The organism is Acidobacteriota bacterium (assembly GCA_016715115.1).
Classification (GTDB): Bacteria; Acidobacteriota; Blastocatellia; order Pyrinomonadales; family Pyrinomonadaceae; genus JAFDVJ01.
This window is the reverse complement of the sequence record JADKBM010000013.1, coordinates 346,029-576,714: the sequence shown is the minus strand read 5'-3', so window position 1 is coordinate 576,714 and position 230,686 is coordinate 346,029. Positions and strand designations below refer to the sequence as shown.

General features: G+C 55.4%; 213 protein-coding genes and 4 pseudogenes (2 of these 217 only partly in view). 92 read left to right on the top strand and 125 right to left on the bottom strand.

Annotated features, from left to right (window positions below; genetic code table 11):
* The 6 genes from nhaA to IPN69_17410 form a co-directional block, all read right to left on the bottom strand.
* A protein-coding gene (nhaA, locus tag IPN69_17435; GenBank protein MBK8812495.1) for a Na+/H+ antiporter NhaA crosses the window boundary here: on the bottom strand, positions 1 to 59 show its start. 1,180 nt of this gene lie to the left of the window's left edge; only the first 59 of its 1,239 coding nucleotides appear in the window; its start codon is at positions 57 to 59; the stop codon falls past the left edge of the window.
* A 409-nt stretch (positions 60 to 468) separates the two neighbouring features.
* A complete protein-coding gene (locus tag IPN69_17430) occupies positions 469 to 687 on the bottom strand; it encodes a hypothetical protein (GenBank protein ID MBK8812494.1) in 219 nt (72 codons plus the stop codon).
* Positions 688 to 706: 19 nt separating this feature from the next.
* Entirely contained in the window at positions 707 to 2,056 is a 1,350-nt protein-coding gene (locus IPN69_17425; GenBank protein MBK8812493.1) for a TldD/PmbA family protein, read from the bottom strand.
* 122 nt (positions 2,057 to 2,178) lie between these two features.
* Positions 2,179 to 3,828 (bottom strand): metalloprotease TldD, encoded by a 1,650-nt coding sequence (tldD, locus tag IPN69_17420; protein ID MBK8812492.1) that lies wholly within the window; start codon positions 3,826 to 3,828, stop codon positions 2,179 to 2,181.
* 11 nt (positions 3,829 to 3,839) lie between these two features.
* Positions 3,840 to 5,264 carry an aldehyde dehydrogenase family protein gene (locus tag IPN69_17415; protein ID MBK8812491.1) on the bottom strand — a complete coding sequence of 475 codons (1,425 nt, stop codon included), beginning with the start codon at positions 5,262 to 5,264 and terminating at the stop codon, positions 3,840 to 3,842.
* Complete coding sequence (locus IPN69_17410; protein ID MBK8812490.1) at positions 5,261 to 6,352, bottom strand: sterol desaturase family protein; 1,092 nt, start codon at positions 6,350 to 6,352, stop codon at positions 5,261 to 5,263. Before IPN69_17410 ends, IPN69_17415 begins: the two co-directional genes overlap by 4 nt.
* Positions 6,353 to 6,537: 185 nt before the next feature.
* Here IPN69_17410 and IPN69_17405 point away from each other — a divergent pair, with 185 nt between their 5' ends.
* Positions 6,538 to 7,149 (top strand): TetR/AcrR family transcriptional regulator, encoded by a 612-nt coding sequence (locus IPN69_17405; GenBank protein MBK8812489.1) that lies wholly within the window; start codon positions 6,538 to 6,540, stop codon positions 7,147 to 7,149.
* Positions 7,150 to 7,155: 6 nt separating this feature from the next.
* Here the strand turns inward: IPN69_17405 and IPN69_17400 are convergent, their stop codons facing one another.
* The 4 genes from IPN69_17400 to IPN69_17385 form a co-directional block, all read right to left on the bottom strand.
* Positions 7,156 to 8,208, bottom strand: coding sequence for a 3-oxoacyl-ACP synthase III family protein (locus IPN69_17400; protein ID MBK8812488.1), 1,053 nt, complete (start codon positions 8,206 to 8,208; stop codon positions 7,156 to 7,158).
* A complete protein-coding gene (locus IPN69_17395; GenBank protein ID MBK8812487.1) occupies positions 8,205 to 8,396 on the bottom strand; it encodes a hypothetical protein in 192 nt (63 codons plus the stop codon). The genes IPN69_17400 and IPN69_17395 overlap by 4 nt, the downstream gene beginning before the upstream one ends.
* Positions 8,397 to 8,405: 9 nt before the next feature.
* Positions 8,406 to 9,416, bottom strand: coding sequence for a glycosyl hydrolase (locus tag IPN69_17390; GenBank protein MBK8812486.1), 1,011 nt, complete (start codon positions 9,414 to 9,416; stop codon positions 8,406 to 8,408).
* A 63-nt stretch (positions 9,417 to 9,479) separates the two neighbouring features.
* Positions 9,480 to 9,695, bottom strand: a complete 216-nt coding sequence (locus IPN69_17385; protein ID MBK8812485.1) for a hypothetical protein — start codon at positions 9,693 to 9,695, stop codon at positions 9,480 to 9,482.
* An 85-nt stretch (positions 9,696 to 9,780) separates the two neighbouring features.
* On the opposite strand from IPN69_17385, the gene IPN69_17380 reads away from it, so the two are divergent.
* Entirely contained in the window at positions 9,781 to 11,328 is a 1,548-nt protein-coding gene (locus IPN69_17380; GenBank protein MBK8812484.1) for a hydroxymethylglutaryl-CoA reductase, read from the top strand.
* 653 nt (positions 11,329 to 11,981) lie between these two features.
* Here IPN69_17380 and IPN69_17375 read toward each other — a convergent pair.
* From IPN69_17375 to IPN69_17360, 4 genes are all read right to left on the bottom strand, one after another.
* Positions 11,982 to 12,308 (bottom strand): TfoX/Sxy family protein, encoded by a 327-nt coding sequence (locus IPN69_17375; GenBank protein MBK8812483.1) that lies wholly within the window; start codon positions 12,306 to 12,308, stop codon positions 11,982 to 11,984.
* Between the two features lie 541 nt (positions 12,309 to 12,849).
* Positions 12,850 to 13,605, bottom strand: a complete 756-nt coding sequence (locus IPN69_17370) for a hypothetical protein (protein MBK8812482.1) — start codon at positions 13,603 to 13,605, stop codon at positions 12,850 to 12,852.
* A gap of 603 nt (positions 13,606 to 14,208) precedes the next feature.
* Entirely contained in the window at positions 14,209 to 14,649 is a 441-nt protein-coding gene (locus IPN69_17365; GenBank protein ID MBK8812481.1) for a hypothetical protein, read from the bottom strand.
* 160 nt (positions 14,650 to 14,809) lie between these two features.
* A complete protein-coding gene (locus IPN69_17360; protein ID MBK8812480.1) occupies positions 14,810 to 15,781 on the bottom strand; it encodes an NAD(P)-dependent alcohol dehydrogenase in 972 nt (323 codons plus the stop codon).
* Between the two features lie 552 nt (positions 15,782 to 16,333).
* Here IPN69_17360 and IPN69_17355 point away from each other — a divergent pair.
* The 4 genes from IPN69_17355 to IPN69_17340 are packed head-to-tail and all read left to right on the top strand — an operon-like array spanning position 16,334 to position 22,579.
* Complete coding sequence (locus IPN69_17355; GenBank protein MBK8812479.1) at positions 16,334 to 17,023, top strand: hypothetical protein; 690 nt, start codon at positions 16,334 to 16,336, stop codon at positions 17,021 to 17,023.
* Positions 17,024 to 17,048: 25 nt separating this feature from the next.
* Complete coding sequence (locus tag IPN69_17350) at positions 17,049 to 19,253, top strand: PAS domain S-box protein (protein MBK8812478.1); 2,205 nt, start codon at positions 17,049 to 17,051, stop codon at positions 19,251 to 19,253.
* The gene (locus IPN69_17345; GenBank protein MBK8812477.1) at positions 19,240 to 19,686 is read left to right on the top strand and encodes a response regulator; all 447 of its coding nucleotides are present in this window, start codon (positions 19,240 to 19,242) and stop codon (positions 19,684 to 19,686) included. The genes IPN69_17350 and IPN69_17345 overlap by 14 nt, the downstream gene beginning before the upstream one ends.
* A gap of 1 nt (position 19,687) precedes the next feature.
* Complete coding sequence (locus IPN69_17340) at positions 19,688 to 22,579, top strand: EAL domain-containing protein (GenBank protein MBK8812476.1); 2,892 nt, start codon at positions 19,688 to 19,690, stop codon at positions 22,577 to 22,579.
* A gap of 11 nt (positions 22,580 to 22,590) precedes the next feature.
* Here IPN69_17340 and IPN69_17335 read toward each other — a convergent pair whose 3' ends face one another.
* The 29 genes from IPN69_17335 to IPN69_17195 all read right to left on the bottom strand — a co-directional run bounded on the left by IPN69_17335 (position 22,591) and on the right by IPN69_17195 (position 45,951).
* The gene (locus IPN69_17335; protein ID MBK8812475.1) at positions 22,591 to 22,989 is read right to left on the bottom strand and encodes a hypothetical protein; all 399 of its coding nucleotides are present in this window, start codon (positions 22,987 to 22,989) and stop codon (positions 22,591 to 22,593) included.
* A 71-nt stretch (positions 22,990 to 23,060) separates the two neighbouring features.
* On the bottom strand, positions 23,061 to 24,227 hold the full coding sequence (locus tag IPN69_17330; protein ID MBK8812474.1) for a serine hydrolase: 1,167 nt from the start codon (positions 24,225 to 24,227) through the stop codon (positions 23,061 to 23,063).
* A gap of 129 nt (positions 24,228 to 24,356) precedes the next feature.
* Complete coding sequence (locus IPN69_17325; protein ID MBK8812473.1) at positions 24,357 to 25,148, bottom strand: MOSC domain-containing protein; 792 nt, start codon at positions 25,146 to 25,148, stop codon at positions 24,357 to 24,359.
* Between the two features lies 1 nt (position 25,149).
* Complete coding sequence (locus IPN69_17320) at positions 25,150 to 25,620, bottom strand: hypothetical protein (protein ID MBK8812472.1); 471 nt, start codon at positions 25,618 to 25,620, stop codon at positions 25,150 to 25,152.
* Positions 25,621 to 25,648: 28 nt separating this feature from the next.
* On the bottom strand, positions 25,649 to 26,029 hold the full coding sequence (locus tag IPN69_17315; protein ID MBK8812471.1) for a hypothetical protein: 381 nt from the start codon (positions 26,027 to 26,029) through the stop codon (positions 25,649 to 25,651).
* A 53-nt stretch (positions 26,030 to 26,082) separates the two neighbouring features.
* Positions 26,083 to 27,120 carry an alpha/beta hydrolase gene (locus IPN69_17310; protein ID MBK8812470.1) on the bottom strand — a complete coding sequence of 346 codons (1,038 nt, stop codon included), beginning with the start codon at positions 27,118 to 27,120 and terminating at the stop codon, positions 26,083 to 26,085.
* 190 nt (positions 27,121 to 27,310) lie between these two features.
* Complete coding sequence (locus IPN69_17305) at positions 27,311 to 27,790, bottom strand: hypothetical protein (GenBank protein ID MBK8812469.1); 480 nt, start codon at positions 27,788 to 27,790, stop codon at positions 27,311 to 27,313.
* An 80-nt stretch (positions 27,791 to 27,870) separates the two neighbouring features.
* Positions 27,871 to 28,443, bottom strand: a complete 573-nt coding sequence (locus tag IPN69_17300; GenBank protein MBK8812468.1) for a hypothetical protein — start codon at positions 28,441 to 28,443, stop codon at positions 27,871 to 27,873.
* Positions 28,440 to 28,916 (bottom strand): hypothetical protein, encoded by a 477-nt coding sequence (locus IPN69_17295; GenBank protein ID MBK8812467.1) that lies wholly within the window; start codon positions 28,914 to 28,916, stop codon positions 28,440 to 28,442. The genes IPN69_17300 and IPN69_17295 overlap by 4 nt, the downstream gene beginning before the upstream one ends.
* Before the next feature lie 84 nt (positions 28,917 to 29,000).
* Positions 29,001 to 29,546: an energy transducer TonB gene (locus IPN69_17290; protein ID MBK8812466.1), complete on the bottom strand. Its 546-nt coding sequence runs from the start codon at positions 29,544 to 29,546 to the stop codon at positions 29,001 to 29,003.
* A 101-nt stretch (positions 29,547 to 29,647) separates the two neighbouring features.
* Entirely contained in the window at positions 29,648 to 30,028 is a 381-nt protein-coding gene (locus tag IPN69_17285) for a VOC family protein (protein MBK8812465.1), read from the bottom strand.
* Positions 30,029 to 30,525: 497 nt separating this feature from the next.
* Positions 30,526 to 31,071 (bottom strand): hypothetical protein, encoded by a 546-nt coding sequence (locus IPN69_17280; GenBank protein ID MBK8812464.1) that lies wholly within the window; start codon positions 31,069 to 31,071, stop codon positions 30,526 to 30,528.
* 299 nt (positions 31,072 to 31,370) lie between these two features.
* Positions 31,371 to 32,411, bottom strand: a complete 1,041-nt coding sequence (locus IPN69_17275) for an aldo/keto reductase (protein ID MBK8812463.1) — start codon at positions 32,409 to 32,411, stop codon at positions 31,371 to 31,373.
* A gap of 589 nt (positions 32,412 to 33,000) precedes the next feature.
* A complete protein-coding gene (locus IPN69_17270; protein ID MBK8812462.1) occupies positions 33,001 to 33,927 on the bottom strand; it encodes a 2-dehydropantoate 2-reductase in 927 nt (308 codons plus the stop codon).
* A 158-nt stretch (positions 33,928 to 34,085) separates the two neighbouring features.
* The gene (locus IPN69_17265; protein MBK8812461.1) at positions 34,086 to 35,138 is read right to left on the bottom strand and encodes an alkene reductase; all 1,053 of its coding nucleotides are present in this window, start codon (positions 35,136 to 35,138) and stop codon (positions 34,086 to 34,088) included.
* Positions 35,139 to 35,189: 51 nt separating this feature from the next.
* The gene (locus IPN69_17260) at positions 35,190 to 35,975 is read right to left on the bottom strand and encodes an SDR family oxidoreductase (protein ID MBK8812460.1); all 786 of its coding nucleotides are present in this window, start codon (positions 35,973 to 35,975) and stop codon (positions 35,190 to 35,192) included.
* Positions 35,976 to 36,026: 51 nt separating this feature from the next.
* Positions 36,027 to 36,983, bottom strand: coding sequence for a quinone oxidoreductase (locus IPN69_17255; GenBank protein MBK8812459.1), 957 nt, complete (start codon positions 36,981 to 36,983; stop codon positions 36,027 to 36,029).
* A gap of 28 nt (positions 36,984 to 37,011) precedes the next feature.
* Positions 37,012 to 37,908, bottom strand: coding sequence for an aldo/keto reductase (locus IPN69_17250; protein ID MBK8812458.1), 897 nt, complete (start codon positions 37,906 to 37,908; stop codon positions 37,012 to 37,014).
* Positions 37,909 to 38,009: 101 nt separating this feature from the next.
* Positions 38,010 to 38,558, bottom strand: coding sequence for a glutathione peroxidase (locus tag IPN69_17245; GenBank protein MBK8812457.1), 549 nt, complete (start codon positions 38,556 to 38,558; stop codon positions 38,010 to 38,012).
* Between the two features lie 14 nt (positions 38,559 to 38,572).
* On the bottom strand, positions 38,573 to 39,220 hold the full coding sequence (locus IPN69_17240; GenBank protein ID MBK8812456.1) for a class I SAM-dependent methyltransferase: 648 nt from the start codon (positions 39,218 to 39,220) through the stop codon (positions 38,573 to 38,575).
* Positions 39,213 to 39,482: a DUF3303 family protein gene (locus tag IPN69_17235; GenBank protein ID MBK8812455.1), complete on the bottom strand. Its 270-nt coding sequence runs from the start codon at positions 39,480 to 39,482 to the stop codon at positions 39,213 to 39,215. The genes IPN69_17240 and IPN69_17235 overlap by 8 nt, the downstream gene beginning before the upstream one ends.
* A gap of 11 nt (positions 39,483 to 39,493) precedes the next feature.
* Complete coding sequence (locus IPN69_17230) at positions 39,494 to 40,522, bottom strand: NAD(P)-dependent alcohol dehydrogenase (protein MBK8812454.1); 1,029 nt, start codon at positions 40,520 to 40,522, stop codon at positions 39,494 to 39,496.
* Positions 40,523 to 40,608: 86 nt separating this feature from the next.
* Positions 40,609 to 41,007, bottom strand: a complete 399-nt coding sequence (locus IPN69_17225; protein MBK8812453.1) for a DoxX family protein — start codon at positions 41,005 to 41,007, stop codon at positions 40,609 to 40,611.
* A 25-nt stretch (positions 41,008 to 41,032) separates the two neighbouring features.
* Positions 41,033 to 41,644: a thioredoxin family protein gene (locus tag IPN69_17220; GenBank protein ID MBK8812452.1), complete on the bottom strand. Its 612-nt coding sequence runs from the start codon at positions 41,642 to 41,644 to the stop codon at positions 41,033 to 41,035.
* Positions 41,641 to 42,249 carry a pyridoxamine 5'-phosphate oxidase family protein gene (locus IPN69_17215; GenBank protein ID MBK8812451.1) on the bottom strand — a complete coding sequence of 203 codons (609 nt, stop codon included), beginning with the start codon at positions 42,247 to 42,249 and terminating at the stop codon, positions 41,641 to 41,643. Before IPN69_17215 ends, IPN69_17220 begins: the two co-directional genes overlap by 4 nt.
* A gap of 114 nt (positions 42,250 to 42,363) precedes the next feature.
* Positions 42,364 to 43,017 carry an NAD(P)H-dependent oxidoreductase gene (locus tag IPN69_17210; protein ID MBK8812450.1) on the bottom strand — a complete coding sequence of 218 codons (654 nt, stop codon included), beginning with the start codon at positions 43,015 to 43,017 and terminating at the stop codon, positions 42,364 to 42,366.
* A gap of 66 nt (positions 43,018 to 43,083) precedes the next feature.
* Positions 43,084 to 43,515, bottom strand: a complete 432-nt coding sequence (locus IPN69_17205) for an Rrf2 family transcriptional regulator (protein ID MBK8812449.1) — start codon at positions 43,513 to 43,515, stop codon at positions 43,084 to 43,086.
* A 64-nt stretch (positions 43,516 to 43,579) separates the two neighbouring features.
* Positions 43,580 to 44,452 (bottom strand): GntR family transcriptional regulator, encoded by an 873-nt coding sequence (locus IPN69_17200; GenBank protein MBK8812448.1) that lies wholly within the window; start codon positions 44,450 to 44,452, stop codon positions 43,580 to 43,582.
* Positions 44,452 to 45,951 carry a hypothetical protein gene (locus IPN69_17195; GenBank protein MBK8812447.1) on the bottom strand — a complete coding sequence of 500 codons (1,500 nt, stop codon included), beginning with the start codon at positions 45,949 to 45,951 and terminating at the stop codon, positions 44,452 to 44,454. Before IPN69_17195 ends, IPN69_17200 begins: the two co-directional genes overlap by 1 nt.
* A gap of 389 nt (positions 45,952 to 46,340) precedes the next feature.
* Here IPN69_17195 and IPN69_17190 point away from each other — a divergent pair, with 389 nt between their 5' ends.
* On the top strand, positions 46,341 to 47,123 hold the full coding sequence (locus IPN69_17190; protein ID MBK8812446.1) for an SDR family oxidoreductase: 783 nt from the start codon (positions 46,341 to 46,343) through the stop codon (positions 47,121 to 47,123).
* Between the two features lie 339 nt (positions 47,124 to 47,462).
* Here IPN69_17190 and IPN69_17185 read toward each other — a convergent pair whose 3' ends face one another.
* The 3 genes from IPN69_17185 to IPN69_17175 all read right to left on the bottom strand — a co-directional run bounded on the left by IPN69_17185 (position 47,463) and on the right by IPN69_17175 (position 49,993).
* Positions 47,463 to 48,566, bottom strand: coding sequence for a hypothetical protein (locus tag IPN69_17185; protein ID MBK8812445.1), 1,104 nt, complete (start codon positions 48,564 to 48,566; stop codon positions 47,463 to 47,465).
* A gap of 30 nt (positions 48,567 to 48,596) precedes the next feature.
* Positions 48,597 to 49,409, bottom strand: a complete 813-nt coding sequence (locus IPN69_17180; protein ID MBK8812444.1) for a hypothetical protein — start codon at positions 49,407 to 49,409, stop codon at positions 48,597 to 48,599.
* Between the two features lie 158 nt (positions 49,410 to 49,567).
* Entirely contained in the window at positions 49,568 to 49,993 is a 426-nt protein-coding gene (locus tag IPN69_17175) for an OsmC family protein (GenBank protein MBK8812443.1), read from the bottom strand.
* A 182-nt stretch (positions 49,994 to 50,175) separates the two neighbouring features.
* Here IPN69_17175 and IPN69_17170 point away from each other — a divergent pair, with 182 nt between their 5' ends.
* Entirely contained in the window at positions 50,176 to 51,744 is a 1,569-nt protein-coding gene (locus tag IPN69_17170) for a hypothetical protein (GenBank protein MBK8812442.1), read from the top strand.
* A 143-nt stretch (positions 51,745 to 51,887) separates the two neighbouring features.
* Positions 51,888 to 52,715: a hypothetical protein gene (locus tag IPN69_17165; protein ID MBK8812441.1), complete on the top strand. Its 828-nt coding sequence runs from the start codon at positions 51,888 to 51,890 to the stop codon at positions 52,713 to 52,715.
* Between the two features lie 194 nt (positions 52,716 to 52,909).
* Here IPN69_17165 and IPN69_17160 read toward each other — a convergent pair whose 3' ends face one another.
* Positions 52,910 to 53,134, bottom strand: a complete 225-nt coding sequence (locus tag IPN69_17160; GenBank protein ID MBK8812440.1) for a hypothetical protein — start codon at positions 53,132 to 53,134, stop codon at positions 52,910 to 52,912.
* Positions 53,135 to 53,334: 200 nt separating this feature from the next.
* On the opposite strand from IPN69_17160, the gene IPN69_17155 reads away from it, so the two are divergent.
* The 3 genes and pseudogenes from IPN69_17155 (at position 53,335) to IPN69_17145 (ending at position 57,077) form a co-directional block, all read left to right on the top strand.
* Entirely contained in the window at positions 53,335 to 54,789 is a 1,455-nt protein-coding gene (locus IPN69_17155) for an MATE family efflux transporter (protein ID MBK8812439.1), read from the top strand.
* Between the two features lie 390 nt (positions 54,790 to 55,179).
* Positions 55,180 to 55,731: a hypothetical protein gene (locus IPN69_17150; GenBank protein ID MBK8812438.1), complete on the top strand. Its 552-nt coding sequence runs from the start codon at positions 55,180 to 55,182 to the stop codon at positions 55,729 to 55,731.
* A gap of 177 nt (positions 55,732 to 55,908) precedes the next feature.
* Positions 55,909 to 57,077 (top strand): annotated as a pseudogene (locus IPN69_17145) (IS4 family transposase).
* A gap of 716 nt (positions 57,078 to 57,793) precedes the next feature.
* On the opposite strand, the pseudogene IPN69_17140 reads toward IPN69_17145, so the two are convergent.
* From IPN69_17140 to IPN69_17100, 9 genes and pseudogenes are all read right to left on the bottom strand, one after another.
* Positions 57,794 to 58,088, bottom strand: a pseudogene (locus tag IPN69_17140) (putative addiction module antidote protein).
* Positions 58,089 to 58,112: 24 nt separating this feature from the next.
* On the bottom strand, positions 58,113 to 58,868 hold the full coding sequence (locus tag IPN69_17135) for a DUF3800 domain-containing protein (GenBank protein MBK8812437.1): 756 nt from the start codon (positions 58,866 to 58,868) through the stop codon (positions 58,113 to 58,115).
* A 161-nt stretch (positions 58,869 to 59,029) separates the two neighbouring features.
* The gene (locus tag IPN69_17130) at positions 59,030 to 59,620 is read right to left on the bottom strand and encodes a hypothetical protein (GenBank protein ID MBK8812436.1); all 591 of its coding nucleotides are present in this window, start codon (positions 59,618 to 59,620) and stop codon (positions 59,030 to 59,032) included.
* A gap of 157 nt (positions 59,621 to 59,777) precedes the next feature.
* Complete coding sequence (locus IPN69_17125) at positions 59,778 to 59,990, bottom strand: hypothetical protein (protein MBK8812435.1); 213 nt, start codon at positions 59,988 to 59,990, stop codon at positions 59,778 to 59,780.
* 224 nt (positions 59,991 to 60,214) lie between these two features.
* Positions 60,215 to 62,386, bottom strand: coding sequence for a dehydrogenase E1 component subunit alpha/beta (locus IPN69_17120; GenBank protein MBK8812434.1), 2,172 nt, complete (start codon positions 62,384 to 62,386; stop codon positions 60,215 to 60,217).
* A gap of 307 nt (positions 62,387 to 62,693) precedes the next feature.
* Positions 62,694 to 63,182, bottom strand: coding sequence for a hypothetical protein (locus IPN69_17115; protein MBK8812433.1), 489 nt, complete (start codon positions 63,180 to 63,182; stop codon positions 62,694 to 62,696).
* A gap of 161 nt (positions 63,183 to 63,343) precedes the next feature.
* Positions 63,344 to 65,026: a M1 family metallopeptidase gene (locus IPN69_17110; protein MBK8812432.1), complete on the bottom strand. Its 1,683-nt coding sequence runs from the start codon at positions 65,024 to 65,026 to the stop codon at positions 63,344 to 63,346.
* The gene (locus IPN69_17105) at positions 65,026 to 65,484 is read right to left on the bottom strand and encodes a hypothetical protein (GenBank protein ID MBK8812431.1); all 459 of its coding nucleotides are present in this window, start codon (positions 65,482 to 65,484) and stop codon (positions 65,026 to 65,028) included. Before IPN69_17105 ends, IPN69_17110 begins: the two co-directional genes overlap by 1 nt.
* Positions 65,474 to 65,791 (bottom strand): tetratricopeptide repeat protein, encoded by a 318-nt coding sequence (locus tag IPN69_17100; protein ID MBK8812430.1) that lies wholly within the window; start codon positions 65,789 to 65,791, stop codon positions 65,474 to 65,476. The genes IPN69_17105 and IPN69_17100 overlap by 11 nt, the downstream gene beginning before the upstream one ends.
* 222 nt (positions 65,792 to 66,013) lie before the next feature.
* On the opposite strand from IPN69_17100, the gene IPN69_17095 reads away from it, so the two are divergent.
* The 11 genes from IPN69_17095 (at position 66,014) to IPN69_17045 (ending at position 77,570) form a co-directional block, all read left to right on the top strand.
* Positions 66,014 to 66,976, top strand: coding sequence for a VWA domain-containing protein (locus tag IPN69_17095; GenBank protein ID MBK8812429.1), 963 nt, complete (start codon positions 66,014 to 66,016; stop codon positions 66,974 to 66,976).
* A 19-nt stretch (positions 66,977 to 66,995) separates the two neighbouring features.
* A complete protein-coding gene (locus tag IPN69_17090; GenBank protein ID MBK8812428.1) occupies positions 66,996 to 68,111 on the top strand; it encodes a nitroreductase in 1,116 nt (371 codons plus the stop codon).
* A gap of 62 nt (positions 68,112 to 68,173) precedes the next feature.
* Positions 68,174 to 68,494, top strand: a complete 321-nt coding sequence (locus IPN69_17085) for a DUF5335 family protein (protein MBK8812427.1) — start codon at positions 68,174 to 68,176, stop codon at positions 68,492 to 68,494.
* 15 nt (positions 68,495 to 68,509) lie between these two features.
* Positions 68,510 to 68,935, top strand: a complete 426-nt coding sequence (locus IPN69_17080; GenBank protein ID MBK8812426.1) for a hypothetical protein — start codon at positions 68,510 to 68,512, stop codon at positions 68,933 to 68,935.
* 5 nt (positions 68,936 to 68,940) lie between these two features.
* Complete coding sequence (locus IPN69_17075) at positions 68,941 to 69,684, top strand: ABC transporter ATP-binding protein (protein MBK8812425.1); 744 nt, start codon at positions 68,941 to 68,943, stop codon at positions 69,682 to 69,684.
* Positions 69,685 to 69,689: 5 nt separating this feature from the next.
* Positions 69,690 to 72,173 carry a magnesium-translocating P-type ATPase gene (mgtA, locus tag IPN69_17070; protein MBK8812424.1) on the top strand — a complete coding sequence of 828 codons (2,484 nt, stop codon included), beginning with the start codon at positions 69,690 to 69,692 and terminating at the stop codon, positions 72,171 to 72,173.
* A complete protein-coding gene (locus tag IPN69_17065) occupies positions 72,173 to 74,539 on the top strand; it encodes an ABC transporter permease (GenBank protein MBK8812423.1) in 2,367 nt (788 codons plus the stop codon). Before mgtA ends, IPN69_17065 begins: the two co-directional genes overlap by 1 nt.
* 4 nt (positions 74,540 to 74,543) lie before the next feature.
* Positions 74,544 to 76,157 (top strand): HlyD family efflux transporter periplasmic adaptor subunit, encoded by a 1,614-nt coding sequence (locus IPN69_17060; GenBank protein MBK8812422.1) that lies wholly within the window; start codon positions 74,544 to 74,546, stop codon positions 76,155 to 76,157.
* A 14-nt stretch (positions 76,158 to 76,171) separates the two neighbouring features.
* Positions 76,172 to 76,582, top strand: coding sequence for a sporulation protein (locus IPN69_17055; GenBank protein MBK8812421.1), 411 nt, complete (start codon positions 76,172 to 76,174; stop codon positions 76,580 to 76,582).
* A 164-nt stretch (positions 76,583 to 76,746) separates the two neighbouring features.
* Entirely contained in the window at positions 76,747 to 77,139 is a 393-nt protein-coding gene (locus IPN69_17050) for a hypothetical protein (protein ID MBK8812420.1), read from the top strand.
* Complete coding sequence (locus IPN69_17045; GenBank protein MBK8812419.1) at positions 77,028 to 77,570, top strand: pentapeptide repeat-containing protein; 543 nt, start codon at positions 77,028 to 77,030, stop codon at positions 77,568 to 77,570. Before IPN69_17050 ends, IPN69_17045 begins: the two co-directional genes overlap by 112 nt.
* Here the strand turns inward: IPN69_17045 and IPN69_17040 are convergent.
* Positions 77,538 to 78,554 carry a radical SAM protein gene (locus tag IPN69_17040; GenBank protein ID MBK8812418.1) on the bottom strand — a complete coding sequence of 339 codons (1,017 nt, stop codon included), beginning with the start codon at positions 78,552 to 78,554 and terminating at the stop codon, positions 77,538 to 77,540. The genes IPN69_17045 and IPN69_17040 overlap by 33 nt on opposite strands.
* A gap of 304 nt (positions 78,555 to 78,858) precedes the next feature.
* Here IPN69_17040 and IPN69_17035 point away from each other — a divergent pair, with 304 nt between their 5' ends.
* The 3 genes from IPN69_17035 (at position 78,859) to IPN69_17025 (ending at position 83,373) form a co-directional block, all read left to right on the top strand.
* Complete coding sequence (locus IPN69_17035; GenBank protein MBK8812417.1) at positions 78,859 to 79,773, top strand: DUF4436 family protein; 915 nt, start codon at positions 78,859 to 78,861, stop codon at positions 79,771 to 79,773.
* Positions 79,774 to 80,034: 261 nt separating this feature from the next.
* Entirely contained in the window at positions 80,035 to 80,595 is a 561-nt protein-coding gene (locus IPN69_17030; GenBank protein MBK8812416.1) for a hypothetical protein, read from the top strand.
* 111 nt (positions 80,596 to 80,706) lie between these two features.
* Positions 80,707 to 83,373, top strand: coding sequence for a serine/threonine-protein kinase (locus IPN69_17025; protein ID MBK8812415.1), 2,667 nt, complete (start codon positions 80,707 to 80,709; stop codon positions 83,371 to 83,373).
* Positions 83,374 to 83,555: 182 nt separating this feature from the next.
* Here IPN69_17025 and IPN69_17020 read toward each other — a convergent pair whose 3' ends face one another.
* Positions 83,556 to 84,005 (bottom strand): hypothetical protein, encoded by a 450-nt coding sequence (locus IPN69_17020; protein ID MBK8812414.1) that lies wholly within the window; start codon positions 84,003 to 84,005, stop codon positions 83,556 to 83,558.
* 266 nt (positions 84,006 to 84,271) lie between these two features.
* Here IPN69_17020 and IPN69_17015 point away from each other — a divergent pair, with 266 nt between their 5' ends.
* Complete coding sequence (locus IPN69_17015; protein MBK8812413.1) at positions 84,272 to 86,128, top strand: sigma 54-interacting transcriptional regulator; 1,857 nt, start codon at positions 84,272 to 84,274, stop codon at positions 86,126 to 86,128.
* A gap of 65 nt (positions 86,129 to 86,193) precedes the next feature.
* Here IPN69_17015 and IPN69_17010 read toward each other — a convergent pair whose 3' ends face one another.
* The 4 genes from IPN69_17010 to IPN69_16995 form a co-directional block, all read right to left on the bottom strand.
* Positions 86,194 to 86,637 carry a molybdenum cofactor biosynthesis protein MoaE gene (locus IPN69_17010; GenBank protein ID MBK8812412.1) on the bottom strand — a complete coding sequence of 148 codons (444 nt, stop codon included), beginning with the start codon at positions 86,635 to 86,637 and terminating at the stop codon, positions 86,194 to 86,196.
* Between the two features lie 66 nt (positions 86,638 to 86,703).
* A complete protein-coding gene (locus IPN69_17005) occupies positions 86,704 to 86,943 on the bottom strand; it encodes a MoaD/ThiS family protein (GenBank protein ID MBK8812411.1) in 240 nt (79 codons plus the stop codon).
* Positions 86,944 to 87,168: 225 nt separating this feature from the next.
* Positions 87,169 to 88,764, bottom strand: coding sequence for a long-chain fatty acid--CoA ligase (locus IPN69_17000; protein MBK8812410.1), 1,596 nt, complete (start codon positions 88,762 to 88,764; stop codon positions 87,169 to 87,171).
* Positions 88,765 to 88,989: 225 nt separating this feature from the next.
* A complete protein-coding gene (locus tag IPN69_16995) occupies positions 88,990 to 89,763 on the bottom strand; it encodes a glucose 1-dehydrogenase (protein MBK8812409.1) in 774 nt (257 codons plus the stop codon).
* A gap of 87 nt (positions 89,764 to 89,850) precedes the next feature.
* Between IPN69_16995 and IPN69_16990 the strand changes: the two genes are divergently transcribed.
* The gene (locus IPN69_16990; GenBank protein MBK8812408.1) at positions 89,851 to 90,642 is read left to right on the top strand and encodes a hypothetical protein; all 792 of its coding nucleotides are present in this window, start codon (positions 89,851 to 89,853) and stop codon (positions 90,640 to 90,642) included.
* A gap of 64 nt (positions 90,643 to 90,706) precedes the next feature.
* Here IPN69_16990 and IPN69_16985 read toward each other — a convergent pair whose 3' ends face one another.
* Together IPN69_16985 and pip are read right to left on the bottom strand one after the other, a co-directional pair.
* A complete protein-coding gene (locus IPN69_16985; GenBank protein MBK8812407.1) occupies positions 90,707 to 90,967 on the bottom strand; it encodes a twin-arginine translocase TatA/TatE family subunit in 261 nt (86 codons plus the stop codon).
* Between the two features lie 94 nt (positions 90,968 to 91,061).
* Positions 91,062 to 92,018, bottom strand: coding sequence for a prolyl aminopeptidase (gene pip / locus IPN69_16980; protein ID MBK8812406.1), 957 nt, complete (start codon positions 92,016 to 92,018; stop codon positions 91,062 to 91,064).
* 112 nt (positions 92,019 to 92,130) lie between these two features.
* Here pip and IPN69_16975 point away from each other — a divergent pair, with 112 nt between their 5' ends.
* Positions 92,131 to 92,496: a response regulator gene (locus IPN69_16975; GenBank protein MBK8812405.1), complete on the top strand. Its 366-nt coding sequence runs from the start codon at positions 92,131 to 92,133 to the stop codon at positions 92,494 to 92,496.
* Between the two features lie 27 nt (positions 92,497 to 92,523).
* Here the strand turns inward: IPN69_16975 and IPN69_16970 are convergent, their stop codons facing one another.
* Both IPN69_16970 and IPN69_16965 read right to left on the bottom strand, forming a co-directional pair.
* Positions 92,524 to 93,117 carry a DNA-3-methyladenine glycosylase gene (locus IPN69_16970; GenBank protein MBK8812404.1) on the bottom strand — a complete coding sequence of 198 codons (594 nt, stop codon included), beginning with the start codon at positions 93,115 to 93,117 and terminating at the stop codon, positions 92,524 to 92,526.
* Between the two features lie 188 nt (positions 93,118 to 93,305).
* Positions 93,306 to 93,647: a VOC family protein gene (locus IPN69_16965; protein MBK8812403.1), complete on the bottom strand. Its 342-nt coding sequence runs from the start codon at positions 93,645 to 93,647 to the stop codon at positions 93,306 to 93,308.
* A gap of 144 nt (positions 93,648 to 93,791) precedes the next feature.
* On the opposite strand from IPN69_16965, the gene IPN69_16960 reads away from it, so the two are divergent.
* The 7 genes from IPN69_16960 to IPN69_16930 all read left to right on the top strand — a co-directional run bounded on the left by IPN69_16960 (position 93,792) and on the right by IPN69_16930 (position 102,848).
* Complete coding sequence (locus tag IPN69_16960) at positions 93,792 to 95,123, top strand: thioredoxin domain-containing protein (GenBank protein ID MBK8812402.1); 1,332 nt, start codon at positions 93,792 to 93,794, stop codon at positions 95,121 to 95,123.
* Positions 95,124 to 95,284: 161 nt separating this feature from the next.
* Positions 95,285 to 96,118: a glutaminyl-peptide cyclotransferase gene (locus IPN69_16955; GenBank protein ID MBK8812401.1), complete on the top strand. Its 834-nt coding sequence runs from the start codon at positions 95,285 to 95,287 to the stop codon at positions 96,116 to 96,118.
* 23 nt (positions 96,119 to 96,141) lie between these two features.
* The gene (locus tag IPN69_16950) at positions 96,142 to 96,618 is read left to right on the top strand and encodes a nucleoside deaminase (protein ID MBK8812400.1); all 477 of its coding nucleotides are present in this window, start codon (positions 96,142 to 96,144) and stop codon (positions 96,616 to 96,618) included.
* Positions 96,619 to 96,741: 123 nt separating this feature from the next.
* A complete protein-coding gene (locus IPN69_16945; protein MBK8812399.1) occupies positions 96,742 to 97,200 on the top strand; it encodes a DMT family transporter in 459 nt (152 codons plus the stop codon).
* A 141-nt stretch (positions 97,201 to 97,341) separates the two neighbouring features.
* Positions 97,342 to 98,793, top strand: coding sequence for an FAD binding domain-containing protein (locus IPN69_16940; protein MBK8812398.1), 1,452 nt, complete (start codon positions 97,342 to 97,344; stop codon positions 98,791 to 98,793).
* Positions 98,794 to 99,260: 467 nt separating this feature from the next.
* On the top strand, positions 99,261 to 101,477 hold the full coding sequence (locus IPN69_16935) for a molybdopterin-dependent oxidoreductase (GenBank protein MBK8812397.1): 2,217 nt from the start codon (positions 99,261 to 99,263) through the stop codon (positions 101,475 to 101,477).
* Between the two features lie 351 nt (positions 101,478 to 101,828).
* Positions 101,829 to 102,848: an XdhC family protein gene (locus IPN69_16930; GenBank protein ID MBK8812396.1), complete on the top strand. Its 1,020-nt coding sequence runs from the start codon at positions 101,829 to 101,831 to the stop codon at positions 102,846 to 102,848.
* A gap of 114 nt (positions 102,849 to 102,962) precedes the next feature.
* On the opposite strand, the gene IPN69_16925 is transcribed toward IPN69_16930, so the two are convergent.
* Positions 102,963 to 103,307 (bottom strand): hypothetical protein, encoded by a 345-nt coding sequence (locus IPN69_16925; GenBank protein MBK8812395.1) that lies wholly within the window; start codon positions 103,305 to 103,307, stop codon positions 102,963 to 102,965.
* Between the two features lie 86 nt (positions 103,308 to 103,393).
* Positions 103,394 to 103,765 carry a hypothetical protein gene (locus tag IPN69_16920; protein MBK8812394.1) on the bottom strand — a complete coding sequence of 124 codons (372 nt, stop codon included), beginning with the start codon at positions 103,763 to 103,765 and terminating at the stop codon, positions 103,394 to 103,396.
* A 31-nt stretch (positions 103,766 to 103,796) separates the two neighbouring features.
* On the opposite strand from IPN69_16920, the gene IPN69_16915 reads away from it, so the two are divergent.
* A complete protein-coding gene (locus IPN69_16915; GenBank protein MBK8812393.1) occupies positions 103,797 to 104,798 on the top strand; it encodes a cation transporter in 1,002 nt (333 codons plus the stop codon).
* A gap of 128 nt (positions 104,799 to 104,926) precedes the next feature.
* Positions 104,927 to 105,211, top strand: coding sequence for a hypothetical protein (locus IPN69_16910; protein MBK8812392.1), 285 nt, complete (start codon positions 104,927 to 104,929; stop codon positions 105,209 to 105,211).
* Here the strand turns inward: IPN69_16910 and IPN69_16905 are convergent.
* Entirely contained in the window at positions 105,203 to 106,627 is a 1,425-nt protein-coding gene (locus IPN69_16905; GenBank protein ID MBK8812391.1) for a DUF512 domain-containing protein, read from the bottom strand. The two genes, IPN69_16910 and IPN69_16905, sit on opposite strands and share 9 nt — an antisense overlap.
* A gap of 128 nt (positions 106,628 to 106,755) precedes the next feature.
* Here IPN69_16905 and IPN69_16900 point away from each other — a divergent pair, with 128 nt between their 5' ends.
* On the top strand, positions 106,756 to 107,139 hold the full coding sequence (locus tag IPN69_16900) for a response regulator (protein MBK8812390.1): 384 nt from the start codon (positions 106,756 to 106,758) through the stop codon (positions 107,137 to 107,139).
* A 291-nt stretch (positions 107,140 to 107,430) separates the two neighbouring features.
* Here IPN69_16900 and ald read toward each other — a convergent pair whose 3' ends face one another.
* From ald to IPN69_16875, 5 genes are all read right to left on the bottom strand, one after another.
* Entirely contained in the window at positions 107,431 to 108,546 is a 1,116-nt protein-coding gene (ald, locus tag IPN69_16895) for an alanine dehydrogenase (protein ID MBK8812389.1), read from the bottom strand.
* A 207-nt stretch (positions 108,547 to 108,753) separates the two neighbouring features.
* Entirely contained in the window at positions 108,754 to 110,283 is a 1,530-nt protein-coding gene (locus IPN69_16890) for an aldehyde dehydrogenase family protein (GenBank protein ID MBK8812388.1), read from the bottom strand.
* 65 nt (positions 110,284 to 110,348) lie between these two features.
* Positions 110,349 to 111,851 (bottom strand): trypsin-like peptidase domain-containing protein, encoded by a 1,503-nt coding sequence (locus tag IPN69_16885; protein ID MBK8812387.1) that lies wholly within the window; start codon positions 111,849 to 111,851, stop codon positions 110,349 to 110,351.
* Positions 111,852 to 111,899: 48 nt separating this feature from the next.
* On the bottom strand, positions 111,900 to 112,856 hold the full coding sequence (locus tag IPN69_16880; protein ID MBK8812386.1) for an alcohol dehydrogenase catalytic domain-containing protein: 957 nt from the start codon (positions 112,854 to 112,856) through the stop codon (positions 111,900 to 111,902).
* Positions 112,856 to 113,692 carry a nuclear transport factor 2 family protein gene (locus IPN69_16875; protein ID MBK8812385.1) on the bottom strand — a complete coding sequence of 279 codons (837 nt, stop codon included), beginning with the start codon at positions 113,690 to 113,692 and terminating at the stop codon, positions 112,856 to 112,858. The genes IPN69_16880 and IPN69_16875 overlap by 1 nt, the downstream gene beginning before the upstream one ends.
* A 150-nt stretch (positions 113,693 to 113,842) precedes the next feature.
* Here IPN69_16875 and IPN69_16870 point away from each other — a divergent pair, with 150 nt between their 5' ends.
* The 3 genes from IPN69_16870 to IPN69_16860 are packed head-to-tail and all read left to right on the top strand — an operon-like array spanning position 113,843 to position 115,511.
* Positions 113,843 to 114,514: a hypothetical protein gene (locus IPN69_16870; protein ID MBK8812384.1), complete on the top strand. Its 672-nt coding sequence runs from the start codon at positions 113,843 to 113,845 to the stop codon at positions 114,512 to 114,514.
* Positions 114,511 to 114,849, top strand: coding sequence for a hypothetical protein (locus tag IPN69_16865; protein ID MBK8812383.1), 339 nt, complete (start codon positions 114,511 to 114,513; stop codon positions 114,847 to 114,849). Before IPN69_16870 ends, IPN69_16865 begins: the two co-directional genes overlap by 4 nt.
* Positions 114,850 to 114,905: 56 nt before the next feature.
* Positions 114,906 to 115,511, top strand: a complete 606-nt coding sequence (locus IPN69_16860; protein ID MBK8812382.1) for a hypothetical protein — start codon at positions 114,906 to 114,908, stop codon at positions 115,509 to 115,511.
* 127 nt (positions 115,512 to 115,638) lie between these two features.
* On the opposite strand, the gene IPN69_16855 is transcribed toward IPN69_16860, so the two are convergent.
* The 6 genes from IPN69_16855 to IPN69_16830 all read right to left on the bottom strand — a co-directional run bounded on the left by IPN69_16855 (position 115,639) and on the right by IPN69_16830 (position 121,481).
* On the bottom strand, positions 115,639 to 116,310 hold the full coding sequence (locus IPN69_16855; GenBank protein MBK8812381.1) for a hypothetical protein: 672 nt from the start codon (positions 116,308 to 116,310) through the stop codon (positions 115,639 to 115,641).
* A gap of 132 nt (positions 116,311 to 116,442) precedes the next feature.
* Positions 116,443 to 117,699 (bottom strand): serine hydroxymethyltransferase, encoded by a 1,257-nt coding sequence (locus IPN69_16850; protein MBK8812380.1) that lies wholly within the window; start codon positions 117,697 to 117,699, stop codon positions 116,443 to 116,445.
* 173 nt (positions 117,700 to 117,872) lie between these two features.
* A complete protein-coding gene (locus IPN69_16845; protein ID MBK8812379.1) occupies positions 117,873 to 119,780 on the bottom strand; it encodes a glycosyltransferase family 39 protein in 1,908 nt (635 codons plus the stop codon).
* Between the two features lie 10 nt (positions 119,781 to 119,790).
* Positions 119,791 to 120,228 carry a ribose 5-phosphate isomerase B gene (gene rpiB, locus IPN69_16840; GenBank protein ID MBK8812378.1) on the bottom strand — a complete coding sequence of 146 codons (438 nt, stop codon included), beginning with the start codon at positions 120,226 to 120,228 and terminating at the stop codon, positions 119,791 to 119,793.
* Positions 120,229 to 120,585: 357 nt separating this feature from the next.
* Positions 120,586 to 120,978 (bottom strand): hypothetical protein, encoded by a 393-nt coding sequence (locus IPN69_16835; GenBank protein ID MBK8812377.1) that lies wholly within the window; start codon positions 120,976 to 120,978, stop codon positions 120,586 to 120,588.
* 41 nt (positions 120,979 to 121,019) lie between these two features.
* On the bottom strand, positions 121,020 to 121,481 hold the full coding sequence (locus tag IPN69_16830) for a fasciclin domain-containing protein (GenBank protein ID MBK8812376.1): 462 nt from the start codon (positions 121,479 to 121,481) through the stop codon (positions 121,020 to 121,022).
* A gap of 330 nt (positions 121,482 to 121,811) precedes the next feature.
* Here IPN69_16830 and IPN69_16825 point away from each other — a divergent pair, with 330 nt between their 5' ends.
* The 3 genes from IPN69_16825 (at position 121,812) to IPN69_16815 (ending at position 124,787) form a co-directional block, all read left to right on the top strand.
* Entirely contained in the window at positions 121,812 to 122,672 is an 861-nt protein-coding gene (locus IPN69_16825; protein MBK8812375.1) for a B12-binding domain-containing protein, read from the top strand.
* 89 nt (positions 122,673 to 122,761) lie between these two features.
* A complete protein-coding gene (locus IPN69_16820; protein MBK8812374.1) occupies positions 122,762 to 123,415 on the top strand; it encodes a hemolysin III family protein in 654 nt (217 codons plus the stop codon).
* Between the two features lie 88 nt (positions 123,416 to 123,503).
* Entirely contained in the window at positions 123,504 to 124,787 is a 1,284-nt protein-coding gene (locus IPN69_16815; GenBank protein ID MBK8812373.1) for a hypothetical protein, read from the top strand.
* A gap of 35 nt (positions 124,788 to 124,822) precedes the next feature.
* Here the strand turns inward: IPN69_16815 and IPN69_16810 are convergent, their stop codons facing one another.
* Positions 124,823 to 125,299 carry a hypothetical protein gene (locus IPN69_16810; GenBank protein MBK8812372.1) on the bottom strand — a complete coding sequence of 159 codons (477 nt, stop codon included), beginning with the start codon at positions 125,297 to 125,299 and terminating at the stop codon, positions 124,823 to 124,825.
* Positions 125,300 to 125,357: 58 nt separating this feature from the next.
* On the opposite strand from IPN69_16810, the gene IPN69_16805 reads away from it, so the two are divergent.
* Both IPN69_16805 and IPN69_16800 read left to right on the top strand, forming a co-directional pair.
* Positions 125,358 to 127,088 (top strand): proline--tRNA ligase, encoded by a 1,731-nt coding sequence (locus IPN69_16805; protein MBK8812371.1) that lies wholly within the window; start codon positions 125,358 to 125,360, stop codon positions 127,086 to 127,088.
* Positions 127,089 to 127,148: 60 nt separating this feature from the next.
* Positions 127,149 to 128,570, top strand: coding sequence for a trypsin-like peptidase domain-containing protein (locus IPN69_16800; GenBank protein ID MBK8812370.1), 1,422 nt, complete (start codon positions 127,149 to 127,151; stop codon positions 128,568 to 128,570).
* A gap of 136 nt (positions 128,571 to 128,706) precedes the next feature.
* On the opposite strand, the gene larB is transcribed toward IPN69_16800, so the two are convergent.
* Positions 128,707 to 129,453, bottom strand: coding sequence for a nickel pincer cofactor biosynthesis protein LarB (larB, locus tag IPN69_16795; GenBank protein ID MBK8812369.1), 747 nt, complete (start codon positions 129,451 to 129,453; stop codon positions 128,707 to 128,709).
* 152 nt (positions 129,454 to 129,605) lie between these two features.
* Between larB and IPN69_16790 the strand changes: the two genes are divergently transcribed.
* The 6 genes from IPN69_16790 (at position 129,606) to IPN69_16765 (ending at position 135,266) form a co-directional block, all read left to right on the top strand.
* On the top strand, positions 129,606 to 130,223 hold the full coding sequence (locus IPN69_16790) for a UbiX family flavin prenyltransferase (protein ID MBK8812368.1): 618 nt from the start codon (positions 129,606 to 129,608) through the stop codon (positions 130,221 to 130,223).
* 82 nt (positions 130,224 to 130,305) lie between these two features.
* A complete protein-coding gene (locus IPN69_16785) occupies positions 130,306 to 130,956 on the top strand; it encodes an SH3 domain-containing protein (GenBank protein MBK8812367.1) in 651 nt (216 codons plus the stop codon).
* Entirely contained in the window at positions 130,956 to 131,714 is a 759-nt protein-coding gene (locus IPN69_16780) for a class I SAM-dependent methyltransferase (protein MBK8812366.1), read from the top strand. The genes IPN69_16785 and IPN69_16780 overlap by 1 nt, the downstream gene beginning before the upstream one ends.
* Before the next feature lie 8 nt (positions 131,715 to 131,722).
* Positions 131,723 to 132,571, top strand: coding sequence for an ABC transporter substrate-binding protein (locus tag IPN69_16775; GenBank protein MBK8812365.1), 849 nt, complete (start codon positions 131,723 to 131,725; stop codon positions 132,569 to 132,571).
* Positions 132,572 to 132,754: 183 nt separating this feature from the next.
* Positions 132,755 to 134,323, top strand: coding sequence for a hypothetical protein (locus tag IPN69_16770; GenBank protein MBK8812364.1), 1,569 nt, complete (start codon positions 132,755 to 132,757; stop codon positions 134,321 to 134,323).
* A gap of 124 nt (positions 134,324 to 134,447) precedes the next feature.
* Positions 134,448 to 135,266 carry a hypothetical protein gene (locus IPN69_16765; GenBank protein MBK8812363.1) on the top strand — a complete coding sequence of 273 codons (819 nt, stop codon included), beginning with the start codon at positions 134,448 to 134,450 and terminating at the stop codon, positions 135,264 to 135,266.
* 62 nt (positions 135,267 to 135,328) lie between these two features.
* On the opposite strand, the gene IPN69_16760 is transcribed toward IPN69_16765, so the two are convergent.
* Positions 135,329 to 137,074 carry a hypothetical protein gene (locus IPN69_16760; protein MBK8812362.1) on the bottom strand — a complete coding sequence of 582 codons (1,746 nt, stop codon included), beginning with the start codon at positions 137,072 to 137,074 and terminating at the stop codon, positions 135,329 to 135,331.
* Between the two features lie 113 nt (positions 137,075 to 137,187).
* Positions 137,188 to 138,471 carry an amino acid permease gene (locus tag IPN69_16755; GenBank protein MBK8812361.1) on the bottom strand — a complete coding sequence of 428 codons (1,284 nt, stop codon included), beginning with the start codon at positions 138,469 to 138,471 and terminating at the stop codon, positions 137,188 to 137,190.
* A gap of 248 nt (positions 138,472 to 138,719) precedes the next feature.
* On the opposite strand from IPN69_16755, the gene IPN69_16750 reads away from it, so the two are divergent.
* The 12 genes from IPN69_16750 (at position 138,720) to IPN69_16695 (ending at position 155,412) form a co-directional block, all read left to right on the top strand.
* Positions 138,720 to 139,715, top strand: a complete 996-nt coding sequence (locus IPN69_16750; GenBank protein MBK8812360.1) for a serine hydrolase — start codon at positions 138,720 to 138,722, stop codon at positions 139,713 to 139,715.
* An 11-nt stretch (positions 139,716 to 139,726) separates the two neighbouring features.
* A complete protein-coding gene (locus IPN69_16745; protein ID MBK8812359.1) occupies positions 139,727 to 140,116 on the top strand; it encodes a hypothetical protein in 390 nt (129 codons plus the stop codon).
* A gap of 14 nt (positions 140,117 to 140,130) precedes the next feature.
* Positions 140,131 to 142,548 (top strand): S9 family peptidase, encoded by a 2,418-nt coding sequence (locus tag IPN69_16740; GenBank protein MBK8812358.1) that lies wholly within the window; start codon positions 140,131 to 140,133, stop codon positions 142,546 to 142,548.
* A 176-nt stretch (positions 142,549 to 142,724) separates the two neighbouring features.
* Positions 142,725 to 144,008 carry a dipeptidase gene (locus IPN69_16735; GenBank protein ID MBK8812357.1) on the top strand — a complete coding sequence of 428 codons (1,284 nt, stop codon included), beginning with the start codon at positions 142,725 to 142,727 and terminating at the stop codon, positions 144,006 to 144,008.
* Between the two features lie 314 nt (positions 144,009 to 144,322).
* Positions 144,323 to 144,643 carry a hypothetical protein gene (locus IPN69_16730; protein MBK8812356.1) on the top strand — a complete coding sequence of 107 codons (321 nt, stop codon included), beginning with the start codon at positions 144,323 to 144,325 and terminating at the stop codon, positions 144,641 to 144,643.
* Positions 144,644 to 144,676: 33 nt separating this feature from the next.
* The gene (locus IPN69_16725; protein ID MBK8812355.1) at positions 144,677 to 145,696 is read left to right on the top strand and encodes a class I SAM-dependent methyltransferase; all 1,020 of its coding nucleotides are present in this window, start codon (positions 144,677 to 144,679) and stop codon (positions 145,694 to 145,696) included.
* A gap of 201 nt (positions 145,697 to 145,897) precedes the next feature.
* Positions 145,898 to 146,689 (top strand): glycosyltransferase family 2 protein, encoded by a 792-nt coding sequence (locus tag IPN69_16720; protein ID MBK8812354.1) that lies wholly within the window; start codon positions 145,898 to 145,900, stop codon positions 146,687 to 146,689.
* 9 nt (positions 146,690 to 146,698) lie between these two features.
* Complete coding sequence (locus IPN69_16715) at positions 146,699 to 148,660, top strand: tetratricopeptide repeat protein (GenBank protein MBK8812353.1); 1,962 nt, start codon at positions 146,699 to 146,701, stop codon at positions 148,658 to 148,660.
* Positions 148,657 to 150,225: an amidase gene (locus IPN69_16710; protein ID MBK8812352.1), complete on the top strand. Its 1,569-nt coding sequence runs from the start codon at positions 148,657 to 148,659 to the stop codon at positions 150,223 to 150,225. The genes IPN69_16715 and IPN69_16710 overlap by 4 nt, the downstream gene beginning before the upstream one ends.
* Before the next feature lie 142 nt (positions 150,226 to 150,367).
* On the top strand, positions 150,368 to 150,823 hold the full coding sequence (locus tag IPN69_16705; protein ID MBK8812351.1) for a tRNA (cytidine(34)-2'-O)-methyltransferase: 456 nt from the start codon (positions 150,368 to 150,370) through the stop codon (positions 150,821 to 150,823).
* Positions 150,824 to 151,399: 576 nt separating this feature from the next.
* Positions 151,400 to 151,954, top strand: coding sequence for a BON domain-containing protein (locus IPN69_16700; protein ID MBK8812350.1), 555 nt, complete (start codon positions 151,400 to 151,402; stop codon positions 151,952 to 151,954).
* 593 nt (positions 151,955 to 152,547) lie between these two features.
* On the top strand, positions 152,548 to 155,412 hold the full coding sequence (locus IPN69_16695; protein MBK8812349.1) for a hypothetical protein: 2,865 nt from the start codon (positions 152,548 to 152,550) through the stop codon (positions 155,410 to 155,412).
* Between the two features lie 196 nt (positions 155,413 to 155,608).
* On the opposite strand, the gene IPN69_16690 is transcribed toward IPN69_16695, so the two are convergent.
* The gene (locus IPN69_16690) at positions 155,609 to 158,278 is read right to left on the bottom strand and encodes a serine/threonine protein kinase (protein MBK8812348.1); all 2,670 of its coding nucleotides are present in this window, start codon (positions 158,276 to 158,278) and stop codon (positions 155,609 to 155,611) included.
* Between the two features lie 41 nt (positions 158,279 to 158,319).
* Complete coding sequence (locus IPN69_16685; GenBank protein MBK8812347.1) at positions 158,320 to 158,868, bottom strand: sigma-70 family RNA polymerase sigma factor; 549 nt, start codon at positions 158,866 to 158,868, stop codon at positions 158,320 to 158,322.
* Positions 158,869 to 158,951: 83 nt separating this feature from the next.
* Here IPN69_16685 and IPN69_16680 point away from each other — a divergent pair, with 83 nt between their 5' ends.
* The 5 genes from IPN69_16680 to IPN69_16660 all read left to right on the top strand — a co-directional run bounded on the left by IPN69_16680 (position 158,952) and on the right by IPN69_16660 (position 164,996).
* The gene (locus IPN69_16680; GenBank protein ID MBK8812346.1) at positions 158,952 to 160,214 is read left to right on the top strand and encodes a hypothetical protein; all 1,263 of its coding nucleotides are present in this window, start codon (positions 158,952 to 158,954) and stop codon (positions 160,212 to 160,214) included.
* Positions 160,215 to 160,264: 50 nt separating this feature from the next.
* Positions 160,265 to 162,412, top strand: coding sequence for a hypothetical protein (locus IPN69_16675; protein ID MBK8812345.1), 2,148 nt, complete (start codon positions 160,265 to 160,267; stop codon positions 162,410 to 162,412).
* A 36-nt stretch (positions 162,413 to 162,448) separates the two neighbouring features.
* Entirely contained in the window at positions 162,449 to 163,642 is a 1,194-nt protein-coding gene (locus IPN69_16670; protein ID MBK8812344.1) for a tail fiber domain-containing protein, read from the top strand.
* A gap of 119 nt (positions 163,643 to 163,761) precedes the next feature.
* Positions 163,762 to 164,823 carry a VCBS repeat-containing protein gene (locus tag IPN69_16665; GenBank protein ID MBK8812343.1) on the top strand — a complete coding sequence of 354 codons (1,062 nt, stop codon included), beginning with the start codon at positions 163,762 to 163,764 and terminating at the stop codon, positions 164,821 to 164,823.
* Positions 164,820 to 164,996 (top strand): hypothetical protein, encoded by a 177-nt coding sequence (locus tag IPN69_16660; protein MBK8812342.1) that lies wholly within the window; start codon positions 164,820 to 164,822, stop codon positions 164,994 to 164,996. The genes IPN69_16665 and IPN69_16660 overlap by 4 nt, the downstream gene beginning before the upstream one ends.
* Here the strand turns inward: IPN69_16660 and IPN69_16655 are convergent.
* Positions 164,993 to 165,775 (bottom strand): hypothetical protein, encoded by a 783-nt coding sequence (locus IPN69_16655; protein MBK8812341.1) that lies wholly within the window; start codon positions 165,773 to 165,775, stop codon positions 164,993 to 164,995. The two genes, IPN69_16660 and IPN69_16655, sit on opposite strands and share 4 nt — an antisense overlap.
* Before the next feature lie 41 nt (positions 165,776 to 165,816).
* On the opposite strand from IPN69_16655, the gene typA reads away from it, so the two are divergent.
* Positions 165,817 to 167,625 (top strand): translational GTPase TypA, encoded by a 1,809-nt coding sequence (gene typA / locus IPN69_16650; protein ID MBK8812340.1) that lies wholly within the window; start codon positions 165,817 to 165,819, stop codon positions 167,623 to 167,625.
* 113 nt (positions 167,626 to 167,738) lie between these two features.
* Entirely contained in the window at positions 167,739 to 168,074 is a 336-nt protein-coding gene (locus IPN69_16645) for an STAS domain-containing protein (protein ID MBK8812339.1), read from the top strand.
* A 1-nt stretch (position 168,075) separates the two neighbouring features.
* On the opposite strand, the gene IPN69_16640 is transcribed toward IPN69_16645, so the two are convergent.
* Positions 168,076 to 168,270 (bottom strand): hypothetical protein, encoded by a 195-nt coding sequence (locus tag IPN69_16640; GenBank protein ID MBK8812338.1) that lies wholly within the window; start codon positions 168,268 to 168,270, stop codon positions 168,076 to 168,078.
* A gap of 45 nt (positions 168,271 to 168,315) precedes the next feature.
* On the opposite strand from IPN69_16640, the gene IPN69_16635 reads away from it, so the two are divergent.
* The 6 genes from IPN69_16635 (at position 168,316) to IPN69_16610 (ending at position 172,679) form a co-directional block, all read left to right on the top strand.
* Positions 168,316 to 169,152: a 5'-nucleotidase, lipoprotein e(P4) family gene (locus IPN69_16635; protein ID MBK8812337.1), complete on the top strand. Its 837-nt coding sequence runs from the start codon at positions 168,316 to 168,318 to the stop codon at positions 169,150 to 169,152.
* Between the two features lie 9 nt (positions 169,153 to 169,161).
* On the top strand, positions 169,162 to 169,398 hold the full coding sequence (locus IPN69_16630; GenBank protein MBK8812336.1) for a hypothetical protein: 237 nt from the start codon (positions 169,162 to 169,164) through the stop codon (positions 169,396 to 169,398).
* On the top strand, positions 169,361 to 169,846 hold the full coding sequence (locus IPN69_16625) for a hypothetical protein (GenBank protein MBK8812335.1): 486 nt from the start codon (positions 169,361 to 169,363) through the stop codon (positions 169,844 to 169,846). Before IPN69_16630 ends, IPN69_16625 begins: the two co-directional genes overlap by 38 nt.
* 89 nt (positions 169,847 to 169,935) lie before the next feature.
* Positions 169,936 to 170,874, top strand: coding sequence for an SDR family oxidoreductase (locus IPN69_16620; GenBank protein MBK8812334.1), 939 nt, complete (start codon positions 169,936 to 169,938; stop codon positions 170,872 to 170,874).
* Positions 170,875 to 170,941: 67 nt separating this feature from the next.
* Positions 170,942 to 171,904, top strand: a complete 963-nt coding sequence (locus tag IPN69_16615; GenBank protein MBK8812333.1) for a GDP-mannose 4,6-dehydratase — start codon at positions 170,942 to 170,944, stop codon at positions 171,902 to 171,904.
* Between the two features lie 148 nt (positions 171,905 to 172,052).
* Positions 172,053 to 172,679, top strand: a complete 627-nt coding sequence (locus tag IPN69_16610) for a carboxypeptidase regulatory-like domain-containing protein (protein ID MBK8812332.1) — start codon at positions 172,053 to 172,055, stop codon at positions 172,677 to 172,679.
* 33 nt (positions 172,680 to 172,712) lie between these two features.
* Here IPN69_16610 and IPN69_16605 read toward each other — a convergent pair whose 3' ends face one another.
* Together IPN69_16605 and IPN69_16600 are read right to left on the bottom strand one after the other, a co-directional pair.
* Positions 172,713 to 173,144 carry a hypothetical protein gene (locus tag IPN69_16605; GenBank protein ID MBK8812331.1) on the bottom strand — a complete coding sequence of 144 codons (432 nt, stop codon included), beginning with the start codon at positions 173,142 to 173,144 and terminating at the stop codon, positions 172,713 to 172,715.
* 174 nt (positions 173,145 to 173,318) lie between these two features.
* Positions 173,319 to 174,206, bottom strand: coding sequence for a dienelactone hydrolase family protein (locus tag IPN69_16600; protein MBK8812330.1), 888 nt, complete (start codon positions 174,204 to 174,206; stop codon positions 173,319 to 173,321).
* A 148-nt stretch (positions 174,207 to 174,354) separates the two neighbouring features.
* On the opposite strand from IPN69_16600, the gene IPN69_16595 reads away from it, so the two are divergent.
* The 3 genes from IPN69_16595 (at position 174,355) to IPN69_16585 (ending at position 176,015) form a co-directional block, all read left to right on the top strand.
* Positions 174,355 to 174,621, top strand: coding sequence for a hypothetical protein (locus tag IPN69_16595; protein ID MBK8812329.1), 267 nt, complete (start codon positions 174,355 to 174,357; stop codon positions 174,619 to 174,621).
* A gap of 65 nt (positions 174,622 to 174,686) precedes the next feature.
* A complete protein-coding gene (locus tag IPN69_16590) occupies positions 174,687 to 175,418 on the top strand; it encodes a Crp/Fnr family transcriptional regulator (protein MBK8812328.1) in 732 nt (243 codons plus the stop codon).
* Positions 175,419 to 175,652: 234 nt separating this feature from the next.
* Entirely contained in the window at positions 175,653 to 176,015 is a 363-nt protein-coding gene (locus tag IPN69_16585; GenBank protein ID MBK8812327.1) for a cyclic nucleotide-binding domain-containing protein, read from the top strand.
* Between the two features lie 32 nt (positions 176,016 to 176,047).
* On the opposite strand, the gene IPN69_16580 is transcribed toward IPN69_16585, so the two are convergent.
* The gene (locus IPN69_16580; GenBank protein MBK8812326.1) at positions 176,048 to 176,326 is read right to left on the bottom strand and encodes a hypothetical protein; all 279 of its coding nucleotides are present in this window, start codon (positions 176,324 to 176,326) and stop codon (positions 176,048 to 176,050) included.
* On the opposite strand from IPN69_16580, the gene IPN69_16575 reads away from it, so the two are divergent.
* The 4 genes from IPN69_16575 (at position 176,286) to IPN69_16560 (ending at position 182,640) form a co-directional block, all read left to right on the top strand.
* Positions 176,286 to 177,209: a DmsE family decaheme c-type cytochrome gene (locus tag IPN69_16575; GenBank protein ID MBK8812325.1), complete on the top strand. Its 924-nt coding sequence runs from the start codon at positions 176,286 to 176,288 to the stop codon at positions 177,207 to 177,209. The genes IPN69_16580 and IPN69_16575 overlap by 41 nt on opposite strands.
* Positions 177,210 to 177,229: 20 nt before the next feature.
* A complete protein-coding gene (locus IPN69_16570) occupies positions 177,230 to 179,311 on the top strand; it encodes a hypothetical protein (protein ID MBK8812324.1) in 2,082 nt (693 codons plus the stop codon).
* A gap of 495 nt (positions 179,312 to 179,806) precedes the next feature.
* Positions 179,807 to 182,503 carry a pyruvate, phosphate dikinase gene (locus IPN69_16565; GenBank protein MBK8812323.1) on the top strand — a complete coding sequence of 899 codons (2,697 nt, stop codon included), beginning with the start codon at positions 179,807 to 179,809 and terminating at the stop codon, positions 182,501 to 182,503.
* Positions 182,434 to 182,640 carry a hypothetical protein gene (locus tag IPN69_16560; GenBank protein MBK8812322.1) on the top strand — a complete coding sequence of 69 codons (207 nt, stop codon included), beginning with the start codon at positions 182,434 to 182,436 and terminating at the stop codon, positions 182,638 to 182,640. The genes IPN69_16565 and IPN69_16560 overlap by 70 nt, the downstream gene beginning before the upstream one ends.
* A 188-nt stretch (positions 182,641 to 182,828) precedes the next feature.
* On the opposite strand, the gene IPN69_16555 is transcribed toward IPN69_16560, so the two are convergent.
* Positions 182,829 to 183,056 carry a hypothetical protein gene (locus IPN69_16555; GenBank protein ID MBK8812321.1) on the bottom strand — a complete coding sequence of 76 codons (228 nt, stop codon included), beginning with the start codon at positions 183,054 to 183,056 and terminating at the stop codon, positions 182,829 to 182,831.
* A 69-nt stretch (positions 183,057 to 183,125) separates the two neighbouring features.
* A complete protein-coding gene (locus IPN69_16550; protein ID MBK8812320.1) occupies positions 183,126 to 183,458 on the bottom strand; it encodes a cytochrome c in 333 nt (110 codons plus the stop codon).
* 478 nt (positions 183,459 to 183,936) lie between these two features.
* On the opposite strand from IPN69_16550, the gene IPN69_16545 reads away from it, so the two are divergent.
* A complete protein-coding gene (locus IPN69_16545) occupies positions 183,937 to 185,535 on the top strand; it encodes a NapC/NirT family cytochrome c (protein MBK8812319.1) in 1,599 nt (532 codons plus the stop codon).
* Between the two features lie 194 nt (positions 185,536 to 185,729).
* Here IPN69_16545 and IPN69_16540 read toward each other — a convergent pair whose 3' ends face one another.
* The 5 genes from IPN69_16540 to IPN69_16520 form a co-directional block, all read right to left on the bottom strand.
* Positions 185,730 to 186,032 (bottom strand): hypothetical protein, encoded by a 303-nt coding sequence (locus IPN69_16540; protein ID MBK8812318.1) that lies wholly within the window; start codon positions 186,030 to 186,032, stop codon positions 185,730 to 185,732.
* 212 nt (positions 186,033 to 186,244) lie between these two features.
* The gene (locus IPN69_16535) at positions 186,245 to 186,403 is read right to left on the bottom strand and encodes a hypothetical protein (protein MBK8812317.1); all 159 of its coding nucleotides are present in this window, start codon (positions 186,401 to 186,403) and stop codon (positions 186,245 to 186,247) included.
* A 685-nt stretch (positions 186,404 to 187,088) separates the two neighbouring features.
* The gene (locus IPN69_16530; protein MBK8812316.1) at positions 187,089 to 188,984 is read right to left on the bottom strand and encodes a cytochrome b/b6 domain-containing protein; all 1,896 of its coding nucleotides are present in this window, start codon (positions 188,982 to 188,984) and stop codon (positions 187,089 to 187,091) included.
* Positions 188,985 to 189,282: 298 nt separating this feature from the next.
* Positions 189,283 to 190,596 (bottom strand): cytochrome c3 family protein, encoded by a 1,314-nt coding sequence (locus IPN69_16525; GenBank protein MBK8812315.1) that lies wholly within the window; start codon positions 190,594 to 190,596, stop codon positions 189,283 to 189,285.
* A gap of 8 nt (positions 190,597 to 190,604) precedes the next feature.
* The gene (locus IPN69_16520; protein MBK8812314.1) at positions 190,605 to 191,846 is read right to left on the bottom strand and encodes a hypothetical protein; all 1,242 of its coding nucleotides are present in this window, start codon (positions 191,844 to 191,846) and stop codon (positions 190,605 to 190,607) included.
* 118 nt (positions 191,847 to 191,964) lie between these two features.
* Between IPN69_16520 and IPN69_16515 the strand changes: the two genes are divergently transcribed.
* From IPN69_16515 to IPN69_16500, 4 genes are all read left to right on the top strand, one after another.
* The gene (locus tag IPN69_16515) at positions 191,965 to 193,434 is read left to right on the top strand and encodes a cytochrome c biogenesis protein ResB (protein MBK8812313.1); all 1,470 of its coding nucleotides are present in this window, start codon (positions 191,965 to 191,967) and stop codon (positions 193,432 to 193,434) included.
* Positions 193,435 to 194,021: 587 nt separating this feature from the next.
* A complete protein-coding gene (locus IPN69_16510; protein MBK8812312.1) occupies positions 194,022 to 195,470 on the top strand; it encodes a hypothetical protein in 1,449 nt (482 codons plus the stop codon).
* 183 nt (positions 195,471 to 195,653) lie between these two features.
* A complete protein-coding gene (locus IPN69_16505; protein MBK8812311.1) occupies positions 195,654 to 196,373 on the top strand; it encodes a tetratricopeptide repeat protein in 720 nt (239 codons plus the stop codon).
* Between the two features lie 644 nt (positions 196,374 to 197,017).
* Positions 197,018 to 197,794, top strand: a complete 777-nt coding sequence (locus IPN69_16500) for a tetratricopeptide repeat protein (GenBank protein ID MBK8812310.1) — start codon at positions 197,018 to 197,020, stop codon at positions 197,792 to 197,794.
* Between the two features lie 82 nt (positions 197,795 to 197,876).
* On the opposite strand, the pseudogene IPN69_16495 reads toward IPN69_16500, so the two are convergent.
* The 4 genes and pseudogenes from IPN69_16495 to IPN69_16480 form a co-directional block, all read right to left on the bottom strand.
* Positions 197,877 to 198,166: pseudogene (locus IPN69_16495) on the bottom strand (Smr/MutS family protein).
* A gap of 59 nt (positions 198,167 to 198,225) precedes the next feature.
* Positions 198,226 to 199,377, bottom strand: coding sequence for a hypothetical protein (locus tag IPN69_16490; protein ID MBK8812309.1), 1,152 nt, complete (start codon positions 199,375 to 199,377; stop codon positions 198,226 to 198,228).
* A gap of 216 nt (positions 199,378 to 199,593) precedes the next feature.
* Entirely contained in the window at positions 199,594 to 200,238 is a 645-nt protein-coding gene (locus IPN69_16485; protein MBK8812308.1) for a hypothetical protein, read from the bottom strand.
* Positions 200,239 to 200,439: 201 nt separating this feature from the next.
* Positions 200,440 to 200,808, bottom strand: a complete 369-nt coding sequence (locus IPN69_16480; GenBank protein ID MBK8812307.1) for a hypothetical protein — start codon at positions 200,806 to 200,808, stop codon at positions 200,440 to 200,442.
* Between the two features lie 347 nt (positions 200,809 to 201,155).
* Between IPN69_16480 and purH the strand changes: the two are divergent.
* Positions 201,156 to 202,797: pseudogene (purH, locus tag IPN69_16475) on the top strand (bifunctional phosphoribosylaminoimidazolecarboxamide formyltransferase/IMP cyclohydrolase).
* Between the two features lie 362 nt (positions 202,798 to 203,159).
* Here the strand turns inward: purH and IPN69_16470 are convergent.
* The 8 genes from IPN69_16470 to IPN69_16435 form a co-directional block, all read right to left on the bottom strand.
* Entirely contained in the window at positions 203,160 to 203,513 is a 354-nt protein-coding gene (locus IPN69_16470; protein MBK8812306.1) for a hypothetical protein, read from the bottom strand.
* A gap of 423 nt (positions 203,514 to 203,936) precedes the next feature.
* The gene (locus IPN69_16465; GenBank protein ID MBK8812305.1) at positions 203,937 to 204,434 is read right to left on the bottom strand and encodes a hypothetical protein; all 498 of its coding nucleotides are present in this window, start codon (positions 204,432 to 204,434) and stop codon (positions 203,937 to 203,939) included.
* Positions 204,435 to 204,736: 302 nt separating this feature from the next.
* Positions 204,737 to 205,201 (bottom strand): hypothetical protein, encoded by a 465-nt coding sequence (locus IPN69_16460; protein ID MBK8812304.1) that lies wholly within the window; start codon positions 205,199 to 205,201, stop codon positions 204,737 to 204,739.
* 48 nt (positions 205,202 to 205,249) lie between these two features.
* Entirely contained in the window at positions 205,250 to 205,558 is a 309-nt protein-coding gene (locus tag IPN69_16455) for a hypothetical protein (GenBank protein ID MBK8812303.1), read from the bottom strand.
* Positions 205,559 to 205,589: 31 nt separating this feature from the next.
* Positions 205,590 to 205,910, bottom strand: a complete 321-nt coding sequence (locus tag IPN69_16450) for a hypothetical protein (GenBank protein ID MBK8812302.1) — start codon at positions 205,908 to 205,910, stop codon at positions 205,590 to 205,592.
* A gap of 97 nt (positions 205,911 to 206,007) precedes the next feature.
* Positions 206,008 to 206,334 (bottom strand): hypothetical protein, encoded by a 327-nt coding sequence (locus IPN69_16445; GenBank protein MBK8812301.1) that lies wholly within the window; start codon positions 206,332 to 206,334, stop codon positions 206,008 to 206,010.
* Positions 206,335 to 206,470: 136 nt separating this feature from the next.
* On the bottom strand, positions 206,471 to 206,845 hold the full coding sequence (locus IPN69_16440) for a hypothetical protein (protein MBK8812300.1): 375 nt from the start codon (positions 206,843 to 206,845) through the stop codon (positions 206,471 to 206,473).
* Positions 206,846 to 206,850: 5 nt separating this feature from the next.
* A complete protein-coding gene (locus IPN69_16435; GenBank protein MBK8812299.1) occupies positions 206,851 to 208,596 on the bottom strand; it encodes a hypothetical protein in 1,746 nt (581 codons plus the stop codon).
* Positions 208,597 to 209,079: 483 nt separating this feature from the next.
* Between IPN69_16435 and IPN69_16430 the strand changes: the two genes are divergently transcribed.
* On the top strand, positions 209,080 to 209,463 hold the full coding sequence (locus IPN69_16430) for a transposase (GenBank protein ID MBK8812298.1): 384 nt from the start codon (positions 209,080 to 209,082) through the stop codon (positions 209,461 to 209,463).
* A 546-nt stretch (positions 209,464 to 210,009) separates the two neighbouring features.
* On the opposite strand, the gene IPN69_16425 is transcribed toward IPN69_16430, so the two are convergent.
* The 15 genes from IPN69_16425 to IPN69_16355 form a co-directional block, all read right to left on the bottom strand.
* Positions 210,010 to 210,525 carry a hypothetical protein gene (locus IPN69_16425; protein MBK8812297.1) on the bottom strand — a complete coding sequence of 172 codons (516 nt, stop codon included), beginning with the start codon at positions 210,523 to 210,525 and terminating at the stop codon, positions 210,010 to 210,012.
* A gap of 7 nt (positions 210,526 to 210,532) precedes the next feature.
* Complete coding sequence (locus IPN69_16420; protein MBK8812296.1) at positions 210,533 to 211,006, bottom strand: hypothetical protein; 474 nt, start codon at positions 211,004 to 211,006, stop codon at positions 210,533 to 210,535.
* A gap of 9 nt (positions 211,007 to 211,015) precedes the next feature.
* The gene (locus tag IPN69_16415) at positions 211,016 to 211,327 is read right to left on the bottom strand and encodes a hypothetical protein (protein ID MBK8812295.1); all 312 of its coding nucleotides are present in this window, start codon (positions 211,325 to 211,327) and stop codon (positions 211,016 to 211,018) included.
* Between the two features lie 25 nt (positions 211,328 to 211,352).
* Positions 211,353 to 213,053: a hypothetical protein gene (locus IPN69_16410; protein MBK8812294.1), complete on the bottom strand. Its 1,701-nt coding sequence runs from the start codon at positions 213,051 to 213,053 to the stop codon at positions 211,353 to 211,355.
* Positions 213,054 to 213,146: 93 nt separating this feature from the next.
* The gene (locus IPN69_16405; protein ID MBK8812293.1) at positions 213,147 to 213,704 is read right to left on the bottom strand and encodes a hypothetical protein; all 558 of its coding nucleotides are present in this window, start codon (positions 213,702 to 213,704) and stop codon (positions 213,147 to 213,149) included.
* A gap of 2 nt (positions 213,705 to 213,706) precedes the next feature.
* Entirely contained in the window at positions 213,707 to 215,086 is a 1,380-nt protein-coding gene (locus IPN69_16400) for an RHS repeat-associated core domain-containing protein (protein ID MBK8812292.1), read from the bottom strand.
* 377 nt (positions 215,087 to 215,463) lie between these two features.
* Positions 215,464 to 216,159, bottom strand: a complete 696-nt coding sequence (locus IPN69_16395) for a hypothetical protein (protein MBK8812291.1) — start codon at positions 216,157 to 216,159, stop codon at positions 215,464 to 215,466.
* 230 nt (positions 216,160 to 216,389) lie between these two features.
* On the bottom strand, positions 216,390 to 218,642 hold the full coding sequence (locus IPN69_16390; protein MBK8812290.1) for a hypothetical protein: 2,253 nt from the start codon (positions 218,640 to 218,642) through the stop codon (positions 216,390 to 216,392).
* A 91-nt stretch (positions 218,643 to 218,733) separates the two neighbouring features.
* The gene (locus IPN69_16385; GenBank protein MBK8812289.1) at positions 218,734 to 219,018 is read right to left on the bottom strand and encodes a hypothetical protein; all 285 of its coding nucleotides are present in this window, start codon (positions 219,016 to 219,018) and stop codon (positions 218,734 to 218,736) included.
* 20 nt (positions 219,019 to 219,038) lie between these two features.
* A complete protein-coding gene (locus IPN69_16380; protein ID MBK8812288.1) occupies positions 219,039 to 221,933 on the bottom strand; it encodes a hypothetical protein in 2,895 nt (964 codons plus the stop codon).
* 42 nt (positions 221,934 to 221,975) lie between these two features.
* Entirely contained in the window at positions 221,976 to 222,317 is a 342-nt protein-coding gene (locus tag IPN69_16375) for a hypothetical protein (protein MBK8812287.1), read from the bottom strand.
* A gap of 404 nt (positions 222,318 to 222,721) precedes the next feature.
* Positions 222,722 to 228,151, bottom strand: coding sequence for an RHS repeat protein (locus tag IPN69_16370; protein MBK8812286.1), 5,430 nt, complete (start codon positions 228,149 to 228,151; stop codon positions 222,722 to 222,724).
* A gap of 69 nt (positions 228,152 to 228,220) precedes the next feature.
* Entirely contained in the window at positions 228,221 to 229,339 is a 1,119-nt protein-coding gene (locus tag IPN69_16365) for a VCBS repeat-containing protein (protein ID MBK8812285.1), read from the bottom strand.
* A 126-nt stretch (positions 229,340 to 229,465) separates the two neighbouring features.
* Positions 229,466 to 229,729, bottom strand: coding sequence for a hypothetical protein (locus tag IPN69_16360; protein MBK8812284.1), 264 nt, complete (start codon positions 229,727 to 229,729; stop codon positions 229,466 to 229,468).
* 398 nt (positions 229,730 to 230,127) lie between these two features.
* Positions 230,128 to 230,686, bottom strand: partial view of a hydroxymethylpyrimidine/phosphomethylpyrimidine kinase gene (locus IPN69_16355; GenBank protein ID MBK8812283.1) — the 3' portion only. The gene runs 398 nt beyond the window's last position; 559 of the gene's 957 nt are visible here — the last part of the coding sequence; its start codon lies beyond the right edge, outside the window; it ends in the stop codon at positions 230,128 to 230,130.

Genomic DNA, 230,686 nt, shown 5'->3' with positions numbered 1-230,686 from the left:
TCGGAATCGAAAAACTCCGTGAATGTTCGGGTTAATCTTCTCTGTTTGGTTCTTGCCATAGCCGGATTTTAGCGCATTCGGTGCCCTCGGAGAAAAAGCCAGAGGTCGAATCTCACATCCTCTGGAATCTTGATTCTTGGAGACTGTCGGAAAAATCGATTCAAGTGTGCGGAGCACACGCACCTACGATAACACCACGTTCCGCTCCGCTTCACGTGGTGTCAGCCGCGATCAACTCCAGCGAGCGTGTGTAACACGCGGATCTGTTGCAAGAATGAGAGTTACGCGTGTTACACACGTTTGGGGACTCGGGCGTTAAGCGGAGCGGAACCCGGGTGTCACGCGCGAACAGTTCAAGCGAGCATGTGAAACTCGCGGATCCGTTGCAACAACGAGAGTTGCGCGTGTTACACACGCTTGGGAAATCGGCGCGACGGTCCACCACGTTCCGCTCCGCTTCACGTGGTGCTATCGTACGTGCATGTGCTCCGCACACTGAATCGATCTTTCCGACGGGTTCCTGGAATCCTGAACTCCTGAACTCCTGGAATCCTGAACTCCTGGAATCCTGGAATCCTGAATTCCTGGAATCCTAGAATTTGGAATCCTGGAATTTGGAATCCTGAAATCCTGAAATCCTGGAATTTGGAATCCTGGAATCCTGAATTCCTGGAACCCTGCGGACATCAACCGGCCTAAACCCGACTCATTCGCCGCCGACGGTCATTTCGGATACGAGCAAGGTCGGCGAAGCCGTGCTGCCGCGTTTGAAAGTCAGATCGTTCCCGATCGCGACGACGTTTTCGAGGACCTTCAATACGTTGCCGGCGATTGTGATTTCCTGAACCGGATACGTGATCTCGCCATTCTCGATCCAAAACCCGCTCGCGCCCTGCGAAAAATCCCCGGTTACACTGTTTACGCCCGAGCCGAACATCTCGGTCAGATACAAACCGTTTCGGACCGATCTAACGATGTCCTTCGGATCGGTCGTGCCGTTCTTGAGATAGAGGTTGCTCGCGACGACACCCGGGCCGGCCGCGTATCCGCGCCCCGAATTCCCGGTAACTAGCGAATTCAAACGTTTTGCAGAATAGGCGTCGCAGGCGTAGGTTTTGAGAACGCCGTTCTCAATGACTGTCAGCGGCGCCGATCGCACGCCTTCGGCATCGAAAGGTCGTGAGGCGGGTCCGTCTTCGATCGTCGCGTCATCGATGATCGTGATCGCCGGCGCCACGATCTCCTCACCAAGCTTGCCGATCAGATACGACGCGCGCCGGTAGACGTTGAATCCGGCGGCGGCGCTGAATATCATCCCGACAAAATCGCCTGCGACTTCCGGGTCAAGCACGACCGGAACCGCCTGCGACCTGACCTTCCGGCCGCCGAGCCGCGCAACGGTGCGGCGCGCGGCCGTTTCGCCGATCGAAACGGGGGAGTCGAGCTTTTCAAAAAAGCGGTTGAAACTGTACCAACCGTCGCGCTGCTTGACTCCGTTTTCCTCGGCCACCAGATAGACCGACATACTCGCGCTTGTGGTTTGATATTGCCCGACGAATCCGTCGGAATTCGCAAGCGTTACCTGCGCGGCCAAATTCGACCAACTCGCGCCGTTCGAATTCGTGATCCGTTTGTCGAAGGCACGGCCGGCGTCCTCCAACTCGCGGACCATTTCTATTTTCCGTTCCGGAGTAACCTCTGAAATTCTCTCGTCGAAGAGCATCAAAGTCCCGTCATACTCCCCCAAAGCGTCTTTCGGCGCGAGACAATTGAACTCGTCCGCGTTCGATACTTTGACGATCTCGAGCGTTTCTTTGACTAGATCGCCGATCGTTTTGTCCTGAAAATCGGTCGTGAACGTCAGCGCCGTCGCTCCGTTCTTGAACACTCGCAAACCGAGGCCCTTGCTCGTCGACTGCTGGAGTTTCTCGATCGCGCCGAGCCGGACAGTCGTTTTGAACCCGGTCGATGAACTGATATAAACGTCGCACGCATCGGCGCCCTGCTTCCGGAGCGCCGCAACCAAGTCTGTCGCAAAATTTCTGTAATCAAGCATTTCGATTTTGGATTTCGGATTTGGGATTTCGGATTTGGGATGTCTTCGATTTCAGCTTTCCGCTGCTTGATCTGTTGGATTCTAAAATCACAAATCCGAAATCCGAAATCCCAAATCCGAGATCATCTGACTTTTGTGCCGCCGACCGTGATCTCGGAGACCTTGACGGTCGGGGTCCCCATACCGACCGGTACCATTTGACCGTTCTTGCCGCAGGTCCAGCCGCCGTCGGTGAACTTCAGATCGTCGCCGACCATCGCCACCTTGGTCATCACGTCGGGGCCGTTTCCGACGAGCGTCGCGCCCTTCACCGGCGTCGTGATCTTGCCGTCTTCGATCAGATACGCCTCGGAACAGCTGAAAGTGAAGTCGCCCTTGGTGATGTCGACGTTGCCGCCCGTGAAACTCTTCGCGTAAATTCCGCTTTTGACCGATTCCAGAATTCCCTCGGCCGAGAAAGTCCCGGCGCGAAGGTAAGTGTTCGTCATTCGCGGCATCGGCGGATAGTTGTAAGCCTGCCGGCGCCCGTTGCCCGAAGAGCTGACGCCGAGTTTTTTGGCCGAAATGCGGTCGTTCATATATCCGCGAAGAATTCCGTTCTCGATCAGAACGGTGCTCTGCGGAGAATTTCCCTCGTCATCAACATTGATCGTACCGCGCATATTCTCGAACAATCCCTCGTCGACGACGGTGCATTGATCGGACGCGACCTTTTCGCCGACCCGGCCCGAGTAGTTTGAAAGGTTCTTGTAGTTGAAGTCGGCTTCGAGCCCGTGACCGACCGCTTCGTGAAGCAGGACCGCGCTTTCCGCGTTGCCGAGGACGACCGTCTTCAGTCCGGCGTCGATCTCGACCGCCGACAAATTCAATACCGCGATCCGTGCGGCATCCTTCGCGATGTCCGAGGCCTTGCGTTTTTGGTCGAAATACTCGAGCCCGATGCGTCCGCCGCCCGACGCAAAGCCGGTCTCGCGGCGTCCGTCACGTTCGGCGATGCAGACTGTCGAAAAAACGAACATCGGCTGCGAATCCTCCCAGTAAACGCCGTCGCTGTTGACGTAAACGAGGTGGCGGACCTCGTCATTGAAGTTTACATTGACGCGGACGATCGTCGGATCGTGCGCCTTTGCGGCCGTGTTCGCTTGCTTGATGAACCCGAGTTTCTTCGTAAGTTCCGCATCCGTCGCGGACTCGCCAATACGGTAAAGGTCTTTCGGCTTCAACTCGCTGACGGGCACGATTCGCGTCCGCGCAGTGTTGTCCGCGGCGATCGAAGCCGCCGCTTTTGCGGCTTCGACCATCTTTTCTGTCGTCAACTCCTCCGAGAACGCGAACCCGATCTGATCGCCTTTGACGGCGCGGATACCGACGCCGGAAACGATCCCGCGGCGCGCCTGTTTGACGATATCTTCTTCAAACGAGAGATTTGAACTTATCCGGTACTCGAGAAAGACATCGGCGAATTCGGCGCCTTTCGCGAGGGCGGCCGCCAAGATTTTCGTGATTTGCTCTTGAGTTACTTGAAAGCAGGTGTCGAGCAAGTGATTTTTCAACATCGAGAATTCTCCGGCAAACATTCTACCAAGACGATCGGGGAATTGGGATTTGCGATTTGCGATTTGCGATTTGCGATTTGCGATTTGCGATTTCTGGAATTTGAAATCTGGAATATCTGGAATATCTGGAATTTGGAATTCGGAATCTGGAATTTGAAATCTGGAATCTGGAATCTGGAATCCCAAATCCCCAATCCCTGCAATCCCCAATCGCAAATCGCAAATCGTCACAGCCACTTGACCGTCAGTTCTATCAGTTTGCGCTTGAAGTCGGTATACGGCGGCATCATCAGTTGCAGACTGCTCGGCAAAACCTGTTTTAGAACGCCGCGCGGGTTTGAGAACGCTTCGAAGCCGAAGCGGCCGTGGCTTTTGCCGATTCCGCTGTTGTTGACGCCCCCGAAGGGCAGGTTGCTGTTGAAGAAGTGGACGTCATTGTTGTTGATGCACGTCCCGCCCGCCCGCGTGTTGTCGATGATGCGGTTGATGTTCGAATTGTTCCGGCTGTAGATATAGAGCGCCAGCGGCTTGTCGCGCGATTCGATGAACCCGATCGCCTCGTCGATGTTCCGATACGAGAACAACGGCAACACCGGCCCGAAGATCTCGTTCGCCATCAGTTCCGATTCAACCGGCACGTCCTCGATCAGCGTCGGCTCGATGAAGTGTTTTTCGCGATTGCCGCGTCCGCCGGCGAGGAGTTTGGCGCCTTTTGAAACGGCGTCCTCGATATAGCCGATGATCCGGTCGTAATGCCTGTGATTGACGATGCGCGCGTAACTCTCGGACGTTTCCGGCTCATCGCCGTAGAATTCGACCAGTTGCCGGCCGAGCATCGCGGCGAGTTCGTCGTGCTTGCTTTCGTGGACAAAGATGTAATCCGGAGCGATGCAGATCTGACCGTTGTTGCCGAATTTTCCCCAAGCGATCATTCGCGCCGCGTTCTTGATATCGGCCGATTCGTCGACGATCGTCGGCGATTTGCCGCCGAGTTCGAGCGTCACCGAGGCCAGATGTTTGGCGGCGGCCGTCATCACGATCTTGCCAACCGACGGCGCGCCGGTGAAAAAGATGTGGTTGAACGGAAGTTCAAGCAACGCGGTCGAAACGTCGACCCCGCCCTCGAAAACGGCGACCTCGTTCTCATTGAAAAGTTCGCCGATGATCTCGCGCATTACTTTCGCGCAATTGGGCGTCATTTCCGACGGCTTGAGGATGACGCAGTTTCCTGCGGCGATCGCCGATATGAGCGGGCCGAACGTGAGATTGAACGGAAAATTCCAGGGGGAGATGATGAGACAAACGCCTTTCGGCTCGTGTTTGATCCACGAAGACGATCCGAACAGCGAGAGCGGCGTCGAGACGCGCTGCGGCTTGAGCCATCTGCGCAGGTGGCGGCCCGTATGCTTCGCCTCCGAGGTGATCGGAAAAACCTCGGTCAGATCGGTTTCGGGGGGCGCCTTTCCGAGATCCTTCTGACACGCGTCGCGAATCGCGTCGCGGTAGTCGACCTCGACGGCGCGGCGCAAAAGCCTGATCTTTTCGCGCCGTTCGCTCGCGCCCGTATTGCCGATGTTGTATTGGTTCTCGCGCTGAAGGTCGAAAACGCGCCGATATTCGCTTGCTATCGCCTGCCGTGTCGCACTCGTCATAATTCCTCCGCCTGCTTATGTGAATTATCGCAAAACGGCGGCGATTTTGTTAGCTTGCAGTTGCACAATTTCGACTTTCCATCGCGCCTCGATTCACAAAGCAACGGCTTGAATTTCGTCCCGTGATGCGACCCGTCGCAGAACGGCTGGTTTTGGCTCTTTCCGCAACGACACCAGAGGAATTTCTCCCCCTTTTCAAACTCGCAGGTCGCGGGTTCGTTCGAGACCGTCGAGATCTTGCGGTGACCGCGCGAGATCTCGCTGCCGGCTTTGTCCGAAGCGACAAGAGGATAGAAATAACTCGACGCCCAACTGTCTCGCGGATCGTTGACGAGGCCGAGAGAAACCGGAAACTGCCGGGTGAACTTCGCGGTTCCGAACAGCTGGTCCCAGATCGAGAACATATTGCCGTAATTGCCGTTCGGATCGCTGACGCCGTCGATCATCGATTTCCCGTGGTGCGAATAGTGAAATGCGGGTGTGATAAAGATTCGTTCCAGAATCGTCGTCAGCGGATTGAAGACCGGGCGGTTGTACAAGAACTCGTCCCAACGGACGGTGCTGTGGGAACTGATAATGATCAGCTGCTTAGCGATCAAGGCAAGCGCGACCGCCTGAGCTGCGCCGAGAAAGACCGCCAATCCCAGCCACCAGATATTCGGCATCAGCAAATAGTAGAGCCCGGCATTCCGGTATGAAACGAAGAAGCCCATCTCCTCGGCCTGATGGTGGGGCCGATGAAGCTTCCACAAGAATTGATACTCGTGTCCAAAACGGTGATACCAGTATTGGAGAACGTCATCGACCAGAAGATACAAGACAAAGACCAACGGCAAACTAAGATTCGCGACCGTGTTCTGAAAATCCGGGATCAGCCAATGTCCGACGAAATATGCCGAAAGCACGATCAGCGGCTTGATCGCGAATGAAAGCACGAGAAATCCGCCCGCCTCCTGGACCCAATCGCCGAAAGTCCGTTTGGACGAAGCGAGTTTGCCCGCCAACGCCTCCAAAAGGCTGAACGTCAGGACTATCCCGACGACGACGTATCCGTCGAAATTCTCGATTCCGAACAACGGCTCATTCATATTTTCGTTTGGGCAAAAAAAGAAGGGCGCCTTGATATCAAAACCGATCTACCCCCCGACAAATCGACTCTAATCAAAACGCCCGGCGGAATGAGTTAACACTCTGCCAAGACGATTATGCTACCGCTGGTAACACTTGTCAAGAATCGGCCCAAAACGCCTAATGTGTTAGGATATCAACCTAAATGAATCGTACGAGCCATTCAAAAGCCGCTGTAAGACGAACGCCGAAAGGGCGTGATGCGGTCCGGAAATCGATCCTCGACGCGACCGAGAAACTTCTGCTCAAACGCGGTCCGAGCGAGATCTCCATCCGCGAGATCGCTCACGCCGCGAAGGTCAAGCATCCGCTCATATACCGGCACTTCGGATCAAAGAACGCCTTGATAATGGCGGTTCATTCACGCGAGCTCGGCAATGTCGCAGAGATCGTTTCGAAGATTGAAAAACTGGAGGGGAATATCCTTCCGATGTTCGAAACATTCGAAAAGGACCGTTGGCGGCAGGTCGCGCTCGCCCGCGCGATGATCGACGGCGTCGATCCGCGCCTGCTCCAGAATATGTTTCCGGTAATGCAGCACCTCGTCGAACTCCTCAAGAAGCGACTTTCGGAATCGGACCGTGAAACGCGTCACGAACCGGAAGTTCTCGCGTTCGCAATGGGCGGAATGGCGATGGGATGGGTACTGTTTCAACCGTTCTTGATGGCTGCGACCGGATTGGACGGGAAATCGCCCGAAGAAATGAAAGAACTGGCCGTCGAAATGCTCGAAGAATTCGTTCAGAAAGTCTGCTGATCCCGCTCAGAACCTGTAGACCACCGCGTTGCAGTGCATCCCGGCGCCGACCGACGCCATCACGACCGTCTGGCCCTCACTGATCGAATAATCGCCGAGATTTCCCTTTCGGATCAGATCGAGCATCGTCGGGATCGTCGCGACCGACGTGTTTCCCAAGAAACCGATCGTCATCGGAAGCTTGCCGTCGAAGACGGACGGTTCGATCCCGAAAGATTCCGCCAGATGTCCGGCGATCGCCTGGATGAGTTTGTCGTTCGCCTGATGGAAAAGAAACAGATCGACATCAGCAGGCTCGATTGAGGCTTTTTCGAGCGCCTTGCGAATCACTTTCGGAACCCACGTCGTGGCGTATCGGTAAACTTCCTTGCCGTTCATTTTGAACCAACAGTGGCCGTCGAGTTCCGGATTGTTCGACTTGCCGAGATAGATGTTGCCGATGTCCCGTTGGGCGTGGGAAAAGGTCGCGTGCGCGAGGACGCCGCCTTCGCCCCTTGAAAGCACCGCGGCGCCGCATCCGTCGGCGAGGATCATCGAATCGAGGTCGTGCGGGTCGAGCAATCTCGAAGCGATCTCGATCCCGACCACCAATACGTTCTCGGCGTCACCGGCCTGGATCGACTGGTGCGCCTGGATCAGCGCCTGCAGCCAGCCGGGACAGGCGAACAGCAGATCGTAGGCGAAGCATTCGTGATTTGCTATCTCGAGTTCGTTTTTCAAATACGCCGCCATATTCGGGACCGTATGAAAGACCTTTTCGCCGATCACCATATTCCCGGCGTTATGCGCGACGATGATGCCGTCGAGTTTTTCGGGATCGATCCCCGAATCTGCGATCGCAATACGCGCCGCGTCGGTCATCAGCGGCCGCGAATCCTGATCGAACGGCACGTAGCGGCGCTCGCGGATGCCCGTGATCGCCTCGAGTTTCGCCGCCGCCTCGCTTCCCTGCCGCTCGAGTTTCGCGCCGCTTTTGTCGTAAAAAACACGATCGTTGAACGCCGAGTTCGCGACGACGAGATCGGGCAAGACACTTCCGGTTCCTTTGATAATAGTCATTCGATTTTGGATTTTGGATTTTGGATTTTGGATTTTCGATTTTCGATTTTCGATTTTCGATTTTCGATTTTGGAATTTGGAATTTGGAATCTGGAATCTGGAATCTGGAATCTGGAATCTGGAATCTGGAATCTGGAAGCCAGAATCCGGAATCCGGCTTCTCTGAAATCCGAAATCACAAACCCCAATCCAAAATCTCAATGTGCCAATTTCGCGATCATTCCGTTCGGCCCGACCGCCCAGACTGCAGTTTTGCCTTTCGCTTGAACGGCGTTGTAGTTTTCCTTGTCAAGATTCTTCCACGACGTGCCGCCGTCGGTCGAAATGTCCGAGCCGTTCGTTCCGACCGCGACGATCGTTTTCTTGTCGACAAACACGACGCCCGAACGATACCCCGACAAGCCGCTTCCGGCGATCCAGGTCTTGCCGCCGTTTTTCGTGAACGCGAGATTGCCCGCAATTTCTTCCGGCTTTTCGTAGTTCCCGCCGACGATGACGCCGTTCAGCGCATCGAAAACGGCGATCGAGAAGATTCCGCTTCCGGCAGAGCCTTTGACGATCGGCGTCTCGGCGACGACCCACGTCGCGCCGCGGTCGGTCGAACGGAAGACGCGCGCGTCGCCGCCGCCCGAAACGAGATAGGCGGACTTCGCGCCCTTTGTGATGAGGCACGTTCCGCTCGCCGCAAATGCCGCTTCCGATTCCTTGGCAGCCGGCATTTTTGTCGTATCGACCGGATTCCAGGTCTCGCCGTCGGTCGTGCGATACAGCAGATACTTGCCGTCGACAGGGTCGCTCATCGCGATCCCATTGGTCCTGTCCCAAAACGCGAAGGCATCGAAAAACGCCTTTTCGTTCGAATTTTTGAGATGCAGTTTCCAGGTCTTTCCGCCGTCGGTCGTTTTGTAGATCCGCGAACTCTCGCCATTTCCGATGCTCAGCAAAAACGCGGTGTTCTCATCAAACGCCTCGACATCGCGAAAATCGAGCTTGTCCGCATCCGGAACCTTCCCGACCGTCCAGGTCTTGCCGCCGTCGATCGTCCGTACAAAGGTGCCGCCGGTTCCGCTCGCCCAGACGACGTTTGCATTGACGACCGAAAGTCCGCGAAATCCGGATTTTGTGTCGATGGTTTGTTTTTGCCATTGCGCGTTAGCCGTGGAGGCCAGCGCCGCACCGAACATCAACAAAAGTCCAAGAATTTTCAAAGTCAAAAGTTCCTCGCAAGAATGATTTTCACGACTCACATTTGAGCATACTTCGCGATTTTCTCAAACGCCGGAACAATCGCCGCGAACGCCCGGTTCTGCGTTGACGCGCACTCCCTCGGTCGTATTCTTCTTCGCTTCGGCCTCGGTCAGGCGATAAAGTGAATCATATTTGTGATTGCGGACGATCCGATTGGCGGTGCCGGCAATCGACATCACGGTCGGCGTGTTTCCGATATTTGAAATCGTCGACGAAAATCGAATGCCGGCGCCGTTCAAATCAATCCGCTTTACTTGATTAAAATCCCGTGCGAAGTAAAATCAGTCTTGCACTTCGATTTTTGCGCCAGGAATTCAACCAAATATGTCATTCTTCCCGATTCCGAGCATGCTTTTGCGGCAGCTCTACACGAACAACAGTCTCAAGAACACCGATGGCGGCGTGCAGTTCGCACTCAAGAACCGGCTCAGCGACGGCGAATTCAGCGAATTGACCGGTGTCCGCATCGACGGCCGTGACATCGATCTCGGTTCGGTCACGCTCGATCTCGGCGACGGCGCCTTTATTCCGGCAGCATCGGTCCGCGACGTTTCATTTCCGCTCCGCACGGTCCTGACCGTGCGCTGCGCCGGGCTTCAGCTTGAGAACGGGAAACACAAGATCGGAATCGCATTCAAGGCCAAGCCCTTCGGCTCGCTGAAATTCGACGTCGGGGACTCGATCGCCGAGACCGAAAGCCTCGAGGTCCGCATCCCGCGCGACGAGACCGACGACTACGGCGAAGCGGCGATCAAGGCGCGTCAGGACTTCGTCGAACAGTATTCCGGCGCAAAGCTCGAACATCTCCGGAGTTACTCGTTCGACCCGCGGACCACGTCCGGGAATTGCGAGAATTTCACCGGCGTCGCGCAGATCCCGATCGGTTTTGCCGGACCGCTGAAAGTCAACGGCGAGTTCGCAACGGGCGAGTACCTGATCCCGCTGGCGACCACCGAGGGCACGCTGATCGCGTCCTACAACCGCGGAATCAAGGTTTTGAATCTATCTGGCGGCGTCAAATCAACGGTCGTCAGCGACGCGATGCAGCGCGCGCCGGTCTTTGTGTTCGAAGACGCGCGCGCGGGTCGAAAATTCGTTTCGTGGGTCCTCGACAATATCGACAAGATCAAGGAAGAAGCCGAAGCGACTTCGTCAGTCGCAAAACTCAAATACATCGATCCGTACACGTCGAACAAATTCGTATATCTGCGTTTCAATTACACGACCGGCGACGCCGCCGGCCAGAATATGGTCGGACGCGCGACGTTCGCCGCCTGCAGTTGGATCATCGACGCCTACGAAGAGAACAAGATCAAGCATTTCTATCTCGAATCGAACTTCGCGACCGACAAAAAGGCGTCGCAGGTCAACGTGATGCGGACGCGCGGGAAACGGGTTACCGCGGAATGCACGGTTCCGCGAAACGTTTTGATCGAACATATGCGCGTCGAGCCCGAATCGTTGGTCTATCATTCTGGCGTCGCGAATGTCGGATCGTTTATGTCGGGCGCCAACAACAACGGCGCGCATTCGGCGAACGGCATTACGGCGATGTTCATCGCCACCGGACAGGACGTCGCGAACGTCTCGGAATCGTCGGCGGGAATCATCTATTCGGAACTGACGGCGGAGAAGGATCTCTACATCTCGATCACCATCCCGTCGCTGATCGTCGCCACGCACGGCGGCGGAACGGGCCTCGCGACGCAGCGCGAATGCCTCGAAGTGCTCGGCTGCGTCGGCCGCGGAACGGTCAACAAATTCGCCGAGATCGTCGCCGGCGTCGTCCTCGCGGGCGAGATCTCGTTGGGCTCCGCGATTTCGAGCTCCGATTGGGTCTCGAGCCACGAGAAGTACGGAAGGAACCGGTAGCGGATTTTGGATTTGGGATTTGGGATTTGGGATTTGGGATTTGGGATTTGGGATTTGGGATTTGGGGACTTTGAAAAACCTGCTTGATTGATGCGACAGGCCGTTCTTGACACAGATGAACACGGATGGGTCGGGATGAAAACGATGACTTGAGACCAATTCGGCGCCATCACGGTCGAAAAGACATCTGATCTTATCCCGCCGATCCGTGTTCATCCGTGGATAAACTGCCGCCGATTTCCTTCAAGCCCGTATTCAAAGCTCCTGATTTTGGATTTTGGATTTCGGATTGTCTGAGGCTTCGCGTTTGGAGTTCCGCCTTCAGGCGGCCCGCGTTTGGACGATCGATCCGGACAACGCATGCTTGGAAATCCTGAGCAAAGAGGTAGAAACCTTCAGGGCGAAACAATACCAATGATTTTCCGGGCGTTTGCCCGTTAATGCGATCCTCTGAGTGTTTCGACGCGATCCCGACTGCGAACGGTTGGTTCAACCCAAATCACGTACGTAATAGAAAATTTCTTTCCCGCGAAACAGGCCAAAAACGCGCAAAATGGCATTTTTGATGTTGTTTTTCGCGTATTTCGCGGGAAATTGCTTTTAATGAGTAATCTGGGTTCAAACGGCTTTCGTTTGGCCCGGGCATGCCCGTTTCACCTTTTCGCTTTTTTCGGTTTTGGCGCCGGAAGAACTTTTTCGGTGATCCTGATGAGTTCGCTCAGCCATTCGCGATCCTCGATCGGGTCGGTGATCAGCAACGACGGTTTCGCGCCGGGATATGCCGCGGCCTCGGTGAAATCACCGATAAACTGCTTTCCGGCGTCGGTCGGTTTGATAAACAGCCGGTCGTCAGCGACCACTCCGACGACCTTGCCTTTGGAATACAGAGAGTATTCGCCGAACATCGCGCGATAGGACATACAGCAATCGGGATCGATTTGATCGACGATGAATTGGACTGTTTCGATTTTTGAAGCCATAGGTTTTTGCAGCCAGCGGCGCGACGCACGGGACCATTAACTCCGCTGCGGGTAAACGCCCAAGTTGTTCCGTCAACACCGGTGAAAACCACCGTCATGTAGTGCCTTCTGTTCGGCATACCGCCACCATCGTATCGTATGACATCCAACAGCCTGAGAGAGCTCAATGCCCTGTTTTCCAGGCTCGGCAGAAACCTTTCGTCAAAGCCCTGAGTGCCGTCGCCTGCATGAAGCGTGTCAAGGGAATCAACTCGATTAATCCCCATACTCAACCGCGCTGTTGTTTCGGTACAATCAACATAATCTGTATTCCCTGGACCCCGGCGTTGGTCCCTCCACGCTCCCGGATTATCTGCATCATAATTGGCCTGCTCTCCAAGTAGGGATTCCATCGTAGCGAACGCCGCACCAGTATTGATCCCCGATACGCTTCCAGACAAATCCGAGGCGAGGATACCAGTTGTGCCAAATTCGGAGCTCGTCATATTCTCAATCGCAAGCGAGATTTGCGACGTTACTGCTAACCGACAGGGGGCAGAGTTCACGCAAAGTAAAAAAGTTCTACCAAGATTTGGTTATCGTCCCTCCACTTAACCCAGCCCGAACCGGCATCTTTTTTTGGCTGTTGTGATCCATCCCAGCGAACTTTTAACCATTCGCCTCTTACTTCAACAGGATGAAAAATCAATTCTGGTGACAAATCGATATTTCTAACTTTGCCATTTGGAGCTTCCAGCAAAGGATTTTTCACTCGGTCGAATTCAATAGCAAAAACCTTCGTGATGTGTTCACCGAGAGTTTCAAACTTCAGCGTCGGGTCATCTTTCTTGACAAACTTTTTCAGCCCGTTTTCTTCATTGACTATTACTTCGTAGCGATATTTGTCTTCGCCTACGCATCTAAGAGCTAACACGAAATAGTCCTGATGAAATGAAAAAGGGCCGAATTCTTCGTTTTCGTATTCAAACTTCCCATCGCTATCGTCATAATAGAATGTGAATTCGTACCAAAGGCTTCCGTCGTCATTGTAAAAACGAACGAAGTCGTTCTTGCCATACTTGTTACTTAGGACTATCAAGCCTTTCGTATCCTTGATCGAAGACTTATCGGCTTGCACAGTTTGCGACTCGCTTTGAGCATTCGTTCTGTTTGCATTCTCATTAACGTCCCGCCGTTGTTCATTTCGATTTACTTCCGTACCGTTCGGCGGCGGAACCTGCGTGTTCGCAATTTCGGCGGAACAAGCCTGAGAAGTCAGCAAAGTTGAAAGCAAGCAAATGGCTGTCATTCTTTTCATGCAACATCACTCCTTATGCAAAATGCAATTCATCATTTGAAGATCAACTTCCTGACATTACCTTGAGTCACGACTACGACTTGGGAGTTTGTTTGGCTCCTGCCGTTCCCGCTGAAGCCGAGATGCCCGTGGTCGTTGTGTCCGCCAATAGCTTGCGGCCCAGTCAGTCCCCTATTCCGCCCTTGACTATTTCCTTGATAGTTAGCGGTGAAGCCAAACGTCGAAGCGACGTTGTAAACGGCTTGGTTGTTGGCCACGCTAAATTGTGAATCTGACCTGGCGGTTGTGCTCTGGAAACTTTCCCCATTTGTGTTTATGTACCGGAAGTCAATATCGAGACCGCTTCGATCTCCTAAATGTCCGTGTCCACCGTGGTGCCCCCGATTTCTATTCTTCTCATAAGATTTTTGCCACGGATCGCTTCCGTTTGACGACGACATGTCTCCAAACGACATAGTTATCCCGTAATCATCCTTCAATACGGCGGAAAGTCCGGACAAAGGTCGCTACGATGATCCCAAGAAATCTCAATTTACATCCTGTTTGGCGCCAAAACAAGATTTCAACGTACCGGAGATCGAAGTCCAGACGCGACCGGCTGGCTCATTTCGGCCTTGACCACATAACGAAGTTCTTGAATACGTACATCCAAGGCACTATCAGCGCGACAAAAGGCGCGGCGACAAAGACGTGCGCCATTTCATCGGCCGGCGAACGTGCTAAAGTGCCTGCCTGCCAAAGCGGATAAGCAACGACAAAAAGCCAAAGCGTTTTGTAGAAGATCATAAAGATGACCAGGGGCAGCCACTTGAGCGGCCGCAGCAGACCGAAAACACCCAAGGTCGGATATGCGGCCCAGACGCACCACGCGACCGCTTTTGTGTGGTCCCAAGGACCTTCGTGTTTGAAGATCGTCTGCCAAGCCTCGGTCGCGACGTCGATGATCATCAGGAAATAGAGAACCCGAAGCAAGTAGATGTTTATCGGGCGAACGCCCTCATATTTCTTATGGTTTGGCGTGAAAACGTATTTGAAGAATCGCATATTGCAAACTTACGCGGAGATATCCAAGATGTTGCACCGAATCAGATCTCATACAAGCCTCGCTCCTTTTTTTGTGATTTGTCTTGCTTTACGACCTGAACTTCGGAAAGTCCCGATGCGGGCGAACCCTTGATTTTGGAGAAGCTTGCGGGCCGGGGTGTCATTCCCCGACCGAGATCACGACCTTTCCGCGTGCGCGTTTGGTATCGACGTAGCGGACAGCATCCGGAACCTCGTCGAGACTAAACGTGCGGTCAATGACCGGTGCAATGTGGCCGGTCTCGATCAGCTTTGCCAGCACCTGCAGGTCGTCGCTGCCGGTTTTCGCCATGAACGAGGTGAACTTTTGACCGGTGAAAAGAGACAGCAACGGAGTCTTGAGAGAGCTTGCGATCATATTGATCATCGACGTGTCGACCCCGAGAACGCCGGCGCCGATCCATTTCCCTTCCGGCGTCAGTATGCGCCTCAACTCCAGCAGCGGTTTGTCTGAAACGAGGTCGAAGATCACGTCGAAACGTTCATCGCTCTCGAGAATATTCTCGCATGTGTAATCGATAACACGATCAGCCCCGAGGCCGCGCGCGAGATTTACGTTTCGCGTGCTGCAAACAGCGGTTACATCGGCGCCCATCCATTTTGCGATCTGCACGGCGAACGTTCCGACTCCCCCCGAAGCCCCGTTGATCAGCACCTTTTGGCCGGGAACAACACCGGCGACGTCCCGAAGGCCTTGCAGCGCGGTAATGCCCGCGACATTGACACATGCCGCCGCTTCAAATCCGATACCCGGAGGCTTTGCGACAACTTTCGACTCGCGCGGGCACGCGTACTCGGCAAACGCACCGCCGCCGGAACCTCCGAATACCGCATCGCCGGGCTTAAAGCGTGTTACATTGCGACCGACCGCCTCGACCTCGCCGGAGATATCGGCGCCGGGCCGCCTTACCTTTGTCGCGATCATCGCGAACATCAGTTTTCGCAACCACGGCGGGGCCTTCAGCAGATGACCGTCAAGCGGGTTCACGGCCGCGGCGCGGACTCGCAACAGTACTTCGTCACCGGCCGGAACGGGTTTTTCGATCTCGGCGAGTTGAAGCGTGTGTGACGGACCGTAAACGACTGCTCTCATTTATCCGGATTACGGTTTCGGGGCGCGAAAGTTTCAAGTGCGGCATCGGTCGGCTTTCAAACGGCAAGAGGGTAGCGACCCCACGAAAGTATGCGGAAAAAACGACTTCGCCGTTGGAGCCGGAACTATCGCTCGGACGAATTCGCCGGCGACCACCGTTGCAGTTCAAACAGCGAATCATTGGCCGTCCCTCTTCGGCCAAACCAAAATCGGCGGAGCTGGTCGATTTGGATTGCGCGTTTTTTCGGCATCGAATCGATGTTTGCCGCGCCGTCCGTGCATTCGTTCCGGTTGCCCGGGCCGGTGCGGGCCCGGTGCGGCATCTTGGCATAGAAGTTGCACTAATATGTGGCGGCAACGCGGATTTCGCGAACGGCCAATGAGCCATCACCCGATAATCCCCTGTTTCCAATTGACTCAGAAAATAAAGAGGTTTGTCCGCGCAGAATGGACTGACAAATCGAGTCCGGTCAAAGTGACCGAATATGTCACTCAATTTGCCCGAACAATGAAAACCGATTCCCGGGTCAACGTCGTTTCGAGGTTTCAAAAATGCGAAAAATAACAATGTTACTGGCGGCCTTGCTAATGCTTCCAGCCCTCGCGTCGACCCAGGTCGGCGCGCAGACAACCGGGACGGAAACCGTTCCCGACGGCGAAACATATTTCGAAGGGAATTTCTGGACGGGCACGCAATCGCATTCCAACGGCGGAATGCAGGTGTACGGCGGACGTTTTGCGCGCGGTTTTCGGCACAAAGTCGAACTCGGAATGGGCTTTTCGATGAGCGATCCGCACGATCCAGAATACCCGCCCGAGATCCAGCCGAGCGTGAAATGGCGCTTCTACGAAAACGAACGTCGCGGCTTGTCGGCCGCCGGCGGCGTTGTCGGTTTTGTTCCGGTCGCCCGGAGAGCCGGCACCGACGCCTTTGCGATGATATATACGAACGTCACCAAAGAAATCAAGAGCGCGACCGTGACCGTCGGCGGATACGCCCTCGTCGGACGCAACAAGGAATTCGGGTCGCGAAAAGGCTGGAATTTCGTGTATGACCAGTCAATCAACGACAAAGTGAGCTTTTCGATGCAGTGGGTGACCGGAAAAAACAGATTCGGCTACCTGACGCCCGGGTTCACCTTCTACCCGACGACGCGAAGCAATCTCTTCGTCGGATACAGTGTCGGCAATTCTGATTACGACAACCACGGGCCCTTCATTTCTTACAGCATTACCCGATGAAGCGCACGACGGGGATCACGCAATGATGAATGAACAAACCATGGACGCCGCTTTGAGTCCGGCTCACCGGATCAGGTTCGACGGTCTGACGATGGCTTTCGTCAGCGTCGTCGTTGCGGCCTACGTGATTCTGCACGGCGGCGGCTTAATTGACGACACGGACGCTTCCTCCGTCAACGACGTGCTTGAACTGCTGACGATCTCCGTCGCCGCGGTGTTGACCTGGCGCGTATCGCATCACCCGGTGGTTGATTCGGACTCCCGCCGGGCCTGGCACCTGACCACCCTGGCGTACGTCGTCTTCCTCGGCGGTAGCGCTCTCTGGTTTTATTACAGTTCGATCCTCGGCGAGGAAGCCTTCCCTTCCGCGGCCGACATTGGTTATCTTGCCTTTTATCCGCTTATGCTCGCGGCACTTCTGAACTTCCCGACGGCGCCCTACGACAGATCGGGCCGTCTGAAGTTCGGACTCGACGTCGCGATCGTGATGGTCGGCGGAGGGCTGGCTGTCTGGAGTTTTGTCGTGCAGCCGACGTTGGCGAACGCGGCATCGGCCGACGATTGGGTCGCTCCGGCAATCGCCGTTTCATACACAGTCGGCGATATGGTTCTGTTTACCGGCATCGCCACCGTGTTGATGAGGCGCGCCTTGATGATCAATCGAACGGCCCTGACGATAATAATCATCGGTCTCGTCAACATGTTTGTCGCCGACGTCGGATTCGCGTATTTGTCGCTTTCCGGCGAATACAAGGGCCACTGGATCAATATCCTTTTCATCACCGGGAACTGGTGCCTCGTTTTCGCTTCGTATTATCAGCACCGTCTGCTCTCGCGTCCCGTGACCGCCGCCGCAGAAACCGCAGAAGTTTCAGAGTGGCAGGCCCAAGGTTTCAGCTGGCTTCCCTATCTCGCGGTGGCGATCGGCTTCGGGATACTCCTGATCGAAACCCGCGAATTCTGGGGCCAATGGCTCGGCCTTATCGTTTTCGGCGCATTGGGACTGACTTTTCTCGTCGTCCTTCGCCAGATCGTCTCGAACAGCGAAAACGTCCGACTGCAGGCGGAAAGCCTGGAACGACGCAGCGCGATGCGATTCCAAACTCTCGTACAGAACTCTTCTGACCTGATCACGATTGTCGGCGATGACGAGAAGATACGGTTCGAGAGCCCGGCGATCGCGAACGTCCTCGGTTACGAACCCGACGAACTCGTCGGATCGAACCCGCTCGACCTCGTTCATCCCGACGACGGCGCGGCACGAACGGCGATATTCGAGGCACTTTTGGCCGGAGAGGGAAACGTCGTTTCGAAGGAGTTCCGTTTCAGACACAAGAACGGCTCCTGGCGAACGCTCGAAACCGTCAACACGTTCTTCGTCGATGCGCTCTCAAACGAGCCGGCGATTCTCGTCAATTCGCGCGACGTCACCAAACGGAACGAAGACGAACAACGGCTTCGCTCCTACAACGCGCGTCTCGAACGCAGCAACCGCGAGCTTCAGGATTTCGCGTACGTCGCTTCGCACGACCTTCAGGAGCCGCTGCGCAAAGTACAGGCCTTCGGGGACCGCCTTTCTCAAAAGTATTCCGCGTCCCTGACCGACGAGGGCGCCGACTATATCCGCCGGATGCGACAGGCGTCGCTGCGGATGCAGACGCTGATCAACGATCTGCTGACCTTTTCGCGGGTCACGACGAAAGCCCGGCCCTTCACGCCGACTGATCTGAACTCGGTCGTCGGGAACGTACTCTCGGATCTCGAGATCCGAATCGATGAATTGAAGGCACGGGTCGAAATCGGAGACCTTCCGCGAATCGAAGCCGACGAACTGCAGATGCACCAGCTATTTCAGAATCTCATCGGGAACGCGTTGAAGTTTCATCAAAAAGACGTGTTGCCGGTCGTCAGGGTACACGCGGAAGAAGCCCCGGATCCGAACCCCGCAACGAACCTTGCCGATGCGGTTCCGGCCTGCCGGATCGTTGTCGAGGATAACGGTATCGGCTTCGACGAGAAGTATCTCGACCGGATCTTCACGGTCTTTCAGCGCTTGCACGGCCGCGGCGAGTACGAGGGATCCGGTGTCGGGCTTGCCGTTTGCCGGAAGATCGTAGAACGCCACAACGGCGACGTGACCGCTTCGAGCTCACCCGGAAAGGGAGCGAAGTTTATCATAACATTGCCGCTCGAACAGCGTGCCGCAGAGGAATTGTATGAGCAACCATAACACCAAGGAAGTCGTCATTATGATGGCGGACGACGACGAAGACGATCGTTTGTTGGTCAAAGAGGCGTTCGAAGAGAACAGACTCGCGAACCCGCTCAAGACCGTCGAGGACGGCGAGCAGTTGATGCATTACCTGAACCGTGAGAACGGTTACGAGGATGCGGCCCGGCCGGGACTGATTCTTCTCGACCTCAATATGCCTAAGAAAAGCGGCTTCGAGGCGCTCGAGGAGATCAAGGCCGACCCGAGCCTGCGACAGATTCCGGTCATCATCCTCACCACCTCAAAGGCGGAAGAGGACATCGTCCGTTCTTACGATCTGGGAGTCAATTCCTTCATCGTCAAACCCGTTACGTTCGACGCTTTGGTCGAAACCGTGCGCGAACTCGGAAAGTATTGGTTCAACATCGTGGAACTCCCGGCCGGAAGATGAAATGGTCAGTTCCGATGCAAAGAAAATCCGCGTCCTGATGGTCGATGACGATGAGGACGACTTCATCCTGACGCGTTGTCTGTTCGAGGAGTTCCGCGACAACAGATACGCGTTGGAGTGGACCGCCTCGGCGAGCGAAGCTTTGAGCCATATGGCGCAAAGGGAGTATGACGTTTATCTCGTTGACTTTCGGCTTGGCGCGGAGAACGGTCTTGATCTCGTTCGAGCTGGCATTGCCGGCGGCTGTCAGGCCCCGATGATCCTGCTCACGGGACAAAGCGAGAAGGAGGTCGATCTTGAGGCGATGGAGGCCGGCGCGGCTGACTATCTGGTCAAGGGAAGATTTGACGCTCAACTCCTTGAGAGAACGATCCGTTACAGCATTCAACAAGCCCGTTCTCTGCGCCGGGTCCAGTCTTCCGAGATGAAGTTCCGGTCGGTCGTTCAATCTGCCAGCGATGCGATCTTTCTCGTTAACGGCGAAGGCCGGGTAAGTCTCTGGAATGATGCGGCGATGCAGATTTTCGGCTATACGGAAGCCGATATGGAACGCAATTCGGTGACCGTGCTGATGGGGGAGGAGCACGCGCGAATGGCTGCCGATTTGGGCGTGCGCGAGATGATTGAAAACGTCCTTGCGCCTAACTCGGGCAAGGCGATCTACGCTTCCGGCCGGCGAAAGGACGGTTCCGAGTTTCCGCTTGAAATGTCAGGATCAGTCTGGCGATCCGACGGCGAGGTTTACTACACCGCGATCATCCGCGACATCACCGAACGACTCAAAGCGAGTGCAACGCTCAAAGAGAGCGAGGAGCGCTACCGGGATCTTTTCGAAAACGCAAACGATGCGATCTACGTGCACGATCTGGCCGGCAACTTTGTAACGGTAAACCAAACCGGCGAAAAGGCTTTCGGGTTCACGCGCGAAGAAGCGACGTCGCTCAATATGTCACAGGTCGTCGCACCGGAATATCTCGAGCTGGCCAATAAGCACATCGCCGCGAAGATCGCCGGAGAGCCCGCTTCAAGCTACGAGATCGAGTGTTTGGGTAAAGACGGTCAACGGATCGCAGTCGAGATCAACAGCCGCGTGATCCTCGACAAGGGAGTTCCGGTTGCGATTCAGGGTATCGCCCGCAACGTCACGGATCGGCGGCGCGCCGAGGAAGAGCGCGACCGGCTTTACAACGTCTCGAACGATCTGCTCGCGACCATAAGTTTCGAGGGCACTTTGCTGCATATCAATCCGGCGTGGGAAAAGAACCTCGGATACGGAGGCAAGGAACTGATCGGCCGTTCGATCGACGAGATCACGCACCTCGACGACTGTCAACAAAACGCCGCCAATATCGAGAATTTCCGCAACGGCGTCTGTGTCAGTTTCGAATCGCGGCTGATCTGCAAAGACGGGTCGGTTCTTTGGATCTCCTGGAACTCGACACCAATGGTCGCCGAAGGAATCTTCTACGCCGTCGGCCGAAACATCACCGAAAAGAAGCACGCCGAGGAGATCCTTGAGTTCAACGCTCTTTACGACAAATTGACGAATCTGCCGAATCGCACGCACTTTATGAATCACCTTGAAGAGGCGATCGCAGAACAGCGGCGTAAAGGTTCGAAGAAGTTTGCCGTCCTGTTTCTCGATCTCGACCGTTTCAAGATCATCAACGACGGGCTCGGACACTTGATCGGCGACAAACTCCTGATCGCGATATCGGAAAGGATCAAATCGACGCTTCGTCCGGGAGACATCGTCGCGCGGCTCGGCGGCGATGAATTCACGCTTCTGATCCACAACGTCAATGACGTTTCCGACGCGACGATGGTCGCCGAGCGTATACAGAATCAACTTGCGAATCCGTTCCGTCTTGATAATTACGAAGTCTATTCGTCAGCGAGCATCGGAATAATTGTCGCCGATGACACGCTCCGCAAACCGGAGGATTTCCTGCGCGATGCCGACGCCGCGATGTACCGCGCGAAAGATCGCGGCAAGGCGCGCTACGAGATCTTCGACGACGAGATGTTCATCCGCAATATGAACCTGCTGCAGGTTGAAACCGACCTCCGGCGGGCGCTTGAGAGAGACGAGTTTCGTGTCTATTATCAGCCGGTCGTCGAGTTGGAAACCGGCGCGATCAAGGAAGTTGAGGCATTGGTCCGATGGCAGCACGGTGAATACGGGCTGGTCGCCCCGGACGAATTCATAAACATTGCCGAGGAAACCGGACTCATTATTCCGATCGGTGAATGGGTACTTGGCGAAGCTTGCCGTCAGGTCGGGGAATGGCAGAAAAGCGCGCCGCATCTGGCGAACCTCGCCGTCAGCGTCAATCTGTCTGCCAAGCAGTTGATGCATCCGTCACTTGTCGGGCAGGTCACGAAGTGGCTCACGAAAACGCAGCTCGAAGCGAACCATCTCAAACTCGAGGTGACGGAAAGCACGGTGATGGAGAACCCCGAAACCGCGCTCGAGATCTTGAACAAACTGTGCAGAATCGGAATCGGGTTCAGCACCGACGATTTCGGCACCGGGTATTCCAGCTTGAGCTACCTTCATCGGTTTCCGTTTAGCCGGATCAAGATTGACCGCGGCTTCATCGGCAAGATGCAATGCGATGCCAAGAGCAAGGCAATCGTTCAGACGATTCTGATGCTTGGCCAAAATCTCGGGATCGAAGTCGTCGCCGAAGGCATCGAGAATATCGATCAGCTTAGGCTCCTGCGTTCGATGGGGTGCCGCGCCGGACAGGGTTATCTTTTCTCAAAGCCGCTGAGCGCCGAATTTGCCCGTGACATTCTGTTAAACGGCCTCAAGTCCGATGCTGTGACCAGCGATTATTTTTGCAAGATAAGCGAGCCGAACGTTATCGAGATCGCGAGCTCTCAGTAAAAGGTTGAGCGTTAACGGCCGTCGGTCCATTCGATGTCCCTGATTTCCGGATCGGACGCGAGGATTCGCTCCATCGCCGCTACAAGACGCGTTAGTTGTTCGGTTGCGTCAATTTTCCTGAAGAACTTCCTGATCATCGGCGTATCCGGATCGGTGAAGCACAGAAACTCGTCGTCGTCGCCGTCCTGGTGGCCGCAACAGATCGCCAGTCGAAATCCCTCATTCTTGATCGGGATGTACCAACCCCAATCCTCGGGGATTATCTCGTTTGTCTCGATTCCGGTTCCCTTCAGCTTTTCAACGAAGTACTCGGCGAGGCGTTTGCCCCACAGACCGGGATTGATCTGTTCCTGCTCGCCGTCATAAGGGGGGAACTTGTCCGACCTGAACGTAACTTGTGTTTTAATCATCTTCATTCACCGAATGCTTATCCCGACTGGACTCAATGAAACCGGTCAGACGCTCAACAGCAATTACCCGGTCATTTCTTGCCGTCGGTCACGAGCCCAACGCTACGGTCGATCGCCTCTTTAGTACCCATCGCCGGACCCGGATTGACGTTCCAAGCGGTGTAAACAACGACCATATCGTATTCCGGAAGAACGAGCGGTCGCTGGCCGCCAAAGCCGTTGCCGCTCCAGGCGAGCATCGAATTGTCCTTGCCGTACGGGTAAAGCCACCACTTCAAGCCGTATTTCACATTCGGCCCGAGATCCATATGGGGCGTGAGCGAATCTTTTATCCACTCCGGCGTAATAATCTGCTTGCCTTCCCACTTGCCGTTTCTCAGGAATACGTACCAGAGCTTGGCAAGATCGCGCGGACGCAGATAAATGCCGCCCTCGGCATCGACCAATCCGCTCGGCGATCGCTTCCAGAAGAACTGCCTGATCCCGAGGGGCGTGAAAAGATGGCGAACGGCGTATTCCTCGATGTCCATCCCGGTCGCAACGCGGAATACGTGCGCCAGGATCTGCGTCGCCCCGGAATTGTATGCAAATTTCTGGCCCGGCTCGAATGCCATTGGCCGGTTGATCGTATATTCGACCCAGTCGTGTGACGCCTCCATCTGGCTGCCGGTATTCTTCGGGTCCGAGTACGGCAGTTCTTCGTTCCAGTCGAGCCCGGCCGACATCGTCAGCAAATGGCGGATCGTCATCCGGCGCTTACGATCATCGACATTCGCGATCTTCGACTCGTCGAAATATTTCAAAACCGGTGTGTCGATGTCCGGGAAATCGCCTCGCGCACGGGCAACGCCGAAAATGATCGACGTTATGGTCTTGGAGACCGACTGCAGAGTGTGCAGTTCGCCGCGCTGATACCACGGGTGCCACCATGAAGCGTAGTAATTGTACGGACCGCTCAGATCTCCCGCATTCAGCGGAGTCTCCTTCTTGGCGTCCGCGCCGTAGATCTTTTCATAGTCGTGCGGGTACCTTTTGTCGAAGACGAGCTTGCCGTGGCGAATTATCGTCAGGCCGTCCATATTGCCGAACTTGCCCGAAGCGATCTCGGCGTCGAAAGCCGCGAGGGCCTTTTCATCAAGCCCGACCGATTTCGGCGTCGCCGTCGGCCAATCGTTCTGCTGTTGCGCCTGGGCCGCGAAGACCGAGATTAGGACGAATAGGATTGCTTTTTTGATCATTATTTTCCTTTTTTCAACGGAGTCTAGCTCAGCCGCTGCCGACTGGCAGCACATTGAGATCGAGCCCGATCGGACGAGGCCGGCGGCGACGGGGCCGACGAAAGTTCATCCCACGCCACGGTCGTGCGCTCAGTCCAGCAATTCGATTGAATCGCCGTCGGTTACGATCCCTTCCACCAAAACGGCGCAATAGACGCCGGCGAAGTTGTCGTGCGCCTGGGCGACTCTGCGGAACACCTCCGGATTGTGTTCGCCGGTGTCCGGGTCGAGCGAGATCATCTTGCAGCGCGGATCGCGTTCGAGGACGATGATCTCTGCCTTTGAGCCGATACGCAGACTGCGCCCGACCAGATCATCCTCGGCAAAGCCGTCGCCCGATGCGAGATCGAAATAGACATTCGCCCGGAAGCGCCGCTTATCGATCGGAATACCCAACTCCGATTCGACCTGCCGTACCGTTTGCAGGCTGATCAGCGAAACCGGCCGGCAGTCGGTCAATGCACGGTCCGAACGCACGAGCGTTAGGTGATTCTCGCCGCGGAGCCCTTCACAGAGCAACTCGATCAACGCCGGATCATCAACCGCGAGAGTCTCGCCAGACGGTGTTACGACATCCAGATCCAAGTCGTTCGGATCGGCGTTTGCCGGCGTGATTCCGGGCGCGATGCTCATCGCCTCAACCAAATTCGGCGGCCGTGTCGCTCTTTCAGGGCAACGAAACTTCGGAGAAAAGCGCAGCATCTGCTGCTGTGCCGATGCGGTCAAATAAGGCGCTCCTTTGCGGGCGGCGGAGTTTTTGAAGGCGTAGCAGCGGTCGCCGTAAACGCCCGAAAATCCAACAAACAGTTCGGGCATCATCTCGCCGCGCATACTTTTGACCGGGTAACGCCATAGACTCTCGACAGTTCCGATGGTTCTCATATCAATTCTCCGTGTTGTCAATCCGGAAACCATGCTGCCGACAAGATGCCAGGAAATCCATACGAAAACGAGGAGCGTCAAAACCGCCAAGCTTCTCCTGCTTCTCCAGCAACATCGAAGTGGATGCGTAAATCAAACTCAGTGCATAACTCGCGACCGATTCCAGCGGCAAGCTCAGCAGCTTCTGAAAATCTGGTCGGACGCTGTAATGGCCGACATGCTCGTAAACCGGCGTCGCCAATCCCGTCAACCTGAAAACCGAACCGCCAACTTTCTTCTGAAATCGAAATCGAAATGGCGGACGCCGCTCTGACCAGCTTGGAACCAACTCGAAATCAATCCAAAGATGCTGAATCGTCCCACCGTAATCTTTGCTGACGTCCTTCTCGATGACCTGAAAGACATCGTCGAGAACCGCCCGAACTCGCTCGGTGTCGGAGTCTGATGTGTTCGCATTGAGTGAGACTTCCATACGATGCGCCGTCGGCTTGAACGAATTGTTAGCCAGCAGCTGTGACAGCATGACGAGCGATGGCAAATGCCAATGCAAATGTATAGCCGTACAAGAACTTGTCCAGGAGTACCGGTTCCGTCCCACGTTTTGAGCGCCATGCCCCGACGGCACCAATCGCCAGGCCGACAAAGATCGGGGTAATGACGATATTTGCGTATTGTGCATAAGGGTGAGACAGCAACCTTTGCTGGAAGAAAATGTAAGAAAGAAAGCCAAAGCCAGCACCCAGCACGACGTAGACCACAAAGGCAATTGCAGGGTGAAGACGAGGCTGGTCTGACTTTAGCCCGTGCGCACCAACTTCTACCAGAAGCTCAATGAAGAACTGGATTAAGAATTCGACTAGGATCTCAATGATGAAAGACACTGTTTCTCCTGTTGGTTAAAGATCCAGCTAACCCGCTGGCGGGGCACGGCGAGCTACACGTTCCAGAACCGCTGCATGCCCCGCCGGGCAGGTGCAGCGCCTGGTTCGGCAGTTGACAGCCAGTCTGCGACCGCACGCAAAACCGCGGCATCTGGCCCCGGGGGCAGAGACTCGTACTCTGAGATGGCACCCGTCCCGGCCCGCTGGAACAGGTGGTTGTGATCCGGGAACAGCATCACGGAAGCACACCGGTAGCCGGTGGTGATCTCACGAAATGCATCCGCATTGGCTACACCCGGCACCTGCGTGTCCTTGCCGCCGTAGACGGCGAGCAGTGGCCCGCCGAATCGTCCGAGAATGATGGCCGGCTCCTGCCTCAAAAGGGAGCGAAAGGCCGGCGCGTTGACGACGGCGGCCATTATACGCGCATTGTCCCCAACCGTTGCCTCGTCTAACTCCGCCGCGTCCGGCCATGACCGCAGATATGCCCGGATCACTCCCTCGAGTTCCATCTGCACTGCAGCTTGATCCGACAGGGATCGAGCCAGGGCAAGCACCCGTTCGTTCATCCGGCGCTCGTGTTCGATCTGGACAGCGGTCGCGCCGGCCTCCGCCGAGATCGTCCGCGCCTGCTCATGCAGCAGCCACTCGATCGGGACTGACGGACCGGCGAGCATAACGACCGCCCAAGCCCCAACCCGCGGCCCGGCCACCGCCGCGATCAACCCACCCTCGCTATGCCCGAGGAGGGCGATCCGCTCAGAATCCACGGCCGGGTGCCCCGCGAGCCACCTGTAAGCCGCGACCACGTCCGCAACGGCCCCGTCGAAGTCTTGTTCGCCCGCGTCCCCGGTCGAACCGCCGACGCCGCGGTCGTCGCATCGGAGGACGACGTAACCGCAACCGGCGAAGTACTCGGCGATGGTCCGAAATGGAGTATGGCCGCAGACCGTTTCGTCCCGGTCATTCGCCCCTGACCCGGACACGAGGAGCAGACCCGGGCGCGGACGTACGGTTGGGGGCGCGAGCAACGTCCCCGCCAAGACGGCATCCGCCGCCGGAATTCGAACCTCTTTGGTTTGTAGCTGCATAATCCGGAACCCGCGAGCGCCGAAAAAAACCGAACCCGATGCCTGTCTGGTCGCGAGGGGCAACTACGGCGACCGAACGATTGAGATAACGTGGGGCGAAACCGCCGCCAAGCCCGCCGAAAGGTAAAACGCAACGCCCAAACAAAGTCGCTGTTTCGCCCTCACGTCCATTTAATAGTTGGGCCGTGCGTTATCCTGACGCGAGTTTTCTCTCCTTTGATAGCCACATCAACAGAAAACTGCAAATCACGCCAATTATCAAGCCTGTGATTGCCAACGAAATCGCGTATAAATAAAAATCTTCTGCCGCCACCGATGGAGTAAAGTCGCCAAAGTCCGCGCCTGTTTCCACTCCGACGCTCCATTCACGCATAATCGAAGCGGCTTTGAAAACACCCGCAAACAACAGCGGACACGAAAACACAGGAACGATTGCCGCAAACCAAAATCTTTTTGATCCGAATGCCAAGCCGCCTGCGACGGCAATGAGCGGCGCAACCCAAACACCGACGTTTGCAATGTTTTGGTATAAGCCAGAACCAATTACTTTGTAAGGCAAACAATTAACAAGTTCGTGATAAAGCAAATACGCTTGACCTAACGCGCCGATGCCGCCAATAACAACGGCGACCCAACTCCAAGATTGACGAATTCCATCGAGGGGATTCATAACGCAGAACGGTTGAAATGACTTGGGGCGAGTCGCTGTTTCGCCCTCACGTCCATTGAATACTTATGCCCGCCGCTTCTTTAATCGTTCTTCTCACGTTTAGGGAAAGGCACTTCTGTGGTTACGAAATCTATAAAGTCTTTGATTGCTTTCTCATTTCCGCAAATGCTTCTGATGCCCGTTCCCGGCAAGGTTGCATTACAACATTGAAAACAAACGTCAGTCATCAACAAGAGCTTGTCTTTTTGGTAAAAGCGCAGAACGTAAGCTGGAGCGAAGCAGCCTGCTCCGTTTCCATTTTTGAGGCTACGCCACAATTTAGAAATTTTGTTTGCATCTTCACCCGATAAGGTTTTCGACGCAAGAACTTTACCGGGAAAACTGCCGCAAACAATGTCGGGTTGAGTGCAGTCAATATCTTTGCGGTTTGTCCTGATTGATTCGATTGCCAGAATCTCAACTTTATCAACGGTTGGCAGATTGGTAACGCTTTGCAGAAACGGCGTATCTTCGTCGGTCTGTTTCGTTTGAGCAGATACCGCGGAAAAACTCGCCAAGCAAAATAAAACACAAAATGTGTAGGTTAAAGATTTCATGCGTTCATGTGAAAGGGCATAAGGCTCAGCATCAGCGGCTGCCGCCGTGATTTTCATGCACTTTGTTTTTTGCGATACCACTCGCGCAGCTTCGATTGCAACTCTTTTCGTTTGCCTTTGCGCTCAACATACTCGTGATAAGCATAAGCGCCTTCGGATTTGTATTTCTCTTGCACGTCAATAGGAAGCAACTCAACAAAACCAATTTTAAGAATGTTAACTAAAATAAAATAAGCTGTGTCGCCAACTTTTAATTCATCTGTAAAACGCGGACAACGCGGGTCAGGCATCACGGTCGTGTCAGTAATTTTGTCAATCAAACACGGAACAACAGCTTCGCCTGCATCGACTAACGCATCCCAAGCGGGATCAACGCCTTTCTCGCCCCAACCACGCGGAAACTCCTTGATTTCAGAGACCCGATTGCACAGAGCCTTTGCATCACGGAACGAGAGGTTCTGCGATTGCGAAAAGGTGTTGACGGCGCACAAACCGAAGAACAAAATGAGCAATGTGATGAATTTTGTCATAAGAATAATCGCTCCGTTTTTCGATTAAACGCGCCACACGAATCCTTGATACGTTCGACATGCGTTAAACATATGAACGCAACTTTACCAAAATTCATTTGCTCGGTTCGGCACACCTAAAAACTCATAATCGTCAACCGTAAAGTGCATTACGCCTTGATGCTTGCCGTACTGATACTCTTCAAATTGTGTTTCACATGCACCTTTTCGAGCGGCTGCCCAAAGAAGCGGATGTCCGTCAAGCACTCGCGCATATAAGACTCTTCCTTTCTCATCCACTAAGACGTGAACTGAAACTTTGCCCGTAACTCTAGCGGTTTGTGCGGCTAGCGGAAACCGAACCACAGGACGACACTTTATAATCGGGCAATCGTTATGGCAAATCGGAAGTTTAATGTTCAAAGGTCGGCTGGCGAAGAAGGTTTTCACAACATCAGCGCCATCTTTATCACAAGCAAAGTCTTCATATTTGACGTTTTCTTTATAGAGATTCTGTTTCCCAAGCGGTTCTTGTTTTTCTTCTTTCGTTTGGGAAATGGAAGATGTCTGAAAAAAGGCTAGCGAGAGAAAACAGCAAAATAAAAAGAACAAACTGAAACTAAGTTTTCTGGTTGCTATTTTGAATCTCATAACTAAATTAGACACCATCAAGAAGAAATAGTTCGAAACAAAGGAAAACGTCGAACGTTCGAGTTAACCGGCCCGCCGTAGCGGGTCCGGTTGAACGAGAGTTAGGCGCCGCTCGGGTTCGGAGGTGACGGCGACTGGTAGAACTGAAGGCCGTTCCCGCTGGGGTCTCGGACGTGAAACTCTCTGGTACCCCATGGAGTGTTTGCCGGCATGTGCCAGGGCGTGGCCTGCGCTGCTGCAAGCACACGTTCGGCTCGAGCACTGAACTCGCGATAGAGGGCGTCAACATCTCGGACGAGGAACCTGTAAACCGGGCGATCCTGCCCACTCCCAGCGTCAGGCAGTTCGTTCCATTGGATGTGGATCTCAACGTCGTCCCGCCTGAGGCCGGCGTACCTAGGGTTGTCTTGGTCGTCGAGGAACGCAGTCGTGAAGCCCAACTCGACGAAGAAGCTGATCGAGCGCTGAACGTCGCTCGTCATAAGCACCGGGTGCACGGCGAGTAACTGCGAGTTGGTGCCTGGGACAGTGCTCACGGATCTTCCGGGGGCGGTGGATTCGGCACGGCGGTGGATTGCGCCGCCTAACGTTTGATTACGCCGTTGTGGTGAACTTGTGATTTCATCTTTCATACGCTGTTCACTATTAATCGTAGGCGGCAAAAGTGTCGTCCGATACAGGAGCGATCTTGCCCAAGCTATCAATTGAAAAGCCAGCGTGATATTTCCTGTAAAGACCACGAAATATCGTCCGACTCGCCTGGAGAACAAATGTGTGACTCACGCGCTGTGGTCTGGGAATTCTAAAAGACCGATCGAGGTGCGTCGAAAGCTTGTGTGCTTCTTCTGCGCAGACTTCTATGTCCTCGCTGTGAATCTCATGCCAGATTCCATATTCAATAGTAAGACCATCCTTTTTGCTTTCCAGCGCTCGGGAATGACCGCCGGCCTGGAAGACTCCCCCGAGGTATCCAACTCGATCATTCAGGTTTGCTTACGCCCCAATCATGAAAAAGATACCAATGTTCGTCAATCTTTTTGTAAAAAGTTCCTCTGCTTTCAAAACCCATTTCATCTAAAGAATCAACCAACGGAGATGGTTCTTTCAAACTGTGAGCATAACCTTTTGAAATCACGATGGACTCCTGCTCGTCGATGTCAGAAACGGCTATTGATGCAGAAGCAAACTTCAAAATATCGCCCTCTTTAGAAACACGGCGAATAGAAGAACTTCCGAGTTGATTAAAGAGGTTTTTGTATTCATTCCACGGTTCGGTTGAAAGGCCTTCCTGGGTGTCATTCTGCCAAGTATTGTAACCTTTCAACTGGACGAGATCTCTGTAAATTGACTTTACGGCTGAATCTTCATTTGCCATTTTCACAATTTTCTCAAAGTTTGCTCGATTTTCGTAAAAACTCTTTATTAGCTTTGAATCGGAAACGTGCGGTTTGTAAGGAAAGAAAGATGTGCAGGCCCATAATATTAGGACTGAAAAGCAAATTCCAATCAAATGTTTTTGCCCCATAAAATTTCTTCTCCGATTACAACAGAATAGAACCTAACCGCGGCATCAGCGGCGAGCGCAATCTTCATACAGGATCCGCGAAAAAGCCTTTCGAAATCCAGAATATCTCATTCTGGCTTTCTCCGCATCACCGATTCGAACGGATCAATCAACCTGAACGCTCAAGATGGATCTCAGCGCGATTCAGCACTCTTCAGAACGCACAATCTGCGGTGGTAGCGCTGATTCGCTGGAAGTCGATTTCAAATCTTCGAAATGAAACGCCGCCTGAAGACGGAATTCCGAACGAAGTTCCAAACTCAGTCGATCTGATCCTTCAAACCGCCGTAAACGTATTTCGGAACGAAATCCTTTTGAAAGAAGTTGTTCGGGAAGATCGGCGGATAGGCGCTGACTTCGTTGAGCCGGCGCATTTGGTCGTCCGAGAGATTCACATTCAGACTCGCGAGATTGTCGTGCAACTGCGAAAGACGCCGCGTGCCGATGATCGGGACCATTTTCGGGTCCTTGTGGCGGATCCAGGCGAGAGCGACCTGCGACGGGGAAACTCCGAGTTCGGCGGCGATGGTTACAACTTCACTCGCGATTCGCGTTTTGCGTTCACGCTCGGGCTCAAGCGCGCCCTGCATCGGTTCCGAACCGAATCGGCCCGACTTCGCGTCGTCGCTGTTCATATCGAGATACTTCCCGGCCAAAATCCCGCCTGCCAGCGGCGACCAGGGCGTGACCGTCAACCCGAGTTCCTTCGCCATCGGGATCAATTCTTCCTCCGGCGTGCGTTCGATGAGGCTGTATTCGATCTGCAGCCCGACGAACGACCGCCAGCCGCGCAATTCGGCGAGCGTGTTCGCCCGCGCGACGTACCACGCGGGCGCGTCCGAGATTCCGATGTACAGAACTTTTCCCGACGAAACAAGATCGTCGAAAGCGCGCATCACCTCTTCGACCGGCGTCAGTTTGTCCCAGATATGCATCCAGTAAAGATCGATGTAATCGGTCTTCAGACGCTTGAGCGATGACTCGACCTCGCGGATCATCGCCTTGCGGTTGTTTCCGCCGGCGTTCGGGTCGCCCATCACGATCGAATTGGAGAATTTCGTGGCGAGAACGACAGAATCGCGATGGCCCTGAATAAATTCGCCGAGAAGCGTCTCGCTCGAACCGTTGGTGTAAATGTTCGCCGTATCGATGAAATTCCCGCCGGCCTCGCGAAAGGCGTCGTACATCGCCCGCGATTCGTCACCGCCCGCACCCCAACCCCAATCCTCGCCGAACGTCATCGTCCCGAGGCACAGTTCCGAGACCCGTAAGCCGCTGTTTCCTAATAGTTTATATCGCATCGATCTTAATCCTAAACTCCCGTCGCTGCTGAAGAATCATTAAAAGCATCCAACGACACTTCACCTTTGAAATTCCCACTTCATCTCGAGTCATCAGCCTGATCGAGTCATCAGCCTGAGTCGATTGACAAAGCCATCGTCCGCCAGCTTAACCATCAACCGACACCATCGTCGAAACTCACGTCGGACAGTCGCCGAGCGACAGTATCTCAACGCGATCTCTCGAAGTCGATTTCGTTGTCGTTCCTTAAGCGGAATTCCTTTCAGCCTTTGCAGAAACAACTCCTTCGCATAACCACAGCGGAAAGCCGTGATGTCGGCCTCGAGAAAGGTGCAAAGTTCGTCAAAGAAATCGTTCGGCCGTTCGTGAAAACCAAGATCGAGCGGTTCAAGTTTGATTTGATACAGACGATCTACCGCTTCGAGAAATCGGTTGCGTGCCTTTTGAACTGAAGCCGGCTCAAACGGTCCTTCAGGTCGACGCCGCCAAGTATTCCACTCGTTCTTGAAGTGACAATGCGCATCAACTGCGTCCGGCATTAGCTTCGAATACGATGAATTGACCACGATTCCCATTGGACTAATCGGTTCAGCGCGGCGTGAGCAGGCCGCCATAAAACCGCTGGTAATTCGGCGCCGAAACGCCTAGCCTCTTCGCTTCGCGAACGACATAGCCGGTCAGCGTCTCGATTTCGGTCCGCCCGCCTTTTTTGAAATCGGAATGCATCGAGGACGTCGATGCGGGAGGCGCCCTTCTGATCTTCTCAAGCGTCGCGATCTCATTATCGTAAGCGATTCCGACGCCTTTCGCACGGGCGACGGCCGCAACCTCCCCGATCAACGATTCCAGAAGCGCCCGGTTCTCGTCCGTTTCAAGCAGCCCGCCGATTGTCGAATCGAGCGCCGAAGTCAGCGTCGCAAGCGGCGATATGAAGATGAACTTCTCCCAGACGGTCTTTTCGATATCGGCGGACAATTGCGTGTCAACGCCCGCGTTTCGAAGGATAGATTCGAACTTCAGAAGTTTCTCGTAATCCGAAGCCTTGCCGCCGAACTGAAAGAGCCGAATCTCGCTGTCGACGCGTACGAGCCCCGGCGACTGAAGGCGCGCGACGATAAAGACGCAGCCGTTCCAGACATCGGCGTCCGGAAAGAAGGCACGGATCCGTTCGGCATGATCGACGCCGTTCAGCAGCGGCAGGATCGAAGTCCGCGGCCCGATCAGCCTTGAGAAGCGGGTTACGCTTTCTTCAAGATCGTAAGCCTTCGTCGCGATGACGAGAAGATCGACCTCGCCGATCCTGTCCGGGTCATTGGTGACCAACGCCGGTTTTGAAATTGTTTCGCCGTCCGCTGTCGAGATCGTCAAACCGTTTTCTTCGATCGCCGTGGCGTTTGCGCCGCGTGCGATGAAGATGATCTCGACCTCGTCCGATGCGGCAAAATGCGCGGCGAGCATTCCGCCGAGGTAGCCGCCGACGCCGCCTGTTCCGAGGATCGCGATTCTGAACTTCATCGTGTTTGTTTGCCCGCGAATCGGCAGTTACGTATCATCCAGATGACTCACTCGTTAAAGAACGCCGGCGAATCACGCAAAAACATAGAAAAGCAATTGGTTCCCGCGAGTCTTCGCGGATTTTGCCGGAAAACGATCTTTGATTCCCAAACTGATCACTATCCCAGAGCCGGGTAGTCAAGGTATCCCTTTTCGCCGCCGCCGTAGAACGTCGAGGGGTCGGGCTCGTTGAGCGGCGCTTCGATTCTGAATCGTTCCGGCAGGTCCGGATTAGCCAGGAACTTCACGCCGTAGACGATCGCGTCGGCTTTCCCTTCGGCCAAGAACAGCTCGCCGCGCTCTTTGTCGAAATTCGCGCCGGCAAAGTAAACGCCATTGAAAAGCGGGCGCAATTTTTCGTGCCAACCGGTATTCGCGTGATCGCCGATGTGCAGGTACGCAAGGTTCTTCGCGCCGAGATGTTTCACTATGTACGTGTAAACTTCGTCGGCGTCAGGTTCCTGAATGTCGTTGAACGGCATTGCGGGCGACAGTTTGAGTCCGACGCGTTCGCTTCCGACCGCGGCGATCATCGCGTCCAGAACATCGAATAGAAAACGCGCGCGGTTCTCGATCGATCCGCCGTACTCGTCCGTTCGCAGGTTCACGGGTTTCATCAGAAACTGGTGCACGAGATAGCCGCTCGCGCCGTGGAGTTCAACCCCGTCGAATCCGGCGTCGATCGCGTTCTTCGCGGCGGTCCCGAAATCCGCGATCGTCTGTTTTACTTCTTCAAGCGTCAACGGGCGCGGTTCGACGAAATCCTTCATCCCGGCGTCGGTGTAGTTCTGTCCGGCGGCCTTGACGTTGCTTGCCGAGACAGGCTGGGCGTTTCCCGGAAGCAGATCGGGCAATGCGATCCGGCCGGTGTGAAAGATCTGCATAAAGATCCTTCCGCCCGCCGCGTGGACCGCGTCCGCGACTTTCCGCCACGAATCGATCTGCTCGGCCGTGTAGATCCCGGGCGTCCGCACGTATCCCTTCGCCATTGCTGAAACGTTCACGGCTTCCGTGATCAAAAGCCCTGCGGAAGCCCGCTGGACGTAATAGTCAGCGACGTAATCAGGCTGAACGCCGTCGTCGCTCGCCCGGCTCCGGGTCATCGGAGCGTAAATGATCCGATTCTTGAGTTCGATGTTTCCGATCGTCAGTGCATCAAATAGTGTTGTCATACTTCCCTTTTCTACTCCTTACCAAAATCCTTCCGACCTTCAGCGACCGGATCAACCCTCGCGCGCGGCGAAGATCCCGCGCCGCATCTTGCTGACGTGTCCGAGCCAGCGATCGTAATCTGTCGCCTTGTTGACGATGTAACCGGCAACTTCCGGATGCGGCAGGATCAGGAAGTTTCCGCTCTCCAATCCGCGGACGACGGCCTCGGCGCAATCTTCGACCTCGATCGCTTCGGGCATCAAAAAGCTCTCCGGTTCGCCTTCTTTGGTCGCGATGAGGTCGGTTTTCACTCCTTGCGGGCAAAGACAAAAGACCTCGATTTCCTGTTCGCGATATGCAAACGAAAAATACTCGGCGAGCGCGACTGCGGCGTGTTTCGTCACCGCGTATGGCGCGGCCGTCGGCAACGTCAGCAAACCGGCGGCCGATGCCGTGATCATAAACGCCCCGCCGCCGCGTTCGATCATCGACGGAAAAACGGCCCGCGCGATGTAAACGTGCGACATCACGTTGATCTCGTGAATCCTTTGCCAGCTCTCATTTGAGACCTCAAGACAGCCCTCGTCACCGCCGATTCCGGCGTTTGAACATACAAGGTCGATGTGTCCGAACTTTTCCAGCACATCGCCGATTACATTCCTGACCTGAGCTTCATCCGCGACATCCATCCGATACGCCGCGCCGCCGACGCGTTCGGCAACCGCTTCAGCTTCATCAAGATCGATGTCCGTGACGACGACCGTCTTCGCGCCTTCGCGATGAAAGCGTTCGCACAAGCCGCGACCGATGCCGTTGGCTCCGCCGGTGACGAGAATGACTTTGTCCCTGATATTCATCTCAATCGAATAATTGAAAATTGACAGTACAGTTGATAATTGAAGATTGATCTAACTCACGGTCAGCACGACCTTTCCGGTTGTTTTTCGCGCTTCGATCGCCTCGTGAGCCTCGCGGGCTTTTTCGAGCGGAAACTCCGTGACCTCGATCTTCAAGCGACCGGCGGCGATGTGTTCTAGCAGTTCCCGGGTGAAAGCGATACGGTTCGCAATCGGTTCGTTCATCAGCCAGTAACCCTGAATCTTGTGGTTCTTCTGCATCAGACTGAGGACCGAGACCTTGAAATCCTGCCCGCTCGCCGCGCCGTAAACCCACATCGTTCCGTGTTTTGCGAGCACCTTGAGATTCTGAGCGACAATATCGCCGCCAACCATCTCGATCAGCCAGTTGACGCCGCGCCCTTCGGTCGCTTCGAGAACCTGTTCGGGCCAGTCGGTCTCGGTGTAATTGATCAGCACGTCAGCGCCGAGCGCGGCGACTTTTTCGAGTTTTTCGGTGCTCGACGCGGTCGCCAAAACCCTTAATCCCTTGAATTTGGCGAGTTGCACAAGCAAACTGCCGACACCGCCGGCGGCGGCGTGAATCAATATCGTCTCACCGGATTTCGTGCCGCTGAGCAAACCGAGCGCGGTCAAACCCTGGACGAGCAGTGCGGTCGATTCCCCATAGCCGAGTTCGTCGGGAATTGGGATCACGGTGTTCGCCTTGGCGGTCGCGAACTCGGCATATCCGCCGCTGCCTGGCGTTGCGAGCACGCGCTGACCGACGCTGAGATTCGCGACCCCGGAACCGACCGATTCGATCGTGCCGGCCGCTTCATAGCCGAGAGTAAACGGCAGTTGCGGTTTTGTCAGATAATTCCCGCTCCGCATCATCGTGTCGGCGTAGTTGACACCGGCCGCTGCGACCTTGATCAAAACCTCGTCCGCCGCCGGAACCGGTTTATCAATTTCCTCGAGCGTCAACTTTTCCGCTCCGCCCAATTCGTGAACTCTGATTGCTTTCATAATTTTGTGTTTGGTTCGGACTTCCAAACTACGTCTTTCCGATCCACGATTCGTCCGCGGCTTCGCGCCAGCGATCGCGGATCGATTCGAATTCGTTTCCCGTCAAATTTCCGGCGGCGATGTTTTTGACATTCGCGCGCAGGTTCCGTTCGCTTTTCGTTCCGACAATCGCGGTCGCGACGCCCCCGATCGTCAGCGTGAAACGCAGTGCAAGCGAAACCGATTCTTCGAGTGTTCGCTTCAAAAAAGGATACTGAAGCTTTCCCAGCCGCTCCCAATAGTCGCGATAGTAGGCCTCCTCCGGCTCCGAATCGAATCGCCAAGCGACATTCGCGACCGGTCGTTTCGCGATCACGCCGACATTCTTCTCTAACGCAACCGCGACGTTGCCGTCGATCGGAGACTGATCGGCGATCGAAACGGAAGTTTGAAGCGTGTCGAAAAAGTCGAGTCCGAGTGCGAACTGCGCGTCTTCGTTGTCGCCGGAATAGCCGACAAAACGCGTCAATCCGCGCTCTTGGGCCCTGATCAACCCTTCGATGCAATCGGCCTGCCGCAAGATCTCGGCCGAACAGCTGTGAAGTTGGGCGACATCCAGATGATCGGTCTGCATCAGTTTGAGCGATTTCTCGATCGTCTCGACAACGCCTTTTTTCGACCAGTCTTCGCGCGTGAATCCGTCGAGCGCTCCGCACTTACTGGTCAAAACAAACTCGCTGCGGCGGTTTGAGATCGCCTTGCCGATCAATTCCTCGCTTCGAAAATAGGCAGCGGCAGTGTCGATCAGATTGATCCCGGAATCGAGGGCCGCGTTCAAAACCGCCGCCGCCTCGGAATCCGGCGAGCCGGACGAACGGATTTCCCACCCGCCGAATCCGAGCACGGAAACTTCAAGACCCGTTTTGCCGAGAATTCTTTTTTGCATCCTCTTCGGCGACTTCCTTCGGGGCGCTTTCTATCCACTACCAACTATCAACTATTCCGGAAGAGTTGACAGTTGCCGGAAAAGCGCTTCTTCCCGGCCCTCTATTTCGCCAACTCCGCATCGAGACTCGCCAACAGGCGTTCGTCGTCCGGCTTGACGTCCGGCGCGAAGCGGGCGGCGATCGTGCCGTCTTTGGCGATCAGAAATTTCTCGAAGTTCCAGAGCACCTCGCTCGGCGTCGAGCGAACCGAGCCGAATCCCTTCAGTTTTTCTTCGAGGCCCCCGTCGTTGACGTCGGTTTCCGGTTTCGTCTCGGTCAGATAATGGTAAAGCTGATGCTGGTCGTCGCCTTTGACCGAGATCTTCGAGAACATCGGGAATGAAACGTTGAAGTTCGTCGAGCAAAACTCCTTGATCTCTTCTTCGGTTCCGGGTTCCTGGCCCATAAAATTGTTCGCCGGGAATCCGAGGATCTCGAAACCCTTCCCTTTGTATTCACCATAGAGGCTTTGAAGCCCTTCGTACTGCGGCGTCAGGCCGCATTTTGATGCGACATTGACGAGAAGAAGGACTTTGCCCTTGTAATCCGCCAAATTCGTTTCCGCCCCGTCGATCGTTTTCACGGGAATATCGTAAATTCCGTTTGCCATATTTTTTCTCCTTTTTAGTCAGCTTCTTTACGGATCATCATCAGCCCGTCCCGAACCGTAAGCAACACCTGGCTGACGCGCGCGTCGGCCTTGATCTTTTGATTGAATTCGTGAAGCGAACCGGTTTCGTCATCGACCTTTTCGGCGCGGTCCGCCGCCAAAACCTTGCCGCTCCAGAGAACGTTGTCCGCGAGAATCACGCCGCCGATTCGAAGTTTCGGGATAACGAGGTCGAAGTAGTTGGAATAATTGGGTTTATCGGCGTCAATAAAGACGAGATCGAGCGTTTCGTCAATTGTCGGAATGATCTCGATCGCATTGCCGAGCCGGCCTTCGATCTTCGTTCCGAGCGGTGAACGCGACCAGAAATCCGTCGCGAGTTTGAACGTTTCCGGCTCAATGTCGAGCGAGTAAATGCGACCATCTGCGGTCAGCCCTTCGGCGATACAAAGCGCCGAAAACCCCATATACGTTCCGATCTCAAGAGCCCGACGCGGCGCGGCCGTACGGCTCAGCATCGACAATAGCCGCCCCTGATAAAACCCCGACAGCATCGATCTGTCGGATCGCTCCGCATATGTTTTCTGCAGGATCTCCTCAAGCAGAGCGTCGTGGCCGGAGGTGAATCGATCCGCGTATTTTTGAATTTCTTCGTCAATCATCTTTGTTTGCGACGAGTCTCGCAGCCTCCGCGGACGTTACGACCGGAACGATCTCGCATTCCATAATATCCGCCCAGCTTTTCGTCCAATCCTCAAAAAGCGCAAAATCTTCGGTTTCCATCAACTGGAAACAGGTCTTGAGATCCGTGTCGATCCAACTCGAAACATAGTTGAGCCCATCCGGCATCATCCGGCCCTTTTCCTCGAAACGACGATAGATCGCCGGCGCGTCGAGAAACTTTTCGATGACCATGTAGAGCATTTCAAATCTTCCTAAGACGTTGGCTTCGGATTCTGACCGACGTTTATCACCAGTTTCCCGAAATGCGACGCCGATTCCATCGTCTTCAGCGCATCGCGAGCCTCGCTGAATTCGAACACGCGATCGATCACAGGTTTTATGCGGTGCCGTTCGAAAAACTCCAGCATCGATTCGAACATCGCGCGCGAACCGACAAAGATCCCCTGAAGTTTGATCGCTTTCATAAAGATCGGCATCCAGTTTACATCGGCGTTTCCGGCAAGCACGCCGATGAGCGCGATGTGACCGCCCATACGCGCGGCCGCGATCGATTTTGAAAGCGTGCCGGCACCGCCGACCTCGATCACGTGATCAACGCCGCGCCGGTCGGTCAGTTCGGAAACCCGCTTATCCCAATCAGGGGTTGTCTTATAGTTTATCAGTTCGTCCGCGCCGAGTTCGCTCGCTCGTCGAAGTTTTTCGTCGCTGCTCGATGTGACGATCACTTTCGCGCCGAACGCTTTCGCGATCTGGAGCGCAAAGACCGAAACTCCGCCCGTCCCCTGGACCAAAACCGTATCGCCGGGTTTGATACCGCCCGATTCGACAAGCGCGTGCCACGCGGTGACGGCCGCGCACGGCAGGGTCGCCGCTTCATCGAAACTCAGGTAATCCGGAATCGCGACCAATCCGGACTGATCGAAACAGCCGAATTCACACAAAACGCCGTCGCGGTCACCGCCGAGCGCGGTGCGTGCCTTTTCGAACGTAACCTCGCCGTCGATCCAGCCCTGCATAAATATCGGGCAGACTCGGTCGCCCGTTTTCCAGCGTGTGACGCGCTCGCCGACCGCGACGACCTCGCCCGCGCCGTCCGAGAACGGCACGAGCGGCGTCTTGAGCCGCGGGTTGTAGAGCCCTTGAACCATCAGCAGATCGCGGAAGTTCAAAGACGCCGCCCTGATTCGAACAAGGACTTCGCCGGCCATCGGCGACGGCATTTCCCGATCGGAAACCGTAAGCCGGTCAATTCCGAATTGATTGATTTCGTATGTCTTCATCTTGCAGGTTCAACCGCGTCAACGAAAGCAATTCGAGCTTTCGCGAGACGCACATCATAATCAGTAGTCGCGATCCTGAAATCCATTCAGTCTTTCTTTTTTAGCAAAGCGTCGATGCATATCGATCCGCCGCCGGCAAAGAACAAATAGAGAAAGACGAAACAGTAAAGCACCGCGAGCTCGCCCTTGTTGACGATCGGCAGGAACGCGTTCAAGCCGTGGGCCATAAAGTACGCGACGGCCATCAGTCCGCTAAGAACGAATGCCGTCCAGCGTGTAAAGAGTCCAACCATCAAAAACAATCCGCCGAAGAACTCGAGCGCGCCGGCGACCAGAATGATCGTCGCGACCTCGCCGCCTCCGCCGCCCTGCGACGCAGGAAAACCGAAAAGCTTCTGCGTTCCGTGCCAAACGAACAAAAACCCCGCCATAAAGCGCAGCAAACTCAAAATTCGCGGCTGCCAACTCGTCCAAAAATCCGTCATTCGTTCCTTCCTCCCTTAAATTCGATCAATTATTCGCGGCATTGGAACTGGAATTCCAATGCTCCAGAAGTTGTTGAAACTCGTTCTGGATCGCCTGGTTGCGATCCTCATTGTACCAGCGCTGCAGCTTCTCCATCATCTCGGACTTGTCCAAGCCAATTGACTTCATCTCGAGAAAATAGTCCATCGCGGCCCGCGGACGCGGCCCCCACGTTCCAAGTTCGGCAAGCGTTTCGGCGTCGAGCGCGATCAGCTTTGGGATCGACCTCGCTCCGTTCGTCAAATACGCATCCATCAGGCCAAGATTCTCATCCCTCAGCACATATCGCGTTTCTATGTTTTCAGCCGCTGCGGCTATCCGTTCGATGACCGGTATCGACTGCGCCGCATCGCCGCACCACCCTTCCGTGATTATCAGCCAGATCATTTTCCGACGGTTTTCGTGGACCGAGGCAAGTATTGATTCACCGAGAACCGTCGTTTTTCCGACCCGTTTCATCCGCCGGATGTTGAGCTTCGCATAATCCAACATCGCTTCGGACTGATTCGGTCCGGTTGTTTTGCCTTCAGCGAGCAAACGGTCGAGCAGATTCGCGTACCCGGACCAGGTCATTGATTTTTCGATATAATCTTTCATTGTTCACCCCTTTTCAAATCTTCAAGCTCTTTTTCGAGCTTTTCGATGTATTCGTTCAACGGCTCGATCATTTCCTTTACCTCATCGGCCGTGTAGCGCGGAGTTATATGCTGCGGACAGTTCCAGTCAAACGCTTCGATATGAAATATCAGTGCGCGTTCGATCTTCGCGGCATAACCTTCGGGCTTGAGGCGCGCGAGCGTTCCCGGATCTTTGACGATCTCGGCGCGGGCCAGGATCTTCAGCCGGCGCCGATTCGCGTAATCCATCAAAAACAGTGCCGACTTGTCATTTCCGGCGAGATTTCCGACGCTGACGTACTGTCGGTTGCCCCGGAAATCTGCAAATCCGAGCGTTCCTTCATCGAGGACGCGAAGAAACCCGCGCGGCCCGCCGCGAAACTGCACGTAGGGCCAGCCTGTTTCGCCGACCGTCGCGAGATAGAAACCATCCCGCTGTTCTATGAAGTCGACCTCGGCGCCGCCGAGCGCCGAGGGCGTGGTTTCGCCCGATTCCGAACGGGCATAGATCGCCCGCGACTTTTGCTTTTCCTGAACAGCCAAAACGTTTGGCGTAAACGCGAACTCAAAGAACTTCGACGACATTTTCACCTCTTACTGCGTCAGGCGCTGCAGGATACCGTTGCGCTCGATCAGCCACCAGTAACCGGCGAGCAAACCTGATAACGACTTCAACAACAACGCCTTCATCCGAACTCCTCAGATCCTGACGACCAGATCTTCGCGGCGACCGCGGACTTTCGGCAATGAAGCGAGTCGGTCGTTTTCTGCGTCGCGATAGCCGACGGCCGCGAGCACGACGGCCGAATAATCCTCGAGCCCGAGGATCTCGTTGAACTTCGCCGCTTCGAACCCTTCCATCGGCGTCGCGTCGATTCCGAGAAGCGCGGCCGCGTTGAGCAAGAATCCAAGCGCGATGTATGCCTGGCGAGAATTCCAGGTTTCGGCATAACCGCCGTCGATCGCGTGGGCGGCCGAATCGTTGAGCATTTTTTCGAAGCCCTCCAACGACTCGCGCTCCGTGCCGCGAACCTCGGCGTTGAGGTCGATGAATCGCGCGACGTCCTCGGTCGTCAGCGCACGTTTGTACGCGAATACGACCAGATGCGAACTGTCGGTGATCTGTGGTTGATTATATGCCGCGGGCCGGAGCCGTTCTTTCATCGCCGGATCGGTGATGACGATGAATTTGTAAGGCTGAAGTCCGTAGCTCGACGGCGCAAGCAGCATCGCGTCTTCGATCGTTTTCCAGTCCGTGTCGGACACCTTTTTCGTCGGGTCGTATTTCTTGACGGCATAGCGCCAGTTAAGTTGCCCGAGAATCGCCTCGCGCGAGATTTTATGATTGTTCATTATTGCCCCTTTTTCGTTCATATTTTTGTAACCAGCGTTGATACAAAACAACGCAAAAAAACTCGATCAAACCGCGGCCGTCTGGTCCTCGACCGATTCGATCACGTCGCGCAGCGTGTAAAGCGCAAGTTTTTCTTCGATCGCGCGGTCGATCTCGGTCTGCAAACCGCCGAGCACGCGCTGGATGTTGCGGCCGACGAAACAATCTTGATTCGGCGTGTTCGGATGGAGCGAAAAAACCTCGCTCTTGGCGACCGCGTTGAAAACTTCAAGCAACGAAATGTCTTCGGCTTTCTTCGACAAACACGTTCCGCCGCAGGCGCCGGTCTGCGAAACAACCAGATTCGCCTCGTGCAGACTGCAAAGCAACCGTCTGATGACGACCGGATTCGTGTTCACGCTTTTCGCCAGATAATCCGACTTGATGCGTTCGTCACAACTCTTGGCGAGCATTGCCAAGACGTGAACCGCGATCGAGAACTGACTGTTTGCCGCCATAACTGTAACAAGTATAGTTACAAATTCCGCCGCTTGTCAAGCAAAGCGTCGGCAACCGCCGAATTCAGTGATCGATCGACTCACGAAGTTCGTCGATCGATTCGTCGGAAATCAGACGAAATTCCCGAATTCGCTCGTCGTTCGGAAGATAACTGGCGGTCAGCGCGTCGCAGATGACGAGTGATGCGCAATCGATCCCGCTTCGCCAACCGTTTTCGCCGGTCGAACGGATGATCAGGCTTTCGGCATCGATCTTTGCCGCGACGAGCATCGTCCGCGCAAGCCACAGAAACTTGTCCCAACCCGAGACAACGGCCACCAAATCGGATTTCGATGGGCGGTTTTCGACCGACATCGCTTCGGCGACCGAACGAGCTTTTAGATAGACGCATTCAGTTTCGGCTCCGATCTTCGGCTTCTCGTCGAACATCGCGGCGATAACGGTTCGATCGTCGCCCACGCCGTCGAATTGCAGCGTTGGAGATCCATCGACGCGGATCCCAAGAGAATCGCGGATCTCGGCGACGAGAATCTCCCGAAATCCTTCATCGTCTTCAAGCAGCAGCACCCGATTCGGCTGTCTTTGAACGGCGAATCTAGAAACGCATCCGCGAATCTCTTCATCCGAGAATCCAAGTTCACGCGCTTCCTTCAAGAATCTCGCGACCAGCCATTCGATCGAATTCTCGTTGCCGCCGTCCGTTTCGCGCACATAGAAACCGCTTCCCTTTCTAAATTCCAGCCAGCCGAGATCGGCCAACTCCTGATAGGCGTGCGAAACGGTATTCGCGTGAATCGTGAATCGGCGCGCGATCTCGCTGGTGCTCGGGAGTTTGTCGCCGACGGCGAGTTCGCCACTCGCGATTCCGAGCGTCACCTGCGTGACGATCTGTTGGCGGACCGGGATTTCCGATTTCTTGGCGATCCAAAGTTTCATCAATCGTCCAACTGTTCGAGAATGCGACCGACGAGTCCGAATGGCGAAGTTGTCCGCCGCTCAAGTCCGCGGTCGTTGAAACGCGTTTCGGTCAGGTAATTCGTCAGAAACTGGAGATTCTCTTCCTTTTTCTTGCCGAGCAGCGCCGCGGATCTGTCCGTCGCTTCCTTGCCGAAGGTCACGGCTGGCGCATTGTTCCCCTTAAATCTCGCAAACGCCGTATTCTTGGAAAAATTCTGGCCGGTCAGACGCGCGTCGAGACATTTCAGGGCCGCCTCGGGTTCGCCGATGACGAGTTTTCCATCAATCAGGATCGCCGCCGTCTCACCGTCGGCCGAACGGCGGATCTCCGCATTATCGCGCATCTCCGGAGCGAGCTTGAAATCGATTCCGGCGATCGATCTTTTCACCTTTTCAATGTCCTTGACGGAGACGATGGCGACCGATTTGTCGCCATCGGAATCGATCGAGGCCGTCCAGATCTCGCTGCCGACGGCGCTCAAAAATGTTTCCGCATCCGAAACGCCGTACGGTTCAAGCAGGCTGCCGGCAAAGGCGACGATGATATTGCCGCTTGTCGCGTCGGTGTTGCGGCCGGCGACGAGGAGCAGACTGCGCCACGCGACCTGCGGATTATCGAGATTGTAGCGCGTGGCACCAAACGGTTCAGACGGCACGAGGTCGGCGAGAGCGACTTCGGAAGTCGCCGGTTTCATCGTTTCTTTGAAAACCCCCGCGGTTTCCTGGTTGAGTGTAAGAGTGAAACGATCTTCAACGCCGGTTTCAGTCTTTGTCGCGGTCCAAACGACCTCTTTAACCGATCTTCGGACGAATTCCGGAAAAACGCGCGCGATAAAACTGCGGCCGTCCTCATCGTCGGTCGCTTCGAGCGCGGTCGAAACGCCGGCGACGTTCGAAAGTTGGGCGATGCCGTCCGCCGAGACGTAACCGTTCGCGAGCACGTTTGCATCGCCCGCACTTAATCTTGCGAGCGCCTCGTTTTTCATCAAACTTTCGCCCTCGCCGCGCGCGACCGCGAGGCATTTCTCGAGCGCGGTTTCGTCATTGCTGAAGAACACCCGGCTGCCCGAAACGAACGCAAATACCTTGCGCCCGTCGGTCGCAGTCCAGACAAAGTGCTTCCCCGTCGCGCGGTCAGTACGCTCGAGTTGAACTTCGCCGCCGTAGGTCTCATTGATGAAGTTGCCGAGTTTTTCTTCAACGAACTGAAGCGTGTAGCGATTCCACGAATGAGTGTCGCCGACCGCGACGAAACGCGGCTTGAAATTCAATACGGAATTCTCGGTCGTGACCTGATTCTCGGAAGCCTCAAAGCCGGTCACCGCAACGGCGAGCTGCAATCCGTTGAGCGCCGAGAAGTCGGTCTTGCTCTTCATCGCCTGCTCGAACGCCTTTGTATCCTGCAGGCTCCCAAGCAATCGCCCGAGATCGTTCGTTTCCAAATAAACGAGCGTTTCAGCCGGTAAAAGCGCCCGCATATCGGTCGGCGGAGAACTGCAGGAAGAACCGAAGGCAACAGTTAAAAGGCAAATGGCAAAGAGCCCGGCAAGTCGCCTCAAACACCGGCGCCCAAGAACGCGTAATTGTACGCCGCGCGATTCAAACACTTTTCGAACCGGCACCCCTTCACCCCTAGACCAATTACCTGATGTTTGTTTGGGTTTCTGCATTCCCTTTCCCTTTGCCTTTTCCCCTCTGCCTTTTCCCCTTTTCCTTTTTCCCTTTTGCCTTTTTCCCTTTTCCCCTTTTCCCTTTTCCCTTTTCCCTTTTCCCTTTTCCCTTTTCCCTTTTCCCTTTTCCCTTTTCCCTTTTCCCTTTTCCCTTTTCCCCTTTTGCCTTTTTCCCTTTTCCTTTTTACCTTATCTGTATGACGAAAGTATTTGCGGATAACATTTTACAGGGAAAGACGGCTTTTGTAACAGGCGGCGGAACGGGCATCACCGGAGGCGTCGCGCGGGCGTTCGCGGAAGCCGGGGCGCGGCTCGCGATCACTTCGCGGAAACAGGAAAACCTCGACGCGATGAAGAAACTCGTCGAGGATAACGGCGGCGAGTGTTTCACGGTCGTCGCGGATGTCCGCGACTACGAAGCAGTCGAACGCGCGATCGCCGCAACTGCTTCGCATTACGGCCAGATCGACATCGTCGTCAACGGCGCCGCCGGCAACTTCTTGTGCAAGGCCAACGAACTTTCGGCCAACGGCTTCGGGACGGTCGTCGATATTGATACGAAAGGCACATTCAACGTGTGCCGGGCGGCGTTCGAAGAGCTGAAGAAATCCAAGGGCCAGATCCTGAACATCTCCGCGACGCTTCATTATCTTGCGACGCCGATGCAGATCCACGTTTCGGCCGCGAAAGCCGGAGTCGACGCGATCACGCGCAATCTTTCGGTCGAATGGGGACGCTACGGAATACGCGTCAACGGCATCGCGCCCGGCCCGATCGAGGACACCGAAGGAATGAAGCGCCTTTTGCCGCCGGAGTTGAAAGACAAGCTGACGAAGCGAATCCCGCTGCAGCGTTTCGGCCGTATCGCCGACATCGAAAACGCCGCGCTCTTCCTCGCGTCGGACGCCGCGAGCTACGTCAACGGCGTGACACTCGTCGTCGACGGTGGTCAATGGTTGCTTGGAACGAGTCTTGGGTGATTTGGGATTTCGACTGGAGCGCAAGCGTCCCCGCTTGCACTGAGCGCGGAGCGCGAACAGCGCCGGGGAAACCAGCGCTCCAGGTTCAACGGCTTTACGGCGTTCCACGCCGTTGCAAGCGGGGACGCTTGCGCTCCAGTCGGCTTGCGCTCCAGTCGGCTTGCGCTCCAGTCCGAGAAGTTTTCGTTGACATCAACGATCGAATCGGGTAAAAATACCCACACAAGGATTTTGAAGGAACGCTCGGACGTGAGTCTTACTTGAGATTTGCGACGTTTTACGCTGTTCGATCGTTGACGATCGAACAGCGGACCTCTGTCGCTCTCCTTGCCGATTTCCTTATTTCAGCGCGGCGATCAGCGCAATGACGATCAGAATAATGGCGACGATCACGAACACCAGACAGCCGATCTTCATCCAGCTGTAGGGCCGATCGCCCTGGACCTCGCCGGTGCGGCCGTTGACGACGATCTGAAAGACCTTTTCATTGAACCGATAGGCGCCGGCGTAGATCGGGAGCAGCAAATGCTTGAACGTGACGTCGCCGTATTCGGTCGTGACGTTGCCGATGCGTTGTTCGTCGCCGCCGATGTCGTGGCGAACATCCGCGCAAATTACGTCGTAAGCGATTCCCTTGAACTTCTCGAACCCGGCATCGAGTGCGATCTGGTAGGTTTGCGCCTTGTGTCCCGACAAATAGGCAGGTTCATACGGTTTCAACTGGTCGAGGTCCCACGGCTCGAGCCTTCGGAGATATTCTTCTGACAGCGAGGTCGTCGCCGGAATGCAGACATCGTCGAAAAAACGCCCGACCTGTCCGCTGGCGTACGACCAGCGCGTGTGCCGGACCTGCCGCGACTTTTGCTCGCCGTTCTCCTCGTAATACTCTGTCTCGTAATAATAATCGCCGCGCTCGCCGCTGTAAGAGCTTTGGGTCGATGCGTCGTAGGTCCAATAAGGAATGTAAATGCTCGACAATTTGTCGGCCGTCGCCATCGTCTTGAGCGCCGACGGCGCGAACCAGAGCGACCCGATCCAAGTTTTGAAATTCGAGATCGCCTGCGGCGGCGGAACCGAGAAAGGCAAAACCCCTTCGGGCGCAACGAGCGGATCGGCCGCCTTCGGCTGGGCGACGATCTTGCCGCCGCAGAAGGCACACGAGGTCGCTGTTTCGGGCGGCGTGAAATTGACGATCGCGCCGCAACTGTCGCAGTTGACCTGCATCGCGTTCTGCGCCATCGGCTGCAGATTCTGCGCGGCGCGATCGATGAATTCATAGAAGTCGCGTTCATCGACAGAACCCTCGGCGGCGACCTCCTGCGCGTGCTCGCAATACGGGCAGGCGAGTTTTCCGAGCGCCGCGTCGAAGACCATATTCGCCGAGCAATTCGGACATAAAAAACGATTTACATTTTCTTTGTTTATCTCAGGGGCATTTTCCATTGTTTTGGGTTCCGGCCTCAGCCGGTCTGATCATCGAAATTCCGAAATATCCATTCCGTACTTTTCACGAACGTATTCTTCCTGGGCGATATTCAGGTTCTTGAGATTCGCGAGCCTTCTTTCGGCCTTGCGGATGTGCGTCTTCGTCCGTTCGGCCATCTGCTTGAGCAGATCGCGGCCTTCACGCAGTTCGGCCTCGACCTTTTGACGAAGGTCGTACAATTCCGACTGTTCGGCGTCCGCTTTTTCTCTTCCAAGCTCAATCAGCCGTTTTTTGATCTGATAGATCTGCCGGATCGCCCGGACCAGCTCGTCTCCCACCGAATCGCCTTTGACCAAATCGGGAGAGTCCCGAAAATCCTCGACGAGCTTGTCGAGCCGCGCCTGGTCGCCGGCGGAATAAGCGTCGTTCAGCGTCGCCATCAGCGCGTGACGGCGCTCTTTCTCGGCGGCGTCGAGGGCGAGATCCGGATGAATGATGCGCGCCAGATCGTGATACGCCTTTTTCGCCGCTGCAGTCGGCCGCAATTTGTCCCAAGCTTCTGCTTCGTCGGCGTCAATCGCGGACTCTTCCGCGCGCCGTCGAAGTTCTTCGGCCCGTTTCTTGATCTCCTCATCGTCCGGAACGAGTTTCGCCTCTTCTTCGGCGATCTGCGCCTCGATCTCGTCAAAGTCGTGATAAAACCGCGCGACATCCATCTTGTAACGCGCTTCGAACTGTTCGAGTTCCGCCCGCAGATCGGCCATCTCTTCCTCGCTGTCGGCGAGGCGGTCCTTCAAACGGTCGAGGACCTTCCGCTTTTTGTTCAGTTCGATCTCTTCGGGTGCCAGTTGTGATTTCATCCGTGCAATTCTGGAATAAATATTGAAATTCCGCAATTGGTGTCGTTCCATCCGCGGCCGTTCGCGCTGCGCGCTCATTGCAAGCGGGGACGCTTGCGCTCCAGTCGGGGACGCTTGCGCTCCAGTCGGGGACGCTTGCGCTCCAGTTCGCTTGCGTTCTACTCCGATTCGATGATCTCGAAGGTCGTCTCGATCTCGGCCGCCGGACGCACGGTCGCCGCGACCGAACAGTATTTCGTGTCCGAAAGTTCGATCGCACGCGCGACCGCTTGTTCGGAAACGTCGTGACCGTACACCAAATGGTGAATATGGAAGGACGTGAACGCACGCGGATGATCTTCACGGCGCGTCCCCGAGATCTCGGCCCGGTACGCCGTGATCTTCTGCCGTTTCTTCTGCAGGATCGAAACGACGTCGACCGCCGTGCATCCGGCGACAGCGATCATCAGCAGTTCGACGGGCGACGGCGCCGTCTTGTTTTCTCCTTTGGTATCAACAGTTATAGAATGACCGCTGGGTGATGTCCCGATGTATAGATCATCTCCCGCCCATTGTACGACCGCTTTTGCTTGAATATCCGACATCTTTCTGTCTCCTTGAATTGAACGCCTGAACGTAATTTGCTTACGTTCTCAATTATAGGTTTTTCGACCCGGATAATGAACCGAATCGGCGAACAACTTTATGGCACGAAATCTGCTTCTAAAGTATCGCGAGCACGAAATGGTTGGTAACTCGTGCACGAACGGAAGGAGCAACGATAAAAATGAGCATAATGAAAAGCTTGGTTTCGGTCTATGTGATAGCGGTTTTGGCGGTTTTGGGTTTGGCGGGCAGTGCGCTGGCGCAAAAGGCGCCGAACCAGCGTGAGGTGGCGGGCACTTTGCGGAGTCTCGACTCGAAAGTCGATGATCTGCGTTACAGCCTTCGCTACGGACTTCGCGATTCGGACGATGTCGATTCGCTCGAAAACGACGTCGTCGAACTTGACCGTCTCATCCGGGCCTTTCAGACCAACCTCAATCAGCGCCGCGAAAACGCCGACGACGTGCTCGACGTCTTGAACGCGGCGAAATCGATCTCGGATTATCTCCGGTCGAACCGCGTCAACGACACCGTCCAGAAAGACTGGAACGATGTCCGGACGCTGCTTGACCGTTTGGCGAGAAATTATTCGGTCAACTGGGACTGGAACGCGGGCGGAAACACGACTCGGACAATGCCGATGTCGTCGAATTCGCTTACAGGCACATATCAGCTTGACGCCTCGCGCAGCGAAGACACGCGCGACATCGTCGAGAACAGCGACGTTTCCGACGCCGAGCGACAGGACCTCGAAAACAAGCTCGAAGCGGCGGAACAGATCGCGATCGAGATCCGTGGCAACCAGGTGACGCTTGCATCGACGCGCGCCCCGGCGGTGACCTTTACAGCCGACGGACGCACAAGGGTCGAGAATTCAAGCGGCACAAACGTTCGCGTTCGCGCTCTGCTCGGCAAACAGGATCTGACGATCTCAAGTCTCGGCGGTGAATCGGATTACACGATCACGTTCGCGATCGAGGATGGCGGGCGCGGGCTCAAGGTGACGCGCCGGATCACGACGAAGTATTTGAGTCAGACCGTTTTCGCCGATAGTTTCTACAACAAGACCGATCAAGTCGCGCGTCTCGATATCGATACGAATCCGAGTACCGTGACGACGACCACAACGACGGACGCCGATCAGGACAACCAGACCTATTCGTCGAACGATCCGACCGACGATCCGAATGCTCCGACGACGCGCACGCAGCGAACCGGGGACTTCATCGTACCCGGCGGAACGATCATCAGCGGAATTCTCGAGAATGACCTGTCGACAAAGATCTCGCAGAACAACGATCGCTTTCGGATGACGGTCCAGTCGCCAAATGAATATCGCGGCGCGGTCATCGAGGGTTATATCAGCGGCATCAACCGTTCCGGCAAGGTCACCGGCCGCTCGAAGCTGACGTTCAATTTCGAGAAGATAACCCTGCGCAGCGGTGAGACGTACGATTTTGCCGGTTACCTTCAGTCGGTCACCGATCAAAACGGCAAGACCGTCAAGATCGACACCGAAGGCACCGCAAAGGGCGACAGCCAGACGAAAGAGACCGTCAAGCGCGGCGGCATCGGCGCGGGGGCCGGAGCGCTGATCGGCGCGATCCTCGGCGGCGGCAAAGGCGCGGCGATCGGCGCGATCATCGGCGGCAGCGCCGGCGCGGGCTCGGTCGTGCTCCAGGGCAAGGACGATCTCGAACTGAAACAAGGTTCGACGGTGACGGTCCAGTCGTCATCACCGAATCGATAGGAACAGTGCAGAGTGCAGAGTGCAAAGTGCATAGTCGAACTTACGAACTTACGAACTATGCACTTTGCACTCTGCGCTTCTGCACTTCTGCACTATGCACTTTGCACTCTGCACTGCTCCCTGCCTGTGCTATTTTAGTCGGTATGAAATCGCTTCCCGAAGAGGCTGAACTTTTTCGCGACCGAAAATGGCGGCGAGACGAGGTTCTTCGGATCGAAACGGCGGCGGAAATCGAGGCGATGGTCGAAGATCTGGGGTTTTGCCTTGGGCTGACCGATGCGCGGACGAATCTTCCGAGCGTCTACATCGCGGTCTGCGGCCGGCGCGACGCCCATATGCCGCGGAATGTCCAGAAAGACCCCGAAGCCAGTCTCGCGTGGGTGTTAAAGGACGAAGTGATGCGGCGCGGGAAGGTCTATTACGGCAAACTCGTCAAGGGCCGCTCGATGTTCGTCGCGCCCCGGCTCGTTCCCTGCTTCAACGCGATCTGGGGGATTCCGAAAAAGGACGAAAAGGAAAGACTTTCGCCGGCCGCGCGTAAGATCCTCAAGGTTCTGCGAAAGGAATGGGAAATGGCGAGCGCCGATCTCCGTGCAGAGGCCGGGATCGATGACCGCAAGGAATTCACCAAGGCACTCGATCAATTGCAGATGCATCTCAAAGTAGTTCCGCAGGAAGTTTTGTACGAACCCAAATTCACTTACATCTGGACGCTCGCCGAAGCCCGTTTCCCCGACGAATTGGCGAAGAAGATCTCACGCGAGACCGCGGTCCGCGAGATCGCCCGAGCGTTTCTCGCGATGTGCGGCACGACAATTCTCGGTGAATTGTCGAAAGCCATTGGCCTCGCCCGCTGGGAAACCGGAATGGCGAATCATCAGCTCGTCGGTGAAGGCTTTGCGGAGCGGGTCGAAAGCGGCGTTTATCGGCTGAAAAACACCAGTGGTTTCAATCAATCGACCGCTGGTTGAGAAGTTAATGCGAAAGTCTATGCAAAGAGTTAGTTTTGAACGGGTCTGCATTTTTGACCCGCGACCCTAGGGTCACAAAAGCGGGGGCTGTTGGGAAGCAGCCCCCGATTTGTTTGGAATCCGGACAATTTTCTTCCGGACCATTAATTTCTGTTTGGGAAGCCCTAAAATCAGGTCACAAAATCAACCGATCATCAGCTGAAAATGTCCATAATGAACTCTTCGATCTGATGGAACAGGCATCCGCAGGCATACGGGTCACAGGATTTGCTCTGCGGATCCCACTTACCATTCTGGTCGTGGCAGAGAGCATACTGCGATTTCGGATTCTCAATAGCGCCGTCCGAATCCCCCGCCTTGCCGGCGAAAGCAAAAGAAACAGCCGTCAGCAACATTAGCGTCGCAAATAGTTTTTTCATTCGTTAGTCTCCTTGATTTTGAACGGATGCTGAATGCTAACCATCGATGCCGGCATCCTTACGACACCGTCAATTCCAATATATTCCTTTTTTTAGGCTCCGACAACCGGTCTTTTGAACCGCGATCTGATGCGATCCGAAATGACCTTTCTGAACGGTTTCGCTATACTTACGCATCAACTTCCGCAGGAGATCAATCAATGGACGAAACGGCCGACGAGCAAGACGCTGAGAATTCATCCGAAGAGCCCGTCCCAAACAAATCAAGATACGACCGATCGATCGTCGAAGGCCCGCTCGGTCCGGCAGTCTGGAAGATCGCCTGGCCGACGATGCTGACCAACGCCGTCGGCGGGCTTCAAGGCATCGTCGATCACATACTTGTCGGAAATCTCGTCGGATTCAAGGGTAATGCGGCGATCGGCGTCAGCTTTCAGATCTTTTTGGTCGTCGTCGTCTTCGTCTCGTCGATCTTTATCGGGATGAACATTATGATCTCGCGATTCACCGGCGCGCGCGAGGAAGAGAAAGTCGACCGCACGTTTTATCAGGGATTTCTGACGGCCGTTTTCATCGCGTTCTTCGTCATCGCGCCGGTCGGCTATTTCGCCTCTCCGTACCTGCTCGATCTCGTCAACGCCGAAGCCGGCGTCAAGGCCGAAGCGCTTCCGTTTCTGCGGATAATGTTTCTATTCAGTGTCGGAATGATGATGTTCTTTATGCTCGGGGGCGCGCTTCGTTCTGCGGGCGACGCAAAAACCCCGATGCGGCTGGCGATCGCGCTGACGGTTATGAACCTCGTCTTCAACATCATTTTCATCCGCGGGCTCGGACCGATCCCGTCGTTCGGCACAAAAGGCGCGGCGATGGGAACTTGCCTCGCTTCCGGGCTCTTGGCGATCTATTCGGTTTGGAACCTGGCGACGGGGCGTTGGGTTCTGACGCTCAAACAAAAGAACGGCTACGCACCTGATTTTTCGATCATCAGAAAGCTCTTCAAACTCGGACTACCGGCCGGGATCCAGGGCATCGCGATGAACGTCGGCGGCGTCCTGATGCTGGCATTTATCGGGTCGCTGGCGGAAAGCGCAGCAGCCCAGGCGGCGTTCGCGGTCTCGTACACGCAGCTCTTTTCGTTCATCACCTGGACATCTTTCGGGCTTCTCGGCGCGGCGGCTGCGGTCGCCGGCCAGAATCTCGGCGCGAAGCAGCCCGACCGTGCCGACGCCGCGGTTCACGCCGCTGCGCGGTTTGGCCTCGCGGTTGCCGCATTTGTCGGCTTCTTTTTCTTTTTCTTCCCGGCTCAGCTGCTCGCGGTTTTCGGGATGAAGGATCCGCTCACGGTCGAGATCGGTGTTCAACTGCTTCGATTCCTGAGTGTCTCAGGATTGTTCGTCTCGGTCGCCCTGACGTACACCGGCGGACTTCAGGGCACTGGTGACACGAAGAGCCCGCTCTACATTTCGATCGTTTCACAGGTCTTGATCCCGCTCGGGATCTGTTTCGCGATCCGTGAGTTCTCGACGCTTAGTCCTTGGCACATCTGGACGGCGATCCTAGCCGGCCACATCGCGAGATGCGTCCTGAGCATCTGGCGCTTCAGGCAGGGGAAATGGCGGTCAATAAAGGTTGATATTTCGACCACCGAAGCGTAGTTCAATTTGGGATTGGGGATTGGGGATTTGGGATTTGCCGCGAGTCGGTACCGCCTGCGTCAGCGGGCGGGCACCCAATACGCTTCGACCCGTTATCCGCTGCGAGTCCGACCATTGCGCCTCGACCTGAAATTTGCCACATCCACGAACAGAATTCAAATCCGAACAAAGCTTGCTGTCGTTCTTCGAGTCCCCAGACGAATTCGGCATTTTGCCAAAAGATAGATTCAAATTATCCTCGTCGTGAGCTAAAATGACGTTAGCTGCCGCCCCCGGCTTGTCGGCGAAGTTTCAGGGGCGAAAAGCGGCTCTTCGACGCTCGCAAGAAATCAAAGTCGTCTTCAAAACGGCACTTGATCGTCGAAGAACGTACAGCGGCGAGGAGGCAAAATGGCAAACCGGCGAATTGAGACCGATCAGACAGTCTACACCTTCAAATCCAGCGGCAACCCGCACGATTTCATTCTTGGAGCGAAACCCAATCTGGTGGGCGACGGCGAGATATACAAGTTTCACATCCCCGACACTGAGTCTGATGTTTTTGGCGGCTTCAGGAAAGTGATGCTCGAAGTCGAAACGGACGAGTCGAATATGATCGTCCAATTTGACGCGTTGCTGGATATCTTCTACGTTCCGCCGAGTTTCTTGGTGGCGAAAGAGAAGACGCCGACAAAACTCGGACAGGTCAGCTTCAGCGGCAATCTGGTGAAGGGTTCAAGGAAACCGAAATGGAACTCGACGATCATCGTTAACTGTCCCTTCAATGAGGCCAACTCCTCGGGTTTGCCGGCGGCCGTTCGCTCGATCGGGCCGGGTGCATTTCTGACGTGCGTGGTCCAGTCTCTCTTCGGAACCAAGAACGGGATCAAGATGCTCGGGCTCGAGGGATTTCAGCTGCCGGACGCAGACGCCGGCGAGACCGAAATAAAGGTCAACGGTTAGAACTGACAACCGATTTGGGATTTTGGATTTGGGATTTGGGATCAATCCCGTCCTAAACGTTTTTTGAAAACTGGGTCATTTTAGCAGATAAAAAAATAGAGAAAGTGGTTTTTCTCAATGATTTCCTGAATTGATTCGGGCTATCGTTGAGTTGAAACAAAAACAACACCTTCTCTTATGGAAAAAATAACATTATTTGCGCAGATCGTCACCCGTTTGGATCGTTTTGGATTCGACCGGATTGTCCGAAAGCACCAGACCGACAAGCATGCAAAGGGTTATGACAGCTGGACGCATCTGATCTCGATGCTGTTTTGCCAGTTCGCAAAGAGCCAGTCGGTCCGCGACATCAGCAACGGGCTTCGGTCGGCGACCGGCAACCTGAATCATCTCGGTGTCGCCAAGGCACCGTCGAAGTCGTCGGTCAGTTACCAGAACAAACATCGCGACTGGCGCATCTTCAGGGATTACTATTTTCATCTGCTCGATCTTTTAGGACAGCAGAAGACCCACCGGAAGATAAAGTTCAGGATCAAATCGAAGATTCTGCTGCTCGATTCGACGACGATCAGTTTATGTCTGGACTTGTTCGACTGGGCGCATTACAAGACGGCGAAGGGCGCGGTCAAGCTGCACACATTGCTCGATTACGACGGCGGATTGCCGGTTTATGTGAACGTCACAACGGGCAAAACAGGCGATAACAAAGGGGCTTACGACATTCCTCTGATCCCGGGAAGCGTCGTCGTCGCCGACCGTTTCTACGCCGATCTTTATTTGCTCAACGTTTGGGACAGCAGCGGCGTTAAGTTCGTCGTCCGGCACAAGGAGAACCTCCAATACACGGTTCTGAAGGAGAATGAGACGCCGTCCGATTCGCCTGTTCGGGCGGACCAGATCATCGAGTTCGCGTTCCGAAATCGAAGCAACGCTATCCGAAGAAGCTTCGCCGGGTGGTCGTCTGGAATGAAGAACACCAACAGGAGATCGAACTATTGACGAATAATTTTACGTGGTCGGCAAACACGATCGGCGACCTTTACAAGAGCCGCTGGCAGATCGAGATCTTCTTCGGGAGATCAAACAGCGCCATCAAATCGTTTATCGGCACGACTCTAAACGCCGTGATGATTCAGATCTGGACCGCGCTGATCACGATTCTGCTTTTGAAATATCTGAAAGCAAAGGCAAAATACAAATGGCATTTATCGAATTTAGTGGCATTTATTCGGCTGAATATGTACACCAAAATAGATTTGCAACATTGGCTCGACGACCCGTTCACCGAGCCGTCCAAAAGGCATATTAATTTGAACCAGGGGGTTCTTTTCAAATCCGACGCCTGAGAACGCGTCACAACCAATGTTTCAGGCCGGTCGGAATCCGGAATGAAAACGTTTAGGACAGCATTGATTTGGGATTTGCGATTTGCGATTTGCGATTTGCGATTTGCGATTTGGGATTTTGGATTTGCGATTTGCGATTTGCGATTTGCGATTTTGGGCTTTGGATTTGGGATTGTAGGGAGCCAACACCGCTTGCGTTAAAAGCCGGGTCAAAACTCCGTCGGGATAAGAGCGTCAGCACCATCTGCAGTAGCGGATGGCCACATCTCGATTAACTGATTTTGGGGCTCGAAATTTCATCGCAAACCAACCGCTACCGCAGTTGGTACTGACTGACGCGCCGACGGTGCCGTCGACTCGCCGCGGCAGATTTGAAACAGGCTCGTTAGCAGACCGAAGGCCATTGCGCATCGATCCGTGATCTCCCGCGAATCACCATTGCGCCTCGCCCCTTGATCTCCCGCGAATCCATCCATCACGACTCGATCCGCGAGCTGCCGCACATCCGTCCATCGCGCTTCGACCTGTGATATCGAGCGAGTCATTACCGTCTGCGTTAGCGGGCGGGCAACCGTTAGGATTCGACCCGTGATTAGTTGCAAGTCCGACCATTGCGCTACGGCCGGTGACTTGCCGCGAGTCAGCACCGCGCGTGTGTGAGCCGAGAGACGGCCAAACCCGAGAACAGGCCGGATCGTCGATGGACCACGTGCGGGTTAGATCACCTCAGCGTGCAATTTGATTCCCAACGCGCGAACGACCTTCAAGACCGTATCGAAACTCGGTGCCCGATCGCCGGAAAGCGCTTTGTAGAGACTTTCTCGCGACAAACCTGCATCGCGCGCCCTGGGTCATTCCTTTGGCTCGCGCTATATCGCCGAGCGCCCTCGCGATGAACGCCGCGTCGCCGTCGGCTTCTTCGAAAGATGCCTCAAGATACGCCGCCATTTCCTCCGGGGAGCGAAGATGCTCGGCAACGTCATAGCGGGTTGATTTGTGTTTTGTCGCCATATTAAAAAAACCAGTCAGATCCATCTAACTGCCCGCGGAGCGCTTTCGAATTCCGCTTCTGATACTCAGCGCATTCAATCGAGTACCAAAGTAACGCTGAGCGGTCTCATTTTCGGGTTTTGCATTCGGTTCGCACTCGAAATACGCAAGCCGCCCAAGAATCCCGCAAAGCCAATCAGCGCATTGAACGGTCTGAAAGAGATGGCTTTCGACCTGAAACGGCGGTTCGATCAATGTCGTTCGGGCGTTTCTGCCAAACATCTCGATCGACGCAGTTTCAACGATCTGACGACGCATAACGTTTTCCTCTTGCTCATCGAGAATCAGTAAGAAACGAGCATTCCGCGCGGCGCATTCTTGATCGATGCGTTTGATGATTTCCTTCAGCACGGTCCCATAAAGCCGCTTGGAATCGTGCCTCACGCAATCCCGTCGCTTTTCCACACCAACATAGATTGTGAATCCGCCGATCGCTTTGATGCGATTCATCAACCTGAACGTAGCTTGTCTTAATTCACGATATTTCGAAATATTCTTGATCGTAAACAATGACGATCCTTTCTTTTCCCACTTTGCGGGGTGTTCGCCGCTCTTGGTCAGTTCAAATTCAAGCAGAGAATTCTTCAGTTTGAAAAAGTATGTCGAAAACTGTCGGATTTCCGAAAACGGTATGACGATCCCGCCCAACCCAAAGGCCGGGTGAGTGTTGTGTTGAGGATCGTCATTACTGAGGAACGGTCCGATATGACCGAACTCATCCAAATAAGCGATGTAAAGCAAGGTTCTGTTCCCCGAAAAACACGAAAGCCCAGCAAGAAATGCCGAGCCTCGGAATTGGCGCGTCAAATGCCGCTACCGAGAACATTCTAATTCGAAGTTGGCGGTTTGGTCAATCGATGGGGCTGGAAGGGTAATCCAACCACGTATGCTGATCGGCGAGTCTAATCTTCAAGTCTGTCATTCAATTCCGATTCGGCAATAATCGGCATTAATCCGAAGAACTCGTCACATTTCCTGCCAACTGACTCAAGGGAGCTAGCGCGGAACACTTCGCTATGCAAGCGCTCGCAACCGTTTGTGACAGACTCTATTGCAGTTTTTTCCCACAATCTACGGCACGGCCAAGTCCTTATGATGCGGGCAAACGGGGCAGAGCATCGAAGCTGACGCAAGCGGTTGCTGATATTTACCGCAAAGCCAACTTTGAATCTCCCAGGATCATGTTTGGGCTCTAAACACAACAAATAAAACACACCGATATCGTAAAGAGAGGCAAGGGGCAAATCAGCGTCTCCAACCTCTTGCCGAACGACGCAACCAACTGCGTCCAGAATCCGCCGCGCATCATCGCCTGTGATATATGAGACCAACTGTCCTCTGCTTTGATCGTTACCACGGGATTTGGACGCATTGATTCCCAAGCGTTTGAGAACCTTGAAAACAGTCTGCTTGCGCAGGCCATTTTGCTCGGCAAAGTCCCTTACCGAAAAGAGTTGATCGGTCTTTTCGTCCATTTTGATTTCATCTCTCAAACGAAATCCCTCACTCTCGGACAACTCACATCCTAAATCCCAAATCCGAATTCCCTAATACCTGACCAATTCGCTAAAAGACGATTCCTCGACGCTCCGACGAAATCGCCTTCACCATTCGCAACGCTGCGGTCGTTACCTTGCCTCCACAAGCGCTTTATTCCTTTCGATTGGTATAAGACTCTTTCAATTCCTCCCGCAACCGTTCGTTCTCCTTTAGAAGCCCCGCAACGGTTGCGGTGTCTTCAGGCTTTTGGTTGAACCTCTGTAGCACCTTAAACGCGATAATTATGAAAAAGCCGATGCCGACTAAGAAGAACAACGAAAGGACAATTAGGAAAACAAGCTCTAATGCACCAAATCCAAACATACTACTTCCTCGATATTTGCGAACAGCCGTGCATTTTCAACTCTATCGCGAACGATAAAACCGGCAATCCGAAGAATGATCATCACTAGCCCTTCGCCGCAATTGGTCGCCGCTCTACATCGACGCATTCTGTTGACTCAAAAGACAGACTCCCTGAATTTGGAATTTGGAACTTGGAATTGGGACTCTCAAATCCCAAATCCGAAATCCCAATTCCCAAATCCCTAATACCTCATCAAATCCCGCGCCGCCGCTTCGACGTCCTCGATCTGGGGCAGAATATAATCTTCGACCTGCGGGGCGTAGGCGACGAAGGTGTCGGTTGCGCCGACGCGGCGGACGGGAGCGTCGAGATACTCGAAAAGCTCATCCGAGATCCTCGCCGCGATCTCGGCGCCGTAGCCGTATGAGAGCGGGTCCTCGTGCGCGACGATCACGCGCGAGGTTTTCTTGACCGATTCGGCGACCGCTTCCCAATCGTACGGAACGAGGGTCCGGAGATCGATGACCTCCGCCGAAATCCCGTCTTTGTCGAGCCGTTTGGCCGCCTCGAACGAGCGCTGGACGAGCGCGCCAAAGGTTATGATCGTGACGTCGGTTCCCTCTTTGACCGTCTTCGCCTTGCCGAACGGGATCCGGAATTCCGACGAAGGATACTGCGATTTGTTGTAAACCTGACGATAAAGATGCTTGTGTTCGAGGAACATCACCGGATCGTCGCAGCGGATAGCGGTGCGCAAGAGGCCGTTCGCGTCGAGCGCGTTCGACGGGTAAACGATCATCAGACCGGGCGTGTGCGCGAAAAGCGTCGTCCCCGACTGCGAGTGGTAAACCGCGCCGCCCTTGAGATAGCCGCCTACCGGAACGCGGATCACCATCGGGCATTTCGAATCGCCGTCCGAACGCCAGCGCATCACCGCGACCTCGTTTCGGATCTGGTGCATCGCCGGGAAGATGTAATCGAAAAACTGGATCTCGCAAACCGGTTTCAAACCGCGAAGCGCCATCCCGACCGCGCGGCCGACGATGTTCGCTTCGGCGAGCGGCGAGTTGAAAACGCGCGCCGAACCGAATTCACGCTGAAGATTCGCCGTGACCTTGAACACGCCGCCCTTGCCTTTGACGCGTTCGAGGTATTGCTCGCGCGAGCAATCGGCGACGTCCTCGCCGAAAACGACGATTCGCGAATCGCGCGCCATTTCCTCGTGCATACAACGGTTGATGAGATCGACCATCGTGCCGGCGTTGCCGGAAAGTTCGGCGCCTTCCTCACTATCGAACAACGCGCGGTCGGTCGGATCGACATCCGGCGAATAGATGTTGCGCCAGGCCGACTCTGGAGCCGGTTGGGGAGTCGCGATCGCAATGTCGGACGCCGCGGTTACTTCGGCATCGACTTCCTTTCGCAGCGCTTCGAGATCTTCCGAGCTGGAGATCCCCTCGGTCATCAGAAACTCGGCGAACGTCCGTATCGGATCGATCGACGCGTCGTGCTCGCGTTCCTCTTCCGGCCGGTAGAGCTTTTCGTCGTCGGAAAGCGAGTGCGAATACGGCCGGATAACTTTCGCATGGATAAATGCGGGTCCTTTGCGCTCGCGGCAATACTCGACCGCCGCTTTGAACGCCGCATAGCTCGCGAGCGGATCGGTTCCGTCAACCTTTTGGATAAAGAGCCCCGGAAATCCGGTGACCAGCGCCGAGATCGACCCGCCGGCAGTGTTGACCTCGACCGGAACGCTGATCGCGTAGCCGTTGTCTTCGACGACGAAAATAACGGGCAATTTCAGATTGCACGCCGAATTCAGCGCTTCCCACCATTCGCCCTCGCTCGTCGTGCCGTCGCCGACCGACATATAGACGACCTCGTCGCCTTTGAATCCGGCGATCTTCTCTCTCAAGCCGTCGACCAAACCGGCCCGATACGAGGCCTCCGCCGCGCCGACCGCGTGCAGCGCCTGCGAGCCCGTGCACGACGACTGCGACGGAACGTTGAGCGGAATGCTGCCCCAATGCGACGGCATTTGGCGCCCGTGCGAGTTCGGGTCGACTTCGGCGCCGACTGACGACCAGAGCATTTCCTGCGCCGTCATTCCGAGTCCAAGCATCAATGCGCGATCGCGGTAATACGGAAAGAACCAATCGTATCCGGGCTTCATCGCCTTGGCCGCGCCGACCAGAACGGCCTCGTGGCCGGCGCCGGAGATCTGGAAAAAGATCTTGTTCTGACCCTTGAGCTGGATCTCCTTGTCGTCGATCCGCCGCGACATATACATCGTGCGATACATCTCGACGAGCGTCTGCCGATCGAGCCCGTGATACTTGTCTGTCGTTGAATTGTTTGACTTAGCGGTTTTGGACGCGACTTTCTTGTTCACTTTCCCAGTTCCTGTTGCCATCGTTGGTACCTGATCTTGATAACGAAATTTGATGATCGAATAACTTATTTTAGCTTGTCGGCTGAAAATCCGCCAAAATCGGAGATCCATTTTTTTCAAGCAGAGCGAGAGCTTGCCGGATCACGTTCAATTGAAATCCGGCGTCGTTCGGCAAACCTAGAGGATACCCCATTTGAAACGGAACGAACAACGCGCGAGGCGGACGAATGGCGGAAGTGACTTCCTTCAGAAGCGAGATCGATACGGTCGGAATTCCCCGGCGTTCGATAGCGGCTTGAATCAGACCAACTGTCTGAACGCACATCGGTCAAACAGGCGTCAGAAAAACGCAGTCGACCTCGTCGCGGACAAGCAGTTCGGCAACCTCCGGTGCGGTCTCGTCGATCAGCTTTTGCGGACCGATGATCGAGCCCATAAACGAAAAATGCCGCTTGTTCAGTTCACCGATCGTTCTGATGGAACCGAGTTCGCGAAATCGCTCAAGCGGGAACGCGAGATTCTTGTCCTGCGCGATCCCGGCGTGGTCGAATGCCGAACTCTTGTGATCTTCGATCAGATCGTCAAGCGCGGCATCGTTAGCGATCTCGCGGAACGACGTATCGCCCGACCTGATGGAGCGGTCAAAGGGTTGATGCGATGGAAGCCGCAATCCAGCCGAGGTGATAAGCGCGACGCGCGATTCGTTAAGGGGCTTTCGCAAAAGCGCTTCGGGGGCGTCCGTCACCGCATACTGCCCGAACGGATATCGGCGCATAAAAATCCGGTGGGCGAGTTTTAGTTCAGCGTAGGTTGCCACAGATCGATTCTCCCCGATTGGAGCGCAAGCGTCCCCGCTTGCCAACGGCGTGAACGCCGTGAAGCCGTTGAACTTAGTGCGCTCGTTCCCCCGGCGCTGTTCGCGCGTTGCGCTCATTGCAAGCGAGGACGCTTGCGCTCCAGTCCGCTTGCGCTCCAGGCTTACTCCGCTTTCAAAACCAGGCCGTTCGGATCGATGACCGGCGTCACGCCTTTGGTGTAGATCGTCGCCGTGCCGTTCTTCATCGCGAGTTTCTCGATCCGGCCGTCGATCGAGATCTCGACCGGCATCGGAAACGGAAGATCGTTCGGGACGTTCCATTTGAAATCGATGCGGTCGCCGTTGACGACCATTCCGAGTCGCGGCAGCGCCGGTTGACGCAGATAGACCTCAAAAAACCAGTCGAGGTCCATTCCCGATTCCTCTTCCGCGATCTGTTTGAAATCGTCCGTGTTCGCGAAACGCGACTGACCGCCGGTCGTGATTCGCTCCAACGCCTTTGTCGGATAAGCCATCCTCCGCAACGAACTGAAGAATGCCTTCTCGCCGATCAGATAGCGCAGAGTGTGGAGCACGACCGCTCCTTTGCCGTAGATATCGCCGTCGCCCTTCACGTAATCCGGCGCCTGAAGATAGACCTCGTAAGCGAACTTCGCCTCGCGCGGAGCGACCGGCTGTTTGTTGCGTGTCGCCTTGGCCCGCTTCTTCATCGCTTCGAGATACGCGTCCTGGCCCTTCACGCTGCCGAGATAGAGCGTGTCCATAAACGACTGAAAGCCTTCGTGGATCCAAAAATCGCGCCAGTCGGACGCCGTCACAAGATTCGCCCACCATTCGTGTCCCAGTTCGTGGAACATCAGCCAGTCAAATCCGTCCTTGTCGAACTGATACTTGTTGCCGTAGGCGATGATCGTCGAATGCTCCATCCCGAGATGCGGCGTTTCGACGATTCCGAGCTTTTGCGACCGAAACGGGTACGGCCCGAGGTATTTCTCGAAGAACGCGACGTATTTCTTCGTTTCAGCCATCAGTTTCGCGACCTTGCCGGCGTTCTCGGGCAGCGCGTAGAAGATCATCGGAAACGTCTCGCCGCCAACGCTTTTGTACGTGTCGTTGATCACCTTGTACGGCGCGATGTTGATGGTCACGCTATAGTTGGCGATCGGATTCGTCATCAGCCAATGATATGTCGCCGTCCCGTCGGAGTTTTTGACGACGCGCTGAAGTTTGCCGATCGAAGCGACGTACAACCCTTCGGGAACGGTAACGCGAATCGCGACCGTGTCGGCCTTGTCGTGCGGATAATCCTTGCACGGAAACATCACGTCCGCGCCGTCGTTCTGGTAAGCGGTCGAGATCCAAGGCGAGCCGTCCGCGGTCTTTTCCCACATAAAGCCGCCGACCCACGGCGGACGCGGCGCGACGCGCGGAGTTCCGGCATAAACCACCTCGACGGAGACGGTTTTGCCGGACTGGACCGTCATCGGGAAATAGCTCCAGATCTTGGTCCCCTTGCGCTCGAACTTGAGTTTCGTCTTCTTCGAACCCTCGATCTGAAAGACTTCCGAAACCGTGAACGGGTTGTCAAGATCGAGTACGAAGGCGTTGATCGGCTGAACGATCCTGGCAGTCACGATGGTCGTTCCGGAGATCGACTTCGTCGCCGGATCGACCTTGACGGCGACGTCGTATTTCTGCACGTCGTACGCCGCCTGTTCGTACGGAACCGGACCGCCCGTTTCGCTCGGACGCGCGCCGAGTTCACGCTGCGCGGCGGCGGAAAGCGCGAGCAAAGCGATACCGCAAAGACATCCCGCAAATCGTTTGATTGTTTTTGTTTTCATCATTTCAAGACCTCGACATCCCGCATTTGCGAATCCTTCCAAAGTTGAAGAACATAAGAGTCGCTCCCTTCGATCTCGTCCGTCACCGTCTCAAGATCAGCGTAAAGCACCCGGACCCGGTAAAATCCCGATTCGATCGCGATGCGCGCAGCATCCGGCAGATAGTCCGTGCAGCCGGCAATGACGAGGCGGCCGGAAGTCGCTTCGAGACTGCATTCGTTGACCCGGCTGTAGCGCTCGATTTGGGTCTCCGGCGCCGAATCGTGAATTTCGACCGCCACCGGAACCTCGCCGAGCCGTCCGGTCCCGACCGCGATCAGCTTTTCTCCGACCCCGAGCATTCGTTCGAATGACGATTGATCCCAAATCGTGTCCGTCCCGTGCGGCGACGATTCGTCCTCAAGGTAGAACTGATGGAAGTCGGCGTCGATCTGAAAATCAAAGCGGTTAATCAGCATAATCAAGATCGAGCGTCATCCGGTAATCGTTCGCCATCGTCGGATGGCCGTTCGCGAGCGAAACCTCGATCCCCTTTTCATAAGCCGCGCGGGCCTTTTCGCGATCGCCGGAACTCGCGTACGCCTTTCCCAGCGCGCCGTACGCGTTGCCTTCGTCATCGGCGGTCGCCAGATAACGTTCGAGGAGCGCGATCACTTCACTCGTTTCGCCGATTTTCTCGTACTCCTTTGCGAGTCCGAACATCACCATCGTGTTGGTCGGGTCGGCCTCAAGCATCTGTTTGAAAACTTCGATTCGGTTTTGCATAAATATGTCGTAACTTCGGGCAATTTTAATACATTTCGGGGATTTTTACACACCGGTTCATCCGCCACCCTCAAATTCGGCGGGCATATCGAATGGCATAGAAAATGCTCCCGCTTAGGTCATGCGAGGCAAACAAGCGTCTTAATCCGATCAACGCGGCCCGAACCGGGTTCAAGGAATTCGCCGGCCGTACGTTAAGACGCAGTTTAAGTGAGGCAAGAAATGAGATACAAAATTTTTACGACAACGATCGCATTGGTTCTTTTCTTTGCGCTTTCGGTTGCAGCTCAGAACAAGCCGAAGATCAAGACCAATCGGACAAATTCGAACGGCACGGAAATGTCGATCATCGTCACTGCCGTTCCGCACGGCGACAAGGAACGCGCCGCGGTCGATAAATTGCGGCCGGCGGATTTCGCCGTCTACGAAAACAAGATCCGCCAACGGATCATTTCCGTCAAACCGGCAAGCGAAGCGCCGACGTCGATCGCCGTCGTCATTCAGGACAACCTGAACTGGCGCGTGAATTCAGAGATCAAGGAACTTAAGAAATTCATCGAGAATCTGCCTGACGCGACGCGCGTGATGACCGCTTATCTGGCCGTCGGCGGCGCGATCGTAACGCAGGAACTGACAACTGACCGGAAACAGGCGTCCGAAACGCTACGGATCGTCCGCGGCGGATCGTTTTCGCCCGGCTTCAGTCCGTTTGACGGGGTTGCGGATGTCGCGAAACATTTCGACGGTGAGGCGCCCGGACGACGGATAATGATCGTCATCTCCGACGGATTTGATTTTTCCCGCGGTTTCGCCGGTGCGAGCCCGTTCCTTTCGATCGAACTTGACCGCGCGATCCGTGAATGCCAGCGGCGTGGAATCGCCGTCTACACGATCTATGCGCCCGGCGAAGACCGTCGCCGGATGGGTCGGTTCGAATTCAACTATGGCCAGGGCAGCCTGATCAGACTGGCGGACGAGACCGGCGGCGAAAGCTATTTTACAAGCTTCGATTTCGCCAATTTCAGGCCATATCTTGATGAATTCACGGAAACTGCCGCGCGGCAGTGGTTGATCACCTACAAGACTTCAACGATCGGAAAAGGATTCCGAACGATCAAGGTGACGACGGACTTTGACGTTCATTTGCATCACCTTGCGGGCTATTTCCCGAAGAACGCGAAGTAGGCGGATTGCGGGAGGAATTATGGACAGAAGGCGCTTCATCACGCAGTTCGGCAAATTACTGCCCGTCGCGGGCGCGGCTCTTTACTTGTTGAGCGACAAACGGAATCTGATACGGGCCGACGTGGAACCGTTTGCCGAGAGCGAACGGTTCTACGAGCCGGCGGAAACCGAAATACTCTTCCTCGCGTCGCTCGCGCCGAGCGGTCACAACACCCAGCCCTGGTTCGTTCAGTATCTCGAACCCTTTCATTGGATCATCGGAAACGATCGGAGCCGATGGCTTCCGGCCGTCGATCCCAACCAGCGGGAAACAATCCTTTCGATCGGCGCGTTCCTTCAAAACATTGAATATGCCGCGGGCCATTTCGGCTACGCTTGCGACTGGAAACTGCTTGCCGCCCGGAACTCCGACGAAAAGGTCGTCGAGGTAAGCCTGAAAAAAAGCGCTTACGCGGCGGATTTTGCGATCGAGACGATTCGCAGCCGTCGAACGGTCCGGAGCAATTTTGCGAACGAAGCGATCCGACGGGACGACCTCGACTATATCTTCGCGTCCGAACCGGAGTTTTTCCGCTATCTGCCGCCCGACAGCGACGCTTCCCGATTCATCAACGAGCAAACCATCGAAGCGAACCGTCTGCAGGCGTACCGCGAACCCGCGCAACAGGAATTGAGGGATTGGATCCGGTTTTCGAACCGCGAAGCAAGAAAGCACCGCGACGGCCTGACGACCGGGAGTATGGAGATCGACGGATTCGCCGGGTGGTTCGTCCGAAACCTCTACACCCACGACAACGTCCTCAGTGAAGATTTCAGGGAACGCGGCCTCAACAAGGTCAGCGAACAGGTTTCGGCCCACGGCGGTTGGATACTCGCCACGTCAAACGACGAGTCGGTCGCCGGACTCCTTGAGGCCGGACGGCGAATGCAACGACTGTTTCTGCGCGTCCGCGAACGAAGCATCGCCATCCATCCGATGACGCAGATTCTGGAGGAACCGGCAACCTGCGCCATCCTGAATCAAGCGGTCGGGATCACCGAGAGCGTGCAATTCATTCTGCGGGCCGGTTACGTGAACGATTATCCACCGCCGGTGTCGATGCGCCGGCCGGTTGGTTGGTTTTTGAGGACCTGAGCGGGATTCGACATCGCGCGGCAAACAGATGATTCATTCAGCAATTATTAAAGGAGAGAATTATGAGCAACGCAACAATCAAAAAATTCGAATGGACGAGGTTTTTGCGGTTCTACGGCGAACAGAATCGAGGCCGCCGGACCCGTCTGGGAGTCTTCGAGAACGGCAACGACTTTTGGATCGAAGACGGTTTGCCTCTTTCAGGGATCGACTTTGACGCGAATAACGGTCATTTGACGACGCAGATAATGATCGGCGACCAGTTGACGCACACGATTCCCGACACCCGCGACGTGAAGATAACATTCAGTTCGACGGAGATGAACGATGGCCTCGACATCACCGATGCCGACGGGAAAACAACCGTCTTACGTTTTGAATAGCGTTGGAGGTAAATTATGAAAACGCTGATATTTATCGCAATTGCGGTCGTGATGTCGGTGTCCGTGTTCGGCCAACAGACGACGAAGCCGGTTTCCGAAAAGAGTCTTTTCTGGTTCTCGGACGATCCGGCGGTCGAAGTCGTTTTGATCGACCGCGGAGCCCCGTTCAACCTGATCGTGATTTCCAAGAAAGACGTGAAAGTTACGTATCGTACCGAGATCAATTCGACGGAACCGGTCGTCGAGGATCTCGTGCCGATCCGATCATATGGGGCGCGGAAGTACTTTTTCGTCCGGCACAGTTTCTCGAGACGAACGATCTGGATGGCGCTCGACTTTTCGGCCGGCGGCAAGCCATTACCGGGGCTGACGCGAACGTTCTACAACGGCCTGCTTGAACTTGTTCCGAACGAACAGTTTACAAAGACCGTTCCGCAGTAGGTTAAATGAGTAATGCGCCCGCCAGAAGCGTCGGCACGGAAAGCCGCGAAGCCGTCTTTCAAATGCGCGGCGTTTCCAAGGTCTACCGGATGGGCGAAGTCGAGGTCAACGCCCTGAGCGGCATCGACCTTGAGATCTTTCGCGGCGAATTGCTCGTGATTCTCGGACCGTCCGGCGGCGGAAAATCGACTTTGCTCAACATTCTGGGCGGACTCGATGTTCCGACCGCCGGCGAAGTCTTTTATCTCGACCACGATCTCACCGTCGATGACGACGCGGCGCTGACCGAGTTTCGCCGTGACCACGTCGGCTTCGTTTTTCAGTTTTACAATCTGATCCCGAGCCTTACGGCGCTCGAGAACGTCGAGCTCGTGACCGAGATCGCGGCAAACCCGATGTTGCCCGCCGACGCACTGCGTTTGGTCGGACTCGAATCGCGCGTCGACCATTTTCCGGCTCAGCTTTCGGGCGGCGAACAGCAGCGCGTCGCGATCGCCCGCGCGGTCGCCAAGCAGCCCGAGGTTTTGCTCTGCGACGAACCGACCGGCGCGCTCGATTTCGAGACCGGCAAACTCGTGCTCGACGTGATCAAAAAGGTCAACGAGGAACTCGGCACGACGACGGCGATCATCACGCACAACGCGGCGATCGGGCAAATGGCCGACCGCGTCATCCATATGCGCAGCGGCCGGATCGTCGAGGTTGTGCAGAACAGTAAAAAGGCACGGCCGGAAGCCCTGGTCTGGTGAATGATATGCAAGAGAATCCGAATCCCGCCAAAGAGATTGAACTGCCGGGCCTGACGTCCGTTGACGCCGCGCGCCGGCTTGCCGAATTCGGCCCGAACGAGTTTGGCAAAGTGCAGAAGACCCGGAAGATCGTCCGCTTTTTGAAGCTTCTTCTCGAACCGCTGATGCTGATCCTGTTGATCGCAAGCGCCGTTTCGTTGTTTGTCGGCGAAATTATCAACGCCGTCATTATGGCCCTTATGGTCACGCTCAGCGCGGCGCTCAACTTCATCCAGACGACGCGTTCGGAAACCGCGGCCGAACGGCTTCGCGAGAAGATCGCGCCAATGGCGACCGTCCGGCGCGACGGTGTTTGGAAAGAGGTCGCGCGTCGCGAGGTAGTCACCGAAGACGTCATTCGGGTCATCGCCGGCGACCTGGTCCCGGCCGATGCAAAGCTTCTTTCGGCGATCGATCTGCACCTTCAGGAAGCTTCGCTGACGGGCGAATCGCTTCCCGTACACAAACAGTCCGACGCGGAAATCTATCTCGGCACTTCGGTTGTCAGCGGATCGGGCGAAGCGCTCGTGACGGCGACCGGCGGCGACACGACATATGGCAAGATCGCCGCGCGACTTGAAGAAAAGCCGCCGGAGACCGATTTTGAGCACGGCACGCGAAAGTTCGGATTGTTGATCGCGAGGCTGATCTTTTTTCTTGTCGTCTTCGTCTTTATCGTCAACACCTTCGCCGGCCGGCAACCGCTCGAGGCGCTGTTCTTCTCGATCGCCCTCGCCGTCGGCCTGACGCCGGAGTTTCTGCCGATGATAATGACCATCACGCTCGGGCGCGGCGCGGCGCTGATGGCGAAAAAGAACGTCATCGTCAAGCATCTTGCGGCGATCCAGAATTTCGGCAGTATGGATATCCTCTGCAGCGACAAGACCGGGACGATCACCGAAGGAAAACTGAATCTGCTCGAACACCTCGATCCATTAGGCGAAGATTCGGAGCGCGCCTTCGCGCTCGGGTACATCAACAGCCGCCTGCAGACCGGCGTCGAGAACCCGATCGATCGCGCGATCGTTTCGCTGAACCCGCTCGATCAGGCGATCCTCGAACACGGCGATCCCGACATTTCGGCGGTTAAAAAGATCGGTGAGGTCCCGTTCGATTTCGAGCGGCGGCGAATGTCTGTCGTTGTCGAAAGCGACGGCCGGTCGATGCTTATCACCAAAGGCGCGCCCGAAAGCGTGCTCGAGATCTGCGAAAGCGTCGAAACCTCGGGGCGCGTCGAACCGCTGACGAAGAAACTCCGCGCCGAAGGCCTCGGGGTCTATGAGTCGGCGAGCGCAAAAGGCATCAGGGTTCTCGCCGTTGCGTACAAATACACGGACGTACGCGATTCTTTTGCGATCGCCGATGAGGCGGGTCTGACATTTGCGGGTTTCCTTAACTTCGCCGACGAGCCGCTCGAATCGGCGCGTTCGACACTCAAGAAACTCGCGGCCGACGGCGTCACGGTGAAGATCCTCACGGGCGACAGCGAACTCGTCGCGAAGCACGTTTGCGGCTCCGTCGGACTCGACGGCCAACGGATCGTTCTCGGCTCCGATCTCGACCATGTCTCCGACGATGCGCTCGGCAGCCTCGCCGAATCGACGAGCGTCTTTGCGCGCGTATCGCCGATGCAGAAGAACCGCATCATTCTCGCGCTCAAGGCGAGGGGACACGTCGTCGGCTTTATGGGGGACGGTATCAACGACGCGCCGTCGCTGCGGTCCGCTGATGTCGGGATCTCGGTCTCGACGGCCGCCGACGTCGCCAAGGACGCCTCGGAGATCGTCCTGCTCGAACGCGGGCTCGGCGTCCTTCACGCCGGCATCATCGAGGGCCGGAAGTCGTTCGGCAACGTGATGAAGTACTTGCTGATGGGAACCAGCTCCAACTTCGGAAATATGTTCTCAATGGCCGGCGCCGCGCTTTTTCTTCCGTTTCTGCCGATGCTGCCGACGCAGATCCTGCTCAACAATTTCCTGTACGATCTGGCGCAGATCACGATTCCGACCGACAACGTCGATCCGACTTTTATCCGCAAGCCGCATCGCTGGGACGTCAAGGTCATCCGCGACTTTATGATCGTCATCGGGCCGATCAGTTCGATCTACGACTTTCTGACCTTCTACATCCTGCTGCATTACTTCCAGGCGGGCGAGCAACTATTTCAGACAGGCTGGTTCATTGAATCGCTCGCTACCCAAACGCTCGTCGTCTTCGTTATCCGAACGGCTTCGAGTCCCTGGAAGAACCGTCCTAGCCGAAGCCTGGCGCTCGCTGTGATCGCGGTCGTCGCCATTGCCATCGCGATCCCGTTTTCGCCGATCGGCGGATATTTCGGTTTCGTGCCGCCGCCGCCGACTTTCTTCGCTTTTCTTGTCGCCGCGACGGTGACGTATCTGATCCTCGTCGAAACGGTAAAACGACGCCTGATGAGGAGGCTGATCGGATGATCAACACGCTGAACCGCAAATTGCTGAGAGACTTTTGGCGGCTCCGCGGACAAGTTACGGCCGTCGTGCTCGTCGTCGCCTGCGGTGTCGCGGCGTTCGTCGCGATGCGCGGAAATCATCATTCGCTTCTGGCGTCGCAAAACGCGACGTATGAAGAGTTTCGGTTTGCCGACGTGTTCGTCAACGTGAAACGCGCGCCGGTTTCGGTTATCGGGAAGATTGCCGCGATCGACGGCGTTGCGGCGGCCGAAACGCGTATCGTCCGCGACGTCACGCTCGACATCGCCGGGCTTGACGAACCGGCGACCGGCCGTTTGGTCTCAATCCCCGAAACGCGCCGCGATTTCCTCAACGGCGTTTTTATCCGCAAGGGCCGCTATATCGAAGCCGGTCGTCGCGACGAGGTTCTCGCGAGCGAGGCGTTCGTCGAGGCCAACAAACTCGACGTCGGCGACGATCTTTCAGCGATCATCAACGGCCGCTTCCAAAAACTCAGGATCGTCGGTGTCGCTCTCTCGCCCGAATACGTTTACGGCATCCGCGCCGGCGAGATATTCCCCGACAGCCGCCGTTTCGGCGTTCTCTGGATGAATCGCGAAACGCTCGAACATATTTTCGATATGGACGGCGCGTTCAACGATCTGACGCTCCGCCTGACGGGCGCCGCGAACGAGGCCGAAGTCATCGCCAGGGTCGATTCGATCCTTGACGAATACGGAGGACAGGGCGCTTTCGGGCGTGCCAGCCAGCCATCGCACGAGTATCTGACGAACGAGATCGCCGAGCTCAATACGACCGGAATTTTCATCCCGACGATCTTCCTGGGCGTCACGGCGTTTCTGCTGAACCTCGTGATGACGCGCTTCGTCGCCATCGAACGCGAACAGATCGCGGTGCTCAAGGCGTTCGGTTACGGCAATTCCGCCATCGGCTGGCATTATTTGAAATTCGCGTTTTTGACGATTTTGATCGGCAGCGCGCTCGGAATCGCTGTCGGTTCTTACATCGGCGCGGGAATCACCGCGCTCTACGCCGAGTTCTTCCGTTTTCCGATCTCCGGATTTGAGGTCACGACCGACATTTTGATGCTCGCGCTGGCGGTCAGTTTCGGCGCGGGGCTTCTCGGGGCGCTCAGCGCCGTCCGCCGCGCCGTCCGTCTCGCGCCGGCCGAAGCAATGCGGCCCGAACCGCCGGCGCGCTTTCAGGCGGGATTCCTCGAACGTCTCGGACTGCTTCGATTTATGAGTCCGGCGGTGCGGATCATCTTCCGGAACCTAACCCGGAACCCGCTCAAAGCGGTGCTCACCTCGTTCGGTATTTCCCTCTCGGTGATGATGCTCGTCGTCAGTTTCTATATGTACTTCGACGCGCTCACGGACATTATTTTCGTCCAGTTCCGGCTCGTCCAGCGCGAGGATGTTTCGGTATATTTCAACGAACCGCAGCCGCCGACCGCACGCTACGATCTCGCAGCGCTTGACGGAGTTCTGCGCGTCGAACCCTTCCGGATCGTTCCCGTTCGGCTGCGCAACGGCCATTTTTCGCGGCGGCTCGCGATCATCGGCCTTCAACCTTCGGGCGAACTCAGGCAGATGATCGACCGAGACCGTTCGCGGGTCGCGGTCCCGCCGGACGGCGTCGTGCTGACGACAAAACTGGCTGAGATCCTGCACGTTGCGCCCGACGATCAGTTGACGCTTGAAATACTCGAAGGCAAACGGCCGGTCAAAGCGGTGCGCGTCGCGGGATTGATCGACGAACTCATCGGGCTTTCGGTCTATATGGACAAGTCGGCGCTGAATCGGCTGCTCGGCGAGGACGATTCGATGTCGGGCGCGTATCTCGCCGTCGATCAATCAAAAGCGCCGCCGCTTTACAGGCGCCTGAAGAACACGCCGAGCGTCAGCGCCGTCGGCATTCCGGAGGCCGCGCTCTCGAATTTCAACGCGACGATCTCGCGAACGATGTACACCTCGATCTCGTTCATCATCGGATTCGCCTCGGTGATCTCGATGGGCATCGTTTACAACGGCGCGCGGATCGCGCTTTCGGAACGGAGCCGCGAGTTGGCATCGCTTCGGGTATTGGGTTTCACGCGGCGCGAGATCGGCACGATGCTCCTCGGCGAACAGGCGTTCCTGACCGCAGCCGCGATCCCGCTCGGATGGCTGCTCGGATACGGGTTGTGCGTCCTAATGGTCAAAGCCGTGGATGCCGAACTCATTCGGTTGCCGCTGATAGTATCGCCAAAATCATACGTTTACGCGCTGTTGGCGACGGTCACGGCGAGCACGCTTTCGGCGCTGCTGGTCGGTTGGCGTCTGCGGCGGCTCGATTTGATCGAAGCGCTCAAGACGCGGGAGTGACGTTATGCGAAAACGAAGAAACATAATCTATGCAGCACTTTCGATCTTCGCGCTGGTTGCCGTCGGCTACGTTCTCTCGCGGCCCGACAGGATCAAGGTCGAAACGGCAAAAGCGCTTTCGGGCCCGCTGACCGTGACCGTCGATGGCCAGGGAATGACCCGCGTTCACGATCGCTTCAGTGTCGCCGCGCCGGTCAACGGGCGGCTCCGGCGTATAACGCTGCGCCGCGGAGACGAGGTCAAGGCAGGCGACGCGGTCGCGGAGATCGAAGCATTGCCGCTCGCGCCGCTCGACGTCCGCCAGAGTACGGACGCAGCGTCGCGGATCCGGATCGCCGAAGCAGCGAAGATGGAGGCGGACGCGAATCTCGGACGGGCGGTCGCCAAGCTGGAACAAGCGCGTCGCGACCGCGAGCGTTCGCGAAATCTGATGGATTACGGACAGGTCGCGCGCGAGGACTACGAACGCAAACTCAACGCCGAACGCACTCTTGGCTCGGATCTTTCGGCCGCTCAAACCCGGGAACGCGCGGCGGGCCAGCGGATCACGCAAACGATCGCCAACAAGAAGGAGGCCGAAGCGGCCGTCGAGAGGCTGACCAACAACCTCCAGCAAGCGCGGCGGGACTCAAAACGCGCCGCCGATCTGATCGAAGCCGGCGTCATCGCGCGCGAGGAATATGAACAGAAACGCCTCGCCGAACAGACGATCTCAAAAGAACTTGAAGCCGCGCGTTACCGTCTCGAAGCGGCTGAGTCCGACATCGAGCTCGCGCGCGAGGGCAGGGTCGAAGCGCAGGAGAACATCAAACACCTTCGCGACGACCTCGCCCAGGCGCGGCGCGAGGCCGAGCGTGCGAAGAATGTTTTGACGTACGGAAAAACATCGAAACAGGATCTCGAACAGAGTTTGACGGCCGAACGCGCTCTCGAAAAAGAAGTCGAGGCCGCGCAGTTCAGACTCCGCGCGGCGGCCGACGAGGTGACACGCGCCAAGTCCGCCTTGCTTGGCGATGAAACCGGCACGGGTGAAGTGACGAAGGTCGTCGCTCCGGTCGACGGCAGCGTCCTCAAGATCATCGAAGAGAGCGAACGCGTCGTGACCGCCGGCGCGCCGCTTCTCGAATTGAGCAATCCCTCGAATCTTGAGATCGTCGTTGACGTCCTTTCGACCGATGCGGTGAAGATCAAGCCGGGCGACCGCGCGACCCTCGGCGGGTGGGGCGAGAACCGAACCGCGGCGGGACGCGTAAGACTAATCGAGCCGGCCGCGTTCACCAAGGTCTCGTCGCTCGGAATCGAGGAACAACGGGTGAACCTGATCGTCGATTTCCTCGAACGCCCCGAGAGCCTGGGCGACGGATTCCGTGTCGAGGCGAAGATCGTTGTTTGGGAAAGCGGCTCGGTTTTGAAGATTCCGGCGAGCGCGCTCTTTCGCAGCGGCGAAGGTTGGGCGGTCTTTGTAAATGATAGCGGCCGTGCGCGGCTTCGCAATGTCGAGGTCGCACATCGGAATCCGGACGAAGCGGAGATCACCGGCGGGTTGAGCGAAACGGAGGAAGTAATTCTTCATCCCTCGAACGACCTCGGCGAAGGCTCATACATCGCGACCGAATGAACCAAGGAGGCAATATGTCAGAACATCAGGAAGCCACGCAAAGCTCGGGAAACACTTTTGTCGAGCGCTTGGCGCGTCAGATCGGTATTTCCGCAAATGCCAGACTGATCTACGGTGAACCGGTCGAACGCGGTGGCGTGACCGTCATCACGGTCGCCAAAGCGGCCTACGGTTTCGGCGGCGGCGGCGGCAAAAAAGAAGACGAGGAAGGATCGGGCGGCGGCGGCGGAGTCGCCTTGACGCCGGTCGGCTACATCGAGATGAAGAACGGTGAAACCCGCTTTCGACCGACGCGCGACTGGCTCGCACTGCTGCCGGCGATCGCCGCCGCTGCGCCTGCAATTCTCTTGAGCGCCTGGGCGTTGGCGAAGTTGGTCCGGAAGATTGCGCCGAACAACAAAACCGGCGTCCGTCAGTGCGCGTAACGACGGATTTGAGGCTCGATTCGCGAGATCTGAGAAATGAATCCCCGGAATAGTGCCTAGCTGATAGTTGAAAGATGATAGTCACAAATCGAACTATCAGTTATCAGCTATCAGCTATCAGTTGTCAGTTATCTCGAAGGCCTTGATTTCAAAATGGAGTTGATATGTTCTACATTCGGACACTCGCCGTTTGGCTTCTGCTGATTTTCGTTGAGAGCGTTCACGGTACGCTGCGGCAGATGTTTCTCGCACCGTTGGTCGGGGATTTCACGGCGCGGCGGATCGCGTTTTTCGTCGCGCTCGGACTGATCCTCGCCGTTGCGCTCCTGACGATTCGCTGGCTCGACGCACCGTCGCGGAAGTTCCTCTACATAGCCGCCTTGATCTGGATGATATTGACCGCCTTGTTCGAATTCCTGATCGGCAGATTCGTGATGAACCTCAGTTGGGACCGGATCTTCGAAGACTACGATGTGACGCGTGGCGGCCTGATGGCGTTCGGGCTTCTGTTCCTGGTTTTCGCCCCTGCCATCGCAATCCGGATTCGCGGAAAATAGACCCGGCAATCAGGATTCCGAATTCCAGGATTCCAGATTCCAGGATTTCAGATTCCAGGATTTCAGGATTCCAGGATTCCAGGATTTCAGATTCCAGATTCCAGGATTCCAGGATTCCAGGATTTCAGGATTCCAGATTCCAGGATTCCAGATTCCAGGATTCCAGGATTCCAGGATTCCACGATTCCAGGATTTCAGGATTCCAGGATTCCAGATTCCAGGATTCCAGATTCCAGGATTCCAGATTCCAGGATTCCAGATTCCAGAATTCCAGGATTCCAGATTCCAGATTCCAGATTCCAGGATTCCAGGATTCCAGGATTCCAGGATCCCAGGATTCCAGGATTCCAGGATTCCAGGATTCCAAAATCCAAAATCCAAAATCTAAAATCCAAAATCTAAAATCGGAAGAGTTTCCCCTGAACCGGTAACGATTCGATCGGCCGGGACGTGTCCGGCGCGGAGTCCCGGCCTTGAAAGCCCAGCCTGCGGAAGTTGAGGTCGAACAGTTTCTGCGCGATCTGCCATTTTTCGGTTTTCCCGTGGTCGCGCGTCGCGTATGACTCGTGACGGAGCGTTCCGCCGCGCTCGCGCTTGATCTGTTTGAGGATCTTGTCCGCCTTCGACGGCGAAAGTTTCTCGTGCAAACGTTTGACGAAGTATTCCTCGATCGAATCCGTATCGAAGTGAACCATCGACATAAATGCTTTCGTCGCGCCGCAATCGCGTGCGCGTTCGAGCAAGAGCGGAATATCATCCTCGTTGTAACCCGGAATGATCGGTGCGATCGCAATCCCGGTTCGGATCCCCGCATCGCTCAGCGTCTTCATCGCCTTGAACCTGACTTCCGGTACGGGCGCATAAAGTTCGAACGGGTTCGACTTCTCCCTGGTCAGGAACGGGATCGAGAAGAACACCGTGCATTTCAGATTTCGCAAAATGTCCACGTCGCGCGTCACAAGCGGCGACTTCGTGATGACCGCGACCGGAAACCGAAACTCCTCGCATACTTTGAGGCACCCGCGGGTCAGTTCGTAACTCGCTTCGAGCGGAAGATAAGGATCGGTGGCGAACGAGAAGTCCAGATGATTGATCTTCTCCCGCAGTTTGCGAAGTTCGCGACGGAGGATCTCGGGAGCGTTGACCTTCGCGACGATCTTTGTTTCAAAGTCCGTGCCCGCGCCGTAACCGAGATACTCGTGATATTGTCGCGCGAAGCAATATGTGCAGGCGTGAATGCATCCGCGGTAGCAGTTGACCGTGTAGCGATGCCCGAAATCGGAGGAAAACGCCTTGGTGATGATCTTTTTCGTCGCTGTCTCTTCGAAAACTTCAAGTTTCGCCGACGGCGCCTCGCCGATGAACTCGGCGGAGTACTTAAGATACGGATTCGGAGGATTCAAGACTTGTTTCACAGATGAAACAATACGCGAATCCTGTGGGACGCGCAAGACCGCACGGGGCTTTGCTTTTTCGATTTCGGTGTTGAATAATCAGTCGTTTCGCACGCAGTTCATCAAATTGAAACCGAACAGTCACTGCCCGGAAGCATACGGACAGGTTTCTGCGTTTGTGTTCGACCGTTGATTCAGGATTTGAAGGCTGTCGTTTGAGTTTTCTTGTGACCCTTTTTTGCTTCGAATTCCGTTTTTGTCTTAGAAAGGTTGCCGAAGGTATGTTTTTCGGGCGGCATTGATTCAGTTTTTTTGGAGGAAACTTATGTCAGATCGTAATTTCGGCCGTTCATTCGCCGTCAGGTTTTCAGTATTTTTTCTTGCTGCGTTGACCGCACTGTCGAGCGTGGCGTTTGCCCAAACGGATTCCAAACCGACGGACGCCGCGAACAGCGAGAACTATATTCACGTCTTGGGAAAGATCCTTTCCATCGACCCGATCAAGGGTGACGTCACGGTCCGTCTGGAGTTCGACGCGTACGGCAATTTCGCCAATGAGGACGGAACGCTCAAGAAGACATTGAAGTTCGACACCGTCAGTTCAAACGGCAAACAGGAGATCGTGTTTGAAAAGGGCAAGCGCGTTTCGCCGACCGAGGTCGTTTTGAATATGTACGACGGGGTTGTCGAAGATTACCCGTTCGACACCCACAAGGCGACGCTTTCCTTCTACTTTACCGTCAAGCCCGACAAACCGGCCGAAAAGCCGAAGGAAGCGAACACCGAGCCGGAAGCGAAACAGGAAACCAACGAGGAGGAAGAAACCGAGATCGAAGTTCCGTTCAAGCTGGATTTTGCGCCGTCGATGCCGGGTTATACGATCACGACCGAAAAATCCAAGGAAAGCGACGCGACGTACCTCGATCTCGAAATGACGATCGTCCGTGCGACGATGGTCAAGGTCTTCTCGGTTTTCGTCAGTTTGTTGATGGTGTTGGTGACTCTCGCCGTCGTGATTTTCGTGATCACCGTCGTTTTCAAGGATCGCAAGGTAGAGATGGCGATGATGTCGTTCATCGCGACGCTGCTATTCGCGTTCGTCGCAATACGCAATAGTCAGCCTTCGGTTCCGCCGGTCGGGATCACCGCCGACTACATTGCTTTCTTTTGGGCGGAAGCAGTGCTTGCACTATGTTTGTTGACGATGATCTTCACCTGGATCCTGCGTCCAAACAAATGAGCATTTTCTGCGCCTCGACGGACGAGGGCAGCAAGAGATAATTGGTTTGAGAATGACGGAACGGTTCCTTTTTGCCGGTCTTCTTCGGAGCCCGACCGTCATTCTCATCTTTTGCCGCGAACGGCCCCGGAAAATTCAAGTCGAACGTTTTGGAAATCGCGGCACGAAGCTATAAGATTGGCTACAAAACAATCGCTCCCGGAAAGGACAACAGATCCAGACGGCTTGCGGGAATTTGATAGAAAAAAACAGGAGAAACTAATGAATAAACTTAAAACAGTTATGGTCGTTTCGATCGTTGCGGCGCTCGGACTGATCGGAATCGCTTGCGGCCAAATGGGCGAAGCTAACAAATTGGTCGACGAAGCGAATGCGACGATCAAGAAGAGCAATGAGTCGTCGACCAAGTCGGCCGCGTTGATCAAAGAGATCTTCGGCAACCTGAAGGCGGACGACCTTGAAGAGTACAAGAACACGAACAAAGCCAAGCTCGATGAGCTGTTGAAGCTTCTTGAAGGTTCGGAAAAAGACCTTGCGGATGCCGGCGGAAAATTCGAAGCGGCGTCGAAGCTCGACGTTTCGGCCAAATTCAAGGAGTATCTCAGCCTCAAGGGTCAGGAGATCAAGAAACGCAGCGAGCACGACAAAGCGACAACCGCGTTCGTCAAATCCTTCCAGAGCGAGAAGGACCTCGAAAAGGTCAACACTCTGATGGACGACTACGTCAAGAAATCCGGCGACATCAACAAAGAAGCCGAAGATCTGATGAAGAAAGCCGACCAGATCGTCAAAGACAATCCGACCGAGTTCAAGTCGAACTAGTCCGGTTGATCAGGGTAAACCAAGCGGCGGGCGAACCTTTCGCTCGCCGCTTTCGTTTCGCCGACGGATTTTCAATCGAACTATAACGATCGGTTTTCGTTTGAATTACAAGTGATCGAAGAAATCTCGCACTACAAGATCATCAAGCGGATCGGAGCCGGAGGAATGGGTGAAGTCTTTCTCGCGGAGGACTCCAAGCTCGGCCGCAAGGTCGCGCTCAAGGTTCTTCCGGCCGGGATGGCTGTCGACCGGAAGCGGCTCAACCGTTTCCTTCAGGAAGCGCGCCTCGCCGCGAATCTCAATCATCCCCATATCTGCACCATTTACGAGATCGACGCGACCGCGGATACGCCGTTTCTGGCGATGGAACTGGTGCAGGGAGAGACTCTTGCGGAACGCATCGAGAGGCGTTCGGTTTCGACGGACGACCTTCTCAGCACCGCGTCGCAGATAGCAGACGCGCTCGATGAGGCGCATCGCGCCGGCATCATCCACCGCGACATCAAATCGTCGAATATCATCGTCAATCATCGCGGCCAGATCAAGATACTCGACTTCGGGCTCGCCAAGAGTATGGCCGAAGACGTTTCGGACGAAGAAGTCACGCGCGCCAAAACCGAGGATGGAATGCTGGTTGGAACGGTCCAGTATATGTCACCGGAACAGGCGCTCGGCAAAAACCTCGATGGCCGAACGGATCTCTGGAGTCTCGGCGTGCTGCTCTACGAGATGGTGACCGGCGAATTGCCGTTCAAGGCCCCGACTCAGGCCGGTACCTTCGATTCGATTCTGAACCGTCCGCCCGCGAAAATCGAAGGCGATGTTCCGCCGGAAGTGGTCGCGATCATCGAAAAGCTGCTCGAAAAGGACCGCGACCTACGCTATCAAACCGCTTCTGACCTACTCGCGGATCTCCGCCGCCTAAGGCGCGCACGCGGTGACGCTTCGGAATCAGGGGAAAGTCTGCGGGTTTCGGCGACCCAAGTTCCCGCGGTTACCGGGAGTTTGACGCGTCCGACCATCGGGCAGTCCGGAATACGATCGCGGCGGTTTCCCATTTTGACCGTATTTCCAGCGCTGATACTGATCGCGGCGTCCGCCCTTGTGGTTTGGAAGTATTTTGGTTCTGCGTCCGGGCCGAAGGTCTTCGATCTCGGCGATTCCACGCGGCAGACGAATCTCGGGAAGGTCGTCGACGCGGTCATTTCACCGGCCGGCGATCACATCGTTTACGTTACTGACGATGGCGCGAAACAGGCCTTGTGGATCAAACAGACTTCGGGCGGCAGCGTTCTGCAGATCGTTCCCGCGTCCGAGAGCGTGTTTCAGGGGATTGCTGTCTCGCCCGACAACAAATGGGTCTATTACAACGTCTGGGACCGGGTTTCGGTTGGTCAGGTATACCGGATTCCGGCGCTCGGCGGCGTGCCGCAGAAGATCGTCCACGATTGTATGCCCGGCATTTCCGTCGCGCCGGACGGATCGAGGTTGACCTTTGTTCGCTCGGACGACCGCGCCAGGCGTTTTGTGTTGCTTACTATCGCTTCGGACGGCACCGATGAACGCGAGGTACTGTCTCTGCCCGGAGCGTTTGCCTATCGTCCGATCTGGGCGCCCGACGGCAAATCGATCGCTTTCGGGCTCTTTGAAAACGCTCCGGACCGACGCTTTCCGCAAATCGCCGAGATTCCCGCAGGCGGCGGTGAGATCAGGACCATCTGGCGTGACGAGACCAACAAGGTTCAGCCGAATCGATTCGTCTGGCTGCCGGACAAAACCGGACTGCTTGTGACCCTCGTCAATTCGCGAGAGTTTCGGACGCAGATCTGGCAACTCGATTATCGTTCCGGAAATCTGCGCCAGATCACAAGGGATTTGAACAGTTACGGCGCGCTGAGCGTTTCGGCAGACGGCCGCAGTATGCTTGCCGTTCAGGAGGATCTACTGCTGAGCGTATGGAACGTTTCTCCGAAAAAACCGGCACTCGCGCGCCGCATCACCGACGGGAAAACCGAAGGAATCGGCCTGAGTTGGACGGCCGACAACCGGCTCGTCTATTCGTCCAACGTCAGCGGCAATGCCGAGATCTGGATGATGAACGAAGACGGAACGGGCAAAAGGCAGTTGACCTCCGACGCGACTCCAAAGCTGTCACCGTGCGTTTCGGGCGACGGAAAGTACGTTTTCTACGCGGTCATCGGCAACGAGCGCGGCGGCTCGGCTCGAATGGAACTCGACGGCCGGAATCAGCAAACGCTCGAGAACAAATGGGGCGTGACCTGCGCCGCCGGGTCGAATCATCTGCTGTATTTGGCTAACGTCGACCGTCAGGGCACGCAGCTTTTCAGAGACACTACGGATTTCAACGCGCCGGTTCAACTCCCTGAAAATACCATCGTCAACGTCTCGCTCTCACCCGATGGAAAACGTGTCGCGACGGTCTATTGGGATGAAGAGAAACGCCGGCACGGATTTGAGATCATCGACATCGCGGACGGCAAGACGACAAACTTCGAACTCCCGACCACGGCGGTCCAGAAGAATAGCGAAACTCAGTTCGTGATTCGATGGACGCCGGATGGGAAAAGCCTATCGTTCGTAAACGACGAGAACGGCTTCGCAAATGTTTGGATATTGCCGTTGAACGGCGAAAAACCGCGGCGGATCACAAGCTTCAACGACAACTTCATCTTCGGTTTCGCTTGGTCGCAGGACGGCGAAAAGCTCGCGGTTTCGCGCGGCACGCTGACCAGCGACGCGGTGCTCTTTCGATTTTAGGCTTTGGCGGATCTTCGGGGCGGCTAGCGTGTGACGATTGGCGGCTGTAGGTTCAACTCTATCGACTTGCAGGTGTCTTTCAACTATTCCGAAGATCCGGCAATCGCCAAAATCGAAAGCCGCTCCCAACGATTCGGGTCGTCAGGAGCGGCTTTCGTTAGACCTGATTCTGCAAAACAAGCCTAGTTTGTCAGATTCACCGAGACGGTTTCACGTTTGCCGCCGTTTCTCGCGAGCAACGCGTCGTTCTTGCGAATCTCTTTTTCGGCCGAAGACTCGCCGACATCGATCCCGGCCGAGGCGCGGCGCGTGAACAGGCCCCGTAGAAAGTATCGCTCGCCGTAGCGATTGAATGTCACTTGCTCGGCCGTCGTTCGATCGCTGCCGACCGTGATCTCGCTGACGATGATCCGGCTCTTGTTGGACTCGACGCTCCGCAGGACGAATCTACCGGGCGCGACCTTTCGCAGTTCGAACTTTCCGGCCTGCATCTTGTCGTTCCCGACCTGAAAGTCGAACTTTGTTTCGAACGTGAGTTTGCTTTGCGCCGAGACCGTTGCGACGGTTCCAAAGAATGCCGCCGCTCCGATAACGAGGGCGATTGCGAATGACTTGAATGATTGCGATTTCATAGTTTTTCTCCTAAAAAGTAATATCGAACCCTATGGTCGCAATAACCTTGGCGAGTTGCGTGCCATACCTCGAAGTCCAGTGTAACTCGTTGTATAGCAACCATTTATACTCGCAAACGCTGATCGCCGATCCGGCGGCGGGATGAAATCGCTATCCGTTCGGATAGTTCGTATCGCCGATCGGATAGTCGTTCGGCGAATTCGCGTACGGTCGGCCGTTTTCACCGTTTCAAAAACCGATCGATTCGTTCTAAACTTGTCTTTCGATGGAACCGAGAATAAAAATCAGCTACGGACCGGGCGCGGGTCAGGTGTTCGTGCTAAAAGAGGACGTGACAACCATCGGCCGCGAGGTCGGCAACTCGATCATCCTCAAAAACTCGTCCGTCTCCCGTCGTCATTGCGTCATCGAACGCCGCGACAACGCGTTCGCCGTCAGTGATCTCGGCAGTCTGAATGGAACGCTGATCAATGGCGTCAACGCCGCCGGCGCGATCTTGAAGAACGGAGACGAGATGAAGGTCGGCGATTTCACTTTTCGATTCTCGGACCGCGAATCGGACGCGCCGTCGAGTTCGCTTGCCATCGACGCGACCGAGTTTCGTCTTCCGAAGGATTCGGTCCGTATCGCGATCGATGAGGTATTCGGTGCGATGGCGCGCGATCTGACGGCGATCCTCAAGATCTCAACGACGATCAACACGATTCGCGACGCCGGCGAACTTGAAACGGCGATGCTCGAACTGATCTTTGAGGTGGTGCCGGCCGATTCGGGCGCGATTGTCACTGTTGACGACGATTTGGCGATCGTTCGGAGCGCCGTCTCCAATCGTCTCGCGCCGAACAATCCTGTGATCGTCAGCCAAACCGTGATCGACCGGGTACTTCGCGAACGTGCGGTGTTGCTCGTCCCCGAGGTCGAGCCGAATTCGTCAGAGAGTCTGTTCGTTTCAAAGACGCGTTCGCTGGTCGCGGTTCCGATGATCGTTTTCGAGCGGCCTCTCGGCGTGATCTATCTCGCGAGTTCGACGGCGACGTTCGATGAAAGTCATATTCGGTTTTTGACGGCGGTCGCCTCGATCGGCGGCGTCGCACTTGATAACGCGGGCGCGTGGGCGAATCTCGCGGACGAGAACGAGCGCCTTCGAAACGAATCCTTTGGGCGGAATATGCTCGGCGAGTCGGATTCGATGCAGCGGGTTTTCGCGATCATCCGCAAGGTCGCGCCGACCGGTTCAACGGTTTTGATCGATGGTGAAAGCGGTACGGGAAAAGAACTCGCGGCGCAATCGATCCACCAGAACAGCGCCCGGCGATCGATGCCGTTCGTCGCCATCAACTGCGCGGCGCTGACCGAAACACTGCTTGAATCGGAGTTGTTCGGCCACGAAAAAGGCGCGTTCACGGGGGCCGTCGCGCAAAAAAGAGGCAAGATCGAGATGGCGGCCGGCGGGACGCTCTTTCTCGACGAGATCGGCGAGATGAACATCGTTCTTCAAGCCAAACTGCTTCGCGTCTTGCAGGAACGCGAGTTCGAACGGGTTGGCGGGACGCGACCGATCCGCGCCGATATACGGCTGATCGCCGCAACCAACCGGGACTTGAATGTCGAGGTCGCAAATGGCCGTTTTCGTCAGGATCTGTTCTATCGCCTGAATGTCGTCCGTTTCACGATGCCGGCGCTTCGCGATCGCCCCGACGACATCCCGATGCTTGCGAAGTATTTCGCAGATAAGTTCGGCCGCCAGACGAACCGCCGGCTTCGCGGGATATCGTCGGCGGCCTCAAAGCTGCTCGCGAAATACGAATTTCCGGGCAACGTCCGGGAACTTGAAAACTCGATCGAACGCGCCGTGGTCTTGGGATCCGGTGAATGGATCCTGCCCGAGGATCTGCCGGATGACATTCTCGAAACCCGTGTCGGTGAAAGCAATCTGACGTCCAGTTATCACGATTCGATCCGTGAGACCAAACGTTCGGTGATTGCTGAGGCGTTTCGCAAATCCAACGGCAGCTATGTCGAAACCGCCAAACTCCTCGGCGTTCATCCGAATTATCTTCATCGTTTAATACGAAATTTAGAAATGAAGGAAGAGTTGGAGCGGCTCGAATTCCGCCTTTAACCGGCGTGGCTGCATCAAGCCAATCCCCAAAAGACCAATCGGAGAAAAGGCGAAATTCCGCGGGTTCATTTTTCGCCTTCGACCCAGACTTCGCCGTCGGCGTAGACTTCTTTTTTCCAGATCGGAACCGTCCGTTTCAGTTCCTTGATCAGCCATTCACAGGCTTCGAAGGCGGCGCGGCGGTGCGGGGCCGCGACGGCAATGACGACGCTTGTCTCGCCGATCTCGAGCCTCCCGATCCGGTGGACGATCGTCACGTTTTCGATCTGAAACTCCTCGTGAACGCGCGCGACGAGCTTATCCATCTCCTTGAACGCCATCGGTTCATACGCTTCGTAGACGAGATATTGCGTCTCGCGGCCCTTCGTGAATTGCCGGACGAACCCATCGAGCGTGACGATGGCCCCGCAGATCGGCGAAACGACGCGCCGCGCGATCGCACCGACGTCAAGCGGCTCGGTCGTCAGCGCGACGTGATCTCGGAAATCAGGAGTTTGTCTTTCTGACATCGTGACGACCCTTTTTGATGAACGTCGACCGGAATAGTTGATAACTGAAAATTGAAAATTGGCAGTTCAACCGCCGCTGACGGCTGTGAAAATCGCGAGTTCGTCGCCGTCCGCGACGGGCGTTTCGCGCCCGACATATTCCTGATTCACGGCGAACAGGAGCGACTGGCCACGGAGCGCGGGAAACCTCCCGACGACCGCATCGACCGCATCGCCCGCGGAAGCATCCGCCTGCACCTCGATCTCGACCTCGCGCTCCCCGACGGCATCAGCCGTTGCGCCGAAGAATAAGGCAACAAGTTTCATAATATCTCGACGGCAAAAAGCGACATCTCCACTCCCGTCTACCCGTCTACTCGTCTACCGTCTACTCGTCTACCGTCTACCCGTCTACCGTCTACCCGCCTACCGTCTACCCGTCTACCCGTCTACCCGCCTACCGTCTACCGCCTACCGTCTACCGTCTACTCGTCTACCGTCTACCGCCTACCGTCTACCCGCCTACCGTCTACCCGCCTACCGTCTACCCGCCTATTTATGCTCCTCCTTCAGCGCCCGCTTCAAGATCTTGCCCGTCCCGCCGATCGGCAGATTGTCGCGAAACTCGACGTGACGCGGATATTTGTAGCCCGCGAACTGTGTCTTGAACCAATCGATCATCTCCTGTTCGGTGATCGGGTGATCCTGCGTCTTGACGATGTATGCCTTGACCTCTTCGCCCATCTTGTCGCACGGAATGCCGATCACCGCGACCATCGAAACGGCGTCGTGCGACATAATCACTTCTTCCAGTTCGCGGGGATAGATATTGTATCCGCCACGGAGGATCATCTCCTTTTTGCGGTCGACGATCGACAGGAATCCGTCTTCGTCCATAATTCCGATATCGCCCGAATGGAACCAGCCGAACTTGAACGCCTCTTCCGATTCGGCCTGACGTTTGTAATAGCCCTTCATCACGTTATGGCCGCGAATCGCGACCTCGCCGCGCTCGCCGCGCGGAACTTCGGCGCCGCTCTCATCGACGCATCGAACCTGGACGCCAAAGACCGGTTGGCCGACGGTTCCGGCCTTGGACGGTACATTCGGATGATTGAAGGTCGCAACCGGCGACGTTTCCGACAGTCCGTATCCTTCGAGAATCCGAACGTTGAATGTCGCCTCGAATTTCTTCAACAGTTCGACTGGCATCGGCGCGCCGCCCGAACTGAGGATCGCGAGGGATTCGGCATACGGCGCCGGATCGATGTTGTTCTCCTCAACGTGCTTGAGGATTCCCCAGTACATCGTCGGAACGCCGGTCCAGAAATTGACGTGCTCCTTTTTGAACGCGTCAAGCGTCGCCTGCGGATCGAAACGCGGCAGGAGAACGATCCGGTGACCCGCGAACATCTGGGCGTTCATCTGCGCGGTTTGTCCGGTCGTATGAAAGAGCGGCAGCGTGATCAAACAGGTCTTCTGTTTTCCGTCGGTGTAGTCCAATCCCGGAACGTGCAGGTTGAAGCAGACGATGGCGTTGAAATAAATGTTCGAATGCGTCAATTCGGCGCCTTTCGGTTGGCCGGTCGTGCCCGATGTGTAGAGGATCGCGCACGTGTCGTCCGGCCGCGTCGGGAAACTCTCGAAACTGTCGGACTTGTCGTAGATGATCTGTGTCAGCGTCTTGTGGCCTTCGATCGGACTTGCCGCCATCTTGTCGGCCGTCATCACGATCAAATGCTCGCAGGTCGGAACTTCGTCAAAACCGGCCTTTACCGTTTTCGCCATCGGGAGTTCCGGTGTGCCCTCGAAAACAAAGACGGCCTTCGCGTCGGAGTCGGCAAGATGATACGCCACCTCGCGCGGTTGAAAGAGAACATTGAGCGGCACGACCACCGCGCCGGCCTTCAGAATGCCGTAATAGACGATCGGGAAATAAGGCAGATTGGGGCACGAAAGCGCGACCTTGTCGCCGTTTCCGACGCCCATTTCGTGGAGCGCTTGCGCTACGCGGTTCGAAAACGCGTTGAGCTGCCCGTAGGTCATCCGCATATCGTTCCAGATGACGGCTTCCTTATCCGGTGTGAGCCGCGCGTGATGCTCGATTATCGATGATAAATTCAGCGTGGTAGCGTTGTAGTTCAAAATCAGTTCCCTCCTTGAAGTTCAATCCTGTCAACAAAAGCGGTCGTAAAATGAGATGTGAATTCGAGATTCCAAAAATTCCAAATTCCAAGATTTCAATTGCAATTTCAAGTTCCAAATTCCAAAATCCAAAATCCAAATTCCAAAATCCAAATTCCAAATTCCAAAACCCAAAATCCAAATTCCAAAATCCAAATTCCAAAATCCAAAATCAAAAATCCAAAATCGTCAGACTGTCATCCCGCCATCGACCGCGATCGTTTGACCGGTGACGTAACTCGACGCGTCAGATGCGAGAAAAACGGTGATACCCTTCAACTCGCCTTCCTCTCCAACGCGCGGGATGACGTTGTTCTCCTGGATCGAACGCTCGTAAATGTCGATCACCCGGTCGGCCAGACGCGAATGAAAGAAACCCGGCGCGATGGCATTGACGCGAATCCCCTTGCGGCCCCAACTCGCTGCGAGTTCGCGCGTGAGCCCGATCAGTCCGGCCTTGCTGGCGACGTAACCCGCGTAGAACGGGCCGTTCGCCGACGAGGTCATCCCGGCGATCGAAGCAATGTTGACGATCGACCCCTTTCCCTGTTTCAGCATCTGCCGGCCGGCGGCCTGCGCCATCAGAAAACAGCCGGTAAGATTCACGTCGAGAACTTTCTGCCACTGATCGCGCGGCATATCTTCCGGCATAGCGCCCCACGAAATGCCGGCATTGTTGATCAGGATGTCGACCGAGCCGAATCTTTCGACCGTCGCCGCGACCAGTCTGCCAACGGCTTCCTCGTCTGACACGTCGGCAACCATTCCTTCTGCCTCGAACCCTTTTGCGCGAAACTCGCCGACGGTTTCTTTGAGCCATTCCTCGCGCCGCGCGCAAAGCATTACTTTCGCTCCGGCTTCGGCCAAAGCTTCGGCCATTTCCTTGCCGATGCCGCGGCTTCCGCCGGTGACGATCGCGGTCCGGCCCGTGAGATCGAAAAGCTCTTTGATGTGTGTCGTCATATTTGATTTAGAACATAACATAAACCGCTCGATGCAAAAAAGCGGGCGCTTTTGCTTCGGTGACAAACTTTGAAGTTTAATAGAAATATGACGAAGACAGCGAAAGAACTCGCATTCTTAAGGGATCTGTATGTGGACACCGAATGGACGCTGCGGTTTATGGAACTCACCGACAAGCACTTCAAGTTCAAAGGCGACCGCAGCCTTCTGTACATCAATGCCGGAACAGGCAACCACGCGCTCGAGATCGGCACGAAGGCCGGACGCGACGCGCGGATCGGCGCGGTCTGTGAGAACAAGCATCTGTTCAAGATCGCGCGCGACAAAGCGATCGCGACGCGTTCGAGGGTCGATTTTTCGGATAAGGGCTTTGACGAAGACAGCTTTGACGCGGTTCTGGCGGACGGCAGTCTTGTCCGGCCGGGGGATATTCGCGAGTTTGTCGCGGATGCGGCACGCTACGCCGAAACCGGCGGCGCTGTCGCAGTTTTTCTCGTCTCTGCGGGAAGTTTTGGCGAAATTTTCTCCATTCTCTGGGAAGCGATGATGGATGTCGACTCCGAGGATCTGGGACTTGCCGAGCGGTTGATCTCGGAGTTGGCGTCGGTTTCGGAGATCGAGGAGATCCTTGCCGACGCCGGACTTGAGAAGGTCGAATCTCACATCGCGACCGAGATTTTCGAATTCGAGAACGGTCCGACGTTCGTCGATTCGCCCCTCGTCGCCGATTTTTTGATGCCGATGTGGTTTTCAGGACTGACCAAAAAAGAAATAGGGCGAGTCCGAAAGCGACTCGCCCGATTGATCGACGACGAACTCGGTCCGATCACGTTTCGCTTCACCGTCAAAGCGGTTCTGGCCGTCGGCGAAAAGCCTTGATATCCGACTTCGCGGTTGGGGGCCAAATCTGAAGCATCGCCGCCAGACGGCGTAACTCAAAACGCTACTGCTTCGCGGCAGCTCGCCGCTGCATCTCGGCCTGCAGTTCTTCATCGCTCATCGCGGTGATCTGCGGAGCGGCCGGCGCTTCCAGTTTCTTCTCGCTCTCGGCGCTGAATTCCTCTTCAGCCTCGCGCATTCCTTCCTTAAAGGCTTTCCGTGACTGTCCCAGCGACTTTGCCAGCTGCGGCAACCGGCTCGCTCCAAAAAGCAGGAACAGTCCCAATACGATCAATAAAATTTCCGGTGTTCCAAGTCCCAACATAATAGATTCTTTTTTTAACGCCGTTCTCAACGGTCGAAACTGTGATTCGCTAATGATACTCCGATTTCCCGATTCGTGCCACGCATTTCAATTCTCAAAGCGCTGCGGAATCGCGAAATCTGTCCATCGCATCGACCAGCGCCGAAATGATCCCCTTTTCGCTGACGGAATGGCCGGCGTCGGGAATGACGTTGAACTCGGCTTCGGGAAACGCTTTGTGGAGTTCCCAAGCGCTCGTGATCGGGCAAACCACGTCGTACCGGCCCTGGACGATGACCGTCGGTATGTGCCGGATCTTGTCGACGTTCTCAAGCAGATAGTTCTCGGTCGGAAAGAACGAGCCGTTCGTAAAATAATGGCATTCGATGCACGCCAGCGAAAGCGCCTCGTGCGCGCCTTCCCAATGGTCCATCAGGTTCGCGTCCGGATACAATTTCGAGGTCGAGCCTTCCCATACGGCCCAGGCGCGCGCCGCCGAGAGTCGAACGCTCTCGTCGCTGCTAGTTAGCCGTTTGTGGTATGCCGTAATAAAATCGCCGCGCTCTTCCTCGGGAATTTCGTCTCGATAGCGCTCCCAATAATCCGGGAAGATCTCGGACGCGCCGTACTGGTAAAACCACTCCAACTCCTTGCGCCGCGTCAGGAAGATCCCGCGAAGGATCAGTCCGAGACAGCGGTCCGGATGCGAAACCGCGTAAGCGAGGCTCAGCGTGCTGCCCCACGATCCGCCGAAAACGTGCCATTTCTCGATCCCGAACATCTCCCGCAGCGTCTCGATGTCCTTGATCAGATCCCACGTCGTGTTTTCACGCAATTCCGTATGCGGGATCGATTGCCCCGAACCGCGTTGGTCGAAGAGAACCACGTGATACGCTTCGGGATCGAAATACTGCCGATACATCGGAAGCAGACCGCCGCCCGGACCGCCGTGCAGGAAGACTACGGGAATTCCGTTCGGATTTCCGCTGCGTTCGTAATAGATCGTGTGAATTTCGGAAACTTTGAGCATTCCCGAATCAAATGGTTCGATTTCCGGGTAAAGTGTTTTCATAATTCGGATGATACAGGAATTCGAATTGATCGTTCAAACTGCTTCGCTCGACGCGGCACTATTTTTGCAGTGAAAGTTCCGGGGCTCCGCCGTGTATCGAAAGCGTGCAGATATGGAAAAACTGATCTTGATCGTCGAGGACTACGAAGACAGCCGCGATGTTTTGCGTTTTCTGCTTGAAAGCTGCGGATATTTCGTCATCGAAGCCGCCGACGGGATCGAGGCGGTCGACAAGGTGCGCCGGTTTCATCCGGATCTGATCCTGATGGACATTTCGCTCCCGGTGGTCGACGGACTGACTGCGACGCGCGCGATCCGCGAGGTCACCTTCGGTAGCCGGGTTCCGATCATCGCGGTGACCGCTTTCGGCAGCGATTTCAAACGCGAAGCAAGCGAGGCCGGCTGCGATGAGTTGCTCGACAAGCCGCTCGACTATCGAATCCTAAAGCCGATGCTGCGGCAGTACCTCGAATGCTGACGCCAAACGACTTCCCCGCGTTCCGGATCAACGCGACACGAACTTGTTCCCTTTCAACCAGAAGCGCCAGGGTTTGGCGGCGAATTCCCCGGCGTAATCGATGCCGACGCGTTTCCCGCTTCCGACCTCTTCCCCGCCGACTGTACGAAAATCTTCCAGCCAAATTCGATTTCCGAGCAGATCCGCGCCGTTAAAGCTTTTGTTGATACCGAGGGCGACGCATAATTTTCCGGGTCCCGAAGTCAAATTCAGATCCTGCACGGTCTTTCGCCGTTCGCGCATCAGTTCGATGTTTTCGACGGGTTCGACGGCGCGGATCAGACAAACATGCGGCGAGTCTTCGGGACCGCAGACGATGTTGAGCTGAAAGTACATTCCGTAAACGAAAAAGACGTAAGTATGACCGCCGGCCGCGTAGGTGATCTCGTTTCGCGCCGTTCGCCGCCCGCCGTAGGAATGCGCCGCCCTGTCGATCTCACCGAGATACGCCTCGGTTTCGACGATCATCCCGGACACGCGTCCGTGTTCGGGATCCTGAACGATGAGCAGTTTACCGATCAGATCCCTGGCGATCGCGAGCGTGTCGGTACGAAGATAGAATTGACGGGCAAGCATTTCGATTTTGGAATTTGCGATTTGCGATTTGCGATTTGCGATTTGCGATTTGCGATTTGCGATTTGCGATTTTGGATTTTGGATTTTGGAATTTGGAATTTGGAATTTGGAATTTGGAATTTGGAATTTTCGATGTTGGAATCTGGAATATCTGGAATATCTGGAATCCAAAATCGCAAATCGCAAATCCAAAATCATTCCGGGTAGCAGATCAATTCGATGATCTGTCCGTCGACGCCTTTGGTGTAAAACGACGAGGTTCCGTCGCGGTGCGGCTTGATCGGCCGGCCCTCGGCGCGGGCGGCTTTTTCAAGTTCCTCCATCGATTCGACGCGCAATCCGATGTGCGGCGGATGCTTCGACTCGGGCGGCAGCAGCGCGATGCCAAAACCGCGAGCGTCGCGCATCATCGCCCAATCTTCATAGATCGTCTCGAGCGAAAACCCAAGCCGTTTGTACTCCGCAACCGCCTCCTCAAGGTCGGCGCATTTCAGAGCCAGGTGATCGACGGTACCCGAGAATCTAACATCCGACATACTTTCTCCCTCCACGGTTCACAATAATCATAACTCAACCGACGGCGATTCTCCGACGCGTTGCACGCGCCCGGCCGTTACGATAAATTAAGAACTTCTGTCGAGCGACATCTTTATTCGAAAAAGCCGAATCAAACCCGCGTCATGTTCAGATCAATAGTTATCGCAATCATTTTGGCCTTCTTCGCCGCCGCAACGTTCGGACAGACGTCCGGACAGGTCTTGGCAATCGCCAACGGACAACGCATTTCCGTTGAGGATCTTCCGCTGCCCGTCCGTACGGAGTACGAGAATCTCGCCGCTTCAATGGCCGAACGCCGCAAGGAACTACTCGAGGTCCAGATCATCGACACGCTCGCCGAACTTGAATCGGCGGCGCGCAAGATCGCCTTCGAACAGCTTTACGAACGCGAAGTGAAGGCAAAGGTTCCCGATCCGACTGACAAAGAGATCCAGGACATTTACAACGCGAACCGTCTCGCGCTCGACAACCGGCCGATAGCCGAGGTCCGCGATCAGATCGTGACCTTTTTGCGGAGCGAACCCGAGCAGAAGGCCTTCAACGCCTTTGTCGCGGCACTGAAGACAAAGTACAAAACGGTCACCGGCAAAAGCGTCAACGCCGCGAATCTTGCTCCGGCCGACGTTCTGGCAACCGTCAACGGCAAGCCGATCACGGTCGCGATGTTCGAAGCGAAGAACAAAGTGACGCTCTTTGAATTGAAAGCGAAGGTCTTCGACCGTGTGAAATTCGAGCTGAACAAATTGATCTTCTCGGCGCTCGTTTCTGCCGAAGCCAAGAGTCTTGCGATCGAACCGCACAAGTTGATCGCGCAGGAGATCACCGACAAGCTTCGCGATTATTCCGATGAAGAGCGCGAAGAACTCGAATCCGCGCTGCGGCGCCGATTGGCGGCGAAATACAAGCCGCAGTTTCTGTACTCGGAACCCGCGCCGATTGTTTTCCAGATCGCAACCGACGGAAAGCCTTCGAAAGGTGCGGCGACCGCGCCCGTGACGGTCGTGATGTTCTCGGACTTTCAATGTTCGGTCTGTGCCGCGAAGCATCCGGTGCTGCAAAAGGTTTTGTCGGAATATGGCGGTCAGGTTCGGTTCGTCGTCCGCAATTTTCCGCTGACGGCGATCCATAAGGACGCATACAATGCGGCGCTCGCCGCCAATGCCGCCGCCGCGCAAGGCAAATTCTTTGAATACACCGAACTGCTTTACCGCAATCAAACCGCGCTCGATGTCGCGTCGCTCAAGAAGTACGCCGTCGCCGCCGGTTTGAATCCCCAGAAATTTGAGCTAGACTTTCAAAGCGAAAAGGTCGCCGCGGATGTCAAGAAAGACGTTGCCGACGGCAAGGAACTTGGAATCTCCGGAACGCCTTCGATCTATGTCAACGGCGTTCGCGTGCGATTCCTGAACGTCGACGGATTTCGCGACGCGATCGATCGGGCGCTGAAAAAATGATGCCGTTTCGATCTGCAGACCGAATCACTGAAGCGAACTGTCTCGGCCATTTGCTCGAAGCGCGGCAACTCCGGCAAACTCGCGCTTGCGAAGATCGTCGGGTCAAGCCGAAAGAATTCATCAGGGAACGGATCGACGAACCGGACCATCAAATCGGACTTATGCGTCTTATATTTTTACTCGCGACTCTTTTCTTGCTTAACGCCTGCGGCGAAAAGGCGGTCAACAAGCCTAACGTCAATGCGTCGAACACCGGCACGAAAACCGCCAAAGCGTCGGTGCCGGTCTATACTTATGAGACGGTGAAGGCTTATCCGCACGACTCGACATCATTCACGCAGGGGCTCGTCATCCAAAACGGCGTTTTTTTTGAGAGCGACGGCGAATACGATAATTCTTCGCTCCGGAAGGTCGAGATCGAAACGGGCAAAGTCCTTCAAAAATATGATGTTCCGCGCGAGTACTTCGCCGAAGGCCTGACGATCTTCAACGATCGTATCTATCAGCTGACGTGGCGCGAAAAAACCGTTTTCGTGTATGACATGAACTTCAAGCTCCAGAAGGAAATGCGATACTCAGGCGAAGGCTGGGGATTGACGCACGATGGCACGAATCTCATAATGAGCGACGGCACGCACGTCCTTCGCATCTTGAATCCCGAGACGTTCGAGACGATCAGGACGGTCGTCGTCAAGGACGAGAACGGCCGGCCGATCTACAAACTCAACGAACTCGAATACGTCAAAGGCGAGATCTGGGCGAACGTCTGGCACTCGGAGGACGTCGGCAAGCCGAACCACATCGCGCGCATCGACCCGAATACCGGGAATCTTCTCGGCTGGATCGATCTGAACGGGATCTCGCCCGAGGATGCCGCCGGAGAGTCGGAACGAACGCTCAACGGCATCGCCTACGATGCGGCGGCCGACCGGATCTTTGTCACCGGCAAGCTCTGGAAGAAGCTGTTTGAGATCAAGGTCAAGCCAAAAGGTTGATGACTTTTGATTCACATTTGATGATGACCGACGTCCACGAACAATTTATGCGCCGCGCGATCGCACTCGCACAGAACGGCATTGACGCGAACGACGGAGGTCCGTTCGGTGCGGTGGTCGTCAAAGACGGCCGGATCGTTGGCGAAGGCTGCAATCAAGTGACGTCGACGAACGACCCGACGGCCCACGCCGAGGTCGTGGCGATTCGCAATGCCTGCCGCGAACTGAAGACGTTTCAGCTGGACGATTGCATTGTCTACGCGAGTTGCGAACCGTGCCCGATGTGCCTAGGCGCGATCTACTGGGCGCGTCCGAAACAGGTCTTTTTCGCGTGTTCCCGCAGCGACGCCAAGGAAGCCGGATTCGACGACGATCTGATCTACGAGGAACTCGCGCTGCCGCTCGAATCCCGCCGCATCCCGACAGCGACGTTTTTGCGCGATGAAGGATTGCGGGTCTTCAAGAACTGGGTCGAGAAGGCGGACAAAATCGAGTATTAGGGAATTCGGTATGTGATTTCTGATTTTGGATTTTCGAACTGCCGGAGTCCTGAATCGCAGAACTGAATTCCAGAATTGGGATTTCGAATCGCCGAAATCCAAATTCACAATTCCGAAATCATAGTGGTCAGCTTTATTCAGAATTATTCCTTCATCATCCTCGCGATTCTCGCCGGAATGATGATGCCGACGCAGGCGGCGATCAACAACAAACTCGCCAGCCACGTCGAGAGTCCGATCCTGTCCGCGTTCATTTCATTCGCGGTCGGGACATTGGCGCTCTTCCTGTATATTCTGGCGACCGGCATACCGCTTTCGAATCTGGCGAACGCGAAGAATGCGCCGGCGGTCGCGTGGCTCGGGGGAATCCTGGGAGCGTTTTTCGTCGCCTCGGCCGTAGTTCTGGTTCCGAAGATCGGGGTCGCTCTGACGTTCTCGCTGATCATCGCCGGGCAAATGCTGGTCACGCTCGTCATCGATCATTTCGGCTGGCTCGGAGTTCCGGAACGGCCGGTGAGCGTTTTGCGTGTCGTCGGCGCGGCGATGATCACGATCGGCGTCGTTTTGATTCGGCGATTCTAGTTGCGCTTTGCCACGAATCGCACGAATTTCACGACTGTTTTTTCAGGAACGCACCTGATGCGCCGCGCTTTTGGCGGTTGGATCAACAACGTCGCATAAAGGGTTGCGTTCGTGAAATTGGTGCGATTCGTGGCTGGAATAATGATCGAATTTATTCTCAACAATCAATCCGTCGAAACCGATCTCCCAGGCGGAACGACGGTGCTCGACTTTGTTCGGTATCACAAGAATCTGAAGGGAACGAAGATCGGCTGCCGCGAAGGGGATTGCGGGGCGTGCACGATCCTCGTCGGTGAACTCAAGGACGGAGACCTCAGATATCGTTCGATGACATCGTGCCTGATGCCGCTCTTGAATGCGCGCGGCAAGCATATCGTGACTGTCGAAGGAATCAACCCGGCCGACGGAAGCCTGACACCCGCGCAGGCAGCGTTGGTCGACGAATCCGGAACTCAATGCGGATTCTGCACGGTTGGATTCGTGATGTCTCTGACCGGTTTTTGCCTCGGCGACGGTCAGAAAACCAAAGAATCGGTGGTTGCGGCGATCGACGGAAACATTTGCCGCTGCACGGGTTACAAGTCGATCGAGCGGGCGTGCGAGAGGATTTCGGATTTGGGATTTGGGATTTCGGATTTCGGCAATGCGATGCTCAACAAGTCACAGTCGCAAATCGAGAAGGCGATCGCCGCCGGTGCGGTTCCGAAATATTTCGAATCCATCGGGCGGCGTCTCGAATTGTTGGTGCGCGAACATCCCGACTCCGAAGGTCTGAAATCCGTATCATCCGAAATCACCACCCCAAGATTCGTCGCCGGCGGCACGGACCTTTACGTTCAGAAGCACGACGAAATGGTCCACGCGGGTGCGACGAGTTTGTTTGACGATCCTGCGCTTCGGTTCATCCGCGAGACCGACGAAACGGTCGAGATCGGCCCGTCTGTCGTCGTCACCGACTTGCTCGAGTCTGAAGTCTTCCATCGGCTTTTTCCGAACCTTGACAAGTATTTGAAATTGGTTTCGTCGACGCCGATCAGGAATATGGCGACGCTCGCCGGCAATTTTGTAAATGCCTCGCCGATCGGCGATATGACGGTCTTTTTTCTGGCGCTCGACGCCGAATTGGAACTACGCGATTTCGGAATTGGGAATTCGGATTTCGGAATTCGGAACATTGCGTTATCTGATTTGTATTTGGGTTACAAGCAGCTCGCAAAGGTTGAGTCGGAGATCATTTCGAAGATCTCAATTCGCAAGGATTTCACGCATTTCAATTTTGAAAAGGTCTCGAAACGAACCTATCTTGACATCGCTTCTGTTAATACGGCGATCGCGCTCAGGCTTTCGGGCGATGTTGTCGAAACGGCGCGCGTCTCGATCGGCGGGGTCGCGCCGACGCCTTTGTTGTTAAGAAAGACCTCGGCGTTCCTGAGCGGAAAACCGATCAACGATGCGATCCTCGAAGAAGCGGAGGCGATCCTGCAAACGGAGATCGCGCCGATCTCCGACGTTCGCGGTTCGGCCGAATACAAACGTCTGTTGGCGCGCCAGCTTTTCCGGGCGCACTTCGTGGCAGTGAGCGGTGAGCGGTGAGCGGTGAGCGGTGAGCGGTGAGCGGTGAGCAGTGAGCGGTGAGCGGTGAGCAGTGAGCGGTGAGCAGTGAGCGGTGAGCGGTGAGCGGTGAGCAGTGAGCAGTGGTCGGTGGTCAGTGGTCGGTGGTCAGTGGTCGGTGAGAGGTGAGAGGTGAGAGGTGAGCAGTGAGTGAGAGGTGAGCAATGAGAGGTGAGCGGTGAGAGGTGAGCAGTGAGAGGTGAGCAGTGAGAGGTGAGCAGTGAGAGGTGAGCAGTGAGAGGTGAGCAGTGAGAGGTGAGAGGTGAGAGGTGAGCAGTGAGAGGTTGGCGGTCTACCGTCTACCGTCTACCGTCTACCGTCTACCCTCTACCGTCTACCCTCTACCGTCTACCGTCTACCCTCTACCGTCTACCGTCTACCGTCTACCCTCTACCGTCTACCGTCTACCCTCTACCGTCTACCGTCTACCGTCTACCATCTAATTCGTAATGAAAAACCTTGACTCAAAATCATATGTACGCGGCGAATCGGTTTATCTCGACGATATTCCGGTCGTCGAAGGGACGCTTTTCGCGTGCGTTTTCGACTCGCCGGTTGCCCACGGTCGAATCACGGCCCTCAACACGAGCAAAGCGGAAACTGCAAAAGGCGTCGCACGGGTTATCACCGCAAAGGATCTTGTCGGCGAGAATCAGATCGGCGGCATCTTGCCGGACGAACCCCTGCTTGCGGAAGACGAAGTTCATTTCTGCGGAATGCCGATCGCCATCGTGCTCGCCGAAACGGACGAGCAGGCGCGTGCCGCGGCGAAACTGATCTCGGTCGAGATCGAACCGCTCGAAGCGATCACCGATGAACGCGAGGCATTTGCAAGAAACAGCCTGATCGCGCCGCCGAAACGATTCAAACTCGGCGACGCCGAATCGGCACTCAAGAGCTGCGCGCACGTTTTCGAAGGCCGCACCCATTCGGGCGGCCAGGAGCATCTGTACATCGAAACTCAGGGCGCCTTTACGATTCCGGCCGAGAGCGACGGAATCCGCGTTTATTCGTCGACACAGGGTCCGACGGCGGTCCAGCGCGCGGTTGCGAGGGTTACGGCGCTGCCGATGAATCTGATCGAGGTCGACGTGACGAGACTCGGCGGCGGCTTCGGGGGCAAGGAAGATCAGGCAAACGCTTGGGCGGCCATTTGCGCCGTCGGCACACAGATCACAAGGCGTCCGGTGAAATTCGCGCTGCACAGGATGGATGATATGCGGATGACCGGAAAACGGCATCCGTACTCGGCCGATTACAGAATCGGGCTCGATGCCGATCTGAAGATCGTCGCGTATGACGTGACCTTCTTCCAAAACGCAGGCGCGGCGTGCGACCTCTCGCTTCCGGTTCTCGAACGCACGCTTTTCCACTGCTCGAACTCGTATTTTATCCCGAACGTTTCGGCCGTCGCCTATTCTTGCAAGACGAACCTGCCGCCGAACACGGCTTTTCGGGGATTCGGCGGACCGCAGGGAATGTTCGTCATCGAATCGGCGATCGCGCACGCTGCCGAGAAGCTCGGCGTCGCGAAAGACGAGGTCCAACGCCGCAATCTCCTAAAGACCGGCGACGAATTCCCGTACGGCCAGATCGCTGAATCCGAGGCCGAAACAAGCTGGATGCAGGCCGACGCGAAATACGAATTCGAACGTCTCAAACGCGATGCGTTTGAATTCAATGCATCGAGCAAGTATCTGAAAAAAGGCGTCGCCATCCAGCCCGTCTGTTTCGGGATCTCGTTCACTAAAACGCCGATGAACCAGGCGCGTTCGCTGGTCCACGTTTACACCGACGGAACGGTCGCGGTTTCGACCGGCGCGGTCGAAATGGGACAGGGCGTGAACACCAAGATCGCACAGGTCGCGGCGAACGTCTTCGGCATCCCGATCGGATTTATCAAGGTCCACACGACCAATACTTTGCGGATCGCCAACACGTCGCCGACGGCGGCTTCGGCGGCGGCCGATCTGAACGGCAAGGCGACGGCGATCGCCTGCGGGACGATTCTTGAAAGGCTAAAGGAAGTTGAGGCATCGATGGTTGGAAGGCCGCCTGAAGGCGGAACTCCAAGCGCTCCGAGCTGGGTCGAACTTGTGAACGAGGCGCATTTGCGACGCGTCAATCTCAGCGAGCACGCACATTACGCGACGCCGGGAATCGGTTTCGACTGGTCGGTTGCCAAAGGCCATCCGTTCGCATATCACGTTTATGGAACGGCGATCGTCGGCGTTACGGTCGATTGCCTTCGCGGAACCTACGAATTCGATTACGTCAAGGTTTGCCACGACTTCGGTCAATCGATGAACCCGGCGGTCGACCTCGGTCAGATCGAGGGCGGCATCGTTCAGGGAATCGGCTGGATGACGATGGAAGAGGTCGTTTACGATGAAATCGGCCGTTTGCGTTCGAACGCGCTCTCAACCTACAAGATTCCCGATGTTTACTCGGCTCCGAAAACGATCGAGGTGGTCTCGCTGGATAATCTCAAGGAAAATCTCGCGGTTTTCAATTCAAAGGCCGTCGGCGAACCGCCCCTGATGTACGGCATCGGCGCCTATTTCGCCCTCCGCGAAGCCGTCAAAGCATTCAATCAAGAGAGTTTGCCGCCATTCGACGCGCCGTTGACTCCGGAAAAGATCCTGATGAATCTGTACGGATCGTAACGGTCGGCCAAATCCGAATTTACGCATTTGAACCCAAATTACGTAATAGAAAATCTCTTTCCGGCGAAACACGCCAAAACCGCAAAAATGCCATTTTTGATGTTGTTTTTGGGTATTTCGCGGGAAATTGAGTTTAATGAGTAATCTGGGTTGAAGGAACTTCCCGCGAATTTTCCGAAGAACAAGGTGAAAGAATGCCATTTTTCGCGCCTTTGGCGTATTTCGCGGGAAAGACACTTCCTTAACGCACAATCTGGCCTTCTTCAACCCGCGCTCCGGCGTTGGCCCGCAGTTCGGGCAACGTCCGAGTACCCGTCGCGATCAGACAGAAAACGAAGTAAAATGCATCGAATGAGGTTTGAATCGGAACTCTGGAACTTTGCCCGCGAACGTCTGGATTCGGGCGAACGCGCGATCTTGATCGTCGTCGCCGAGAGTTCAGGCAGTTCGCCCGGCCGCGCGGGATTCAAAATGGTTGTCGCCGATGACGAAATGATTGGCTCGATCGGCGGCGGTGTGATGGAGGTTGCGCTCGTCGATCAAGCGCGCAACGATCGCACCGACGAATCCGAAGTCCAAAATCCAAAATCCAAAATCCAAACGCTTGTTCACCGGCCGAATGTTCCGGACGCGAGCGGGATGATCTGCTCGGGAAGCCAGACGGTGATCGTCTGCGCGCTCGACGCGGGTGATCTGCCGACGGTACGTGCGATTTGCGACGCGCTCGGCGAATCGCGGGTGATCCGGTTCAAGATCACTGAACGCGGGCTGGCGATCTCCGATGACTTCGGTTCGTCGGAAATCGGGTTCTGGGTGGCGGAGGAAGGGCCGCCTGAAGGCGGAACTCCATACGGCGGAACTTCTAAGGGCGGAGCTTCGAAGTTCGTTTATGAAGAAACGATCGGTCGAAAGCCGAGACTTTTCATCGTCGGCGGCGGGCATTGCGCGCTTGCACTTTCGGAGTTGATGGCGAAACTCGATTTTCACATCGAGTTGTTCGATGACCGAAACGAACTCAACACGGTCGAGAAGAACGTCTTCGCGGATCGCAAAACGATCATTGACTCATACGAGTCGATCGACCAGATGATCGACTCCGGCGAGGACCATTACGTCGTCGCAATGACGCTCGGATACCGCTTCGACGAGATCGTCATCCGTCGCCTTGTTGACAAGAACTTCAAATACTTCGGGGTTTTGGGAAGCAAGGCCAAGATGAAGGTTCTGCTGAACTCATTGAAAAAGGAGGGTTTCGAAGGCGAACGGCTAAAACGGATCCGGACGCCGATCGGGCTTCCGATCAACAGCCGAACGCCTGAAGAGATCGCCATATCGATCGCGGCCGAGATCATCGCGGTCAAGAACCGCTGATTTGGGATTTGGGATTTGGGATTTGGGATTTGGGATTTGGGATTTGGGATTTTCGATTCCAAGATTCCAGATTCCACGATTCAAGAAATCTAAAACGCCCGGACTCGAGATCCTTCAATCTGGAATCTTGAATCTGGAGCTTTGAAAAACCCACGGGTTCTTTGTATGCGGGGTCGGGACGAGTCGGTACCATCTGCGGTAGCGGATGGTTGAAGATAGGTTGGTATCAATACTGCGGTCCGCGAGTGCCGCAACCAACCATCCGCTACCGCAGATGGTACCGACTCGACGCGATTGCAACGCGATTCGGGATCCCAATCTGGAACCCTTGAAATTCTGGAATCTTGAATTCGGATCTGGAATCTGGAATTTGGAATCTGGATTTGGAATCCTTGGAATCTTGGATCTTGAATCTGGATCTTGGGAACCTGTCGGAGAAAGCCGTTTGGGAACGGGCATTACTTCTTCAAGCGTGCGAAGCACGCGAACTTGCGATAACACCACGTGAAGCGGAGCGGAACGTGGTGGCTTGTCTAACCGACGTCCTAAGCGTGTGTAACACGCGTAACTCTCGTTTTTGCAACAGTTCCGCGTGTTTCACACGCTCGCTGGAGGTGATCGCGGCTGACACCACGTTCCGCTCCGCTTCGCGTGGTGCTATCGTATGTGCGTTTGCTCCGCACACTGAATCGATTTTTCCGACAGGCTCTTGGAATCCTGGAATCCTGGAATCTTGAATCATTCTTGAATTCTTGGAATCTTGAATTCTTGGAATCTGAAATCTTGAATCTGGAATCTGGAATCCTGGAATCCTGGAATCCTGGAATCCTGGAATCTGGAATCCTAAACGCTGGAATCCGGATACCTGGAATCCGGAATCTGAAATCTTTCTTGAATCTTGAATCCGAAATTAACAATTCGCGCTCAACGATCTACAATCAAATTAGCTTGGAAGTCTCACGAGAAAACTACAATTTTCAAAAGATCGTCGCCGCGGTCGGGGTTGCGCTGTTCGTTATCAAATTCATCGCGTGGTATCTGACGAATTCGGTAGCGATCCTGACCGACGCGCTTGAGAGCACGATCAACGTCACCGCCGGCTTCGTCGGGCTTTACAGTCTTTATCTTTCGGCCCAGCCGCGCGACGCGAATCACCCCTACGGTCACGGCAAGGTCGAATTCGTCTCGGCGGCGATCGAGGGAACACTGATCGCCGTCGCCGGTCTCGTGATCATTTATGAAGCCATCAATAACCTCTGGCACCCGCACGAGATCGGTTCGCTCGATTACGGAATCATCCTCGTCACGATTACGGCCTTCGTCAATTACGGTGTCGGTGCCATTGCCGTCAGAAAAGGCAAAAAGAACAATTCACTGGCCCTCGTCGCGAGCGGAAAGCATTTGCAGTCCGACACATACTCAACGATCGGCATCATCATCGGACTCATCCTGATCCTGTTTACGAAACTCGCCTGGCTTGACAGCGTGGTCGCGCTGATCTTCGGCGGCGTGATCATCTACACCGGTTACAAGATTCTCCGCGGTTCGATCGCGGGGATTATGGACGAGGCCGACGAAGAACTTCTGAAAAGGGTCGTCGCGACCCTCGAAGAATCGCGCCGCGACAATTGGATCGACCTCCATAATCTCCGCATCATCAAATACGGCAACACGCTGCACATCGACTGCCATCTGACGGTGCCGTGGTATCTGACCACACGAGATGCGCACGAAGACGTCGACGATCTCGAACGGCTGATTGACACCAAATTCGGCGAGAGCATCGAGATGTTTGTTCACACCGACCCCTGCGTTGAATCGTCCTGCGAGATCTGCACGAAAACCGATTGCGACGTCCGCAAACGAAAGTTCGTCAAGCGCCTAAACTGGACCGAGATCGATATTTCCGACGATTCGAAGCACAGCGTCGACGGTTCGACGGGAACCTGAATTTGACAACGCCCGCCGCTTGACCTAGGCTCAGACTCGAACGAAGACTGGCTCGCTTCTTTTCTCATATCAAACGGAGATCGCCGCATTGAGTGACTTTTGGCCACAAAACGAAAGGAGTTTTTCGAATGGCAAAAGGACTCAGTCCGTTCACGCGGATCTCGCTACTTATCACCGAACTTAACAGCAACCGGGTCGAAGATCTGGGGAACACCCAAAGGTGCGATCTTGCGCATCACGCGGCACGTATGATCGAAGACGTCGAAGATCCGGTCCACAAAGAATCGGCGAAAGAGATCGAAACAGGCGCGACAGCACTGCTCGCGGAAATTCGTGGCGGGAGATTTAGCGAGGCCGAGAATCAGCGATCGCAGTTGGTCACGTCGTGCAAGCGACTGAAAAGTCTACTTTAGCTTCAACGCAAAGGCGGCGAGTTCCTCAAGATCGAAGGCATAGATCGGAACTTCGAACGATTCCTTCAGTTGGTCGAACGTCATTCCGTCGAGCAAAATCGGTTCGTCCGATTTGATCGTATGTTTCGGGATAATCACAAAATCGCCCGTGACCTGTCCCCTGACGGCCAGATAATCCTGTCCGGTGAGCAGGCCCGAGACCGAAACATCACCGCCGAAATACGTGTTGGGAACCGCAAGGACGCTCAATCTCGCGCCCGTCAAAGCATTGATCTTTTCGATTTCGGTTCTGAGGATCGGCGCGAACATTTCGCCGGTCAGGATCGATCCGGTTTTCGATTTTGGATTTTGGATTTTGGATTTTAGATTTTCCGGCACGAACGCGGCGAGATGGGTCCGGGCGTCGATTCGATTGGAGCGTTTCGTCAATGCGCCGCCGCCATTCAAGGTTCCGACAAGCTTCTCGAACCTGTTCAGAAACGAACGGATCATCCCGACGCCGTCTTCGATCTGCGGATAGTTTCCGTAATGCCGCCGCGAAGGGATCGGTGCGCCCGCCTTAATGTAGATCTCGTCACCGAGAAAAGCGAACGTTGCGCCCAGCTCTTTGCGAAATTCCTTCTGCAGCTTCTCGACTTGCTTGATCGTCGCGCGACAGAATTCTGGCGTCACGCGCGTCAGTCGGTCGTCTTTGTTGTAGCGCGTCAGCGCGACCGGAACGACGGCCGTCGAGATAACCTTCGGATAGCTCGCCGCCAGATCGCGCAGCGTCTTCTCAAGCTGTGCGCCGTCATTGATCGTCGGACAGAGTACGACCTGCGCGTGGATCTCGATATCGTTGTCCAAAAGAAACTGAAGTTTGTCGGAAATGTCCGCCCGTTTTTCATCGACACCAAGCAGATAGGCACGCGTCTTGAGATCCGTCGCGTGGACCGAAACGTACTGCGGCGACAGGCGTTGTTCGACGATCCGCTTCATCTCGTCGGGCGTGATCGACGAGAGCGTCGTGTAATTCCCGTACAAAAACGAGAGCCGGATATCTTCGTCGCGCACGAAAAGCGACGGACGCGCGTCTTCGGGATTTCCCTTGCAGAAGCAGAAAAGACATTCGTTGGCGCATTGGCGCGGCACGATCTGTTCGAATCCGAGCCCGAAATCTTCACCTTCTTCCCGATCGAGTTCGATCTCCCAGGTCTCGCCGTTTGATTTCTTGACGGTGAATTCGAGTTCGGTCTCACCAGACGTCTGGAATCGAAAATCGAGATAATCGCGGATCGAACGCCCGTTCACCTTGACGATGCGGTCACCGCTTTCAAGTCCGAGCTCGACGCCGAGAGAGTCCGGAGCGACATCCGTAATGATCACGCCGGCGCGTCTGACTTGTGTAACGGCCGGTGTAACGGCAAATTCGTACATAAGGAAACGTCAAGTTTATGTTGATTGACAAAAGCTTGGCAAGTTATTTAAGCTAAATCAACCCTCACGATCGTTCGTCTATCCCCAAAGACATTTGTTTCCAATGTTTGGAGGGGCTCGGTGTGTCTATGGCGACCAGTAATAAAAAGCGCATTCTGCTTGCGGAAGACGATTCTTCGATGCGCAGGTTCATCGCGATCATTTTAACAAAGGCGGGCTACGCCGTTGATCTGGCGGAAGACGGCCTGGTCGCGATGGAACTCATTAACAAGAACGTTTTCGATGCCGTCGTCGCGGATGCGATTATGCCGAATCTGTCCGGATACGAGTTATGCCGCTTGATCCAAGCGAGGCCGGAATCTCGTCCGCTACCTTGCGTGATCCTCAGTGGGCTCGAAGAAAACGCGAATGACGGCCGGTTTTCCGACGCTTTTCTGACGAAAGACACGAATTTGCAAGAGACCTTGCTGCGAACACTTGAGCGACTGATCGGCAATGAGAAGATCGATTGATTCCAATGCCGTCGAAAAAGCGAAGTCAAATTTGTTTTCGAATTCGTCGCAGTGCTGAATTCTTTGCGGATTTAGCGATCTTTGCGCGAAACCACGCGCCAGGTTTGCCGCCAGCACCGTAACTCCCGGCGACGGTTCATTTGCGAGAATTCGCGGGCGGCATTCTCTTTCGCGTAATCCGGGATGAGCGGAAACACCACGTAGGGCTTTCGTCCCACGTGGTGTTTTTTATTCGTGATTCGTTTCGCTCCCGAAAAATCGGCGCTTCAAAAAGCGGCAATCTCTCAAAAACTATCCGAGCAGATCATCGAGCGGCGTGTATTCAATGTTCTGCGAAGTCGCGACCGCTTCGTATGTACATTTTCCGGCGAAGGTGTTGACGCCTTCCTTGAGTCCGGCATCGTCGGCGATTGCTTGTGCGAAGCCTTTGTTGGCGAGCGCGAGCGCGTACGGCAGCGTCGCGTTCGTGAGTGCAAAGGTCGAGGTTCGCGGAACCGCGCCCGGCATATTCGCAACGCAGTAATGAAGCACGCCTTCCTCGTAAAAAGTCGGATTCGAGTGCGTCGTCGCGTGCGTCGTTTCGAAACAGCCGCCCTGATCGACGGCGACATCGACCAAAACAGCGCCGTTCGGAATGTCCTTCAGCATATCGCGCGTGACGAGTTTCGGGGCCGCGGCGCCGACGACGAGAACGCCGCCGATGACGAGATCGGCGTGCGAGATCGCTTCGCGGATCGCATAACGCGACGAGGCAAGGGTTTGAACCTTCGAAAGAAAAATGTCATCGAGTTGACGCAGGCGATCGAGATTGATGTCGATGATCGTCACGTGCGCGCCAAGTCCAACGGCCATTTTCGCGGCCTCGGTCCCGACCACGCCGCCGCCGATGATGACAACGTTCGCCGCCGGCACTCCCGGGACGCCGCCAAGCAGAATTCCGCGTCCGCCGTTCATTTTTTCAAGGTATGTCGCGCCGACCTGAACCGACATCCGGCCCGCCACCTCCGACATCGGCGTCAGCAGCGGCAGACGGCCCAGTTTGTCGGTGATCGTTTCGTACGCGACCCCCGTGACCTTGCGGTTCATCATCTGCTTCGTGAGTTCGAATTCCGGCGCCAGGTGTAAATATGTGAACAGAACCTGATCTTCGCGCATCCGCGGATACTCCGGCGCGATCGGTTCCTTGACCTTGACGATCATATCGCCAGTCGCCCAAACTTCGTCCGCTGTATCGAGCAAGATCCCGCCGGCGTTGACGTAATTCTCGTCGCTAAAACCCGACCCCTGTCCGGCCGTTCTTTGGACAAAAACCTCATGCCCCGAATTCGTCAGCGCATTCACGCCCGCCGGGGTCAAACCAACCCGATACTCGTTGTCTTTGATCTCTTTAGGTAATCCGATTTTCATTGTGCAAAAAATTCTCCAGAGTTATGTTGTGATAAGTAATGCCTATGTTGGTCGATTTTACGTTGTTTTGCGGAATAAGAAAAAGGCATCAGCGAATATTTTGGCGAACGGAGCGCGGGCATCTCTGCCCGCGCGTTCCCTTTAATTCAAGCTCGGCTTTTGCTGCGCGGGCGGGCAGGATGCCCGCGCTCCGTTGCCCGCGGTCCGTCAGATCTCAACCTCGTCGATCTGCGCTTTCTGCAGTTTGCCCGAGTAATCGATGTACAGCGCCTTCCATTCGCTGAAAATGTCGAGCACCTGGGTTCCCGCTTCGCGATGGCCGTTGCCGGTTCCCTTCGTCCCGCCGAACGGGAGGTGGACTTCCGCGCCGATGGTCGCCGAGTTGACGTAACAAATGCCCGTGTAGAGTTCCTGCATCGCGTAAAACGCCTGGTTGACGTCCTGCGTGTAGATCGCCGACGAAAGTCCGTATTTGACGTCGTTGACGATGTCGATCGCCTCTTCGAGAGTCGAGAACGGAATGACCGACGTCACCGGCCCGAAGATCTCTTCCTGGCCGACGCGATGATTGCGGTCGACGTTCGTGAAGACCGTCGGCTCGATAAACCAGCCGTTCTTATAGTCGCCCTTCGTCAGACGGCTTCCACCGACCGCGAGCGTCGCCTTGTCTTCCTTTTGGCCGATCTCGATGTAGCCGAGGATCTTTTCCATCTGCTTTTGATTGATCACAGGTCCGACCTCGGTTTTCGGATCTAGTCCGTTGCCTACCTTGAGTTTCTTGACGCGTTCGACGAGTTTTTCGCAGAATTTCTTGTAGATTTTCTTGTGCACGACGAGCCGCGACGAAGCGGTGCAACGCTGGCCGCTGGTTCCGAACGCGCCCCACAGCGAGCCGTCGACCGCGTTGTCGATATCGGCGTCGTCCATCACGATTATCGCGTTCTTGCCGCCCATTTCGAGCGAGACGATCTTGTTGTCGGCGGCGCATTTTTCGGCGATGATGCGGCCGGTATCGGTCGAACCCGTAAACGAGATCAAGCGCACGTCGTGATGTCTCACAAGCGCCGCGCCGGCATCGCCGAAACCGTTGACGACGTTGACGACACCTTTCGGAATTCCGGCCTCTTCGCACGCCTTGACGAGATTTATCGTCGAAAGCGGCACGTCTTCGCCCGATTTGATGACGACCGTGTTGCCGCACACGAGCGCCGGGATCAGTTTCCACGACGGGATCGCCATCGGGAAGTTGAAGGGCGTGATCAGACCGCAGACGCCGACCGGCTGGCGGACGCACATCGCGAATTTGTTCGGCATTTCGGCCGGCGTCGTGAATCCGTGAAGACGGCGGCCTTCGCCGGCCGTGTAATAAGTGCAGTCGATCGCTTCCTGAACATCGCCGCCGGCTTCTTTCAAAACCTTGCCCATCTCGCGCGTCATCTGGCGCGTGAATTCGTCCTTGTTCTCGCGCAGAATCTCGCCGAGCCGGAAAAGGATCTCGGCGCGTTTCGGGGCCGGAGTCCGGCGCCAGCGCGTGGCGGCCGATTTCGCGGCATCGACGGCGCGGTTTACGTCTTCCGCGTTCGATTTCGGAAAACGACCGACGACATCGGTCGTATCGGCCGGATTCAAATTTTCAAACCATTCGCCCGACGACGATTTCACCCATTCGCCGGCGATGTAGTTGTGGTAGGTCGGTGTTTTGGTAGTTTTCTTTTTCGATTCTTTTGTTTTGGACATAACTTTGTGAATTGTAAATCGTTGATTCTAAATTGTTAATCGTCAAATGACATTCGCCCGACAAATCAGCGGACCGTAAACTGAACGATCTTCGGAACCGAAACGCGCGCGGCGTTGACGCTGAGCACATTCAGGACCACGGCATCGCCCTTTTTCAATTTGCCGGCGACATCATTGAACGTCTTCAGATCAGTGACCGGAACGCGGTTGACGCGAACGATGACGTCTCCTTCACGCAACGCATCGTCTCCGTTCGCGGCGCGAACATCGGCAATGAAACTCGTCGGGCTGATCGTTTTGACAACAACGCCCTTCTGCCCTTCGATCTTGTATGCCGCGGCGATCGTCGGCGTCAGTTCGGACATCGTCAGTCCGAACGGGTTCAACGGTTCCGTCCGGCCATCGACCGGTAGGACGCGACGCTCGCTATTTGGCAGTTGCTTCGTAACTGTCGGACGTTCACCGAGTTTCACCGGAAGCGACATCCGTTCAAGCTTAGCTCCGGCCTCGCGAATGATCGTCATCTCGACGGTTTGGTCAGGCGCGCTCGCGGCGACCTTTTCGATCAGATCCTGTGCGTCCGCGATCCTTTTGCCGTCAACCTCGAGAATGATGTCGCCCGCAAGAAGTCCGGCGACAGCCGCCGCGCTTCGCTTGTCCGAAATGTTCGTGATCACCGCTCCACGCGCTTCGTCCAAACCGTAAACCTTTGCGAACTCGGCTTTTACCGAGTCCATATTGACGCCCAAATACCCGCGTCGGACCTTTCCGTACTCGACGATCTGCCGCAAAACCCGCGCCGCCTCGTTGGACGGAAGCGCAAAGCCGATTCCGTTGCTGTCGCCGGTCGATGTTGCGATCTGCGAATTGATTCCGATTACCTCGCCGTTCATATTGACGAGCGGCCCGCCCGAGTTTCCGCGATTTATGGCGGCGTCCGTCTGTATGAATTTTTGGAACGGCCGGAGCGGAGTCCCCGGCGTTTCGCGTTTTACCTGCGAGATTATGCCGGCCGTGACCGTGTTCGCGAGCCCGAACGGCGAACCGAAGGCAAGCACCCAATCGCCGACGCGTGATGTTTCGGAATCAGCGAATCTGAGTACCGGAAGTTCGCGGCCGGCATCGATCTTGAGCACCGCAAGATCCGTTTCCTCATCGATCCCGACGAGTGTTGCGACGAACTCCTCGCCGCCCGGAAGCTGTACGAAGATCCTTGCAGCGTCTTCGACGACGTGCGAGTTCGTGACGATAAAGCCCGATTTGTCGAAGATGAAGCCGCTGCCGACCGCGACCGACTGCCGACGCTCCTGGCGGCGCAGCATTTCGTCGATCCCATCCGCCTTTCCGCCGCTATTGTCCTTGATCCCGATCTCCGAGCTTTTCGAGCGCGTGTCGATATTGACAACGGCGGATTCGACGGATTTCGCAACCTCGGCAAACGAAGACGAGAGTTTTTCGGGCGTGATCGCCGCCGCCCGCGAACGCTCGACCCCGGTCTGCGCGATCGCTGAAACCGCGAGCACCGAGACCGCCACGAAAACAAGAAAAGTCTTTCCGCAAAACCTCATAACGGGACCTCCAAAAAACGCCGGTTGATCCGATTATAACACTCCGAACTACATCGTGAGCATAACCTTGAGAACGCCTTTCTCGGCGGCGCGGCGCATCGCCTCGACACCGTCTTCGAGGCGAAACTCATCCGATATCATATCTTCAACATTGATCCGGCCGCCGGCCATTAACTGCAGCGCCGGAGCGAAACGGCCGCAACGTGAGCCGACGACGGAGATCTCGTCCACGACCACGCGCCAGAGATCGAGACTCGTCTTTCCGGCGAACGTCGATTTCAGGACTATCTTGCCGCGTGGCCGAACGAGTTCCGCCGCCAGATCGAAGCCGGACTCGCTGCCGCTCGCCTCGACGACGACATCAAACTCGCCGGCGCGCTTCGCGCCGCTCTCGGCGAAGTCGGTTTCGATATTACGCTTCCGGGCAACGGATAGTTTTTCCCGGTGCTTCCCGATCAAAACGACCCGATCGCTTTCGAGCGCGAGGCTCAGGGCGCATAGAATTCCGAGTTTGCCGTCGCCGATCACGGCGACACGCGTATCCTTTCCGATCTCGACCTGTTCGGTGATTCCGTAGGCGGCGGCAAGCGGTTCGGTGAAGATGGCCTGTTCGTCGCTGACGCCGGCCGGAACCTCAAGCAGATTGCGGGCCGGGAGATTCAGAAATCCGGCGTGCGCGCCATCGCGGCCCTTGATCCCGAGAACGGTCCGTGCCGGACAATGCCGCGAGTCGCCGGCCCGGCAAAGACCGCAAATTCCGCAACCGACATTGATCTCGCCGACAACGCGTTTTCCGACGAGCGCCGGATTTTCCGCGCATTCTTCGACGATCCCGACGAACTCGTGTCCGATCGTTCCCGAAAAACCCGCATAGCCCCGAACGATTTCAAGGTCGGTGTTGCAAATTCCCGAGCGAACGACGCGCACAAGCGCTTCGCCGATCGCGGTGGGCAAAGCCAAGTCCTCCATTTTCAATGTGTTATCGGTAAATCTAAGCGCTTTCATCAGGACGGTCTCTGGATGATCTTCAAGTCTTTTTCAAGGATGATGAGCCATTTTCCGTTGATCTTCTCAAGCGTCAACTGCTGGCGGACCTTGCCCGCGTTGCGTTCGCCGGCGGCGTTCGTGAAGATCCATTCCTTATCGAAGACCGCGACCGCGCGCGTTCCGCCCGCACCCGGCGTGATCGTCATATTCGAGATCGTCATCTTCATCGAATCGAATTTTACGAAAGCCCGCTGTTTGTCGTCCCGGACGGCCGCGCGCGTCGTCCCGCGGCCATTATAGTAATCGACCGATTCGGCATAGTTTTCCATAAAGCGGTCGAGATTGACCGCTTCAATTCCGGTCCGCCAAGCTTCAATACGTTCGGCGACGTCGGTCTTGATCTGCTGCGAATCCGCGTTCGCATTTGAATTGGCTTTCACGTTTGAGGCCGGCTTGTTGACGGCCGTGTCGGTTCGCGGTTTTGACGACGTTACGGGCTTGTCCGTGTTCGCATTAGCGAGCATCGGATTCGTGCGCGAATAGGGCGAACCGCCGGTGTAGATGATCCAGGCTCCGACCCCGACGAAGGCAAGCAGCAGGACGGCCAGGATGAGCACGGCGACGATCAGAAGATTCGACCTTGCCGGCGCCGGCGCCGGTGCCAGCATCGGCTGGGTCTGGCGTTCAAAACCCGCGATCGGCGGATTTGTCGGCCGCGCCGAAACAAACGTTTCCTGTTCGTTGAATGCGATCGTGGGCGCTCCGGAGGGCTCCACGAGCGGCGTTCCGTCCTGAAGACAGAAACGCAGGGTGTCGTCGGTGTATTGAGAATTGCAGCTCGGACAGGTCTTCATATCGAAAGTTTCGAACGTTTATCATAGAACGAACGTGCGGCCTTAGTAAATTGCAGCTCCGGCTAAGTTCTGAATCCAGAATCGGCGATTGTCGGCTTCGTCGGTTTGCTTTATCATAATTTCTTGACCCTGAGAGGAAGCTTACAGAATATGCAGTTAGGAAATTTTCAGAAGATCGTTGCGCTGGCGCTTGTTGCGTCGGCGGTTGTCTTTGCGTTCGCCTGTGCCAAGAAACCGACAAACTCGGCGAACACCGTCAACACCAAGCCGAACATCAACGGCGGCACGACCCCGACGCCGGAAACGAAGCCGCCGACGATGACCGATTATCCCGTCGGAAACGCGACTTCGCCGAGCGAAGCGTACCGGATGCTTTTTGCCGCGGTTAAGAGTCAGGATCCGACCAAGATCAAGGCGATGCTTTCAAAGGGCTCGCTCGGACTCGCCGAAATGGCGGCCGGGCAGCAAAAGAAAACGGTTGAGGAAGTGGTCAAGAACGGCTTCACCGAAACGACCTTCGCCGACACGATGCCGGAACTTCGCGACGAACGGATCAAAGGCGGTTTCGCGGCCGTCGAAGTCTGGAACTCGACCCGCAAACAATGGGACGATTTGCCGTTCGTCCTCGAAGACGGAAGTTGGAAGGCGGCCTTCGGCGACGCGTTCGGCGGCAAGTGGAAATCGCCCGGAAAGAGCCAAACGGTGATCGAACAGGAAGCGGCGAATGCCAACAATCCGAATCTGGTTCCGGGACCGAACGCCAACGCCAACGCCAACTTCACGAATCCGAAACGGGCCCCTAAAGCGGCTAAAGAGAAATGATCGACCCGAATGAAGTCCGGGAAATCCTGAAGCTTTACGCAAAACACGGCTGGGTACTACGCCGTGTTTTGCTTTCACGGCCAAGTTCCGAAGCACTCGGCGAGACATCGAATTCGCTTTTCGGATCGGTTTCGGTGGTAACCGATGATTTCGACGGGCTTTGGTTCTCGAGGGTATCGCAGCCCGGAAGCGAATCCTGGGAACTTCGGCGGTTGGGCGGAACCCCGTACGCGCTGGTCACGGTCCTCAGCGACGTCGAAATCGACGAAACGCGGGAAGACGCGCTGGACTCAGTCGCTCGCCGGATGAAAGCAACGTTCGCACGCGGAAGCTGATACGTGAGGTATTGCTTGACAGACTCTGGCGTCGCGGGCACACTTAGGTTGTTGAAATGATGATAAAAGACTTCGGTGCGCGGGTTGAGAGTGTTTGGGAAGGCTTGCGGCCGATGACAAAAAAGATGATCGTCGGCGCTTTGGAGGCGAAGCGCGGGACGTCTCCGACCTCGCCCTCGCAGAAATTTTCATACGATCCGCAGTCAGATTGGGAGTTAAGCGGACTTCTGTCCGTTCTCGACGAACAGGCGAAAGATTCGAAAACGAACGATGACCGCGAGCGGCTTGACGAGATCTCGCAGCTTGCGGAGACGTGCGTCTCTGTACTGCAGACGCAGACCGAATCGGCCGAAGTTTTCATTCAGCTCGCCCAGCGAGCGCTCGAACGCCGCGATTACAAGCAGATCGACAAGCTTGCCGACATCCTCGGCGACCGTTTCTCGGTCGGCGAGATGTGTGAGATCGCCCGCCAAACAACGACTCCCGCAATAAGGGCGATCGCGATGGAAACGATCGCGCTGATGCCCGTCGAAGAGGTCCTTCCGTCGCTTGAAGATCCGATTTACGAAGACATCGCTCGCGTCGCGCTGGAGCTAAAAGCGATCGAATACGAGTCTGAAGACGCCCGCCGGGCGCTCGAAGAATGGTTCGGGAACGAATGACTTGATAACGGATCCGGGATTCCGGGCATTCCGAATTCCAGGGCCAAAAGTGCAGTGGTTGCCCGCCCGCTCACGCAGGCGGTTCTGACTTGCCGCAAATCACAAATCCGAATTCCCAAATCCCAATTCAAATCGTTCTCCCGGAAAGCCAAAACGTCCCCGACACGGTGTTCCCCTTTGACGGTTCGGATCTGATCCATTTAGGGTCCGCGACAACATCGACATCGCCGCCGACGGTCGTGACCTTCAGCCAGTAGAACTCCTCGCCCGACAATTCGTTCTTCCGTTTTTCAAATCCAACCAGTTCCCCGCTGATGGTCGCGATCGGCCGCGGCGGAATCTCGGGATCGACGATCGGCGCCGGAACGAATGAAAACTCCGCCGATTCATCGCCGATCTTGAAATCGTTCGACCCGAAAGCGGTCAACTGAACCTCGGCAGCGCGCGGAAACCCGCCTTCGGGAACCAAACGAAAGTCCGGGACGTCGAAGACGAATTCAACGTCCGAACCGTCAACGACCGCGCGAAATCCGCCGTCAAGATCCGACGAATCGCGTTCAATATTCCCGACAAGAGTTGCGTTTAGGCGGCTCGTCCCGGCAAAATGCGGATTGAATCCGACGAGTTCCTGATCAAAATTGCCCTGCAGAAAGATCTCCGCGCCGGACGGGTCGGAGTAAACAAGGTAGAAGCCCTGTGGCGCCTTGATCGGCTTGGCGAGCTCGAGGACGTGCAGGATCATCTCGTTGATCGCAGTTTCGTCCGGCGTCGGAAATCCGATATCTGAAAGATTACTCATATTTTCGTTGGTCGAACTTCGAGCTTGGAAGTTAGAGCTTTGATCTTTGAGTTTGGAACGAACTCGGAGCCCGGAGCTCAAAGCTCAAAGCTCGAAAATCAACCTCAAATACAAAAATCCAAGCTCAACAACCTAACCGTACAAAGGAAAATGCTGAGTCAGATCGAGAACGTCTTGGCGGACCTTTTCCCTGACCGCTTCGGATTCCGGATCGTGGACGATGTCCGCGATAAGTTTCGCGATTCGCCGCATTTCGGCCTCGCCCATTCCGCGGGTCGTCAGCGCCGGCGTTCCCAGACGAATTCCGGACGCAACGAAAGGCGAGTTCGTGTCGAACGGTATCGTGTTCTTGTTGACGGTGATGTGAACCGCCTCAAGCGCCTTCTCGGCGACCTTGCCGGTAATTCCCTTTCCATCCATAAAGACATCGACGAGCATCAGGTGGTTGTCCGTGCCGCCGGAGACGATGCGCAATCCCTGGGACCCAAGTTCACTTGCCAACACCTGAGCGTTGTCGATGACCTGCTTCTGATAACCCTTGAAATCGCTACGCAGCGCTTCGCCGAACGCGACCGCTTTGGCCGAGATGATGTGAATCAGCGGACCGCCCTGAACTCCCGGAAAAACGGCCTTGTCGATCGCTTTCGCAAACTCTTCGCGGCACAGGATCAAGCCGCCGCGCGGACCGCGGAGCGTCTTGTGCGTCGTCGTCGTCACGAATTCGCAATGCGGAACCGGCGACGGATGCAGTCCGACGGCGACGAGTCCGGCGATGTGCGCGATATCGGCCATCACGACGGCGCCGACCGAGCGCGCGATCTCACCGATGCGCGCGAAGTCGATCGTTCGCGGATATGCGGAGGCACCGCAAATGATCATCTTCGGCTTCGTTTCCTCGGCTTTTTTCTGAAGTTCGTCGTAGTCGATCGTTTCCGTCTCGCGGGAAACGCCGTAGGCTTCAACCTTGAAGTTGATGCCCGAGAAGTTCATCGGGTGGCCGTGCGTCAAATGGCCGCCGTGCGCGAGGCTCATTCCGAGGATCGTATCGCCGTGGTTCAGCGACGCCAGAAAGACCGCCATATTTGCCTGCGCGCCTGAATGAGGCTGGACGTTGGCGTGCTCCGCGCCGAAAAGTTCTTTCGCGCGGTCGATCGCAAGTTGCTCGACGACGTCCGAAAACTCGCATCCGCCGTAATAACGCTTGCCGGGATAACCTTCGGCGTATTTGTTCGTAAAGACCGAGCCCATCGCTTCGAGCACCGCTTCGGAAACGAAATTTTCGGATGCGATCAGCTCCAGTCCGTTCGCTTGCCGTTTGGTTTCATTTTCGATCGCCCCCGCGACCAGCGGATCAACGTCCGCGAGTTTTGAATTGAATGAATTGTTCATACTAATATCGCTGCCTTTTGTAATGATTCAGTTTAAGTTTAACTTTGATTTCGCGATTTGTTAAAACCGGCAAGACAAATCTTCGTTTGCCCGCTTTTGGCAGGAAATCTGCAACGGTCCGGCATCCGATCCCGCCGCATCATCGGCGGATCGCCGTCCAAAAGGCGCGGCGTTTACGGTATTTCGCGTTGCAAAACACGAACGACGTCCTTTCTCCAGATCTCGCGATATTCGGCGCCGTCGATCGTCGTTTCCGTCCGCGTCGAGATCACGAACTCGGGTATCGGACGCGAAACGGCGAGACGCTTTGAGACGTTCGGCACGCCGACGTGAAAGATCAGCGGACGTGCGCGCGGATCGCGTTTCAATAACCCCCAAAACGGATAGTCGAAGTCATTGTATTCGATATGAAGCCCGACCGCTCCCGGCGCGTTCGGCTGCTTTCTGATGACGTCGACGGCTTCGACATACAACGGTTCGGCGTCCGGCAGATTCTTGAACAGTTTATGCCGGCGCGATTCGTTGAAGAACACGAAACTGCCGTCGTTCGCGAAGACCCGCCGGGGATCGGCGAAAAGCAGAAACGGGATCGACGCCGCGAACGTCAACGCCAGCAAGGCGTTCGCCGCGCGGGGCGCCAGTTTCCCGACCGCGTAGGCGACGAGCACCGAGCCGAGCATCAGAAGCGGCAGTTGCAGACGCGCCGCCCAGATCTGCCATTTGAGCAGCGCCGAGAAAAGCAGTACCCCGAAACCGATCGTGAAAACGAGACCTGCGATATAGATCGCGTTATCGTCGCGTGCGCGCCGGGCCGCGAACAGCGCAAGTCCGAGCGCGAAGGTCACGAGCAGAATATGCAAGAGGTTCCCCGCGAGATCCTCGTGAGTCGAGTATTCGACCTTGAATTCATTGTCGAGCCAGGTCGAATCCGGATTCTTCAGTTCTGCGCCGAAGGCCTTCCGCATCGAGCTTTCGATCCCGTTTCGAAGTGTTTGCGACTTCGTCCCGAGGTTGACGGCGAAGTTTCGCGCGACATTGGCGAGCACCATTCGAACTGTCAGATTCCGGTTGCGGACATCGTCCTCGCCCGACGACACCGGCGAGCCGAAAAGCGCAAAATTGCGCGAGAAATGTCCGAAGTTCAATGCGGCCGCGATCAAAAGTACAATTGCGATGCGGCGTAGGAATTGAAAACGGGCCTGTCTGTCTGCCAGCGAGAGAAACTCGACGACTGTAAAGAAGATGCCGATCGGAAAGCAATAAAGGTACATCGTGCCTTTCGTCAGCAGCGCCAATCCGAGTGCGCCGCCGATCCAGCCAACGCCGGAAAACTCGCTCGATCTAACGGCGCGAAGAAAAAAGAGGAAGAAGGCAAGTACGAGGACGGAAGCGACAAGATCGTTTTGCGTGCTCGACGCCTGGACGACCGCCCCCGGCAGCGTCAACACAAGCGCCGCCGCGAACACCTGAAGCTTTTCGCCCAAATCGAATTCGGCGACGATCAGCGACGCCGCGGCCGCGCATCCGACGAGCGCGAACCACTGAACCAAATTCGCGAAAAAGTCGCCGCCGGTCAGGATCTGGAGATGCAATATCGCGAATTCGGCCAGCGGCGGCTGGTAAAGCTGTCGGAGAATGACGGTCGGGTAATGCGCGACCGATCCGTTCTGGATCCAGTGCGCGACCCGGGCGAGGTGGTACGTTTGCGAATCGTATGTGTTCGGCGGTGACGCCAGCGCGATCAGCAGCGTGACGAGGAGAATCAGGCCGATGATGACCGATGGAAAGAACGAAGCCGTGCGGAGCCCCGACCAAACGCATTCGCCGAAAGCACGGACGGATTGGACGAAGTGCCGGCGGATCAGCAGAATTACGACCGTCGCCGAGACGAACCAGAATGATGCCACGGCGTAGATGTTCAGGATTCCAAAAAACGAAAGGCACTCCGTCGCAAGCGTTATGAACGCGAGCCCGAAAACAAGTGTTTTGAGGAAGGAAAGCCTGAGTCCGACGCGACCGGCGCGCTCGAAAAAATGCAGCCACGAAGCAAAGAAGAAAAGCGAAAAGAAAACGATGAACATTTTTTCCGCGCTATTTCTCCATATCGTGGATCTTCCGGACGCGTCCCGCGTGTCGTCCGCCTTCGAAGTCGGCTTCGAACCACGCCTTGACGATCTTCGTGATCTCGTCCTGCGGGATGACACGCGCGCCGATCGTCAGAACGTTGGCATCGTTGTGCTGGCGCGAAAGCCTCGCCGTTTCCTCGTTCCAAGCTTGCGCGGCGCGAACACCGTCGACCTTGTTGGCGGCAATGGCGACTCCGATTCCCGAACCGCAGACCAGAATTCCGCGTTCGACGGCGCCGGAGCCGACGAGTTCGCCGACCTTCCGGGCGAAATCTGGATAATCGACCGAATCGCGCGAATATGTGCCGACATCATCGTATTCGACTCCGATCTCGTCGAGAGTTCGTTTCACAAGTTCCTTTTCATCGAATCCGGCGTGGTCAGAGCCGATCGCTATCTTCATCGTTTATGAGTTTCCTTTGAATTGATATCGTTGAATTGTAATCGTTTCGCGGTAAACCGCAAAGCCGTTCAACTTGGATTCCGCATCAGAACTCCGGTCGAGGATTCCGTGCGGCCTGTCAAAATCTGAGCGGTTCGATTTTTTTGAAACCACGAAGCAAGCGGAGATGCAGAAAGATGCAGATGGAAGGACTTCGTGACTCGCGAAACCGGTCTCGTTGAAGGACCTAAGAAATAAAAAAAGATCGCCTCCGTTTGCCGCGGAGACGATCCTCACTTCCCTTGTTTGATACCTACCCTTGTTCGTTGATTACTGCTGAGGAGACTGCAAAACCGGCAAATGATTCGAATCCTTGACCTAATTTGCCAATAACCAGATTTCGGCTTCGTCGACTGAATCGAAGACTCGCGAATTCAACCCGCGGTTGTTGGCGACCAAATTCCCGAATCGGTTGAGCTCCTGATGATAGTGGCGCCGATCCACATAGGCAATCCTCGTCCCATCAGGAGCTGTTTCCGCGACGAACTTCGCGATCTCGTAAACTTCCGCGGCGCTCATCGTGTCTGTGAGTTTCACTTCCACGAGAAGACCATTCAATTTGCGTTCGCGACTTTCATCAAGTATTTCCTTCCAGTACTTCTTGCTTATCTCGGCACCGTCCTTCAGACCTTCGACGCGGACGTACAAGTAGCTCTCATTCGCACGGAACTCTATCCTGTAATCTGCTGAAGTCCTGATTTCAGAAGCCATCAAAAAATACCAGCCCGAAACCGTTTGCCCGAGTCCGGAAACTAGTTCGGGAGCAATACCGTGTCGATCACGTGGATGACACCGTTCTTCGCCCAAACGTCTGCCTTGACGACCGTCGAAGAATTCACCATAACGCCGCTCGTCGTGTTCACCTTGACGGTTCCGCCCTGAAGCGTTTTGACGTCCTGTCCGTTAAGCTTGACGACGTCCGCGGCGCCAACTTTGCCCGAAACTACGTGGTAAAGAAGAATTGCCTTGAGCTTTTCCTTGTTCTCCGGTTTCAGGAGCATTTCAAGGGTTCCCGCCGGAAGTTTGCCAAAAGCTTCGTCGGTCGGAGCGAACACCGTGAATTTTCCTTCACCTTTGAGAGCTTCGATCAAGCCCGCGGCTTCGAGCGCCTTGGCAAGGATCGTGAACTGACCGGCCGCAACCGCGGTGTCAACAATGTCCTTCTTTTCCATCTTCTTCGCCGGCTGGGCCGAAACCGAAAGAGCCGAGAACATCAACAGCGCCGCCGCGGCGATTCCGATAAATTTGATTCCAAAGTTTTTCATTATATTAACCTTCCCTTATTCGAATTTTTTCTCTCAACACACTCGTGAGCGGTTTGAGCGATTTCTAGATTATGCAAACCGCTCACATCTGTCAAGCACAAAATCACGAAATGGTGATTTTTTTTATTTTTTTCTTAGGATACAAATAATATGGCGGGTTCAGTTGTGCGGTTTGAGCGTTTTTGGTAACCTTTTTAAGGTTCGTTTTGTGCGGTTCGCCGATACTCATTCAGAATATTCGGCAAACATCGGGCCCATCGAAGGAATATAGAAAATCAAATGTCGGATCTGAAATGTCTTACAACTAAAGAAGTGGCGCGGCTCTGTCGCGTCAGCGATGCGACGGTCAAGCGTTGGGAAGAGGCGGGGCTGATCCGTTCCGAGCGAACAAACGGCGGGCACCGTCGTTTTCGCGCCGGCGAGATCGCCCGCTTTCAACGCGACCAAGGGCTTGGACTCAAACACACGCACGGCGACGAGTCGATCTTTTCGGTCCAGACACGCCGCCGGAAAACAGGCACGCCGTCAACGCTCTTTCAATCACTTATTTCCGGGAGCGAGGAAGAGGCGGCGAACCTGATGATCAAATCGTTCCTCAAAGGCGAACCTCTGGTGGATATCTTTGACAATATGATCAGCCCGGCGATGCGCCAGATCGGCGAGCTTTGGGTGAAGGGCGAGCTTTCGGTCGCGCAGGAACACCTCGCGACGCGTGCCGCGCATTCTGCCGTAAATAAATTGCGCAGCACGCTTCCGGTTCCGAAAATTTCCGGCGAACTCGCGTTTTGCGCCGCGTTCGAGGGAGATTTTCACGAACTGCCGACCCATCTCAGCCAAATCACGATCGAAAGCCGCGGTTGGGAAGTCTTGAATTTCGGCGCGAACACTCCGCTTTATTCGCTCGCCGAAGAGGTTAGCTTCCATTCGCCTGAAGCGATCTGCATCTCCGTCTCTTACCTCGGCGATCTTGACCGTCTCGCCCGCGACTACAAGCTGTTTCGCGAACAGGTGGTGAAACTGAACATTCCTGTCATTCTCGGCGGACGCGTTTTTGAGAATGACGATATCCGTCGCCGCTTCCCGGCCGAGCTCTATCCGGAATCCTTCAACGACGTGGCCGAGTTCATCGGCAGCATCTGACCGGGATGTTCCCGTTGCGGAACTCTTACAAAACCATTACGATTCTTTTTCGTCACGGGGCGTATCATAGATGTTAGGGACGAATTATGATGGTTAAAGCGCGCTTGAAGGAACTTACGGTCGAAGAATTCGCGAACACGATCACGCACGGCGTTGGATTGTTGCTGAGCCTCTGCGGCCTGGTCGTGCTGGTGTCGCTCGCGGTCGTTTTCGGAGACTTTTGGTACATTCTGAGCAGCATCGTTTACGGATTGTCGCTCGTTGTCCTTTATGGCGCCTCGACGCTCTATCACAGCGCGACCTCACCTGAAGAAAAACGAATCCTGCAGATCGTCGATCATAGCTGCATCTATCTTCTGATCGCCGGATCGTATACGCCGTTCACCCTGATCGTCCTTCGTTCGGGGATCGGGATCGGGCTTTTCGCGTTCGTCTGGGCCTTCGCGATCTTTGGGATCCTCGGCAAGGTCTTTTTGGCCAAGCGATTCAAATCGGCTTCGGTCGTCTCATATCTGATTATGGGCTGGATCGGCGTCATCGCCGTCGAACCGCTGTTCGCCAAACTCGGATTTCCGGCGATCGCCCTGATCGTCCTCGGCGGGTTGGCATATTCAATCGGCGTCATCTTTTATTCCTGGACGCGTCTGCGCCATCATCACGCGATCTGGCACCTGTTCGTAATGTCCGGGAGTTTCCTTCATTTCCTCGCGATCGCGCTCTACGTCATTCCGTTCGGACTATAATTCGACTTTTCTTCGAGGCAACGTTCAGAATCCGCAAAACCTCCAAGCTTGCAACGTTCTTAGTTGGCAAGTGAGGAGTTTTTTTGCGATGAAGAATAAAGGTCTCAGATTTTTGCTGGTTTTCGCGCTCGTTCAGGTTTTGGCCGTCTCGGCGTTCTCAAAAACGCGGGCCGAACTTGTCCGCGGCGCGGTCTCCGAAAACGAAAACGAACGTGCCGTGGCGATCCGCGAATTGCGATCGATGGGAGTTGAAGGTTTGAACGCCCTTTTCGATGCTTATTCCGCCGAGATCGCAACCTTCACGAAGTCTAGCAAGCCCGATGGCGACTGGCCGCTGATCACGTCCGCACTCGATTCGGTCGCGATGCAGAAGGATGTTTACGCGTCGAGGCTTTTCTGGCATACCGACCTGAACGAGGCGGTCGCTGAGGCAAAACGCACGAACAAGCCGATCCTGTCGCTCAGACTTCTGGGAAATCTCAACGAGGAATTCAGCTGCGCGAATTCGAGATTCTTTCGCGCGTTGCTTTATTCGAATTCTTCGATTTCACGCTATCTTCGCGAAAACTACGTTCTCCACTGGAAATCGGTTCGTCCGGCCCCGAAAGTGACGATCGATTTCGGCGACGGCCGCAAGCTCGAACGGACATTGACCGGCAACAGCATCCATTACATTCTCTCGCCCGACGCTGAAGTTATCGACGCGCTTCCTGGACTCTATGATCCGGGCGCATTTCTCGGTTATCTGACGAGAGGACACGATTTCTCGGCGCAACTCTTGAACACTCCGGCCGAAAGGCGCGGACCGGCGTTGAATGGCTATCGGCGAAACCAGTTCTATTCGATCCGTTCGCGACGCGAAGACGCGATCGCCAGGACCAAGGTCGTCCTCAAAGAAGCCGAAGAGCCGAAAACTGCTAGAGCGATCGACATCGGGCCGATCGCGGTAACTAAAATGGCGACCGAGGCGACGATTCTTCGTGATCTCGACGATAATTTCGCCCGATTCGAACCGCAGATCCCGTCCGGCGACTGGCAAAAACTCGCAGCCGAATATGCCGGCACGATCGATCTCGACGCTTCGAGCCTGGCGTTCATTAAACGCCAGAACCGCGAACTTGAAGCACGGCAATTCGAGAATATGATCTCGAAACTGAAAACGATCGTCGCGCTCGATACGACGCGCAACGACTTTCTTCTTCATACCGAGTTGATTCGCCGGCTCAACAATTTTAGAGGCAAGTTCCTGCTCGAGAACTTCAATTCGACGATCTACTCCGATCTGTTCAAAACTCCCGACGCCGACAAATGGCTCGGACTTTACACCGACGATGTCTACACGGCGCTCGACGGGAACGGAAGGCGAGACTAGCTGGATTTGGGATTTGGGATTTGGGATTTGGGATTTCAGATATTCCAGATTCCAAATTCCAAATTCCAAATTCCATTGAATCTGGAAGATGTTGAATTCTTGGAATCTGGAATCTCTGGAATCTGGAATCTCTGGAATCTGGAATCTGGAATTTCTGGAATCTCTGGAATCTGGAATCTGGAATTTCTGGAATCTCTGGAATCTGGAATTTCTGGAATCTGAAATCTGGAATCTGAAATCTGGAATTTCTGGAATCTCTGGAATCTGGAATCTGGAATCTCTGGAATCTGGAATTTCTGGAATCTGGAATCTGAAATCTGGAATCTGGAATTTCTGGAATCTGGAATCTGGAATCTGGAATCTCTGGAATCTGGAATCTGGAATCTCTGGAATCTGAAATCTGGAATCTGGAATCTCTGGAATCTCTGGAATCTGGAATCTGGAATCTGAAATCTGGATTTTGGACCTTGGCTTGCCGAAATACTTGTTGATTGTGAAGCCGGGGCATACAATTGAACGCGTCGGTTTCTGACAATCCAAAATCCGAAATCAGAAATCCGCTATTAAAAAGTGTTTTGGTCAAATCTTTTTATTCCGACCGTGAAGGAAACTCCGGCGGATGCTGAGTGCGCGTCGCACCGTTTGCTGTTGAGGGCCGGAATGATCCGGCAGTTGGCGGCCGGGATTTATTCGTATCTGCCGCTGGCGCAGATCGTGCTGAACAAGATCAACGCCATCGTCCGTGAGGAAATGGCCGCGATCGGCGCCCAGGAATTCCTGCTTCCGGCACTGAATCCGCGCGAGATCTGGGAAGAAACCGGCCGTTGGCAGTTGATGGGCGACAATATGTTCCGGCTCAAGGACCGCAAGGGCGCGGATCTTTGTCTTGGAATGACTCACGAGGAAGTCTTCACCGCCATTGCCCGCAACGAACTTCGCTCGTACAAGCAGCTGCCGCAGATCTGGTATCAGATCCAGACGAAATTCCGCGACGAGGCGCGGCCGAAATCCGGACTCCTTCGCGTTCGCCAATTCACGATGAAGGATTCGTATTCGTTCGACCTCAAACCCGAAGGCCTCGACGAATCGTTCGAAAAACACCGCGAGGCATACAAGAAGATCTTTTCGCGCTGCGGTTTGCGGTTCGTGATGGTCGAAGCGTCGTCGGGCGCGATGGGCGGCTCGGCATCGACCGAGTTTATGGTCCGAACCGACGCCGGCGAGGACCTGATCGCCGTTTGCGACAGTTGCGGCTATGCGGCGAACGTCGAAAAAGCGACGTCGCGTCTTTCAGCCGTCGAAGATGAACCCGGTTTGAATGCGCCGGAGGAATTTCCGACCCCGGGCGTGCGGACGATCGATCAACTCGCCAGTTTCGCGGGCGGGGCCCCGGCCGAGCGGCAGGTCAAATCGCTGATCTACGTAGCGAAAACGAACGGTTCCGAGAGTTTCGTGATCGCGCTCCTGCGCGGCGACCATCAGCTGCAGGATACGAAGCTTCAGGACGCGCTCCGCGCCGACGAGATCAGACCGGCCGAAGATGATGAGATCTACGGACTTCTCGGCGCGCACGCCGGAAGCCTCGGCGCCGTCAATGCCCGGCAAAAAGCCGCCGGCCGGAAGCTGACGATCATTGCCGACCGGGCGCTCAGCGGCCGCACGAATATGACGACCGGCGCGAATCGCGACGACCATCACTTGCGGGGGGTGGATGTTGCGCGCGACATTCCGGTCGATGAATGGGCCGACCTGCGTCTTGTCAGTTCGGGCGAAGGATGTCCGGAATGCGGCACCGGAATGCTCGAGGTCGCAAAGTCGCTCGAGATCGGCCATATCTTCAAACTCGGGACCAAATACTCGGTCGCGATGGGCGCCAACGTTCTTGACGAGAACGGCAAGGCCGTACCGCTCGTGATGGGCAGCTACGGTATCGGTGTCGAACGCATTATGGCGTCGGTTATTGAGCAGAGCCACGACGCCGATGGTATAATCTGGTCGCCGGCAACGGCTCCGTTCGATGTCGTTCTGACGGTCACGAATGTTCGCGATGAAAAGCTTTTGGAACTCGGAAAACGGCTCTATCGTGAAATCTCACGCGATGGGCTGGCTGTTCTGCTCGACGACCGCGACGAGCGCGCCGGCGTGAAATTCAAGGACGCCGATCTAATCGGGATTCCTTACCGGGTCAATATCGGCAAGCGCGCGGACGAGGGGATCGTCGAACTGGTCGAACGCGCTTCAAAGTCGATCACCGAGGTTTCGATCGACGAGATCGCGGACCGGTTGGGCGCGAAATTCTAGTTTTTCGACTATCCGGGAACCGGCCCGGGGCGCGGAAACGCAACGTTGATGAGAATCGGTTTGTTAAGAGCACTGTGCACTTTGTTGTTGCTGTTTTCGGCGACGACTCTTTTCGCGCAGGATTATCTTCCGGAGCTTGTCAAACGGATCAAACCTTCAGCGGTCGCGATCGAGACGTTCGACACCCGCGGCAACATCGTTTCGCGCGGTTCGGGCTTCTTCGTCGCGAGCGACAAGGTCATCACCAACAAACACGTTATCGAAAAATCGGCGCGCGCCGAGATACATCTCTTCAACGGCCGCAAGTATCCGGTCAAGGGCGTTCTTGCGGTCGACGGCGAAGGCGATCTTGCGTTGCTTCAAGTCGAAGTGCCGAAAGAGTTTGCGGTCCCGCTTCCGATAGTTCAAAAAGTTCCGCTCGAGGGCGAGTCGGTCGTCGTTATCGGGAATCCGTTCGGACTCGAAGGTTCGGTTTCAAACGGCATCGTCTCGGCCGTCCGGGAAATTTCGGGTTATGGGAGAATAATCCAGATCACGGCGCCGATCTCGCCCGGATCGTCGGGAAGTCCGGTGGTCAATATGCTCGGACAAGTCATCGGCGTCGCCACGCTCCAGGCCGCCGAAGGCCAGAGCCTGAACTTCGCCGTCCCGAGCGAACGCATCGCGGCACTCAGGATCGGTGAACTCCAGACCTTCGCGACGCTTAACAGCGAGACTCAGAAATCGAAACGCGCTTCCGCGGAACGGCTTTATTCACAGGGACTTGCGCAGCTGTCGCGGGACGATTACGGGCGCGCCGTAACGCTTTTTGAAAAAGCTGCGGAAACCGATCCGAACTACGCCGAGGCCTGGTACCAGATCGGTTTCTGCTACGGAATGATCGGTCGTCACGCCGAATCGCTGCGCGCCTCGCGACAGGCCGCGAAACTGCGGCCTGAATGGGCGGAGGTTTACGTCAATATCGGCGCTTCGAGCTACGCGCTGAAAGAATTCAAAGATGCTTCCGACGCTTACCGTATGGCCACACGGCTCGACGCGGACAACGCCGACGCACAATTCGCGTATGGTTTGACCCTCGGAAAATTGAATCGTCCCGAGGAGGAGATCCTCGCTTACCGGCGCGCCGTCGCGATCAAACCCGACCACGCTGCGGCGTACGAGCAACTCGGATTGGCCTTTTTAAAACAGAAGCGATTCGTCGAAGCGGTCGGCGCCTTCGAACAATTGAAGACCTACAAGTCCGACGCCAAAACCTATAACTACCTTGGCGAATGTTACCTTGAGTCGGGCAAGACCGCTGAAAGCATCGACGCCTTCAACAGCGCGATCGGATTCAATCCCGACTTCGAAAAAGCCCGCTACAACCTCGGCCGCGCGTATCTCAAAGCCGGTGACCGCGATTCGGCGTACATTCAATACGAACTTCTTCGAGCCGCGAAGTCCGATTGGGCGGACCGTTTATACGCGCTTATGAATCAATAGAATCAAGTGCAGAGTGCAGAGTGCAAAGTGCATAGTGCAGAGTTCAAAGGGTAAGCACTTGCACTCTGCACTATGCACTATGCACTATGCTCTCTGCACTCTGCACTTTGCACTCTGCACTCTGCACTCTGCTGCTCTATTTCCGGTTGATCAAACTCGCCACGAACCCGGCGCCGAAGCCGTTGTCAATGTTGACGACGGTGACGTTCGAAGCGCACGAATTAAGCATTCCGAGAAGCGCCGCGATGCCGCCGAAACTGGCGCCGTAACCGATCGATGTCGGGACGGCGATCACCGGAACGCGGACGAGCCCGCCGACAACCGATGGCAGCGCGCCTTCCATTCCGGCGGCGACCACAACGACGCGCGCGCCTTGCAGCATTTCCCTTTCGGACAGAATCCGGTGAATCCCGGCGACGCCCGCGTCCCAGACGCGCCGCACGCGGTTGCCCATCGTCTCGGCCGTCAGAGCGGCTTCTTCGGCGACCGGAATGTCGCTCGTGCCGGCCGTGACGATCGCGATCTCGCCTGATCCGAGTTCGGTTTTGTCACGAAATACGCGGATGATCCGCGCCTCTTCGTGCCATTCGGCATCGGTGAAGACGTTTCGAATCTCGCCGAAAACTTCGGCATTCGTCCGCGTGATCAGCACGTTCGGCGAACGCGCCGCGAGTTTCTCAAATATGCCGACGATCTGTGCCGTCGTCTTTCCCTGACCAAAAATGACTTCCGGAAATCCCTGACGGCTCGCCCTTGCGTGGTCGACCCGCGCGTAGCCGATGTCTTCAAACGAAAGGTCCTTGATCCGCTGCGCCGCCGTCTCGCGGTCGAGCGTTCCGCGCTCGAGAAGTCCGAGAATCTCGTCGATTGCCTGCTTGTTCATTCGTAAAATAGTAGCATACGCGAGGTTGATTGCGCGCCGGCTCAAAACCCGCGTATCATTACGTAAATGAATAAGGAATCGTGATCAACCGCGGCTCATACCGATCGTTGCGGCGAATCCGAATTCGCAGATCCCGATTCCCAGATCGACTTATGGAACTAACACTCGCGATCACCGGCGCTTCCGGCACGATCTACGCTTACCGGACTTTGCAGCTTCTGGCCGAAAGCGGGGTCGTGGAAACGGTCAACCTGATTATGTCGGGAGTCGTTTGGACGGTCGCGCAGGTCGAACTCGGCGTCAATCTCAAGGATGCGGACACGGCGCGGATCAACGATTGGCTCGGGCTGCCGAAGGATTCAAAACTGATCCGGCTCTGGCGACTCGACAATCTCGCCGCGAAACCGTCTTCAGGGTCCAACAAACAGGCCGGAATGATCATCGTTCCGTGTTCGATGGGAACCCTCGGCGCGATCGCGAGCGGCGCCGGAACGAATCTCATTCATCGCGCCGCTGATGTCTGCTTGAAAGAAGGGCGAAAACTGGTCATCGTCCCGCGGGAAACGCCTCTGAACGCGATTCACCTCGAGAATATGCTCCGGCTGTCCCGTGCCGGCGCGCGGATCTTGCCGGCAAGTCCCGGTTTTTATCACCGGCCGCAATCGATCGGCGAACTCGTCGATCACCTTTGCTACCGGATCCTCGACCAGTTCGATATTCCTCATTCGCGGCGATCGCAATGGACCGGCGAAGAGATTTCGGATTCGTGATCTGGGATTGCGGATCCTTCAAAAGCAGGCAGGATCCGCAAACCCAGATCAGAGATCACAAATCTCCAAGGAGAACAGTGCAATGAAAATCCTGACAGCTTTGCTTTTTGTTTCCATCGGGCTCTTCAGCGCATCGGCGCAGGAGCGCTTCGTCAAGCCTTTGGACGATGGCGGAAAGGACGCGTCGCTCGTCGCTTTCCGCACGAAACTGATCGCGGCAACCAAAAAACGTGACACTAAGTTCATTTTGAGTATCCTCGATCCGAAGATCGTGAGCAGTTTCGGAGGCGACGAAGGAGTCGCTGATTTCAAGCGATACTGGAAGATCTCCACTGCGAAAAGCGAGTTCTGGGCCACGTTTCTTCCGGTCATCACCAACGGCGGAGAATTTATGGCGGACGACAGGAGCCTGTTCTGCGCACCGTACCTTTTCACTTCGTTTCCTGACGACCTCGACTCGTTCCTCTACCTCGCGATCTTCGGCAACAACGTCAATCTCCGCTCCGCGCCGTCGCTCAAGGCCCCGGTGATCGCGCAACTGTCGTACAACGTCGTCGAACCGGTCGAGCAGGCGGATCGAACCGCGAAATCCGATTGGATCGAGATCCGGACGCTCGGCGGGAAGAAAGGTTTCGTCAAATCAGAGTTCGTTCGGAGCCCGATCGATTACCGCGCCTGTTTCGCTAAAAAAGGCGGCAAATGGAAGATGACCGCGTTCGTCGCCGGAGACTGATGATGGGTGACACGATCGGACGGTTTTCGGACCGCGTTGAAAACTACGTCAAATACCGACCGTCGTATCCGAACGAGATGTTCGGCGTTTTCGCGCGCGAGATGAATTGGACGCCCGATTCCGTCGTTGCCGACATCGGATCCGGCACAGGGATCTCGGCGAAACCTTTTCTCGAAAGAGGAAATCGCGTCGTCGGCGTCGAACCGAACGCCGAAATGCGAAAGGCCGCCGAGGAGTTTCTAAGGGAATTTCCGGGCTTCGAAAGCCACGACGGCACCGCCGAGCGTACGAATCTACCGAGCGGTTCGATCGATCTGGTCATCGCCGCGCAGGCGTACCACTGGTTCGATGCGAGAAAGGCTAGCGAAGAGTTTGGACGAATTCTCGTGCCCGGCGGATTCGTCGCTCTGATCTGGAACGAGCGCCTCCTAGACGCAAACGAGTTTCTCGTCGCATACGAAGAGCTTCTGAAGGAGTTCGCGAACGACTACGATGCCGTCCGCCACGATCGTTTCGACCTCGGAAGGCTTCAAAACGAGTTCGGGGCGACGTTCGCGCAAGCTTCGTTCCCGAACGCGCAACTCCTTGATTTTCAAGGACTAAGAGGCCGTATGCACTCATCGTCGTATATGCCGCCGGAAAGCGATCCACGCGCCTCCGAGCTTTCCGCCAAACTCAAAACCCTGTTTGATAAATACGCCGAAAAAGGTAGAATAGGTCTCTTGTATCAAACGAATATTTTCTACACACGACTATAAGAAGTTATATGGACGCGAAACCAGAAGTACGAACGATCACCGTCGCCCATTCGCCCGACTCGGACGACGCATTTATGTTTTACGGCCTTGCCACGAATAAGCTCGAGACCGAAGGCTTGAAGTTTGAACATACGTTGAAGGACATTCAATCGTTGAACGAAGACGCCAAAAACGGCGTCTTCGACGTCACGGCGGTGAGTTTTCACGCCTACGCCTACGTTGCCGACAAATACGCGCTGCTGCCTCACGGCGCGAGTATCGGCGACAAATACGGTCCGATCCTCGTGTCGAAGGAACAGTACAAACCCGAAGACATTCCGAATCTGAAGATCGCAGTTCCGGGCGAACTGACGAGCGCTTTTTTAGCTTTGCGTCTCTACAATCAGGATTTCGAATACGGCGTGGTCCCGTTTGACGAGATCATTGAGGAAGTTCAGCGCGGCAAATTCGATGCCGGCCTCCTCATTCACGAAGGACAGCTTTTTTACAAGCAAATGGGCCTCAGCAAGATTCTGGACCTTGGCGAATGGTGGTATGAGCGGACGGGACTGCCGCTTCCGATGGGCGGAAACGTCATTCGCCGCGACCTCGGCGAGGATCTGATGAAACAGGTTTCGACGCATCTTCACCGGAGCATCGTCTACTCGCTCGAGAATCGCGAGGACGCGCTCTCTTACGCGATGCAGTTCGCGCGCGATATGCCGCCCGAACTTGCCGACCGTTTCGTTGCGATGTGGGTCAACGATCTGACGCTCGACTACGGCGACCGCGGCCGTGAGGGTGTCAAACTGCTGCTTCAGGAAGGATTCGAAAAAGGCATCATTCCCCATCGCGTCGATGTCCAATTCGTCGACTGAAAAAGAGAGAAAAGGTAACCGCGGAAAGGGCCGGTCATTTCACGACCGGCCCTTTTGGCTTTTTTCGCGTTTAACCGTAGCGCTCGGCGATTCCACTTTTCTCGGACAAACAGTATCATTGGTTTATACATCTTAATTCAGGCGATTAGGCAGCCCCCGATTCGACCACTTAATGGAGGAAATATGAGATTCAACAAACTTTACACAACAACAGTGCTTTTCGTGGTTGCTCTGTTCGTCTTTGCTTCGGCTGTGACCGCGCAGCAAAGCCGCTATTCAAGGCGCGATGTCGGCAACACGATCGCAAAACTTGAGCGGAGCAGCAACACTTTCCGTCGTGACTTTGACAAGTATCTCGATCAAAGCTCGATCAACGGCACGAACGAGGAAAACCGCATCAATCGCATCGTGTCCAACTTCGAAACGGCGCTCGATCGCTTGCGAAGCGAATTTGACCGCAACGACAACTGGTGGGCGAGCCGCAACAATGTTCGCAGCGTTATGGACGAAGCGCGTGCCGTGAACGGAATGATGAACAATCTTTCATTCGCTCGAAAGCTCGAGAACCAATGGAAGAATATGCGTCGCGATATCAATGAACTCGCGGGCAAGTACGAACTTCCCGCCCTCAATACGAACACCACCGGCAGCGGAAACGCTCCGTCTTGGGCGGTCGGAACATTCTTCGGCAGAAATCCGCAGAATGGCGACCGGATCCAGATCACGATCATCGACAACGGCTCGGTGACAGCCGAGATCGGCGGCGCCGCATCGTACGGAACGCTCAACGGCACGCTTCTCGATATGGGAACCGCAACGGCGCGCGTTTCGAGGCTCAACAACGGCATCCGAACGACCAATACCGCGACCGGTGAGACCATCGACTATTACCGCAACAACGACGGCGGCGACTGGAACAACAACGACAACAAGCGCGGCGACATCCCGTCGTGGGCGGTCGGCACATTCTACGGCCGGAACCCGCAGAACGGCGGCAGCATCACGCTGATTATCCAGTCAAGCGGCGAGGTCACCGTCAATATGGATGGTGGCGTAAGCTACGGCTCGATGTACCGGACCACTTTCACGGTCAACAATGAATCGGCGAACGTCACACGGATTTCGAACGGTATCAGGACGACAAACAACCGAACCGGCGAGCGCATCGACTACTCGCGCCGCAATGATGGCAACGGGGACGGAAACTGGAACACGGGAAATCCGCCGAGATGGGCGGTCGGCACGTGGTACGGCCTGAATCCGCAAACCAACCGCACGATGACGCTGCGCGTCGAGGCGAACGGTCAGGTGACGATCACAATGGACAACGGGCAGGTTGCATACGCCTCGATGGACGGCGACCGGCTGAACAACAACGGCATCATCGCCCGCGTGACGCGTATCAATGACGGGATCCGCACGACGCGTCTCGACACCAATGAACGCATCGACTACTTCCGCACGAACAATTTCGGCGGTGGAAACCAGGACAACAACCAGATGGGCGACGTTCCAAGTTGGGCGGTCGGCACGTTTTACGGCCGTAACCCGCAGAACGGCGGAAACATCACGCTGACGGTTCAGTCGAACGGGAACGTGACGGTGAATATGGACGGCAACATCAGCTACGGCTCGATGTACAAAACGACGTTCACGGTCAACGGCGAGACCGCTTCGGTGAAAAAGATCGCCAACGGATTCCGGATGACGAACACCCGGACCGGCGAACAGATCGAATATCGCCGACAGTAGCATTGATCCTTGTGTTGGTGAAAGAGGGCTTTCGGGCCCTCTTTTTTTGCAATCCGAAAGATAACTGATAACATCTTTTTCGATTTTAGCCGCATCTATGGATTGAAATCAGGAACCGACTTTTATGAGAAAACTTACGACATTCGTGCTTGTTTTGGGCATTTTCGCAATTTCGGCGCTGGCGCAGGCGTCGAACATCGTCCCGTCCACTTTGAGCCAGAGCGAGATCGACCGGATCGTCAAGAAGTTCAGCGACAATGAGTTCGAGTTTCGCCAGGCGCTCGGCATCTATGCCTTCAACCGCGACGCGAAGATCCAGACGATCGGACTCGGCGGGCAGATCACCGGGACTTACATCCGAAACTCGTTCATTACATTCACGACCGACGGTTCGCGTTTCGAACGGATCATCTATGCGCCGATCTCGACGCTCAAAGAGATCAGCATCAGCCCCGAAGATATTGAAGATCTCGGCGGCATCAACCCCTTCGCGATCGAACCGAAAAACGTCAGGGAATACAACTTCAGGTTCGTCGGCAAGGAAAAGATCGACGAACTCGATCTGTATGTCTTCGACGTCACGCCGAAAGTCATTCCCGATTGGAAGAAATCGAACCTGCGCCTGTTCACCGGACGAATTTGGGTCGATGACCGGGACCTGATGATCGTCAAATCAAAGGGCAAGGCCGTTCCCGAAGGCAAACAGCGGTTTCCGATCATCGAAACCTGGCGAGAGAGCGTCGACGGAAAGTACTGGTTCCCTTCTTTCTCGATGGCCGACGATGAACTCGTCTTCGACAACGGCCAGGTCGTCAAGATGCGCGTCCGCGTCAAATATGCCAACTATCGCGTCGGCCGCAGCGAGGTGAGGATTCTCGACGACACCGAAGAGGAAGTAAAGGACCCGAAACCGACGCCGACGCCCGCCGTCAAGAAGCCGTAGGGGCTGAAACGCGGCGGCGACTCGCCGTCGCCTTTTCTCTCAAGTCCGTCTGAACCGAGAGGTTAGTTCTCTGCGCTTTCGCGACGTTCTTGCGTTTTCTGATACTTAAGCGTGCGCTTTCCGCGACGTCGCCCGGCCGTCAAAAAAACGAGGGTGCCGGCGAATCCCAACCAAGCCATCGCCGAAACCATCCGCGCCGCGCCAATCAATCGCGGTTCACGAAACTCGATCAAAATCGCTACGGCTGTTTCCGGCACGTCGAACTGCAGAGCGCCATCTACGGCCGGTTCGGCATCGATCGGATCGCCATTGACTCTGACACTCCAAAACGGGTAAAAAAACGTCGCGACGCGGACTTTGGTCGCCGGACCCGCGTCGATCACAAATTCGCGACGTTCCGCGCTCCAAGTCTTGACTTCGTACGCGCGACCTCCGGCGTTCACGCGCTCGTGATTCTTGAACGCATCCGCCCTTGACCATATCGGCCACCAACAATCATAGCTTTCGCGATCGTTCAGATCGACGGTTTTTTCGGCGAAAACCCGCCGATCCAACGCTTCGGACGGCAAAACGATCTGGGTCAATTCGAAAAGAAAGACGCCGAACGCAACGAGGATTAGCGCGTAAGCTGCAAATCGCGAAGCGATCTTCGAACGGAACTCGAGCTGATCAACAACGATGACAACAGCCAATGAGCCGAAAATCGCGACGATTGTCAGCCAGCGGAACGGGAACTGCAGTTTCTGAATCAATGCGATACGGCCCCAGATTCCGGCGGACATTATGCTTGCCATAAACATCGCGAAAAGCGTGGAGGCAAGTATGGCCAGAAATCCGCGAAGATCAACGTCGCGCGCGCGGCGAAGAGCAAGTCGAAGAACGTAGAAAGCAAACGGAACGACCAAAACGAACGTGATCAGTGTTGTCACATCCTTGATCCACATCTGTTTGATGAAATACGCATTCATCGTGTTGTAGATCTGAGGAAAGAAGTAAAGCCTGTAATCATAGTCTCCAAGCGTGTACTTCGGATCCGAATGGTTGACAAGTCCGGATTCGGTGACAAGCCGTATCCAGTAGAACGCCGTAGCGGCCAGCGCTGAGATTCCACTAATCAGCAATTTTGGCAAGACCTTCGAAATGTTGTGCCAATCGATCAGGATAGCCGCGTAGATTCCCATCGAGACGAGTCCGATCAGCGACATCGGAATATGGGTCAGGATCAGGACCGAAAGCAGAAAGCCGAGGAGCAACGAGTCCCCGAGGCGCTTTCCGCGCACAACTCGCGTCAGGTAAAGGAAGCAAAACGGGAGAATCGCACCGGCGATGTATTCGGAATAGAAGAACGACTGGTAGATCTGTCCGAGGCGAAACGGTGCAGCGATGTAGATCAGGCCAACAATCAATGACCTCAACGGCAGAAGCCACTCGCGGGCGAACCTGTAAATGCCGATCCCACCGACGAAGGTCCAGAAAAGCAAATTCGTCCAAACGGTCGTATACCAGTCGCCGGTCGCAAAATGAGTCAACGCGAGAGTGTAGTGTGCGAACGGAGGATAGATTCGAATTCCGATGCCCCCGTAACCGTGGTTCTCAAAGGCGCTCCATCCTGGCAAGATATTGCCCGCCTTCATCGACTCAAAATAGGTCGCCGCGAATTGAAGGTGCTGATGCAGATCGTATGCGTTGGGAATTCCAAGAAACGTCGCCGGCGAGACGATCATAAATGCCGAAAACAGCAGTATACCGGCGCAAACCAGTTCAATGGCGCAGCCTCGTTCGTTGTCGGATTCGAAAAATCGGAGCATCGGAGAATTTTCGGGTAAGATCGGTCAAAGGTGCGAAACACGAGCGACCGTCTTCGATTTTAGGTTCTCGCGCCACAAGTTTCAAGAGTATTTTTGTTTTTGAAAGGGACACCCTAGGTCCGGGCAAACAACCGCCGAACAAAATAGACCACGATGCCAACGGCGATCGCAACCAATGCGGCAAGCCCATCTTTCGCAAAATCAACATTGGACAAAAGCCATGCGATCAACCCGAGCGAGAGAACCGAAACTGCGATCCCGAACGGCGCCGAAAATTGCGCCGGGGGTGCGTCCTTTCGGAATCGGAAGACCGGCAGCGCGGCGCAGGTCGTGGCGTAAACGATGAGGCGCGTGATCGTCGCGATCGTCAGTGCCGTCAGGAACGAACTCCAAACCGTCAGAACGAGAATCACCGCTGTCGTCAGGATGATCGCGACCGATGGCGTCTTGAAACGGCTGTGCGTTTTCGCGAGAACCGGCGGCAATTCTCCCTGTTCGGCGATCGCAAACGGTATGCGCGACGCGGCAAGGAATCCGATATTGAGATTTCCGAGGATCGAGATCACCGCGCCGACGGTGATGAATGAAGCGCCCCAGTATCCAAGGAAATTGACCGCGGCGTCGGCCAGCGGTCGTTCGGACTTTGCCAGTTCGGGCAGGTTGCCGACCGATACGATCTGGATGAGCACATACAGCAGCGCGACCAGTCCGAGCGAAACGAGCAACGCCCACGGCAGATTCTTGCGCGGCTCGCGCGATTCGCCGGCGAGGATCGTCGTCGCCTCAAAGCCTGAAAACGCATAAACGAGGATCAGGATCGCGGCGCCGAAATTTCCCGGCTCGACGGCTTGCGGCAGCGCGAAATTCGCCGGCTGGATGAAGAACATTCCGACACCGACGAAGACAAGCAACGGAAGGATCTTGCCGGCGGTGAAGATGTTGGTCAGAATCGTCGTTTGCTTGATGCCGAGGAAGTTGACGGTCGCGATGACGATGAAGATCAGCGAGATGACGACCGCGCGCGTCGCCCCGTCGTTGAGGCGCGGATCGAAAAATCCGAGATAGCTGACGAGCAGGTTGCAATTCGCGGCGGCCGTCGTCAGGCGCACGATCCAGTAAAGCCAACCGACCTCGAACCCGACGACCGGCCCGAATGCCTCGCGGGCGTAAAGATACATCCCGCCGGTCGCTTCGAAGCGGCTCGAAACTTCGGCGAAACAGAGCACGATGAGCGCGATGATGGCGGCGCAGAGGATCAGCGCGATCAGCCCGTAATTCCCGATCAGCGCCGCGACCTTCGACGGCAAACCGAAGATCCCGGCGCCGATGATGGTGTTGATCGCGATGGCCAGCAAATCCCAGCGACTGATTCCGCGGACGAGTTTTTCTTCTGTCATAAAAAGGGGTTGGCTCTGACTGGAGCGCAAGCGTCCCGCTTGCAATGAGCGCGGAGCGCGAAGGGGTCGTTGGAAATCGAAGCGACGAAATGTCATAGCCTCTCGGCGCGTGGCGCCGTTGCAAGCGGGACGCTTGCGCTCCAGTCAAAGATCAAAGTTCAAATTCCAAAGTTCCATTTTCCGCCCGGACTGCTTTTCGTTTATACTCTGAAAACCACCTTTCGTAAAGAACTTTCGAGGATTTCACTATGAAGTTTGCGGCTGCACTGGTTGTTTTCGTTACCGGCTTTTTGTTCGCTCCGGTTCCCGCTCCGGCGCAGGGAAGCAAGGAATTCACATTACCCAAGGCGTACCGGGCACTTGAGTCAAAGGCTTCGCCCGAATTGCAGAAGGTGCTCGACACGGCCATCAATGAGACGATCGCGAAGTTTGCGGACAAAGGCTTCAAGGCCGAGCATATCGCCGCGACGCTGATCGATATGCGGAATCCCAAGAGTTTTCCGACGGCAAGTTTTCGCGGCGAGGAAAAGATCTATCCGGCGAGCGTCGTGAAAATGTTCTATATGGCGGCGCTCGAACAGTGGCTTGCTGACAAGCGCGTCAAACCGTCGGGCGAACTCGACCGCGGATTGAAGGATATGATCGTCGATTCGTCGAACGAAGCGACGCAGTACATTCTCGACGTCCTGAGCGGCGTTTCGAGCGGTCCGCAGCTTCCCCAAAAGCAATTCGCCGCCTGGTCATACAAGCGCAACGTCGTCAATCGGTACTTCAGCGCGCTCGGCTACCAAAACATAAACGTAAATCAGAAAACCTTCTGCGAGGACGCCTACGGCATCGAACAGCAGTTTCGCGGCGATCAGGGCGTGAACCGCAACAAGCTGACGACGAACGCGACGGCGCGCCTTTTGGCCGAGATCGTGCTCGGAAGGATGGGCGGCGCGGAATCGACCAGTTTAATGGTCGATCTGATGAAGCGGGATCCTTTCGCGGCGACAAAAGACAATGACGACCAGGCGCACGGATTTACCGGTATCGCGTTGATAAACAAGAACTTGACCGGCGCGAAGTTGTGGTCGAAGGCGGGCTGGACATCGCAAACCCGGCACGATGCGGCTTACATCGAATTGCCGGACGGACGGAAGTTCGTCCTCGTCGTCTTCACCGAGAAATTCGCCGGCGAAAGGAACATCATCCCGGCAGTCGCCGAACGGGTCATCGACGGACTTGGTGCGGCGCAGTAACTGAAAAGCCAATGTTGAAAAAGACCTTTGTTGTCATCGTTGCTTCGATCGCCGTTCTCGCCGCCGGACAGAGCGCCGCGGCACAGACGAAAGTCCGCGTCAGGTTCAACCCCGGAACTTCGGGCGGAACCTACGCCGGAGTCGTAAAGGGCTATAAATACAGGGACTATCTGATCCCGGCGAAGGGCGGCCAGACTTTGTTCGTGGAACTTACGACCTCGCACGAGGGCCTCGAGTTTATCGTTCGCAATCCGTCCGGCGAGAATCTGACGAACGGCGAAACCGAATTCTCGACCGCGCTTGAAAGAAGCGGAACTTATGTTGTCCGGGTTCTGATGCCGCGCGCCTACGCCCGGCGCCGCGAATCCGCAGTCTTCAAGATAACTTTCAGAATCGATTAACCCAGGAGTTTGAAATGAAAAAGATGAATTACCTGGCCGCTTTGGTGCTGGCCATTCTCGCGATCGCGGTAACCGCCGACGCGCAATACAAGAAACCGCCGAAGGAGATCCTCGACGTTCTCAATGCACCGGCGATCCCTTCGACCTCGGTCAGCCCCGCAAAGGACCGCGTCGCGTTGCTCGAACCGTTGCGCTATCCGCCGATCGCCGAACTTGCGGAACCGATGCTCCGGATCGCCGGTTTGCGTATCAATCCGAACAGCAATTCGCAGCATCGACAGCCGTATTTCGTCAAACTGACGCTCAAGAGCATCGCCGACGGCAAGGAAACCGCGGTCGCCTTGCCCGCCGGAGCGAAGATCATTTCGCCGACGTGGAGCGGCGACGGCAAATTCATCGCGGTCGGCAATATCACCCCGACCGGAATCGAACTCTGGATCGTCGAAACCGCGACCGCCAAGGCCCGCAAGATCGACGGCGTGCAGGTCAACACCGCTTTTGGCGAGTTTGACTGGATGCCCGACCAGAAGCATCTGATCGTCAGCCTTGTTCCGGCGAACCGGGGTCCGGCGCCGGCGTATCAGAACCTCGTTCCGACGTCTCCGAATATGCAGGAAACGGCCGGAAAGACAGGCGTCGTCCAGACGTTTCAGGATCTTCTCAAATCGCCCAACGATGAAAAACTGTTCGAGTATTACGCGACGTCGCAGATTGCCGTCGTAAGCCTCGACGGCAAGATCAAGAACATCGGAGCGCCGGGAATCTTCGATAACGGCGACGTTTCGCCGGACGGAAAATACATCCTGACGTCGCGCATCAAGCGACCGTTCTCTTATCTTTTCCCGTTCAACCGCTTTCCGAAGGAAGTCGAAGTCTGGGATCTGAACGGCAAGTCGGTTTACAAGGTGGCGAGCATCCCGCTCCAGGACAACCTGCCCGCGCAGGGCGTTCCCGTCGGACCGCGCAGCTACGGATGGATTCCGACCGAGGGCGCGTCGCTCGTTTGGGCCGAAGCGCTCGACGACGGCGACCCGCGCAAAAAGGTCGCGCAGCGCGACCGTCTGGTTCGCATCGACGCCCCGTTCAATGGTGCGCCGGCCGAGATGTTCAAAATCGAACAGCGTCTTATGGGCCGCGTTTTCGGCGAGCGCGACGGGCTGATGTTCTTCTACGACTACAATCGAGACTCCCAGCGCCGACGCGTTTTCGCGGTCGATTACCGTAATCCGGGCACGCCGCGGCTCATCTCCGACCTCAGCGTCAACGATCGCTACGGCGACATCGGCCAACCGCTGACGAAACGTCTCGCGAACGGTTTCGCGGTTATGCATCAGGACGGGGACGATATCTTCCTGACCGGCGCCGGCGCTTCGCCCGAAGGCGATCGGCCGTTTCTGCGCCGGATGAATCTGCAGACGCTGAAGTTCGAAGAGGTCTTCCGTTCGGACACGACGTCTTATGAAACGTTTGTTGCTCTCCAGAACGACAACGGGACGCAGTTCATCACGCGTCGTGAATCGACGACCGAGCCGCCGAATCTTCGTCTCCGCCAGGTTTGTCCGCCGAAGACAGAATGTCTCGCGGTTTACGATCGTCAGTTTACCGAATTCAAGGATCCGGCGCCGCAACTGCGCGGGATCACGAAACAGCTCGTAAAATACAAGCGCGCCGACGGCGTCGATCTCTCGTTCACGCTCTATTTGCCGCCGAATTACAAACAAGGGACGCGGCTTCCGACCGTCGTCTGGGCGTATCCGCTCGAATTCACCGATGCTTCGACCGCCGGACAAGTCGCGGGTTCGACGAATCGGTTCACGCAGATCGGAAGTTATTCACACCTCTTTTTCCTGCTCCAGGGCTATGCCGTGCTCGACGACGCGACGATGCCGATCGTCGGCGATCCTTTGACGGTCAATGATACCTTCATCAAGCAGGTTGTCGATGCAGCTCAGGCCGCGGTCGACAAGGCGGTCGAGATGGGCGTCACCGACCGTGACCGCGTCGGTGTCGGCGGCCACAGCTACGGGGCCTTTATGACCGCGAACCTGCTCGCGCATTCGGACATTTTCCGCGCCGGAATCGCTCGTTCGGGGGCCTACAACCGCACCTTGACGCCGTTCGGCTTTCAGTCGGAACGACGCTCGTTCTGGGAAGCGAAGGAACTCTACCAGAATGTTTCGCCGTTCTTTTTCGCCAACAAGATCAATGAGCCTGTGTTGATGATCCACGGCGAGGCCGACAACAATCAGGGCACCTTCCCGATCCAGTCCGAACGCCTCTTTGCCGCGATCCAGGGCAACGGCGGCACGGCACGGCTCGTGATGCTGCCGCTCGAGTCCCACGGTTACAGCGCCCGTGAATCGATCGAAACCGTTCTCGCCGAGCAGGTCGAATGGTTCGACAAGTGGGTCAAGAACGCGAAGCCGCGCTGATTTGCGATTTGCGATTTGGCATTTGCGATTTGGCATTTGCGATTCGTGATTGGGCACTTGCGATTCGTGATCTGCGGCGAGTCGGGTACCGCCTGCGTGAGCGGGCGGGCAGCCGCGGCAGTTGCGATTCGAAATCCGAGTTCCTCTTGAATCTAAATTGTCCGATGCTCTAATTTATGAAAAAACTAACTGCCGCGATTCTTTTGCTCTCCTTTTCCCTTTCCGCGTTTTCGCAGACGATGCCGGCCGGCGCCGATGCGAAACTGTGGGCGCAGGCGCTGAAGATCCACAAAAAGGCGATCATCGTCGACGGCCACAACGACATCACGTCGCCGATGGTCGATGAGGACTTCGATTTATCGACGAATTCGATCGGGAAATTTCATCTCGACGGCGACCCCTTCCATACGGATCTTAACCGTTTCCGGCTTTCCGGAATCACCGGCTCGTTTTTCTCGATCTATGTCTCGGGCGAAACTCTGAAAACCGGCGGCGCGATGCGGCGCGCGATGGATCTCATCGACGCTACCAACCGCGAGGTCGAGAAACACCCGGGAACTCTGATGCCATGCACGACCGCCGACGAGATCCGGCGCGCGAAAAAGCTCGAAAGGGTCTGCGCGCTGATGGGCATCGAGGGCGGCTACGCGATCGAGAATTCGCTCTTCGCGCTGCGGAATTTCTACCGGCTTGGCATCCGATATATGACGCTCACGCACAACGTCTCGCACGATTGGGCCGACGCGCATCGCGGCGAGGTCAAGAACAACGGGCTCGCGCCGTTCGGAAAAGAAGTCGTCAATGAAATGAACCGTTTGGGAATGCTGGTCGACATTTCGCACGTTTCCGAAAAAGTGATGAACGACGTTCTCGACGTCACGTCGGCTCCGATAATCGCCTCGCATTCGTCGGCGCGCGGCGTCGCGAATCACACGCGCAACATATCCGACGACGTCTTGAAGCGCGTTGCGAAAAACGGCGGCGTGATGATGATCAATTTCTACCCCGCGTTTCTCGATGACGACTACAACAAGGCCGAAAACGATCGAACCGCGAAATTGAAAACGCAGATCGACGCGCTCCGCGAGCAATTCAAGGACGATCGCGCCGGTTTCAACGCCGCTGAACGCAAATTACTCGCAGAAAACCCGATCCCTGTGCCGAGCTATACCCGGATCGTCGATCACATCGATCATATGAAGAAGGTCGGCGGGATCGACATCGTCGGGCTTGGGTCCGACTTTGACGGCGTCCCTCTGCTCCCAAAAGGAATGGAGGGAATGGAAGACCTCGTGCTCATCACCTATGAAATGCTCCGGCGCGGCTATACCGAACAGGAAGTGCGAAAGGTCCTCGGCGAGAACTTTCTGCGCGCCTTCAAAAAGGCCGAACAGGTCGCCCGCTCAACTTCTTCGCAGATCAGCGGCCAGGGTAGTTTGATGAAGCTCAAGAAGCAATGAACATAGATTATTCCGGCAGAGCACGAGCAGTATGTGAAAGCCCGCCTATGATAGCTTTCGCGTTTTTCGGGGTGAATCGGGGGATCAAATTCAAATTGATCGCCCGGTTTTTTGTTGTGAGCCGGAGCGTTTCCGCCAGTCGCACTCGGAACAAAACGAGTCCGGCCGAGCCTTCAACGGGTCGAAGATCCAAGCTCAGCCGCCCTTTTTCGCCATTTGTGACCGGCCGCTTTCATTCCGTTTTCGGCGTTTGAAATCACGCTCCGGCTGGAGTATTTTATTGCTACTCAAAAAACACACTCAGGAGGAAACCAATGACTGAAAACACTCAAACGCAGATCCTCAACAAATTGGAAATGGTCATCACCGTAACCCAGCGAAACGAAAAATGGCTCAGCGAACTCTCGACCTCCGTTGACGAACTCAAGTCGGATGTCGCCGATCTCAAGTCGGATGTCGCCGATTTGAAATTTCGAGTCAGCGGTCTGGAGCGGGACGTCGCCGAGGTCAAGTTCGGCCAGGAAAAGATCTTAAAGGAATTTATCGCCTTAAACCGCGGGATGAATACGCTGGCCGGGAACGTTCTTCGAATGGAGGGACGGGTCGACGATATTGAGATCCGTCTCGGAGGCTGACGCGGATCGATCGCCGCCGAATCTCAAGCAAAAATGCCCGTCAACAGAAAGAAAGTGGCCGATCTGCCTGCCAACAATTCGGAGGGGGTTCGAGGTGAGTCCGTCGGCGGCAGTCCGGCTTTCGACGGAGATCAGGAACCGGCCGAAGTGTGCCACGTTTGCGGCAGCGGACTCAAGGTCAGGTTCGCCAACCTGAACCACCACCTTTCGAGCCGCATCTTTTCAATTCTCGGTTGCGAAGATTGCGGGCTCGGCCAAACGTCGCCGCGAATCACGGACGTTTCCGAATTCTACGCCGAATACTACGGCGGACGTCACGGCTTCACGAACGATTTCTGCGCCCGGCGCCGCCTGCGCTGGCTCGAAAGGGCCGCCCGCGGCGAAACTTCGGGACGCCTGCTCGATGTCGGCTGCGGCGACGGAACCTTTTTGAGGGCCGCGCAAGAACGCGGTTGGCAAATTGCCGGAACCGAACTCGACGCGTCTCGATTCGAAGGTTCGGGCATCGATGTCTTCAGCGATCTCGGCTCGGCGCGCTCGGCGTTCGGCCCGGAATCGTTCGACGCCGTCACGATGTGGCATTCGCTCGAACATTTCCACGACCCGCGCCGGACGCTCGCGGCGGTCGATGCATTGCTCAAACCGGGCGGCACGTTGATCGTCGCCGTTCCGAACGCCGAAGGGATGCAGGCGAGTTGGTCCGGACGGAACTGGCTCCATCTCGACGTTCCGAACCATCTTTTCCATTTCGGCCCGCGCTCGCTGTTGAAGCTTCTCGATCAAACTGGCTTCGCGGTGGAGTGGCGCCGCGACCAGGAGTTTGAATACGACCTACTCGGTTGGTCGCAGAGCGCGCTCAACACGCTTTTTGTTGAAAAGAACGTCTTTTTCCGAACCTTGACCGGCCACGCCCGGGAGATCGGAAAACTCGTTCGCGCGAGGGATTTCGCGCTCGGAACGTTTTTCGCAGCGGCGGCGCTTCCGCTGCTTGCGGTCTCGACCGTTTCGGGCCGCGGCGGCACGCTGGTGGTCTGCGCGCGAAAAGCCGCCTGAGCCGAATGCGGCCGTTGATAAGCAAACCCCGTTGCTGTAAATTGGTCTTACCGAAGGCGAGAAGGATGGCTTTCAGCGTTTGGCGACGGATTCTACAGTTTGCCGCGGAGATGGCTTTGTTCCAGTCGCCAATTGATTCGGATTCCGCCGCGCGCCAAATTATGACCGGTTGATGGCGCTTCCTAAAGCCAAATAGATCTGATGCTAAACGGAAAGAAGATAATTGTCGTAATGCCCGCCTACAACGCGGCGCAGACGCTCGAGAAGACCGTCGGAGAGATTCCGCGCGACATCGTCGACGAGATCCTGCTCGTCGACGACGCGAGTTCCGACGAGACGATCGAGGTCGCCAACCGGCTCGACCTCAAGATCTTTCGGCACGACAATAACTTCGGTTACGGACGCAATCAGAAGACGTGCTACCGCGAAGCGCTTCGAAACGGCGCCGACATCGTCGTTATGGTTCATCCGGATTACCAGTATTCGCCGAACCTGATCGTTCCGATGGCCGGGATGATCGCGTACGGCGAGTATGATGTGGTGATGGGCTCGCGGATTCTCGGAAACAGCGCGATCGCCGGCGGAATGCCCGTTTACAAGTACTTCGCGAATCGTTTTCTGACGCTTTTTCAGAACATACTGATAAACCAAAAACTAAGCGAATATCACACCGGATTCCGTGCGTTCCGCCGTGAGGTCATCGAGGGGTTGCCGCTCGACGAAAACTCCGACGACTTTGTTTTCGACAACCAGATGATCGCCGAGGCGATCTACTTCGGTTATCGGGTCGGCGAGATCAGCTGCCCGACACGTTACTTCGATGAGGCATCGTCGATCAATTTCCGGCGCTCGGTCCGCTACGGCTTCGGCGTGCTCTCGACCTCCATCGAATTCCGGTTGCATCGCTGGAAACTGGTCAAATCAAAGCTTTTTCGCAAGCCCGGACAGTGCCTTCTGCCGGACTACTACCGCGAAATCGAAAAATCATCTTAGGGAAACATCGTGTCAGACAAGAAACCGGGATTTTTTCAGGAGAACCAGCAGACGGTCGTTTACGCGGCGCTGACCGCACTGGTGATGGTCATTTATTACCAGACGATCGGATTCAACTTCATCAATCTCGACGACAATCTGTACGTTTTCGGCAATCAGATCGTTTCGAGCGGCGTCAACAAACAGTCCGTCCAATGGGCGTTCACGCAGTTTCACGCGGCGAACTGGCACCCGCTGTCGTGGATCTCGCATATGATCGACGTCGAGTTCTTTGGCCAGAATCCCGGCGGACACCACGCGACGAACGTCGTTTTTCATATTCTCAACACGATCCTCGCGTTCACCGTTTTTCAGAGAATGACGGGATCCTTCTGGAAGAGCGTGATCGTCGCGGCGCTGTTCGCGGTCCATCCGGCACACGTCGAATCGGTCGCCTGGGTATCCGAACGCAAAGATGTTCTTTCGACGTTTTTCTGGCTGCTGACGATGCTCGCATATATCGGTTTTGCCCGGCGCGCGAACACGGACGAAAGCGAGGGCGTCGCCTCGCGTCTACGTCGACTCTGGCTGTCCTACTTGCTCGTCTTCGCCCTCCTCGCGCTCGGACTGATGGCGAAACCGATGCTTGTGACGCTGCCGTGCGTGCTCTTGCTGATGGACTACTGGTCGCTCGAACGGCTCCGGTCATTTCGCGACCTCCCCGCCCTCGTCGCCGAAAAGATCCCGCTTTTCGCGCTGTCGGCCGCTTCGTCGTACATCACGTTCATCGCGCAGCGGGCCGGCGGAGCGATGGAATCGTTCGAGCATCTGCCGATGACGACGCGTGCGCTTAACGCCGTCCTGTCATATGCCAAGTACACCGGAATGCTTTTCTATCCGGCGAAACTCGGCGTTTGGTATCCGTACGACCGCGACTTTCCCGTCTGGCAGATCGCCGTCGGAACGCTTTTTGTCGCGGCGATGACCGCATTGTCCATCTGGCAGATCGGCCGGAGAAAGTATCTTTTGATGGGCTGGCTTTGGTTCTTGGGAACACTCGTGCCGGTAATCGGACTGGTCCAGGTCGGCGCGCAGCCGATGGCCGACCGCTACACGTACGTCCCATATTTCGGACTTTTCATCATTCTCGTCTGGGGCGCGGCCGACGTCTTCAAAGCGTTGGGAATCGGGAAATCGATCTATTTCGCCTTGTTCGGTTTGTTCATCGCCGGCCTGACCTTTGCCGGATACGTTCAGGCTTCTTATTGGAAGGACAATGAGATCCTTTACAAACGGACGCTTGCGGTGACGCAGCGGAACTTCCTGATATCCCATAATCTCTGTCATCATCTGACGTTGGAGGACCGGCTCGACGAGGCCGAATCCTTCTGCAAGCAGTCGCTCGCAGACAATCTCGGTTATTTTGAAGCCTACAATACCTACGGCATTCTGCTAACGAAGCGAAAACAGTTCGCCGAGGCCGAGCAGAAATTCAAAGAATGCCTCGCGATTCGGCCCGATTACGCGCTGGCCTATTCGAATATGGCGCTCGCCCAGATACTTCAGGGCAAGCCGGAAGAGGCGGAGGACAGCCTGAGGCGCGCCGCCGACCTTCCGGGAAGCCCGGCACCCTCGATCTTTATCACGACGCTCGACGACCTTGCGTCGGCGTATGCAAGAAAAGACAATCTCGCAAAGGCGGTCGATGCGCTGAGCCGTCTGTTGTTCCTGGCGCCGGACAACTTCGACGCGCGGCTCAAACTCGCGCTCGCGCTCTTTGAGCTGAAGCGTTACGATGAATCGCAGGCTCAGGTTGGCGAACTGATCCGGCAAACACCCGAAAAGCCGGAGCTTTACAATTTCTTGGGCAAGATTCTGGTCGAAAAGAAGGAAACGGCCCAAGCGATTCCGCAATTTGAAAAGGCGATTCAATTGAAACCAGATTTTGAGGAAGCGAAACAGAATTTGAAGAAGGCGAAAGGAGAGAAATGAAACGCAGAGAATTCGTAAGTCTCGGCGCCATCGGCGCGGCCGGGTTGATGATTGGAAGAAAGGCTTCGGCCGCAGCGGTCGTCGAGTTTGAAGAAACGACGGTCGCCGCACTGCAGCAAGGGATGGGCGCCGGACGGTTTTCGTCGGCCGATCTCGTGCGCGGCTATTCGGCGCGGATCGCGGAGATCGACAAGAAGACCAATTCGATGATCGAAATGAATCCGGACGCGCCGGCGATCGCCGCGCAGATGGACGCCGAACGCAAATCCGGAAAGGTTCGCGGGCCGCTTCACGGGATTCCCGTCGTCATCAAGGACAACATCGACACCGCCGACCGAATGAAAACGACAGCCGGTTCGCTCGCGTTGCTCGACGCTCCTGCCCCGAAGGAAGATGCCTTCATCGCCCGCAAACTGCGCGAGGCCGGAGCGGTCATACTCGGCAAAACGAATTTGAGCGAATGGGCGAATTTCCGCTCGGGTCAGTCTTCGAGCGGATGGTCGGGACGCGGCGGACAGACGCGAAATCCATATGTTCTCGACCGCACGCCGTGCGGATCGTCTTCGGGGTCGGGCGCGGCGATCGCGGCGAACCTGGCGGCGATCGCGATCGGAACCGAGACTGACGGCTCGATCGTTTGCCCGGCGTCGATCAACGGCATCGTCGGCATCAAGCCGACACTCGGACTCGTCTCGCGCTCCGGGATCATTCCGATCGCGCACAGCCAGGACACGGCCGGTCCGATGTGCCGGACCGTCGCCGACGCGGCGGCGGTTTTGAGCGCGATCGTCGGAACCGATCCGAACGATTCGATCACGTCGCAGGCTTCGAAGGGCTCGAAAGACTACACTCAGTTCCTGAAGAAAGATGGACTCAAGGGCAAGAAGATCGGCGTGATGCGCCAGTATTTCGGCACCAATCCGCGCCTCGACAAGCTGATGGAAACGCAGCTGCAGGCGCTCAAAGACGGCGGCGCCGAGGTTGTGGACATAATGATCCCAACGCTCGAGAAATTCGGCGACGCCGAGTATGAGGTGTTGCTGTACGAATTCAAGGCCGACCTCAACAAGTATCTCGCGGCACGCGGCGGCACCCATAGATCGCTCGCCGATCTGATCAAATTCAACGAGTCGAACGCCGCGAAGGAAATGCCGTATTTCGGACAGGACATTATGTTGAAGGCTGAAGAAAAAGGCGATCTCGAAACGCGCGCGTATCGTCTGGCGCTGCTTCAGAGCAAGGTTTTGACGCAGGATCAGGGAATTGACGCCGTGATGGACAAAGAGAAACTGCACGCGATTGTCGCGCCGTCGAATTCCCCGCCGTGGCTGATCGATCTCGTCAACGGCGATTCGCCGACGAGTTATGTCGGCAGTTCGTCGCTGGCGGCGGTTTCGGGCTACCCGAACATCACCGTCCCGGCCGGCTTCATCGCCGAGCTTCCGATCGGGATCTCCTTTTTCGGACGCGCCTTTTCGGAGCCGTTGCTGATCGAGATCGCGTACGGCTACGAGCAGCTCACGACGGCGCGGCGGAAACCGAAGTTTCTGGCGACGTACTCTTAGTTTTCTTGGTCTTGGATCTTTGGTCTTTGATGTCCGTGCTTCGTTTCTGACGTTCTCAAGACCGGAACCTTGATCTTGCCGGATGCTCCTCTGGGCCGGATGCTCCTCGGCCATCGATCGAATCGGAATTCGGGAAGCTGAGATGTTGAGTATTGCACTTGTCGAACCTGAGATCCCGCCGAATACCGGCAACATCGCGCGGTTGTGCGCGGCGACCTATTCTGCGCTCCATATCGTCGGCGTCACGGGTTTTCGGATGGACGACCGAACGCTCAGGCGTGCCGGCCTCGATTACTGGAACGACGTTGAGCTTCATCGTCACATCGATCTCGACCGGCTTTATCGGGCTCTGCCGAATTCGCGATTTTTGTACTTCACGACGAAGTCCAGCCTGAGTTACACCGACTGGCGATTTGAAGACGGAGACTGTCTCGTATTCGGCCGTGAAACCCGCGGGCTGCCGGACGAAGTTCTGGCCGCGAATGCCGACCGCTGCCTGACGATACCGATGCCGAATCCGAACGTCCGGAGCCTGAATCTCGCGAACAGCGTCGCGATCGTGCTCTACGAAGCCTTGCGACAGATCAACCTGAAATGAAGAATCGAAAGAAATCCGTAAAACCGCGGTCTGACCGCGGATTCTCGACGACCTTGCGGACCGACGCTGCGTTCTTTGCGATCTCCGCGCGGAAATTGACCGGCGTTTGTTGAAACCACGAAGCGCACGAAGATGCACGAAGGAAAATATAACACCGGATTCATTGGAGTTTACCTCTCTCGAAAAAGGGGCATTACGGGAGTCAGGTATGCGATTGTCAGCGCGTGCGCTGGGGCGAAATTCGGAATCACGCTCGGCGTCTCTTGAATCCACGAAGGTACACGGGGAAAAACAAAACACAGCTAAAAACGAAATACTGTTTGGTGTCCCGTCATTTGTGGCTGAAAAACATTTCGTTTCGCAGAAGCAACTGCGCGGAAGAGTCCCCTCAAATCCAAAGCGTAGCAACAGCTTTCTTTCGCACGCCTTGTATCGCCGATTGAGGCGCCGTTATAGGGTAATCCGGGTCTGTCAACCGGCGTAGCGCAAGTCGCCCCACGGAACGCCTTGCATCTTTTTTCCCTTCCGAATCATCAATATCAGTGACGGTCCTATCTGACCGAGGAGGAAAGAGAAATGAGATTTATCAAACGGTTTGCAGTTTTCAGTTTCGTGATCTTATCATTCGCTTCGGTCGCGGCATACGCGCAGGATACGTCGGCGATCAAGTCGACGCAAACCGTCGAAAGGAAGATCTTCAAGAAGATTCTGGCTCTTCCCTACTACGGAGTGTTCGACAACATCGCGTTCACGTTCGAAGACGGAACGGTGATCCTGAGCGGCAAGGTCGCGGAGATTCGCAACCGCAAAGATGCCGAATCGGCCGTCAAACGAATCGAGGGAGTTCGGAAGGTCGTCAACAACATTGAGGTTCTGCCGCTTTCGAGATTCGACGACGCGATTCGCAGACAGACGCTCAGAACATTCAACCGCGACGGCGCGAGTCTGTATCGATACCTGCTCGAACCGAGGCCGTCGATGCGCATCATCGTCAAGAACGGTCACCTGACGCTTGAAGGTTTTGTCTCGGGAAAGGGCGATTCGCAGCTCGCGTACATCCTCGCGAGCACGATTCCCGGCGTCTTCAGCATCACGAACAATCTCGTCATCGGAACGATGGAGTATCGCTAACCCGAATTCAAGGAAAACGAATACAGGCTGCTTGCGGAAGCAAGCGGCCTGTTCGCGTCTTCACGCTCGAAATCAAGCGTCGAAGAACGACCCCCACCCGCAGAACCACGACTTCTTTCCGCACCAATAAGCGGAACTGCTTCCCGTACACGCCCGAAATCGGATCCTCCCTGTGTAGCGTTCGTTCCCGGGTTTTTCTTGCCGCAATCTTCACCTCCAACCCCAAAAGCGGTATCTATTTCGCTGCCGAAGCCACAAACGTCATTTTAGTCGGCACGCAGGTCGAGAATGCATTGCGAGTCGATAATAAAGGGTCTATTGTGAACTTATAGTGTCTTTCACAATGTTGGTTTGGAGTGCGAAGCGCGTTGTGCGTGAAAACCGCTCCGGCTTCGTCTCCCCGCCAATCGGCGGCTATGCCGTGTTTGACGGTGTATGCGTTCGAAAACAGAAAATTTGGAGGCTACAAAATGATGAGGCGCAAGAATTTAGATTCTCCATTCATACGATGGCGAACCGCATTTAAGCAAATGAGCGGACGAAACCAAGTCGCACTTGTGTTGGGTCTATTTGCTTTGTTTGCGGTGTCATTGATGTCAAGACCCTTGATGGTTTCGATGGCCCAAGAAAAGACCTCCGAACCCTATTCAGAGGCATCAAGTCTGAGCGAAGCTCTGCGGACCGGAATTCCGGAGGCTGTGAAGTCGATTGCGGTCCCGACTGATGCCATCGTCAGCAATCCGAACGTTCCCGGCGAGGTCTGCGGCTGGACCGCAGCCACAAACTATCCAGTGCCGATCCTCGACCAACCCACGGTGTCGCAGGGCGGCTTTCTCTATACGTTCGGGGGCGTCAGCACAGCGATCATCGCCGACGCCCGCAGATTTGACGGCACGACCTGGACCAGTATCGCGCCGTTGCCGGCGGCCTTGGAATTCCCAACGGCCGTTTCGGACGGAACGTTCATTTATATACTCGGTGGAGCGCTAACCGGCACCGGCACTCCGCAAACGACGATGTTCAGATATGATCCTTCGCTGAACACTTATACGACGATGGCGCCATTCACGGTCGGCACCTGGAACTCCGCGGCGGTTTACGTAGGCGGAATGATCTATAAGTTCGCCGGAACCGGTCCGGCAACGGCTTCCACCGACGCGCTTGAGATCTATGACGTGGCAGGCAACACCTGGAGCCTCGGTGCCGTTTACCCTCAGCAGGTAAGTTTCGTTAGCGCTTTCTCCAACGGCGGCTTTGTTTACGGCGCGGGCGGCATTGCGAGCGTCGGATCGGTTGCGTCGTTGAAAACCTATCGTTACGACCCGATGGCAAACACGTGGGATGACGCGGCCATCGCCGATCTGCCTTTGACACGCTGGGGAGCAGCGTCGTCGGGGGTTCTGTACGGTGCCGGTGCGAACGCCGGTTGGGTGCTCGCGGGCGGATACGAAAACGGTACAGCCACGGCGAACATCTCAACATCCGTGATCAGGTGGAATCCGACCACGAACACCTGGACCAGCCAGACAAGTATGACTGCCGAAAGAGCGAGAATGACCGGAGCCGTTCTTGGCGGCAGCTTTTATGTGATCGGCGGCAGATCGCTCGCGTCCTCGGGCTTTGTCGGCACAAACTCGAATCAGAAGTTAACTTGCATCGAGAATGTGGCGGTGATTAATCAAGGCGCGGTGTCGCTTGTTTCCGAAAGCTTTCCGCCGGGCAATACTTCGCCGGATCCGGGTGAATCGATCACGGTCAGCCTGCCACTGACCAATACGGGCGATATCCCGACTACCGCGTTGACCGCGACGCTGCAGGCAACCGGCGGCGTGACAAGCCCGAGCGCAGCGCAGAATTACGGCGCGGTCGCCCCGGACGGGATGCCGGTTTCGCGAAACTTTACATTCAGGGTAGATCCGTTGCTCGCATGCGGAGCAACGATCACTTTGACCTGGACCGTTGCCGATGGGGCAACAAATTACGCCAATGCGACGAAGATCTATGTAACCGGCGCAAGAACGGTAACCCTGACCGAGAACTTTGACGGAGTAACGGCTCCGGCATTGCCGGCGGGCTGGGTAAATACACAAACGTCCGGTACCGGCATCAACTGGACAACAACAACAACAACGCCAAATTCCGGCTTGAACGCAGCGTTCGCGAGCGATCCGGCGACGGCCAACGCGGCAGCGCTTTCCACGCCGGCGGTGATGATCACGAGCACGGATTCGCTTTTGACGTTTAAGAACAAGTACATAACCGAGTCAACGTTTGACGGGACGGTGCTTGAGTTTTCGACCGACGGCGGCACGATCTGGACCGACGTCATTACCGGCGGCGGCACCTTTGCCAGCGGCGGATACAATGGTTTGATAAGCACTTCCTTCTCGAATCCGATCGGAGGACGAAACGCCTGGACAGGCACGTCAGCCGGCGGATACATCGACACGGTTGTCAATCTGCCGGCCTCTCTGAACGGCCAATCGGTCAAGTTCCGTTGGTTGACGGGATCCGATAGCTCGGTCGCCGCGACGGGCCAGTGGGTTGACGATGTTCAAGTCTTCGGTGCGCGTGTCTGCAATGCTGCGGCGCCGAATGCCAGGGCCGACTTTGACGGCGATGGCAAAACCGATCTATCGGTCTTCCGTCCGTCAGAAGGCAATTGGTATCTCCAGCGTTCGACCGCCGGATTAAGTGTTATTCGCTTTGGAATTTCATCCGATGTTCTGACACCGGGAGACTACGACGGCGACGGCAAGGCCGATACCGCTGTCTTCCGTCCTGATGCCAATAGCGCCAATCCCGACTTTTGGGTACTGAACAGCAATGGCTTTACTATTTCAGGGGTGTCGTGGGGTGTCGCCAATGATATCCCGATCAACGGCGATTACGACGGCGACGGAAAAACCGATTTTGCGGTCTTTCGTCCGTCGACCGGAATCTGGTATGTCCTGAACAGCAGTAACGGTGCAAATACGATCGCGCCGTTTGGTGTGACGGGAGACGTGCCTATGGCGTTTGATCTGGAAAACGACGGCAAGACCAATTTGGCGGTTTACCGTCCGAGCGACAAAACCTGGTATATCGCTCGGAATACCGGCGTACCGGCGCAGAACTTCGAAGCGATTCCGTTTGGCTTAGCAAACGATTTGCTCGTTCCAGCGGACTATGACGGCGACAGTAAGGATGATGTTGCAATCTTCCGACCGTCGACGGGCGAGTGGTTCGTCCGTCAAAGTTCTGACGGCGCAACGACGATCACGAAGTTCGGAGCCAACGGCGATGTTCCCGTTCCGGGAGATTATGACGGCGACGGCAAAGACGACCGGGCTGTCTATCGTAACGGTGTTTGGTGGGTGCTCCGTTCAACCGCCGGATTATCGATCCAAAACTTTGGTGTCGGAACGGATATTCCGATTCCGGTCCGGTATCTTCCGGTTTCTGTCGGCGGAATGTGAAACATCGATGTTCCGAACACTGCCGATCGCTGGCAGTGTTCGGGTTTTCTCATTGATGTTCGACTCCGGCAACAGTTGAATTTGTGAGCTTTATGAACCGGATCGCAAGATTCGGTTCATAATCCGAAATTGAGCGGCAGAGTGCGAATTTAATTCGCGCTGCCGCTTTTTTTGGGCGACGGCGATTCCCGCATTCTCACTTCAACGCCGCGGACTTCGCCGAAACGCGGTTCATTTTCTCGGATTCTTCGGGCAACAAGCGATTTTCGCGGCTGTATTCGGTCCAGAGATCGAGCGATTTCCGATAATACGATGCGGAAGACGTATCTTTCGCAAGATCACCGATCTTCTCAAAAGTCTCGGCAAGTGCGAACGCCGCACCGAGGTCCTTTGGATTCTTCTCAAGCGTCAAGCGAACCTTTTCAGCCAACTCCTGAAGCTCTCGAACTGCGCGGGCCGAATCGCCGCGCGCCGATTGATACTCGGCGATATCATACAAGAACGGCAGGCTCTCGAAGGTATTCTGTTCGTCGTCCGCGTCCTGCGCGATATTTTGGCGGCAAATTCGGGCACTTTCGTCAAACAGTCTCCGAGCGTCATCGCTGCGCTTGAGTTTGACGGCTATCTTTCCCGCGTAAACCGTGTAAAAACACTGATAGTCCGGCATAAGGCTCTTGTCGGGCATCTTCGGATCCTGCGAAGCAACATCCGCGAGATCCTTGGCGATAAGGATCTCGGCCAACGCCTGAGCAAGTTGGCCGTCGGATTCGAGAATTCCGGCGATCTTCTCGTGAGCGGCGATGATCCGCTCGAAATTCCCTTCGAGATTTCGATCCTCCTTATTCGCGCCATCGGCCGTTGCGGCGGCTGCGCGATACCATTCGATCGCTCGCAAATTCTCGCCCGACCCGTTCAGCAGCCAGGCTTTGATGAACTGCAGCCGGCCGAGTTCGGCCTTTGCCTTTGCGGTATCGCCTTTCGTCATCTGCTTGTCGATCGCCGCGTCGATCGACAACGTGCCGCGGCTGTAGCTTGCAACCGCATCCTCCCGGCGGCCAAAGAGCGCGTACTTGTCACCGAACCACCCGTACATCGCCGCAATGTCCGCGAACGTCGTCGGATTCTCGGGTTCATTCGCATTGATCGCCCGCAAATTCTCGATAGTTTCCGAGCCGACGCCGAACATTTCATCTCGTCGGTTCGTGTCGTGGAGCGATTCGATCCGGCGAAGCTGATTGGCATAGAGTTTCCGCCGAAGCGATTGATCGCCGGGCGCTTTCTCGACGAGCCTTTTGTAGATGACTTCCGCCTTGACCAGATTCTCATCCGCTTTTTCAAACTCGCGGAATGCCCAAGCCTGGATCTTGGCGAGCTTCGTATACGAATCAGCAAGTTCACTACGCAGAGCATCGTCGGCCGTTTCGTCGGCGGCGAGCGAGTCAAGCATAGCGACGCTCTTTTCGGCGAGCGCTTTCTGAACCGCGACGTTTCCGGGAATCTTCGCGAGCGAATCGTTCGTTTCATTGATCAGCGATTTCGCCACCTGACGAATCTCGGTCAGACGCTTTTCCGCCTTCGTGCGCTCCCTTGCCGCGACGATCCCTTGCCAGGCGGCGAAACCCGAAAGCACGGAAACGATCATCGCCGCCAGACCACCCAATGCGACGCTGCGGCGATGCCTGCGGACGAATTTCGAAATCCGGTAAACCGCTGTGTCGGCAGTCGCGGTCACCGGAAGTCCGGCAAGATGGCGACGAATATCTTCGGAAAACTCTTGCACGGATTGATAACGACGTTCCGGTTCTTTCCGCAAGGCTTTGAGAACTATGTTGTCGAGATCGCCGCGGATCAAGCGAAAATCCAGAGATCCGATTCGCAAAGTCGATTCGTATGGTTTGTCAGACGTGCCGGACTCAATTTCGTTCGTTGCTTTGGCGTCATCACGATGCCAATCCGGATTCACCACTGATGACGGACGGACCGGTTCCGATGTCAAGACCGCTTTCGAGATCTCGTGGGCGTTGCGGCCTTTCGACGCAAAAGGCCTTTTGCCGCTGAGCATTTCATACAGGACGACGCCGAGCGAAAAGACATCCGACGCCGTCGTCACGGGCGCGCCGCTGATCTGCTCCGGACTCGCGTACTCCGGCGTAAAAACCCGTCCGTGGGTCGCCGTTTCGTCTGAATTCTCATTCGTCACGAGTTTCGCGATCCCGAAATCGAGCAGTTTGGGCGAACCGTCCGATGCAATTATGATGTTCGATGGTTTCAGATCGCGATGGACGATCAGATTCTGATGGGCGAACGTGACGGCAGAGCAAATCTTCTGAAAGAGTTCGAGCCGGGCTCGGACGCCGAGCCGATTTGTGTCGCAAAACACGTTCAACGGCCGGCCTTCGACATATTCCATTACGAAATATGGAAGCCCGTCGGCGGTCGTTCCACCGTCGAGCAGGCGCGCGATTCCGGGATGTTCGAGTTGCGCAAGCAGTTGGCGTTCACGTCGAAAGCGGTTAAGAACGGAATCCGTGTCCATTCCGCGCTTGATCAGTTTAACCGCGTAACTCTTTCCGAATCCTTCCTTTTGAGCGCGGAAGACGGTTCCCATTCCCCCGGAACCGATGATCTCAAGGAGTTTGTAATCGCCGATCGATGATCCGACAAGGGATTGCTGATGGAATCCGAATTCGACGGCGGCCGGCATTGCGATAAATCCTTCTGCCTTGAGGTGCGAGTCTATCAATTCCCGGACCTCGGATCGGACGGACTCATCCTGCCCGGCAAGAAACGCGTCGCGCTCGGCGCCGTCAAGTTCAAGCGCGCGCTCGAAAGCTCTCTTCAATGTCGACCACTCGCTGTTAGCCATATCGTTCCAACTTGAAGACGCGTAGGAAATCGTCGATTATTTCACGCGCCGTTGATCTTCCGATAAAGCCACGCACGCGCAAACGTCCATTCCCGAAAGACGGACGCCGTTGAGGTCTTCATAACGGCCGCGGTTTCGTCGAACGTCAAACCGGCAAAATAACGCAGTTCGACGATCCGCGACTGCGTTTCGTCCAGCTCCGCGAGTTCGTTCAGCGCGAGGTCGAGATCGAGAAGCGATTCGTTGACCGCGACCGAAACGGTTTCGGCGTTGTCGAGCGTGACCTTGATGCCGTCGCGCTTGTGCGCGTGGCGCGTTCGCGCGTGATCGACCAGGATCCGCCGCATCGCCTGCGCCGCGATGGCGAAGAACTGTCCCCGATTTTCCCAGTCGACCGAGTGTTGGTTGACGAGTTTCAGATAGGCTTCGTGAACAAGCGCCGTCGTCGGCATCGTTTCGGCGTATTCGTTGCTGAGAAGACGGTGCGCGACGCGACGCAATTCGTCGTACACGATCGGCAAAAGGTCGTCCAATGCATCCTTTTTTCCGCTTTGCCAGTCTTGCAGGAGCCGCGTTACATCGTTAGCCATATTTCTTTCGCCGTTCTGAAAAATTTTACCAAGTCTCCCGCGTTTATGCATAGAGAATAAATTCAGCGGGAGACACAACCTTTATGAACCGATCGATTTCAGCTTTGTTGATTTTTGCCATAACCGCGTTTCCGGCATTTGCGGATTACAAGATTTCCCAGCAATCCACCGTTCAGGAAGTAACTACCGAAAACACGATCTATTCGAAGGGCGTCCGCGAGCGGCGCGAATCGAAAATGACCTTTGCCGGCGACCCGAAAAAGGCCGAGATGATGGCGAGAATGATCCCGAATTTCATTGAGATCTCGCAGTGCGACCTAAAGCAGGACGTCACCCTGAGCGAGCAGAAAAAGTCGTATTTCATCGACTACTACGACTGGTCAAGCCTCACGCCGGAACAACAGAAGCGCCGGCCGACGGGCAAGATCGTCGTCAAGGGAACGATGACCGTTTCGAGCACCGTGACGGACTCCGGAAAACGCCAGCAAATGTTCGGTTTCACGGCCAAATGGCTGAAGAACGTCCAGACATTCGAAGGTTCGGCGGACTCGTGCGACGGAAAACTCTCGTCCCGGATCGAGCAGGAAGGCTGGTTCGTCGATCTGACGCTGACGCGGGATTCCTGTCGGGTGCCGAGATCGCCCGGCGGAAACGGCGGATGCCGCCCGAAAATGATCATCAAGGCAATGGAAAACCCCGGGCTTTTTCTCGAAGGCACCACCAAGATGTTTCAGAACAATCAACTTCAGGCAACCTCGAACATAAAAACCACGGCGCTTTCGAAAGCGACGCTTGATCAGGCGCTGTTCGAGATTCCGAAGGATTGGACCGAGGTCGATTCGCTTTCCGAGTTGATGCCGGGGTTCTTCAACAAGTCGATGGACACCTCCGCGACGACGATCATCAGCGATTCGCGAAACACCAAACCTCTGAAAACGATCGCGATCGACTATTTCTCGGGCAATTCATCGAAAGTAAATCAAGACGAACTGCGCGGCTATATTTCGCAGAAGGTCTCTGCCGCCGGAATGAGCGGTTTTTCGATCAATTCCCAGGCCGAATTGGCAACCGGAAAATTCGCGAACGTCATCGGGGTCGAACTCAAAAAGGTCAAGGAATCCGGCGCGAGCAAGATCGGCGGGTTGTTCGGCAAGGTGACCGGCAACGAGGACGCAACGAAGATCGGCGATTCGGAAGCCGAGATCGTCATCACGATCTATGGAGGCGATGGAAAGACCGTCGTCGCGAGTATGACCGCCACCGAAAAAGTGAAGGGGAAACCGAACGATGCGGTGAAAGCGGCGATCGACAGGATTCTCGGCGGTTTGCTCGAGAAGATCAAGTGAATTCTTGCGACAGGACTTGCGCGGCTTGGTGAATAGTTGAGGTTCGGTTTATGAAGAAAATTGTCATTGTTGCCTTGATCATCGTCGGATCGCTCCCGGTCTTTGCCCAGCGCCCGATCGTCAACACACCTCCGCCGGAACCGAAGCTGTCGGCGGTCGAAAGCAATGATCCGTTGGTCAGCTTTTCAAAAAAGGGGCTTCCCAACGCTTATATCGTTGGTGAAAACCGCTCCGACGGACTTGCGGCACGGTTGGCAAAGGAAATCTCCAAATATGACGCCGAGTCGCTTTCGGTTCTGATCGGAACTCTGCAGAAGGCGGGATTCTACATCATCGACGGAAACCAGAAGATTCTTTACAAGCCGACCTCGACTTACGATATTGAGATGGTTTTCTACGACTTCGAACTCGTCGGAATGCTGAAAACTTCGGCGTCGGGCGCGACGACCAGCGTCAAAAAGCTGGCCGAGGTCATCTCCCAGAACAATGCGCAGCTTCCCGCGGACAAACTCGCCCGTTCGATGCTCAAGGACCTGCAAACGGCCAGGAATTCGAAGGACGGAAGGCTCCGTTTTGCCGCCCAACTGATCTTCGAGCTTGGGAAACAGATGAAAGATCCGGTCGATCTGGGTGCGACGTCGGCTGAAAATGCGAAGCTCAACCTCATCCAGCTATCGCTCATCGAGCGCATATTGCTTGGCGACCTGATCGATTCGTACGCTAAATTGGTCGCCGTCGACTTCCGGCGGCCGCAACTCTTCAGGGAAAACGGCGTCCGCTTCGTAAATGCCGTTTTCGCCGGACAGACGAGTCTGTGTGACTCCTGGGACGACTTGACGACGCTTCAAAACACAGGCAAGAACGCGTATCGAGCGGTTGAAAAGTTGTCGCTTTTTGAAAAGACGCTCGACGAATGCGAGTTGCTTGCGGATCAAAAAGCGATCGATGAATGCAAACTGCGTTCACCAAATCGGAGAGCAGGCAGTTCGCACCGGCAGTTTCTGGAGATCTTCGGCAAAGGACTCAAACTTGCCGTTATCACCTTGGCCTCGAAAAAACTGCGGTCAGCCTCGCAGACCATCAAGATCGACCTGAAGGTCCAGGAACCGATTCCGCTGGTGAGAACGAAATCGTCCGTCAATATGGGAGAAACCCGTGATGTCACGGCGAAGTTTACGATTGTCTGGGCCGACCCGGAAAAGGCCAATCAGGTTGGTTGTCTGGATAGGTTGGCTTCGGGTGCGAGCCCGAAATTCGACTTGCAGGAATCACCGTCATTGGAAGGCAAGACCGTCGAGTGGATATTGGTTTCCGAGGACGGCGCCGATCTTGGCGACGATTCCGTCAAGCTGAGCAGTCAAACCGACAAGCTGACCGGTCAGATCGGTGAGAGCATTGTCAGCGTCATCGGCAAGCCGCAAAAGGAAGATCTGACCAACCGAAAGACCTATGCAACGCCGCACACTGCTTATTTGATGGTCACGATCGAGGAAAACCGTGCAATTTTGGGCTCAACCGGCGTTCGCGTCCCCGTTCGGGATTGGATTCCCTGCACCGACGACTGGAGCGGCACGATCAGGTATGAACGATCGTACGACAAGACTTCGGTGATTAAATCGACCCGTCAAAGCAACGGCAACGGTACCGGTGAAGGCATACGAACCTATAAATTGGTCGAGGAGGCGCAGATCAAACTCAATCCGCGCAAACCCGAAGAAATGAAGACCAAACCTCCGAATCCGGCGGATATGTTTGTCTTTTATCTGTTGGAAGACATTTTTGAGGGCGTTCGTGAAAACGATCCTTGTTGCGGAAAGACCGAGGGAAGTTTTACGACGAGGTTCAAAAAAGGAAGAAAGGAATGGTTCACGGGAACGCTCAAAAGACCGTTTACGATCGGTTACCAGCCGGGCGCGCGCGATTTCAGCCTGGAGTTCAATGCTTCGACGGGAATTTTTGAAATGAAAGAGAAGACCATCGACGAAGTTACCGATTCCAACTGCGACTTGGAAGAGTTGCAGCCGCTCGACAAAGTCGAAAAGCTCAGAACTTCATTCGATATGCAGCTTGAAGACGGCCGTTACGGACAACGATTCGTCGGGACCGCCGGCGAGGTGCTTTTCGGAACTAAAGTGCTCAATCCGCAGGACGGCACGAAGATCACCTGGGAGTGGAACCTTTACCGTTGCCGTGATTAGGCGTCGATTTGATGGGCAAAGAATCTGGGAGAGATTATGAAAAGATTTGAAAATTGTATTTTGATTTTGGTCGTTGGTCTGATTTTGGCTGCGCAGACGGTTTCGGCGCAAACGACCGGCTTTACTTATCAAGGCAATTTGAAGGACGGTGCGAATCCGGCAAACGGCAACTACGATTTTCAAATTGCTTTGTTTGACGCGGCAACCGGAGGCAACCAAATTACGACCGCTAGTTTTACGCCATGGCTGGTTACGAATGGCGTTTTCACGCTTCCGATAAACTGGGGGCCGCAACTTTTTACAGGCGCAGACCGTTTTTTGGAAATTCGCGTCAGACCTGCGGGCAGCGGCACATTTGCGGTTCTGACGCCGCGGCAACAAGTCAACAGTTCACCGTATTCGATAAAGAGTCTGCTCTCGGAAACCACGAACAACGCGCTATCGCTCGGCGGAATAGCCGCGAATCAATACATTACGACGGCCAATGGCGGCGCGAATTTTATTCAAAATTCGACATCGCAACAAACGGGCAATTTCAACATCAGCGGCAATGGATTATTTGGCGGAAATGTCGGCATCGGCACGACGACGCCAGGATTCCGGTTGGATGTGGTCGGCAGGTCGCGGTTTAAGCAAAACATCGGCGATACCGGACCTACAAATACCGCCGGCTTCTGGTTTTTTCAGAATACGCCAAACCAGGATCGCGCCTTCGTCGGGATGGAAACTGACAATAGCGTCGGTTTTTTTGGAACAAATGGCGGCGGTTGGGGTTTGGTGATGAACACACAAACAGGACGCACTTCAGTCGCTCAACTTGGTGCGGCAGGCGCAACACCACTTTGCCGCAATGCCTCGAATGAGATTTCGCTCTGTTCGTCATCGCTTCGCTACAAAAACAACATCAATCCGTTCGGTTCGGGCTTGGCTTTGATTTCGCGGCTTCGTCCGGTTTCGTTTAATTGGCTGGCGAATAATCAGTTTGATTTCGGACTCGTAGCGGAAGAAGTCGCCGCGGTCGAGCCTTTGCTTGCCTCATACAACGACAAAGGCGAGGTCGAAGGCGTAAAGTACGACCGTCTCGGAGTCGTTTTAATCAACGCCGTCGGCGAACAGCAAAAACAGATCGAGGCGCAGCATAGAGAGATCGAGCAGCTGCGCATCGAATTGGCCGCTCTCAAAAGCCTTGTCTGCGCGTCGAATCAGTCATCGGCGATCTGCAAGCCGTAGGGGATCGGATTCGAGCTGTGAGCTCTGAGCCGCGAGCCGTGAGTCAGCTTCGCAACCCATCGCTCGACGCTCGAAGCCCGAAGCTCATAGCTCATAGCTCATAGCTCGAATTAGACAACATGAAAGCAACAATCACCGCAATCCTTATCTTTGCCGGCGTTGGATTCGCGCAATCGGGCGGAACGTTCCAGATCACGAAATCGGTCATCGCCGGCGGCGGCGGAAGCGCATCGGGCGGGACGTTCCAGGTTGACGGAACGATCGGCCAGCCGGTCGCCGGCGGTCCCGTGACGGGCGGCCAGTTCTCGCTCATGTCGGGATTCTGGGGCGGCGCGGCCATTCCGGTGACGACGGTCGAATCGCCATTCGATTTTGACGGCGACGGCAAGACCGACATCTCGATCTTCAGGCCGTCGCTCGGGCAGTGGTGGCTGAACCGTTCGAACCTCGGGACGGTCGTCCACACCTTCGGCAACTCGGCCGACAAACTGACGCCGGGCGACTTCACCGGCGACGGCGTTGCTGACGTGGCCATCTACCGGCCTTCGACCGGCGAATGGTTTGTGTTGCGAAGTGAGAATTTCAGTTTCTATTCGTTCCCGTTCGGCGCCTCGTCGGACATTCCGGTCCCGGCGGATTACGACGGCGACAACAAAACGGACGCCGCGGTTTTCCGGCCCTCGAATCTGACCTGGTACATTCAGAAATCCTCGGGCGGAACTACGATCGAGACGTTCGGAGCGGCGGGCGATGTTCCGGTTCCCGCGGATTACGACGGCGACGGCAAGGCGGACATCGCGATCTATCGTCCGTCGCTTGGCCAGTGGTGGCTGAACCGGTCGACGGCCGGGATCGTCGCCGTCACGTTCGGCGTCTCGACGGATAAAACGGTTCAGGGCGACTACACCGGCGACGGCAAGGCGGACATCGCGATCTGGCGGCCGGCGACCGGCGAATGGCTGATCCTGAGGTCCGAAGACTTCACCTTCTACTCGTTCCCGTTCGGCGCGAACGGCGACGCGCCCGCCCCCGGCGACTACGACGGCGACGGAAAATTCGACGCCGCCGTGTTCAGATCTTCCGCCGCGACGTGGTACATCCAACGATCGACCGCCGGAACGCTGATCCAGAATTTCGGCGCGGCCACGGACATTGCGGTTCCGAATGCTTTTGTCAGGTGAATTCTCCGGATTCCAGAGATTCCAGGATTCCAGGATTCCAGGATTCCGGAGATTCCAATATTCCAGGATTCCAGAGATTCCAAGATTCCAGGATTCCAAGATTCCAGGATTCCAGGATTCCAGAGATTCCAAGATTCCAGGATTCCAGGATTCCGGAGATTCCAAGATTCTAAGTATTCCAGATGGAATCGCTGGAATCTGGAATCGCTTGGATCTGGAATCGCTGGAATCTGGAATCGCTGGAATCCGGAATCGCTGGAATCCGGAATCGCTGGAATCTGGAATCGCTGGAATCTGGAATCGCTGGAATCTGGAATCGCTTGGATCTGGAATCGCTTGGATCTGGAATCGCTTGGATCTGGAATCGCTTGGATCTGGAATCGCTGGAATCTGGAATCGCTGGAATCTGGAATCGCTGGAATCTGGAATCGCTGGAATCTGGAATCGCTGGAATCTGGAATCGCTGGAATCTGGAATCGCTGGAATCTGGAATCGCTGGAATCTGGAATCGCTGGAATCTGGAATCGCTGGAATCTGGAATCGCTGGAATCTGGAATCGCTGGAATCTGGAATCGCTGGAATCTGGAATCGCTGGAATCTGGAATCGCTGGAATCTGGAATCGCTGGAATCTGGAATCGCTGGAATCTGGAATCGCTGGAATCTGGAATCGCTGGAATCTGGAATCGCTGGAATCTGGAATCGCTGGAATCTGGAATCGCTGGAATCTGGAATCGCTGGAATCTGGAATCGCTGGAATCTGGAATCGCTTGGATCTGGAATCGCTTGGATCTGGAATCGCTGGAATCTGGAATCGCTTAGATCTGGAATCGCTGGAATCTGGAATCGCTGGAATCTGGAATCGCTTGGATCTGGAATCGCTGGAATCGGGAATCGGGAATCTCTTGAATCTGGAACTTCTTTTCCATTCCCCTTTTGCGTTTTGCCCGCCAATCGGTCATCATTTCTGTTTGCCTTCCAAGGCGCCGAAAACAATGATTGAAACAAACAAGATCAGAAACATCGCGATCATCGCGCACGTCGACCACGGCAAGACGACCCTCGTCGACGCTATGCTTCAGCAATCGCACGTCTACCGTGACAACGAAACAATCGTTGACCGCGTGATGGACTCGATGGACCTCGAACGCGAGCGCGGCATCACGATCATGGCCAAAAACACTTCGGTGCATTACGGCGATCACAAGATCAACATCGTCGATACGCCGGGCCACGCAGATTTCGGCGGCGAGGTCGAGCGCGTTCTGAAGATGGTCGACGGCATTGTTCTGCTGGTAGACGCCGCCGAGGGATGTTTGCCGCAAACCCGATTCGTTCTGCGCAAGGCGCTTGAACTCAATCTCCCGGCGATCGCGCTCGTCAACAAGATCGACCGCCAGGACGCGCGGCCTGATGAGGTCGTCGATGAGATCTACGACCTTTTCATCGATCTCGGAGCGAACGAGGAACAGATCGAGTTCCCGATCCTGTACTCGATCTCCCGCGACGGGATCGCTAAAAAGAACCTCGCGGACGATTCGAAAGACCTTCAACCCCTGTTCGATCAGATCCTCGAAACCGTTCCCGCGCCGCACGAGATCCGCAATGACACGCTCCAGCTTCTGGTCGCGAATATCGACTACAATCCATTCGTCGGACGCCTTGCGATCGGCCGCATTTTTTCGGGTGAGATCGCCAAGAACCAGGAGGTCATCGTTTCGAAACGCGATGGCACGACGCAGAAAACGCGCGTCAAGGAGCTCTACATATTTGAAGGTCTTGAACGGCAGACCACCGATCGCGCGGGCGTCGGCGAGATCGTCGCGCTGGCCGGATTCGACGACATCAACATCGGCGAGACGATCACGCTCGTCGACAATCCGCGGCCGTTGCCGGTGATCGCCGTCGATGAACCGACGATCGCGATGATCTTCGGCGTCAACACGTCGCCCTTTTCGGGAACGGAAGGAAAATACGTCACCTCCCGGCAGATCAAGGATCGCCTTGAAAAAGAACTGCTCGGAAACGTCGCGCTCCGCGTCGCGGAGACCGATTCGCCCGACAGTTTCAAGGTTTCGGGACGCGGCGAACTCCAGTTGTCGATCCTCATCGAAATGATGCGGCGCGAGGGCTACGAACTTCAGGTTTCAAAGCCGGAAGTAATCACACGCAAAGGCGAGAACGGAGAAACGCAAGAACCGATCGAACTCGTCGTGATCGACGTTCCGGAAGAGTTTATCGGCGTCGTCACCGAGGCGCTCGGCCGCCGCAAAGGCCAGATGACGAAGATGATCAACAACGGCTCGGGACGCGTCCGGCTCGAGTACGAAGTTCCTTCGCGCGGGCTGATCGGATTCCGGGGCGAGTTTTTGACGGAAACCAAGGGAACGGGTCTGCTCAACACGATGTTCTTGCGGTTTGATCGCTGGCAGGGCGATCTCAAGGGACGCGGAACCGGATCGCTGGTCGCGGACCGGATCGGCGAGGCGACGACCTATGCTCTGTATGCGCTTCAGGAACGCGGATCGCTGTTCATCAAGCCGCAGACGAAGGTTTACGAAGGAATGATCGTCGGCGAGAACGCGCGATTCGTCGATCTCGACGTCAATGCGATCAAGGAAAAGAAGCTGACGAATATGCGCACGACATCGACCGACGAAGCGATGCGGCTCGTTCCGGTGAAAGATCTTTCGCTCGAACAGGCGCTCGAATTCATCGCCGACGACGAACTGGTCGAGGTCACGCCGAAATCGATCCGGCTTCGCAAACGTGTCCTTAAGCCGAACGAACGCCCGAAGAAATAGTCAGGACGGAAACCGGTTGCGACCGGTCCGGTTGGATTGCACAAGGCCGGAGCCGGAATTGACTTGATCCATCGCTTTCTTGGATAATTCCGTAACTTACGAGGAAATCAACGATGCTCGAAATACAGGAACGACAGAACGGTGAGATGACGGTGCTCGATCTCGAAGGCAACATCATTATGGGCGGCGGTTCGGCACGGCTTCGCGACGAGATAAAACGGCTCATCGGCGAGGACAAAACGGACATTCTGCTGAACCTCGAGAAAGTGAAGTACATCGACTCAAGCGGCGCCGGAGAAATTTTGGCGGGTGTCGGCTCATTGAGCGAACTCGGCGGTCATCTCAAACTCACAAATTTAATGCCGAAGGTCAAAGAGGTCCTGACGCTGAGCAGCATCTTGCCGATCCTCGAAGTTTACGACGACGAAACCAGCGCCGCTGCCGGCTAGTTTATGGAATCGGGGTGGTTCGGGATGCCGCGCGGCTTTGCCCTTGCGTCAAGCGAACCTCGTCGGATTCCTCATCTTCATCGACTGCGTCGTCGGGCGCATCCGGATCGAAAAGCTCGTAACCGGTCGCGTCATCATAGTAGTAACTCCCTTCAAGCGACTCCTCCAATTCTTCAGTTTTCGTTTTTTCAGTCATAGTTCACCTATAATTCTGTTGGATTCGCTATTCAATTACAAGATTATGAAGCACAAACATTACTTGCTCTCGTTCAGTTTGACGTTGATTTCGGTTGTCTCGATGTATTTCACGGCCGGGCAATCAGCTCAGCAGCAACCGGCGGTTCAGCAATCGCAATTCGATTATCAAACCGGCGCGACGCTCTTTATGCAAAAGTCCGCCGAGTACCGCGCATTGTGCTATCAGGCATTCAACTGGGCGCGGCGCTCGCTCGCGGACGACGTAAAGACAGCCAAAAAGCTAGCGAAGGCGGAACGCAGGAAACCGCGAGCGGTCGTCGTCGACATCGACGAGACGATGCTCGACAATTCGCCGGCGCAGGCCGCCGGGATCAAGACGAACACGGCGTTCAATCAAAAAGACTGGGCCGCGTGGACCTCGATGCGCAAAGCGAAAGCGATTCCCGGCGCGGTCGATTTCGCGAACTTCGCAAAGGCGAGCGACGTCCGCATTTTTTATGTTTCGAACCGGGACGAAACCGAGAAACAGGCGACGATCGACAACCTGAAGGCTGTCGGATTCCCCGACATCTCCGACGAGACAGTGATGCTTCGACAAAAGGAGTCAACCAAAGAACCGCGAAGGGTGAAGATCGCCGAAACTTATCGGATCGTGATCCTGATGGGCGACAATCTCAATGACCTCGCCAACTATTTTGAAAAGAAGAGCGTCGCCGACCGTTTTGCCGAAACCGACCGCGTCAAAGAACTCTGGGGAAGCAGGTTCATCGTGCTTCCGAACGCGATGTACGGCGAATGGGAGGGCGCGATCTACGAATACCAGCGTCTGACCGAATCGCAGAAGGCGGAAAAACGTGCGGCAGCCCTTGAATTGCCGTAAAATGTTCTTATGAAACGGACTCCGGAAGAAAAGCTGTTGAACCCGAAGCCCGGCAGCAAGATCGCCGCGGCCAAGGAATTCGGGATAGATTTGACGTTATTGGTGGAAAATCTTCGACTAACCCCTGATCAACGCGTTCGGCATTTGCAGCAGGCAATGTATGGATTCGACGAGTTGATCAAGTCATCAAAATTGGGGAAGAAAAGGAATGATTCAACTCGAAACGGCGCTAAGGTCATTGGTTGAAGCTGAGGTCGAATTTGTGGTCGTTGGTGGCGTCGCGATCACGGCTCACGGCTCCGCCTACCTCACGCAGGACCTAGATTTCTGTTACTCCCGAACTAAGGAGAACTTGCGGAAATTGGTCGTCGCACTTTCCGGGTTTTCTCCCAAGTTGCGAGGACTCCGCGCGAATTTGCCGTTCACATTCGATCTTGCAGTGCTACGAAACGGAACTAATTTCACCTTCGTGACTGAGATTGGCGATATCGACATGCTCGGCGAAGTGGCCGGCGTGGGCAACTATGAAGTTGTGTTGATGAACTCCGAAGAAAAGCAACTTTTCGGATTCCCAGTTCGAGTCCTGACGATCGACGCCCTGATAAAGGCGAAGCGGGCCGCGGGACGAACGAAGGATCTGCTGGTCTTGCCTGAACTTGAGGCGCTTCGCGAAGCCCTGAGCGACGAAGACTAGCCTTCGATTGATATTCGATTATGGTTAATGGATAATTAGCGATTGGCGATTCAACGGAAAACACTAAGAATCAAAACTAATAAACAATAATGAGAATTCTGATCACCGGCGGTGCGGGTTTTATCGGTTCGCACCTCAGCGAACGGCTTCTGGCCGAGGGCAACGAGGTTATCTGCCTCGACAATTTTTTTACCGGAAGAAAGGAAAACGTGTTTCATCTGATGGATGATCACCGTTTCGAACTGATCCGCCACGACGTCACCGAGCCGATGTTTCTCGAAGTCGACCAGATCTACAATCTCGCCTGTCCGGCGTCGCCTGTTCACTACCAGTACAATCCGGTCAAGACCGTGAAGACGAGCGTGATGGGTGCGATCAATATGCTCGGCCTCGCAAAACGCGTCCGAGCGAGGATTTTGCAGGCGTCGACATCGGAAGTTTACGGCGACCCCGAGATCCATCCGCAAACCGAGGATTATTGGGGCAACGTCAATCCGATCGGCTTGCGTTCCTGCTATGACGAAGGCAAACGGCTCGCCGAAACGCTATTCATGGATTACCATCGGCAGAACAACGTCGACACGCGGATCGTGCGTATTTTCAATACTTACGGCCCGCGAATGCTCGAAAACGACGGTCGTGTGGTTTCAAATTTCATCGTCCAGGCGCTGCGCGGCGAGGATCTGACGATTTACGGGACCGGTGAGCAGACGCGTTCGTTTTGCTATGTCGACGATCTCGTCGAGGGGTTGATCAGACTGATGAACTCCGAAGGCGATGATATGCATATGCCGGTCAACATCGGAAATCCGGGCGAGTTCACGATGAACGAACTCGCCGACGAAGTCGCCACGGCCGTCGGACGCGAGATCAAGGTGACGCATTTGCCTTTGCCGCAGGACGACCCGAAACAGCGGCAACCGAACATCGGCCGCGCGCAGGCGCTTTTGGGTTGGGCTCCGACCGTCCCGCTCAAGGATGGATTGAAGAAGACCGTCAATTATTTCGCAAAACGAATTCTCGATTGATCTTTGTTCTGAGTTCCGCCTTCAGACGGTCCGATATTGATCTTCAAGATTCTCTTAAACTGTATCTATGAAAGTACTTATCACCGGCGGTGCCGGATTTGTCGGTTCGCATCTCGCGGACAAACTACACTCGGAAGGTCACGACATCACCGTCATCGACAATCTCTCGACGGGACGTTATTCGAACGTCGCGCACCTTGAAGGCCGGGAGCGCTTTCGCCTGATCATCGATACCGTGCTCAACGCCAAGTTGATGGAAGAACTGATCCGCGAGTCGGACCGTGTCTTTCATATGGCGAGCGCCGTCGGCGTCCGTCTGATTATGGAGCATCCCGTCCAAACGATCGAAACGATCTTTCGCGGAACCGACATCGTCCTCGGTTTCTGCGCGCGATATCGCAAGCGCGTCCTGATTCCGTCAACATCCGAGGTTTACGGCAAATCGACTCAGGTTCCTTTCGCCGAAGACAACGACATCATCAAGGGTTCGACTTCAAAACACCGTTGGGCGTACGCTTGCGCGAAGGAACTCGACGAATTCCTCGCGCTTGCGCATTGGAAGGAATCGCGCTTGCCGGTGGTTGTCGTTCGGCTATTCAACACCGTCGGCCCGCGCCAGACGGGGCAGTACGGAATGGTCGTTCCGAACTTCGTCAAAGCTGCAGTCAGGAACGAACCGCTTATCGTCCACGGCGACGGTTCGCAATCGCGCTGTTTCGGCCACGTTTCGGACATCGTCGGAGCGCTGGGGAAATTGATCGAGAGTCCTGAGTGTTTCGGCCAGGTGATCAACGTCGGAAACGACGAAGAGATCTCCATCCGCGGACTTGCCGAAAAGGCGGTTGCGATGACCGGAAGCAAGAGCGAGATCCACTACATTCCGTACGAGGAAGCCTACGGCGAAGGTTTCGAAGATATGCAGCGCCGTGTTCCTAGCCTCGAAAAGGTTTACCGCCTGATCGGTTACAAGCCAACCCGAACGCTCGATGACATCATCAATGATGTAGCCGCGGAATTTCGTGGCGAATGATGGGATTTGGGAATTGGGATTTTGGGATTTTGGGATTTGTGATTCAAAACGCCTGGATTGATTCATAAGGTTATGAATCGGGACTCGTTGATTCGGGTTGCCGCACCACGGTAACGCGAACTGATTTCTGATCCGGAACGGTTAAGATATGTCAAAGAAGTTGCTTAAAATCGGCGCGATCGCGGTTTTCTTGCTTTTGGCGGGCGCCACTTGCGCGGCCGCACAAAGCGGCGGCGCAAAAGGCAAGGTACGCAACTCAAAGGGCGACGGGCTCGCCGGCGTCGAGGTCACCGCGCGAAAGGACGGCAAAGACATAAAAAGCGTCAAAACCGACGTGAAAGGCAACTTTCAAATGACCGGGCTTTCGTCCGGGACTTACAACTTCGTCTTCGACAAACAGGGTTACAGTGTCGGCGTCAAATACGATGTCGAGATCAAGAGCGGCGATATTCGCGACCTCGGCGACCGCCTCGTCCTCGGCGTCGATTCCGGAACGCTCGTCCTCATCAACGGCAGCGTCTTCGATCAGGACGGACGAAGCATTACCGGGGCAAGGGTCGAGATCGTCAAGATCAGCGGCGGCGAAACTTCCAAAAAACTCGGAACCGCGTACACAAACGTTAGCGGCGAATTCACTTTTCGCCAACCGGAAGGCGCCGCGACGTTCCGCATAACCGCAACCGCCCGCGGCGTGAGCGCGTCGAAAGAGATATCGGTCGACAGCGCCGCGCGCTACCGCCTGGCGATCACCCTCAATCTGCCACAAGAAAAATAGATCAAATTACGCCGGTCAATTCGGCCGTGGAAGTCAGTTGACCGATTCGGAAATATCGTTAACCGTCGGCATCGCTTCGCTGTTGACGTCGGTGACTATCAGCGGAAGCTCTTCGAGTACACGGGAGTCGGCCAACGTTTGGACCCAATAGGTTCCCGCCGACGGGAACACGACGTTGACGAAGAAACTGACGTTGTCGGTAAACCCGCCGGGCGCGAGTTGGATTTGCGTTGGCTGCGAGGTGACGAAGACATCGCCCTTGTTCGGCGTGAGGATCCGCACCTCTGTCTGGTGATTGCCCTCGCCGCGCCAGTGGTTGACGACCGCGAACTTGATCAGCGAAACCGGGAGTTGCTCGACCATTATGTTCTGAAAGATCCCCATCAAAGAGATCTTGTTTCCCATCTCGAGGCGCACGTCGTCGCACAGTAAGGTATATACAAGCTGCAGATTTTCGGTCGTCATAAAACTCTAGAAAGGGAGAATCAACTTTACATTTCAAGAAAGCGTCGGAGTTCCGCCTTTGCTTGGAGTTCCGCCTTTGCTTGGAGTTCCGCCTTCAGGCGGCGAGACGCAATCCCCGGAGATCCCGGCACAAAGCGAAGACCGCTCAAGCGCAGAACTCCAAACGCTCCAAACCTAGATCGACTTGTTCTTCCTGAACCAAGCCTGAACTTTCGTCCACGCGTCCTCGGACGCCTCTTTGTTGAATCCCGGCCGGTAGTCGGCGTGAAAACCGTGGCCCGCCGCCGGATAGACGATGATCTCGGACTTCGACTTCCCTTTCTTCAGTTCGTCCTGCATACGTTGCACCGAATCGAGCGGGATGCCCTGATCCTGACCGCCGTAGAGCCCGATCACCGGAACTTTCAGATCCTTCGCGATGTCGATCGGCATAGTCGGCTGAAGTTCGTTCTTGGGTGCGGTCGGATTCGGAATCAGACGACCGTACCAGGCCGCGCCGGCGTCCACCTTCGGGTTGTGCGCGGAATAAAGCCAAACGATCCGTCCGCCCCAACAAAAACCGGTGATCGACAGCTTTTTCGCATTTCCGGAGTTGTTCTTCGCCCACACGACCGAAGCGTCAAGGTCGGCCATCGCCTGTTTGTCCGGGATCTTCGAAAAGATGTCGCGTTGCAGCGTCCGGATCTCGGTGATCGACTTCACATCGCCCTGGCGCGCATAAAGAGCGGGCGCAATCGCCATAAAACCAAGTTTCGCGAAACGCCGCGAAACGTCCTGGATCCATTCGTGCACGCCGAAAATCTCGTGAACCACCAAAACCACCGGGAACTTCTTACCCTTTGCGTCCGGCATCGCGCGGTACGCCGGCATCTCGCCGCCTTCGACCGGGATCTTGACTTCTCCGGTGATCAACCCCTTGTCATCGGTCGTGATCTTGGTCTGCGCCTGGATCGGTTCGACGGCGGCGGCGAAAATGCCTGCCGCGAAGATCGAGGTCGCGAAAAACTCGCGCCTGTCGAGGCGCGGCGCCGAGGGATTTGAATCGCTGATGTCCTGATACATTTTGATCTCCGGTTATTTTGATTTGATTCTTACTTTTCTAAAGTTGGAGGTCAAGAGTATAATCGGGTTTTGGTCCTTAGAACGTGAATGTGTGCCGGCAGAGCAGACGCACCGGCGAGTTGCCCAAACCGATCGCAGATCCAGTCGAATGATGGTTTACGTGCTGATATGCCTGTGTCTGAGTTTGGCCGGCGTCGCCGGTCTCCAGTTCTTTTATATGGCGTACATCGAGCGGCTCAATTACGAGCAAAAAAAACGCATCGCCGCGCTCGAGCGTCGCGTCCGAAGTCTGGGTGAGCGCGCGAATGAACGCGAACGGCTTTTGGCAGATAACAGCAAGCTCATCGAAACTAGATTCGATGACATTGAGGTCGCCGACGAAGAGGTTTGGGCTGACGTCATCGAGGAACGGTGAATGCCCTCGCTCCATCATTAGCACATTCGCCGACAAAGTTTTACAATCAAAAAGATTCGAAAGTTATGAAGGTCCTGAACAACTTAAAGATCGAACATAAGTGCGAAGACTGCGATATGCGCTCCAACAACTTCTTCTGCAATCTTCGTGATACGAATTTGCGGGTCTTTGAGTCGCTGAAGATCACCAACGCGTACCCGAAGGGTTCGACCTTGTTTATGCAGGGTCAGCAATCGAACGGCGTCTATATCCTTTGCCAGGGCAGGGTCAAGCTCTCGACGGGATCGAAGGATGGAAAGGTCATCATTCTTCATATCGCGGAACCGGGCGAGATTCTCGGTTTGAGTTCGACGATCACGGACTCTGTCCATATCGCGACAGCTGAGGTGCTTGAGCCCTGCCAGGTCAACTTCGTCAAGAACTCGGAGTTTCTCCAATTTCTTCAAAGCAACGCCGAGGCTTGTCTGAGCGCCGTAAAACAATTGAGCCTGAGTTACCAGACGGCGTATCTGCAGATCTGTTCGCTCGGGCTTTCAAACTCGGTCGCCGACAAACTCGCGATGCTTTTCCTCGGTTGGTGCAAGGCCAGTTGCAACGAACACGACAGCGCGCACTTGAAGATCTCGTATACTCACGAGGAGATCGCACAGATGATCGGCACGTCGCGCGAAACGGTGACGAGGCTTCTCAAGGAGTTCAAGGAACGACATTTGATAACGCTCAAGGGGTCGGACCTCATCATCCACGATAAGAAGAAACTCGAAGATTCGATCGGAACCCGTTCCAAGACACGTTGATTTCCACGTAATTGCAGACAAGACCCGAAATGTGACACAAATCACTTTTCTTTGTGACGAATGTCCTAAAGCCATTACCACACCGATGCAAGAATAGAGGCGTCTGAGGTTTCCTGTGACCCGACGCCGATGAACGTCAGAACCTGTAAATTTTATGGACATTTTGTAAGTCCGCCGTATTTCGCCGATGAGTTGTTTTGTGATTTGGCTCCGCGATCGGAAGATTCTCTGCGAATGATCCGGCGGCCGAAGGAATTCTCGAAGAACGATACGGTCTTTGCGGCCGGCGACCTTCCCGATTGCATCTACATTCTCAACTCGGGTCAGGCGCGGCTTACCGTCACAAACGGGATCAACAAGGTCACGAGCCGGCGGTTGGTCAAGCCCGACGAGGTCCTCGGATTGAACGAACTTCTCGCGAACTCCTTTTGTCAAATGAACGTCGAAACGATCACGCCGTGCGTTTTCGAATGTCTTCGACGCCAGGATTTTTTGAGATTCCTCGACGACGAGCCAGCGATCTGCTACCGGTTGCTGAGTGTCATAGCTTCGAATTCCCAGCAAAGCTACACGAATTTTTCAACCGCTACTTTTTAAGTCCGAGAATTCGATGTGACGGGCGTCACATATCATACGTGATAACACTCACCGACTGTCCTTATTGGCTCATCTAGAATGTCTTCGGCAGCAAAAAGCACCACTATTTTTTTGAACAGTTTAGTTAAAATTTCAACTATCGAGGCGCAACACAGAATGCGCCAGGGAGGCCATCTTATGACTTCAACAAAGAAAGTTAAAATCGCTTTGCTTGGAGCATTCATTCTTTTGACTTTGGTTTGGGCAGTATCCGGAACATTTTCAAAAGCGATGCTTTCGAACACAGCGGAAGCGATCAGTGTCTTGCCCAATTCCAATGCCGACGATTTTGTCGGGAGCGAAACGTGTAAAGCGTGTCACGAAGATCAGTTCAAGAGTGTCGCGATGACAAAACACGGAAAGCTATCGGAAGATCCGAAGTGGAAGGACAAGGTTCAGGGTTGCGAATCGTGCCACGGCGGCGGCAAAGCCCACGTCGAAGGCGGCGGTGACAAGACCAAGATCGTTTCGTTCACCGGCAAGAATTCGAAGGAAATTTCGGAAACCTGTCTCGCGTGCCACGCGGGCAAGGAAAGCCATAATAACTTCAAACGCGGCGAACACTGGCGCAACGACGTCGGTTGTACCGATTGTCACACGTCACACGGCCCGTCCGAGAAAAACATAATGCCGGGTTCGGCAACGTTCATCAACGATTCTTCGAAACAGAATCCGACCGGCGTCGCGATGCTCATTAAGAGCGAACCGCAATTGTGCATCAGTTGTCATACTGAAACGAAAGCGCAGTTCAGCAAACCGTTCCATCACAAGGTTCTCGAAGGAACAATGAAATGCAGCGATTGTCACAACGCGCACGGCGGTTTCGAACAGAAACAGACGAAGCTGGCGATCGGCGGCGATGCCTCGTGCGTCAAGTGCCACACCGACAAGCAAGGCCCGTTCGTCTTCGAACATGCTCCTCTTAAGACCGAAGGCTGCGCATCGTGCCACACACCGCACGGTTCAAGCAACCCGAAACTTCTGAAACGCAACAACGTCCGCCAACTCTGTATGGAATGCCACAGCAGCATTTCCGATGTGGAAAGCGGAGCGCCGCAAGCACCGCACAATCAGGCGACGACCCGTTACAACGACTGTACGGTCTGCCATAACAAGATTCACGGTTCAAATGCGAACGTTTACTTTTTCAGGTAGATGATGAATAGGAGGAAAATATGTTCGACACATTACGTTTTACGAAAAAGACAATGATGAACTGCAGAATCTTATTCATCTCGACCGTTGCGCTTGGAAGTTTGATCTTCGGAACCTCGGTTTTCGGCCAAACGCCGGAACCGTCGCCCGAAACCATCAACGGCTACAAGATAGTTTCAAGCATCGAACTCGGCATTCGCAGTCTCGATGTCAACGGCAGCATCAACAAGTTTCGCAGTGATCTGAATTATCGGAACGGATTCCGCATCTGGGATTCGAGTTTTAGAATGGAAAACACGACCGGCCGGCGGCGTTTCCTCGATACGTTACAGATCAGCAGTTCCGGTTGGGGTTCCGACCGTTCCGGTTTCACCCGGATCCTGGCCGACAGCCCCGGACTTTACACATTCACGGCGAACTTCCGTCGGATTTCGCTTTACAACAATCTGACGAATCACGCCTTGAATCAGCATAACTTCAACACCAATCGCGATATGGGCGATTTTGACCTGAGCGTTTATCCGCTCGGCGACAAGTTGAAGTTGAGTTTTGGCGGTTCGTTCGAAAACGGCAGCGGCCCCGGAACCTGGAATTCTCGCGCTTATCGCGACGACTTCAGGGTCGATGTCAACAACAAGACCAATGCCAAAGATTTCCGCGTCGGACTCGACGGCAAGCTGTTCGGCTTCAACATCGGATTGGCGCACGGCTATCGGCTGTTCAAGGACAATACCCAGTATTTCCTCGCGGCGCCGACGGTCGGCAACAACACGACCGATACGACGGTGATCAACACGTTCCAGCGTGATTTCCCGACGACCGGAAAATCGCATTTCACGACGTTCAATCTCCAGCGCACCATTGCGAAGCGGGTTGATTTTACGGCGCGTGCAATGTATTCAAGTTCGTCGACGAACAACTCGATCGTCGAAACGATCACTGGTCGCGACAACAGCAACAACTGGGTCGATCTCGATCGTTTCGACATCAGCGCGCTCGTCAAACGCGTCCAGTTCCGTGGCGACCTCGGTGTAACGTTCAACGTTACCGACGATTTCCGGATCTCGAACACGTTTTCGTTCGACCGCTTCGGGATCGACGGCGGCGAGAATCTTGCCGAACAACTTTTCAGGCGGAATGCCGCGGGCACGACTTTACCCACGACTCTGACACGTTCAGCGGCCTATAGAGTGACCGATTACGAGAAGTACTTGAATACGATCGAGGGCGATTATCAGTTCAACAATCGTGTTTCGCTCCATATTGGTTACCGCTACACGCATCGCAAGATCGATCTTTTCGGATATAACCAGACGCTTACGTCCGCGCCGTCGCCGACGAATCCGCTGTTCATTACCGAAGAGGAGTCTAATTCGACCAACACGCTCATCGCCGGAATGAAGATCAAGCCGATGAAGAACTGGGTGTTGTTCTGGGACGTCGAACATGGGTCAGCTGACAACGTGTTCTCGCGTCTTGAAAATTACAAGTTCACCAACTTCCGCATCAGAAGCCGCTGGACCTTCGACAAAATCGGAGTCAATCTTTCGGCAATTTCGAAAGACAATTCGAATCCGGCGGAAAGCGCGATCGTCGGCTCTTTCGGTGCCGACATCAACAGCCGGATCTATGCCGGCAGCATGGATTGGACGCCGATCACGAAGGTATCGATATCGGGCGGTTATACGTACACGCATATGACCAGTTCGACGGCGATCATCATTCCGGTCGGAACGCCGATCTTTACGACCACGCAGAACCTGCGCGGATTCAGCCAATACTATGTGCGCGATCATACGGTCTATTTCGACGTTTCAGCAAAGCCGTCGAAATGGGTTTCGTTCTATGCGACGTATCGGTACAACCGGGATTACGGTCAACGCGACCGCGTCTCAACAGTGATCCAGAACATCTTCACCGGTTATCCGATGAAAATGGAATCTCCCGAATTCCGGGCGTCGTTCAGACTGCACCGGCGGGTCGACTGGAACATCGGCTACCAGTACTTCAACTATGAGGATCGGTTCGCGCCTGTGCAGAACTACAGGGCTCACCTGCCCTACACGTCACTGCGCTTTTACTTTGGCGGTTCTGACCGCTAAAGAATGAGAAGACCTCATCGGACAATGAGAAGGCCGGCATCGTCCGGCCTTCTCATTTTTTTGCGGTCCGCGCAGGCTCATCAGTAGAGTCCGCAAAGACAGGTCGGTACCATCCGCTGCCGCAGATGGTACCGACCTGTCTTTGCGGACTTTGCGTGAAGATCCGGCTTGCCCTTTGCCGATCAGGCATTTTCGTGCTCGGAGACCGCACGCAAAGTCCGAGCGGTCTCCGAGGTCATCAAGAACCCGCGATGGCATCCCAAGCGGAGATTCTGATTTACCCCAAATCACGAAACAAGAACTTCTTCCCGCGAAACATCATGCTAAAAACGGCATTCCCGCTTTTCGCCTGTTCCCAAGGGTCAAAAGAGTCCCGCGCTTGTGACACTAGTCACAGATGCGGAGGTCCGAAATTGCTATCGTTTGAAAAGACGCTATTTATCGATTTTTGTATTGTTTTTTTCAGCAGTTATTCCGCATTCAGAGGTGAATTTTATGGATCCAAACGCACAAAGTACCGCAAAGAAATGGTCTTATCTTTTCGAGGAATTCGAAAATCCCAACACGCAGAACGGCAAAAATATTCTCGGTGGCAAAGGCGCCGCGCTTGCGAACATGACGAAACTTGGTTTGCCGATACCTCCGGGATTCATTATCACGACCGAGTGCTGCAACGCTTATCACGCTAACGAGAAGATCTATCCCGACGGGCTCTGGAATCAGGTCAAGTCCAGTATTAGCGCGCTCGAAGCGAAACTCGGTCGGGGATTCGGCAACGCCTCGGATCCGCTCTTGATTTCGGTCCGTTCAGGCTCGCCCGTTTCGATGCCCGGAATGATGGACACGATCCTCAATCTTGGACTCAACGATCAGACGGTTGTCGGGCTCGCCCGCCACACCAACGACGAGCGTTTCGCCTGGGACGCATACCGGCGCTTCGTTTCCCTTTTCAGCCAGATCGTGCTCGGTATCGAGCACGAGAAGTTTGAGCGCGTTCTCGATCGCTACAAGGCAGGCGTCCGAACTGACTCGGAACTGACCACGGACGAATTGAAAGAGATTCTCGCAACTTACAAAAAAATCGTTTACGCCGAGTACTACAAAGAGTTTCCGGACGACGTCGACGAACAGCTGAAAATGGCGATCGCTGCCGTGTTTGATTCCTGGATGGGAAAACGCGCGGTCGATTATCGTCGCGTTCATCGCATTCCGGGCGATCTCGGAACCGCGGTCAACATTCAGTCGATGGTTTTCGGAAATCTCGGCGACACCAGCGGAACCGGCGTGTGCTTCACGCGCAATCCTTCTACCGGCGAACGTGCGCTTTACGGTGAGTATCTGCTCAATGCGCAGGGCGAGGACGTCGTTGCAGGCATCCGGACGCCCAATCCGATCTCCGTCTTGCAGACCGCAATGCCGGACATTTATCAGAATCTGCTCGACATCTGCGCGCAGCTCGAGATGCATTACCACGAAATGCAGGATATCGAGTTCACGATCGAGCGCGGCAAGCTTTTCATTCTGCAGACGCGCAGCGGAAAACGAACCGGCGCGTCTGCGGTCAAGATCGCCGTCGCGATGGTGCGCGAGGGTCTGATCGATCAAACGACAGCGATCCAGCGCGTATCGGCGGAACAACTCGACCAGTTGCTTCATCCGATGATCGATCCGGACGATGAAACACAGGTTCTGGCAACCGGTTTGCCGGCGAGTCCGGGCGCGGCCCAAGGAATCGTTATCTTTTCGCCTGATGAAGCCGAGGAACTCGCCAAGGCCGGCGAAAAAGTCGTCCTCGTGCGGCGCGAGACCAGTCCGGACGACTTCCACGGTATGGTTCTGGCACAGGCGATCCTGACTCAGCACGGCGGAATGACCTCGCACGCGGCGGTCGTCGCACGCGGTATGGGCAAGCCGTGCGTCGCGGGCGCGAGCGATCTGAACATCAACTACAGCCACAACGAATTCAGCGTCGGCGACGTCACCGTCACAAAAGGCGAGTGGATCACGGTTGACGGCACACACGGCAACATCTATCGCGGCAAGATCAATACGATTCAACCTCGCCTCGACGAGGACTTTGATCTGCTGATGACCTGGGCCGACGGCGTCCGCCGGCTAAAGGTGCGCGCCAACGCCGACACCGGCCACGATTCAACGGTCGCGCGCGGCTACGGCGCCCAAGGCATCGGTCTCTGCCGCACCGAACATATGTTCTTCGGCGAGAGCCGACTTGAAGTGATGCGCGAGATGATCCTCGCCGCCGGCGCGGGCAACCGCGAAAAAGCGCTCGACAAATTGCTGCCCTTCCAGAAGCAAGATTTCGTCGAGATCTTCAAGTCGATGGCCGGTCTGCCGGTTACGATCCGCCTTCTCGATCCGCCGTTGCACGAGTTTCTGCCGAACAAACACGACCTTCTCGGCGAACTGACCGAACTCAAATTCCGCGCACGGCAGTCGGGTCCCAAAGAGATGGACAATCTGATCGACGAGATCGCCGACAAGCGCAAACTGCTGCGGCGCGTCGAACAGCTTTCAGAGGCCAATCCGATGCTCGGGCTGCGCGGTTGCCGTCTTGGCATCGTCGTTCCGGAAGTGACGCGGATGCAGGTTCGCGCGATCGTCGAAGCGGCGTGCGAGGTCGCCGGTGAAGGCATCGAGGTTCATCCGGAAATAATGATCCCGCTCGTCTCTTCGCCCGAAGAATTTAGAAATCAGGCGGAGATCATTCGCGAAGTTGCGCGAAAGGTGATGGACGAACACGGAATGGAACTGAAGTTCCTCGTCGGAACGATGATCGAGCTCCCGCGGGCAGCTTTGGTCGCGGACCAGATTGCGGCCGACGCGGACTTTTTCTCGTTCGGCACGAACGATCTGACCCAGACTACGCTCGGTTTGAGCCGCGACGATTCGGCGCGTTTCCTGCCGTTCTACGTCGATAAGAAGATATATCCGGACGATCCGTTTCAAACGCTCGACACCGTCGGCGTCGGCGAACTCATCAAGATCGCCATCGAACGCGGGCGTCGGGTCAATCCGTCGCTGAAGGTCGGAATCTGCGGCGAACACGGCGGCGACCCTCGGTCAATAGAGTTCTTCAACTCGATCGGGCTCGACTACGTGAGTTGTTCGCCATTCCGTGTTCCGATCGCCAGGCTTTCCTCCGCGCATTCAGTGCTGAAAACGGCGGCGTAGCGGGATTCCAGGACGATTCGAGAGAATTCCAGAGAATTCCAGAGAATTCCAGAGGATTCCAGGACGATTCCAGAGAATTCCAGAGGGATTCCAGAGAATTCCAGAGCGATTCGAGGGGATTCCAGAGGATTCCATAGGATTCCAGAGGATTCCAGGACGATTCCAGAGCGATTCGAGAGGATTCCAGAGGATTCCAGGACGATTCCAGAGAATTCCAGAGCGATTCGAAGAGGATTCCAAAGCGATTCGATTCCAAAGGATTCCAGAGAGTCGAAGAGGATTCCAGAGTTATTCGAGAAGAATACTCTGGAATCCTCTCCTGCAATTAATTGCAGTCGTTTGCAGTCCCTTTGGAATCCATTGGAATTCTCTGGTATCCCTTTGCAATGCTTTGGTTTCGTCCCCTTGGAATCCCTCTGGAATCCCTCTGGAATCCCTCTGGAATTCTCTGGAATCCCTCTGGAATCCCCTGGAATCCTCTGGAATGCTCCTGAATGGAATCCGCTGGGATGACGCTGGAATGCTTCCCTTCTATCCCCTCAATTTCGAGCACAAAAACAGCGCGCCGGAAATCGATCCGGCGCGCTGCATCAAGGAGCAACATGGCAGAAAATCTAAAGAGTTATTCAGCCGGCGGCGTGCGCAATGATTTCATATGCGCGACCAATGCCTTAGCGTCATCGGCCGTCATACCCTTCGCTTCGTAACCGGGCATCGGAGGTTTGGCGTCGGCTTTGCCCTTCAACACGATTTCGACCAGAACTTCGTCGGACTTCGTCGCGTCGAATTTCTTTTCCGCGGTCTGACCGTGGCACATTGCGCATTTGGCCTTGTAAACGGCCGCCGCATCTTCAAGCGGCGCACCGTTAACCGCCGTGTCCTGAAAGGCAAAGAGAGCCAAAAGGGGGAGCATCATAATTACTGTTACTGTTAATTTTATTCGATCAATGGTCATTTATTTCTCCTGATAACTTGTCCTACCCAGCCTTCCGAAGGGCTTTGCTGTTTCATCAAGCAACAATTGTGCCCAAGTTTCAGATAAGCACATTCAACCTTCTGATGCGCGAAACCAGCCCGGCGCTCCGAAAATTTTCATAACGCCCGCGGAGAATTCCGCACTTTGCATCGGCCGCAGTCCTCCGCAACGTGAAAAAAAGTCGGACGGACTGAAAAATAGTCACGTCGCCGTTAGAATCGATTGCCTGTGACTCGCATCACATCCCGATCTATTCCGCGGTTCTACAATAGGACCAAGCTGATTTGACTCGAAGACGATATTGTTCGACCACAAGGAAATTCCGATTGCGAAAGAGATTCGGCACAGCGCTTGCCGTCTCTTAGTGTCGTAATTTGGCGTTCCGGTTAACTAGATCCGGCGTCGAGCCGAGAAGCTGAAAGAGTTCAACTACGGGGCCGCGTGGTCGGCGAACATTATGAGCGAAGACAAAGAAGAACAAGAAGTCACGGCAGAACCTCCAAAGGTTCCGAGTCTCTGGCAAAACTATATCACGCTGTTCGGCGGGGTTATCGCGACGGCGAGCATCGTCAGCATCGTTTTGCTTTTTCTGATCGAATTGTCGAGTTCGACCGAACACTCGTATCTCGGCATCCTGATCTACATTCTCCTGCCGGGAATGATGATGTTCGGCATTTTCGTGATGCTTGTCGGCATCGTGTTTGAATACCGGCGACGAAGAAAGCTGTCACCTGAGGAGATTGCCGCATATCCGATCCTCGATCTCAACGGGCCGCGACGGCGACGCATTTTCTTTATGTTCCTCGGCGGCGCTTTCATCTTCATTATGATCAGCGCGTTCGGCAGTTATCGCGGCTTTGAATACACCGAATCGACTGCGTTCTGCGGAGAATTGTGTCACGTGATGCATCCCGAGAACACCGCTTACAAGGCGTCCGCTCACGCGCGTGTCAGATGCGTCGAATGTCACGTCGGCGGCGGCGCCGATTTCTACGTCAAGTCCAAACTCGAAGGCGCCCGTCAGTTGCTGGCACTCGCGTTCGGAAGCTACCAGAAACCGATTCCGACGCCCGTTCATAATTTGCGCCCGGCGCAGGACATTTGCGAACGCTGCCACTGGCCCGAGAAGTTCTTCGGCGAGCAAATGAAGATTTTCACGCATTTCGGATATGACAAGGACAATACGATGAGCCAGAGTCGTCTGTTGATCAAGACCGGAGGCGGAAGTCCGACCGTCGGTCAAGGCGGCGGGATTCACTGGCATATGAACGTCGCGAACGAGGTGACCTACATTTCGACCGACGAGAAGCGCCAGAAGATCGCCTGGGTGCGGTTCAAGGATTCCAGCGGCCGCGTCGTCGAATACACGTCGACCGAAAGCCGCTTGACGCCGGATCTAATCGAAAGTTCGCCGAAACGCAAGATGGACTGCGTCGACTGTCATAACCGTCCTTCGCATATTTACGTATCGCCGAATCAGGCGGTCGACACGGCTTTTTCGGCCAATAAGCTCGACGTTTCCCTGCCTTTCCTGAAGATGAAGTCGGTCGAGGTATTATCCAAACCCTACAACACGAATGAGGAGGCACTGCAGACAATAGCCCGCGATCTTCCCGAATACTATCGGGCTAACTATCCGGATGTCTCCAGCTCGAAGGCCGAGTCGATCAACGCGGCGGTGACCGAAGTTCAGAGGATCTACTCGACATATTTCTTCCCGGAAATGAAGACCGACTGGCAGAGCCACGTCAACAACATCGGTCATATGAATTTCCAGGGCTGTTTCCGGTGCCACGACGGCCGGCACGTCAGCCCGGAAGGCAAACAGATCAGGACCGAATGTCATATCTGCCACACGACGCTCGACCAGACGATCGGCGGCAAGACGTTCACGCCGCCGAACGGCGATTTCCAACACCCGCTGAATCTCGGCGACAAGGCACGTTATCAATGCGCGCAATGTCATACCGGCAACCGCGCGTTCCAGCATCCGGTGAATCTCGGGGACATTTCGAAATTTCAGTGCAACGAGTGTCACAAGGCAAAGATCGAGTAGGATCGCGCCAAAATGCACACTTGAAAATTCAGCGCTTAAGAAACGGGATGGCACCGTTTTGAAATCATCGATTTTCGTATTGTTGGCGTAATTCGCGGGCAAAATTCTGCCGCTTGATTCAGCCCATCCGGGGCGTTTTTGACGGGAGGCTCGTTCGTCGATTTCCTGACCTTTTCGGAACCGAGCAAGGCGGATCACGGTCCGTCTTGTTTTGGGGGAGTCACACCGAACTTCCCGTTCGATACCGTTTGAGCCTTGAGTTCTTCAATCCTCAACTCCCACGATGCCGGTTCGGTCAGATAGAAGGCAATCGAGTCGGTTCTGCCCTCGACGGAGAACCGAACCTTCAACAAATCATAAACAGTAGCCTTGCCCAAATGGCTCTTCGTGAAAGTCAACTCAGAAACCGCGGTAAGGGGAATACGAACCTCGCGTTTCGGAAGAAACATAAAAAAGTGCAGGGACTGCGCGGTGAGTACCAATGCCCCCTTTGCCACGCGGCCGCGAAACCCCTGCCGACTCAAGCCCGAAACTGTTCGCCGTTAGATCATTTATCAAGACTTCGTCCGGTCTGTAGACGGATGAAATCCGAGCTTCGAGCGGTCCCTTGATGAAATAAACGACAGTTCTGGGCAACGCGATCGCCAAGAACGCGACGACAAAAACGCCCGCAGCAATCAAACCGATTATTTCGAACGTTGTCATAAGATTACACGGGGCCGATGTATTCGAGGAGACCACCGATGCGATCGATCGCGTCCTCGAGCGATTCAAGTTGACGCGGTGCGCCAAAATAGTTGACGACCGTTTTGGTCTTTCCGTCGAGCGAAAAGGAAGTTATTGTGGTCGGAAGGTCAGTCAAGCTCATTCCGAATTCGTTAGTCTCGTACCTATCTTTCATCGAGAGAAAGTCTTTTTTTTGAAACAATTTAACCAACTTCTGAACAGCCTCCGGGGAAATCTTGTGTGTCCGGTGACCTTCGGTTTTGACGAATCGCTCACCGTGATAGACAACGGTGCCGTCCAGACGAATTTCGGCGGAATAAATCGGACAATCGCCGAAACATCCGGTTCGTTCGATAGTGAAAACAACCTCCGAATCAAGTTTCCCTTGTGCGTAAGTGATCAATGTGAACATCTGAAGTAAAACAAAGACGGCTGAGCCGACCAGGCAGAAGCAACCTTTCATAAACGGTATCATACTGGCTTTTGATAGTCGGGGAAACCGGACGATCGGCGAAGACTCATTCAAAGCGGTTCTGCAATCGGTGTTGGAATTGACCAGTCCTGTTGTGCCGCGCCAATCGAATCAGCGCGGCACTCCTCGTCCGAGTCAACCAGAAATCACGAATCGCCTGCTACGGTTCCGTCACAGTTATCGACCTCGTCTATTCAGAAGACGGTGATTTCGGAGTAGTTAACAATGGATAGCTGATAGTTGTTAGTCTGCGAATGAGCACAGATCGACTTTTGAATCCGCTGGATTCCCGTCGATCTGTGCTTGTCCCTGAAGGAAGGACGTTTCTCAAAGCTCCCAAATCAAGAATCCCGAATCACGAATGCGGATTCTCCTCTTCGCTCTCAGCCGTTTCAGCCTCCTGGTCCTCTTCCTTCTGAGCGTCTTCCCACGCCTGTTCGTGTTCTTCCTTGAACATCTCTTCGCTCATCTTGCCGTCGTAAAAGGCCCAGTTAAGCGGATAGACGTCCGGATCGAAGATGACGTGGTAGAAATGCCAGACGACGATCGCGAGCGTCGCTAGGATCGCTTCGTAGAAGTGAACAGCGATTGCGATGTCGATCGCCCAGCGCGGCAAAAAGCTGAACAAGCCGACCTTGAACCAGATCATCAGACCGGTCAGGCCCATCAGAACGGTTCCCCAAACAACGGCCCAGTACTCGGCCTTGTCGGCGTATCTGAATCGCGCGAATTTCGGTTTTTCGCCCTTCTTGAAGACGAAGTACATCGCGTTCTGCCAGAGATCGGTAAAATCCTTCCAGCACGGCAGCATATCCCAGAGCCACAGCCGGCCCTCCTTATAGAATGCGAGGTAGAAGACGTGATAAACCCCGCCGACCATCATTACGACGGCCGCAACGCGATGGATGATGCGCCGGACGCCCTCGCTGCCGCCGGCCAGAATGCCAAGATAGCCGTCGGGATATTCGAGGGCGAATCCGGTGATCACGAGGACGATGAAACTCGTCAGCAACATCCAATGCTGGACGCGCTGATTGACCGACATTCTCTGGATCGTCCTAACAGTTTCGTTGCGTTTCGCGACTACCTTGCGGTACCAGATGACTCCGTTATGGACGAGCATCCCGCCGACAAGCGTGAAGATCAGGAACAGATAGACGTTTCGCACCCAATGGATCCCGATGCTTCCGATGTCCTGCGACGCGGGCGTATCGAGATGAACCTTGCCAACCGCGAAGTTGGTGCCGGCGCCAATATGGCATTGACCGCAGGTCGCAACGAGATTGTCGGCGTGAATCAGCGACTTCGGATCGGTCGACGGCCGGATATTATGTACGCCGTGACAGCTCGCGCAATCGGCGACGACATCCGAGCCGTGCTTCATCGCGCGGCCGTGGTAACTGTCTTCAAAGCTCGAAACTCGTCCTGGCGCAATACCGAAATCCTGCGACAACCGGACGCCATCGTGACATTGCGAACAACCGGTCAGCCCGAGCGCCTGCCGGGAATCCTTTTGCGGCTTGATGCCGTGGATCCCGTGACAGTCCGTACAGTTCGGTGACTGGTAGTTTCCTCGGGTCAGCGAGACGCCGTGGACGCTGTCGTTGAATTCGGTGTAAATGTCACCGTGACACTTGCCGCACGTCAACGCGACGTTGAACTTCGAGATCGGTGACGACGTATCGGTTCCGGGCAGAATATCGTGGCTTCGATGGCAATCCGTACAGACCGCCGCCTTGAGGTTTCCTCTCGACAGCGCCTTGCCGTGGACGCTCTCGGCATATGCCAGCGCCGGCCGCGTCGACAGTCCGTTGCCGTTCGCCATAACGGTCGCATCGCTGTGACAGCGTCCGCAGGTTTGCGAAATATTCGCGCGAAAGATCGTCGACTTTGGGTTTGCCGCGGACATGATCGTACTCATATCGCCGTTGACGGTATGACAATCAACGCAAGATGCGGCCTTTTTGCCATTGTTCGCGGGTTTCGCGTGAAATCCGAGATCGTATTCTTTATGTGGTTCCTTATGAAATTTCTCACCGGCAAGAAACGGAAGCGTTTTACCGGTTCCGTGACAACTCTCGCACTGCATTACCAACTTCGGATCGTTCGGCGCTTTGACGTCTGCCGTGTTCGAGTTCGACACCGCGGACTGCGCCTGCGCCTCAATCAAGGTAGGACGATAGAAATATGATGCGGAGAAAAAAAGCAGGAAAAGCAGCACAATCGCGATTGATGCGTATCTTTTCAACATTGTCTTATGAATTCCTCCTGAAAGGGTTCAGAGCAAGATCGATCTCAAAAATCAGTTCCTTGAGTTTCAATCGTTGCTGTTCCCATTTTAGATCGATACCGATCCCGACGTAGTGACAGGTGTCACTTTCGGACCGAAATTTCTCGGCTGAGAAATGGTTTCAGGCGGCGGCAATTGGAATCGGTTCGAGATTGCTCAGGATCGTCCTCCCGGCCGATCGAAATCCGCCCGAATTCGATTCCGGGCTACTGGCCGAGTCGGGAGACAGATCCTGAACGGATCCCACTTCGTGAGACGTCTATTTCTTGAATGTGTTCCCGGTATGGCACCGTTTACAGTTGGTGAAGTCTTCGCCGAACGCCATTTCGTTATTATGGCAGGTCGCACAATTCGTGCCGGATTTTGGCGCCTTGTGCATCAATACGGACGGCGCGCTCATCACGCCGTTCGAGGAGGTGTGGCAAGAATCACAATCCATAAAACTGTGCTTCGTGTGGGCAAAATTGCCCGGGATCACCGGAGACGATGCCGAGATCGTGTTCGTTCCGCCGATCTGATGGCAGGTGAAGCATTTCCCGCTCGTAAAGCTGCCGCCGCCCTTGTTCGGCGAGTGGCATTGAAAACAGGTACTGTGCGCCGACTGACCGTCGGGGACGACGAAATTGCCCGTTTTTCCCGCCGGTTTGTGGCAGATCGAACAATTGGACTTGGTGTGCGACGCGTGGCTGAACTTGATCCCGACCGTTTTCGCGCCGCCCATTTCCGAGTGACACTGCCGACAGTTTGAGAAATTGTTCGCGCCGAACGCGCGCGAACCGTTGTGGCAGGTCGCGCAACTGTTCGCCGCACCCGCGTGCATCGCGACGTTGATCGCCGACATTGCGTTTCCGCCCTGCGGGTTGTGGCAGCTGTTGCAGTCGAGCTTGCCGTGTTTCGCGTGATCGAAGTTGAATCCGATCGCCGCCGTCGAATCGTTTATCGGATTGCGCGGCCCGAGTTCGTGACACGTCGAACATTTGCCAATGTTGTTCTCGCCGACCGTCTTGGCGGCCGAGTGGCACTGAAAGCAGGTCGCGTGCGCATCGTTGGCCGCCGCCGGCACGCTCATTCCCGCTCCTTGCGGCCGATGGCAGGTCGCGCAGTTTGCCTCGCTGAAATGCGCCTTGTGGTCAAATTTGACGCTGAAACTCCGGATCGGCGGGAAGGGTTTGAGTTTCTCGGACCCCTGTTCTTCGTGGCAAATCTGACAGATCTGATGCGACTTGTCATCGAATTGCTGAGTATGGCAGCCGGCGCAGGAAACGTGCGGCGCGAAGCCGACTTTCGTCGAATCGTCGTTGCGCTGATGGCAAAGCAAACAAGGCAAGTCTTTGTGACGCGTACTGTCGTGCTTGAACTTCGCGAAGTCGACGTTCTCCATCGCGTCCGTCACCGTGGATTCTTCGATCAAAGGCTTGTACGGGCTTTTGTCGTCGTCAATCGACGGCGGCGCCTTCGAACACGAAGTGACAAAATAACCGCAAAGAACCGCGAGGAACGTCAGAACGACCGCTCCGCGCACGAGCTTTGATCGGCGGATCGCATTTTGTCGGTTGTTTGACTGCGGTGTCATTGTCATTTTTACTTGCCGGCCTCAACTACGGCCTTGAAATGCGATTCCGGAACGGGCGACTTGCCGAAAGTAACGTGGCATTTCACGCACGAGAACTTCGGATCCTTCTTTTTGGCGTCGATCTCGGAATTCAGAATTCCGCCGTCATTCGTTGTCGCCGTAATGTGACACCCCGCGCACGACGTCACCGGCACTTTCTTGGTTTTGATCTCGGCCGTGTTGAGCGTCATCACGTTGTGGCAGGTAGCGCAACTGAGTTCGGCGTGACTGAACCACTCGTGCCGGAAAGCACCCGCCGAAGTCCGGCGTTTCCACGCGAGAAGCATTATCTTGTCGTCAATTCCCATTCTAACCGCGAACTCCGAACTGAAGTCGGTTGCCGGAAGCGGCTCCTTGACCTTGTGGCACGTGCCGCAATCGGTCGGCGCCGGAGCGATCCCCGAATCGGCAGAATGACACGTGAAACAGTTCGCGTGACCGATCGGCGATGCCTTGAACGTTCCCTTTTTCAGCCAAAACGCATCGCCCAGATCCTTCGGAGGCTTCGAAAAATACTCGTCGTTGGAATCGCCTTGCGGTTTGTAAGTCGAATGGCAAACCTTGCAGCTATCTTCGTTCGAACTCATCCGCGCGGTGACGAAAAGCGCTCCGTCACGCGCTCTCGGCGAACGGTTTTGGCTGACGATCTCGACGTGTTTGTCGTGCGGAAACGCGACCTTGAATTCAGATTCCGCGATCTTGCCGCGCGGTGTCGCGTCAAAGATCTCACGCGGATTCGGGAACGGGAAGCGGGTGCTGTCGCCCGGCCCGGGATTGGCATGACAGTTGGCGCAGATCGCCGGCGGCCTGCCGGTGAAAAACTGCTCGCGGTGACAGTCGATGCAAGAATCGTGTTTCGGGAAATCCGTCACGTCCGGGAACGCCGCGTCCTTGCTTCGCACCTTGTCCCAATTCGTTGTCGGCACTTTGTGGCACGCCGAGCACTGCATTTCCATATCGAGATGGATCTGGTGCTTGAAGTCACCGAATCGCGCCTGTTCGGGATCCGGAGTCGGCGCCGGCGTCGGCTTCGGAACGGTCTTGGCTTTCGGTTTCGGCCGGCGTTTCGGAGTCGGTGTGGCAACCGCGTCGAAGCCGTGCGTGACCGCAAGGATCCGAGGATAAAACAGGCTTCCGAACGAAGCGCACACGAACAAAAGAACGACCGCGAGGCGAAACCGTTGATATCTTTTGCCGTTTAGTCTTGTCATCGAAGTGATGGATTAAAGCTTAACGAAATGCTACAATTAACGCCATTCAAAAGAATGTGATTGTGGTCACAGACCTGAAAACAATCGGCAAATATCTCGCCGAAAGCGGAAGAAATAAATGTCGTCAAAAGAAGATCTCAGCGCTTCGGCTTCCGCAAAAAGACCATCCTTCGCAGCCCGATTCACCGACTTTCTCAGTTCCGTCAAATTCGGCATCATCTTGCTTATTCTGCTGATCGCAGTGAGTATGACGGGGATGCTCGTGACGCAATACAACGTTACCGGATTTGAAGCGTACATTGCGGAAATGAGCGAGTTCCGACGGAACCTTTACGGCACGCTCGGATTATTCGACATCTACGGCACGTGGTACTTCAACGCGCTTTTGGCCCTTCTGTCGCTGAATATCATTTTGGCGTCGATCGAGCAGTTTCCGAGAACCCGGAAGCTGGTCGCGCGCCCGAATCTGGAACCGACGCCGAATTGGTTGGTCTCACAAAAACCAAGCGGCGTAATCGAACTCGCCGGAACGCCGGACGAGGTCGCTCGAACAGTCTCGAACACCTGTCGGAAGATCGGCTGGCGGCGGACGCTTGTCAGTGAAAAGGGCGACGGCAGATTCGTCTTTGCCGAGTCCGGCGCTTGGAACCGATTCGGCGCATACGCGGTTCACGTCGCGCTCCTGACGATTCTCGCGGGCGGCTTCGTGACGTCGCAATTAAGCTATTCGGGGCAATTGCCGATCACCGTCGGCGAGACCGCGGCGCAGATCAACGAACTCGTCTTTCGCGACGACCGGTCCTCGATCAGATACCGGCGTTTGCCGTTCGCCGTCACGTGCCTCGATCTCGAACAAAAGCTGATCAATCCGAAAGGGCCACTCGAATCCGCCAATTCGATCGATTGGTTGACGCATCTCGAGATCAGTGACGATTCCGGCCGGCATCGAGCGGTGATAAAGCTAAATCAGCCGTTCGATTACCGGGGTTTCCGGATCTTTCATTCGACATTTCTTTCGATCGCCAAAGCGCGAAGCGTTCGAATTCAAGCCACAACCGCGGAAGGATCGGTCGAAAACCATACGATCGAGCGCAACGGAACCGTAAGTCTCGCGAATGGGACCGCACTTCGCTTCGTCGATTTCCGCGCGAATCTCAGTCTGACTCGCGACGCGTCCAACGAAAACTCCGTCGGCTACGAGAATCCGGCGGCGATCATCGAAGCGACCTTGCCGGACGGCACACGCCGGACCGTTTTCGCATTTCGCGACAATCAGTCCGGCGATCGGACGAATTTGAGTTCGTTTGGAGGAAGCAGCCTTCGCTTGCTCGATTTTGAGAGAGTTTCCGACAGACACGTTCTGATCGTGCGCCGTGATCCGGGCTCGCCGATCGTCTACACGGGTTTCGCGTTGCTCATCGCCTCGCTCGCGGCCGTCTTTTTTTTCTCTCACCAACGCGTTTGGTGCGCGATCGAACGGCTCCCGAACGGCAAATGCCGATTGATCTTCGCGGGCAACACGAACCGCAATCAAGCCTCGTTTGAAAGACGATTCGCACGGCTTTTTGACTCGCTCTTGGAGGCCTGATCTCACAAAACCGCGGAATTTTTCGCACCGGACCGTGACAAAATGATTCGTTTCGACGGACATACGTTGCTCTGCCGAAAAACGGAACGGTTGTGCGCATCACTTTTTTCGGCAGTGGCCGAATCAGATCTTTCGATTCTGAAAGCTTTCTTCAAATCCTTGCCTTGATTGCGTTTAACAGTGTTTTGACTACAAGGTGCCATGAACCATCATCACGCTCCGGCGGCGATGCTACAGCGGCTCAATGTTCGTCCGGCGGCGTTTTCTGCCTCCTCGGGCACGGTTCGTGCAACCAATGTCTCCGTCGGAACAACAAAGGGGTTAGTTGAACCCAACCGACATCCCCCCGGGTTGATTCGTTTTCGAAGTTTCCCGCAACGATTTGCGTTTTCGGAATTGAATTCGCCGCTCCAGTAAAAACGCTGCTCGACTTGACTCGCTTCCGTCCGATCGTTTGGGCTCGGTCGGAAACGAGATCGGAAATTGGCTCACCGTTACCCTCGGCGGTCAAACAAATCGCATAGACGCGCAAATCGCGCGATTCATAAGACTTGCGAAGTTCTTAAGTCTTTAGGAGGACTATAGTTATGGTATTGAAGATAAGACGTGTGAAATTGTTTCTGGTACTTTCCTTCGCGGCGGCAGCGGCCGCGGCGGTTTTTCTAAGCTCGAGTTTTACGGCTCCCGCTATCGCATCCGAAGGCGGCGCGCCGACGGGACGCACGGGAGCCCCCGGCGAAACGACCTGCACAGGGTGCCATTCGCAGAATGCGGGCGCGGGTCAGTTCAGCGTGATCGCGCCGGCCACCTATGTTCCGGGCCAAACCTATCAGATCCAGGTTCAGCATTCGACAACGAACTTTTCACGCGCTAATTGGGGGTTCGAGGTCATTCCGCTTGCCGGGACGACGATGGCGGGGACGGTCGCGGCGACGAACGGAAACACACGCGTCCGTGTTGCTTCAACCAAAAGTTACGTCACCCAAACTCTCGCCGGCACCTATCCGGGCACGTTCGGCGGCGCTTCCTGGACTTTCAACTGGACCGCGCCGGCGACAAACGTCGGAAACATTACATTCTATGGAGCCGGACTGCAGGGCGATAACGATGGCGGGGAAGGAGGCGACGTGACGATTACCACGACCGCAGTCGTTCAACCCCAACCCGTGGTCGTCATTCGTCACGGTTTTTCCGATTTTGACGGAGACGGCAAGGCCGACCCGAGCATTTACAGACCGGCCACCGGCATCTGGTATATGAACCGTTCAACCCAGGGTTTCAATGCAATGCAGCTTGGAATCGCGACCGACGTCATTACGCCGGCCGATTTTGACGGCGACGACAAGACCGATCTCGCGGTCTGGCGCGAAGCTCCGGCGTCAGAGGCCGCGTTCTATATTCTTCAATCGACCACTTCGACCGTGCGCGTTGAAAAACTTGGTCAAACGGGCGACAAACCTACAACTGTCGCGGATTGGGACGGCGACGGAAAAGCCGATCCTTCGGTTTATCGCGACTCGGCCGTCGGTTCGCAGAGCTACTTCTACTATCGCGGAAGTCTCAATAATCCGTCGGGGAACACGACCTATGTTCAATGGGGAACGACCGGCGACAAAGCCGTCCGCGGCGATTTCGACGGTGACGGCAAGTCGGACCCGGCGATCTACCGTCCCGCAGACCAGCGCTGGTACATCCGTTTGAGTTCGACAAACGCTCTGATAGTCGACAATTGGGGGCTTGCGACCGACAAGTTCGTCTGCGCGGACTATGACGGCGATTCAAAGACCGATCTCGCGGTGTTCCGCAACGGCGTTTGGTTCGTCAAGCAAAGCTCGAACGGCCAGGCCGTTTACTATAACTGGGGACTCGCGACCGACGTCCTCGTTCCCGCCGATTACGACGGCGACGGTAAAACGGACGCCGCGGTTTACCGTGGCGGTACGTGGTACATACGTGCCAGCAGCACGTCGAGCCTGAGCGTCGCGACGTTCGGACTCGCGTCCGACCGTCCGGTTCCTTCGGCATATGTTCAGTAGTCCTGCCAAAACGAAAGGCCGCGTGCGACATAAATCCCGCACGCGGCTTTTTTTGCGATTTTGGGGCGGTTCAGCGATTCGGGCCTGTTGCAAATCGCGGGTCACCCTGCGCATACTTTAGAAGTTACTTAGCTTAGCAACGCTTGGAATCCATTTGGTACGACGAAGGGCAGATAACTATTTATGAACAAGGAAAACATTCTATTCGGAATTATCGGATTGGTGGCCGGTCTCGTGATCGGCTTTATGTTCGCAAATTCGGTCAATCGGGGCAGCTCGACGACAACCGCGCAAAACCCCTTGAGCGGCGGGATGAGCCAAAACGCAAATATGCCGCCGGGGCATCCTGAGATCTCAGGCAACAACCCGACCGCGGCGCAAATGGAGAACATTCCGCAGGTTCAGGAAGCGATCGAAAAAGCGAAGGCCGAACCTGGAAACTACGACGCGCAAATGAACGCCGGAAAGGTCTATTTCCAGATTCGGAAGTATGATTCGGCGATCGAGTTGATCCAGCGCGCAAACAAGTTGAAGCCCGAGGAAGTCGAGCCGTTGGTGATGCTCGGAAACTCGTATTCGGAAACTGACAAGTTCGAAGAGGCAGAGAAATGGTATACCAGCGCGCTGGCAAAGAAACCCAACGATGTCGTCGTTCGAATGGATCTGGCACTGACTTTCTTTCTGCGCGAACCGGCGAATTACGAAAGGGCGATACAGGAGTTCAACAAAGCGCTGGCGGTCGATCCGAAACATCTCCAGAGCCTTCAAAACCTGACGGTAACGTACATCAAAAAGGGCGACGCGGCGAACGCCAAGGCGACGCTCGCGAAGATCGAAGCGATCGAGCCGTCGAACGCGGCGATCGGCAGATTAAAGGAAGAAGTCGAAAAGCTCGGCAAATAGCTTCCCGAACGCTTTTTTTGCGAATTAGACCCTGTTACGGATTAGTAAGTTCAAGCATTTTCAACTGTCCCTGAAAGGGACTCAGTTAATAACGTCGGGAGCATCCCGACGACTTGGTTTTAATGATTGTTCGTCCATGAAAGGGACGCAGGAATTGATCCTTTTCTTCCTGCGTCCTTTTAATGGACGAGAAGTTTCCCCCCCTTTTCCCCCCCCCCCCCCCCCCCCCCCCCCCCTTCCCTATGCCGGCCGCGTTCGATCGCGACCGGCTTTCTCTTCTTCGGGCTTTTTCCGGTGCGACGATCGCGCTCGTCGCGCCCGCGTTGAGCCAAATTTTAGCCAGCCGTGTCGTATGCTAAAATCAAGTTGGATTCGAGCTTTTTCATTTGCGCCGCGGCGTTGTTTCGATCGATCCTTGTGACACGTCGCGAAGGATATCGAAATGAACACCTGCCCGCAATGCAACCAAGTTTATTACGACGATACGAACTTCTGCCTGAACGACGGCGCGACGCTGGTTCCCGCTTCGCAGATCCCAACCGCGCCGCAGATCGAGATGCCGACCGTCGTCCGAAGCGCTTCGCGCGTGAGCCCCGGTCCGGCAGACGGTCGAGTCGGTCCCGCAACCGAACGCCCAGCCGATAATGCCGGCAACCGAGCGTGGAGCGGCGCGCCATCCATACGTCGTGATCGGGATCGTCCTTTTGCTGTTGCTGGGCGCCGGCGTCGGGCTTGGGATCTACTTTCTGCGCTCGCCCTTAAACGGGCCGACCGAACCCGCGAAGAATCCCTCGGCCGATTCCCGTGCCGGCAACTCGGCCGGCGCGGATCAGAACAAGCAAGACGCGATCGACAAAGAGAAAGGAAACCTAAAGACCGATGAACAAAAACTCGAGGAAGAACGCAAGAGATTAGAAGAAGGCGAAAAGGCAGCAGAATTGGCCAAAGCAGAGCCGGACAACTACGATGCCCAGATGAAAGCGGCCGATCACTACTATCAGACCAGCAAATTCGATTCGGCGATCAAGACCCTCAACCAAGCCCGCCGGCTGAATCCCGAGGCGTCCGAACCGATGTTTATGCTCGGCAACACTTATTTCGAAAAAGAAGAGTATGAAACTGCGGGTGCTTGGTACGAAAAGGCGCTCGAGAAGTCGCCAAACAACGTCCCCCATCGTGGTCAATTGGGGCTGACCTATCTCAACCGTCCAAAGCCGAACGTCGATCGGGCGATCCGGGAATTCAACCGCGCGCTCGAGATCGATCCGAAAAACCCACGCATCCTTTACAATCTGACGTCTGCCTACGCCACGAACGGCGAAGCCGCGAACGCGCGGGCCACGCTTGCAAGATTGGAGCAGCTCGATTCGGGAATGGATCTTGTGGAATTGCGCAAGTATGTGGCGGAACTCAAGAAATAGTCTGCCAATCGCCCTTTTTTGTAGAAAGAAACCGGCCGCGTTCGAACGCGGCCGGCTTTTTCATTTTCAGGCTGTTTCCGGATCAATCAAGCACCGCGATCGTCGCGCCCCAGCTCCCCGAAAACTCGTCGGCAGTTTTGAAGGAACGGACAAATTCGGTCCGTTCAAGTACTTTTCGCACCGTTTCGCGCTGTACCCCAACACCCTTGCCGTGGATCAAACGGACCATTTTGAAACCCTTCTTCCGGGCTTCCTCAGGGTAGGCTTCGGTCACCGCCTTGACGTCCCTTGAGCGAACGCGTGAAGGTCGATCGAGTCCGTGATCTCAAGATCGACGGTCTCGCCGAACGGATTATCGAGGTCGTCAATCATAGTCGAAAAGAATGGAGCAACGTTGACGGTTTCGTCTTTGATCACGCGCTCGGATCAGGTCATTTCCCTTTCGCGGTCTCGTAGTTGGCGATGTCGTCCGGCAACCGCAATTTGTACCGCGTCTTGTCGAAAACAACATTGAATCGCTTCTCTTCGATCTGACCGCTCGCCGTATTGCGCAGCCGTAGCGTGAACGTCCGGCTCTCATTGGTCCCTTCGACCTTCAGCGGAAGTTCACCCCAAACCTCGCCGATCAGCGGATAAATACGGTAGTGGGTCTGATCGTATTTGTCGTATCCGAGCAGCAGAACGCCGTCAAAGTCGGGTTCCTTGCCGTCGATCGCTTTGACGGTGTTCGTTCGCGAAAGAATGATCCAGCTGCTCGGCTTAGCTGTTTTGGCTTCGTCCTTGAGCGATGTGTCGAGCGCATCGATGCGTTGCCACGTCACGAACTTTTTGTTGTTCTGCTGGTAAAAGACGATATCGTTCGGGACCTGAAGTTCGACCTGACGCCCGAAAAGCCAACCGGACGGCGCCGGCGAGACGGAAGGATCGAGCTTGACCTTGTACCAGACGTCGTACTTTTCGTCGAGCTTTTCCGGTTCGTTATCCTCTTTGGCAGCTTCGATCTCGGCGCTTCGGCTTTTTGAGCCATTTTTCTTCGTATCGCTCTTTGACGAATCGTCGACATTCGACGCATCGACCGCTTTGACCACGTACTTCCAGGTCAATATTTCGAACGTCGAACCGTTGTCCAGTTTCAGAAGCACGTTGTCGTCGCGCATTTCAGGCGAGATACGCAAATTCGACTTCGCGCGCAGCAGACCGTTGGCCTGCGGCTGCGCGTCCCTGTCTTCTTCGGCGAGTTTCCTGGATTTTTCAAGCACCTCGCCGGTAATCAGATTCTGCGCTTCGATCCAACCTTCGGTCATATCCTCGTCGCGGGCACGGACGCGATACCAGATCACCTTTTCAAAATCGACCTGATCGATGATGTCGAGTTGGTCGCCGCGTTTGACCTCGAGAATGTCCGAGGCCACGACGGCGAAAGACGTTCGGATCTGCGCCTTTTTCGCGATGACCGTTCCCGTGTCGCTCAAGCCGACCGCGGTCGCAAAACTGCCGAACGCGCCGCTTATCCAGCCGCAGCCGCTTAACAAAACCGCACCGGCCAATAAGATCGTAAATGTAAAAGCTCGTTTAAGACTCATTTCGATGATTTCAAGAAATTTCGCCAGTTATTATAACCCAACTTGTCCAATAAATCCTTTGACGCCCGCTCGGTTTCGCCTTTACCGTTAGCTTGGTCGAGAAGTTCTCAGTCCGAACTTCGATGCCGGCGAAGCTCAGTTCGGTTCGCCAATCAATCGACTCCGCGCCGCGTATGTAGTTTGCGGCGACCGTTCGAAGTGACGCCTCGGATTCGATCACGCGAAGGATCGCTGTGTTCCCGTCCTCGCGCGGTTTACCGAGCCGGTGATCGCGATACACGGCACGCAAAACGTCCTCGGCCGAGTTCTTCCCTTCGATTTTTCGAGCAGCGACAGATCAATGAGAAATGCGACAAGCATCCCGCGCGCGTAAACCTGCGTGTTCGAACCCGCCCAACGGCTCCGGGAAGCCTCGATCAGCGATTTTCGGGAGCTAAGCATCGAATCGGCATCGTATGCGCGGGCGAGCGTGTCAAGAAAATCCTCGAAGCGGATCCGGTTCAGCGCGACCGCCGTACGTAACGATTGATAAAGCGCAAATCCCTCGTAAAACCAGTCGTAATCGCCGGACAGATCGAGGCCGTTTGGAACCCAAAGATGAAACAGTTCGTGGCGAAGCTGCTCGTGAAGTTTTTGAACGGATTGCGTCGAAAACGGCATATCGGCGGACATTATCATCAGCGTCGCGCCGCGCGTCTCGGCCTCCCAACGCCCGAACCGCATTCCCTTCGGGTAGCGGATCAACCCGGCCAGAATTCCGCCCGCTGGCGCCGAACCGAATAACATCCGATACCTTTCAAGGATCTCGCCGGTCATTTTCGCCGCGTCCGAGTCGGAAAACAGGAACTCGCCGTCGATCACCAACCGTGCGGTGCGGTCCGGCGTTTCGAGCGTACGCAGGTCCTTGCCGACAAAAAAGACGGCGGTCTCGGGGACCGAAACGCGATAGGTGTTCTCCGCGATCCGAGTCTCGTTCGAGACGATCTCCTACCCGGCCGGAAGCGCAAATGAAAATGACGGCCGGCGTCTTCCCGGTCAGTCGCGGCAGAAGATCGGCGCCCATCAAGATCCCGCGGCCTTCGCGAGCCACGAAACGTGGGCCATCGCCGTCGGACTCAACGGCTTCAGATCGGATTTGTAGCGAAATGTGTCGAAGTTCGAACTCGCGAGGATCTCTCCGGGTGCGAGTGTTTTGAAATCGATCGGCTTTCCGTCACGTCCGGCAAGTTCGATCTCAGAGTGACGGGCCGCAAGTCCGGTCTGGCCCGCAAATGCGTCGGCAAGCGAGAAATCTGTAACCTTCCGGGCGGAGGGCTCGTCTGAAACATTACCGATGATGCGCGTACCCGAACCATCGACGGTAATGCTGATTTCCGTTGTTTGCGCATTCGAAGTGTTAAGAAATTGTAAAATGTGAACGAAAACGATCACAGCGACGAAAACGGTTTGAGCGGTTTTGACATCAATTTCATCGCGGAACTAAAATGGAAGCTTGATCGTAAGCGTTTTTTTGGCTCTTGACAGGTAGTAGCATAGAAAATTTTATGAGTCTTATCAAAATTGTCATCTACACTTTAGCGTTTTTGTTGAGCCTTCTTGTTTTCGGACGCTTCATTCTCTAGGCGATGGCTCGACTCGAGAAATCCTTTGCGGCGGTTTTTAATCGGAAACACGCTTCGTTTTCGGTCTGCATCCAGAATTGGCTTTATAGAAAGCGGTCTTTCACGGCCGCTTTTTTAATTTCCGCATTCTCGATTTCAGTTGGTTTGTAAAATCATATGAGTGAACTTAAAAAGATCGAACGCGCCCTGATCAGCGTTTCGGACAAGTCCGGACTCGTCGAGTTCGCGGAATCGCTGGCGAAATTCGGCGTCAAGATCATCTCAACCGGCGGAACCGCGGCCACGCTGCGCGCAGCGGGCGTCGACGTTACCGAAGTCTCCGACGTCACCGGTTTCTGAAATGATGGACGGGCGCGTCAAGACGCTCCATCCGAAGATCCACGGCGGATTTCTCGCGCTTCGCGACAACGACGAACACATCCGCGCGATGACCGATCACGGCATCGAACCGATCGATCTCGTCTGCGTCAATTCTATCCTTTCGAGAAAACGGTCGCAAAGGACGATGTGACGCTCGAAGACGCGGTCGAGAACATCGACATCGGCGGACCGGCGATGATCCGGTCGGCTTCGAAAAACTGGCGCGATGTCGCGGTCGTCACCGATTCCGCGCTTTATGAAGACATCATCGGCGAGATGAATGCCAACGCCGGAAGCCTTTCTCTGCCCACGCGCCGGCGTCTCGCGGTGCTCCGCGTACACGCGGACGGCGAGTTACGACCTCGCGATCCGCGCTTTCTCGCGGGTCAGCTTGACGATGCGGACTCGAGCTTCTTGAACCGCTCAACCCCTTGAAGAATCTGATCTTTATCGAATCGGACGGGGAGGAACGAGCCACCGATCAGGGCGAATTTCCGGAGCTTGAATTGATCGAGATCGAAAAGGTCTCGGACCTTCGTTACGGCGAAAATCCGCATCAACGGGCGGCGCTTTACCGCTCGGAAACCGGCGGCGGGATCGCCGGCGCCGAGCAGCTTCACGGCAAGGAGATGTCGTTCAACAATTACGTCGATGCCGATGCGGCGTGGAACCTCGTCAACGAATTCGAGGAAACGACGGTGGCGATCATCAAACACACGAACCTGGTCGGGCGTCGGAACCGGCGCCAGCACGCTTGAAGCATACCGGCGCGCATTGGCGACCGACCCGGTTTCGGCATTCGGCGGCATCGTCGCGGTCAACCGCACGGTCGATGCCGAAACGGCTGAGGCGATCAACGAGGTCTTTACCGAAGTCGTCATCGCGCCTGACTTTACCCCGGACGCGTTGGCCGTTCTGTCGAAGAAAAAGAACCAGCGCGTGATCAGAATCGCAACCGTTGCGACCGGCGAGAGTTCCGAACTGAAACCGATCTCGGGCGGCTATTTGCTGCAGAACAAGGATTTGCGGCGCGTCACCTCGGAAGACCTGAGATTCGTGACGGACCGCCAGCCGACGGCTGAAGAGATCCGCGCGATGCTTTTCGCCTGGAAGGTCTGCAAACACGTCAAATCGAACGCGATCGTCTTTGCGAACGGCGAACAGACGCTCGGAGTCGGCGCTGGACAGATGAACCGCGTCGATTCGGTCCGCATCGCCGCCGTTCGCGCCGAACGCTTCGGGCTGTCGTTGAAGGGTTTTGGTCGTCGCGTCGGACGCGTTCTTCCCGTTCCGCGACAACGTCGACGAAGCCGCCGCCTTTGGCGTCGCCGCGATCATCCAACCCGGCGGTTCAATGCGCGACGAAGAATCGATCGCCGCCGCCAACGAACACAATATCGCGATGGCATTCACGGGCGTGAGGCATTTTAAGCACTGAGCTTTTCGCAGCGATATTCGGATCTCCGGAACAAAAGCGAAGGTTCTTTAGATCTTCTTCAACGGATCCGATCGATTGCCGCCGAAGCAATCGATCGGATATTTAGCGATGATCGGAGTTTTGGCCATTATTCGTTCGTAGTGTCCAACCGGACGAATTCCCAACCGCTCGACGCCAATTCAAAATGGAAAACCCAGGGTTTACGTTCGGAATTCACCGGCTCGCTTTTGAACGCACAGGCAACCTCGTAATGATCGTCACGCTTATCAAATGCCGCTCCGGCAAAGCAGCGGGCGGCGTCAATGCTTTCGCTGGCGAAAACAAGGTCGTAATGTTTGAGAAAGTCAGCCTCGGTGCTTCCATCATAGACGAAAACGGTCGTCTCGGTCGATGAAATGTTCCGGCCCCTGCGGGAAGTCGGGATGTCCGGAAATCACATCAAGATAATCTGAAATCCAATCCAAAATCCAAAATCGCAACGGGTTGTTCGTCGGCCCGAAAAGCTTTGTCTGATGGCTTTCGGCATCGTAGACGAACCGTTTGTTCTCGGCATCGACCGTGAGGTTTCCGGCGGGATCGTAAGTATGGCCGTTCAGCCGGTTAGTCGAGGCGCTCGCCGAAGGGTTGGTGACCGTGTTTGAAACCGAAATCGTCGTTGTGTTGGCGGCGTCGAACGTTCTGTTTCCGAACCGGTCGTAGTCGAAGGTCTGCTTCAAAGTTCGTGGTGGTTCCGACCTTCTCTTCCGCAGATTTGAGGCGATTAATAGACGAAAACGGCCGTCTCTTGCCGTTTTTATCGTACCCGTAGCCCTGATTCGGATTGAACCGGTTTGTCGCCGGACTTTACGCATTCAACCAGCCGCGGAGCGGCGGCAGAGTTTAGCCGTGCGGCGTCAGCCCACGGGCCAACGCGCGGTTAGTGATTGGAGTCGCGTGAGCGACGGCACGGACGATTTTGGGGATTTCGATTTTGGATTTCCGATCGGTCGGAAATCGCCACGCCGTTCGTCCGCTTTCGGCGGTCACGCGTGCGTGAACGCGCAACTCCTGCGGGTTGGCGAAATCCAAAATGCGGTGTGCCGTCGCTCTGCGACTCGGGTTCGGGATTCGATCGCTTTCCGTGGGCTTACGCCGCACGGCTAAACTCTGCCGCCGCTCCGCGGCTGGTTGACCTGCAAAGTCCAGTTCTGCCCGGCATTTTCGGTCGTGTTGTTCTTTTCTTCCACCTCGGTCAGGCGATGAAGGGATTCGTATCTGTAATTCTGGACGATCGGATTCGCAATGCCGGCAACCGTCATCACCATCTGCGCGATATTGCCCGTGTTCTTGCTCGCGTTGACCGATCCCGACTCAAACTCGCCGTATTTGTATTCAAGTTTCCAGACGCTGTTGTCGGTCACACCGACGCCGATCCCGATCTCGGTCAGTTGCGCCCGCTCGTTGAACTTCGCCGTCTCCCATCGGTTGTTCCCGAGCTTCATCCGCTCGATCCCGCCCGATGCCGTGTATGAGAACGAATTGGCGTAGGTCCTCTCGGGTGCGTTCTGGTTGGCTTTGCCCCAGATCCGGCTGAGGTCGCCATCGGATTCGTATTCATAGCGGACGACTCGTGTCGAGGGATAGGTTTCCTCGGTCAATGCGCCGGCGAAGTTGTAGGCGTACTTCGATACCCGCGGGGTCGCGTTCTCGACCGATTCGGTGCCGAACGGAGTGCGCTGGATGCTTTCGGTCAGCCGCCCGAGCGTGTCGAACCCGGTGTAGCGCGTGTCGGAGACGCTGCTCGCGACGCGCGTCAGTTTGCCTTTCGCGAAGTTGGGCGAGGCCGTCGGCGGCTGGCTTGCGGCGAGGAATCCGTCGTAAAGGAACGTGACCTCGGGCGTGTTGTCGCTGATGTCGTTGCTCGCGAGACCGGCGCAGGTCGTGGCGGTGATCGTGGAGTTCAGCGGTTTCGAATAACAACGCTTCGTGACGCGCTTAGCCTTGTCGTACTCTGTTTATGATCGAAAACCCCGTTGGCGTCCGTCGCGCGGACAAGATCGCCGAGCGCGTTGTATTTGAACGCCGCCGACCATTGTCCCGATGTGTTGTACGGATCGGCAAGAGCAAGATTCGGGTTCGGCTCCTGCTCGGGCTGCATCACCCGGATCAATCGGCCCAAAGAATCGTATTTGAAATACCGATGCTGGATCGGGGTCGTTTCACCCGATCTGCCCTGCTGCACCTTCACCAATTTTCCCTGAACGTTGTAGGTGTAAAAGGTGGGCTGGTTCGGAGCGTCGATCGCGCCGAGATCGGCGTTTGGATCGGAACTGATCCCGGTCGGTTCATCGACGCGGATCAGTTGCCCGAGCGCGTTCGTGATCGACCGCGACCGTCGCCAGCCGGCATCGGTCGAAGTAACCACGATACCTTTGGGACGAGTCGCCCAATCGATAACAAGTAGATTGGAGGGTCAAGATCGGCGGAATTCTTCGTACAACTTCCCAAATTCACGCAACGCGTCCGTTGATTCGGGATAGGCCGCTTCAATTGCGCTCGCCCAGCCCAAATCTGTGTCGGATTGAAATTTTTCGATGAGCCATCGGTTGAACTCCCTCAACTCCTCAAACATCTCCCGACTCGAAAACGCGAAGCCTTGAATAAATGCGGCGACGCCGCTGAAGTTCGACGAGCCAGCGTACAAACCGGGATGTCGGACGATGCTCGTGATCAGATCCTCCAGATCATTCCCGCCGGGTCCGATATCAATAAATTTCGACATAAGCAGCCAAAGAAATCACTCCCGCACAGACTCATTCCCCGCCTGTCGATTGCTTGAATTCACGAAACAAAACTCCAAGCTCACGCAACGCGTCTTCCGATTTGGGATAAATCAGACTTATCCCACCGGCCCAAACCCAATTTTTGGGAAAATCGAGCCGCCCGGTCAACCATCGGTTGAAATCCCGAAGTTCATTAAGCCTATCAACAGAGGCGAACGCAAAGCCTTCAATAAACGCGGCGACCTTGGCAAACTCGCGAGTTCCCACATACATCGCCGGATGTCGGACGATGCTGTGGATAAGCACCTCAAGTTCACGCTCGCCGGGTTCGCTATGATTCTGAATAGACATTCTCGGGTCAAGCGTCCTTGGACAATGCTCGTAATCAGGTTCTCAAGATCGTTACCGCTGGGCCCCGATATCAACAATTTCGACACAATCAGCTGATTCAATCCTGAACAGACTCATTCGCGCTTCTGGATTGCTTGAATTCATGAAACAGAACCCCAAGTTCACGCAACGCGTCTTCGGAGTTCGGATAGACCTCTTTCATCCCATCCTTCCATCCCCAGTTTCGTGGAAAATCGAGACGTACTGCCAACCATCTGTTGAATTCCCGGAGTTCTTCATAATCTTTTGCCGATGCGGACGCGAAGCCTTCGATAAATCCTGCAACGTCGACGAACTCGCAGTTTCCGACATACATCGAGGGTCGCCGGACGATGTTGCAGATGAGTTCTACAAGCTTATTGTCTCCCGATTCGTGGATGGGCATAGTCGAACCAAGCCTCCGTTGTTCGTCAATTTATCCTCAAAAGCACCGTCGGAACGCCACCCGGGTTTTTCGCCGAACGAGGCTCGAATGTTCGAACCCATTGCTTGAACGGTATGGGTTTGAACCCCGAACTAGCTCATTTTGTCGATAGCTTTTCCGTAGACGCTGGCTTCATCGTTCCTTTTGGTTCTTTGAACTCCTTGAACAGCCGGCTCAATTCACGCAATGCATCTTCGGAATCCGGGTAGGCCTGTAGCAAGCCATCCCACCAAGCCCAGTTTCGAGGAAAGTTCAAGCGCTCGGCAAGCCACTGGTTGAATCCTCGAATCTCCTTGGAGGTTTCGTCTTTTGCGTAGGCGAAACCCTCGAGATACACCGCTACATACCGCAGGTCCGTATAACCTGTGTACATCTGTGGGCGACGCGTAATGGCGCCGATCAACATTGCTAAGTCCAATTTGTCTTTGCTCGGCGCATTCTCCATTGCACGTTTCATCTCAGAAGGTTTCATCGTTCCTACTCTAGCTTATTTACGTTCGTCAAAACCGTCTCGCTCAGGTCCCAGTGTTTCACCCAATCCTTGAAAGGAATCGCCTTGTTTCCATACTTACTCAACTTGTCAATAACTTTCCCCTGATTGATATGTACGACGTGCTCAGCCCATCGCACGTCAGGATATAGACCTTTCGGCAAGCTCAGCCATTTGGAGGGTCCCCCTAACGGGTCGACCTGAGTAATCTTCACCAAGCTTCCGCCGCCAGCGAGTTCCTTCGACTGACGCGCCAACGACCAGCAATCATTATGAACCAGCCAGCCGTCGAGTCCGACGAAGTAGTTGTGGTTGCCTTCGACCTCGAAGTTGAAGGTCGCTCGCGTCTCGGCGACGCGTTCGATCGCGATGATCGGCTTCCATTCACCGGCGCTGTTTTTGAGCAGATCGCCGGCTTTCAGCCATTCCGCCGCGATCCAATCGCCGTCATCCGCCGACAAATTGTTCCGGTTCCGGTGAACGTAAAATGGATGCCTCAACGTAACCTGCAGAGTCTGCGGCTCCCCTTCGATTTGAATTTTCAAAAACTCGTCGGCCGTGTTTCTGAAAAGCCGGACGACCTCACGGAATTCAAGTTGGCCGTTGGTCTCATTATAGCTCAGAACGCTGTCGCCGGGCTCGATCAGCTCGATCGGAACAAGTCCCTCGTCGGTATGAACAAGCGTGCCGGCGACAAAGCAGAGCGCCCGCGTCGCGTCCGCCACGTTGTCGACCGCATTGATGAACCGATGCCCACGGCGGAAGAGGCTGCCGAAAGGAATCAGCCCAGCCGTGTTCAAGCCCGCTTCCCCGATCTCACCTTGTCCCAGATCGATCGCGCTCTTAAGAATCGTGGCCGGAACGTTAAGTCCAGGCACCATTTGCCCCGCCTCGGCTATTTTTTCAATGCCGGCAACCGCCCCTAATGGCGCGTTGTTTTCGGTATCAAGTGACGGTGATAGCGAAACATTTCCGTTGCCGCAGGCAGAGTCGCTTCCTGTAGGGCAACCCAGATCAGGCCCGCGAACGATTTGACGGGGAGAGATCGCCGATCCAATTTCGCCGGTCGGGGCGTCGACGGTTTGCGGATTGCTCTGGTCCTGCACCAGCGCTCCTTCCTCTTCAACCTGGCTTTTGGGGGCGCGTACAATGGTTACCGTATCATCCTCATTCAGAATAACGACGGCACCCTTTCTTGCATTGTGATCCGTCCAGTCGTTCAGTGTCGTCACTTCCCGGCCATCAGCCGATTCCCAACCGTCTGGACACGTGGAATACCCTTCCTGATAGTCTTTCGTATCCTTCTTGTGACACCACTTCAGACCGAGCGGATCGGTGACATTCACCGGATTGTTGCCGACGTATACATAGCGATTGAAGGTCTGGGGGTTTCCAAGGCTTGCCGATGAGAGGAGCGGATCGGGTGCGGTGAATCGTCCGTGGTTGTTCCGGTACATCCGCGCCTCGGCGAAATCGAGGCCGGTTTCCTCATCCTTTTCGTAGCCGGTAAAGCGCTTGCGGATGTTGTCGGAACCGTTGAGCGAATACTTGAGACTTTCCGTTCGTCCGCCCACGCCTGCGCCGATCTCCTCGCCGAACGGGAGAAAGTCGCGCCGGGAAACGACGTTCCCCTGACGATCGGTGATCACGCGCGGCGACCCAAGCAGGTCGGTCGTCAGATAGCTCGTCGTCGGATTCACGGGCAGCGCGACCGTTGAGTATTCCGCAGCCAATGCGCCGAATCCGTCATAAACAAAGACGGTCGTTTCCGTATTCGTTACTTTCTTGACCCTCGCGCCTTCGCCGTCGTAGAAGTACCGGCCGATGACGTTCGCGTCGGGATTTCCGGAGTTCGTCGGGATATTGAGATCCCGGACGACTGTCTGTTTGTCATCGCCGTTGTACGCGAAACTCAGATTCTGGGCATCCTGAACGATGTTGCCGTTGAAATCGTAAGTGGTATGAAAAGGTTAGGGGTTGAGCAGTTGGCCCATAATCGGGTATCGTTCCGATCAGTATGGTTCGGGCTCGGCTGCTCAACCTTTGTCGGCGTCGCCGGAGCGACGGCCCGTTGTTGAGCGGCGGTTTGATTATACGTATAAGCCATCAGAGCTTGCCATCGTAAGTAAACCGCCCTTTTCGTTTCGGACCATCTTGAAGCTTTCAAAGCTCGAATCAATAGTTGAAACCTTCGCTCCGGCGAAACCTGCAAACATATGATAGAACGGATACCTGAATTTCAAAAAACAAACGCGAGGCTCTTTTTCGGCCTCGATCTCGGCAAGAAACAATCACAGCTGGCGGTGCTCACGGAAACGGGAGAGGAGCTGGCGAACTTCGCCTTTCCGTCCGCGAGGGAGGACTTCCGCGCGCTCGCCGGACACTTGCGCGAAACCGACTCGATCGCGCTCGAGGTCTCGACCTCGGCGAACGCGGCGATGAGCATCTTCCGCACCGGAAGCGAGGCGCGGTCGGTGTTGTCGAACCCGCTGTTCACGCGGGCGATCTCGAAAGCGCGGGTGAAGTCCGACCGCGAAGACCGTGCGATTTTGGATTTTGGATATTCCAAGTCTCTTTGCGAGTACGCGCAATCCGATTAGGGTTTCGGCCATCGCATTCTCGTTTCCGTTTGCTTTTTCAATATCAAGGAGTTCGAGATAGAAATCGAATGCGACGCCAGGGTTTCCAAACTGGAATAGGAATGACGCGTAGCCCCCAATGAAGTACCAGTTCTTTGAGTCGAGTTCAAGTGCCTCCGATGTTCGGCGAATCATTTAGGTTGTTGATGTCAGCTCGATAAGTATAGCGCTGGTGACCTGCTTCATTTCTCCTCACTCCTTCCATTTCTTCAACTTTGTCTCGCTCAGATCCCAGTGTTTCACCCAATCCTTGAAAGGAACCGCCTTGTTCCCATATTTGCTCAATGGGTCGATCACCTTCCCCTGATTGATGTGTACGACGTGTTCAGCCCATCGCACGTCAGGATATAGACCTTTCGGCAAGCTCAGCCATTTTCGAAGGCCCCCCATGCGGGTCGATCTGTTTAATCTTCACCAAGGTTCCGCCAACAGCAAGTTCCTTCGACTGCCGCGCCAACGACCCGGATAGCAATGCACCTATGACGAACGTTTGGTGCTATCGACAAATCAGTCATACGAGGGAATTGGGTACTCGTGCTGCCCCGTTCGGATCCGGTAAGCGATATCGTGCGGCGTGAAGACCACACCAAACTCGGCGTTTTGGTTTTCGCCTCGCAGCTTGCCAACATGGGTGTACGCATGATCGACGATCCGCCAAACGTACCACTTGTCGGATCTCACGAGCCTTTCCTCGCCATTTCTTCGCGCATATTCGGGAGTGAGGCAAAACAAAATTTGTTCTATCTCGCCAACATTTCGTGATTTTCCAACCTTCTCCCACAGCCCCAGTTTGACTCCCCACGTGACAATGCAATGCGAAAAGAACTGAACTTCACCGGCGACGATTCGATCCATTGGCGGGGTTTCGGTGGCAGAATAGACCTCATTGAATGTCCTGACAACATCGCTGTTTAGTTGCAATGGGTCGAAAGCAATCAATTGAAAGAACTTTTGCGATTTGTCGTCGATTTTGACGGCGAAAACATCGCCGATTTTTGCAATGACCCGTTTTCGCTTTTCCATATCATCCTCACTTGATACCGTAAATCGACCAGTATTTTTCGCCGATTGAGTTTATCTTGTTCTGCAGATTCGCCAAACCATGTTGATTTATCAGCTTCTGCTCCCAAACTCTGGCCTGGATTTTTGTAAGGTTGCTAGCACCGGCGACTTCAAGAAATTGAAGTCCTGCCTTTTCTGCAACACGACGATGCTCTGCCACCCTAACGCCCAGGTTTCTTGAAGTGATTCCAACATATTCAACGGCTCCGGTAACTCGGTTGAGCCCCTGATAAACAACATAAGAACCTCCGGCGGTGCAATCATTATGAACCAGCCAGCCGCCGAGCCCGACGAAGTAGTTGTGGTTGCCTTCGACCTCAAAGTTGAAGGTCGCTCTTGACTCAAAGACGCGCTCAATTGCGATGATCGGCTTCCATTCACCGGCGATATTTCGCAGCAGATCGTCCGTTTCTAGCGACTCCGCCGGGGCAAGCTTTCCCAGACGACGGTTTCATCGTTTCTCGGTCGACTCCTTGAACTCCTTGAACAGGCGTCCCAATTCACGCAACGCGTCTTCGGAGTTCGGATAGACCTCTTTCATCCCATCCTTCCATCCCCAGTTTCGTGGAAAATCGAGCCGTACTGCCAACCATCTGTTGAATTCCCGGAGTTCTTCATAATCTTTTGCCGATGCGGACGCGAAGCCTTCGATAAATCCTGCAACCTCGACGAACTCGCAGTTTCCGACATACATCGAGGGTCGCCGGACGATGTTGCAGATGAGTTCTACAAGCTTATTGTCTCCCGATTCGTGGATGGGCATAGTCGAACCAAGCCTCCGTTGTTCGTCAATTTATCCTCTTAAGCACCGTCGGAACGCCACCCGGGTTTTTCGCCGAACGAGGCTCGAATGTTCGAACCCATTGTTTGAACGGTATCGGTTTATCCCCGAATTTGCTCATTTTGTCGATAACCTTTCCCTTGTAAACAAACACATCGTGATAGAAGAACCCCTTCTGATACATATTTCCAGAGTTCAGGAATGTTTCCTCCCCCTTAGCCCCGAACTGCATTATTCGAATCACTCTTCCGCCACCAGTCTGCTTCTGAAGCGCAAGCGCAATATCGGTACAATCATTATGAACCAGCCAGCCGCCGAGCCCGACGAAATAGTTGTGATTGCCCTCGACCTCAAAGTTGTAGGTCGCTCTTGACTCAAAGACGCGCTCAATTGCGACGATCGGCTTCCATTCGCCGGCGCTGTTTTTGAGCAGATCGCCCGTCTTCAGCGACTCCGCCGCGATCCTCTCGCCGTCATCCGCCGACAAGTCGCTCCGATTGCGGTGAACGTAGAACGGATGCCCCAACGTAACCTGCAGTGTCTGCGGCTCGCTTTCGATATGGACTTTCAAAAACTCGTCGGCCGTGTTTCTGAAGAGCCGGACGACCTCACGGAATTCAAGTTGGCCGTTGGTCTCATTATAGCTCAGAACGCTGTCGCCGGGCTCGATCAGCTCGATCGGAACAAGTCCCTCGTCGGTATGAACAAGCGTGCCGGCGACAAAGCAGAGCGCCCGCGTCGCGTCCGCCACGTTGTCGACCGCATTGATGAACCGATGCCCGCGGCGGAAGAGGCTGCCGAAAGGAATCAGCCCAGCCGTGTTCAAGCCCGCTTCCCCTATCTCACCTTGTCCCAGATCGATCGCGCTCTTAAGAATCGTGGCCGGAACGTTAAGTCCAGGCACCATTTGCCCCGCCTCGGCTATGGTTTCAATGCCGGCAACCGCCCCTAATGGCGCGTTGTTTTCGGTATCAAGTGACGGTGATAGCGCAACATTGCCGCTGCCGCACGCCGAATCGCTTCCTACGGGACATCCGAGATCAGGATCCGTTTGTCGGGGAGAGATTGTAGTTCCAATTTCCCCGGTCGGTGCCGAGACTGTGGTGTCAGGGTTGGACGATGCTTGAATCTGAACGCCTGCGTTGGCTACATCCCGATCGTTTGACGGTCGGTTGACGGTGTATCGTCCGTCGTCGTGCAGAGTCAGCGTATCGCCAATACGGAATGTGACCCCGTTTGAGTCCACGCCGCCCGTATTCACGGCATCAGCCCGGGTCGTCCGTCTTTCGTCACCGCCGCAGGCAGTACCGGCACCTGCAAAACGTACGAACCCGCCGTCGCTGCCGTCCTTCTTCACGCACCAGTCCAATCCTAAAGGGTCCGTCACATTCACCGGATTGTTGCCGACGTAGACATAGCGGTTGAAGGTCTGGGGATTTCCGAGGCTTGCCGATGAGAGGAGCGGATCGGGAGCGGTGAACCGCGCGTGGTTGTTCCGGTACATCCGCGCCTCGGCGAAGTCGAGGCCGGTTTCTTCGTCTCGTTGGTATGTGGTGAATTTCTGGCGGAGGTTGTCGGAGACTCCGTATTTCGCGGTTGTCGTGCGCTCACCGGTGTTGCTGGTGATCTCTTCGCCGAAGGGTTTGAAATCTCTTCGGGCGATGACGTTGCCCTGGCTGTCCGTGATGACCCGCGGGGAACCCAACATATCCGTCGCGGTGTATCGCGTCGTCGGATTCTGCGGAGGCGCGGCGGTCGTGTATTCGGCGAACAGACTTCCTCAGAATGAGCGGAGATATCGCTAAGGCTGTTTCAGTGTCGTGCGTTGGTATTCAAACACTAGTTTGTCCCCCGCAAAGGACTGTCGATCAGAGTCTTTTATCCGGCCCACGATGAACTGTTTGTAGTTGACCAAACCACCAGTCGAACCGAATTTTCCCATACCTCTCCCGGACACGTAAACCTGTTGATCATTTGGATCCAATTGAGAGATTCGAGTAGCCTCTTGACCGTCCGCGACCTCGCTGTCCGCAAATGCCTGCGGAATCTCGCTCAAACTTCCGCCGGCGTCTTCATAATAGAACCGTTCCCCTCGTCTGATATATGTAGCGGGTTCGCGAAGCTCCAGAATTCCGTTCGAGGGAATCCGATAGATTGCCGTGCCGTCGATTTGCTCGAAATCCTTTCCGTTCGGCCGATCAAAGACGACAAGAACCGGGCCCGTGAACCCGCTCGGTAAAAGATACTTGGCCGGCGGCCCGACATTAGGAGTCGGGCGGACGCAACCCATCTCAAAAGCAAGGCTCAAGAACATTAGAAAGTGTATCGCGTAGCGCATAATTCGAAGATTGTGTGCCATTCTCAATGAGTTGGCTGATTCAAAAACCGACGATTCCATTCCTCAATCGAGTAAGTCCGGTCTCCCTGCGTAACAGAGGTGAATACGCCGTTGTTACTAGCATTGATCTGAACATTGTTGATTGAAATCATGGGACGATTATTCGCTATAGGAAGACTGTTATAAGGCGTACTTCCCGGCGGTACGCTGAACACTCCAAGAAAGACCGAATTCCCGCTCGTGTCACGGACGAACGATTCCGCCGCGGGAAAGGCATCCCCCGTTATCTGCCCATTGACCACAACCCTGAAGCTTCCGTCACTATTCCGCCCTCCGCTAAAGTTGATCTCTGCGTTTACATCGATATTGGACGCCACATTCCAATCGCCGATGCCGAGCGGAAACGCGTCGTCATTTCCATAAAGCGTGTAGTTGACTTGGCATGACCCGTACCCAGAATATTCGGTCTCAAATGCGTCAAAGGTTCCCCTGCCATCGCTTAAGTATACCTCTGATTCAGCGCTGAATCCTTCAAATATTGTTCCCGGCGCGCCCTCGGAATGTGATCCGATTGATTTGACCTCCGCCGACCACCGCTGAGTCTGGGCGTCACCTTTAGGCAAAAACGCAACTAGCGGTGCGCGAGTAGTAACGAAGGCGGAATCGGGAGTTGCGATCCCTGAAGATCTGGTTGCCATAGTTACTTCTGCAACCGATGTCATCCTGGAAGTAACGGATTTTTCTAAACTAGTTGAGAATTGTCTGTTGTCGCCGTCTCCTTTGAAGCCACCGCCAAATGAGTCGAACGGCGCGAAACTCCGAACATAAAGATAGAATTTGATCGATTCCCCCGTCCCGGATGCCTGATTTGTCTGCAAACCCGTCGGGTCGGTGTTGACCAACGGGCTGTTCAGGACGTAGGTGTAGCGGTTGAAGGTCTGCGGATTCGCGGACTTGCCTGACGCAAGGAGCGGATCGACGGCGGTGAACCGGCCGTGGCGGTTTTCGTACATTCGGGCTTCGGCGAAGTCGAGGCCCGTTTCGATGTCTTTCTGATATCCGGTGAAGCGCTGGCGGACCTTGTCCTGGGTTGCGGTCGAGTATTTGTCGGTCGTTTTCCTGAACGTCTGGTCGGCGGCAAGGTCCTCGCCGAACGGCTTGAAGTCGCGGCGTGAGACGACGTTGCCGCTCCTGTCGGTCACCAGCCTGACGCTCAGCAGCGTGTCGGTCGCGACATAGCTCGTGTTCGGATTCTGCGGCGTCTGGTTCGAGTATTCGGCGATCAGTTTACTGCTCGCGTCATAAACAAACACGGTCGTTTCAAGATCGGTGACCTTCTTGACCCTGCGCCCCTCGCCGTCATAAAAGTAGCGCCCGATCGGATGGTTGTTCTGGTCGAGCACCAACGACTGCTTGTTCTCGCCGTTGAAAACGACGCTCAGCCCGTCGGCATTCGCGATCAGATTGCCGTTTTTGTCGTAAAGGTAGCCCTGATTCGGGTTGAACCGGTTCGACGCCGGATCGATCTGCGGGAACGATTTGTTGTCATTGACGAGTTGCGTTGTTCCGGCAAAGTTCGCGAACTCGGTCCGGTTGCCGAACCGGTCGTATTCCCACGTCTGCTTCCAGGTCTGCTGCGCGCCCTGTGTCTCGCGCGCTTCGTTGATCCGGTAAAGCGAATCGTATCGATACGTCTGGACGAACGGCTGGGCAAGTTACTTCGTCATACGACTTTGCGGTCTTCTTCACTGCGATGTCTGTTCTTCGCGGCAACGACTCATTAGCCGCTTGAATTGTTACCGAGGATTCGATCGTACAAGGCAAAATAAGTAGCATCGAGATACTTCGTCGGTGAATTCGAAACCGAGAGCAGCACACCGTTTCCGACTAGCTCAACATAAACATCCTTTTGGTCCAAGACGGTTGAAAGTATGGCACTCTCACCAATGTCCACCATGCTCGGCGACTTCAGTATTGTTTCTGAAATCTCATCCACTCGGTGGATGAATTTTTCAAGATATTTTCGACCTTTTTCCCGTCGCAGGTATCCGTAGTTCTCCCACGACTCACGCCAAGGATGATCGCGATGGCGATGATCCGCTTGTTGGCTGTAGTCGAATTCTCCAGTGTTGTGAAGATGTGCTGAAACGACCAAGTCAGAAGCGAAATCTTTGATCCTGCGGTGGTAAACCTGATGCGCGACCAAAGGTCCGACATCGGTATCGCCGGTCGTCGTGAACATATGGTCAGGATCAAGCCTTTTCGCAATTTTCGAAATTACTTCAACGTGTAGTTCAAAGTTCGACCTCTTGGAAATATCAAACGTGCCTGACGGCTCGTAATCTGTGCGGAAATCATTTACGTTATCGAAGGCAATTTCGAAATTTCCAGGTCGAGATCGGGAATCACGCCAGTCATCACCAATTCCGTAAAGCGAAAGTGCAAGCGGTTGTGCAAGATTCGTTAGAAATCTCATTTCAATTAGACTTTGTGCCGAACAATACGAAGTTACGAGGTTCTTGATAAACTCCGTGTCGGGTTTTAGTTCACCCTGAACGGGGCTCTGACCGCCCAATTCCCTAACGACGTAGTATCCGGCGCTAGCGTCACTTATCAAAATATCAATACACTCCGCCATCCTTGTGAACAACAGTCCAAAATCGATGTCCCGCGAACCAAGCCAAATGTTTGTTCTTAAACTGTAACTCATTGAACGAATCTCACCTGAACGGGAATGTTCGCAACGCGCCTGCCGTTATTACTCAGCACCTCAATCGTTACGGGCACCAATTTTCCATCCACTTGCTTCATCAGTTGTGATCCGCTGAGACTGAAATCAAGGAGATTCTTTTCGAGAAATGTCTCGGCGGTGCCTTCAATGACAATTTCTGCCCCAGCTCTAAACTGGCTGCCTTGTTGCGATACCTTGGAATATAGAGCTCTCATTGTATTTGTAAGTTGTTCGACGCCCGTGGCGATTTCCTGGTAGCCCTTTGCTTCTCCAACAATAAATGTTCCGGATTTGGTCACTCCAACGAAGTCGGCCGCTTTTGCCGTCTTTTGCATCCCCAACAATCGCCTTGTTGATTCGTCGCCCTGAGAAAGCAATGCATATCCCTTCTTTATGTAATCATTGTTAACGTATTTTTCAAGATTATTCGCAAGGCGTCCGACAATTCCTTGCGATCGTAGGCCACGATATCCTTCTCGGCCCACCTTCACCGCCCACTCCGCCGCCTCACGTGTTATCGGCGCGGCGCCGCGCCGAAGTGCGTCAAGGCCCTTCTTACCATAATTGATTCCTTTAACTACATACGATCCTGGCGCGTATGGGATCACTGTTGCAGCAATATCCCATATTAGAAATGCCGCGGTCTTGAAGGACGGGTCTCGAAGGAAATCCCAAGCACTTGCGGCTAACGAAACCACGTCAATCACAGTCTCAACAGGAATCATACCGTGGGGATCGTTAAATCGGAGCGGATTGTTCAAAACATAAACAAACCGATTAAACGTCTGAGGATTCGCGCTCTTCCCGCTTGCAAGGAGCGGATCGACCGCCGTGAATCTGCCGTGGCGGTTTTCGTACATCCGCGCTTCGGCGAAGTCGAGGCCTGTTTCTTCGTCGCGCTGGTAGGTGGTGAATTTCTGGCGGAGGTTGTCGGCGGTGCCGTATTTTGCTGCGGGCGCGCGCTCGCCGGTGTTGTTTGTGATCTCTTCGCCGAACGGCTTGAAATCACGGCGCGAGATGACGTTGCCCTGGCTGTCGGTGATGACCCGCGGGGAACCCAACATATCCGTCGCGGTGTAACGCGTCGTCGGATTCGTCGGAGGCGCCGCGGTCGTGTATTCCGCTACCAGCTTCCCGGCTGAATAGATGAAGACGGTCGTGTCCCGAAGGAATCCGTTCGCGTCGTATGTGCGCTTTCTGACCCGCTGGCCCTCGCCGTTGTAGTCATATTCGCCGACGAGCTTTCCGTCCTTGATGATCTGCGCCTGCTTGTTCTCGCCGTTGAAGACAAACGATCGGCCTTCGGCGTCCGAAATCAAATTGCCATTTTTGTCGTAGCCGTAGCCCTGATTCGGATTGAACCGGTTTGTATTCGGATCAATCGACGGAAAGGTCTTGTTGTCGAGCGCAAGCTGGGTCGTCCCGGTGAACTTGGTAAAGGTCGTTCTGTTCCCGAATCGGTCATATGAAAACGTCTCTTTCCAGTTCTGCGACGCATTCGTGGCCGGACCGTTCGTCTCGCGGGCTTCGGTTACGCGGTAAAGCGAATCGTATCGATAGGTCTGAACGAACGGCTCGGTCAGTCCCGCAAACGAGACGGTCTGCATCGCGATGTTGCCGGTATTCTTCGCAGCATCGACCGTACGGCCGTCAGCATTCAGTTCTCCGTAATGATAGGTGAGCTTCCAGAGACTCGCGTCCGTGACGCCCGCTCCGAGGTTGAGTTCCGTAACCTGATTCCGCTCGTTGAACTTCGCCCATTCCCAGCGGTTGTTTCCGAGTTTGAGGCGTTCGATCTTGCCGTCGGGCGTGTATGAGAACGAGTTGGCATAGGTCCTCTCCGGCGCGTTCGCATCCTTCTTTCCCCAGATCCGGCTGAGATCGCCGTCCGATTCGTATTCATAGCGGACAACGCGGGTTGATGGATAGGTTTCCTCGATCAATGCGCCGGCGAAGTTGTAGGCGTACTTCGAGACGCGCGGCGTTGCGCTCTCGACCGCTTCGGTGCCGAACGGCGTGCGCTGGATGCTTTCGGTCAGGCGGCCGAGCGAGTCGAACTGGGTGTAGCGCGTGTCCGAGACCGAGCTTGAGACGCGCGTCAGTTTGCCTTTCGCGAAGTTGGGCGAGGCCGTCGGCGGCTGGCTTGCGGCGAGGAATCCGTCGTAGAAGTTCTCGACAGTCGGCGTGTTGTCGCTGACATCCTCGCCGAGTCCCGCACAGGTTGTCACAGTGATGTCGAGATTCGGTTTCGAGTAGCAGCGCTTCGTGACGCGCTTTGCCTTGTCGTACTCGTTGATGATCGAAACCCCGTTGGCGTTCTTAAGAGAAATTCTGCAGTCGAATATTTGAAAAGCAACGACGTCGGCCGATCCGGTAGCGTTCGATATCGCGAATCACGGCTTGAATTGCGACTTCGGTATTCGACACGCCCGTGCCAAGAAAATACGAGCGAATCCGACCCCCAAGTAACGTGCCGGTCTGATCAAACATCTGCCAGGATAAGTAAGGTCCACCGACAGTATCGCAAATATATTCAATGGTTCCGTTTGACTCAAAAGTCGCGCGGCCATCCGAGTAAGTCGCCACGACTCTGTAATTCTTCATTATGGTTCGATTCTCCTAACTCAAAACTTGAGCCTTGCCCAAATGCCTGGCTCAATTGGAATGTGCACGTTCCCAACCTTAAAGTGGGAGATTTCAGCCCATTGTCCCGTTTTCTCCAATCCGCGTAAACCGGCCCCGTTGTCATCAATCGGAATCTTTAGCTTTCTCGCGGCATAGATTATTTGTTGTGCTTCGACCCTATTCAAAGGTCTTTCGATTCTTGAAAGACTCTGGTTTCCCTTGATCCAGTTCATAAAGAGTTTCCTCTCCGAGAAAATCTGGGCAAGTTGACCTTCGAGGCGGAAACCGCTTTCAACCGCGCGCGTACTCGTTAGGAACCCTCGTCCCCACTGATAAATTCCGGAGCCTCCTCGTACAACGCTATATGCCGAAAGGAGACCGTAAATCGGCTTGTCACGCTCTTCGAGTTTGTAATAGTCAACCCCTCGAAAGTCCGTACCGAAGGCTCGATTTGAGGCCCAAGCGCCGGTGTTGACGGCAAATGCGCCGGCGTCGTATGCGAATCCTACTTGTCCCCCGATCGCTCCCGCCGCCGCTTCACGAGCGCCGCGATCGCGCAGGGCGATGGTTTTGGGATCGCAACACGCCTCCCACCGCGCGGCCCCGTCCCAACCCGAACGCGGACCGAAGTAGTACTCGGACTCGCTTGGGGATCTCCCATAGACTCCGGTCCCCTGGCTGACTCCGTTGAGCGTCCATCCTGCATAGTAGTCCCCATTTCCAAGGTTCATCGGTCCGCGGGAATCTAGCACGACACGACCTTCGGGCGCTGCGTAATCCAATTCGGTCCATTCGGCGTAGCCACCCCTTGCGAATTCCTCGGCGCTGATCCAGGCCGGGCGATTCGTGCCGCTCGGTGCGGTTTTGTCATAGACCCAAATCAGTCCGCTCGGGTCCGTGCAAACCACGGGAGAATTCCCGCAATAGATATACCGATTGAAAGTCTGCGGATTCGCTGATTTTCCTGACGCAAGGAGCGGATCGACCGCCGTGAATCTGCCGTGGCGGTTTTCGTACATTCGGGCTTCGGCGAAATCCAGCCCGGTTTCGTCGTCTTTTTGATAGCCGGTGAATTTCTGTTTGACGTTGTCGGCTGTCGGCTGGTAGGCCGCGACCGAGGCCCGGGCGCCGATGTCAGGGGTGATCTCTTCGCCGAACGGGAGGAAGTCTCGTCGGGAGATGACGTTGCCTTCGCTGTCCGTGATCACCCGCGGCGTGCCGAGATGGTCTTCGGTCAAATACCGCGTCGTCTTGTTCGGGACCGGAACCTGGGTGTCCGAATATTCCGCGACCAGCTTTCCGGCCGAATAGACGAAGATCGTGGTTTCCGACGCGCCTTCGGAGTTCCACGTGATTTTCTTGACACGTTTTCCCTCGCCGTCATAAAAATACCGCCCGATCGTCTGGCCTGCGGCATTCTTCACCTCGTGCTGCTTGTTCTCGCCGTTGAAGATGACCTCGCGGTTGTCGCCGTCGGTGGTGAGGTTTCCGTTTTTGTCGTAGCGGAAGTTCTGATTGGTCGTGACAAACCGGTTCGTCGCCTGATCGATCACCGGCGTCGTGGTCGTCTGGACCGCGCCCGATGTCTTGTTGAGCGTCTGGCTGAACGCGATTCTGTTGCCGAACCGGTCGTATTGGAACTGCTGGATCCAGTTCTGTCCGGCATTTTCGGTCGTGTTGTTCTTTTCTTCCGCCTCGGTCAGGCGATAAAGCGAATCGTATCTGTAATTCTGGACGATCGGATTCGCAATGCCGGCAACCGTCATCACCATCTGCGCGATATTGCCCGTGTTCTTGCTCGCGTTGACCGATCCCGACTCAAGCTCGCCGTATTTGTATTCGAGCTTCCAGACGCTGTTGTCGATCACACCGACGCCGATACTGATCTCGGTCAGCTGCGCCCGCTCGGTGAACTTTGCCGTCTCCCATCGGTTATTGCCGAGCTTCATCCGCTCGATCCCGCCCGATGCGGTGTATGAGAACGAATTGGCGTAGGTCCTCTCGGGCGCGTTCTGATTTGCTTTGCCCCAGATCCGGCTGAGATCGCCGTCCGGTTCGTATTCATAGCGGACGACTCGTGTCGAGGGATAGGTTTCCTCGATCAACGCGCCCGCGAAGTTGTAGGCGTACTTCGAGACGCGCGGCGTTGCGCTCTCGACCGATTCGGTGCCGAACGGCGTGCGCTGGATGCTCTCGGTCAGTCGCCCGAGCGTGTCGAACTGGGTGTAGCGCGTGTCCGAGACCGAGCTTGAGACGCGCGTCAGTTTGCCTTTCGCGTAGTTCGGCGACGCCGGAGCCTGATTGGGTTCGAGCAGTCCGTCGTAAAGGAAAGTGACTTCGGGCGTGTTGTCGCTGATGTCGTTGCTCGCGAGACCGGCGCAGGTCGTGGCGGTGATCGTGGAGTTCAGCGGTTTCGAATAACAGCGCTTGGTGACGCGCTTTGCCTTGTCGTACTCGTTTATGATCGAAACCCCGTTGGCGTCCGTCGCGCGGACAAGATCCCCGAGCGCGTTGTATTTGAACGCCGCCGACCATTGTCCCGATGTGTTGTACGGATCGGCAAGAGCAAGATTCGCGTTCGGTTCCTGCTCGGGCTGCATCACCCGGATCAGGCGGCCCAGAGAATCGTATTTGAAATACCGGTACTGGATCGGGGTCGTTTCACCCGGCTTGCCCTGCTGGACCTTCACCAATTTTCCCTGAACGTTGTAAGTGTAAAAGGTGGGCTGGTTCGGAGCGCCGATCGCGCCGAGATCGGCGTTTGGATCGGAACTGATCCCGGTCGCCTCATCGACGCGGATCAGCTGCCCGAGCGCGTTCGTGATCGACCGCGACCGTCGCCCGCTGGCATCGGTCGAGGTCCAAGCCTTCTCGAACCTTCCGCTGACCCCCAAAATAGGATGCCCTCCGTCCTTGTATTCCGAGGGGGGCAACTATTATCTCTGCCGAGACGCTTTGCAATCGACTTTCCTCTCTGCTCGAATGACTTCGGATTTGCCCGAAGGAGAGAGCCGAGAGTGTGTAATATCCCAAGGGCCTCCGGCATTCGCTTGCGGTTCACTCTCGATGATCGAATAAAAGTTGATTTGCTCTTCCTTGTCCCAAAAGATCATTTGCGGGTTACTCGACAAGCTCTCGAAAGCTTCCAGCTGCTTTCCGGAAAGAACCATCCATTGTAAGTACCGAACGCTGATGCCCGTCGCTCCCGACACGAGCGAACGGAATGCAAGCGCGGATCTACCATCGGCCCGAAACTCAAACACGGTTATCGTGTCCAATTGCATACCGTCAAGCCACTTCCTGAAGTCGGCAGGCGGATTTCCGTCAGGTGACCGAGAACCGGTAAATCGAACCAACCGATCGTACCGTTCGCCGATCGAGTATGCTCCTCCTTCGACTTCGAAAACCGCCAGTTCGCTTATTTCAGTGGATCTTCCCTCTTCCGATTTGATTCTTTGCAATAACCAGCTTTCGCACGGGGCGTCGGATTCCGGGATCCGCTTTTTCCGGACACTCAAGAATTCATCCTTATTCGAACGACTCTCCGGCGTTGTCGGCGTTGAATTCGTCGTCGGACGTTTGTTGGTATTAATCCCGACTCCTTCATTTTCGCTGTCTTGCGGACATCCGGTCAGAGCAAACGAAATGCACAGAACCGCAAATGCCGTTCGTTTTCGTATCATCATTTGTTTCCTCTCCATAGACTCACCCGGTTCGCGCTCAACCAAGCGCTTGTCAATCTAATAAACGTGGTTTGTCCCCTTACACCGGTTGTTTCGTATTTATAGTCATACTTCTTGCTTCCCGATTTTTGGTCCGCCAATTTCCATAGATTATGTGATTGGCTTGAGAAGCGCAGTCCAACCAAATAGAAGCCGCGGTATGCTCCTGATCCCGCCTGACCGAGATCACGGCCATGCCAGTAATACGCCCCGTTCGTGATGTCACCACCCGGAATTCCCCCGGCAATTCCGCGATGAACATTCCGACGTTTTTGCTCTGCATCCGGCCCTGACTCAGTAAAGTAGCGAGCGTCCCGTACGCCATAAACGCCGTAGCCCGGGGCATCGCTGACCTGCGTAATCAGATCGGTCCCGTCAGCAGCCGCCCTGTTTTCAAGAACGTTAACAATTCCCCACGCTTCGTTAACCGATCCCGAAGATTCCGCGTAAACTGCTTGTGCAAGCCTATCGAATTCGGCAACGGTCAAATGAAGGTTATGCCAAGAGCGCTCGAATCGCGCGAGATCGCGGTAATATGCTTCTCGGTATGCCGGGTCCGAATTACCGCGATTCCATGCGTCGACAAACCCCTTGATGGCCTTAGTGCTTGCGGTGATTACTTGATCTTTGAAGTCATCAATGTGCGTCCTTTGCCCGGTTTGCCTGTCGATGAAATCGGTCATCATACCGGTCGGGTCGATCGATATTGACGGTTTGTTCCGGACGTAAATGTATAAATTCCACGACTGCGGGGTGCGTTGATCGGAATCGGCAAAGAAGTTGTCCGGGACGGTGAATCGACCAAGTCCGAAAGCGTAAGACCTCGCCTGTGCGTAATCCAGATCCATTCCGCCGTCACGTTCATAACCTGTAAACTGCTTGCGGATCGCGTCGTTAACATAATGAGCGTGAGTCCTTTCGGTGATTTGTTCGCCGTACGGACGGTAATCGTGTCTTGAAGCCACCGCGCCGTTTTCGTCGGTGTTTATGCGCGGGCTGCCGAGGTGGTCGTTGGTAAGGTACGCCACTTGCGGCGTATCGTTTAATTTGGTCGAGTATTCTGCCACCAAGCTTGAAGATGCGTCGTAGACGAAGACGGTTGTTTCCGTGACCTGATTGTTCATATAGGCGATCTTTTTGACCCTGCGTCCGTCGCCGTCATAAAAATATTCGCCGATCGTTCCCGTGACGGTTCCGTTGGAGTCGACGGTTTCGACCTTTGTCTGTTTGTTCTCGGCATCGTACGTGAATTTGCGGTTCTGCGAATCGCGCGTTGTGTTGCCGGCGGCGTCGAATTGGTAGACGTCCGAGGCGCTGAGGCGGTTGTTCGACGCGTTGACGCTCGGGTTCATAATCTTCCGGTCCTCATCGCATATGACTCGATTCGGCGGCGTCTGGTTGTCGAGGCAGTTCCTCGGGATCGTCGTCGTGTTCGCTTCGACGAAATTGCGGTTGCCGTAACGGTCGAACGTGTAATCCTGTTTCCAAGTCTGCGTGGCCGTTGTCGATCCGGCTGGCGTGACCACTTCGGTCGCGTCCTCGATCCGGTTCAGCGAGTCGTAGCTGTAGGTCTGAACGGCCATGAACCCGGTCGATGTGCCGACCGTCGGAACCGTGATCGTCTGCGACTGGATGTTTCCGTTGTTCTTCGTTGTATCAAGCTGACCATTAACGACAGTGCCGTAGGTGTAATCGAGTTTCAGAAGATCGGTCGTGTTCTGAACCTTCCCGAGCGCGATCTGGGTCGGCTGGAGCCGCGAGTTGAAGGCGGTCTTCTCCCAAGTCCCGTTGCCGAGTTGCATCGATGCGACCGCGCCGGCGGCGGTGTAGGTGAAATGGTTCGCGTAGTTCCAAAAGCCGTAATCGGCGTTCTTCTTGCTCTGCACCATCGACAGGTCTCCGTCATTATCGAGCACATTCCTGACCACCCTTCCCGACGGATATTTCTCTTCAACCATCGCGCCGGAGAGGTTGTATTTGTACTCCATCTCATTATAGACGGTCCCGTCCGTCGTCTGCCTGCTTTTTTTCACGCGGCCGAGCTTGTCGAACTCGGTCACCTCGGTCTTCGAGAAGCCGTTGTCGGTCTTCGTCAGATTTCCTTTTGAGTACGCAACGGACGGATCGTCATAGGTGAAGTTCACGTCATTTGTTGAATCCGAGTAATTCCGGACGGTCACCCGGTTTATCGGGTCATATGAATATGCGCTGATGTTCCGCGCGTCGGTCTTTGATGTCAGATTTCCGTTCGGATCGTAAGCGTACTGAATCGTGCCCGATTCAGGATTCGTCGCCGAGACAAGCCGCGAAAGCGCGTTGTAGACAAATGACCGGGTTTGCGAACAGGGGGCCACCGACGCCCCGCATTGTTCGGCGTTCGTTCCGGTTTGTGAAACCTCCGTCAGGTTATCGCCCGGATCGTATTGATAGTACGTCGGCTGGTTCGGCGCGGCGATCTCGCCGAGACTGCCGGCGGCGTTCGGCTCGTCGACCCTTGTCAATCGTCCGAGCGCGTCCGTTATCGACCGCCTCGATGCGCCCGCCGGATCCGTCACCGTCGTCGCATTGCCAAAGTATGATGTGGTCGTGACCGCGTTGTCCGGCGTCCTGACCTCGAGAATCCGACTCAATCGGTCGTAAGAGGTAGTTGTCCAGTATTCGGTTTCGTTCAGCAGCGGCCGGTATGGATTGGTAAAGCGCTTGACGCGTCCGAGGGCGTCGTATTCGGTTTTGACCGAAACATATCCGTCGCTCTCGATCTTTCTCGTTTCGGTCGTTCGCCGGAAACCGTCGTAGAAAACAATCGAATGTTGCCGGTTGTCACCCAGCTCGAAAAGGTCCGAGGTGGTTTCAAGCTTGCGCTCGGCATCCAGGTAAACGGTCGTTGCCTGCCGCACGAAGTCCGTGCCGACCGCGGTAACGGTCTGCGTCGGTCTTCCCAGCGGATCGTCGTACCGGATCTTGGTGATCACCCCGTTGATGTCTTCGGAGTTCACGACCGCTCCCGTGAAATAATCGTATTGCGTGTAGCCGATGATCCATCCCATCGCATTCGTCACAGACCGCGGGAAAGCAAACGTTAGCAAACCGCCGAGTTCCGTCGGAGCCGAATTCTGCTGCGCCTCAAAGTCCGGTGAACCGAAATTGTCAGTGAAATCGACCGTCGACGTGTTTAGGTTTGCGTCCGTTACGGCGATCGCGTTGCCGAGCACGTCGTATTTCGTCGTGACCGTGACTCCGCTTCCCGCGTCCGAAACGTCCGCCAGCGACGTGACGCTTGTCGGGTTGCCGCGCGTGGTGAAAGACGATCCGAACGCCGCGGTGTCGTGTCCGGTCACATTGCTCCGCGGTTCGAGAGGATTCGATGAGTATGAATCGTATTCGATCGTCGTCAACGAGAACTTCTGATTGCCGTCAATGTCGCCCGAAACCCATTTGCGCCAGGGCAGTTGCCGGAGAGTCGGGCCGGTCGCGGCGGTATAGGCCGCCGAGTCGATGTAATCGGTGTGGGTCCGGCGCCGGAACGCGCCCGGCGATCCCGTGCCGTAATCGTATTCGTAGAGGTCCGTTTGATTGCCGAACTGGTCGTACGCCATCTCGCGTTTCGCGACCTGGTTCGAATCGGCCAGCGTCGTGGTCACCCGCGTCACGACCGGATTGTTCGCCGGTTCCTGTTCAAGGCACGGCGACTGATAGTTGCAGAACGCGGCCCACCAGCTGACCGCAACGTTGTTCGTCCAAAGTAGCTCGGTCCGCTGCACAACCGTGCCGGATGAAGAGAACACCTCGGTCTTGTACTCCTTTCCCTGATTGAACGGGCCGGAATACGACGGATTGACGTAGGAGTCGAAGAACGACGAAATGACGTTTCCGTAGTAATAGTGCTTCGTTTTCGCCAGAAGATTGTCCGCATTGTCGCGCGACTCGACCGTCACCGTTCCGGTCTGTTGGTTTCTTGGGTCGCGGCTGTACGTTGTCCGCGTTTCGTAGTCGTTTCCTGTTCCGCCGTTTGGATAACTCCTTGATTCAAGGACACGGCGATATACCTGCCTCTGCGTTGTCAAACTCTCCAGGACACCGGTATCCGCGCCAAACCAACCCGCCGATGAAGTGAAACCGGGCCCCATGTCGTATTCGACCGCGCCGCCGTCCGGATTTTGGATCCGCGCGAGTTCGGCGTACGAGTTGTAATAGAAACGGTATTCGCGGCCATCGGGCAATTCGATCGATGTCACAACGTCCGGATTGACCTGATCGTTGTCGTTCCCGCTCATCGTGTTGATCCCGAGCGGTTCGAACAGTTCCGCCTTGGTCCTGATCGAATAGCCGGAACGCAGTGCGTTGGAGAGCGAATCGCGGTGGATGGTGATCGATTTTGATTGTCCGCCGAAGCCGGCGAACGTGATCCCGTTGGCGGAAAAGCTGACCTGCCGGCCGAGCGAGTCGGTCACCGTGTTTCCGGAAAAGGTGATCTTGTTGCCGTTCCGGTCTCGGATCCAGGCGACGCTTCCGGCGTCTATCCGGTACGTGATTCCGCCGCCGGTCCTCAGATAGCCGGACGGATTGAAGGTCTGCTTGAAGGTTGCAGGAGCGCCGACGCCGTAAGGCTCGGCATTCGAGCAATCCCAGTCGAGGATGTCCTGATCTGATTCGAAAACGGTACCCGAACCGTCGACCGAGGCAAAGATCTTGCCGCGATTGTAGCCGCCCTGTGCGCAGGTCCGCTCAACCTGAGGCTGGCCTTGGCTCTGAACGTCGCGGAGTTCGATCTCGGAACCGTCGTTCATCACGAATGACAATCGGGTCATGGAGTTGACGGTATGGGTTGCATAGGGTGTGATTTGTGCGGAATAGGGAAGAATCTTGGCCATCATCGCCTCCTGACCCATATGAAGATATGTATTCCACGTGTAGGCAGTGCTGTAATTGACGTTTCCCCACCGATAACTTGCAGCATGCCTGCCGATCATTACCCCTGGTGTGTACCCGGGCCGCGTGACCTGCGCCCCGTATCCAGAGAGCGACGGCTCGCCAGGTTCTGAGTTGAGGGACGGCTGAAAGGTACTCGACACATCGCACTGCGGTATGATATTGCACTGCCAGAAGTTGATGTTCTGATAGAAGCTCCAATTCTGGACGAACGTATGGTTGATCGTGTAGCCGGCTTCGCCGCGCCCACCGACTTTGAACAGGGGAATCGAGAGCGTGAGATTGCCGTTGTACGGATTGACCGCGCCGATACCCGGCGTGTTGCCGGACGGCTTGGTTCCCTGATTTGGTCCGATCACAAGCTGAGCGTCGGCGGTCGCGGCAAACAGAAGAGTGATCAAAGCGACTGCGAATGTGAGTTTATGTATTCTTAGTTCGAAGCCTGCGGTTATCCGTTTCATTTTCTTTACCTCATTTCAGGTCCTTGGGTGGTTTTTCCGATGGGTGATGACGACAACTGTAATCCGGCGCTACCTGCGGTAGAACGCCGGGACGGGGATGTCTCCGGCGGTACCGAACTGCTGCTGGCGAAGCGAGCCGTTGGTCGCCGACTGGCGGATGTACCAGGTGCCGTTTGATTCTCGCCAGACGGCGAGGTCGGTTTTGCCGTCGCCGTCGTAGTCGTTCTGGACAAGCTTGTCGCCGGAGATTCCCCATTGTGTTTGGGTGACGGTCCCGGTCGAGCTTTCGCGGATGTACCACTTCGTGTCGGAGGGCCGGAAGAGGGCGTAATCGGCGCGGCCGTCGCCGTCGTAGTCGGACGGGACGGGCAGGTCGCCCAGGGTTCCGATTACCGCCGACTGGGTTTGGCTGTTGCTGCTGTTGCGCGAGTAGAAGGTGTTGTTCGTCTCCCGACGGACGGCGAGGTCGGCGCGGCCGTCGCCGTCGTAATCGGCGGGCGCGGGCGTGTCGTCGGACAGTCCGTATTGCTGCTCGTAAACCTGATTCGTCGTGCTCAGCAGGATCTTCCAGACGCCGTTCGCGCCGTCCTCGTGATAAACCGCAGGGTCGGTCCGGCCGTCGCCGTCGAAATCGGCCTGCGCCGGAGCGTCGCCCGCCGCGCCGAGCGAGATCATATAGCTCGAACTGTCGGAACTGCGCATGATCCACCAGTCGCCCGAACGCCAAATCGCGAAATCCGTCTTGCCGTCGCCGTCATAGTCGCCGGGAACCGGCACATCGTTCGACAATCCCCATTGCTGCGAAGTCGACTGCTGGTTTGCTCCCAAGACCCACCAGACGCCGCTCGAAGGCCGCCAGACGGCGAGATCCGCCGGCGGAGCGGCGTTGGCATTGGCATCCTCGACGGCCAACAGTCTTTGGCCAGCGTAAATTAGTTCCTTCGAGAGCTGCGGAGCCGGCGTCGGCGAGGGGGTCGGCAGGAACGGATTGACGCGGCCGAAAAGGGAAGGCTGATACCCCGGAGCCTTCCGCGCGAGCATCTCGTCCTTCGCCGATTGTTCCAGAAAGCTCATCCCCGTGCCGAAGACGCCGAGGGCGACGACGGCGATGATCAACAGGAATAACCAATTGGGGCGTTTGGTGTCGAATGATTGATCGGTGATTTCGGATTTGGATTTCTGTGACATATTTCCTTCCTTTCGCGTAGGGCATCATTTGGGCCACGCGGCGCGACCGCACGATTGCGCGCGAAAACAAAAAAGCCGCGAATCTTATCGCGGCGCGGATGAATTTCGAATTGATTACAGTTGGCTCTATGGAATGCGCGGCTGGAATCGACTGGAATCGACTGGAATCGACTGGAATCGACTGGAATCGACTGGAATCGACTGGAATCGACTGGAATCGACTGGAATCGACTGGAATCGACTGGAATCGACTGGAATCGACTGGAATCGACTGGAATCGACTGGAATCGACTGGAATCGGACGACTCTCGTCCGCGAGGGTTTCAGTATTTGGAAGATTTCGCACTTTCGGCCTCCCTCAAAAAGGAGCTTCTGCTCTCTAAACCGCAAACTTCAGAACAAGTGAATCTAACCGACGTTGCCTTCTAATAGTTTTCTACGCCCCTTCGGTTTGAATGTCAAGAGGTCTTTTTCCGGACAAGCGTCAGTGCCAAACTTGCGACCGATTCGTGAAGCGCGTAATGATCGATCGATCGATCTTCGTCTTGCTCACGCATACCGGCGAGCTTTCGCGTACCGGATTCGAATGGCTCCGCTCACGCTCCGATTGTCAGATTCGAGCTATGAGCGGCGAGCTGTGAGCTGTGAGTCAGGAAAATGCCCGGTCGTTGAAATTGGGGTTTGTTCTTAGTTGTGAAACCGTTCACCGTCGCGTGAAACCGAACAAATGAGCGCTGCGGGCGGGCCTTCGGAAATCTGAATTTCTTGGCGACATTGAGCTCGGTCGCTCAATCCGGCATTTTGACGAGGTGATTGATCGGCGAATGGCCTTTGCCGATCATCGGTGCCGTGCGGATCGCGGCGTTGACGAAATCTTTTGCGGCGGCGACCGCGTCGACGAGCGATTTCCCGTTCGCGAGTCCGGCGGCGATCGCGGCGGCCAGCGTGCAGCCCGTCCCGTGTGTCGCGGTCGTTTCGATGAAATCGGCAGAAAAGCGATGCTCAACACCGTCGATAAAGAGAAAATCGAATGCCTTGCGCGCGTTCGAACCCGCATCCGTGTATCTGACCGCTTGACGGCGCGCCGAATTCCCGATTCCCGATTCCATGTCTCCTAAATCCGGAATCCCAAATCCCAAATCCGAATTCGCAACTCCCAAATCCCCAATCCCAAATCCCCAATCCAAAATCGAAAGATGTCCGCCTTTGATCAGGACCGCGCGCGCTCCGAAGTCGTGCATAATGTTCGCCGCGCGGACGATGTCGGCGAGCGATTCGATCTTCAGACCGGTGATCCGCTCCGCCTCGACCGCGTTCGGAGTGATCAAAATTGCGAGCGGAAAGAGC

What these genes read in the sequence shown, in the direction of transcription:
- IPN69_17425 (MBK8812493.1), bottom strand. Translation starts at nt 2,056, where the DNA reads ATGCTTGATTACAGAAATTTTGCGACAGACTTGGTTGCGGCGCTCCGG.
- IPN69_17020 (MBK8812414.1), bottom strand. Translation starts at nt 84,005, where the DNA reads ATGAAATCGCAATCATTCAAGTCATTCGCAATCGCCCTCGTTATCGGA.
- IPN69_16525 (MBK8812315.1), bottom strand. Translation starts at nt 190,596, where the DNA reads ATGACACCGCAGTCAAACAACCGACAAAATGCGATCCGCCGATCAAAG.
- IPN69_17415 (MBK8812491.1), bottom strand. Translation starts at nt 5,264, where the DNA reads ATGACGAGTGCGACACGGCAGGCGATAGCAAGCGAATATCGGCGCGTT.
- IPN69_16570 (MBK8812324.1), top strand. Translation starts at nt 177,230, where the DNA reads ATGTTCGACACATTACGTTTTACGAAAAAGACAATGATGAACTGCAGA.
- IPN69_16430 (MBK8812298.1), top strand. Translation starts at nt 209,080, where the DNA reads ATGATAGAACGGATACCTGAATTTCAAAAAACAAACGCGAGGCTCTTT.
- IPN69_16690 (MBK8812348.1), bottom strand. Translation starts at nt 158,278, where the DNA reads ATGGCTAACAGCGAGTGGTCGACATTGAAGAGAGCTTTCGAGCGCGCG.
- IPN69_17185 (MBK8812445.1), bottom strand. Translation starts at nt 48,566, where the DNA reads ATGGAAAATGCCCCTGAGATAAACAAAGAAAATGTAAATCGTTTTTTA.
- IPN69_16740 (MBK8812358.1), top strand. Translation starts at nt 140,131, where the DNA reads ATGAAAAAGATGAATTACCTGGCCGCTTTGGTGCTGGCCATTCTCGCG.
- IPN69_16760 (MBK8812362.1), bottom strand. Translation starts at nt 137,074, where the DNA reads ATGCTCCGATTTTTCGAATCCGACAACGAACGAGGCTGCGCCATTGAA.
- IPN69_17150 (MBK8812438.1), top strand. Translation starts at nt 55,180, where the DNA reads ATGGCAAACCGGCGAATTGAGACCGATCAGACAGTCTACACCTTCAAA.
- IPN69_16635 (MBK8812337.1), top strand. Translation starts at nt 168,316, where the DNA reads ATGAAGCACAAACATTACTTGCTCTCGTTCAGTTTGACGTTGATTTCG.
- IPN69_16830 (MBK8812376.1), bottom strand. Translation starts at nt 121,481, where the DNA reads ATGTTCTCGGCTCTTTCGGTTTCGGCCCAGCCGGCGAAGAAGATGGAA.
- IPN69_17010 (MBK8812412.1), bottom strand. Translation starts at nt 86,637, where the DNA reads ATGTCAGAAAGACAAACTCCTGATTTCCGAGATCACGTCGCGCTGACG.
- IPN69_17290 (MBK8812466.1), bottom strand. Translation starts at nt 29,546, where the DNA reads ATGAGATTCAAAATAGCAACCAGAAAACTTAGTTTCAGTTTGTTCTTT.
- IPN69_16835 (MBK8812377.1), bottom strand. Translation starts at nt 120,978, where the DNA reads ATGGCTTCTGAAATCAGGACTTCAGCAGATTACAGGATAGAGTTCCGT.
- IPN69_16680 (MBK8812346.1), top strand. Translation starts at nt 158,952, where the DNA reads ATGAACCGATCGATTTCAGCTTTGTTGATTTTTGCCATAACCGCGTTT.
- IPN69_17175 (MBK8812443.1), bottom strand. Translation starts at nt 49,993, where the DNA reads ATGTCGGATATTCAAGCAAAAGCGGTCGTACAATGGGCGGGAGATGAT.
- IPN69_17055 (MBK8812421.1), top strand. Translation starts at nt 76,172, where the DNA reads ATGTCAGAACATCAGGAAGCCACGCAAAGCTCGGGAAACACTTTTGTC.
- IPN69_16990 (MBK8812408.1), top strand. Translation starts at nt 89,851, where the DNA reads ATGACGAAGACAGCGAAAGAACTCGCATTCTTAAGGGATCTGTATGTG.
- IPN69_17075 (MBK8812425.1), top strand. Translation starts at nt 68,941, where the DNA reads ATGAGTAATGCGCCCGCCAGAAGCGTCGGCACGGAAAGCCGCGAAGCC.
- IPN69_17355 (MBK8812479.1), top strand. Translation starts at nt 16,334, where the DNA reads ATGCGAAAAATAACAATGTTACTGGCGGCCTTGCTAATGCTTCCAGCC.
- IPN69_17220 (MBK8812452.1), bottom strand. Translation starts at nt 41,644, where the DNA reads ATGAAAGATTATATCGAAAAATCAATGACCTGGTCCGGGTACGCGAAT.
- IPN69_16520 (MBK8812314.1), bottom strand. Translation starts at nt 191,846, where the DNA reads ATGACAAGACTAAACGGCAAAAGATATCAACGGTTTCGCCTCGCGGTC.
- IPN69_16705 (MBK8812351.1), top strand. Translation starts at nt 150,368, where the DNA reads ATGTTGAGTATTGCACTTGTCGAACCTGAGATCCCGCCGAATACCGGC.
- IPN69_16605 (MBK8812331.1), bottom strand. Translation starts at nt 173,144, where the DNA reads ATGACGACCGAAAATCTGCAGCTTGTATATACCTTACTGTGCGACGAC.
- IPN69_17085 (MBK8812427.1), top strand. Translation starts at nt 68,174, where the DNA reads ATGAGCAACGCAACAATCAAAAAATTCGAATGGACGAGGTTTTTGCGG.
- IPN69_16865 (MBK8812383.1), top strand. Translation starts at nt 114,511, where the DNA reads ATGATCGACCCGAATGAAGTCCGGGAAATCCTGAAGCTTTACGCAAAA.
- IPN69_16725 (MBK8812355.1), top strand. Translation starts at nt 144,677, where the DNA reads ATGCCCGTCAACAGAAAGAAAGTGGCCGATCTGCCTGCCAACAATTCG.
- IPN69_16880 (MBK8812386.1), bottom strand. Translation starts at nt 112,856, where the DNA reads ATGAAAGCGCTTAGATTTACCGATAACACATTGAAAATGGAGGACTTG.
- IPN69_16870 (MBK8812384.1), top strand. Translation starts at nt 113,843, where the DNA reads ATGCAGTTAGGAAATTTTCAGAAGATCGTTGCGCTGGCGCTTGTTGCG.
- IPN69_17330 (MBK8812474.1), bottom strand. Translation starts at nt 24,227, where the DNA reads ATGATCAAAAAAGCAATCCTATTCGTCCTAATCTCGGTCTTCGCGGCC.
- IPN69_16910 (MBK8812392.1), top strand. Translation starts at nt 104,927, where the DNA reads ATGGCAAAAGGACTCAGTCCGTTCACGCGGATCTCGCTACTTATCACC.
- IPN69_16500 (MBK8812310.1), top strand. Translation starts at nt 197,018, where the DNA reads ATGCCGGCAACCGAGCGTGGAGCGGCGCGCCATCCATACGTCGTGATC.
- larB (MBK8812369.1), bottom strand. Translation starts at nt 129,453, where the DNA reads ATGAACAAGCAGGCAATCGACGAGATTCTCGGACTTCTCGAGCGCGGA.
- IPN69_16710 (MBK8812352.1), top strand. Translation starts at nt 148,657, where the DNA reads ATGAAACGCAGAGAATTCGTAAGTCTCGGCGCCATCGGCGCGGCCGGG.
- IPN69_16750 (MBK8812360.1), top strand. Translation starts at nt 138,720, where the DNA reads ATGAAGTTTGCGGCTGCACTGGTTGTTTTCGTTACCGGCTTTTTGTTC.
- IPN69_16695 (MBK8812349.1), top strand. Translation starts at nt 152,548, where the DNA reads ATGTCAAGACCCTTGATGGTTTCGATGGCCCAAGAAAAGACCTCCGAA.
- IPN69_17335 (MBK8812475.1), bottom strand. Translation starts at nt 22,989, where the DNA reads ATGATTAAAACACAAGTTACGTTCAGGTCGGACAAGTTCCCCCCTTAT.
- IPN69_17060 (MBK8812422.1), top strand. Translation starts at nt 74,544, where the DNA reads ATGCGAAAACGAAGAAACATAATCTATGCAGCACTTTCGATCTTCGCG.
- IPN69_17350 (MBK8812478.1), top strand. Translation starts at nt 17,049, where the DNA reads ATGAATGAACAAACCATGGACGCCGCTTTGAGTCCGGCTCACCGGATC.
- IPN69_17235 (MBK8812455.1), bottom strand. Translation starts at nt 39,482, where the DNA reads ATGCTCTACATGGTCATCGAAAAGTTTCTCGACGCGCCGGCGATCTAT.
- IPN69_16575 (MBK8812325.1), top strand. Translation starts at nt 176,286, where the DNA reads ATGCTTTCGAACACAGCGGAAGCGATCAGTGTCTTGCCCAATTCCAAT.
- IPN69_16850 (MBK8812380.1), bottom strand. Translation starts at nt 117,699, where the DNA reads ATGAACAATTCATTCAATTCAAAACTCGCGGACGTTGATCCGCTGGTC.
- IPN69_16625 (MBK8812335.1), top strand. Translation starts at nt 169,361, where the DNA reads ATGATTCAACTCGAAACGGCGCTAAGGTCATTGGTTGAAGCTGAGGTC.
- IPN69_16510 (MBK8812312.1), top strand. Translation starts at nt 194,022, where the DNA reads ATGGTATTGAAGATAAGACGTGTGAAATTGTTTCTGGTACTTTCCTTC.
- IPN69_16825 (MBK8812375.1), top strand. Translation starts at nt 121,812, where the DNA reads ATGTCGGATCTGAAATGTCTTACAACTAAAGAAGTGGCGCGGCTCTGT.
- IPN69_16815 (MBK8812373.1), top strand. Translation starts at nt 123,504, where the DNA reads ATGAAGAATAAAGGTCTCAGATTTTTGCTGGTTTTCGCGCTCGTTCAG.
- IPN69_17365 (MBK8812481.1), bottom strand. Translation starts at nt 14,649, where the DNA reads ATGCGATTCTTCAAATACGTTTTCACGCCAAACCATAAGAAATATGAG.
- IPN69_17285 (MBK8812465.1), bottom strand. Translation starts at nt 30,028, where the DNA reads ATGACGAGCGACGTTCAGCGCTCGATCAGCTTCTTCGTCGAGTTGGGC.
- IPN69_16820 (MBK8812374.1), top strand. Translation starts at nt 122,762, where the DNA reads ATGGTTAAAGCGCGCTTGAAGGAACTTACGGTCGAAGAATTCGCGAAC.
- IPN69_16745 (MBK8812359.1), top strand. Translation starts at nt 139,727, where the DNA reads ATGTTGAAAAAGACCTTTGTTGTCATCGTTGCTTCGATCGCCGTTCTC.
- IPN69_17125 (MBK8812435.1), bottom strand. Translation starts at nt 59,990, where the DNA reads ATGTTTGGATTTGGTGCATTAGAGCTTGTTTTCCTAATTGTCCTTTCG.
- IPN69_16780 (MBK8812366.1), top strand. Translation starts at nt 130,956, where the DNA reads ATGATGGGTGACACGATCGGACGGTTTTCGGACCGCGTTGAAAACTAC.
- IPN69_16515 (MBK8812313.1), top strand. Translation starts at nt 191,965, where the DNA reads ATGTCGTCAAAAGAAGATCTCAGCGCTTCGGCTTCCGCAAAAAGACCA.
- IPN69_16685 (MBK8812347.1), bottom strand. Translation starts at nt 158,868, where the DNA reads ATGGCTAACGATGTAACGCGGCTCCTGCAAGACTGGCAAAGCGGAAAA.
- IPN69_16700 (MBK8812350.1), top strand. Translation starts at nt 151,400, where the DNA reads ATGAGATTTATCAAACGGTTTGCAGTTTTCAGTTTCGTGATCTTATCA.
- IPN69_16505 (MBK8812311.1), top strand. Translation starts at nt 195,654, where the DNA reads ATGAACAAGGAAAACATTCTATTCGGAATTATCGGATTGGTGGCCGGT.
- IPN69_16875 (MBK8812385.1), bottom strand. Translation starts at nt 113,692, where the DNA reads ATGAAGACCTGTCCGAGCTGCAATTCTCAATACACCGACGACACCCTG.
- IPN69_17370 (MBK8812482.1), bottom strand. Translation starts at nt 13,605, where the DNA reads ATGAAAAGAATGACAGCCATTTGCTTGCTTTCAACTTTGCTGACTTCT.
- IPN69_17300 (MBK8812468.1), bottom strand. Translation starts at nt 28,443, where the DNA reads ATGAAAATCACGGCGGCAGCCGCTGATGCTGAGCCTTATGCCCTTTCA.
- IPN69_16885 (MBK8812387.1), bottom strand. Translation starts at nt 111,851, where the DNA reads ATGAGGTTTTGCGGAAAGACTTTTCTTGTTTTCGTGGCGGTCTCGGTG.
- IPN69_17405 (MBK8812489.1), top strand. Translation starts at nt 6,538, where the DNA reads ATGAATCGTACGAGCCATTCAAAAGCCGCTGTAAGACGAACGCCGAAA.
- IPN69_17195 (MBK8812447.1), bottom strand. Translation starts at nt 45,951, where the DNA reads ATGCGGGCGCTTTTACCGGCTGAAACGCTCGTTTATTTGGAAACGAAC.
- IPN69_16370 (MBK8812286.1), bottom strand. Translation starts at nt 228,151, where the DNA reads ATGAAACGGATAACCGCAGGCTTCGAACTAAGAATACATAAACTCACA.
- IPN69_16940 (MBK8812398.1), top strand. Translation starts at nt 97,342, where the DNA reads ATGATCGAATTTATTCTCAACAATCAATCCGTCGAAACCGATCTCCCA.
- IPN69_17295 (MBK8812467.1), bottom strand. Translation starts at nt 28,916, where the DNA reads ATGACAAAATTCATCACATTGCTCATTTTGTTCTTCGGTTTGTGCGCC.
- IPN69_17170 (MBK8812442.1), top strand. Translation starts at nt 50,176, where the DNA reads ATGAGCATAATGAAAAGCTTGGTTTCGGTCTATGTGATAGCGGTTTTG.
- IPN69_16930 (MBK8812396.1), top strand. Translation starts at nt 101,829, where the DNA reads ATGAGGTTTGAATCGGAACTCTGGAACTTTGCCCGCGAACGTCTGGAT.
- IPN69_16965 (MBK8812403.1), bottom strand. Translation starts at nt 93,647, where the DNA reads ATGTCGGATGTTAGATTCTCGGGTACCGTCGATCACCTGGCTCTGAAA.
- IPN69_16385 (MBK8812289.1), bottom strand. Translation starts at nt 219,018, where the DNA reads ATGAAGAATTACAGAGTCGTGGCGACTTACTCGGATGGCCGCGCGACT.
- IPN69_17105 (MBK8812431.1), bottom strand. Translation starts at nt 65,484, where the DNA reads ATGCTGATTAACCGCTTTGATTTTCAGATCGACGCCGACTTCCATCAG.
- typA (MBK8812340.1), top strand. Translation starts at nt 165,817, where the DNA reads ATGATTGAAACAAACAAGATCAGAAACATCGCGATCATCGCGCACGTC.
- IPN69_16445 (MBK8812301.1), bottom strand. Translation starts at nt 206,334, where the DNA reads ATGCCCATCCACGAATCGGGAGACAATAAGCTTGTAGAACTCATCTGC.
- IPN69_17165 (MBK8812441.1), top strand. Translation starts at nt 51,888, where the DNA reads ATGAAATCGCTTCCCGAAGAGGCTGAACTTTTTCGCGACCGAAAATGG.
- IPN69_17320 (MBK8812472.1), bottom strand. Translation starts at nt 25,620, where the DNA reads ATGGAAGTCTCACTCAATGCGAACACATCAGACTCCGACACCGAGCGA.
- IPN69_17015 (MBK8812413.1), top strand. Translation starts at nt 84,272, where the DNA reads ATGGAACCGAGAATAAAAATCAGCTACGGACCGGGCGCGGGTCAGGTG.
- IPN69_16405 (MBK8812293.1), bottom strand. Translation starts at nt 213,704, where the DNA reads ATGGCACACAATCTTCGAATTATGCGCTACGCGATACACTTTCTAATG.
- IPN69_17095 (MBK8812429.1), top strand. Translation starts at nt 66,014, where the DNA reads ATGAGATACAAAATTTTTACGACAACGATCGCATTGGTTCTTTTCTTT.
- IPN69_17190 (MBK8812446.1), top strand. Translation starts at nt 46,341, where the DNA reads ATGACGAAAGTATTTGCGGATAACATTTTACAGGGAAAGACGGCTTTT.
- IPN69_17260 (MBK8812460.1), bottom strand. Translation starts at nt 35,975, where the DNA reads ATGAATATCAGGGACAAAGTCATTCTCGTCACCGGCGGAGCCAACGGC.
- IPN69_16590 (MBK8812328.1), top strand. Translation starts at nt 174,687, where the DNA reads ATGAAGGTCCTGAACAACTTAAAGATCGAACATAAGTGCGAAGACTGC.
- IPN69_16620 (MBK8812334.1), top strand. Translation starts at nt 169,936, where the DNA reads ATGAGAATTCTGATCACCGGCGGTGCGGGTTTTATCGGTTCGCACCTC.
- IPN69_16765 (MBK8812363.1), top strand. Translation starts at nt 134,448, where the DNA reads ATGAGAAAACTTACGACATTCGTGCTTGTTTTGGGCATTTTCGCAATT.
- IPN69_16645 (MBK8812339.1), top strand. Translation starts at nt 167,739, where the DNA reads ATGCTCGAAATACAGGAACGACAGAACGGTGAGATGACGGTGCTCGAT.
- IPN69_16785 (MBK8812367.1), top strand. Translation starts at nt 130,306, where the DNA reads ATGAAAATCCTGACAGCTTTGCTTTTTGTTTCCATCGGGCTCTTCAGC.
- IPN69_17410 (MBK8812490.1), bottom strand. Translation starts at nt 6,352, where the DNA reads ATGAATGAGCCGTTGTTCGGAATCGAGAATTTCGACGGATACGTCGTC.
- IPN69_16410 (MBK8812294.1), bottom strand. Translation starts at nt 213,053, where the DNA reads ATGTTGGGTTCCCCGCGGGTCATCACGGACAGCCAGGGCAACGTCATC.
- IPN69_16995 (MBK8812409.1), bottom strand. Translation starts at nt 89,763, where the DNA reads ATGACGACACACATCAAAGAGCTTTTCGATCTCACGGGCCGGACCGCG.
- rpiB (MBK8812378.1), bottom strand. Translation starts at nt 120,228, where the DNA reads ATGAAGATAGCGATCGGCTCTGACCACGCCGGATTCGATGAAAAGGAA.
- IPN69_17215 (MBK8812451.1), bottom strand. Translation starts at nt 42,249, where the DNA reads ATGTCGTCGAAGTTCTTTGAGTTCGCGTTTACGCCAAACGTTTTGGCT.
- IPN69_16775 (MBK8812365.1), top strand. Translation starts at nt 131,723, where the DNA reads ATGGACGCGAAACCAGAAGTACGAACGATCACCGTCGCCCATTCGCCC.
- IPN69_17275 (MBK8812463.1), bottom strand. Translation starts at nt 32,411, where the DNA reads ATGCGATATAAACTATTAGGAAACAGCGGCTTACGGGTCTCGGAACTG.
- IPN69_16770 (MBK8812364.1), top strand. Translation starts at nt 132,755, where the DNA reads ATGAGATTCAACAAACTTTACACAACAACAGTGCTTTTCGTGGTTGCT.
- IPN69_17360 (MBK8812480.1), bottom strand. Translation starts at nt 15,781, where the DNA reads ATGAGAGCAGTCGTTTACGGTCCGTCACACACGCTTCAACTCGCCGAG.
- IPN69_16365 (MBK8812285.1), bottom strand. Translation starts at nt 229,339, where the DNA reads ATGTCACAGAAATCCAAATCCGAAATCACCGATCAATCATTCGACACC.
- IPN69_16890 (MBK8812388.1), bottom strand. Translation starts at nt 110,283, where the DNA reads ATGTCCAAAACAAAAGAATCGAAAAAGAAAACTACCAAAACACCGACC.
- IPN69_17205 (MBK8812449.1), bottom strand. Translation starts at nt 43,515, where the DNA reads ATGGCGGCAAACAGTCAGTTCTCGATCGCGGTTCACGTCTTGGCAATG.
- IPN69_16925 (MBK8812395.1), bottom strand. Translation starts at nt 103,307, where the DNA reads ATGCCCGTTCCCAAACGGCTTTCTCCGACAGGTTCCCAAGATCCAGAT.
- IPN69_17310 (MBK8812470.1), bottom strand. Translation starts at nt 27,120, where the DNA reads ATGCAGCTACAAACCAAAGAGGTTCGAATTCCGGCGGCGGATGCCGTC.
- IPN69_16935 (MBK8812397.1), top strand. Translation starts at nt 99,261, where the DNA reads ATGAAAAACCTTGACTCAAAATCATATGTACGCGGCGAATCGGTTTAT.
- ald (MBK8812389.1), bottom strand. Translation starts at nt 108,546, where the DNA reads ATGAAAATCGGATTACCTAAAGAGATCAAAGACAACGAGTATCGGGTT.
- IPN69_17035 (MBK8812417.1), top strand. Translation starts at nt 78,859, where the DNA reads ATGTCAGATCGTAATTTCGGCCGTTCATTCGCCGTCAGGTTTTCAGTA.
- IPN69_16905 (MBK8812391.1), bottom strand. Translation starts at nt 106,627, where the DNA reads ATGTACGAATTTGCCGTTACACCGGCCGTTACACAAGTCAGACGCGCC.
- IPN69_17340 (MBK8812476.1), top strand. Translation starts at nt 19,688, where the DNA reads ATGGTCAGTTCCGATGCAAAGAAAATCCGCGTCCTGATGGTCGATGAC.
- IPN69_17375 (MBK8812483.1), bottom strand. Translation starts at nt 12,308, where the DNA reads ATGGCTTCAAAAATCGAAACAGTCCAATTCATCGTCGATCAAATCGAT.
- IPN69_16595 (MBK8812329.1), top strand. Translation starts at nt 174,355, where the DNA reads ATGATGGTTTACGTGCTGATATGCCTGTGTCTGAGTTTGGCCGGCGTC.
- IPN69_17380 (MBK8812484.1), top strand. Translation starts at nt 9,781, where the DNA reads ATGTCATTCTTCCCGATTCCGAGCATGCTTTTGCGGCAGCTCTACACG.
- IPN69_16855 (MBK8812381.1), bottom strand. Translation starts at nt 116,310, where the DNA reads ATGAGTAATCTTTCAGATATCGGATTTCCGACGCCGGACGAAACTGCG.
- IPN69_16530 (MBK8812316.1), bottom strand. Translation starts at nt 188,984, where the DNA reads ATGTTGAAAAGATACGCATCAATCGCGATTGTGCTGCTTTTCCTGCTT.
- IPN69_17230 (MBK8812454.1), bottom strand. Translation starts at nt 40,522, where the DNA reads ATGAAGACATACGAAATCAATCAATTCGGAATTGACCGGCTTACGGTT.
- IPN69_16735 (MBK8812357.1), top strand. Translation starts at nt 142,725, where the DNA reads ATGAAAAAACTAACTGCCGCGATTCTTTTGCTCTCCTTTTCCCTTTCC.
- IPN69_17005 (MBK8812411.1), bottom strand. Translation starts at nt 86,943, where the DNA reads ATGAAACTTGTTGCCTTATTCTTCGGCGCAACGGCTGATGCCGTCGGG.
- IPN69_17305 (MBK8812469.1), bottom strand. Translation starts at nt 27,790, where the DNA reads ATGAATCCCCTCGATGGAATTCGTCAATCTTGGAGTTGGGTCGCCGTT.
- IPN69_16955 (MBK8812401.1), top strand. Translation starts at nt 95,285, where the DNA reads ATGCGTCTTATATTTTTACTCGCGACTCTTTTCTTGCTTAACGCCTGC.
- IPN69_16545 (MBK8812319.1), top strand. Translation starts at nt 183,937, where the DNA reads ATGAGCGAAGACAAAGAAGAACAAGAAGTCACGGCAGAACCTCCAAAG.
- IPN69_17240 (MBK8812456.1), bottom strand. Translation starts at nt 39,220, where the DNA reads ATGATTGACGAAGAAATTCAAAAATACGCGGATCGATTCACCTCCGGC.
- IPN69_16845 (MBK8812379.1), bottom strand. Translation starts at nt 119,780, where the DNA reads ATGTTCATCGTTTTCTTTTCGCTTTTCTTCTTTGCTTCGTGGCTGCAT.
- IPN69_16415 (MBK8812295.1), bottom strand. Translation starts at nt 211,327, where the DNA reads ATGCCCATCCACGAATCGGGAGACAATAAGCTTGTAGAACTCATCTGC.
- IPN69_17255 (MBK8812459.1), bottom strand. Translation starts at nt 36,983, where the DNA reads ATGAAAGCAATCAGAGTTCACGAATTGGGCGGAGCGGAAAAGTTGACG.
- IPN69_16600 (MBK8812330.1), bottom strand. Translation starts at nt 174,206, where the DNA reads ATGTATCAGGACATCAGCGATTCAAATCCCTCGGCGCCGCGCCTCGAC.
- IPN69_16440 (MBK8812300.1), bottom strand. Translation starts at nt 206,845, where the DNA reads ATGAAACCTTCTGAGATGAAACGTGCAATGGAGAATGCGCCGAGCAAA.
- IPN69_17325 (MBK8812473.1), bottom strand. Translation starts at nt 25,148, where the DNA reads ATGAGAACCATCGGAACTGTCGAGAGTCTATGGCGTTACCCGGTCAAA.
- IPN69_17155 (MBK8812439.1), top strand. Translation starts at nt 53,335, where the DNA reads ATGGACGAAACGGCCGACGAGCAAGACGCTGAGAATTCATCCGAAGAG.
- IPN69_16900 (MBK8812390.1), top strand. Translation starts at nt 106,756, where the DNA reads ATGGCGACCAGTAATAAAAAGCGCATTCTGCTTGCGGAAGACGATTCT.
- IPN69_17345 (MBK8812477.1), top strand. Translation starts at nt 19,240, where the DNA reads ATGAGCAACCATAACACCAAGGAAGTCGTCATTATGATGGCGGACGAC.
- IPN69_17100 (MBK8812430.1), bottom strand. Translation starts at nt 65,791, where the DNA reads ATGCAAAACCGAATCGAAGTTTTCAAACAGATGCTTGAGGCCGACCCG.
- IPN69_16585 (MBK8812327.1), top strand. Translation starts at nt 175,653, where the DNA reads ATGATCCGGCGGCCGAAGGAATTCTCGAAGAACGATACGGTCTTTGCG.
- IPN69_17080 (MBK8812426.1), top strand. Translation starts at nt 68,510, where the DNA reads ATGAAAACGCTGATATTTATCGCAATTGCGGTCGTGATGTCGGTGTCC.
- IPN69_17225 (MBK8812453.1), bottom strand. Translation starts at nt 41,007, where the DNA reads ATGACGGATTTTTGGACGAGTTGGCAGCCGCGAATTTTGAGTTTGCTG.
- IPN69_16755 (MBK8812361.1), bottom strand. Translation starts at nt 138,471, where the DNA reads ATGACAGAAGAAAAACTCGTCCGCGGAATCAGTCGCTGGGATTTGCTG.
- IPN69_16615 (MBK8812333.1), top strand. Translation starts at nt 170,942, where the DNA reads ATGAAAGTACTTATCACCGGCGGTGCCGGATTTGTCGGTTCGCATCTC.
- IPN69_17250 (MBK8812458.1), bottom strand. Translation starts at nt 37,908, where the DNA reads ATGCAAAAAAGAATTCTCGGCAAAACGGGTCTTGAAGTTTCCGTGCTC.
- IPN69_16425 (MBK8812297.1), bottom strand. Translation starts at nt 210,525, where the DNA reads ATGGAAAAGCGAAAACGGGTCATTGCAAAAATCGGCGATGTTTTCGCC.
- IPN69_16630 (MBK8812336.1), top strand. Translation starts at nt 169,162, where the DNA reads ATGAAACGGACTCCGGAAGAAAAGCTGTTGAACCCGAAGCCCGGCAGC.
- IPN69_16450 (MBK8812302.1), bottom strand. Translation starts at nt 205,910, where the DNA reads ATGTCTATTCAGAATCATAGCGAACCCGGCGAGCGTGAACTTGAGGTG.
- IPN69_17430 (MBK8812494.1), bottom strand. Translation starts at nt 687, where the DNA reads ATGTCCGCAGGGTTCCAGGAATTCAGGATTCCAGGATTCCAAATTCCA.
- IPN69_17400 (MBK8812488.1), bottom strand. Translation starts at nt 8,208, where the DNA reads ATGACTATTATCAAAGGAACCGGAAGTGTCTTGCCCGATCTCGTCGTC.
- IPN69_16675 (MBK8812345.1), top strand. Translation starts at nt 160,265, where the DNA reads ATGAAGAAAATTGTCATTGTTGCCTTGATCATCGTCGGATCGCTCCCG.
- mgtA (MBK8812424.1), top strand. Translation starts at nt 69,690, where the DNA reads ATGCAAGAGAATCCGAATCCCGCCAAAGAGATTGAACTGCCGGGCCTG.
- IPN69_17180 (MBK8812444.1), bottom strand. Translation starts at nt 49,409, where the DNA reads ATGAAATCACAACTGGCACCCGAAGAGATCGAACTGAACAAAAAGCGG.
- IPN69_16535 (MBK8812317.1), bottom strand. Translation starts at nt 186,403, where the DNA reads ATGAGCTTGACTGACCTTCCGACCACAATAACTTCCTTTTCGCTCGAC.
- IPN69_17270 (MBK8812462.1), bottom strand. Translation starts at nt 33,927, where the DNA reads ATGAAGTTCAGAATCGCGATCCTCGGAACAGGCGGCGTCGGCGGCTAC.
- IPN69_16455 (MBK8812303.1), bottom strand. Translation starts at nt 205,558, where the DNA reads ATGTCGAAATTTATTGATATCGGACCCGGCGGGAATGATCTGGAGGAT.
- IPN69_16640 (MBK8812338.1), bottom strand. Translation starts at nt 168,270, where the DNA reads ATGACTGAAAAAACGAAAACTGAAGAATTGGAGGAGTCGCTTGAAGGG.
- pip (MBK8812406.1), bottom strand. Translation starts at nt 92,018, where the DNA reads ATGAAAACACTTTACCCGGAAATCGAACCATTTGATTCGGGAATGCTC.
- IPN69_17120 (MBK8812434.1), bottom strand. Translation starts at nt 62,386, where the DNA reads ATGGCAACAGGAACTGGGAAAGTGAACAAGAAAGTCGCGTCCAAAACC.
- IPN69_16950 (MBK8812400.1), top strand. Translation starts at nt 96,142, where the DNA reads ATGACCGACGTCCACGAACAATTTATGCGCCGCGCGATCGCACTCGCA.
- IPN69_16730 (MBK8812356.1), top strand. Translation starts at nt 144,323, where the DNA reads ATGACTGAAAACACTCAAACGCAGATCCTCAACAAATTGGAAATGGTC.
- IPN69_17160 (MBK8812440.1), bottom strand. Translation starts at nt 53,134, where the DNA reads ATGAAAAAACTATTTGCGACGCTAATGTTGCTGACGGCTGTTTCTTTT.
- IPN69_16565 (MBK8812323.1), top strand. Translation starts at nt 179,807, where the DNA reads ATGGATCCAAACGCACAAAGTACCGCAAAGAAATGGTCTTATCTTTTC.
- IPN69_16490 (MBK8812309.1), bottom strand. Translation starts at nt 199,377, where the DNA reads ATGAGTCTTAAACGAGCTTTTACATTTACGATCTTATTGGCCGGTGCG.
- IPN69_16670 (MBK8812344.1), top strand. Translation starts at nt 162,449, where the DNA reads ATGAAAAGATTTGAAAATTGTATTTTGATTTTGGTCGTTGGTCTGATT.
- IPN69_16550 (MBK8812320.1), bottom strand. Translation starts at nt 183,458, where the DNA reads ATGACCATTGATCGAATAAAATTAACAGTAACAGTAATTATGATGCTC.
- IPN69_16960 (MBK8812402.1), top strand. Translation starts at nt 93,792, where the DNA reads ATGTTCAGATCAATAGTTATCGCAATCATTTTGGCCTTCTTCGCCGCC.
- IPN69_17090 (MBK8812428.1), top strand. Translation starts at nt 66,996, where the DNA reads ATGGACAGAAGGCGCTTCATCACGCAGTTCGGCAAATTACTGCCCGTC.
- IPN69_16395 (MBK8812291.1), bottom strand. Translation starts at nt 216,159, where the DNA reads ATGAGATTTCTAACGAATCTTGCACAACCGCTTGCACTTTCGCTTTAC.
- IPN69_17110 (MBK8812432.1), bottom strand. Translation starts at nt 65,026, where the DNA reads ATGAAAACAAAAACAATCAAACGATTTGCGGGATGTCTTTGCGGTATC.
- IPN69_17265 (MBK8812461.1), bottom strand. Translation starts at nt 35,138, where the DNA reads ATGACAACACTATTTGATGCACTGACGATCGGAAACATCGAACTCAAG.
- IPN69_17280 (MBK8812464.1), bottom strand. Translation starts at nt 31,071, where the DNA reads ATGGGGCAAAAACATTTGATTGGAATTTGCTTTTCAGTCCTAATATTA.
- IPN69_17210 (MBK8812450.1), bottom strand. Translation starts at nt 43,017, where the DNA reads ATGAACAATCATAAAATCTCGCGCGAGGCGATTCTCGGGCAACTTAAC.
- IPN69_16975 (MBK8812405.1), top strand. Translation starts at nt 92,131, where the DNA reads ATGGAAAAACTGATCTTGATCGTCGAGGACTACGAAGACAGCCGCGAT.
- IPN69_16720 (MBK8812354.1), top strand. Translation starts at nt 145,898, where the DNA reads ATGCTAAACGGAAAGAAGATAATTGTCGTAATGCCCGCCTACAACGCG.
- IPN69_17050 (MBK8812420.1), top strand. Translation starts at nt 76,747, where the DNA reads ATGTTCTACATTCGGACACTCGCCGTTTGGCTTCTGCTGATTTTCGTT.
- IPN69_16860 (MBK8812382.1), top strand. Translation starts at nt 114,906, where the DNA reads ATGATGATAAAAGACTTCGGTGCGCGGGTTGAGAGTGTTTGGGAAGGC.
- IPN69_17030 (MBK8812416.1), top strand. Translation starts at nt 80,035, where the DNA reads ATGAATAAACTTAAAACAGTTATGGTCGTTTCGATCGTTGCGGCGCTC.
- IPN69_16610 (MBK8812332.1), top strand. Translation starts at nt 172,053, where the DNA reads ATGTCAAAGAAGTTGCTTAAAATCGGCGCGATCGCGGTTTTCTTGCTT.
- IPN69_17200 (MBK8812448.1), bottom strand. Translation starts at nt 44,452, where the DNA reads ATGAAACTTTGGATCGCCAAGAAATCGGAAATCCCGGTCCGCCAACAG.
- IPN69_16665 (MBK8812343.1), top strand. Translation starts at nt 163,762, where the DNA reads ATGAAAGCAACAATCACCGCAATCCTTATCTTTGCCGGCGTTGGATTC.
- IPN69_17245 (MBK8812457.1), bottom strand. Translation starts at nt 38,558, where the DNA reads ATGGCAAACGGAATTTACGATATTCCCGTGAAAACGATCGACGGGGCG.
- IPN69_16985 (MBK8812407.1), bottom strand. Translation starts at nt 90,967, where the DNA reads ATGTTGGGACTTGGAACACCGGAAATTTTATTGATCGTATTGGGACTG.
- IPN69_16790 (MBK8812368.1), top strand. Translation starts at nt 129,606, where the DNA reads ATGGAACTAACACTCGCGATCACCGGCGCTTCCGGCACGATCTACGCT.